We start from the raw sequence: 230,686 nt of genomic DNA, 5'->3' as shown, positions 1-230,686 counted from the left end.
CCCAGTCCAGGTCAACATGCTTCTCAGTGCGGGTGACCGCTGCATCACCAGACCAGTTGGTGTTGCTGAAGTACTCGACCTTCATGCCCTGAACTTCATTGCCCGTTGCGTCGGTGGTGGTCCAGGCACTGGTGCTTGGGTCCAGCGACAGGCCTTCGATGAAGTCGACCTTGGCGTTAGGCGCGATTTGTTGCAGGCCGCTCAATTCGCTGACGTAATGGCTGGCCATAACGTTGGCGCTGCCGAAACCGGTCGGTGGCGAGTACTTGGCCAAAGTGCCGACTACGGCGATTTTCTTGACTTTCTGCTTGTCCAGCGGCAGCAGATTGTCCTGGTTTTTCAGCAGGACGATACCTTCACGCGCAGCGTTCAGAGCAACCTTGTTGCTGGTCGAGCTGTTCATGTTGTGCGTGGTCAGCGGCGTCTTGCTGTCGAACTTGTACAGGTAGATCTGCTTGAGGATGCGGCGGACCTTGTCGTCGATGGTCGCAGCGCTCAGGTCGCCGGCGTCCAGATGCGGCTTCAGCACGGAGCTGTTCATCTGGTAGCCCATCATGTCCAGATCGGTACCGGCGCGGGCAGCGTTGAAACCGTGAACGACAGCGTTGTAGTCGCTCTGTACGAAGCCTTTGAAGCCCCATTCCTTCTTCAGGATCTGGGCGATCAGGTGGTCGCTTTCGCAGGCGAAATCACCGTTCACCTTCTGGAAAGCACACATCATCATCGCCACATTGCCGTTTTTCGACGACGATTCGAACGCAGGCAGCGACATTTCGCGCAGAACGCGCTCTGGCATTGTCTGGTTCAGATTGAAGCGGTTGCTTTCCTGATCGTTGGCCGCGTAGTGCTTGGCGTTGGCCCATACACCACGAGACTGGATACCGTTGATGACGCCTGGTGCCAGGCTGGCGCCGAGGAACGGGTCTTCACCGGAGAGGTATTCGAACGCACGGCCGCCGTACGGCATGCGATACAAATTGACGCCGGGACCAGTGATGAACTGGTAGCCGCCGACGGCAGTGTCATAACCCAGCGCGCGGCCGAGGTCGATGGCACGACGTGGGTTGAAGGTGGCGGCCAGGTTAGGACCGGACGGGTAAACAACACCCTGATCGTTGCCTTCGCTGGTGTAGCGCACGCCGACACCGCCGTCAGCGCCGTGGATCTGCGGAATGCCGTAGTTGGTCAGCGGCTTGACGTCCCAGCCGCCGGTGCCGCCGATGTAGGCCAGCTTTTCTTCCATGGTCATTTTGGCCAGGGTTTTCTGTGCGGCTTTTTCGGCGCGATCTTCACGCCCTTGTTGCACGGTAGGGTCAGCGGCGTGCACCTGGGATACTGCCAATGCCAGCAAGGCCAGTGCCGAGTGCGCGCCTATCATCTTTCGCTTGTTCATATTGCTCTCCAACTGCGTTTCAAATAACTGTCTGCCTGCGCACGTGCGCAGGATCACTGCGTTCTTATTTACCGCTTTCCGCCAACTTTTTCTTTCGGCAACAGTTTCCCGTCGTCGCGTTTATTCCCTGTTGTCAGGGCGCGAGTTAGGACTCCTTAGTTGCCGTATTAGTTTTGTTTGGCGTTTATTTTTTTACTTGTGGCGCGCCACTAAAGTGACATCACGTAGTGGCGTTTTGAATCTACAAAACGGTACAATTAAGTCTAAAACAAGGCATAAATGTCAAATAAAAGCGTATTTTTCTTCGATTTCGTATTTTTTCTTTACAAATGAGGAACTCTTGTTAAACCTACTGGTCGATGGGTTTAAGGTTTTTCAGGACGAAGAAAGACAGCTCGCAAGTTGCGACGTTTGCTGTGCGCTAGTTCTTGCCCGGTTTCTACAACTGCCCCGCTTTTTTTTGCGGGGCTCTTTTTGTTTTTCGAGGAGTTAATACGATGAAGTTTTCCATGATGAGTGCCGGTTTGGTGTTGGGTCTTGCCCTGAGTGGTGCGGTCTTTGCTGACGACGCGACAGACGCAGACGCGACTTCCGGTGCCAGCGACGAGACCGTTATGACCCAGACCCAGGACGCCAAGGCAGCGCAGAAGGCGCAAAACCAGAAGGCCGAAACGACAAAAGGTGGTCGCCCGCAGAACGCAACCACTCAAAAGCAGTCAAACTGATCGTTTGAAGCCTTTGAGCACAGCACTTTCCAGTCGGAGAGTGCTGTAACATGTCCCTCCGAAGTAGCAAAATGCCCTCATCCATGCCGCCAGTTCCCGTCGATGTTTCCCGTCTCCTCATTCCGGATGCTGCGCAGGTTTGCGCCTGGCTGACCGAGCACGCGGGTCTGAAAATGGCCGATCTGGAGCGGGCGCAACGTTTGCAGCAGGAGTCTGAAGGCACCGAGCTGCTCGGGTTGTTGACTCGTCTGGGTCTGGTTTCCGAATTTGAACTGGCCCGCGCATGGGCTGCACTGTTGCAGGCGCCGCTGTTGCTCGCTGACGCTGTGCCGCCGCTGCTCGACCCCTTGCCGCCTTTGACCGAGCGCTTCATGCGCCACTATCAAGTCGTGCCTGTAGGCTGGAGCGATCAAGGGCTGCAAGTGCTCAGCGCCAACCCCGGCACGCTGTACCCGTTCCAGGCCATCGCTTATGCCTGCGAAGTGCCGGTGCGGCTGTCCATCGGGCCGCGCAATGAAGTCGAAACCCTTATTGAGCGCTATTACGGACAGGGCCGCTCGGCGATGGGCACCCTGATCGAGAACCTCGATGAGGAGGGCGGCTCGCTGGAAGACATCGAGCACCTCAAGGATCTGGCCTCCGAAGCGCCGGTCATTCGTCTGGTCAACCTGATTCTGCAACGCGCGGTCGAACAGCGTGCGTCGGACATTCATATCGAGCCGTTCGAGAGCCAGTTAAAGGTGCGCTACCGCATCGACGGCGTACTGCATGAAGCCGAAGCGCCACCGTCCAGTTCTTCGGCGGCGGTTATTTCCCGGGTGAAGATCATGGCGCGGCTGGACATCGCCGAGCGTCGTCTGCCGCAGGATGGCCGGATCATGCTGCGCATCCAGGGCAAGGAGCTGGACCTGCGGGTGTCTACGGTGCCCACCAGCTTCGGCGAATCGGTGGTCATGCGTTTGCTGGACCGGCAGACCATCAATTTCGATTTCCCCAGCCTGGGTTTCGATGGCGAACGGCTGGATGAATTTCTCGACGTGCTCGAGCGTCCACACGGCATTCTGCTGGTCACCGGGCCGACCGGCTCCGGCAAGACCACCACTCTTTATACTGCGCTCTCACGGCTCAATACCGCCGAGCGCAAGATCATCACCGTCGAAGACCCGGTCGAGTATCAGCTCGAAGGCATCAATCAGATTCAGGTCAAGCCTTCCATTGGCCTGGACTTCGCCGGGGCGCTGCGCTCCATCGTGCGTCAGGACCCGGATGTCATCATGATCGGTGAGATGCGTGACCTGGAAACCTGCCGTATCGCCATTCAGTCCTCGTTGACCGGTCACCTGGTGCTCTCGACGCTGCACACCAACAGTGCGGCGGCGAGTATTACCCGTCTGCTGGACATGGGCGTCGAAAGCTACCTGATCGCCTCGACGGTCAACGGCATTCTGGCCCAGCGTCTGGTCCGCCGTCTTGATCCGGCAACCCGGGAAGCCTTCGATGCGCCGCCGGAGTTGATTGCCGAGCACGGGCTGGAGCGCTTCACTGATGAACGCCCGATTCGCCTGTATCGCCCGCGTGCCGATGTACCTGGCGGCGGTTACCGGGGGCGCAGTGCAATCACCGAGTTGCTGGTTATGAACGAGGAGCTGCGCAGTCTGTTGATGCGTCACGCCGATGCTTCGACGCTGGAAGAAGCTGCCCGACGCGGCGGGTTGCGCACGCTGCATGAAGAGGGGCTGCGCCAGGCCGTGGCCGGGGTGACTTCGCTGGAAGAAGTGCTGCGCGTCACCCGAGGTGAAGGCACATGAGCCTGTTCAAGTACCGTGCACTGGATGCTCAAGGCGCGCCGCAGAACGGCACGCTGGAAGCCCGCGATCAGGATGCTGCAATCGCCGCGCTACAAAAGCGTGGTCTGATGGTCTTGCAGATTGACGCGGCCGGTATGGGCGGTTTGCGCCGCGCGCTGGGCAGCGGCTTGCTCAATGGGGCAGCGCTGGTCAGTTTCACGCAGCAGCTCGCAACGTTGCTCGGTGCCGGGCAGCCGTTGGAACGATCTCTTGGAATTCTGCTCAAACAGCCTGGACAACCGCAGACCAAGGCGTTGATCGAGCGCATCCGCGAACAGGTCAAGGCCGGTAAGCCATTGTCCGTTGCGCTGGAAGAAGAGGGCACACAGTTTTCGCCGCTTTATATAAGCATGGTTCGCGCCGGCGAAGCGGGGGGCGCGCTGGAAAGCACGCTGCGTCAACTGAGTGATTATCTGGAACGTAGCCAACTGCTGCGTGGCGAGGTCATCAACGCGCTGATCTATCCGGCCTTTCTGGTGGTCGGCGTACTGGGCTCGCTGGCCCTTTTGCTGGCTTATGTAGTGCCGCAATTCGTACCGATCTTCAAGGATCTCGGCGTGCCGATTCCGTTGATCACCGAGGTCATTCTCAACCTCGGACAATTTTTGAGCAACTACGGCCTGGCTGTTCTGGCGGGCCTGATCGCGCTGATCTGGGGCATGGCCATTCGCATGCGCGACCCACAGCGCCGTGAACGCCGCGACCGCCGCATACTTGGCATTCGGGTGATCGGTCCCTTGCTGCAACGCATCGAGGCAGCGCGTCTGACTCGAACGCTTGGCACGCTGTTGACCAATGGAGTGGCGTTGTTACAGGCGCTGGTGATCGCTCGCCAGGTATGCACCAATCGCGCCTTGCAGGCGCAAGTGGAGCAGGCGGCCGAGTCGGTCAAGGGCGGCGGCACGCTGGCCAGTGCGTTCGGCGCGCAACCGCTGCTGCCGGATCTGGCGCTGCAAATGATCGAGGTCGGCGAACAGGCTGGCGAACTGGACACCATGCTGATGAAGGTCGCCGATGTGTTCGACGTCGAAGCCAAGCGGGGTATCGACCGCATGCTGGCGGCGCTGGTCCCGGCGCTGACCGTGGTGATGGCGGGCATGGTCGCGGTGATCATGCTGGCCATCATGCTGCCGCTGATGAGCCTGACCAGCAATATCTGAATCCATGAAAGAGGAAACCACTCCGATGACTTTTAGCCGCACACGCTTCAAACCCGCACGCCGACAGGGCGGTTTCACTTTGCTGGAAATGCTCGCGGTTATCGTTTTGCTGGGCATTGTTGCGACCATCGTCGTGCGCCAGGTAGGCGGCAACGTCGACAAGGGCAAATACGGCGCAGGCAAGGCTCAGTTGGCCAGCCTGGGCATGAAGATCGAAAGCTATGCGCTGGACGTCGGTTCGCCACCCAAGACCTTGCAGCAATTGACCGAGAGACCGGGTAACGCCTCGAACTGGAACGGCCCTTACGCCAAGCCTTCGGACCTTAAAGACCCGTTCGGCCACGCGTTCGGCTACCGCTTCCCGGGCCAGCACGGCAGCTTTGACCTTATTTTCTATGGCCAGGACGGTCAGCCTGGCGGCGAAGGGTACAGCGCCGACCTGGGTAACTGGGAGTAACGTTCGGCATGAGAACGCCTGTCGCAAGCCGGGGTTTTACCCTCATGGAAATGCTGGTAGTGCTGGTGTTGATGAGCATTGCCGTCGGTCTGGTGGGTTTCGGTCTGCAACAGGGTTTGAGTACCGCCAGTGAGCGACGCGCGGTCGGCGACATGGTCGAGGCGCTCAGGGCAACCAGAGTGCGCGCGATTGTCACCGGTCAGCCTGCACGCACTGAGTTCAATCTGCGCAAGGCGACGTTCAAGGCACCCGGCAAGCGTGAGGTGCACTGGCCTGAAAATCTGCATGTGACCATGCAGACCGCTTCGGATCTCGGCTCGTCCGTGGAGTTCTACCCGGATGGCGGTTCCAGTGGCGGCAACGTGGTTGTCGCCGACGGCGACCGGCGCTGGCGTATTGATATTGGCTGGCTGACCGGTAGCGTTCAGGTACGGTCGCTTTAATGAAAACATCGCAGTCGGGGTTCACCCTGCTGGAGATGCTTGCTGCATTGACCGTTATGGCAGTGTGCAGCGGCGTTCTGCTGGTTGCGTTCGGGCAGAGCGCCCGCTCTCTGCAACAGGTGTCGCGCAGTGACCGGATCAGCCATGCAGCACGCACGATTATGGATCAGGAAAGTGCCGGCCCGCTGGAAAACGGTACGCGTCAGGGAACGCTCGCAGGCATCGACTGGACCCTGGATATCCGTCAACTGTCGGGTGCCAATGGTGAGGCGCGGATGTTTCGCCTCGACCTGATGCTCAGCGAGCACCAGCGCAAGGCGCAGTTCAGTACGCTTAAACTGCGCGGCGCTGTCAGCGGGGCCGGATCATGACCCGCACCCAGCGTGGTTTCACGCTGCTGGAAGTACTGTTGGTGATCAGTTTGTTGGGCGTGTTGCTGGTGTTGGTTGCAGGGGCGCTGCTGGGCGCCAACCGTGCGGTGCTCAAGGCCGAACGTTACACCGTGAACCTGGACGAAGTCCGCGCCGCGCAGGCGTTTCTGCGTAGCTCGATCGGTCAGGCCCTGCCGTTGGATACGTCTGCCGAAGACGACGTCAACAGCGGTTTTTTTGAAGGCTCGGCGCAGCAGTTGCGCTTTGTCGCCACGTTGCCCGGTGAGCTGGGCGGTGGCATACAGGTGCACAGCCTGGAACTTGGAGGGCCGCAAGGCCATCGGTCTTTGCAAGTGTCTTTTGCTCAGGTCCAGTCTGGTGCAAATGGCATTGCCCTGAAACCGTGGGGTGAGCCTCAGGTGTTGTTGCAAAACGTCGAGTCACTGACGTTCAGTTATCGCGGGCTGACCCCCAAGGGCAAGCCGACAGGCTGGATGGCCGAATGGCCCTGGCCGAATCGTTTGCCCGGTGCTGTAAGGATCGACCTGAAGACCAGCGGGGCGGTGAAGTGGGTCCCCGAAGTAGTCGCTTTGCGTCTGGACCTGTCCGGTGGGGCGGGCGGCGAATGAATATAGCCAGTCGACAGCAGCGTGGTGTTGCGCTGCTGGTGGTGCTTTGGGTGCTCGCGCTGTTGAGCCTGCTGCTTGGCGGGCTGGCCGGGTGGGTGCAACTGGAAAGCCGGCAGGCACTCTGGTTGCGCCAGAACACTCAGGCACTGATGGCCGCCGAAGCTGGCATGAATATGGCTGTGCAGGGTTTGCTTGATCCTGCGCAGCGCAAACGCTGGATTGCCGATGGGCGTCTGGTGGCGTTGCGGATGGATGATACGCAATTGCTCGTCAGCATCAGGAGCGAGCGCGGCAAGCTGGACCTCAACAGCGCGCCGGTGGCGGATATATCGCGGCTGTTGCAGGCTTGCGGCGCGGCTAAAAATCAGGCCAGCGGTATTGCCCAGGTGCTGGAAGAGCAGCGCAACGGCGGTCAGTCACCGTTGCGGGTGGTTGAGGAAGTACGCCAGCTGCCGGGCATGAGTCAGGCGTTGTATGCCCGGCTGTTGCCGGAAATAACATTATGGAGCGGCCTTGATCGGCCCGACCCGGCATTCGCTTCGGCGTTGCTGCGACGGGCCTTGAACCTGCCGAACCAAAGCGCGGTCGGGGCCGATCCAGGTGAAGTGCTGGCCATCGACAGCCGCGCAGAAGGACCGGGCGGTGTGACTGCCCTGTTACAAACCACTGTTTTATTGAGCCCATCGGAGGGAGGCGCACAGCCCTACAGGGTGTTGCGTTGGCAAGAATGAATTCATCAGTTTCTGCACGTCTGGCGCCTGTCTACGCGTTACGCGAACAGGTCGCCCGGCAGTGGCGTGGCAGTCCGGCGCAACACGGTTGGCAATGGTGGGTCGCGGAGCTTCGCGCCTGCCTGCCGCCGCGTGTGCGTCGCTGGCTGGGCCGCGAGACCCTGGAGCAGGCGCACGTCTGGCCGCTGGTCGAGCCGCTGCCCGATGCATCGCCTCAGGCACGACGTGTGTTGTTGCTGCCGGCGTCGGCGGTGTTGGTGCAGCCCTTGCAACTGCCAGCTGCCGCATCGCGTAATCTGTCGACCGTCGTCGGTTACGAGCTGGACCGCTTCACCCCGTTCGACGCTGGCCAGTTGTATTTTGTTGCTCGTCAGGACAGTCGCAGCGCGAGTTTTGTGCAGGTCACACTGGTGGCGATATTGCGCGAGCGGCTGGACGCGATACTCAGCGAGTGCGCCGAGCGCGGTTTGCGTCCCGATGCGGTAGATGTCGTCACTGACATGGGAACTGCCGACATGGGTACTGCCGGGCAGCGCATGGGCATCGACCTGTTGCCGATGCCACTGCGCCCGCAGCAATCGCACTCTGGTCATCGTTTGCAGCGCTGGCTGCTCTGGCTGTGTGCCGGTTTGCTGCTGAGCGCCATGCTGCTGTGGCTGAATGACCGGCAGAGCCTGCTTGATGACATGCAGGCCAGCGTCCAGGCGCAGAAGGCCCAGGTGGGTGAGATTCAACAGCTGCGCCAGCAATTGACCAACACGCTGGGCGCAGCCAATTACCTGATCCGTCGCAAGGCTGCGCAACCGCCGCTGTCGGCGCTGCTCAGCGAATTGACCGCTTGCCTGCCTTCGGACACCTGGATCGAGCATCTGGAAATCAGTGACAGCGCCGAAGTCGCGTTTTCCGGGCAAAGCGCCAAGGCCAGTGCCCTGATCGGCCGCGTCAAGGATTGTCACAGTCTGGACAACGCGCAGTTTCAGGGCGTGATCCAGCCCGACACCAAGACCGGCAAGGATCAGTATTCACTGCGTGCGCATTTGCACCAGAACCAGCATCAGGAGAACGCCGATGCGCCGTCCACTGACAAGCCGTGAGCGGCGGGGCGCGGCCCTGATGATTCTTGCCCTGGTGCTGTGCCTGGCTTACTGGCTGTTGATCGACAGTTGGTTCGCCGGACCCTTGCGCGATATCAGCGAGCAGACCGACCAGTTGCGCGAACAACAGCAGCGTTACGCGGGCCTTCTGCAGCAGGGCGACTCATTGCGTGAGCAATTGGAACAGGCCCGTAGTGACCCGGCCAGCAGCACCAGTCTGTTGCCGGGCGAAGACCCGAGTGCTGTGGCGGCGGATCTGATGCAGCGCATTGCCGACCTGATCAGCAGCCAGGCCAGCACCGGCGGCGGCTGCGAGCTGACCCAGCGCATGCCGATCACGCCAGAGCAGGACAGCGCCGAGCCATATCGGCAGGTCAAGGTCAGCCTGACCCTGAACTGCGCCATCGAACCGCTGACGGCCATCCTGCATGCGCTGGAGTACCAGCGCCCGTTTCTGTTCATTGACGAGATGAGTATGCGTCGCGATGCCAATGCTCCGGCCAGCGGTGCCGCCGGCAAACTGGTGGTGCACCTGCTGGTGCGTGGCTACCTGCAACCGGCCAGCGCCGGGGAGGGTGAGCAATGATCGGTTCCTTACGCCCGCTGGAGTGGTCGCTATTGGCTCTGGCCGCGCTGCTGGCGGGGCTGATCGCCCTGATTTTCAGCGGCGCTGCGCACTCGCCCGACTGGCTGCCGGAGCAGGCACCGCGCAACCCGATCGATCAGAAGGCGCAGACCCAAAATGCGCCGTCGGCGACACTGGACAGCCTGGCCAATACCTGGAAAACCCCGCTGTTCAGTCCTGACCGCAGCCCGGATGTAGCTGTTCGCAAAGCCGACGCGCAGGCCACCAGCCTGGCCGGCCTGACCCTGACCGGGGTGATCATGGACGGCTCGCTACGTGTCGCACTGATTAAACAAGCCAGCGGTCCGGCGTTGAAGATCCGTCAGGGCGATCGCCTGCCCAACGGCTGGACGCTGGACCGCCTGGAGCCTACCCAGGCTACCTTTCAACTCGATGGCCGCACGCAAATGCTGCGCCTGCCCGCGTTGCGTCTGCCGCCGCCGTCGAGTACACCGCCGATTACCTTAACCAACGATTCCACCCTGTGATGGGTACCTTTTCTGGAGTTCCTGCCATCGCTACCTTGCGCACACCTTTGCTTTGCCTGGCTACCGCCGTCGCCCTAGGCGGCTGCGCGTCAAAGCCCGACACTCTCGATCCCGACAATGGCATGCTGCAGGAAGCGCTCCAGGGAACCGGTTCACAACGCCCGCCGGTAGACCCGCGCAGCGAACGACCGCCAGTCGAGCCACCTTCACAGCAACCGGCGAGCTCGCCGCAGCGCCAGATCATCAGGGGCAACCAGCGTTTCATCCGCCAGCCCGCTGCTGCTCCGGCGGCGCGTCCGGCCGAAACCGGTGACATCGTCTTCAATTTCACCAATCAGCCGATTCAGGCGGTGATCAACAGCATCATGGGCGATCTGCTGCACGAGAATTACAGCATTGCCCAGGGTGTGAAGGGCGATGTGAGCTTCTCGACCTCCAAGCCGGTCAACAAGCAGCAAGCGTTGTCGATTCTCGAAACGTTGCTGTCCTGGACCGACAACGCGATGATCAAGCAGGGCAATCGCTATGTAATCCTGCCCTCGAACCAGGCCGTGGCCGGCAAGCTGGTGCCGGAAATGCCGGTGGCGCAACCGTCGCCGGGCATGTCGGCGCGGCTGTTTCCGTTGCGCTACATCTCTGCGAGCGAAATGCAGAAGCTGCTCAAGCCGTTCGCTCGGGAAAACGCATTCCTGCTGGTTGATCCGGCGCGCAATGTACTGAGCCTGGCGGGTACGCCCGAAGAACTGGCCAACTATCAGGACACCATCGACACCTTTGATGTGGACTGGCTCAAAGGCATGTCGGTCGGCGTATTCGGCCTGCAACGTGCCTCGGTCGGCGAGCTGATGCCCGAGTTGCAGAAAATGTTCGGCCCGGAGAGCGGCATGCCCGCTGGCGGGCATGGTGCGTTTCCTGCCGATCGAGCGGACCAACTCGGTGGTGGCGATTTCGTCACAGCCGGAATACCTGCGCGAAGTCGGCGAGTGGATTCATACCATCGATGAAGGCGGCGGTAACGAGCCGCAGATGTACGTGTACGACGTGCGCAACATGAAAGCCACCGATCTGGCCAAATACCTGCGGCAGATCTACGGGTCGGGTGCCATCAAGGAAGACTCGGCAGCCAAGGTTGCGCCGGGGCTGCGCACCACCACTTTGTCATCGCTCAACTCCAATGGCGGTAGCGGTGTGGCGGCATGAGCAGTTCCAACGGGCTGGGCAGCAACGGCGGTGGCATGAGTAATGGCGGCGGCTTTGGTAACAGCCAGGGCATGAACAACAGCCAGAACAGTGGCGACAGCGAATCCGAGGGCGACGATCAGAGCAGCAGTGAATCGGATTCGGCCAGCCAGGAGGGTGGAGGAGCGAACGGCAACAGCAAGTCTCTGGACGCCAGCACGCGTATCACTGCGCAGAAGAGCAGCAACCAGTTGCTGGTGCGCACCCGTCCTGCGCAGTGGAAGGAAATCGAGTCGGCGATCAAGCGCCTCGACAACCCACCGCTGCAAGTACAAATCGAGACGCGCATTCTGGAAGTCTCGCTAACGGGTGAGCTGGACATGGGCGTGCAGTGGTATCTGGGACGCCTCGCGGGGAATTCGGGCACAACCGGCAACGTGACCAACACTGCGGGCAGCCAGGGTGCGATTGGTACCGGCGGGGCTGCGCTGGGTGCTACTGACGCGTTCTTCTACTCCTTCGTCAGCAACAACTTGCAGGTCGCCTTGCGTGCGCTGGAAACCAATGGCCGCACCCAGGTCCTGTCGGCACCGTCGCTGGTGGTGATGAATAACCAGCAGGCGCAGATTCAGGTCGGCGACAACATCCCGATCAGCCAGACGTCGATCAACACTAACACCTCCACCAACACCACATTGAGCAGCGTCGAATACGTGCAGACCGGTGTGATTCTCGACGTCGTGCCGCGCATCAATCCGGGCGGACTGGTGTACATGGACATTCAGCAGCAGGTCAGTAGCGCCGACACCAATTCCACTAACAACGACGCCAACGGCAATCCGCGTATCTCCACGCGCTCGGTCGCCACGCAAGTGGCCGCGCAGAGTGGCCAGACCGTGCTGCTGGGCGGTTTGATCAAGCAGGATAATGCCGAGACGGTCAACGCTGTGCCGTATCTGGGACGCATCCCGGGTTTGAGGTGGCTGTTCGGCAGTACCAGCAAGTCCAAGGGCCGTACCGAGCTGATCGTGCTGATCACGCCGCGAGTCATCACCAGCAGTAGCCAGGCACGTCAGGTGACGGATGACTACCGTCAGCAGATGCAATTGATCAAGCCGGAAGTTTCGCGGACCAGCATGCAGAACTGAGGCTGTGTCAGTTTCTGCTTCCGAGCTTACTCACGACGCTGCTTGCGGGCAGCGTCAAACAGAGGTCATGAATCGATGCTGAAATTTTTCGCTGCCTTGCTGTTCGCCATTGCTGGTATGGCGCAGGCGCAAGACACCCTGCACACTGATCTGCCGCTGGATTACCTGGCACAGGTCAACGTCGAAACCCCGAACCGGCCGCTGGTGATCTTCATTCATGGCTACGGCAGTAATGCGGCTGACTTGTTCGGGCTCAAGGAACATCTTCCGGCCGACTACAACTACCTGTCGGTGCAGGCTCCAGTGGAGTTGCGCGCTGACAGTTACAAGTGGTTCACCCAGAAACCGGGCGTGCCTGACTACGATGGCGTGACTGAAGACCTCAAGAGCAGCGGCAAGCAACTGAGCGCATTCATCACCCAGGCCACCGGCAAGTTCCACACGCAGCCGGGCAAGGTGTTTCTGGTCGGGTTCAGCCAGGGCGCGATGATGAGCTACGAAGTCGCCCTGCGTCAGCCGAAGCTGGTAGGGGGGATTGCGGCGTTGAGCGGGCGGTTGTTGCCGGTGGTGCAGTCCGAGGTCAAAGCCTCTGATGACCTCAAGCGCCTGAACGTCTTCATCGGTCACGGGGTACAGGATCGCCAGGTGGCCTACGCCAGCGGCCCGCAAGCCGAAGCTACGCTGAAGTCGCTCGGCCTGACACCGCAATTTCATGGGTATGAAGGGCTGGGGCATAGCATCAACGAAGCCGAGGTCATTGACCTGGCGGCTTGGTTGAAGCAGTCAAACCGTCAGTGAATACGTGCGTCGTCCGAGGGGGGCGACGCGAGATCCTCGGTTACCTAGTTGACCTTGACCTCTTTGAACTTGAGCACGTTTTCCTTGCTCTCGCGGTCGCGAAAGGTCAGTTTCAAGGCCGGTGATTTCTTCAGTCGACCCTTGGTCGCCTCAAATATCAATGTGACTCTGGTTGGCACGTTACGGATCAGCTGGAAGCTGTCCCAGCGATCATACTTCGCATCGCCAACATGCATTTGTGTCAGGCCCAGCGCGCCACCGGTTTCTTCAAACAGGCTGACAGGGTTCAGAAAGCGAAAGTCGCGATCGGCGCTTTTATTGATCAGCTCGAGCGTGCAGGTAGGCGACTGACCATTCTGATCACAGTCGAGCAGCTCAATACTCAGATTGTCGACGGTCTCGGACCGCTTGCCGAACATGTTGGCGTTGTCATTCTCGGTAAACAGTTTCTGACTGCGGGCGAACTCCACCGAAGGCTTTGCGTATTCGCCGCCCAATTTGAAGAACACCGCGCAGAGAAACAGTGACAGCGCCATCCACACGCCAAGCTTCAGTAACGAGGGGAGCTTTCTGGCGAGGATGGCGATACCCAGCCCGCTGAACAGCATGACTGTGCTGACAATGATGATCAGTGTCTTCCAGTTGATAAAGTCGACACTGAGGCCAAGAATGGTCGGGTCCGGAAACAGGTAGGTGAAGATGCTCCAGATGACCCCGATCATCCAGACTATGCCTGCCGATATTTTGACCAGAATCGCGGAAATCTTGCTTGTTCGTGGTGCTGCGTCCATTGCTGTTTTTGCCTTGTTCGGGTTGCGGGAATGCATACCGATACGCTTGAGCAGCGGTATCGTCGGGTGGGGGCCTTGGGATGAGGCGTCTGTACAATCCGTGTTCAATCGCGCAGATCCAGAGGTGCCGGATACGCGAGCCTTGAGGTGCGAGAGAGAGCCAGAAGGGCGATGGGCCATGCCATCGCCGCGGCATTATCCTGCAAATCAGTTACAAAGTGCAGCGTTTACGCATTCTGCCTGGATCGATCCCTGAGCAGCGCCAGCAAGGCAGTCAGTGGCAGCACCGTGCCTGCGATCAGCACCCAGGTCCAGCCGCCATGATCAAACAACGGACTGGCCACCGCCGAGCCAATCGCGCCGCCGATGAAAATGCTGGTCATGTACAGCGCGTTGAGCCGGCTGCGGCTAGCGGCATCCAGTGCATAGACGGTGCGCTGGCCCAACACCATGCTGGTCTGCACGCAGAAATCCAGCACCACGCCCGTTATGGCCAGGCCAATTACGCTGTAAGCAGGGTGAACCAAGCCTGGAAGAAAGCTCAGTGCGCCGAGCAGCAGCGCGCCCAGTGATGCGATGCGGGTGTAACCGGCGTCTGCCAGACGGCCGCTGATGGGGGCCGCAATGGCACCAATTGCGCCGATCAGGGCAAAGATCGCGATCTGGGTCTGCGACAGCCCGTGATTGCGTGACAGCTCCAGAGGCACGGCGGTCCAGAACAGACTGAACGTTGCGAACATGCACGCTTGATAAAAGGCCCGCTGGCGCAGCACCGGCTGAGTGCGCAAGAGCGTCCAGAGCGAGAACAGCAACTGGCCGTAGGATGCACGATGATCCGGAACGCGTTTGGGCATGGTGGTGGCGAGTACCACACTGATGCCGATCATCACCACGGCCGCCGCCCCGAACACTGCGCGCCAGCCGAAATGGTCAGCCACCAGACTGGCAATCGGCCGCGCCAGCAAAATCCCCAGCAACAGCCCGCCCATGATTCCGCCCACCACGCGGCCGCGGGATTCCTCCGGTGCCAGATGCGCCGCCAGCGGGATCAGCATCTGCACCGACACCGAACTGAAACCCACCAGCAGCGACACCAGCAGAAACAGATTCGGCTGCTCGGCAAACGCGGCGCCCAGCAGGCTGAGCACCGCAACCGCTGTGGTGATCAGCATCAGCCTGCGGTTCTCCAGCAAATCACCCAGTGGCACCAGAAAGAACAAGCCCAGCGCATAACCGATCTGCGTCAACGAAACGATCAGACTGGCGGCCGTACTCGACAGTCCGATGTCCGGGGCAATCAGCTCGATGATCGGCTGCGCATAGTAGATGTTGGCGACAATCGCGCCGCAGCAGAAGGCAAACAGGATGACCATGGCCGGGGTCATGCTCACGGCTTTGTGCGCCGCGTGGGACGAGTGGGGCATGAAGATTCTCGCTTGAGCGTAAACCTGGCAGACACGCGAGGCGCATCTGTCAGGCGGGTTTTTGACTGATGGCAAGCAGGCTAACGGTTTTGTCGGGGATTAAGTAGGTGCGGCGAGTTGATACAGGATATTTCCGGGAATGATGATTTGATGTAAGTCGTTTTATGGCGAGGTCTTCACGGAGCGTGCAGGAGTGCCATAATGCCGACCGTCATTGTGTTCTGGATCAATCCCCTCAGGGACCTTCATGGAAATCAAAAGCTTCAGGCTCGTTAATGTGGGGCGTTTCAGCGATCTTGAAGTCGCTCTGGCGCCTACCGAAAGACATGCGTCGAAGGTGACCGTGCTGGTCGGCAATAATGGAGCGGGGAAGACTACGCTGCTCAAGTCTGTCGCTACATCGTTGAGCTGGCTGGTAGCGAGAGTCAGGACGCCGAAAGGTGCTGGCAGTCGTATCGATGAGGGTATGGTTCAGAACGGTGCCGCTACATCCTCGATTACCATTCGGATAGAGGATGTGTTGATTTCGGATGACGAGATCAATCCACTTGAAACTGAATGGGGAATAACCGCTACTCGGAAAGGCCGAAACGCCAACTCATCCACAGTATTAAGCGAGCTCAACAGACTTGCTGATGGCTATCGCTCAAAGTTGACTGAAAAAAGTGATACGTCTCTTCCTCTTCTGGCTTTCTACCCCGTCGAGCGCTCTGTCATCGAGATACCGCTCAAAGTCCACGCCAGACATACCTTTGATCAACTCGACGGCTACGACAACGCCTTGGGGCGTGGCGTGGACTTTCACCGCTTTTTCGGGTGGTTTCGGGCGCGCGAAGACAGCGAGAATGAGACGGGTATATCAGCAGAGCTCTTTAATGAGCTGTCTCAAAAAATCGCGCCCAATACGCCAGTGTGGGAATTGCTTGCCAAAGAGCATGCCTCTTCACGTGACCGCCAGCTGACTGCGGTCAGAACTGCGGTTGAGGCGTTCATGCCGGGCTTCACAAAACTGCGTGTCAAGCGTAAGCCGCGCTTGCACATGGCTATTGATAAAGACGGTAAGACGCTAAACGTATCCCAGCTGTCCCAAGGCGAAAAATCGATGATGGCGCTCGTCGGCGACATCGCCAGACGCCTAGCCATGATGAACCCGGCGCTGGAAAACCCGTTACACGGCAATGGCATCGTCCTGATCGACGGAGTTGATTTGCACCTGCACCCCAAATGGCAACGCAGTCTCATCGCCCAACTCACTACAACGTTCCCCAATTGCCAGTTCCTCTTGACCACGCATTCGCCGTTGGTCATCAGCGACAGCAAGGATGTGCTGGTGTACGTCATGGACGATGGCGAGTTACGTGAGCAGGACAGTCTTTATGGTCTTGATGCCAATCAGGTGCTGTCGAGTGTCATGGACACTGATATTCGAAATGAGGAGATTCAAACAGCTCTGGATAAACTGCAGCACTTTTTGATGAGAGGAGAGCTCGATGAAGCTCGTACTCTCTACACAGGGTTGGCTGACGAGTTACCTGCAAATCACATCGAATTGGCGAAAGCTTCGCTGCTGATTCGTAAGCTGGAAGTGCGCCGTGAGAAAGATTGAAAAGGGAAGTCTCGCGGTGCTGGAAAAATGGAAGCGCGCGAACAAGGGAAAGAAATACGCCGACCTGGTGGGGCATGAAGATATCAAGGATGCCATTCGTTACGCCTGTGTCACTGAACAGCATGGTTTGTGCGCCTATTGCTGTTGCAGGATCACCACAGAGAAACGCAGTGCCTGCAATGAACATGTTGAAGCGCAGCATCTAGCACCGCATCGCACTCTGGATTTCGGCAACATTGTCGCGAGCTGCACCAAAGCGGGGCGGTGTGACGACGCTCATGGCCATCAGACTCTGCCGCTTACACCGCTGATGATCGAATGTGAAAAAGAGCTGCAGTTTGAGCTTTCGGGTCTGGTGGCAGGCACCACGCCTCGGGCGTGCGCAAGTATCAAGGTGCTCAATTTAGGCGATACCCGAGAGTCAAATCGTGATCTTGTAGTGAAGCGTAAAGAGATGATTGATGCGCTGTTGTTTTCTTACAGAATCGACCCTTCTGAACTGGCTGCGGAAGCCGATGATGTTCTCGATCTGCTAAGAAACGATCTGCTGGAGGTAGATGCTCAGCAGTTTCTTCAGCCCTTTTCTCCGGTTTTGGTGAATGTAATTATCGGTATCCAACGCGCTCGTCAGCGTTGACCAAGGCCATTTCCGCACCACCAAGAAACCTTTTGAATTTATATCCCCGATCTGACGTCCTGACTATCGGCCCTTGACGCCCAACGGCGACGTGCCAATAATCCGCTCAAATATTCATATATATGACTGGATAACTACAACAATGAACAAGCTCTCCAGCGACGAACGCCTTCCGCTTTATCAACGTCTGCGCGACAGTCTGGCCGAACAGATTGCCAATAATCGTTGGCGTCCGGGCGAAGCCATTCCTACTGAAGCGGCGCTGTCCGCTGAGTATTGCCTGTCCACAGGCACCGTGCGCAAGGCCATTGATCTGCTCGTAAGCGACAACGTTCTGGAGCGCCAGCAGGGGCGTGGCACGTTTATTCGGCGTGCCCGGTTTCAGTCGTCACTGTTCCGTTTTTTCCGTTTTCAGACCGAAGCGGGTGAGCGCCGTGTACCGGAAAGCCGAATTTTATCGATAGAGCCTGTGGCAGCGCCTTCATCGGTCAGCCAGGCACTGGGCCTGGTGTCCGGTGCGCCGGTCATTCGGATTATCCGGCTGCGCTTGCTGGATGGTCAGCCGGTGCTGGCTGAAGAAATCTGGCTGCCTCGGATCCGCTTCCAGGCGTTGCTGGATCTGGATCTCGATACTCAGGGGCCGTTGCTTTATCCGATCTATGAAGAGGCTTGCGGTCAGGTTGTGGCTTATGCGCAAGAGAGCCTGACGGCTGAAGCGGTCAACGAGGTGTACGGCCGGTTGCTGCAGGTTTCGGCCGGCAGCCCGGTAGTGGTCATTGAACGACTGGCGCGTAATTACGCCGGTGAACCTCTGGAGTGGCGACGTTCACGAGGGCACGCCAGCCATTTCCGCTACAGCGTGGAAATTCGCTGATCGCACTGCAATCCCCCCGACTCATTCGACGCTCATAAGGATAGGAAGCCATGTTCAACTGGTATCGCGAAGTCACTCCCAAGGAGCGCAAGACCTTCTGGGCCTGTTTCGGCGGTTGGTCGCTGGACGCTCTGGAAGTGCAGATGTTCGGTCTGGCCATTCCGGCCCTGATTGCCGCCTTTGCCCTGACCAAAGGCGACGCAGGGCTGATCAGCGCCGTGACGCTGGTGACGTCGGCACTGGGTGGCTGGGTCGGCGGAACGTTGTCCGACCGTTATGGCCGGGTTCGCACGTTGCAATGGATGATCCTGTGGTTTTCCTTCTTTACCTTTCTGTCTGCCTTCGTGACCGGCTTCAATCAGTTGCTGATCATCAAGGCGCTGCAGGGCTTCGGCATCGGCGGTGAGTGGGCGGCGGGCGCGGTGTTGATGGCCGAAACGATCCAGTCGCGCTACCGCGGCAAGGTGATGGCAACGGTGCAAAGCGCCTGGGCTGTCGGCTGGGGGCTGGCGGTGGTGTTGTTTACCCTGATCTATTCGTTTGTGCCGGAGGATATTGCCTGGCGGGTAATGTTTTTCGTCGGCCTGCTGCCAGCACTGATGATTATCTGGGTGCGCCGCAACGTCGAGGAGCCGGACAGCTTCCAGCGCATGCAGAAAAACGCTGCGCCGAAGGGTAATTTCTTCAAGTCGATGGCCGGAATCTTTCGCCCCGAATTATTGCGCGTCACTTTGCTTGGCGGCTTGCTGGGCCTTGGTGCGCACGGCGGTTATCACGCGGTCATGACGTGGCTGCCCACCTTTCTGAAAACCGAACGCAACCTGTCAGTGCTCAGCTCCGGTGGCTATCTGGCGGTCATTATCGTTGCATTCTGGTGCGGTTGCGTATGCAGCGGCCTGTTGATCGACCGCATTGGCCGACGCAAGAACATCATGCTGTTCGCGCTGTGCTGCGTGGTCACGGTGCAGTGCTATCTGATGCTGCCGTTGAGCAACACGCAAATGCTGTTTCTCGGCTTCCCGCTGGGGTTCTTCGCCGCTGGCATTCCGGCCAGCCTGGGTTCGTTTTTCAACGAGTTGTACCCGGCAGACGTACGTGGGGCAGGGGTTGGCTTCTGCTACAACTTCGGGCGCGTATTGTCGGCGGTATTCCCGTTTCTGGTGGGCCATATGAGCGAATCGATGTCGCTGGGCACTGCCATCGGCATTGATGCCGGTATTGCCTATGGCGTGGCGATGGTGGCTGCTTTCTGCCTGCCGGAAACCCGTGGGCGCAATCTTGAGGCCACGCCGGTTGCTGCAGACCCGCTGGATAAGGGCGCGGCGCAGCAGGCTTGAATATCCTTTCACCTGCGGTGTTACAGCACCGCGTTGACTTACAGATGAACTCATGACCGACCCCACCACGCCAATCCTGGGCATTGATGCCCATGCTCATGTCTTCAGCAAGGATTTGAGTCTGACGTCAGGACGACGTTACAGCCCGGACTACGATGCCACTGTGCAAGCGTATCTGGCCCACCTGCACGAACATGGTTTGAGTCATGGCGTACTGGTGCAGCCCAGTTTTCTGGGCACCGATAACCGGTTTCTGTTCGACGCTCTGGCACAGGCCCCTGATCGGTTGCGCGGTGTGGCGGTGGTTGATACCGATATCAGTCGTGGCGCCTTGCAGCGTATGGCCGGGCTGGGCATTGTCGGTATTCGCCTGAACCTCATCGGCAGGGCGTTGCCTGACTTCACCGCACCTGAATGGAAGTCGTTGTTCAAGAACGTCTGGACCCTTGGCTGGCATATTGAACTGCACCGTGAGGTTGCCGACTTGCCGGGGCTGATCCGGCAGTTGCTACCATTCGGTTGCAAGATTGTGATCGACCATTTTGGTCGACCCGATGCGCGCCTTGGTATTGATGACCCGGCGTTCCAGGCATTGCTGGAATTGGGCCTGAGCGGGCAGCTGTGGATGAAAGTCTCGGCAATTTATCGACTGGGCGGCAGTGCCGAGCAGAATGCGGCGTTTGCCCACGCTGCATTGCCGCTGCTGCTGCAAAGCTTTGGTCCGCGCCGGTTGGTATGGGGCAGCGACTGGCCACACACCCAGCATGAACAAGAAGTCAGTTACGCCAGTGTGGTCGAGCAGTTCCGGGCGCTTGAATGTCCGGAACCGCTCAAAAACATGTTGCTGGTCGAGGCTCCTCAGGCGTTGTTTGATTTTCTGCCAATCGAAATCTGACCCGCTAAGCCGCAGGCGGCCTGATCCTGTAGCTGACCACATACAGCGCAGGCAGAAAAAACAATGTCAGCAAGGTGGCAATGGCGATACCGCCGATCATGGCGATCGCCATCGGGCCCCAGAACACCTCGCGGGCAATCGGGATCATGCCCAGGCTTGCAGCTGCTGCGGTCAGCAGAATCGGCCGGCAGCGATGTTCGGTGGCCTTGACCACCGATGTCCAGGCACTCTCACCGGCAGCGATGAACTCGTCGATCTGTGTGACCAGAATCACCGAGTTGCGAATAATGATGCCGATCAGCGCCAGCACACCAAGAATCGCGACGAAGCCCAGCGGATAGCCGGATATCAATAACGCTGCGACCACGCCAATCAGCCCGAGCGGCACCACGCTGACCACTAGCAGAAGCTTTTTGACACTGTGCAGCTGGATCATCAAAAAGCTCACCACCAGCAGCAACATCAGTGGCACGACCTTCAATATGGGCCCTTGCGAGCGGGCGCTGGCCTCGACCGCGCCACCAGTAGCCAGCGAATAGCGCAGTGGCAGGCGGGCGCTGAAGGCGTCGACTTCCGGTTTCAATTGCCTGACCAGCGCGGCCGGTTGCAGTTTTCCGAGCACGCTGGCTTTCAGGGTGATGGTCGCCAGCCGGTCGCGACGCCAGACCAGCGGCTGTTCCTGCTCGTAACTGAGCGTGGCGAACGCCAGCAGCGGCACGCTCGCACCATTGGGTGTCGGGATCTGCAGGTTGCCGAGGCTTTGTACCGAGTTGCGCTCATCGTTTTCTGCGCGCGCGACCAGGTCGATCAGGTAGGTACTGTCGCGCACCTGCGTGATGGTCGTTCCGCTGACCATGCTGTTGAGAATTTGCGCCACGTCTTCCGAAGACAGGCCGAATTGACGCACCTTGTCCTGCGCGATATCAATCTTCAGTACTTTGCCCGGCTCGTTCCAGTCATAGATGACCTGGCCGATGTTCGGGTTGGCGTCGAGGATGGCCGCCAGTGCCATCGCCTGGCTGCGCACCTGTTCGATGTCCGGGCCGCTTACCCGGTATTGCACCGGCCAGCCCACTGGCGGCCCCATGTTCAGTGGCTGGACGTAGCCGCCCACCCCGACATAATCGTCACGAAAGCGCTGGCGCAGACGCTCGATCAGACGATCACGCGCTGCGCCGCCCTGGCTGACGATCACCAGCTGCCCATAAAAGGGATTGCTCAGTTGCTGGTCCAGCGGCAGGTAGAAACGCACCGCACCTTTGCCCACATAGGAACTCCAGCGCAACACATCGGGATCGTCCTTGAGCGTGGCTTCAAAGCGATCCATGGTCTGGCGTGTGCCTTCGATGGAGCCGTTTTGCGGCATATAGATATCCACCAGGATTTCCGGGCGGTCGGAGTCCGGAAAGAACTGGTTCTGCAGCAGCCGGGCCGCAAACAGCGAGGCGATGAACATCAGTAGTGTGATGCCGATTACCCACCAGCGGTGCTCCAGTGTCTTGACCAGCAGGCCGCTGAAGCCGCGCATCCAGCGCCCCGGCGCGGCATGCGGCGCCGACGCCTTTAGAATGTGCACGCCAATCAGCGGCGCAAACAGCACCGCCACCAGCCAGGACAGCAGCAGGGCCACGGCGATGACCGCGAACATGGTGAACACGTATTCGCCCGCTGAACTGGAATTCAGGCCGATGGGCACGAAACCGGCAACCGTCACCAGCGTGCCGGTCAGCATCGGGAAGGCGGTCGAGGTATAGGCAAAGGTCGCGGCCTGCGGTAACGAATCGCCGCTTTCCAGGCGGGTCACCATCATTTCGACGGTAATCATTGCGTCATCCACCAACAGGCCCAGGGCGATGATCAGCGCGCCCAACGAGATGCGCTGCATGGTGATGCCGCTGTACTCCATGAACACGAAGACCAGCGCCAGCACCAGCGGAATCGAACAGGCCACCACCAGACCTGCGCGAATGCCGAGGCTGATGAAGCTCACGACCAACACAATCAGGATCGCCTCAAAGAGTGCATGGGTGAAGCCGCCGATAGCTTTTTCAACCACGTCGGCCTGGCTGGACACCAGATGCACGCCGATGCCCAATGGCAGCTCGGTGGTCAGCTGGTCGATGCGCTGCTGCAACTGCGTACCGAATGCCTGAATGTTGCCGCCTTGTTTCATGGCCACCGCAAGCCCGATGGCCGGTTGGCCATTGAAACGGAACAGCGAGGAGGGCGGGTCGGCGTAGCGGCGTTCGATGGTCGCCAGATCGCTGAGACGAAAGAACCGTCCGCCGAAGCGCAGGTTGACGGCCTCAAGGTCCTTTTCACTGCTGAACTGACCGCTGGCGCGCACCGCAATGCGTTCCGGGCCTGCCTCAATCACCCCAGCAGGCGTTACCGGGTTTTGCGCTTGCAGGCTTTGCAGCACCTGGCGCTGATCGATGCCCAGCGCCGCAAGCTTACGGATCGAGAAATTCAGATAAATGACTTCGCGCTGGGCGCCGAGCAGCTCGATCTTGCCCAGGTTGGGTACGCTGCGGATGTCGGCGCGTACCTGTTCGACGTAATCGCGCAACTGGCGAAAGGACAGTCCATCAGCGGTGAACGCATAGATACTGCCGAACACGTCACCAAACTCATCGTTGAATGCAGGGCCCTGAATGCCGCTGGGCAATTCGCTGCGTACATCGCTTATCTTCTTGCGCACCTGATACCACGCTGCCGGAATATCAGCGCTGCGGGTCTCGCTTTTAAGAAAGACAAAAAGCGTCGATTCGCCGGCCAGTGTGTAGCTTTTCACGTAATCCAGCGCGTCGATTTCTTCGAGCTTCTTTTCCAGCCGGTCGGTAACCTGTTGCAAGGTGTCGGGTAGCGTCGCACCCGGCCAACGCGCCTGAATGACCATGGTCTTGATGGCAAAGGAAGGGTCTTCCTCGCGGCCCAGATTCAGAAACGACCAACTGCCCATCAGCAGTGAAACGAACATCATGTACCAGACCAGCGTGCGATGCCTGAGCCCCCAGGCCGACAGATTGAAGCGTTCCCTCACAAACTGACCTCTCGCTGCATGCGTACTTTCTGTCCGGACTGCATGCCGTTGACGCCGGCAGTCATCACTTCGGCCACCTCGACCTGTTGCCCCGGATAGAGAAACTGCAGCCCGCGGGAAACCACCCGATCGCCCTCGGACAGCCCCTCTGAAACGATCACTTGACCTTGTTCATAGCGCAGCACATTGACCCGCGTCAGCTTGACCCTGGCCTGAGCGTCCACCTGCCAGACTGCCGGTTGACCCTTGGTGCGGCTCAGCGCTGACCAGGGCAGGGCGAACGCCCGTTGCGACCGAACCTGCAGGCGGGCGCTGACCACTGAGCCGAGCGCAGGCGCAGCGGCGACTTTCGGCAGCGCAACGCGCACTCGCAACGTGCCGTTTGCGGCGGAAACGATGGGCGTGATTTCCCTGATGATGCCGGTCAACTGAATGCTCTGCTGAGCAATAGGGCTGATGATCACCGTGGTGCCTGTCTGATCGGAGCGCAGCAGCGATTCATACACGGAAAATACCGCTTCGCGTTCGCCATCGTGAGCAACACTGAACACCGGCGCGGCGGCTTGGACCACCTGACCTTCTTCGGCGTGCCGTGCAGTGATGACGCCATCGGCTACTGCGAGCAGTTCGGTGTAACCGACTTGATCACGTGCGTTGGCCTGTTGAGCTTGCAGCGCTGCCAATTCAGCACGCGCACTCGCAAGGCCGGAGTGTGCCTTCTGGTATTCACTGAGGTTGGTATAGCCCTTGGGCAGCAGCACTTGCTGACGCTGGTAATTCTGTTCGGCTAGGTATAAACGCGACTGTCGTATGGCCACTTCGGCATTGGCCGACGCCAGTTCGTTCTTCTGTTCTTGCGGGTCCAGCCTGGCAAGCACTTGCCCGGCACGCACGCGGTCCCCGACATCGACATAGCGTTTGATCAGCTTGCCCGACACGCGAAACGCTTGCTCGGTCACCTTGCGCGCCTGGATATCGCCTGTCAGCGTCACACTGCTTGAGACGTCCACCAAGGCAACTGGCTGCACCTCGACTCGCACCAGCGCCTTTTCCGCAGGTTTTCCTGCGGAGCAAGCGCTGAGCGAGAGCAGTGAAATGAACCCCAGCACCAGGCCGGGCTGAACAGGTATGAAGTGCGATGGCCGGACATTTCCGGTAGCACGGCAGTACCAACGCAAACGCGTTGCAAAAGGAAAAGTCATCAACGAATAGCACTGCCCGATCAAAGAAACCAACACCGGTGAATCACTGCGTCACGCCGGAAAAGCTGAACGGCTTCCCGGGCGCAGGCGAGCGTGCTTCAGGCCATCGCGGTGACGCTTGGCCATACCTGTTGAGTGGCTTCAGTGCCCAGGAAAGTCAGTGCGGTGCGTTGCGAGTGGTGCCACGCCGCCTTGCTCTCAAGGTCCAGAAAATGCCCGGTGTCCGGAACTACGTTGAAACTGCTTTTGGCGATGTAGTTGGAAAACATCCGCGCATCTTCAACGGTGGTGTACTCATCTTTTTCACCGTTGATGAACAGCACCGGAATCTTGATCGAGGAGAAACGCTCGACATAGTTAGTGGCGCTTAGTTTACGAATCTGGCTAATGTGAAAGTCGATCTGGCGATATTCGTGTTCGGCAAGGCTGATCAGGTGCTTGTAGTTATAGAGTTTGAACAGACGCGGCAGGTACTTGCCCACGGTGTCATTGAGCAGTGAGCCGATCTTGCGCTTCTCGCGCGCGGCCAGATAGATCTGGGCGTTATCGATGTAATCGAGCATGGCCTCGTTGAGGACCGGCGAGAACGAACTGATGATCGCCTTTTCCACGGTTGGCGGGCACTCGGAAAGGGCCAGCAGGGCCGATACACCGCCCCAGGATACCGACAGCAGGTGGTTCACCTGATAAAGGTCGATCAACTGCAGCAGGATGTTTACTTCATCTTCCTTGCTGACAATCATGTCGTCCGGGTTGTGGGCTCGGGATTGCCCCGAAAACGGCAGGTCGAATAGTACAAGGTTGTAGTGCGGTTGCAGGTACTTGACGGTCTGCCCGAAAGAGCCGGTGGTCGATAACGCCCCGTTGACCAGCAAGATGGTCTTGGCCTCGCTGCCTTTCCAGTAAGTCTCGGTGTAAACCTTGTACTGACCTACGCTTAAAATCTTTGATTGTGCGCCCATAACAGCCTCCCAGCCGATGTTGATCCAACTAATTAGTACAGCGTTCTCTGCTCTGGCAGCCATGTCAAAGCCTCGCCTTGTTAGTGGCGAAATCCGGTGAGTTATTATTTTGGGTGCAGCCAAGCGGTGCAGCAGGTACCTCGTTTGCCCGGTTATAGATAGCGCAGTGCCAGCGCAGCGACAAGACGCTGACGTCATAAAAATGTCTATTCGTTCACATTTTGCCTGGGAGGCGAAGAGCTCCCATCTGATCGATGGGGTGATTTATTCGGGGAAAACCGTCATATAAAGCCAGAAAAGCGCATTTATTGAGTGGAACTTGTGAGCGCTGAAACGGTCAAGCTGTGTCGATTTTTGAAACATATTGTTACAATTTAGCGCTTGGCAGACTGCGCCAGATAACTATCGAAAGCTCTGGAAGCATTGAGGCAGACGCTTCAAGCTCGTCAAAAAGCAGGCGCGCAGCGTTTTACGGAAGGGGGTCGTGACTGAATCTCAGGCCAGGGTGTTTACGGTGCGACATTCCAGCAACAAGCTTGCGCCGCCGTATTCGCTGATGCCTATCTGCAGCGTAAAACCATGCAGATTGACGATGGCGGCGACTACGGAGAGACCGAGCCCGAAACCGCTCTGTTCAGTGCCGGTTTCGCTGCGATAGAAGCGCTGGAAGACGGCTGCGCGCTCGGCGACGGGGATGCCGGGCCCGGAGTCCTGTACTTCGATGCATGGCGTGAGGCCGTCGCTGGAGGGGTAGGCGCTGATTTTCACAATCCCGCCGGAAGGGGTGAACTTGATTGCATTTCCCAGCAGGTTGGTCAGCGCTTCAAACAGCAGGGCTCGGTCGCCTACCAGTGTGGGTAACGTGTCGTGCAGGTCCAGCAGCAGGGTGATCTGGTCTTCTTCGGCCAGCGGCAGGTAGAAATCATGCAGTTCCTGCAGCAGTGGCTGCAGCTCCAGTTCTACGAAGGCTGAGCGTCGCTGACGGTCTTCCAGTTCCGAAATGCGCAGCAGCCCACGAAAACGCGCCATCAGCGTGTCTGCTTCACTGATTACCTGGGCAATCTGGGTGGAGTGGGGCGAATCGTGCGCTGATTGCTGCTGAATGCGATAAAGCTGGGCCCGCAGCCGGGTCAGTGGCGTGCGCAGGTCATGGGCGATATTGTCGCAGACGCCCTTGACCTCGTTCATGAGCTTTTCGATACGGTCGAGCATGGCGTTGACGATCACCGCCAGCATGTCCAGCTCATCGCGCCTGTTCGAGACCGGCAGGCGACCGGCCATGTCGCCGGCGATGATTGATTCGGCGCTGGCCTGAATGGCGCGTATGCGGCGCAACGGTCGGCGGCGCAGCAAATGCCAACCGGCGACCCCGGGAATAATGGTCAGAGAGATGCCCCACAGCAAAGCGTGCAGGATCAGGGTGCTGACGGCAAGCAACGAGCCATTCTCGCGCACCAGTACCAGCCAGCGCCCGTCGGACGTTCGGTTGACTATCGCATCACAGCTGCCTTGCGGCAGGCCCGGGTCATCCGATTCGATGCAGTCGCTCAGTACATGGATCTGGCCGTCGATGGGCAGGTTTTTCGGCACGCGGGTAATAGGGCCTGCCACGGGGCGAAAGTTTCGGTCGAACAGGCCGTAGGCGTCCACTGCGCGTGTATCGAAGGTCATGCTGGTGGCCAGAGCGTCAACCAGTGCCTGACCTTCAAAGCGCGAAAACAGCTGCTGGCGGTGAGTGAGTGACTGGCGGGCGAGGTTATCTAGGTAGGAGTTGACCTCCCAGTAGAGAACGCCCAGCAGCATCACGCTCCAGGCGACGAACAAGGAACTGTATAGCGCCAGTAATCGGCTTGTTGAAGATCGCCAGCCCTTAGACGGGTTCGGCAATAACATAACCTGAACCTCGCACGGTCTGGATCAGCTGTGCGGTGCCAGGTTGGTCTATCTTCTTGCGCAGACGGCCAATGTGTACGTCGATCAAATTGGTACCCGGATCAAAGTGATAGCCCCAGACTTCCTGGAAAATCATCATGCGGGTGATGATCTGGCCGCTGTTGCGCATCAGGAATTCCAGCAGCTTGAACTCGGTGGGCAGCAGGGTCAGCGGCTCACCACCACGGCAGGCTTCGCGGCTGATCAGGTTCAGTTCCAGATCAGCGACCTGCAGCACGGTCTTGCCCGCGCTGACCGGGTTGCTGCGGCGCAGGAGCACTTCGACACGTGCCGCCATTTCGTCGGAAGCAAACGGTTTGGGCAGATAGTCATCACCGCCTGCGCGCAGCCCGCGCACCCGCTCGTCCACGTCGGAAAGGGCGCTGATCATCAAGATCGGCGTGGAGATACCCTGGGCGCGCAGGTGGGTGACGATGGTCAGACCATCCATCTCCGGAAGCATGCGGTCCAGAGTAATCAAGTCATAGTCTCCGCTCACTGCACGTGCAAGACCGTCACGGCCGTTGTCCACCCAGTCCACTTCCAGTCCGTGGTTGCTGAGCTCGGTCACGATTTCCTTTGCTGTGATGGCATCATCTTCGATTGCCAGAATTCGGGTCATGGTCCCTGCCTGAATAAGTGCGTTCAAAAACTCATTCTGCCTTTAAAAGCCACTGCGCTTCCTGAAAGAAAGTTTAATGATAGGGATCATATGTCATTCCGCATGCTGATATCCGCGTCCTTGAGCTCTTGCTGCTGCTTTTCGCGGCGGCTTTTTTCTGCCTTGTTCTGACGATCGCGTTCCAGTTTGGCGGTCGTGTCTTTTTCGCTGCGGATCTGTGCGTGGCTGATCAAGGCAAAGATAAAGCTGCCACCAATGATATTGCCTGCCAATGTAGGAGCGGCAAAGGTAAACCAGAAATCCTTCCAGCCCAGTTCTCCGGCAAATACCAGATAGGACACTTCGGCCGAGCCCACGACAATGTGCGTGAAGTCTCCGAGCGCCATCAAGTAGGTGATCAGAATGATAATGGCGATCTTGGCATTTTCCATGGACGCAATCATCCAGACCATGGTCGCGATCATCCAGCCGGACACGATGCCCTTGGAAAACATCTGACTGACGTCGTTTTCCATGACCTTGTGGCCAATCTCCAGAAATGCCTTGTCTGTGCTGGTGTCGAAAATCGGCAGATTGAGCATGACATAGGCCACCAGCAGCGTCCCAGCGAGGTTGCCCGCCAGTACCACACCCCATAGTCGGAACAATCGACCGATATTGGCCAGGTTCAACTTGCTCATGATCGGCAGCACGGCGGTAATAGTGTTTTCAGTGAACAATTGCTGGCGCGCCAGGATGACCGCGAGAAACCCGGCCGAATAGCCAAGGCTGCTGATGACGTGACTGCCGGGTATGCCTTCCAGCCGCGACTTGAACAGCCCCATCGCCATCAACGACAGGCCCATGGTCAACCCGGCCGCGAGTGCCGACCACCACAGGGCGGCAACACTGCGCTCCAGTTCGTGATCGCCCTGAATACGAATGGTTTCGTGCAACACCGCCGCGCGGGGCGGCTGGTTTTCATCAATCTCGCGCTCTTCCTCGGCTGACAGGCCGGGGGTCTTGCCGTCTACTTCGTGATCCATACAACATCCTCAGCGCCAGTGATGAAATGGACCGGCACGGGCATTGCCGGTCCGATGGTTCAGACAGGCGCCACGCGCGGTCGTTCGCTAACCGCGGGACGTATCAACGATTGTTTGCACCGGTTGCAGGATGCGCCTGTCTAGCCCAGCAAATCGGCGCTTTGCACGCGTTCTACACCCATGCTCAGCAGGGTCTTCCAGGCGTTCTCCAGCGAGCCGTTCATGTCGATCGCGCGACAGCCATCTTCGATGACATACGTATTGAAACCGGCACTGCGTGCATCCTGAGCAGACCAGGCGACGCAGAAATCCAGCGCCAGACCGACCACGAATACCGTGTCGATGCCGCGCTCTTTCAGATACCCGGCCAGGCCTGTGCTGGTCGTACGGTCTGCCTCCAGAAATGCCGAATAGCTGTCGATATGCGCATTGCAGCCCTTGCGCAGGATCAGTTGCGCGTGAGGCAGGTCAAGATCGGCGTGCAACTGCGCACCGTGGCTGCCTTGCACGCAATGGTCCGGCCACAGGGTTTGCGGGCCGTAGGGCAGGATGATGCTCTCGAATGGCAGGCGCTGAGCGTGGCTTGAAGCAAACGAAATATGCCCGGCAGGATGCCAGTCCTGCGTGATGATCACTCGGGCAAAGCGCGCGCCCAGACGATTGATCAACGGCAGCAACGCATCGCCGTCAGCCACCGCCAGTTGTCCGCCGGGCATGAAGTCGTACTGCATGTCGATCACCAGCAAAGCACAGCGCGGGTCGGCAGGCTTGTCGGAAAGAGGCATTGTCGGTTCTCTTGTGAAGTGCGATGAGCGCCAGTTTGCCTGTTTGTCCCCACGGTTGCGAAGCGAGATGCGTAGCATAGGCAAAAGATATTTTTGCGAATTTGTATCAGGCGTTAATACGAATCTGTACTATTCGCGAAAAATCCTGCCGGGTCCCAAGAGGCCTGGTTTCTTGCCAAGGGCTGCACGTCGATGCGTCGTACTCTCGTTTCACTTTGCGTCATTCAAGCGATCTCTCAAGCCGCCTGGGCTGACCAGGTTACTGCCGGGCAACCTTCCATAGAGTTGCAGAATATCGACATTCAGGGCGCTGCCAATGCTGAAACGGCGCAAGGGCCGGTCGAGGGCTATCGCGCCACACGCTCCGCCAGCGCCACGCGCACCGATACCTCGCTGCATGAAACGCCACAGTCCGTCAGCGTTGTGACCCGCGACGCGGTAGAAGACATCGGCTCCACGCGCTTGCAGGACGCTCTGGACTACGCGGGCGGCGTCGGGCGGGCCAACAACTTCGGCGGTCAAGGGCTGACTACATTCACGGTGCGCGGTTTTACCACCGGCGAGTTCTATCGCAACGGCTTCCCGATCAATCGCGGCTATCCGAACATGCCGGATGCCAACACCATCGAGCGCCTTGAAGTGTTGCGCGGTCCGGCCACCACGCTGTACGGCCGGGGCGATCCGGGCGGCACTTTCAACGTGGTCTCCAAGCAGCCACTGGCCGAGCGCAAGGTCACGCTGGGCAGCCAGCTCAATGATCAGGGCATGAAGCGCGGCACGCTGGACGCGTCCGGTCCGCTGGATGACGAAGGGCGTTTCGCCTATCGCCTCAACGTCGTGGGCGAAGGCGGCGATACCTTTCGTGATCACGTCGAGACCGAGCGCTATGGTGTGGCTCCGGTCTTGAGCTGGGAGGTCAACGACGCCACGCGCATTACCTTCGAAGGCGACTTCATGCGCAACAATGCACAGCTGGATCGTGGCCTGACGCGTTACGCCAACCAGACGAGCACCGCCTCGCGCGACACGTTCTTCGGCGAGAAGAGCGTGGGCAAGCTGCATAACGATAACAACATGGCACAGTTGCGCTTCGACCATGACCTCAATGCCGACTGGAAGCTGGGCGGTGGCGTCCAGCTTCTCGACGGTTCCCTGCAAGGCGATGCCATCGAGGCCAACGGTCTGGCGGCTGATGGTCGCACCCTCGGGCGCAACTTCAACTATCGCAAGCTGGAATGGACAGACCGCGATGTGCAGTTGAACCTGACCGGGCACTTTTCCGCCGGTGGCTTCGATCACACGCTGCTGACCGGGGTCGAGTATGAGGATTATGACTACAAGTCGATCATCCAGCGTTCCAGCGGTGCCGTCGGCGCCTACCCGATTGACATCTTCAACCCTGTCTATGGTCAGGCCCGACCGGCACTGACCCGGACCACGACCCATGACAAGGAAAACCTCAAGACCTGGGCTGCCTTCGTGCAGGACCAGGTGGCGCTGACCGAGCGCCTGAAGTTATTGGGCGGCTTGCGTCTGGAGCGTTTTGAACATGACTACGATTCCTTCTTGCCTGGCACCAGCAGCTGGACCGCCAGCGATAACGCCGTCACACCGCGCGTTGGCCTGAGCTACGACCTGACCGACACCGTCGCGGTCTACGCCAACACCGCACGTTCGTTCAAGCCCAACAGCGGTGCCAGCCGGCTGGGTGGCGGCTTCAAGCCGGAAGAGGGCAAGTCATACGAGATCGGCACCAAGTGGGAAGCGCTGGACGGCCAGTTGAGTGTTGATGCGGCGATCTACCAGATCGAGAAGCGTAACGTGCTGACCACTGACCCGGTTGATTCCACATTCAGTGTCGCGGCAGGCGAAGTGCGCAGCCGTGGCCTGGACCTCAACGTGGTCGGCAACCTGACGCCCGAGTGGCGGATGATGGGCAGCTACGCTTACGTCGACGCTGAAGTAACCAAGGACAACACGCTGCGCTCCGGCACACGGTTGATGAACATCCCTGAGCAGACCTTCAGCCTGCTCAACGTCTACGAGTTTCAGGAAGGTGCCTTGCGCGGCTTGGGTCTGGGCGGCGGCGGTCGTTATGTCGACCAGCGCGCCGGGCGCACCGCCAACGTCGCCTTTTCGATGGACAGCTACACCGTGTTCGACCTGCTGGCCTACTACAAGGTCAATCAGCACGTGAAGCTCAACCTCGACCTGAAGAACGTCTTCGATACCGAGTATGAGGAAGGCGCGTTTGGCAACGTCTATGCGTATCCGGGAGCGCCGCGGACGGTGCAGGTGGGGATTGCTTATACGTTGTGATGGTGCAGGTATCTGATTCCTAGGTGCAAAGCCTGACCCTTTGAGGGTCAGGTTCAGCTGCGTGTGTCATGGATACCGGAGCCTGATCACACGCCGTACTGAATCACAGGAATTGATCTGTCTTTGAAAAGCCGGCACGGCGGCGAAGTTTGCCATCCTGGAACTGGTCCTTGCCGGGTAGAATGTCCGCTCCGGCTGCTTTGAGAGCGGTCATATTATCTTTCAAGGCTTTGGTGGCTTCGTCCTTTTGCGCGAACGTGTTGCCTACCAGAAATTTGGCATTACCCACTTCGCCAATCTGGAATTTATAGCCAGCCTCTCGCAGTGCCTTGATCTGGTTGGCAAGCCGGGAAGAGGCTTCGCTTTCCCTGGCATACACATGAAAGCTGCCAACCAGGGCCGGGTTGCCTTCGCCATTGGCGGCCTTTAATTGATCGGCAAACTTGACCAGGCCGCTTTGCGGGCCAGCGGTCAGGCCACCTCCCCAGTTACTGTCCTCGACAACAATAGTTCCTTTATAGCCGGAGTTGCGCGCGGCTTTGATTAATGTGGTCTGCATGTCAGCCCAGTCCTGACTGGCGCTTTTGCCGCCCTGATTGAAAGTGTCCAGGACGAAACTGGTACGACTGCCAAACTTTTTGACCACATTACTGATGTCTGCCGAGGCTTGCTTCAACTTTTCTCCCGTCAGCACATTTCCGCCACCCTGGTTCGCATTGTCGCGAAAGGTGAACTGAACCTTCACACCCTTTTTGTCTCCTTCGCTAAGCAATGCCCTGAGCTTATCCATCTGCCTGGCGTCGCTGATCTGATCATGCGTCATCTGAAAGCGTAAGGTTCCGCCTCCAATCGTTTTCAGGTCCTGAATCATCTTCGTGGCAGCAGCGGGTGTGGCGATGTCATCAGGGTTGACGTTGGCGCCCCCGCGCGCGACGTTCTGGGCAGCTTTGGCTGCCTCTGAAGAAGCGGCCTTTTCTGCTTCCTTGGCTTTTTTTTCTGCGTCCGAAAGGGCCGTGCTGTCCTTCACCGCGGCCACTTCGCTGCCAACAGCCTTTGTATCGTTCTGGCTGACAAGCGCTTTTTGACTGGCAAGCAGAGCCGTGTCTGACGAGGAATCTTCGCTCTCCAGTGACCGGGTATTTCGGCTGAGCATCATTCTTGTATAAACAGGGGACGCTTCCGGTGTCTCGGCGGAGCGGTTGTCGGAGGCCGTATAGGTGTCGAGTTTCGCCTGTTTTTCAGGGTTCGCCTCAGCAACGCCAGCGTCCACGGCCCGCGTGGTTCGGTCGGCCATTACAGGCTTTTCCTTGGCGGCCATGAAGGGGTCATATGTCCTGTCTGAGCGAATATTCATCGAATGTCTCTGTAGGACCCGTGCGACAAGTGGCTGCACCCTGCGAAACAAAAGAATAAGTCGCCAGGCCAGCTGTAACTTAGTGGATTGCAGTATTCATATAACGAGGAGGGGAACTTAAGATGACGCTTTTATTAACGTTTTTCTTTTGCTGTTCTTCCTTGAAATATGGCTTCCTGGCGTAATCCTGTTTCGAGCGTTATCTGTTAACGGCGCAGTGTCGCACAAACAGGGTTTTTAGAGCAACAAAAAGGCTGAGTGACCGAGCCGACAGATTACTGCTTTGACGGCGTACAACGTGTCAGCCAAGCAGCCGAATCGGCGACCCCGCATGCCAGGCCTGAATATCTTCAATCATCTGCCCATAAAAGGTTCGGTAGTTGTTCTCGGTGACGTAACCGATATGCGGTGTTGCCAACACGTTGTCCAGCGTGCGGAACGGGTGATCGGCGGGCAGCGGTTCGATGTCGAACACGTCTAGTGCGGCGCCTGCGATGTTGCGCTGTTGCAGTGTTTCAAGCAGAGCAGTCTGATCGATGATCGGGCCGCGCGACGAGTTGATCAGGTAGGCGCTCGGCTTCATCCAGCCCAGTGCCTCCGCGTCCACCAGGCCACGGCTGCGGTCGCTGAGTACCAGGTGCACCGAGAGCACGTCAGCCTGTTCGAACAGTTGCTGTTTGCTGACGTACGTGACGCCCGATTCGGCAGCCGCTTCGGGTGTCAGATTCTGGCTCCAGGCAATGACCTGCATGCCGAACGCCTGACCGTAGCGGGCAATCCATTTGCCGATACTGCCCAGCCCGAGAATGCCCAGGGTCTTGCCGTGCAGGTCGCTGCCCAGCCCGACCTGCCAGTTGCCTGCACGCAAAGAGTTGGCCTCGGCCACCAGATTGCGGGTGATACCCATGATCAGCGCCCAGGTCAGTTCCGGTGCCGCGTGTTTATAGCTTTCTGTTCCGCACACCACAATGCCGTGGCGCTTGGCCGCAGGGATATCAATCGCCGCATTGCGCATGCCGCCTGTGACCAGCAATTTGAGCGCAGGCAGTTGGCTGAGCAGTGCCTCATCGAACAAGGTTCGCTCACGCATCAGGCAAATGATGTCGAAGCCTTGCAGCCGTTGCACCATGGTTGCGGTGTCGGCCGGGAAGTCGTGCAGAAAGCTGATGTCGCCCACTGAGTCGAGCACCGACCAGTCCACCACATCGCTGGCGACGTTTTGCCAATCATCGAGCACCGCGATTTTCAATTGGGTCATTGTCTGAAGGCCTCTTGACGGGTTTTTATGAATCCGAGCGCTAATTGAACAGGCTGGCAGCGATATTAATCGAAAAGCCCAGAATCGCGGTGTTGAACACAAAGCAGATCAACGACTGGCCGAGCACGACCTTGCGCATTTCACGGGTCGCGACGCCGACGTCGGAGGTCTGTACCGCAACGCTGAGGGTGAACGAAAAGTACAGAAAGTCCCAGTAGTCGGGGTGCTTTTCTCCGCCGACAAACGCCAGCGCGGGCTCCTTGCCTTTCCAGGTATAGAACATGCGTGCGTAATGCAGGCTGAAGATCACCCCGATCATCAGCCACGAACCTATGACGGTCAGGCCGGTGAAGGCGTGATGGAGCATTTTGGCGTCGCTGGACAGGCCCTTGCTGCTCGCGACTTCGAAGATGATCGCCGCCAGACTGGCCAGTGCCGCCACGCAGACCGTTACCAGAATGACGCCCGCGTTTTCGTCTTCCATCATCGCGACTCGGCGGACATCGTCGGCATTGCTGCGCAGCGTGCGAACGAAAATAAGGATCAGATACAGCCACACGCCTGTGTCCCAGCCGGTCAGCAGGCTCTGCGTGAGTGTTGCGTGGGGGATCAGCCAGGCCCAGGCGATGCCGGCGGTGAGGCCAACCAGAGCTGCGAGAGTCAGGCGAGGGCGGGTGCGGGCAAGATGGCGCATGCGGTCTAGTCGTTACTGGAGGTTACGAGACAGTAGCATGCCGGCTTTGCATGCCAAGCCGGATTTGAAAAAAACGGCGCGCAAGGGGGTTGCGCGCCGTGTGCCAGCCAGATTGTTAGCAGGCGGCAAGTGGTTTTTGAATGCCGGTCAGGCTCAACGCACCAGGCAAGGCTGCTTGTTGTTGAATTTCCAGTCCGGGATCAGGAACTGCATGGCTACTGCGTCATTGCGCGCGCCCAAACCCATGCCTTTGTAGAGTTCGTGAGCCTTGGCCAACTGGTCCATGTCCAGCTCGACGCCCAGCCCCGCCTGCTTGGGCACATCGACCTTGCCGCCGATAATCTGCAGCGGGGCCTTGGTCAGGCGCTGGCCGTCCTGCCAGATCCAGTGGGTATCAATCGCCGTAATGTTGCCCGGCGCCGCGGCGGCCACATGGGTGAACATCGCCAATGAAATATCGAAATGGTTGTTGGAATGCGAGCCCCAGGTCAGGCCCCACTCATTGCACATCTGCGCCACTCGTACCGAGCCCTGCATGGTCCAGAAGTGCGGATCAGCCAGTGGAATATCCACCGATTGGAGTTGAATGGCATGGCCCATTTCCCGCCAGTCGGTGGCGATCATGTTGGTGGCCGTCTTCAGTCCGGTGGCGCGGCGGAACTCGGCCATCACTTCACGACCGGAATAACCGTTTTCCGCACCGCACGGGTCTTCGGCATACGCCAGCACGTGATGCTGATCGCGGCACAGGCGGATGGCTTCCTTGAGCGACCAGGCTCCGTTGGGGTCAAGCGTAATCCGCGCATCGGGAAAACGCTCAGCCAGCGCCGTGACGGCTTCGATCTCTGCGTCACCGCTCAGTACGCCGCCCTTGAGTTTGAAGTCCTGAAAGCCGTAACGCTGGTGCGCAGCTTCAGCCAGACGGACCACCGCCTGCGGAGTCAGCGCTTCTTCATGACGAATGCGGAACCAGTCATTGTCGGCGTCGGGCTCGCTACGGTAGGCCAGGTCGGTTTTGCGCTGGTCGCCGACATAAAACAGGTAGCCGAGCATCTCGACCTGATCACGTTGCTGACCTTCGCCCAGCAATGCGGCAACCGGTACGTCCAGGTACTGACCAAGCAGGTCGAGCAGGGCGGCCTCCAGCGCGGTGACAGCGTGAATGGCAATGCGCAGGTCGAAGGTCTGCAGGCCGCGGCCGCCCGAATCGCGATCGGCGAAGGCTTTGCGTGCCTCATTGAGGATCTTCTGGTAGGTGCCGATGCTGCTGCCGACCACTAGCGAGCGTGCGTCTTCCAGCGTCTGGCGGATCAACTCGCCGCCCGGCACTTCGCCGACGCCAATATGCCCGGCATTGTCCTTGAGTATCACGATATTGCGGGTGAAGTAAGGGCCGTGCGCGCCGCTGAGGTTGAGCAGCATGTCGTCATGGCCAGCCACTGGCACTACTTGCATCTCGGTAATGACAGGGGCCTTGCTGGTGATGTTGGCGTGTTGAATGTTCATAGCTGATCCCGTAAAAAAATATGACCTTTAATGGCGTCGCTTCGAACCTGCATCAATGCGTGGCCGGGGTATGGATGGCGGCTACTGGCGTCGCGCCTGGCTTGGGCGTATTGCGTGCAGCGAAGACGATGATCGCGGCAATGATCGATGTGACCGTCAGGCCATACAGCCCGCCCTGGATTGAGCCGGTGTGCTCTTCCAGCAAGCCGAAAGTGGTCGGCGCCACGAAGCCACCCAGGTTGCCCACCGAGTTGATCAGCGCAATGACCGCTGCGGCGATACGTGCATCCAGATACGCTTGCGGAATGGGCCAGAACAGCGACGAAGCCGACTTGAAACCCAGTGCTGCAAAACAGATGGCAACGAAGGCGAAGATCGGGCTGCCAGTGGTGGACATGAACATCCCGGCAGCGGCAATCAGCAGCGCAATGGCTACCCACGCCTGCTGGCGTTTCCACTTGGCGGACAGCGTGGCGAAAGCGTACATGCCGATGATCGACAGCAGCCATGGAATGGAGTTGAACATGCCGACTTCAAAGTCAGTCAGGCTGCCCATTTTGCGGATGATGCTCGGTAGCCAGAAGGTCGCTGCGTAGATGGTCAACTGAATGAAGAAGTAGATCAGGCAGAACAGAATGATCTGGCTGTCCTTGAGCAGCTTGCCGATGGAGGCTTTGACTGGCGTCGCCGCTTCGCGGGCAGCCTGTTCGGCATCGATGGCGCTGACCAGCGCGTCCTGTTCTTCGCGGGTCAGCCACTTGGCGTCGTGCGGTTTGGAGTCCAGCCAGAACCAGACGAAGAAGCACAGGCCCACCGAGAACATGCCTTCGATGAAATACATCCACTGCCAGCCTTTCATTCCGAAACCGGTGATCTGCAACAGCAGGCCTGATAGCGGTCCGGAAATCAGCGACGCGATGGCCGAGCCGCTGAGGAAAATGGCAATTGCCTTGCCGCGCTCAACCCCGGGCAACCAGCGAGTGAAGTAGTAGATCACACCCGGAAAGAAGCCTGCCTCGGCCACGCCCAGCAGAAAGCGCAGGATGTAGAAGTGGGTTTCGTTCTGGATGAAGGCCATGCAGGCAGCAACGATGCCCCAGGTGAGCATGATCCGCGTCAACCAGATACGTGCGCCGACTTTCTGCAGCAGGATGTTGGAAGGGACTTCGAAGAGGGCATAACCGATGAAGAACAGCCCGGCACCCAGGCCATAGGCTGCAGCACCGATGCCCAGGTCATGCTCCATGTGCGAACGCACAAAGCCGATGTTCACCCGGTCGATGTAGTTGACGATAAACATGATGACGAAAAGCGGCAGGACGTGACGTTTGACCTTCGATACGGCTGAACTCAGAACCGAATCTGTGCCGTCGGCCATCCTGGAATTGGATGTGCTCACAGTTGAATCTCCCACTCGTTGTTTTTATGCGGGTATGTGCGAAGTGTGTCCCTCGCATTGTCGGTCATCATACAAGTAAAAAAGGCTTGTGCAATCCCCTTATGCTGATGAATTGGACGATCGGGAAAGTTTTTCTGGATGCAGGTACATGCGCAGGGCGCGTCAGTATGACGGTGTTAATTTAATGGTTTTACCCATTAATTGCTGGGTATTAGCCTTTTTTATGAGTCGGGTCTGGACTATTCACGGGTCGTTTCTTTCAAGCTGTACTGTTGAAAAAAAACGCTTCGAGCCAAATCAAGAGCTTTGACAGTGGCAGATAGCTTGTAATACAAGTAAGACAACTGCGCAGGCCGATGCCACCGGCCTTTTTGCGCACTCAACCTCACATTCGCGCTGTTATGACCGTGATACGGCAGCCCGACCAGACAAGTCAGGATTCATTCGCCATGCAAGAGCCTGTAAGCGCAGCGCCCAAACGTCGTCAGCACAGCCTGGCCACCGATCTGGTCACCGAGCTGAGCCAGCGTATTTTGCTGGGCAAAATCGCACCCGGTCAGAAGCTGCCTTCCGAAAACCAGATCGTCCGTGAGCACGGCGTCAGCCGCACTGTCGTGCGCGAGGCCATTTCCAAGTTGCAGGCGTCAGGGCTGGTGGTGACCCACCATGGCATCGGTACGTTTGTGCTGGAGCGCAGTGACCAGACCGGCCTGCGTCTGAAGGTTGAAACCGTTTCACGGGTGCGCGATATCATCGAACTGCGTATTGGCCTGGAAACCCAGGCCGTCGCGCTGGCCGCTGTGCGTCGCACCGATGAGCAACTGGCGGCCATGCGTCAGGCACTGGATGATTATCAGGACCTGCTGGCCAATGACGACAGTTGTGTGGAGGCCGATAAACGCTTTCACATGCTCATCGCCGAAGCCACCGGCAACCCGTATTTCATGGAGATCATGCAGCACCTGGGCAGCGCGATCATTCCGCGTAGCCGCATTGCGTCAAGCGAGCGGGCGGGCAATAACCTCGCGCATCAAGGCTATCTGGCCAACCTGGAACACGAAGCACTGCTCAGCGCCATTCGCCGCAAGGACCCGGATGCAGCGCGTGCGGCGATGTGGACGCACCTGAGCAACAGCCGTGAGCGACTGGTGCCGCTGGAGTAAGAGCCTTTGAGTTTTACTGTGTTGCACTCATCACGCCGAGCATCACTTGGGTTTGCCACTCGAAATACGGGTTGAAGGTCAGGCGTGCGTGGATCTTGCCCGGTTCGGTATAACCCCAGTCCGAATACCACACCGGCTCGCCCGCCATGCATTTCGCGGTGTCCGGTGTGCTTTGACCGTTCCAGCAGATGCGCTGGCTACCGGATACGCCGTAAAGCGGGTTATCCGCTGAAAAAAGCAGGCCCATGTGGGAAAAGCGGCTGATGCGGTATTCCGGCAGGTAGTCCTTGCGCACCTCGACGCGCGGCGTATTGGCAGCGCGGGCGGGCAGGTCGCCGTACCAGATCAGGCGACTGGCGGGGTTACTGAAGCGCTGGTTGAAATTGTCCAGCACGTAATCAGTGTCGAGTACTGAGTCGTGCTCGGCGATGGCGATGAACACCGGCTTGTCATAGCGACGTTGATGCAGACGGTCCTGAGCCAGCGCGCTGCTGCGATAGAACTGGGCGAAACCGTTGGTGGGCATGTTCATGTAACGAACCGGCGTCTGCATCGGGCGCAGGCCTTCGTTGGGGGCGGCAAGCCACGGCCTGGCCCAGCCGATCCACGGGGTCAGCCAGGCATAGCCGCTGTTGGAGCGAAATGCCGGCGAGAACAACACCAGCCCGGCAATTTCTTCGTGGTCATAGGCGTAATCGAGCACCAGATTGGCCCCGGTTGAAAAGCCTCCCAGATAGACGTTCGGCACCTCGCGGCTTAGCTGTTGCGTCTGCTCTCGCACCACCTGCTGCCACTGCTCCAGACGCACATCGAGCATGTCCTCGGGCCTGGTGCCATGCCCCGGCAGCAGCACAGTCCTGACCAGATAGCCCTGATCGGCGAGTTTCTGTGCCACGTCATTGAATGACCACGCTGAGTCACCCAGCCCGTGCACCAGCAGAACGCCGCCTTTAGGCGTTCCAGTCGGGGTCCATTGGCGCGGCGCGTTCCAGCCCAGTTCGGCCTCGTGGTCGGCGGTCTGGAAGTTGCGTTGCTTGCGGATCAGTTCAATGGTTTGTTGACGGTAGTCTTCAAAACGCTGCGTCGGTGCTTCGCTTTCCGCCATTGAGGTGCAGGCTTGCAGGGTCAATAGCGAGAGCAGACTGGCGAGTCGGGATTTGATCAAAAAGGGGCCTGTGCACGTGTGTGGAAATTCAAAAGGTCGACGCGGGCACTCTGCCATGTACGTCGCGCCGGTGACCACTTTCAGGCACACTCGGGCGTTCTATAACTTCAACAAAATGTATCCATATGCCTAACCATTGCAAGCCTTGCCACGCGTCTGGAGCTTTTCATGTTCGCCCTTGATCGGGCGCTGGCCCAGGACATCGTCGACCGGGCCATGGCCATTCTGCCCTACAACGTCAATGTCATGGACTACCTGGGCATCATCATCGGCAGTGGCGACCCCGAGCGCTTGTGTACCCGTCATGAGGGCGCGCAGCGGGTGCTGGCCAACCGGCAGGTGGTGGAAATCGACTCGCTGGCGGCATTGCAGCTCGGTGGCGTCAAGCCGGGGGTCAATCTGCCGCTGATGCTTGACCATCAATTGGTCGGCGTGCTCGGCATCACCGGCGAGCCCGACGAGGTCCGGGTGTACGGCGAGCTGGTGAAGATGACCGCCGAGATGCTTATGGAACACCGTCGTCAGCAGGCTGACCTGCAATGGCGGGCACAGCGCAGCGAAGACCTGCTGGCGCGCCTGCTGCTGCCGGATTGCCCCGATAGCCTGGTGGATGAAGCCCGCCAGCTTGGTTTGCAGCCGCATGTGGCGCGTCAGGTGGTACTGATCCAGTTTGACCAGCAAGGGCAGGTTGCCAGCCAGGTGGCAACCTGGCTTGGCACGCGTTACGCCGACAGTTGGTGCGTGCTGCGCGAGCCCACCTTGTTGTACTGGTGCCGCGCGACGGGCAAGGAACGTGACGATGCGCTGCTGCTCAAGCAGTTCGATGAGCACCGCTGGCCGGTGCTGCGCATGGCCACCGTGGCTCAGTCTGCTGATCTGCCTGCCTTGCGTCATGCCTGTGCGGCGGCGCGGGATCTGCTCGATTACGCCAGTCGGGCTCTGCCGGGGCAACGCTTGCTGCGTCTTGAGGCGTACCGTTTGCCGGTGCTGTTCTGGCGCTACCGCCACGACTGGCTCGCTGAAGACGTCGCCGAGCCGATTGGCCGTTTGCATAACCACGTACAACTGCTTGACACCCTGTGCAAATGGTTCGAGTACAGCGGCGAAAGCCAGGCCTGCGCCGAAGCCCTGGGCATCCATCGCAACAGCCTGCGTTACCGGCTGGAGAAGATCGGCGAGCTGACCGGCTGCGATCCTTACAAGACCAATGACCTGCTGCGTCTGTATCTGGGCGCGCAGATGATCACTCGTCACGACTGAACACGGTTTTTGTTCAAATGCCCGATAACGGTTGCCGATCGTTGTGCGAAGGGCTGGCGGCAAACCCGGTGGCGGATGAGAGCATGCGAGCATCGGATATGGAGAACAACAATGAAAATAGTCATCGCCCCCGACTCGTTCAAGGACAGCCTCAGTGCACAGGCCGTTGCCGACGCCATCGCCAGTGGTCTGGCCGAGGTCTGGCCGCATGCCCAACTGATCAAATGCCCGATGGCAGATGGCGGGGAGGGCACCATCGAAGCGTTGCTGGCAGCCTGCAATGGTGAACTGATGAGCGCCCGGGTCAGCGGACCGCTGGGCGATCCGGTCCAGGCTCATTGGGGCTGGCTGGCCGAGAGCAGAACGGCAATCATCGAAATGGCCATGGCCAGTGGCTTGCAATTACTGACGCTGGCACAGCGCGATGCCTGTGTGACCAGCACAGCAGGTACGGGCCAGTTGATCTCGGCGGCACTGGATGCGGGTGCCCGTCGCGTGATTCTGGCCATCGGTGGCAGCGCAACCAACGACGGCGGCAGCGGCATGCTCTCGGCATTGGGCGCACGCTTTCTCGATGCCGACGATCAGCCCTTGCCACCGGGCGGTCTCGCGCTTGCCGATCTGGCCCGTATCGACCTGAGCGGCTTTGATCCGCGCTTGTCTGACGTGTGCGTCGAAATTGCCGCCGACGTCGATAATCCTCTGTGTGGACCGAATGGCGCCTCGCATATCTTCGGCCCGCAAAAAGGCGCATCGCCCGAGCAGGTTGTGGCGCTGGATGCCGCACTTGGGTGTTTCGCCGACCATTCGGCGCGGATCCTCGGTCTGGACCAGCGCAACAGCCCTGGCAGCGGCGCGGCAGGCGGAATGGGCTTTGCTGCCAAGGCGTATCTGAATGCCTCGTTTCGCGCAGGCGTTGAGGTGGTTGCCGAGCTGACCGGGCTGGAGCAGGCGTTGACCGGGGCCGACCTGGTCATCACCGGCGAAGGCCGTTTTGATGCGCAGACCTTGCGCGGCAAGACGCCGCTTGGCGTCGCGCGCGTCGCGAAGCGCCAGCAAGTGCCAGTGATCGTGCTGGCTGGAACGCTGGGCGAAGGCTACGAGCAGCTTTACCCGCACGGCATTGGCGCGGCCTTCGCGCTGGCCAGCGGGCCGATGAGCCTTGAACAGGCCTGTCGCGATGCCAGTCGCCTGCTGCACGACCGCGCGCGTGACCTGGCGCGGCTCTGGCAAATGGCGGCAGGACGCTGAAGGCAGCCCTTCGGGCAGCGCTTTGCACAGGCTCGGTCCAGGTGGACGATCGGCCTTTGAGTAATAAACCTGATTATCACCAGCAATCCTAAAGAATTGTCGGACAGGGACGATATGCTCTCGGTTGTCTGACAACTTCGCGTCAGATACTGCCCTCCAAATACAAAAGAGCACTGGTCATGAATCTACGCACACTCACAATCGCTCGCCGTGCCGGTCTGGGCTTTACCCTGATTTCCCTGTTGGTGGCTTTACTTGGCTGGTTCGCGCTGGCACAGATGTCGACCATTCGCCAGAGCGAAGTGGCGGTGGAGACCAACTGGCTGCCCAGCATGCGAGTGGTCAACGATATCCGGGAAATCATGCTGCGTATCCGGACCATCTCCTTGCGCATGGCGCTGGACACCGACCCTGCGAGCATTCCGACCTATCGCGGGCAGCTGGACGTACGCCTGGTTGATCTGGACAAGAAGCTGGGCATCCTCAAGACGTTCGTCGACACCCCTGAAGAGAAGACCCTGACTGACCAGTTCATGGTCACCATGGGCCAATACCGCAGCGCGCTGGATCGCTCTTTTGTTCTTGCCGGGCAGGGCGACAGCACCGGTCTGAACAAGCTGCTGCTGGTTGATATGAAACAGATCGTCGATGGTTCCGGCAAACAGCTCAATGATCTGGCTGATTTCTATGTCACCAAGGTCGATGCCGAAGGCAAGTCGGCTGAAGCCCAATATGACAAATCACGTGACATCGTCATTGTCTTTGTCGTTCTCGCTGCATTGTGCACCATCGGTCTGGCGCTCTGGCTGACGCGCAGCATCGTGGGCCCGTTGCAACGTGCCGTGACGGCTGCCGAGCAGGTTGCCAACGGCGACCTGACCCATACCATCGAGGTTGACGGCGAAGACGAAGTCACCCGACTGCTGCGTGCCTTGGCAATGATGCAGGTCAATCTGCGTGAAGCCATGCGCCACATCGGCAGCTCGGCCACCCAGCTGGCGTCGGCGGCCACCGAACTCAACTCGGTCACCGAGGACAGCTATCGCGGATTGAACCAGCAGAATGCAGAGATCGATCAGGCCGCCACGGCGATCAACGAAATGACCTCGGCGGTAGAAGAGGTTGCGCGTAACGCAGTGTCCACGTCGGACGCCTCCACCCAGTCGAGCACCTCGGCACTGGCAGGCCAGACGCGGGTGATCGAAACGGTGCAGTCGATTCAGACGCTGACCGACAACGTGCAGGCCACCTCGACACTGGTGCAAAACCTCGCCAATCAGTCTCAGGATATCGGCAAGGTGCTGGACGTGATCCGCTCGATTGCCGAACAGACCAACCTGCTGGCGCTCAACGCGGCCATCGAGGCGGCGCGCGCGGGCGAGTCGGGCCGTGGTTTCGCGGTAGTGGCGGATGAAGTCCGTGCGTTGGCGCATCGCACCCAGCAGTCGACGCTGGAAATCGACTCGATGGTCAATGCCATGCGCAGCGGTTCAGCTCAGGCGCTCGACTCGATGAACACCAGCCGGGACCGGGCTGATTCGACGTTGGCGCTGGCCAAGGGCGCGGGCGAGTCGCTGAGTGAAATCACGTCGTCGATCAATCAGATATCCGAGCGTAATCTGGTAATCGCCAGCGCTGCGGAAGAACAGGCGCAAGTGTCGCGTGAAGTCGACCGCAACATCGTCAACATTCGCGATCTGTCCATGCAATCGACTCAGGGTGCCAACCAGATCAGTGCGTCGAGCCATGAATTGTCGCGTCTTGCCGCTGACCTGAATCAGGTGGTCTCACGCTTCAAGGTGTAAAACCCTACATTTATACAGGTTGTGTCTGCTTGCCGACGATCGACCGGGCGCGCATTATGCCCTCGGTCGAAATGACCTCCGGTACAGTCTGGGCACAACCTTATCGAAGGGGGCGGCATCGCGTCATGGATAATAATAATCACACCTTCAGCAGTTGGCTGCGCTCGCCAGCCCATCACCAATGGCTGGCACTGGAAGGCAACCGTCTGTTGACCTTCGCCAAGGCTTCCCGGCTCGACAACGGTTTTGGCAGTCTTGATGACTACGGCCGTCTGATGGTCGGTGCCACGGCAGAAACCATGAATACCGCACGTATGACCCACTGTTTTGCCATGGCCCATGCGCAAGGCATACCCGGCTGTGCCGCGCTGGTCGATCATGGCATCGCCGCATTGCGTGGCCCGTTGCGCGATGCCGAACACGATGGCTGGTTCAGTGCTGCGCTCGAAGACGGCGGTAAAACCGACAAACAGGCGTATCTGCATGCTTTCGTCGCACTGGCGGCCAGTTCTGCCGTGGTGGCGGGGCGGCCTGGCGCGCAGGCGTTGCTGTCCGACGCCATCCAGGTCATCCAGACCCGTTTCTGGAGCGAGCAGGAAGGCGCCATGCGTGAGTCGTTCGCGCAGGACTGGAGCAACGAAGAAGCCTATCGCGGCGCCAACAGCAACATGCACAGCACCGAAGCCTTCCTCGCGCTGGCCGACGTGACCGGCGATGCTCAATGGCTCGACCGGGCGCTGAGCATTGTCGAGCGGGTAATCCACCAACATGCCGGGGCCAACAATTTTCAGGTCATCGAGCACTTCACACAAAACTGGCAACCGCTGCCCGATTACAACCGCGAAAACCCGGCCGACGGCTTCCGTCCGTTCGGCACCACGCCGGGACATGCCTTCGAGTGGGCACGGCTGGTGCTGCATCTGGAGGCCGCGCGTCGTCACGCCGGGCGGTCAAATCCGGAATGGTTACTGGATGACGCCCGCCAGCTGTTTGCCAATGCCTGCCGCTACGGCTGGGATGTCGACGGTGCGCCGGGTATCGTCTACACCCTCGACTGGCAGAACCAGCCAGTGGTCCGTCATCGTCTGCACTGGACCCACTGCGAAGCGGCCGCTGCTGCCGCCGCGTTGCTGCAACGTACCGGCGAGCAACAGTATGAAGACTGGTATCGCTGCTTCTGGGAGTTCAACGAGACCCTGTTCATCGATCATGAGCATGGCAGCTGGCGCCATGAGCTGAACCAGCGCAACGAACCCAGTGCTGATATCTGGCCGGGCAAGCCGGACCTTTATCACGCCTATCAGGCCACGCTGTTGCCGGTGTTGCCGCTGGCACCCAGTCTGGCCAGTGCTCTGGCGGGGCATGAGTGAACGGCTGAGCCTGGCATCGGCAGTCAGAGCGCAGGGATGCGTTTGTCGCTCAGGCGGATAATCTGCCGGGCCAGGAAGCTGCCGGTCAGGATCACGCCGAACAGGCGCAGGGTCTGCATGGCCAGCACGAAGCCGACATCGGCATGAGTATCGATGGCAATAATGGCCATGGTGTCCAGGCCGCCCGGGCTGGTTGCCAGGTATACCGAGAGATAATCCTTGCCCATCATCGCTGCAATCAGCCAGGCCGACAGGGCACACAGTACGATCAGCAGCAGTGAGGCCAGAATCATCATCGGCAGACGCCGCCACACGTATTGCACTGTCGGCCGGTCGAAACGCAGCCCTACATAACAGCCGATAGCGCCATAGCCGATTGGCAGCAGCCAGTCAGGAATGCTGATCTGCATGACGCCGCTCAGTTGCAGCGCGCCGCCCAGCATCAACGGCACCAGCAAGGCACCCGCCGGCAAGCGCGAGCCCAATGCTACGCCCGCTACGATCACTGCCAGGCTCAGGGCAAGATCGATCAGGTTCAGACCGGGTAAGGCGGCTGCGGTGCTGTGCAGGTCAGCGCCGGAATCCGGTGCGCCGATGAAATGGCTGACCAGCGCGCCGATGGTGACTACGCAGACCACGCGCACATATTGCATGGTGGCAACGACTCGCGAGTCTGCGCCGTAATCCTCGGACATGGCGACCATCGCCGAAGCAGCGCCGGGCGACGTGCCCCAGGCAGCCGTGTTACTCGGGATTCCGCCAAAGCGCACCAGTACCAGACCCACCGCCGCGCTCAGCACCACGGTCAGGATCGTGGCCAGCAGCATGACGTGCCAGGACTGCAGCGCCGTGAGCAATACGCTGACTGACATGGCATGCGCAATCAGCACACCAACGGTGCCCTGGCCGAGCTGAAACGCCCGCTTGGGCATGCGGATGGTGGCGCCCGACACGCCAAAGCCGATAGCAACCAGCATGGGGCCGAGGAACATCGCAGCAGGCATGTTGAACAGTTTGAGCAGTTGACCGGCAGCACCGGCCATCAGGATCAGGCCCGTCCATTGAGTCAACGGGGCAAGGGTGGAAAGCGAAAAGCGTGAAGCGTGTGACAAGGACGTTCTCCTTGAATCGGGTGGATCACATGCAAACAGTATCGACTTGGCAACCGATCAAGTCTATTTTCTAATAATCATGAATTTATAACTTTGGTTGATAGATATGGACCTGCGCGATCTGACTTATTTTGAAACCATTGCCGAACTGGGCCACCTCGGGCGAGCCGCAGAAAAGCTCAATCGCAGTCAGCCCGCGCTGACAAAAAGCATTCAGCGGCTAGAGGAATCATTCGGAACTCGGCTGTTTCAGCGTGACGGTCGACGCATCAAGCTGACCCCGGTGGGTGAGCTGTTGCAGGCCCGCGGCAAGGAACTGCAGCAGAGCATTGCCCAGACCCAACGGGAGGTACGGGATTTCGCCAGTGGCATGGTGGGCAACATTCGCGTCGGCTGCGCCGCGACGATGGCGGAATACCTGATGCCGAAACTGACCTCGGCCTTGTTGCAGCGTACGCCGGATGTAACCTTCAAGCTGGTGATAGGCCAGGATGACCTGTTGCGCGAGTCGCTGCGTTCAGGGCAACTGGACATGATCATCTGCGCACTGGCACCCGACAGCGAAGACGTCACCAGCTTTGCCATACTCAGGGACGAAGCCGTGGTGGTCGCCAGCAAAAAACACCCGATCTTCAAGACCTCATTGAAGATGAGTGACCTCTGCGCGTATCGCTGGGTACTGCCGCCGGTCAGCGTTTCATCACGCAAGTGGCTGGACGCGACCTTTGCTGCCAACGGCCTGCCGCTGCCGACAGTGCAGATCGAGGCGAACTCGATCTCCCTGTTGCCAGGCTTGATTGCCCAAAGCAACCTGCTGAGCTTCATCGCCCGCGAGTCGCTGGAGTTTGGCAAGACCATGCAGCACCTGCGTGAAGTGCCACTGGAACAGACCACTCTCAAACGCACCATCGGCGTGACCCTGCGCAAGGGCGGCTACCTGTCGCCAGCGGCAGAGGGCATGTTGCAGATGCTGCGTGACAACGGTGGGGACTTTCTGGGGTGGGGTTGAGCGCGTGCGTTCAGCTACTCGCCGGGCATGACCTTTAAGCCACTCAGGTACCTTGCCAGTGCCTCGGCACCCAGCTCCACGGTAGAGCTGGTACCCGCCCAGCTACAGGCGAGCATCAGGTTGCGGGGCAAGTCGAAGTCCTCAACCATGAAGCCGTCGCGATCAAACCCGTGTTTATCATGAGGAACCAGTTCGCGCAACGAGGTCACCGGCTCAAAGTACGCCCAAACGGGCTTGTTCAATGCCACCGCCAAACCGACCTCAAATGCGCTGCCCGAATCCGGCTCCAGACCGCGAAACACATTCAGGTTGACCAGTACGGCAGCGCAGCGGTGAATCATCGCGACATTCATCGAGTAAATCTGCTGCGCAGTTTCGTGCGGCGTGCGCCCGAGGGTCACTTCATTGTCAAAGGGGTACAAACCTTCAAGCCCGTGTGCCGAGCACAATGCCTTGAGGTAGCGTCCGTACTCGACGGCGTCGGGCCGGAACACGTCGAAGCCTGCGAGATAAATCAGTGGCGCTTGCATATCCGGCTCTCGACTACAGATGTTATCCGGCTGATTCTAAGGCCGACTGTCTGGCCGCGATACATGCCATTGATCGGCCGACCGGCGCTTGGCAGGTGTTTGCGCTGGAATCTGTACGGATAACCAGTATCCTTGCCCAGTCTGCTCATTCGTCATGTGAACGCTGGCCTTGAATACTGCACCTCTCGACAATCCGTTTTATTACCTGGAAAACTTCCGGCAGGTCCTTGCCTGGATTGCCCGGCGCTACGACGACCTGCTCGACGCATCCGAGCGGCGCTTCATCAGCGAGTTTGCCGAGGTGCCCGTGTGTGCCCAAGGCCTGTTGGTGCGCATGGTGATGCGCAAGGGCGTGTTGTTTCGGGCCAGCAAACTGAGTTACGTCGAGATCGGCGATCCCCATGAGGCGGTGCAGCCGCTGCTGGAGCGGGGGTGGGTCGCCGCCAGTCCGCCACTGGGTTTGAGCGAACTGTTCCAGCTGCTGCGCCGGGACGAGCTGACCCATTGCTTCAAAGCCCATGCGGTCAAGGGGCCAGAGCGCAAGCAGGCATGGCTGGAGCGCTTGCAGCCGCTGTATGAAGCGCCGCAGGCACTTGAGCAATGGCACCCGACATTGTCTGACGCCGTGTTCGGCCTGAATATCATGCCGCTCTGTGACCGCCTGCGATTGTTGTACTTCGGCAATCTGTATCAGGAGTGGTCGGAGTTCGTGCTGGCTGATCTGGGCATCTACCGCTACGAAAAGGTCGAGTTCTCGGTGCTGTCGCGCGTCATCAATCAGCGCGCTGACATCGATGTGTGCCTGCAATTGCATGCCTGCCGAGAGGCGCTGGAAACCTGCGTCGAGCTGCATGCGCTGGCCGAGCGGGTCATCTCGGTCCAGTGCGGTAATGCGTGGTTGCATATGCGCCGCGCCAAACTGCTGTTTCGTATCGGGCAACAGGCCGAGCGCCTGCAGGACTGGCCTCTGGCGATGGCGGTGTACCGTCAGTCCAGCTATCCCGGTGCGCGTTCAAGGCAAATCCGCGTGCTGGAGCGCAACGCCGAGTACACCGCGGCGCTGACGCTGGCGGAACAGGCCCGTCTGGCTCCTGAAAGTGATGCCGAGGTCCAGCACCTGTCACGCGTCCTGCCACGGCTGCAACGCAAGCTCGGCCTGACGGGCGCGCGCAAGCGCACCGTGCAGGCCATTGCGCGGCTGGACGTTCAAATCACGCCAATATCGGGAATAAGTGTCGAGCGTCTGATACGCCAGCACCTTGAACAAGAGCAGGGTGGGGAAGTGCATTACGTCGAGAATGCGCTGGTCAATTCCCTGTTTGGTCTGCTGTGCTGGAAGGCCATTTTCGCGCCCTTGCCGGGCGCATTCTTTCACCCGTTTCACAGTGCGCCCAGCGACCTGTACAGCCCGGATTTCTATCAGCGCAGAGCGGCATTGTTCGATGCCTGCCTGATGCAACTGGAGTCAGGTGAATATCTGGCGACCATTCGCGAGCATTTTCAAAGCAAATTCGGCCTGCAATCACCCTTCGTATTCTGGGCTGCGTTGACGCCGCAGCTATTGGAGCAGGCACTGCACTGCCTGCCTGCCGAGCACCTGCGTCACTGGTTTCGTCGTCTGTTGCAGGATGTAAAAGCCAACCGGACCGGAATGCCGGACTTGATCCAGTTCTTCCCGGAGCAACGGCGCTATCGAATGATAGAGGTCAAGGGACCAGGGGATCGTCTCCAGGACAACCAACTGCGCTGGCTGGATTTCTGCGCCGAGCATGGTATGCCGGTGGAGGTGTGTTATGTGCAGTGGGCAACTGAACATGCTGCCGACGTCACTGAAGAGCTGGCCTGCCATCAAGGCGCTTTGTGTTCATCCTGACTGTCTTGATGATTGGCGTCATGCGGTTGTTTCGAGTCATGAGGCTTGTCAGCCGCACTGCCGTTCTTTCCGGGCAGCGGGTCCATGCCTTTGGCGCCGGGGCTTGTGCCTGGCGCGCCGGGACTGGTTCCGTCCACGTTCTTTTCCGCTCCGGTGCCGGGTACTTTCGGACCGTCGCCTACCGGGTTCGTCGGGCCTGTAGAGCCTGCGAATGCGCTTGCGCACGAGAGCGCCAGCAGTGCTGCAAGGCCTAATGCCCCCAATCTATTCCTGATCATGCTGCGACCTCCGTGAATGCAATGGGGTAGAACGGTGTTACGGGGCTGTCACTGACACGCGAGCAGAGCCTGTTGTCCTGCCCGCGTCAGAAGCTTGATTACTGAGTCTTGGTTTTTTCAGTAACGTTGCTCTTGTCGTGCGTGCCATGCGCGCCCTTGTCATGTTTCATCGACTTTTCGGCAGCCGCTTTTTTGCTGTCTGTTTGCGCGCCAGGAGTTTCGGAAGAGGTGCGGTCCATCGGCTGGGTGTTAGTGCCCGGCAGCTTGGTCGCATTCTTGTTGATCGGCGTTTCAGAGCTGGTCGTCGATTCGGCAAAAGCTGCACCCGAAGCGACGGCCATCAGGCCTGCCAGGGTGAGGGCAGTCAGTTTAGTCTTGATCATAATGCTTACTCCGTTGTTTTAAAGTAGTTCTTTAACGTACGTATATTGGTCATTGGCCAGTGGCCATAGGTGCCGTTGAACCCGACGAACGGTAGCTTCGTGCGACACGCTCCCACCAATGCCGACTCCTTGCGTCGGCGGTTTCAAACCTTTTGCATTCGCTGGTTTGCATAGATGTGATGAGCGCTAATGGAACATTTTTAAGTTGATTTAGCTATAACGTGACCGTTCGGTCATCCCCAACGATTCTTAAAATCATACTTTCTTACATTTTTATAACGCAGCTGGCGTTTGGCTATCTATCTAAAGGTGGCACAAAGCTATTTAGCGCTGTGGGGCATGATTTCGCCGTAAACATTGGGCTCTACGGGTTTTTTCAACGTCGGCAGCGTAGGAAATCGCCTACAAAAAAGTTCCTTCGCTGACACGATTCGTTGGATTGTCATGAAACAGCAACATTTCAGGTTTTAAATCCGCCTCGGGCCTCCTTAACTGGGCCACCACACAATCTCCTGGACTGAGGTATTACCGTGATACTGCTGACTAAAAAACGCTTGTCGCTTCTGATCGCTTCGCTGTGCCTCAGCGGTGTGGCCCATGCGACTGATGTCACAGGTGCTGGTTCGAGTTTCGTCTACCCGGTTATTTCAGCGTGGTCCCAGGACTACAGCAAAACCAAGGATAACCGTATCAACTATCAGTCCATCGGTTCGGGCGGCGGTATTGCCCAGATCAAGGCAGCGACTGTTGACTTCGGTGCATCCGACGCCCCTATGTCCGCTGAGGACCTGCAGGCTGGCGGCCTGGGTCAATTCCCAAGCGTCATCGGCGGTATCGTGCCGATCGTCAACGTTGAAGGCGTTGAAAGTGGCGAGCTGAAGCTGGACGGCCCAACTATCGCCAAGATCTTCATGGGCGACATCAAGAAGTGGAACGACCCGGCAATCACTGCCCTGAACTCGGGCGTGAAGCTGCCTGATACTGCGATCACTGTTGTTCACCGCTCGGACGGTTCGGGTACCACTTACAACTTCACCAACTACCTGAGCAAAGTCAGCCCGGAGTGGAACGAGAAGCTGAAGTTCGGTTCGACCGTGCAGTGGCCAGCCGGTGTGGGCGGCAAGGGTAACGAAGGTGTTTCTGCCTACGTGAAACAGATCAAGGGTTCGATCGGTTACGTTGAGTACTCCTACGCAACGACCAACAAGTTGTCTTACACCCAGTTGAAAAACGCTGCCGGCAAATTCATCAAGCCAGACGCCAAGGCTTTTGCTGCCGCTGCTGATACTGCCGACTGGGCGAGCGCCAAAGACTTCAACCTGATCATGACCAACGCGCCGGGTGAGGCTGCATGGCCGATCACCGCGACCACCTGGATCATCATGTACAAGAAAGCCAAGAACGAAGAGAAAAGCGCAGCCGCTTTCGACTTCTTCAAATGGTCCCTGGAAAACGGCCAGAAACAAGCCGAGAAACTGGAATATGTAGCATTGCCGAAATCGCTGGTTGAACGCGTGGAAAGCTACTGGAAAACGGAATTCACCAAGTAAGTGATTCAACCCGTACCACCCCTGTCATCAGCCGCGATATCGGCTCGGTGACAGGGGCTTTTCCTTGCGAGTGGCCTCAACATGACTGAAAACACCCAATACCTGTCCGCTAACGTCTCCGCTGGTGAGTCCGAGGGCGAGAAGCGCGCCAAACGGGATCATCGTCATGACCTGTGGTTCAAGCGTTCATTGCAAGCCGCAGCCATGCTGGTGCTTGCTTTGCTGGGTTGTATTGCCTTGTCGACCCTGTGGGGCGGCAGTCTGGCATTCCAGACTTTCGGGTTTGGCTTTCTGACCAGCACCGAGTGGGACGTGAACGCCGGCAAGTTCGGCGCACTGGTTCCGATCTACGGCACCCTGGTTACCTCTTTTCTGGCTTTGCTGATCGCCGTACCGGTGAGTTTCGGCATTGCAATCTTTCTGACCGAAGTGGCTCCGCCTTGGCTGCGCATGCCGATTGCCTCGGCCATCGAGCTGTTGGCCGGTATCCCTTCGATCATCTACGGCATGTGGGGGCTGTTTGTCTTTGGCCCGTTCATGGCTGAACACCTGTCACCCTGGATCACCGAAAACCTCGGCGCACTGCCGCTGATCGGTCCGATGTTTCAGGGCCCGCCGCTGGGTATCGGCATGCTGACCGCCGGTATCGTGCTGGCGATCATGATCACGCCGTTCATTACCTCGGTGATGCAGGAAGTCTTCCGTACCGTGCCCGTGGCCCTCAAAGAGTCAGCCTACGCACTGGGCGGCACGACCTGGGAAGTGGTCTGGGACATCGTGCTGCCTTACACCCGTTCGGCAGTGGTCGGTGGTGTGTTCCTCGGGTTGGGACGCGCGCTCGGCGAAACCATGGCGGTCACCTTTGTACTGGGCAACGCCCATCAGTTCTCTGCATCGCTGATGATGCCGAGCAGTTCCATTGCTTCGGTGATCGCCAACGAGTTCAACGAGGCCTATACCGACTTGCACCGTTCGGCACTGATCGCCCTTGGCTTCCTGTTGTTTGTGGTCACCTTCATCGTGCTGGCCCTTGCACGTCTGATGCTGTCGCGCCTTTCGCGTAAGGAGGGGTTATGAGTAAGGATGTGACAGGCAGCGAGAGCCTGTATCGGGTTCGCAGCATCAAGAACAAGATTGCGATGGTGCTCAGCTGTGGTGCCACTGCCTTTGGCCTGCTGTGGCTGGTGTGGATTCTGCTGACCACTATCATCAAGGGTATCGATGCGCTAAACCTGCAGTTGTTCACCGGCATGACCCCGCCACCTGGCACCGAGGGTGGCCTGGCCAACGCGTTCTACGGCAGCGTGCTGATGTCTGGCATAGGCCTGTTGATCGGTACACCAATCGGCTTGATGGCCGGTATCTGGCTGGCCGAGTTTGCCCGCTACACCAAGCTGGGTAACGCAGTACGCTTCATCAACGACATCCTGCTTTCGGCACCTTCCATCGTACTCGGCCTGTTCGTTTATACCGTTGTGGTACTGCCGCTCAACGCAGTGACAGGCCATCAGGTGGGCTTTTCGGCGATTGCCGGTGCACTGGCTCTGGCATTGCTGGTCATCCCGGTGGTGGTGCGTACCACTGACGAAATGATGCAACTGCAACCCTCGACCATGCGTGAAGCCGCGCTGGCGTTGGGTGTGCCGCAATGGAAGCTGACCCTGCAAATCGTTCTGCGTGCGGCCAAGGCGGGTGTGGTTACCGGCGTATTGCTGGCATTGGCACGTATCACCGGCGAAACCGCGCCGCTGCTGTTCACCGCTTTCGGCAACCAGTTCTGGAGCAGTGATCTGCTCAAACCAATCGCCAGTGTTCCGGTGGTGGTTTTCCAGTACGCCATGAGCCCGTTCGATGATTGGCACTCCCTGGCATGGGCCGGTGCGCTGGTCATGACGTTGTTCGTACTGATACTGAGTCTGCTGTCTCGCTTAATTCTTCTGCGCAATAGGGCGTCCTGATGAACAACCTTTCCCTGGCCAACGAAAAGACCAAGATCCAAGTGCGCGGTCTGGAGTTTTTCTACAACAACCAGAAGTCGTTGAAGTCCATCGACATGACCATCCCCGAGAAGCGCATCACTGCGATCATCGGCCCGTCGGGTTGCGGTAAATCGACCCTGCTGCGCGTTTTCAACCGTATCTACGCGATGTACCCGAAACAGGAAGCGCGCGGCGAAGTGCTGCTCAATGGCGAAAACATCCTGGCGCCTGGCTACTCGATGAACCGCCTGCGCAGTCATGTGGGCATGGTGTTCCAGAAGCCGGTGCCGTTTCCGATGTCGATCTACGACAACATTTCCTACGCCATCAAGCATCACGAAAAACTGTCGCGTCGGGAAATGGAAGATCGCGTCGAGCAGGCCCTGCGTGGCGCGGCGTTGTGGGATGAGGTCAAGGACAAACTCAAGCAGAGCGCAACCGGTCTGTCCGGTGGTCAGCAGCAGCGTCTGTGCATCGCCCGGACCATCGCGCTGCGTCCTCAGGTCCTGCTGCTCGATGAGCCCACTTCGGCACTTGACCCGATTTCGACCGGGCGTATCGAACAGCTGATCACTGAACTCAAGGAGCAGTTCACCGTGATCATCGTGACCCACAACATGCAGCAGGCGGCGCGTTGCTCCGACTACACCGCCTTTATGTTCATGGGTGAACTGATCGAGCACGGCGACACCGACACCATCTTCACCAAGCCTTCCAAGACCCAGACCGAAGACTACATTACCGGTCGTTTCGGCTGATCAACCGGCCAGGGCGGCCGCTTCCTGGCGCTCGCCCATGAATTCCTCGATCCTGCTGCGCAGCCAACGCTCGGCAGGGTCGCTGTCCATCACACTCAGCCACGTCATCGACAGGTCCAGCCCCGGCGTGGGGAAGGGCAACGGCTCGTCATACAGCAAACCCAATGCGCTCATGGCCTTGGCCGCGTAGTCGGACAGGCCCGAAATCATGTCGGTGCCAGCCATCAGTGCGGGCAGGGTGGCGAACTGCGGCACTGACAACACGACCTGACGCTTGCGACCCAGTGCGGTCAGCCACTCATCGGCAAAGCTGCTGATGCTGGCCACGTGCGACACCACCACATGAGGTCGTGAACAATATTCGTCGATGCTCATCGGGCCGTGTGGTTTGTCGGCGCGCACCAGCCGTGGCTGCACGTTGCGCAGCGTCTTGCGTTTGGCATTGGCCGGCAGCTCACGGGTCAGGCAGACGCCGACGGTGATGTCTCCGGACATCAGCACTTCGGAGATATTCAGGTAGTCGACGTGCTTGACTACGATCACCACGCCAGGCGCCTCCTCGCGGATGGCCTTGAGCATGGCGGGAAACAGGCCGAATTCGACGTCGTCGGTCAGGCCGATGCGAAACGTCATCTTGCTGACCGAAGGATCAAAATCGGTGGTCAGGCTCAGCGCGGTAGACATGGCATCCAGCGCTGGCGTCAGGTGCTTGAGAATTTCATGGGCACGCGCGGTCGGCTCCATACGATGCCCCACGCGGATGAACAACGGGTCATTGAGCAGGTTGCGCAGGCGATTCAGTGCGGCGCTTATCGTGGGTTGGCCGAGAAACAGCTTTTCGGCTGCCCGGGTGACGTTACGCTCCTGCATTAATGTCTCGAAGACCACCATCAGGTTGATGTCGGCCTTGCGCAGTTCATTTCGATTCATTGCTGTTCCTTGGCATCAGACCTGGCTGACCATGACGGCCTGTAACCGACGGCTCAGTCTAGGCAAGCGTGGCGGGGGGCGTCCAGCGTTTTGCCGCCGTAGGGCTGGCATGATGAAACGTCTGCTTACGGTTCTGCAGGCAGGAAAGGGGCGAATCTGTAGCGGGAAACAAGGTCTACTTGCAGGTCTGCGGTTTAACGTGGAAGCGGCTGCAGATTTCGACCCCTATCCACAGGCTACAGGAGGTGCCCCTTATGCGGGCTGCAAAGATTGCCGGCATGTTGATGTCGTTGACGCTGTCAGGCGCTGCACTGGCTGAAACGCCCGGTTACGGCCAGCAACTGGAAGGTTTCACTTACCCCCACGCGTTGCAGAAATTCAGTTTTCAGTCCCAGGGCCAGGCGCTGGAAATGGGTTACATGGATGTCGCACCCACCGGCAAGGCCAATGGCCGCACCGCGGTGCTGATGCATGGCAAGAACTTCTGCGCCGCGACCTGGGAAGACACTATCGAGGGGCTGAGTGCCGCGGGCTATCGCGTTGTTGCGCCTGATCAGATCGGTTTTTGCACCTCGACCAAACCTGCGCACTATCAATACAGCTTCCAGCAGTTGTCGATGAACACCCACGCGCTGCTTGAAAAGCTGGGTATCGACAAGGTGTCGGTGGTCGGCCATTCCACCGGCGGCATGCTGGCCACGCGTTACGCGCTCATGTACCCGAAACAGACCGAGAAGCTGGTGATGGTCAATCCGATCGGTCTGGAAGACTGGAAGGCCCTTGGCGTGCCTTACCGCAGCGTCGATCAGTGGTATGAGCGCGAACTGAAAACCACCGCCGAAGGCATTCGCGCCTACGAGCAGAAGACCTACTACGACGGGCGCTGGAAGCCTGAATACGACAAGTGGGTCGACATGCTGGCGGGCCTGAACAAGGGGCCGGGTCATAAGATCGTTGCCTGGAACTCGGCGCTGATCTACGACATGATTTTCACCCAGCCGGTGTTCTACGAGTTTCCCAGGCTGCAGGTGCCGACCGTGTTGATGATCGGCGATGCCGATACCACCGCCATCGGCAGCGACATTGCACCGCCTGAGGTCAAGGCGAAGATCGGCAATTACAAGGTATTGGGCAAGCAGGTGGCGCAGATGATCCCTGGTGCCAGGCTGGTGGAGTTCAAAGGCAAGGGGCATGCCCCGCAGATGGAAGATCCACAGGGCTTCAACAAAGCGCTGGTGTCCGAGCTGCAATAGCCCGTCATTCATCCCACGCAACAGCCTGGTCCGTCAGCGACCAGGTTGTCTGGCTCTATTGTTATCAGCTAGACGGCAATCTCTACCTGATCTCCGTTAAGCCGTACCGGCCAGACCTCCAGGCGTTGCTCCGGGTACTCGATGCAACTACCGTCGTGCAGGCGAAAATGCTGCTTGTACAACGGCGAGGCAATCACCAGCTCGCCAGCAATATGGCCAATCAATCCGCGACCGATCACATTGGCACCGGACTTGGGGTCGCGGTTGTCGATGGCAAAAAGCTGTTCGCCCTCAGGGGTTTCAGGCAGATAGAACAGCGCTACCTGCGCGCCGTCCAGCCACGCTACCACGCCGGAGTTGGCGACCAGATCCTTGCGTCCGCACAGGGCATGCCAGTGCAGTTGCAGTGCAGAATGGGCGTTTTCGCCCGCCAATACGGTGTTGGACGAATTCATTACACCACCTCCTTGAACAACGGGATAAGGGCCAGCTCTTCGGGTTTTGCCGGACGACGCTGGGCGCGCTCCTTGACGAAATGCACGTCCGGGTCGCCACGTCCGTCATTGACGAAGGTGCGGAAGCGCTTGAGCTTCTCCGGGTCCTTGAGGGCATTGGCCCATTCGCATTCATAGCGGTCGACCACCAGTTGCATCTGCGACTCCAGCTCTGCGGCCAGCCCCAGGCTGTCATCGACAATCACCGCCTTGAGGTAGTCGAGGCCGCCTTCGAGTGATTCCCTCCAGACCGAGGTACGTTGCAGCTTGTCGGCAGTGCGGATGTAGAGCATCAGGAAACGGTCGATGTAGCGAATCAGGGTTTCGTCATCCAGGTCGGTGGCGAACAGCTCGGCGTGGCGCGGACGCATGCCGCCGTTGCCGCACAGGTACAGGTTCCAGCCGTTCTCGGTGGCAATTACGCCGACGTCCTTGCTCTGCGCTTCGGCGCATTCGCGGGTGCAGCCGGATACGGCGAACTTGAGTTTGTGCGGCGAGCGCAGCCCCTTGTAACGGTCCTCGATACGCAGTGCCATGGCGACGCTGTCCTGCACGCCATAGCGGCACCAGGTGCTGCCGACGCAGGACTTCACCGTCCGGGTCGATTTGCCGTAGGCATGCCCGGTCTCGAATCCCGCCTCAATCAACTCACTCCAGATGTCTGGCAGTTCATGCAGTTGCGCGCCGAACAGGTCGATACGCTGGCCGCCGGTGATCTTGGTGTACAAGTCGTACTTCTTGGCCACGGCACCAATCGCGATCAGGCCGTCAGGGGTGATTTCGCCACCGGGAATACGCGGTACCACCGAGTAGGTGCCGTTTTTCTGCATGTTGGCCATGAAGGTGTCGTTGGTGTCCTGCAGTGGGACCAGCGAAGGTTCGGTGATCGGGCGGTTCCAGCACGAAGCGAGAATCGAGCCGACCGCAGGCTTGCAGATGTCGCAGCCATGCGCGCCTTTGCCATGGCGAGTCAGCAGTTCGTCAAAGGTCTCGATACCTTCGACGCGGACCATCGAGTACAACTCCTGGCGGGTATAGGCGAAGTGTTCGCAGAGGCTTTTGTCGACCGCCACGCCGCGCGCCATCAACTCATGTTCGAACACCTGCTTGAGCAGCGCAGTGCAGCCACCACAACCGGTGGCTGCTTTGGTGCAGGCCTTGACCCCGGCGAGGTCGGTGCAGCCATTGTCGATTGCCGAACAGATAGAGCCCTTGCTGACGTTATGGCAGGAACAGATGGTCGCGGTGGCGGGCAGGGCATCGGCACCCAGCGTCGGCGCGCCTTCCCCACGCGGCAGGATCAGGCTGGACGGGTCGGCGGGCAGGGTGATGCCGTTCTGGGCGTATTGCAGCAGGGTGTCGTAATAACTGTTGTCGCCGACCAGCACCGCGCCGAGCACTTGCTTGCCATCTGCCGACACCACCAGCCGGCGATAGCTGGCGGTGGCTTCGTCAATGAAGCGATAACTGACGGCCCCGGCCAGTGCACCGTGCGCATCACCAATGGAGCCGACATCCACGCCCAACAGCTTGAGCTTGGTGGACATGTCGGCCCCGAAGAACGGCTCAGTGTCCTTTTCGCACAACTGTGCTGCCACGCCACGGGCCATTTGATAACCGGGTGCCACCAGGCCGAATACACTGCCGTTCCAGGCCGCGCACTCGCCGATTGCATAGATATCGGCGTCACTGGTGCGACAGTGCTCGTCGATTGCAATACCGCCACGCGGGCCGAGTTCCAGTTCACACTGGCGAGCCAGCGCGTCCTGCGGGCGGATACCGGCAGAGAACACGATCAGATCGGTTTCCAGAAATTCGTCATTGGCGAAGTTCATGCGATAGCGGTATTGCTTGCCGTCGCTGATCGATTGCGTGGCGCGCGACAGGTGTACGCCAACGCCCAGCGCTTCGATACGCGCTTTCAAGGCAGCCCCGCCGTGCTCGTCCAGTTGCACCGGCATCAAGCGCGGGGCGAACTCGACAACATGGGCTTCCAGACCAAGCGATTTCAGTGCATTGGCCGCTTCAAGCCCGAGCAGACCACCGCCGACTACCACGCCACGGCGAGCTTTCGACGCGGCGTAGCGAATGGTGTCCAGATCCTCAAGCGTGCGATAGACCAGCCGCGAGTTGCCCTGTGCGCCCTCGATCGGCGGTACGAACGGGAAGGAGCCGGTAGCCAGGATCAGCTTGTCGTAGCTGAAGCAGCCTTCGGCGGTGATGATTTCATGACGATCACGATCAATCTCCAGCACCGGTACGCCCAGGTGCAGCGTCAGGCCAGGTTGTTCGTAGACAGACATTTCACTCATGGCCAGCGACTCGGCATCGCGGCCGGTAAAGTATTCGGACAAATGCACGCGGTCGTAGGCACGCTGTGCTTCTTCGCCAAATACATGGATGCGATAACGCTCCAGTGCGCCGCCTGCGATCAACTGCTCGACGCAATGGTGCCCGACCATGCCATTACCGACGACGATCAGGGTTTTTACATCGTTCATGGGGAAGACTGTGGTGTTCATAGCAAGTCCCGGCCGAGGCCAATCAGGTTTTTTGAAGCAAAAAAAAAGCGCCCGGAACCTTTCGGTTCCAGGCGCCTTTGCCTGTTCTCTTATTGGGTGTTCGGGGATGCCATCAAGCCACGTTGCCGGATGCACCCATGTGGCCCTCTGGTCTCTGCGAGACTGGCGATCAACGTCGATCAACCGGGGCGGCCCGACCACATTCATGGTGGGGTTATCCAACATCATGCAGGGGGTGTGCCAGCTTGCGGTTGCAGCGGTTTAGACGCGCATTGGCAATGTCCGCAAGGCTGTGCCGCGTTTACGAGGTGTCTGGCGCATGATTTTTCCTGCCTTGCATTGGTGCGCATCGAAGGGTTTGCGCTGTAAAGCTGTGCGCCGCATTGCCCGCTCACGATAATCGGCGTTTTTGCCTCTTGGCGCCCCAGTCGCTCCAGGCACATATCGTTCCTCACGCTCCGCGTGGGAGTGCCTGTCGTGACGCTTCGCGTCACAATTCTGCGCCGCGCCGCCTGCTTTATAGTTAAGCCGTGCGTCCAAAAGCCCATCTCTGGCGTAACATTTGTATCACCCTGCAATTCCCTCAATAAGTCCGTGCTCATGAACATCACTATTACTGAGGTACACCCCTCCGAGATCCCGCACACCGTCGATTTCGTCATGCGTGCGCGTGCCGGAATCTTTCCCTTGCTCGACACCGTCACCGTTCCGCCCGATCTGGCCGGTTTCGAGCAGGTGTATCTGGACGGGGAGGACGGCAAGTTTCTGATCGCCCGCAGTGAAGGGCAGATCATCGCGGCTGTGGGCTACCTGCCGTTCGATCATCGTTTCCCGCAGCTCGATTATCGCGGGCGCAGAACCGTTGAGATCGTGCGCCTGTTCGTCACGCCGGAGTTTCGCGGCGACGGGCTTGCCAGCCGTTTATGTCAGGCGCTCTGGGCCCATGCCGAGGCAGGTGGCATAGAGGTTTTGTACCTGCATACTCATCCGTTTCTGCCCGGCGCGATCCGTTTCTGGGAGAAACAGGGCTTTGCCGTGACCGATGTGGAGAGCGATCCGGTGTGGAACACGACCCACATGGAGCGCGTTCTTTAAGAGGGCTTTGTCAGAAGAGGAAAGGGGGCTGGCAGGGCGCCAACCCCCTCGTACCGATCAGTGCGGAGAACGCTGACGCGCAGTCTTGAGCAGGTCTTCCGGAGTAATGTGGCCGACCACCGATTTAGCCGCAGCGCTGCCGGGCAACGGCAGGTCGAGAATGTGACCTTTCATTTTGCCGATCACGTGCATTTCGCAAGGTTTGCAATCGAATTTCAGGGTCAGCACTTCATCACCCTGCACCAGTTGCATGGGCGCGACCTTGGTGCGCACGCCGGTAACGCCTTTGGCCTGTTTCGGGCACAGGTTGAACGAGAAACGCAGGCAGTGTTTGGTGATCATCACTGGCACTTCACCGGTTTCTTCGTGGGCCTCGTAGGCCGCGTCGATCAACTGTACGCCGTGGCGATGGTAGAAATCGCGGGCCTTCTGGTTGTAGACGTTGGCCAGAAACGACAAATGCGACTCCGGGTACACCGGCGGCGGGGTGGTTTCGGCCTTGCGGCCACCGCGCGGATGCGCCTTGATGCGCGCTTCGGTCAGCGCCTCGATGGCATCGCGGCGCAGGGTCTTGAGCTGCGAGTTGGGCACGAAGAACGCCTGTGGCGCGTCGAGCCTGACGTCCTGCGCATGGTAGATCGTGGTGCCCAGCTGGGTCAGTAGATCGCGCAGCTGATCCAGTGCCTGCTCGGGCTTGTTGGCTGCGCCGAACGGACCGTCAAGGTTTACCGCGACGCTCACACCTTCTTCACTGATGGCTTCCAGGCGCAGTTGGTCTTCACGAAGGGTAACCTGCCACTGAATACCTATGCGGCGCTCGGCCGAGGTCTTGAGCAGCGCCTGCTGCCAGTTGTGGTCCAGGTTGCGATTCAACGGATGGTTGGGGCGCACACGGGACAGGGCCGCAGGCATCTCGTTGGGTTCTACACGGTAGCGCCAGCGCTTCTGGCCGTCTTCTTCGAACTCGCCTTTGAGCTCGGCGATATTGGCACGGAAGCCCACCACTTCACGCTTTATCTGCACGTTGAGACCGTCACCGTTGGACAGCGGCTCATGGGTCACGGCGATCAGGTCACGCTTGCCTAGTTTTTCGACGGTGCCGACTGCCAGACCGGTAAACGTCGGCGTATCGAACGCACCGATGTCGATCTTGCGGTCACTGACGAAATAATCGGTGCTGCCGCGGTGAAAGGTCTTCTCCGGGTCGGGCACGAAGAAGTGCGCGGTACGGCCGCTGGAAGCGCGGGCGAGGTCCGGACGGTCTTCGAGAATCTCGTCCAGACGCTGGCGGTAATAAGCGGTGATATTTTTGACGTAGCCTGCGTCCTTGTAGCGACCTTCAATCTTGAACGAGCGCACGCCTGCGTCCACCAGATCGCGCAGGTTGGCGCTCTGGTTGTTGTCTTTCATCGACAACAGATGCTTTTCGAACGCGACGACGCGGCCCTGATCATCCTTGAGCGTGTAGGGCAGACGGCAAGCCTGCGAGCAATCGCCGCGGTTGGCGCTGCGGCCGTTTTGCGCATGGGAAATATTGCACTGCCCGGAGAACGCCACGCACAGCGCGCCATGAATGAAAAACTCGATAGCAGCATCGGTTTCACGGGCGATGTCACGAATTTCCTGCAGGTTCAGCTCGCGGGCCAGCACCAGTTGCGAGAAACCGGCCTGATCGAGAAACTTCGCCCGGCCCAGGGTGCGGATGTCGGTCTGGGTGCTGGCATGCAGCTCGATGGGCGGAATGTCCATCTCCATCACCCCGAGGTCCTGCACGATCAACGCGTCTACGCCTGCGTCGTAGAGCTGGTGAATCAGCTTGCGGGCTGGTTCCAGTTCGTCGTCATGCAGGATGGTGTTGATCGTGGTGAAGATCCGCGCGTGATAGCGATGGGCGAATTTGACCAGCTCGGCAATGTCGCTGACCTCGTTGCAGGCGTTGTGTCGCGCACCAAAGCTCGGCCCGCCGATGTACACCGCATCGGCGCCATGCAGGATGGCTTCACGGGCAATGGTTACATCCCGTGCAGGGCTGAGCAATTCCAGGTGGTGCTTGGGTAACGACATGGCAACGGGATCCTGCGGCGGGCAAAGCGCGCATCGTAGTGCTACAGGCCGCGCGGCGCACCTGTTGAAGCGTGCGTCAGGCGACCGGCTGACCATCGGCGATTCTTCAGTGTGAGCGCAAACGCAGGATTTTCGCGCCGTCGAAAGGGTCGGTCAGCCAGTGCGCCACGACGCCGAAGGTGCTCAGCAGGCGTTCCGGGGTCAGCACCTCGACCGGCGCACCCAGTGCGACCAGCCGGCCTTTCTCCATGACCGCCACGCGGTCGCAATCCAGCGCCTGATTCAGATCGTGCAGGGCTATCACAGTGGTTACCGGCAAAGCCCTGACCAGACCGAGAATGGTCAGTTGGTGCTGGATATCCAGGTGATTGGTCGGTTCGTCCAGCAGAAGGATCCTGGGTCGTTGCGCCAGCGCCCTGGCGATGTGCACGCGCTGCCGCTCGCCACCGGACAGGGTGTGCCAGGCACGTTTCTGCATATGCAGCATGTCCACATCCTGCAACGCCTGGCGAACGATTGCGTCATCGTTGGTACTCCACGGCTCGAGTGCCGACAGCCAGGGCGTGCGGCCCAGCTCGACGGCATCCAGAACCGTCACGGCATCGCTGGTTTCCGCTTGTTGTTCGACCACCGCCAGCAGGCGCGCTACGTCTCTGCGGCTCATTGTCTCAAGTGGTTGCCCGCCCAGTCTGACCGTACCGCAGACTGGTTTCTGAATACCGGCCAATAGTTTCAGCAGGGTGGATTTTCCTGAACCGTTAGGGCCGACCACGGCCAGTGTCTCGCCGGCTGCGATGCTCAAGTCGACGTCGCGCAGCAGCGCAGTGCCACGCACCGAATAACCCAGCCCCGTGCAGCCCAGCACCGGTGCGTTGGCCAGATGAGGAAAGGCGTTCATCGCGTGCTATTGCCCCGGATAAGAATCAAAGCGAAGACCGGTGCGCCGATCAGCGCGGTAATGACGCCAATCGGCAGCGCCTGACCCTTGATCAGTGTGCGCGAGAGGATGTCGGCAGCGATCAGGAACAGTGCGCCGCTCAATGCACTCAACGGCACCAGCCGTGCATGGCGCACACCGACCAGCATACGCACCGCGTGCGGGATCACCAGCCCGACAAAACCGATGGAGCCGACGATTGACACCATCACTGCGGTGACCAGGGCTGCGGTCGCGATCAGGATGATCTGCACGCGCCGCACGGCAATCCCCAGTGACGCCGCCGAGTCGCTGCCGAAGGTGAACGCGTCCAGCGCTCGCCGGTGCCAGAGGCACACCAGCAGACCGACCAGCACCGTCGGCACTGCCAGCCATACCGAGTGCCAGCGTACGCCGCTGAGGTTGCCCAGCAGCCAGAACATGATGCCGCGTGCCTGTTCGGAGCTGGCGGATTTGGTGATCAGAAACGAGGTCAGGGCATTGAACAGCTGTGAACCGGCGATCCCGGCCAGAATGATCTGTCCGGCTGCTGTGGTGCCTCGCGACGAATGCGCCAGCAGGGCGACCAGCGAAAACGCCGCCACGGCCCCGGCAAAAGCGCCTGCCGACATCGAAATAGCCCCCGCACCAAAGCCCAGAATGGCGACCAGCACCGCGCCGGTCGAGGCCCCGGCGGAAATTCCCAGCAGATACGGGTCTGCCAGCGGGTTGCGCAACAAGGATTGCAACACCACGCCACAGATCGCCAGCCCGGCCCCGCAGGCTGCCGCAACAATCGCGCGGGTCAGCCGGTAGTTCCAGACAATGCCTTCGTCGATAGGGTCGAGCACATAGCCGGCAGCCCAGAGTTTGTTGGCCAGCACCTGAAAAACCACCTTCAGGCTGATCGAGGTTTCGCCAATTGCTGCGCCGACCATGATCGCCAGCACCAGCACTGCCGAGACCCAGAGCACATGGCCCAGCGCTACCTGTAATCTCATTGTGCAGCGTTGAAACGGTTGGCGGCGTCAGCCAGTTCCTCGAACCCGGTAAACAGGCGCAGACCAGCCTGCATGCCTTCGGCGTCGATGATCACGATTCGGTCATGCTTGACTGCGTCCATGTTGCGCGTCACCGGGTCGCTCTTGAGGAATTCGATCTTTTTCAGGTAGTCGTCGGCCGGGAAGCGGCGGCGATCCATGCGTGCAATCACCAGAATGCTTGGATTGGCCTTGGCAATGGTCTCCCAGCCCACTGTCGGCCATTCTTCGTCGGACTTGACGATATTGCGCATGCCCAGGCTGTTGAGCATGAAGTCCGGGATGCCTTTGCGGCCTGCCACGAACGGGTCGCTGGCGAGATCGGAACTGGAAAACCAGAACAGCGCCGAGACGTCGTTCGCCTTGTTCTGTTTGACGTTGGCAATCGCGGCGCTCAAGCGGGCCTTGAGGTCGGCAACCAGCGTGTCACCGCGGTCCTGTACATCGAAAATCTGCGCCAGTTGCTCGATGCTCTTGTAGATGGTCTCGATGCGGAACGGCTCCAGGCGTGTGCCGTCGGCACCGACCAGATTATCTTTGCCTTCGCAATCGGACGGCAGAATGTAAGTGGGTATTTTCAGGTCATGGAACTGCTCGCGTGTGCCGACCACGCCCTGTTTGCCGACCATCCACTCCAGCTGCACCGCCACCAGTTCCGGACGTTTGCCAATCACCGCTTCAAAGCTTGGGTCGTTGTCGGCCAGACGTTCTACCTTATCGTTCTGCGCCTTGAAGCGTGGCAAAACGTTGTTGAACCACAGCGACGTGCCCACCAGCCGGTCGCCCAGGCCCAGTTCGTAGAGCATTTCAGTGCCGGCCTGACCAATGGTCACTGCCTTGGTCGGTGCATGCGCGAACGTCAGGGTCGAACCACAGTTTTCAAGCGTCAGCGGATACTGAGTGGGGGCGGCGAGGGTCAGGGTGGACAGCGTCAGGCTGGCGGCAAGTACGGCAAGGCGGGGCAGCGACATGAAATGCGGTCTCCGTTGGAGCAGGTGCCAAGGCGCAATGCACATCAGGAAACACATCCCCGGCAAATGACCGGGCACGACGGAAAATGCCGCCGCGTGCGGATGTCCTTCCCGGACACCCCGCCGGTTAGTGGGTTGAAGCAGGTCGGCAGGTCTCCTGACTGGCATGTCATCGCCGGGCTCCGGCCTTCCCGGAGCTGAATCCAGTGGCAGTCATGGAGCAGGCTCGATGCCTACAGTTGCGGGGGCAGTTTCGTTTTGGCCTTGTGCAGACAAAGCGTGCGAATTCCCTGTTAGTTCCTCTCGGAAACCGACGGGCGGCATGGTAAACGATAAGCGTTTTAGTGGCTAATCCTTTGCGCGCAGGCGCAGCAGACTGTTGATCAGATGCAGGCGCATCGCGGCTCGGGCGGCATCCCGATCCTGATGGACAATGGCGTCGAAGATGGTCTCCTGTTCGCGTTGCTGGATGCCCGGATCATCCTCTGCGTACAACGATGCGATATTGCCGAAGCCGCTGCGGGTACGAGGCAGGATGCTGCTGCCGAGCTGGCTCATCACGTCGGTAAAGAAGCTGTTGGCGGTGCACAGTGATATCTGCCGGTGAAACTCGAAGTCGGCCTTCATGGTGTCGTGTCCCAGGCGCGCGCAGCGATGCAGCTCATCGAGTGCCTGACGGATGGCATCCAGTTGCTCGGGCGTGCGGCGTTGAGCCGCCAGCGCGGCAGATTCCGGCTCGATGCTCAGGCGCAGCTCGATGATGGATACCGCGTCGCCGGGTGTGCCGATTGGCGGTTCAACCTGCTGGAAATTCCCTGGCTGCGCTGCATCGACCACGAAGGTGCCGATGCCATGCCGGGTTTCGACCAGACCTTCGGCTTGCAGACGCGACATCGCTTCACGAACCACGGTGCGGCTGACCCCGGTTTCACGGATGATCACCTGTTCGGTAGGAAGCTTTTCACCGCTCTGGATCTCGCCTTCGCGAATTCTGCGCGAAAACTCAGCGACCAGTTGCTGAGTCAGGCTGGAGCGACGGCCTTTTGATGTGGAAGGTTGTTCCATGGCGGGTGATCGGGTCCGTGTCGGGTGGCTGAGTATAACCGTACTCAAGGCGTGTTTTGTGTGGGGATCGCAGCCTATACTCGCGTATCGGACAGAACTGAGGCTGCAATGTCGGACAACGCGCTTTCCTCGCAAAAGAACCATCGACGCCTGGCAGAAACCCTGGTCGACCGCTTCGCCCAGCGCATGCGTGACGGTGTGCTGGTGCGCGGCGAGAAACTGCCTTCCGAGATCCACATCATGGAAGCCGAGGGTGTCAGCCGCACGGTGGTGCGCGATGCGCTGTCGCGGATGCAGGCCGCGGGGCTGGTGGAAACCCGGCATGGCGTCGGTACCTTTGTTCTCGACATGCCACCGCCTGAAGGTTTTTCGGTAGGGCCTGCGACCATCGCCACCTTGTCCGATGTGCTGAATCTGCTGGAGTTTCGCTTGAGCCTGGAAGTCGAGGCAGCAGGGCTGGCTGCGCAACGACGCAGCCCTGAGGCGTTGCTTGAGCTCAAGCGGGCGTTCGATGCGCTGCTCGAAGGTCCGCAGAAATCCGGAACCACCATCAATGCCGATTTTCAATTTCACCTCAAGATCGCCAAGGCGTCAGGCAATGCGTACCTGATCGATATCATGAAACATCTGGGCACCAAGCTGATTCCCCGCACGCGGATGAACTCGGCCTACACAGGGCAGAGCGATCGCAACGCCTACCTGGCCGGAATCAACACCGAACACCGGCAAATCTACAACGCCATCGCCGAAGGCAACGTCGACGCAGCGCGCTCGGCGATGTACCTGCACCTCAACGGCAGCCGCATGCGCCTGCGCCGCACTCAGGCGCTGTACAGCGACTGAGCGATTCAGGACCGGACGCGGAGTTTCTGCCAGACACCTATCGTTCCTCATGCTCCAGTGTGGTGATGCCTTGAGTGACGCTCCGCGGCACAAATCTGCGCCGCACCGCATGCTCTAAAGAGGACGCATAGCGTCCAGAACGGCATGCGACGCGGAGCGTCGCACGATAATCTGCGGAGTTTCTGCCAGACACCTCTCGTTCCTTACGCTCCAGCGTAGGAATGCCTTGGGTGACGCTCCGCGTCACAAATCTGCGCCGCACCGCATGCTCTAAAGAGGACGCAGAGCGTCCAGAACGGCATGCGACGCGGAGCGTCGCACGATAATCCGCGGAGTTTCTGCCAGACACCTCTCGTTCCTTACGCTCCAGCGTAGGAATGCCTTGGGTGACGCTCCGCGTCACAAATCTGCGTCGCACCGCATGCTCTAAAGAGGACGCAGAGCGTCCAGAGCTGCATGTCGACGCGGAGCGTCGCACGATAATCCGCGGAGTTTCTGCCAGACACCTCTCGTTCCTTACGCTCCAGCGTAGGAATGCCTTGGGTGACGCTCCGCGTCACAAATCTGCGCCGCACCCATGCTCTAAAGAGGACGCAGAGCGTCCAGAACGGCATGCGACGCGGAGCGTCTCACGATGGTGAGATTATCGCTCCTCATGCTCCAGTGGGATGCGCTACAGGAAGTTGTACTGCACGCCCACGCGCAATCTCAGCTGGCGCTTGTCATCTTCGGAATCGACCTTGATGTCGCCCACTTCAAAGAATGGCACCCAGTGCTTGTCCCATTTGTATTTGAAGGCCGCGTTCTGTTCGTAGTCGGTCTTGCCGTTGTCATAGCGAATGTAGTCGGCATCGAAGTAGGTGAACTGATACTCGTACGCCCACGGGCCTTTGCTGGCGTAGTTGACCCAGACGTCGTAACGATTGATCGACTGATCGTCCATCTGGTTGTCAGGCATTTCGTGGTTGACCTTGTCCCTGTCCAGCTTGATCGAGTCGTAGCGATAGCGGCCTGACACGCTCAACTGATCGTTTACTTTGTAACCCAGCTTCAGGCCCATTTTATAAGCCGTCGATTTCTCGATGCTTTCCAGTGCAAACGAAGGCGTCAGCAGCCATTTGTCGTCGAGCCGGTATTGATAGCTGACCGTCAATTCGTGGCCGTTGCCGACGGTGTTGTCGAACGCTACGTCCTGGCGGTCGCCTGCGGTCTTGTATTTGAGTTCACCTTCGAAGCCCCAGCCGCTGTCCAGCCGGCTGCCGAATTTGACCCGGTCGGCATGCATGCGTGTGCTTTCTGCATATTGGTGACGGTAGTTGATGTACGCGCTGTCGGCATGCGCCCAGGCGCCAGGGAACAGAGCAGTCAGAGAGATCAGTGCGAGTGATTTTTTCATTTTTTTATTCTTGTTTGATGGCTGTTTTGGGTGTGTTGAGGCAAATCGCAGGCAGCCGGATCCCTTGGCCGAGAGGGCCGGGAATCACAGTGTCAGCAGGGTTACGGGTTCAGCGGTCGTGAGCCCGGCGGCGGCTCATCCCGTCGGGCGCAGGTCCATGTCGCGGCTGGCCTGAATCAGCAGTCGCGAATACTCGTGCCGAGCCTGGTTGTTGATCAACTGGCTGCTGTCGAGGGTTTCCAGCACCTGGCCTTGCTGCATGACCGCAACCCGGTCACACAAGTGCGCGACTACACCGAGGTCGTGGGTCACCATGAGGTAGGTCAGGCCTTGCTGATGACGCAAGTCGGCCAGCAGGTTGAGAATTTCGGCCTGCACCGAAACGTCCAGTGCCGAGGTGGGTTCGTCGAGCAGCAGCACACGTGGTTCGAGAATCAGCGCTCTTGCAATAGCGACCCGCTGGCGCTGGCCGCCGGACAGCTGATGCGGGTAACGGAAACGAAAGCTTTCGTTGAGACCGACCTTGTTCAGCACTTCACAGACGCGACGGTCGCGGTCACCGATCCGGTGGATGCTTAATGGCTCCTTGAGCGCCGCGTCGATGGTGTGGCGCGGATGCAGCGAGGCATAGGGGTCCTGAAAGACCATCTGCACGGTGCGGTAGTGACTGGCATCGAGCTTGCGCTGTACGGTCTGGCCGGCCACGCTCAGTGCGCCGCTCCAGTGATGATATTGTCCTGCCAGGCAGCGCAGCACGGTGGTCTTGCCCGAGCCGGACTCGCCGACCAGGCCGAACGACTGGCCTTGCTCGACCTGCAGGTTGACGTCACGCAGCACCTGATTCAGCGCTGGGCCAGTGCCGAAGCTCAGGTTCAGTGAATCGACTGTGATCATTGCCATGGGAGCATTCTCAGTGAGTGAGCCAAAGGGGATCGCGTTGCAGAACCGGCAGGCTGGCACGCGGGTGATCCAGGCTGGGCAGGGCGGCCAACAGGCCTTGCGTGTAGGGATGACGCGCCTGATCCAGCTCGCTGGCGTTCAGCGATTCCACGACCCGCCCGGCGTACATCACCAGCACTCGGTCGCAGAAGTGACGGACCATATTCAGGTCGTGGCTGATAAAGATCAGGCCCAGATCGCGCTCGCTGACCAGCTCTTCCAGCACGTTGAGCACCTGACGGCGCACCGACACATCCAGTGCGGAAGTCGGCTCGTCGGCGATGATCACTTGCGGGTCGGTGATCACCATCATCGCGATCATGATCCGCTGGCCCATACCGCCCGAAACTTCATGGGGATACAGTTCGTAGACTCGCGCCGGTTCGCGGATGTGCACCTTGGCGAGCATGTCCAGCGTGCGTTCGCGGGCTTCCTTTTTAGAAACCCTGTGATGCGCCAGATAGGCCTCGGCGATCTGTTCGCCTACCTTGATCACCGGGTTCAGCGAGTATTTCGGGTCCTGCATGATCATCGACATGCGCCGCCCGCGAATGCTCTGCATCTGTTTTTCGCTGCATTCAAGTAAATCGATATCGCCGAAACGCAGGGTTTTCGCCGTGACCCTGGCCGTTGCCGGATGCAGACGCAGCAGGCTGCGACCGACCGTGGATTTGCCCGATCCCGATTCGCCAACAATCGCCAGCTTTTCCCGGCCAAGGCTGAATGACACGTCGCGAACGGCTGCCGTGACCTTGCCCGCATGACTGAACTCGACGCGTAAATCTTCTACTGCAAGCTTTATCTGTGGCATGGCTGTGTGTGACATGGTGTTAGCCCCTTTTATTATTGTTCGATGCGTGTCATTCGCTGCGTGGATCAAGTACATCGCGCAATCCATCGCCCAACAGGTTGAACGCCAGACTGACCAGCATGATGGTTGCGCCGGGTGCGGCCACCAGCCACCAGCTTTCCAGCATGTAACGACGGCCGCTGGAGATCATCGCGCCCCATTCCGGCAGCGGCGCCTGTGCGCCGAGGCCGAGAAAGCCCAGTGCGGCGGCGGTAAGAATGATGCTGGCCATGTTCATGGTCAGGCGGATGATCACCGAAGACAGGCACATCGGAATGATGTGACGGCCGATCACCCGCACTGCCGAGGCACCTTGCAGCTTCACCGCGACAACGAAATCGGCGTTGCGCAACGACAGGGTTTCGGCCCGCGCCAGGCGGGCGATCGGTGGCCACGCAGTCAGGGCGATGGCGATCACTGCGTGTTCCAGGCCAGGGCCCAGGGCGGCGATGAAGGCCAGTGCCAGCACCAGACTGGGGAACGAGATGAAGATGTCGGTGATGCGCATGAACAGGCTGTCGACCCAGCCGCCGAAATAGCCGGACACAGTGCCGATCAGCAGGCCGATCGGGCCGACGATCACCGTCACCAGCATCACGATGTACAGCGTGATGCGCGAGCCGTAGACCAATCGGCTGAACACGTCGCGGCCGTATTCATCGGTGCCTAACCAGTTCTGTGCACCGGGCATGCGCAGCGCGGCCGACAGGTCCTGAGCCAGCGGGTCGTGAGTGGCGATCCACGGCGCGAACAGCGCGACGATCATCAGCGTGCCGATGACGATCAGCCCTGCCAGCGTCATCGGGTTGCGCAACAGAAAACGCATCAGGCGCGCACTGCTGGCGGCCAGTGCCGCGAGGCTGGAGGTTGGCGCCTGAACCATGGGCGTGGCGCTGCTTGCAATGGAAGTCGTCATCAGCGGGTTCTCGGGTCGAAGACTTTATAAAGGGCGTCACTGATCTGATTGAGGATCACGAAGATCAACCCGATCAGCAGAACGCAGGCCATCACGGCATTCATGTCGCCCAGCAGCAGGCTGCTGGTCAGGTACTGGCCGAAGCCGGGCCAGGCGAACACGGTTTCTATGAGCACCGCGCCCTCCAGCAGGCCGCCGTAGGCGAGGGCGACGATGGTCAGCAGTTGCACGCGAATGTTGCGGAACGCGTGGCCCCAGACGATACGTCGCTGCGAGAGGCCCTTGACCCGGGCGGTGATGATGTATTCCTGCGAAAGCTGTTCGAGCATGAAGCTGCGGGTCATGCGGCTGATATACGCCACCGAATTGAAACTGAGGATTACCGCAGGCAGGAGGATGTGGCGCAGTGCGCTGCGAAAGGCTTCCCAGTCGCCGGACAGTGCGGTATCGATCAGCAACAGGCCGGTGCGGGTTTCGATCAGGCCGTCATAAGCCAGGCCAATGCGTCCGACCCCTCCGGCCCAGCCCAGCCAGGCGTAGAACACCAGAAAAGCCATCATGCCCAGCCAGAAGATCGGCGTGGAATAGCCAAACAGGGTGATGACCCGGGCAATATGGTCGCCGCTGCGGCCCTGATGGGTAGCGGCATACACCCCCAATGGCAAACCCAGCAACACGCCGAACAGGATTGCCAGGGTGGCCAGCTCCAGCGTGGCCGGGAAAACCCGCACGATATCGTCTATCACCGGGTGGCCGGTCAGCAGGGCTTTGCCCAGATCACCATGTAACAGGTCACTGAGGTACATGACGAACTGGGTGGTCAGCGGTTTGTCCAGGCCCAGTTCCTGATACGCCTGAGCGTAGGCGGCCGCATCTGCGTCGGGGCCGACGATGGCCAGCACCGGGTCCAGCGGCATGACCCGGCCAATGAAGAAAGTGAGCAACAGCAGGCCGAACAGGGTCGCCGCCACTGATCCGCTGCGACGGGTGCCGTGGGCAACCCGACTGCTCCAAATTGAAATCGATGCACTCGACATGGTTATTCCTGCCTTGGCTTGAGCGATTGAACGCATGGGTTCAGCGTTGCTTGTAGACGTCACGCAGGCGCGTGGTCGCGGCGCTGTGACCCAGGTAATCCCGGACGTCAGCGTGAATGACCACTTCATCGGTCATCTGCGAAATCGGCATGATCGGCCCGGCTTTCTGGTCATACAGGGTCTGGATGCGCTGGTAGTCGGCCAGTTGCCGGCTGGCGTCACGCTCGCGTTCGGCCTGCTCGATCAACTGGTTGATCTCGGCGTTGTAGAACGAGGTGCGCCAGCCCTGAAAGTTGCTCAACCTGGCTTCTTCGCGGTTGTCCGGGTTGTAAATGAGCGCTCGCAGGCTGGAGTGCGGATGGCGCTCGGCACCGCCACCGCCACGCCCGACCAGAATGTCGAAGCGCCGGTCGCGCATTGCGCCGTAGATCTGGTTACCGGTGCCGGTAATGATCGACGCCTGAATGCCTGCCTGGGCGAGCGTCGATTGCAGGCTGGTGGCGATGTTGATGAAGGGCGAGTCGGTCAGCGAGCGAATGGTGATCTTGAAGCCATTCGGGTGCCCGGCTTCGGCCAGCAGGCGCCTGGCCTCGGCGACGTTGAGCGCATAGCCCGGATCATCCAGTCTGGCCGCCAGCCCCAGTTGCAGCGGGCGCTGGTTGATAACTCCGTAATGTGGCATGACCACGGAGTTGATGCCTTGATAGTCGATCAGCGCACGAATCGCCTGGCGCACCCGGATATCCTGAAACAGTGGCTGCTCCATGCTCAGTGCGACGTAGTACAGGGTGCCGCGCGGGATGGTCTGCACATTGACGTCTTTCGAGCGGGTCAGTGCCTTGATGTCGGTGGCCGCCATGCCGCGCGCCACGTCCAGGTCTCCGCGCTCCACCATTAGGCGCAGCGCCTGGGATTCGGTCATGTTGCGCATGATCACCCGACGCAGTCTGGCCGGGCCGCGCCAGTATTGCTCGAAGCGGCTCATCAGAATCACGTCGTTGGCACGCCAGATGTCCAGCTTGAATGCGCCGGAGCCCGCTGTGTTGGTGGTCAGCCAGGCGGCGCCCAGATCATCACCCCTGGCGTGCTGCAACGCGGTCAGCCGATCAATGATGAAGGCGCTGGGCGAGGTTGCCAGCGTGTTGAGCACCAGCATGGGGTCGGTGGCTTTGGGCAGGTCAAGCACGAAGGTCGATGGTCCTTCGGCGCGCATCAGTTTGCTGACGTTGTCAGCGGTGTAACCGTAGGCTTTCCAGGTGGAAGCCAGGGCCTTGTTGAGTGTGACCACACGTTGCAGCGACCAGGCAACGTCCTGGGCAGTAAGCGGGTTGCCGGAGTGAAACGTCACATCCGGGCGGAGATGGAAGGTCAGGCGCATGCGGTCGGGGCTGATTTCCCAGCGCTCGGCCAGTGCCGGAATCAACTGGTCGGGGCGGGCAGCGTCCTGTTCCAGCAGCATGTCATAGACATTGGCGTTGACCTCGGACACCTCAAGGCCGGTGGCGCCTGCCGGGTCCAGTGACAGCAGGTTGATCATGCTCATGCCGACCACCAGTTGATCGACCGGTGTTTCACCGCGCGCCAGGGCGGGCGGGGTGTGCACGAGTGTCGCCGTCAGGGCGAGGCATAGCAGCCAGGGCAGGCGCTTGAGCCAGAGCTTCATGGGGGCAGTCCTTTTTTATATTTATAAGACGCTGTGTCGAGATGTCGAGCTAAGGGCGCTCGGCGTGCCCTTCGCAATGCTGCCAGTCAGTAACGCTGTTCGGTGTGTGTCTCGATATAGCTGAAGTTGATGTCTTCGCCCAGTCCGGGCTGCCCCGAAAGGTGCACGAAACCGTCGCTGTCCATTGGGTCGACCAGCGTATTGAGGTAGGCCGGTACATCGTCGTATTCAAGAAACGGATGCAGCAGGCCGCGTTCATACCAGCGGCAGTTGCTGATCGCGCCGACCACGGCGAGGTTGGCAGCGCCGTTGCCATGCACTTCGCAGTCCATGCCGAACGACTCGGCCAGATGCGCGACTTTCAGGCACGGCCCGATGCCGCCGACGCCAGCCACGCCAGCGCGGAGGATGTCGCAGGCCTTGTTGGTCACCCAGCTGGCGCGGCTGTGGTACTTGCCGGCAATGCTTTCCGGGCCAAGCACCGGAATGTCCAGGTTGGCCGCCAGCCAGGCATAGGATTCGGCAGAGTCTTCCATCATCGGCTCTTCGAACCAGGCGAAGTCGAGCTTTTGCAGTTCACGCCCGATGTATAGCGCGTCGGTGCGGCTGTACCAGTGATACCCGTCGAGCATCAGGGCAATGTCCGGGCCGACCGCTTCCCGCACCGCAGAGCAGGCTTGCACATCCATGCGCGGGTCGGGGGCGAACGAGATCGGCGGCATCCAGGTGTGCAGTTTGATGCCTTTGTAGCCGCGCTTTACCAGCTTTTCGGCAAACTGACCGTATTCGTCCGGGGTGGACAGGCCGCCGGGCAAGTCGTCACCGCACATGGTCGAGCCGTAGGCCAGTACCTTGTCACGGTAGCCGCCCAACAGTTTGTGCACGGGCAGTTTCAAGGCGCGTCCGGCAAGGTCCCACAGCGCCTGCTCTACCAGTGCCAGCGCACGGTCGGTGAACTGGCTGGCGCTGCCGCGTTGCCAGTGAGCCAGTTCCTGCCAGATTTTTTCACGATTCATCGGGTTCTGGCCGATCAGCACCTTTTTCACGAATGACTCGATGATGTGCGGGCGGATCAGTTCGGGCGGGCCAAAGGAAAATCCTTCGCTGCCCTCGTCGCAGGCGATACGCAGCATGGCCATTCTGACCGGTTTTTCTTCGCCTGGATGGGCATGACCTGCGCTGTCTACAGCGCGGCGTGAAGGGAAGGAAAAAACGTCGACACTGACCGAGGTGATTTTCATGAGGACCTTCATGGATATTGTTGTTATCAGTTTATTAGTATGTCGTCATACAACATTGGGGCGATTATTTGCAGCCTTGTAGGGCGATGTCAATAGTCGTATGACGACTATTTCCTGTATTGATGGGCGTTATAGGCGGTTATGAGCGAATCGCGATGAGTGGCGTGAGGTATGTGCGCGGGATGACAGCGTTTAAGTCGTTATACCTTTGGCCTCTGAATAGCATTAAGTGCTGCACGCAACCTGCCGTCGCGCCAGGAACGCCCCGTGCAGGGCAGGGCGGCGCGCTGAATTTTCCGCAAAACGCTTAAATTATCTTCATGTTCAAGTCAGAAAAGCCGCAAAGCCCCGTTTTCAGGGCTTTCGTAAAAAACATGGCGCTGGGCCACAACATGTTTTTCACATCCTCTTCACTGCGTCAGCACGATGCTGAACCTATCTTGCCTGCACGGGAGCGGTGAAGACATCGGGTACCTCCCGAGTCAACACCACACATAGGTTCATGGCAGGAGTGGTCACTTGGCTGACACGACAATAAACAAGAATGTGCTTGCCGATTCGGGCATTCAGCAGCGCCACAAAGTGCATCAGCACATCGTCTCGATAACGGTGACTGTCGTATTGCTGGCGATCTGCGCCTGGTTTTATACGGCGTTCTCAAGCGTGCATGTGGTGGATCTGGGCATTGGCAGCAACCTGAAGGTTTCCGGTCTTCGCGAGCATTGGCGGCAAGGTGATGTGGTGGTGATGGTTCGGCACGCCGAACGCTGCGACCGCTCTAGCAACCCCTGCATGAGCGATGCTGACGGCATTACCTCCAACGGGCGGGATGCGGCACTGGCCGTGGGCGCCGGTTTGCAGAAAATGGGCATGGACCATGTGCGCATGATCGCCAGCCCCAAGACCCGCACTCAGCAGACTGCACAACTTCTGGCAGGCCATTCCGTGGCCGCTCAGGACTGGATCAACGACTGTGACGGCGGTTTCATGAAGGTCGTGGAAGACCACAAGGTCAGTGGCGAAAATCTGGTGCTGGTGACGCATAGCGGCTGTATCGACCAGTTCGAACGCAAGATCGGCGTGATCGGCGGCGAGCGTTCAAGTGAGTACGCTCAGGCATTTTTCGTGCAGATGGATGGTACCCACCGGCCGAAAATTCTCGGCTCGCTGACTTCCGGGCAATGGGCAAACCTCAACAGCGAGCAATTCAATTGATGACATCTTCCAGCCCCAGGCTGCGGTTTTACGCCGTCAATCTGGGTGTGCCCGTGTTTTTCGCTCTACTGGTCTTCGTGACATTCGACCTGACCAGTATTGACCGACAGTTGAGTGATCTGTTTTTTGATTCGGCAGCCGGTGTATTTCCCATCGGGCAGATGCACCTGTTCGAGACCATCACGCACAAGTGGGCGCGAATCATCCCGGACTGGACCGGAGAGTTGGCGATCATTGGTGCAATGCTTTCGTTTGTCTGGCCTTTACTGGAAAAAAAGGCCGGTTCGCGCTTCATGAGGCGCCTGTCGGGTTCCCGGACAGAGGCGCTTCTGCGCTTTACGCGCAGGCATCGGTTGGACTTTTTTTTCGTGATCGTTGCCTTTGCGCTAAGCACCGGCATGATCCATTACCTGAAAAGCCACACCAGTGTGTACTGCCCCGTTGAAACCACCTTGTACGGTGGCAGCGAGGCGCACATCGAGTGGTTCCGAAACTTCAATTTTCTGCATGAAGCCGGTGCCGGGCGTTGCTGGCCAGGCGGTCATGCGTCAAGCGCATTCAGTCTGCTGGCCTTGTACTTCGTGGCTCGGCGCTATTGCTGGCAGCATTCCAAGATCCTGCTGGCAGGCATTCTCGTGCTCGGCATGATCTACGGCACTACGCGGGTGCTGCAAGGCTGGCACTTTATGTCGCACACGTTCTGGGCGGGTATCGTGGTGTGGCTGAGCACGCTGCTGGTCGCACTGTGCTTTTATGGACGATCCAGGTTGCAACAGCCAATTCGTAACGCTGCGGTTTCCGGTCGGCGTGATGAATTTTTTACTCAACCTGCCGATTCAATGGCAACAGGGTCCCGCTCGGCCGGGTAGAAAACAAGAAGGCGCTGCAATGAACATTCTGGTTATTGAAGACCACCGTGACATTCACGATAACCTGCTGGAATTCTTCGAACTCAGGGGGCACGCGGTAGAAGGTGCGCTGGACGGCCTGAGCGGGCTGCACCTAGCGGCGTCGAAGCGTTTCGACGCGATCATTCTCGACATCATGTTGCCGGGCATTGACGGCAACCAGATTTGCCGCAGTCTGCGCCAGTATTCGAAGTCGGAAGTCGCCATTGTAATGCTCAGTGCGCGGGATGAGCTGGATGACCGTCTTACCGGCTTCAAGGTGGGTGCCGATGATTACATCACCAAGCCGTTCGCGATGTCCCGAGGTGCTCGCCCGGGTCGAAGCGGTGGTGGGCCGACGCCAACGCAAGGATAACCGGGTGATGGTGGTCGCTGACCTGCACTTCGATCTGGATACCCTTGAGATAACCCGCAACGGTGTGCCTTTGAAGCTCAACCCGACCAACATGAAACTGTTGGAATTGCTGATGCGCAAAAGTCCCCATATCGTGAAGCGATCCGAGCTGGAAGAGGTGCTTTGGGGGCGTGATGCCCCGAACAGCAGTAGCCTGCGCAGCAACATTCATATCCTCAGGCGGGTACTGGACGGCGACCACGAGACGCCGTTGCTGCATACCGCTCATGGCCTGGGTTACAAGTTGTGTGTCCAGCGCTGAAGCCTGTTCAGTCGAAATTGAACAGGCGCTGGATCAACGTCGGCGTACTGCCGGTCCAGCGTTTGAACGAGCGGCGGAAGTTGGCCGGATCGTTGAAGTTCAGGTAGTCCGCCACAGCCTCGTTGCTCAGCCCCTTGATCTGATACAGGTACAGCGCGACATGCTTGCGCGCCAGGTCGTGCTGGGCCTGAAACTGGTGCCGTGTTTGTGTAACTTGCGCTTCAGAGTAGCCGGGCTCATGGCGAAGGCGTGTGCGACCTGTTCCAGGCTGGTAGCCTGGCGCACGTTGTCACGCAGGTGCTGGTGTAACCGGTCCAGCAGGCTGAATGGCATACCCAGCGCAGCGAGTTGTCCGGCGGCCTCCTGTTGTGCGACCTGCACGGCGATGGGCGATGCGCCCGGCCATGCGCGGGTGAGGTAATGCCGGGGCAGGCGCATCATGTCCAGCGGGCGGCCAAATGCCGTGTTCTCGCCCAGATGCACCCAGTATTGTTCGATGTAGCGCGGTTCCTCGTGACAGAAACTGCATTCCCACGGCAGCCGTTCCCCGCTGAGCAACTGACTCATCGCGACCAGTGCAGTCATACCGGCCTCCAGCAGGAAGCGTTGCTGTTCGCCAGCGCCGCAACTGTCCAGCCAGTAAAGGTAGGCAAAATGCTCATCCAGCTCCAGACGCGGCGTCAGCAGCGGGCTGAGCAGCGCATGCTGGTGGATCAGGATTTCCAGCGCCTGATGCAGGTTTTGCGCATGACGCAACGCATGGCTTGCGGCGCCGTAATGGCCGGGAAACAGTCGCTGGCCGAACAGGAAACTGGTGTCGTCGGCTTCCATCTGGCGTTGCACGTTACCGATCAGAACGAAGAATTGCTGCGCACTGAGCCGCGTCTTGCCCGCAACGATGTCTTCGTAGAACAGGCCGGTTCCTTTGAGCAGGCGATGGCTGTCGATCCCGCGCGACAAGGCCAGATCAATCAGCGTAGCCGGCTGGTAATGGCCGGGGATGAAGCGGCTGTCGGCTTCGTACCAGTCACTTTTGAGGGTCACGGCAGTCGCTCAGGCAGTACGGGTCAGGGGACGTCGGGCGCGGGCCAGCGACAGGTTGAGGCGACGCAGCAGGTTGTCCGGCGTTTCATTGAGGGCCATGACCACCGCCACGCTGGCCGACAGTTGAATGCGTTCACCCTGTTGCCGGGTCTTGTGCGCCAGGCTGGCAACCGCCTGCTGCAGCTCCAGGGCCAGCAGTTTCGCCTGACTCTCTCCGGTATTGGGCAACAACACCACAAAGCGGTCGCCCGCCAGACGGCAGAGCAGGTCCTGGCGGCGCAGGTTGAGTACCAGCAGATGGCTGAGCGCGGATAAAACCTCATCGCCCTCGGCATGACCGAATGCGTTATTGATCGCGCTGAAGTCATCCACGTCCACTACCAGCAGCGACAACGGTTGCTGCTGGCAGAGGCTCTGTTCCAGGCTGACGACCAGTTGGCGTTTCAAATAGTCGGCACTGCCCAGCGGGGTGAGCTTGTCGTACAGACGATGCTCACGAAAGCCACGCTCGCGCTTTTCCATCTGCGCACTGATCGCCAGTTGCTCGCGATGCCAGTGGTAGATACCGAGGGTCAGCAGGATCAGGCCGATTGGCATCGGTCCGGATTCCAGCCAGTGCCCCCAATGGATCTGGCTGGGCAGGCGAATGAACTCGTCCAGCGCGTCGATCCACCACGAGAAGAACACACAGCTCAGGCCCGTCGACAGGTAATTGGTGACCCGGCCGGCCGGCCGGCTCTTGAACACCAGAAACAGCCAGACCAGCGACAGCAGCGCAGAGCCGCCTTCGCCGACGATGTCGAGCCATTGCCATTCGCTGACCTGTTTGACGTTGCCAAATGCCAGAAAGGCCAGCAGGCCCAGATTGGAGGCGACCATCAGCGCAGCGAGTTTCCATCGATGGGGTTGGATGATCCTGAACATGAAAAGACGGCTCCCGAGCTGCTGGTTATCGGCCAGCAGAACAGATGTACATGACACTTCGGTGACGGGTAACGCGGACCGGGAAAGGTCGAATCAGCTCACGGGTGTTGCAGGTTTTTTCTATGCGCCTGACCGCCACCCCGGCTGGTTCGCCTGCCGAATGCATGCGCTTCGTGACGCTTTGCGTCACAAGTCTCCGCAGCATCACAATGTCATGCAGCGTCTGCATGAGGTCGATCACGGTGGCACTGGCGACGCAGATTGCGACGTAAGTGACGGCTGAGTCCTGGCGCTGATCCGGGGGTAGCCTGGCAGGACGCCAGGCTAGCCGCACCGGGCCATGGATGGCACGTTGCGGCGACCCCCGGATCAGTGACAGGGCGAAGGAACCCGACGAAGTCGGGCCGGAAACAGGAGCGAGGGGGTTTGGTTACTTTGGCCCGTCAAAGTAACTCGCCGAGGGGCGAAAAGGTGACCTGAGTCGAACCTCAATCCACCTGATGTCGCAGAACCGCTGTGTGACGCAGAGCGTCACGAAGTGCATTCCAACGCGGAGCGTTGGAACGAGAGTCATATGCACATCGGCTTTTGATTCCGCCCAGCCCCGCCTGAAAGTCAAATCAGCTCATTTACTTGCCCAGTCGCCCTAAAACCCCGTGCTTTCAGCCCCTGCGCCCGTTACCTGTCACAGAACCGTCACTGCGCGACTCTAGCTTGCGCCTCCAGTTGCCGGGTCATTTGCCTGGCCTGTCGGGATTATGGGGGAGGACTTAACATGCACAGGCGTCGCAGCAGGGCTCAACTGGTCGGCTTCACACTCAGCGCGCTGGCATTTGCCATTGCCAGCGAACGTTTGCAGGCTGCCGAAGCCGATACCACCGAGCATGTGCAAGTGGTCGGGCAGGCGGCGAGTATCGACAACGCGCTCAAGGAGCAACGCAGCTCCGACAGTATCAAGAGCGTGGTGCATGCCGACGGCGTTGCACAGTTACCGGACCAGAACGTCGCCGAAGCAGTGCAACGCATGCCGGGCGTCAGCGTCGAGCGCGATCAGGGCGAGGGGCGCTTTGTCACTGTTCGGGGATTGGCGCCCGACCTCAACAGCGTGACCATCAACGGCACGCTGGTGCCCGCCCCGGAAAGTGGCCGACGCGCCGTAGCGCTGGATGTGCTGCCTGCCGAACTGGTGCAGTCACTGTCAGTGATCAAAACCCTGACCCCGGACATGTACGCCAACTCGCTGGGCGGTACAGTCGATGTCGAAAGCCTCTCTGCCTTCGACCACAAAGGGCTGTTCTACACCGGCAGCAGCGAAGCCAGCTACGACAAGAACACCCACCAGACCAGCCCCAAGTTTTCCGGCGCGGCGAGCAATCGTTTCAGCCTTGGCGACGGCATCGACAACTTCGGTGTGGCGGCAGCACTGAGCTGGCAGAAGCGTGATTTCGGCTCCGACAACGTCGAGACCGGCGGAGACTGGGACGGCTCGCGACTGCAATCGTTTGAACAACGCGACTACGACATCAGCCGCGAGCGCACCGGGGGTGGTCTTAACTTCGATTACAAACCCGATGACCTCAGCAAATACTACCTGCGCACCCTGTACAGCCGTTTCAAGGATGATGAGGTGCGCACCACCAACGGTTTCGAATTTGCCAATGCCCAGAGCGCAGGGCAGACCGGCGATGCCGAAGGCACGCGCAAGCTCAAGGCGCGCACCGAAACCCAAGAAATCCAGTCCTACGTGTTTGGTGGCGAACGTATGGTCGGCCTGTGGACGCTCAGCGGCCAGGCCGGTTACAGCGAGTCCAGTGAAGACAGCCCTAGCCATATTGCCGGGGCCACATTCGTGGGCAACGATGATTTTGCCGACACCGGTTTCTACGACCGCGACAAGCCAAGGCCCATCGTCGATCCCTCGTTTTACGACAATTCGAACTTTACCCTGGACAAGGTCGACCGGGAAAAGCAGCACACCAAAGACACCGAGAAGAACGTGCGCCTCGACCTGGCCCGCGATTACGACTTCAAGGGCTATGCCTCGCAGTTCAAGTTTGGCGGCAAGGTCAGCCGACGCGACAAAAGCAACGATCTGGAAGTCTGGAAATACGAAGATTTCGATGACCAGGGTATCAGCGACCAGCAACTCAACCTGACACAGTTTCAGAAAGGCACCATCGACTATCGACTGGGCAATTTCGGCAGCGGCATCAGTCCCACTGCGATCAAGGGCCTGATCGGCGGCCTGAACGCTGATAACGCCTACGATGAGGCTGAAAGCCGCGCCAATGACTTCAAGATCAACGAAGACATCAATGCCGGTTATTTCATGAATACCCTGGATGTCGATAAGTGGCGCTTCATCGCCGGCCTGCGTTACGAAGGCACGGAAATGGACGCCAAGGGCACCGGTGTGCGCGATGGCGCGTTCGAGTCCAGTACCACCAACCGCCGCTATCACCACTGGTTGCCGGGTTTGCATGCCCGTTATCAGATCGACAAGAGCACCCAGTTGCGCGCCGCCTGGACCAAAACCGTGGTGCGCCCGACGTTCGGGCAGCTTGCGCCGGGCTTTGTGATCGACGATGACGAAGCCTCTTTCGGTAACCCGAATCTGAAGCCGCTGGAGTCGAGCAACCTTGATCTGGGCATCGAACACTTCATGGGCCGGGCGGGGACGGTGTCGGCGTTCGTGTTCTACAAGGACATCCAGAATTTCGTCTACAACACTGACCTGGCGGGTACCGGGCAGTGGGCGAACTTCTCCGAAGCCAACACCTACGCCAACGGCGACAAGGCCAAGCTCTACGGCCTGGAACTGGCCTACTCGCAGAAGCTCGACTGGCTGCCATCGCCATGGAACGGTCTGCTGCTGGGCGCCAACGCCACGCTGAGCCGTTCCGACGCCAGCATCAACGGTTTCGACCAGAGCACCGGCACCAATCGCAAGCGCGACATCGACCTGCCCAGTCAGTCAAAAACCGTCGGCAACGTCATGCTCGGCTGGGAGAACGACAAGCTGAGTCTGCGTCTGTCCGCCAACTACAAATCGGCCTATCTCTACGAGTTGGCGTCGATCGGCGACAAGGACCACGACCAGTACGTGGATGCGCAGACTTTCGTCGATTTCAGCGCCCGCTATTCACTGACCAAGAACCTCAAGGTCAGCTTCGAGGCGCAGAACCTCACCGATCAGCCGTATTTCGTCTACAGCGGTCATCGCGCCTACAACGGCCAGTACGAAGAATACGGCCCGACCTACAAAGTCGGCCTGACCTTCACTCACTTCTGATCGACCTGACGCGCTCATTCAAAGGATTCAACCGTTCATGATCATTTCGTTATCACCCAAGCCAGCGTGCCTGGCGCTACTGCTTTGTCTTGCGGCCGGGGCTGCGCACGCTTCGCCGCCGATGGACCTGAACCTGACACGCTGGGCTGAAAATGCTTCGTTCAAGGCTCAATCGGCGAGCTTTCTGCCGGGCAGTGACGGCACCCGCCGCCTGGCCGCGAGCGTCAAGGCCGGTCTGTTGCTGCTGGATGAGCAGGGCCGCGAGCTGGCGAAAATGCCGGGGTCGTTCCAAGGGCTCGACAGCCGTACTACAGGCTCAAGTGTGCTCATTGCAACGCTGGATAATGCCCGCCAGCAGGCCATGCTGACCCAGCTCGATCCGACCGGAGCACACTGGTCAAAGCCGGTTTATCTGCCCGCACGCGATTATTCAGTGGCCGGTCTGTGCCTGTACCGCGATGACGCCAGCAACCTGTTTGTGTTTCTGGTGGGCGAGGAGGGCAAGGGCGAACAATGGCTGATTGGCGCAGATAACCAACTGAACGACGCGCCACGCCTGGTGCGTAACCTGCCGCTACCACCCAAAGCCGAGTTTTGTCAGGTTGACGACGCTGCGCACAGGTTGTTCGTCAATGAACAAAACATCGGTTGGTGGGCCTACCCGGCGCACCCCGAGGCCGATGTCGCGCGTCAGCCTGTGGCCCTGCGCGAACCGTTTGGCGAGTTGAAACAGGCGGCGGGGGCAATGGCCATTGTTCCGGGCGGCTTGCTGGCGCTGGACCCGAAAGGCAAGGCATTGCATCTCTATCAGCAGCAGGAATCGCTGGAGAGCTGGACGCCGGTGGCCGATCTGTCGCTGATGAGCTTGAAAAAGCCGGAAGGGCTTTCTGTGCGTGAGGGCAAGAACAGCTTGCAGGTGTTGCTTAACGACAATGACGGCGAGCGCCTGTATCAGGGTGAACTGAACTGGTCGCCCAAACCGGTGACTGTCGCCAAGCCGTTGCCGACTGTCATGGCGGCGAGTCAGAGCCAGCCGGTCGGGCGTCAGGGTGACGCCGCCGACGACCCGGCCATTTGGGTCCACCCGAAAAATCCGGCGCTCAGCCGCGTGCTGGGCACCAACAAAAAACAGGGCCTGCTGGCTTATGACCTGAGTGGCAAGCAGTTGCAGGAGTTGCCGGTAGGCCGCCTGAACAACGTCGACATACGCCCAGGCTTCATGCTCGGCAAGAAAAGCGTCGATCTGGCGGTGGCCAGTAACCGGGATCACAACAGCCTGAGCCTGTTCAGCATCGACCGGGCCAGCGGCGTCATTCGTGAAGCGGGAGAGATCCCCACGCCATTGGCGGAAATCTATGGCGTCTGCCTGTTCAAACCTGCCAGTGGCGAGCTGTACGCCTTCGCCAACGGTAAAGACGGCAGCTTTCTCCAGTATCGGCTCAGCGCGTCCGACGGTAAGGCAAAAGGCGAGCTGGTACGCCGCTTCAAGGTCGACACCCAGCCGGAAGGCTGCGTGGCCGATGACCAGCGTCAGCGCTTGTTTCTCGGTGAAGAGGACGTTGGCGTCTGGGAAGTCGATGCGCGGGCGGATCAGCCTGCGACGCTTTCCAGTGTGATCAAGGTGGGCGAGGCGGTGCATGCCGATGTCGAGGGGCTGGCGCTGTATCAGAGTGACAAGCACGACTATCTGGTGATCTCCAGTCAGGGCAACGACAGCTACGTGGTGGTCGATGCCGAGCCGCCTTACGCACTGCGCGGCGCTTTTCGGGTCGGTCTCAACGCGAACGCGGGGATTGACGGTACCTCGGAAACCGACGGCATCGAAGTGACCTCCATGAACCTCGGCGGACCCTGGAGCAAAGGCATGCTGGTGGTTCAGGACGGGCGCAAACGCATGCCCGAGCAGGCGCAGAACTTCAAGTTCGTGCCGTGGGCCGAGGTGATGAAAACCTTGAAGCTGCCGTAAGTCGTTTGTCATCAAGCGGTGCTAATCATTCGTTCCATTACAGAGGACTACCACGATGCACGCCACCCTCGAACACATGACCATCTTGGGCCTGATCAGCGATGCCAGCCTGCTGGTCAAGGCCGTGATGCTGATTTTGTTGCTCGCTTCGCTGGTCAGCTGGTACCTGATCATTCAGCGCAGTCTTGCGCTGGGCCATTACGAGCGGACACTGGATGCGTTTCAGCAGCGCTTTCGCGGTGAGGCAGAGCTGTCACCGCTGTACGCCGAGAGCCGTTCGGCTCAAGAGGGCGCTGACGGTATCGAGCGCGTCTTCAACGCCGGTTATGCCGAGTACGTGCAACTCAAGCCACGTCCCGGCATCGAGCCTGACGTGGTGCTGTCAGGCGTCGAACGCGCATTGCAGGTCGCGATCAGCGAGCAGGAGCTGCAACTGGAAAAAGGCCTGCAGTTTCTCGCTACGGTCGGCTCGGTCAGCCCCTACATCGGCCTGTTCGGCACGGTCTGGGGGATCATGAATTCCTTCATCGGCCTGTCTCAAGTGCAGCAGGCCACACTGTCGACGGTCGCGCCGGGTATTGCCGAAGCCTTGATTGCCACGGCCATCGGCCTGTTCGCCGCCATTCCTGCCGTTATCGCCTACAACCGCTTTGCCGCGCGTGGCCAGACGCTCACGGCCCGCTACTACAGCTTCGGCAATGAACTGCAGGTGCGCCTGAACCGCACCTTGCAAGGCCTGACCCGCAACATGGCCGCTGCGGCCTGAGGACTTGTCATGCTGGTCAAACCGCAACGCAAACATGGCCCGAAAGCCGAAATGAATGTCGTGCCCTATATCGACGTGATGCTGGTGCTGCTGGTAATTTTCATGGTCACGGCACCGATGCTGACCCAAGGCGTGAAAATCGAGTTACCCAAAGTCGCCAGCGAAGCACTCGCCAGCGATACCCGGCAACGTATCGTGACCCTGTCCGTCAAGGCGCAGGGCGGCTACTACTGGAACCTGGGCGACACGGTCGATACTCAGGCGCAGACCGATCAGGCCGCGAGCCTTGAAGACATGCAGGAGCGCATTGCCCGACTGGTTGCCGAGCGCAAGGACACGCAAGTGTTCATCCGTGCTGATGACAAGGCTGATTATGGCCGGGTAGTCGCCGCCATGGCGGCGCTGCAACGCAGTGGTGTAACGCAGTTGGGCTTGGTGACCGAGGCCCCGCAATGAACACCCTGGCCCTCGATTACCACATGCCGCGCCGCGAATGGGTGAATGGGCCCTGGCTGCGCAGCAATGGCCTGGCCGCTGCCATCGCGCTGGCATTGCATGGCGCGCTGCTGGGCGGTCTTATGTTCGGCTGGAGCCCGCACGAAGCACCGCCCGCACAGACCAGAACCCTGACCACGCAATTAGTGATTTTGCCGCCAGCGCCTGAGCCGGTTCCAGTCGCCGCTGCGCCGGTTGTCGAGCCTGTTCAACTGCCGCCGCCTGCACCGGTCTCGCTGCCGATCACCCAGCCGGTGGAAGCTGCAAAACCGCAGGCAGAGCCGCAGCGCCAGGTCGAACAGGCGGCGTTGGCACGCAAGCGCGTTGACGAGCAAAAGCGCGAGCGTGAACAGCAACAGAGCGTTCAGCGCCTGCACGAAGCCGAGCAGCAAAAGCGCCAGGAACAGCAGCGGCTGGCCGAACAGCAACGTCAGCAGGTTGAGCAACAACGTCAGGCCGAACAGGCGCGTCAGTCTGCCGAGCGCGCCCGCCAGGCGCAGGCGCAGCAATCAGCACAACAGCAGGCCGCCGCTGACAGCAGCCAGTATCAGCCACTCAGCAAGGAGGCTCCAGACTATCCCGAACGGGCTCTCGACAAAGGCATCGAGGGTGATTGCACGGTTGTCTACGACGTGTCGCCGCAAGGCACGGTGGTCAACCCGCAAGTGCAGGGTGCGTGCCATCCACTGTTTATCCGTCCGTCACTGGCCGCAGCGCAAACTTTTCGTTATCAGCCACGGGTTGTCGAGGGCAGGGCGGTGAGCGTGTCCGGGGTGAAGAATACCTTCCACTACCGGATCAAATAGACAGCGGGCCTGACGCATGCCGCGACAGGCCCGCACATGTTTTAACTGACCTTGAAGCGCCGTACCAGCGCAATCAGGCGAGTGTTGGACTCGGAAAGGGCAGCGGTGCTGCGTTCGTTGCTGGAGCCGCCTTCGACCAGTTCTTCGACGATGTGGCGAACGGCAATGATGTTACGGCTGATTTCCTCGGACACCGCGCTTTGCTCCTCGGCCGCTGTGGCGATTTGCGTGCTCAGGTCGTTGATCTGCAGAACCGAGCGAGTCATGTCGTCCAGGCCGCTTGTTACGGCAGTGGTTTTGCCCGCCGTGGTCTGGCAACTCTGGCGGGTTTTTTCCATCGCGGCTACTGCGGCGCTGACGCCTTGTTGCAGGCTGCCGAGCATTTCGTTGATCTCCGACGTGCTGGCCTGGGTACGAGCGGCGAGGGCGCGCACCTCGTCGGCCACGACCGCGAAGCCACGGCCCTGTTCGCCGGCACGCGCTGCTTCAATGGCCGCGTTAAGCGCGAGCAGGTTGGTCTGCCCGGCGATTTCGCCAATCACCGCCAGCACCGCGTTGATGCGCTTGGCGTCCTGCTCCATTGACTGCACTTTGCTGGTGGCCGAATCGACCTCGCTGATCAGTGCATTCACGCTGTCAGAAGCGTCTGCAACAACGGTTTTCGATACCTGCGCGTTCTCGTTGGCCGACTGCGTGAAGCTTGCGGTCTGCGCCGCGCTGCGGGCCACTTCGTCCGCGGTGGAGGACATCTCGGTGATCGCAGTAACGGCCTGATCGGTTTCGTTGGCGTGACGGATCAGAATGGCATTGGTAACGCCCGCCTGACTGCGAAGTTGTTCGATACCGCTGGCAATCTCGCTGGTGGAACTGCTGACGTCGAGCATCATGCGTTGCAGGTAGGCAATGAAGTTGTTGACCGACTCACCCACCTGATCTACTTCATCGTGCCCTTTGACAGCAATGCGCCGGGTGAGATCGGCATCACCGGCCGACAGCGTGTCGATGTTGGTTTTGAGCACGCCCAGGCGGTTCATCAGCGTGCGCAACGCAACAATCATCAGCACCAGCAGCACCAGAACCATCGGGATCTGCAGCCAGGCCAGGGTCTTTAGGACGGTTTCGCTCTGGCTTTTCAGCAGATCGGTGTTTTGCGAAACGGCCAGCAACCAGGGCGTGCCCGTGACCGGGATCAGAAACAGCGTTGACTCCTCGCCATCGCTGTTCTGGTAGGTCAGACGCGAGGTGCCAGTACCTTTGGCGGCGAGTGCCGACTTGATGCCATTGATGAACGGTGATTGCGCCGCCAGTTCGGAGACATTGCGCAGCACGATCTTGTCGCTGCTGCCCGGTACGTTGGACAGAATCTTGCCATCGGCCTCGATGATCATGATCCGGCCATGGACTTCCTGCTCTTTGGCTTCAACCAGCTTGTTGAAGAAGCCCAGCGTCACGTCGATGGTCGACACGCCCCAAGGCTGTCCGTCTTTGGTAATGGCCATGGCGCAGTTGGTGCGCGGTTCCGGGCTGGCGGCATCCTGATAGGCGGGCGCCCAGGCGCATTGGCCAGCAGGGGAGTTCAAGCCGCCTTTGTGCCAGCCCTGTTCGAAATAGTTGAGCGACTCAGGCGAGTTCCAATGGGTGTTGACGATCAACTTGCCCGACGCATCGCGATGGTAAAAGGTGCTGTGCTTGGCACGACCGGGCGTGCGCACGTTCGGCAAAGGCCAGATCCCGCCGCCGAATACCTTGGCTTCGCCGTACTGGTTGACCATGAACGGCAGCAGGCGGTCGATATCGTCACTGGAAAGCTGCGGCACCAGCTCGGTGATCACCCGCGCCTGCGCCTGTACGCGGGCCAACTCGGTCTTGATCTCATTGCTGATGTCTGCCGCCTTTGCGGTCAGCATGTTTTCATCGTTGGCGGTAAGCCTGGGGGACACGAACTGACCGATGCCATAAACCGTCAGAACAATGACCAGCGCCATGAATCCTACGAAGGTTGCGGTGTAGCGAGCTTGTACTGTCTTGAGCGAGGCCATTTTTTTGTTATACCTGATCCGTAGGAAAGGAATTACCTGACTCAGATGTCGACCGGGATAGATGTTTCTTGATGTGACAGAAGTGCCAACTTCAGTACGATCAGCTGCGTCCCGTGTCGCGTAAGGCGCTAGAGGTACTCTCCCGTGGGTGCATCAGGAACAACCGATATCGCGTAAGCCGCACGCAGAAAATTTTTCAGCCCCTCGCTTGACTTCCTTTTCCTAATCAGTAACATAGCGCTCATTCCGCGATAGCTCAGTTGGTAGAGCAAGTGACTGTTAATCACTGGGTCCCTGGTTCGAGTCCAGGTCGTGGAGCCAGACAAGGTTTCAGAGAAGACTTTAAAAATCTTTGAAACACCGAAAACCCGCCTTCTGGCGGGTTTTTTCGTTTTGGCGCCGAGCGCTGGCAACGCGACAATTCATGGACTTGGCTGAGAAAACACCTTGAGTAGTTTTTAAATCGCCTCCAGTACCAGAAATGAATCTTACGTCTGCACCGAACGCGTCGTTGATCCGCTCGCATCGGAGGACTGCGCTTTAGACCTGCGCTTGTAATCCGCAGGCGTCATCCCGGTAAGTTGAATGAAAGCCCGTCGGAACGAGGTATCCTCGTTGTAGCCGCACTTGAGTGCCACTTGTTTAATGCTGGCTCCCGGTGTCTGGAGGAGGACGCAAGCCGTTTCTATCCTCACTCGGGTAATGAGCTCTTTAGGCGACTCATTGGTTAATTTCTTGAATCGTCGATGCATTGTCCGCTCGCTCAGATTCAACATTTTGGCGAGCTCTTCAGCCGTCAGCCCGGGTCTGGCATGGCGAATGATTTGCTCGGTTTCCAGAAGCAGCGGATCAGCACTATTTATAAAACCGCGGGGTGCATAAACCAGTTGAGGCAGTGGCAAGCTGTCGGTCACAGAAATATCTGCGGTCAACCTGGCGACATCGGCACCGGCCAGGCACCTGATCACGTAGAGGGCTAGATCAATCCAGGACAACGGCCCTCCAGTGGTAATGATGCCGTCTTGCTGCTCCACCGCAGCGCCCCACACGGGCTGAGCCTTTGGAAATCGTTTTTTGAAAGCGTGATGCAGCCACCAGGTAGTGGTGCAACGTCTGTTGTCGAGCAGCCCAGCCTCTCCCAGAACAAACGTACCCGCGCACGCCCCACAGACCAGTACGCCTTGTTGGTGGTTCACTTTGAGCCAATCCGCCGCGCGTTTGAGGGAGTCGGACGTGGGCGGCAATTTATCCGGGCCCAAGGCCATGCCGGTAACGAGGACTGCATCAAAAGACCCCGCGGTGTAAAAGTCTGCATCAACGGGAATCAGTCTGCCCTGAGGATCGCGCAGCGCCTTGCCATCCGAACTGACGATGATCGTCTCAAATTCAACATCGATCTTGGCCCTCATTTCCGAAGCCAACCCGGGCGGTGGTGATTTCAGCGCCTGATTGGTCATCCAGAACAAATCAGCCAGCCCAGTGATGGCGGACATCAAGCTACCTTCCACAGCAACAATCGCAATGCGCATGGCAAATCCTGCTTTGGCAATCAAGTTGGCGAGTTTTGCATGAAGTGTGGCCTATTTGTTATCTAACAGTTCCAGTTGGGCCTGCTTAAGCTGTGCACAGTCATTTGCAACGGCGCTCCGACATGAAACTGCCGCTCCACACGAACTCCATGCGTCAAGAAGAGAAACGTCCCAGTCAACTGAGCTGGCTGAGCCGGCTTGGCCTGGCCTTGGGTTTATCGCTGTTGTTCTCCAGTGGCCCGGCCATGGCTGCGTTGCCTAACGGCACTGTGCGCAACATCGTGCTGGTACATGGCGCATTTGCCGATGGCTCGAACTGGTCGTCGGTGATTAAGCAACTGACCGCCATGGGCTATTACGTCACCGCAGTGCAGAACCCGATGACCTCATTGCAAGATGACGTTTTGGCAACGCAGCGCGTGCTTCGCCGACAAAAAGGCGACGTGCTCCTGGTAGGGCACTCATGGGCTGGCACCGTGATAACACAGGCCGGTAACGCCTCCAATGTGAAGGGCCTGGTCTATCTCTCCGCTCTGGTGCCCGACAGCGGTGAATCAGCAGCGGGCCTCCTGCAGCGACTGAATGCACCTATGACTGGCCTGACACCCGATGAGGAGGGTTGGCTTTGGCTGGACGATCCCGCGCAGTTTCATCTCGTCATGGCGGCGGACTTGCCGATGAAAAAAGCGCAGTTGCTTGCATCAGTCCAACAGCCTATCGCAGCAGCCTGTTTCGCGGAGAAGATCCAGCACGCGGCGTGGCACGACAAGCCAAGCTGGTACTTGCAAACAACGGATGACAAGGCGCTTTTACCGTCGGTACAGCGGGCTATCGCGAAACAGATTGGAGCGCAGACCTTATCAATTCGATCCAGCCATCTGTCACTAGTTTCTCATCCCGATACGGTAGCCAAGTTCATTGATCACGCCGCCAGAGAAGCCGGACGATGAAAAGTGTTCACGGCTTTTTTGACAACAACCATTACTTATCTCAAGGGCCTCAAGCATGAAAATACTGCATATTGACTCAAGCATAATGGGCAGCAACTCCATAACCCGTGCACTTTCCTCGACCCTTGTTGCACACATTCAAGGCAGCCACCGCGAGGCTCATGTGAAGTACCGAGACCTGGTCGATGATGAGTTGAAGCATCTCACGGGTCCTATTGCAGCAGGGTTCCGGCAAACCGGGATCAATGATTTTCCGGAGGCCATTCTGCAGGAGCATCAACTGTCAGAAATCCTGGTTATGGAGTTCCTGGCGAGCGATGTGCTGGTTATCGGTGCTCCTATGTACAATTTCAGCGTATCGAGCCAGCTAAAGGCCTGGCTGGACAGGATCGCTCAGGTCGGACGAACTTTTAAATACACAGAACATGGCCCTGTAGGTTTGTCCGGCGGCAAACGCGTCATCGTGGTCTCGGCTCGTGGGGGATTCTACGCGGACGGACCACTGCAAAAAATGGACTTCCAGGAAAGCTATCTCAGGGCATTTTTTGGTTTTCTGGGAATTAGCGATGTCCACTTCATCCGCGCTGAGGGCGTTTCCAGAGGCCAACCAGTACGAGATCAGGGCGTTGAAAAAGCAACCGCTGCAATGTCCGCTGTCATTGCAGGGTTGTCAGTCCCTGCTCAATAACTCACCCAGTCTGGAGGCTTGATTTTATGCTATTTGCTATCAAACTTACTTACCTTCGTCCTGCTGAGGAAGTCAACGCTCATCTGGACGCCCACAAAGCGTGGCTGGTCAACTATATACAGTCCGGAACTGTACTGTTTGCCGGCCCTCTCGCCGATGGGAACGGGGGCTTCATCCTTGCGCACGGTGAACACATCGCGGACATTCAACGAATGGTCGCCGAAGATCCGTTCGATGTTCACCGGTTGGCGACTTTCGATATCCTGAGTTGTAATCCTGCAGTGCGCTCTGCCGATTTCGCAGCCCATTGGGCCAGCGGAGCCAAGTACATAGACCGTGTTTAGCGCGTTGTTTTTCGCATAAGCGTTTGTGATTTTTGGGTGCCTATACTTCTATTCAAGTCCAGCTCGTGGAGCCAGACAGTATTTCAACGCTGCCAGGCAATGCCATTGAACAAGAAAAAACCCGCCTTTATGGCGGGTTTTTCGTTCTTGATGACCGTCAGCCAGCCCGGGCCGCCCGCCTGGGAGTGAGTGAACAGAATGCCGGGGCCGATCTTGTCGAATATTGCCGATACCCCGTCAGAGATGACGTTCATATCGAATGGCCCGGTGTTTGGCGTCATGGCCCTGAAAAACTGCTCGCGTGTGCCGGGATCACGAGCAACCTGCACGCCATTGAAGTACTCGGGCCACAGGCCGATGCGAAACTGGTTGAACCAGAGTTGCTCGTCCGGTGTGGGTTTGAGTGTTGCCTCGACCATGCTGCGACCGGCGTCGCCGCGGCGCGGCTGATCGATCAGGTAGACGCCGAACCGGCGCCGCAGAAATATATTCTGAAAACCCTCACGGCCATCAGCGGTAGTTTCCCAGGTCCTGGAGAACTGACCTGCGCCGTGCCACATGACGATTGGCAGTTTTCGTGCGTTGACCGGCACTTGATAAAACACATAGGCATGGTCCCCGTGGTAAGTCTGGCCATCGGGCTGCATGGGTTTGCGCGGGTTGAACGTGCCCGGTGCAGTGATCATCTCGCCACCGGCGGTAAAGCTGCCTTGTTTCTGGATCGTCAGCGGCGCGCTGTTATTGCCCGGTTCGCTGGAACTCACCGCACAGGCTGCCAGCATGCCCGCCATAGCAAGCGCCAGAAGGTTTCTTGCCATGTTCATGATCAGTCCTTTGACGTTTCGAGTGCTTGTGTCAGCGCCTCGCGTGCGCGTCTGGCGATGGTTCCATCTGCCTGTTCGGCAAGTATGTTGGTCACTTCGCGCAACTGTGCAGCGCTTAAACCCACCCTCATGCTTGCCAGCATATGGGAACGCAACTGCGGCTCGGCACCCGGCATTGCTGCCAGGGCGCCGACGGTGGCCAGCTCGCGGCTTTGCCAGTCGAGGTTGTCGCGCTCGAAGATGTCGCCGAACAGATGGGTTTGCAGGAACTGATTGATGACAGGGGCGAAGTCGAATAAAGGCCCTTTGACGGTGCCGCCGGAAATGCATGTCTGATTGGCTACTCCTGCCTCACGCAACGCCTCGCCTGTGGGGATCGCCCGGCCGGGTTCGTTTCCGGGTGCGTCCTGAATACCGCGCTGTTTGCGCGCCTCGACCGTTTGCATCAGTTCGCCCAGCGCATTGAGGCTGCGTGGAAACCCGGCATAGGCGTAGAGCTGAACCAGAATCTCCTTGGCCTCACTGATGGATAGGCCCGCGTCGAGCCCCTGATTCAGCGCCGAGTCAAGCTTTGGCATATCGTTGGTAGCCATGAACGCGGCGATCAATGGAATGGCTTGCCGCTTGCCAGACAGCGTGCCAGCCGGTGGCGTCGTGTTTGTCATGGCAGGCGCTGGCGCATGCTCCTGAGCGACGGCGGCCGTTACATTGCCCAACCCGAGGCACGCTGCCAGCAAGGCAGCCAGTGGCCGGGCTCTGCGATGAAGTACTGAGCCGAAAAGCGACGGTGTCATTGGCGCATACCTTCGTATTCTGCGTCGGAGACCTTTTCGGCCCATGTAACAGCTTTACCTTCCAAAGCTTCTGCCAGCGCGATATGCGTCATGCCGTTGGTGGCAGTCGCTCCGTGCCAGTGGCGTACCGACGGTGGGATCCAGACGACGTCCCCGGGACGTATTTCCTGACGAGGCCCACTTTCTTTTTGCACATAGCCGACACCGGCAACCACGATGAGCGTTTGCCCGAGCGGATGGGTGTGCCAGGCGGTGCGTGCGCCAGGTTCGAAGGTCACGGTGCCACCGCCAATGCGGGCTGGACTGTCAGCCTTGAACAGGCTGTCAACACGCACTGCGCCGGTAAAGTTTTCGGCGCTGCCTTGAATGGAAGGCTGCGTGCCTGCACGGGTAATGCGGATGTCCGCGGACTGCTCGGCATGCGCCACTCCGGTGACCAACGAGAAGACAACAGGCAGGGCAATCAGGGTTTTCATCGGAATAATTCCTGACAGGGAAGGGAGGCTGCTGCGCATTGGCAGCAGCCTTGATCAATGTGCGGTCACAGACCGGTCATCTTCAACGCTGCTTCGGGCAGGCGATCACCGAGCAGAACGATGCGGTCTGTCTGCTCTTGAATCATGTGCAGGTCCTCCGCAGTCAGTTCCAGCTCGACGGCCCCGAGGTTTTCATCAAGACGGTGTTGTTTCGTGGTGCCGGGTATCGGGACGATCCAGGGCTTTTGGGCCAACAGCCAGGCCAGCGCCACTTGCGCAGGCGTAGCGTTCTTGCGCTGGGCAACCGCCTTGACGACGTCGACCAGCGCCATGTTGGCCTTGCGTGCGTCCTGGGAAAAGCGCGGTACGACGCTGCGAAAGTCCGAGGCATCGAACTGCGTGTGCTCGTCGATCTTTCCGGTCAGGAACCCCGCACCCAGTGGGCTGAACGGCACGAAGCCGATCCCGAGCGCTTCAAGCCCAGGCAGAAGGTCCTGCTCGGGACCACGCCAGAACAGCGAGTATTCGCTCTGCACAGCTGTCACCGGCTGCACCGCATGGGCGCGGCGAGCGGTATCGATACTCGCCTCGGACAGGCCAAAGTGCTTGACCTTGCCCTCGGCAATCAGGTCTTTGACAGCGCCTGCGACATCTTCGATGGGGACGGCGGGGTCGACGCGGTGCTGGTAGAAAAGATCAATGCAGTCAGTGCGCAGACGCTTCAACGCCGCTTCGGCGACGGCGCGAATATGCTCAGGGCGACTGTTCGTGCCCGCGCCTCTGGCACCGCTGGTCAGGTCGATATCGAAGCCGAATTTGGTGGCGACGACCACGTGATCACGAATCGGCTGCAAGGCTTCGCCCAGTAGCTCTTCGTTGCTGAACGGGCCGTAGGCTTCCGCGGTATCGAAGAAGTCGACCCCGCGTTCGTGCGCGCTGCGGATCAGGCTGATCATGGCCTGCCGGTCGGCGGCCGGGCCATAGGCCGAGGTCATGCTCATGCAGCCCAGGCCCAGAGCGGATACTTCCAGGCCGTTGCCCAGTATGCGGGTTTTCATTGCAATCTCCTGTCCGGAAATGAAGTTAGCGTGTCATTCAGCGTGGGAACACTCCCTCAGCGACCCACACGAGCTTTGAGAGACTCGGGGTAGCGGTCGCCCTCGATGCTGATCTGCGCCAGGAGCGAAGCGATTGCTTGCAGGTCAGCTTCGCAAAGGGTGATAGACGCACTGCCGACGTTTTCTTCGAGGCGATGCAGCTTGGTCGTTCCGGGAATGGGAACAATGCAGGGCGCCTGTGCAAGCAGACAGGCAAGTGCGATCTGGGCAGGCGTCACGCCTTTTTGCTCGGCGATCTCGCCCAATAGATGAACCAGATTCTGGTTGGCCTTCAGCGCTTGCTGAGTGAAGCGTGGAACCACACTGCGGAAATCATCACTGCCAAACGAGGCATCCGCCGAAATCGTCCCGGTGAGAAAACCCTTGCCCAGCGGGCTGAAGGGTACAAAGCCGATACCCAGCTCTGCGAGCGTTGGAAAGATTTCCTGCTCGGGCTCTCGCCACCACAGTGAGTATTCACTTTGCAGCGCAGTGACCGGCTGAACGGCATGCGCTCGTCGGATGGTTTGCACGCCTGCCTCGGAAAGGCCGAAATGCTTGACCTTGCCCTCGGCGATGAGCTCCTTGACGACTCCAGCCACGTCCTCGATAGGTACGTCGGGGTCAACGCGGTGTTGATACAGCAAGTCGATGTAGTCTGTCTTGAGTCGGCGCAGTGAACCCTCGACAGCCGTCCTGACATGCTCCGGGCGGCTGTTCAGAATCTGCTGCCGGTTGTCGTCGCCAAATGTGAAGCCGAATTTGGTGGCGATCACAACCTGATCCCGAACCGGTGCCAAGGCCTTGCCCACTACTTCTTCATTCAGGTAGGGACCGAACAGCTCGGCGGTATCGAAAAAAGTAATGCCGAGGTCTACGGCAGAGCGAATCAGCGAAACGGCTTTGCCTGTCTCGGTAGCCGGACCGTAACCGTGGCTAAGGCCCATGCAGCCAAGGCCCAGCGCCGATACCTGAAGAGAACTGTTGCCTAAATTGCGTTTTTGCATCGTGTGCCTCCCGTGGAGCGAACCAGCACAGCTCGCGGGCGAAAAAACATGGATGGGCTGTTCTCAGTGACGATTGCACTGCAGCAACATTGGTCGAAAGGAAGTTATGCGAGGGGAGGCTGAGATACTAGACGGGTAAATCGGCAAGGGTATATGAGGAAAACTAATTAATCGGCTGCTGAACGAGTCTGGAGCAGATTTTCGCGCCAATGCGCAGCATGGGCGCGATAGTCATCAGGACGTGTGTGTATAAACGTGAGCGATGAGCATGACGGCGGTAATCAATGCTCAATACGGCGAAATAGTCCCCAGCAAACCCACCGCTATTGCCAGCAACAAAAAACCTATCAATGAAAGTCCGAGCTTGCCCATGAGCGTCTCCTGCTGATCGATCTGTCTGTAACGAGTCGCAGGTTCCGGCTTCTTTCGGTTGTCCTGCGCGTTTTAATGCGTGGCGATTATCCTGCGCAGGCAGATTCTGGTACAGATTCAGAAACAGCTTAAAAATACGGATCAGTTGTACGTGGGCCGAACGTAAACACATCAGAACGACGCGATGATTCGTCCAAGCATCGCCATGGCCTGCTCGCTGCGTTCATCCCAGGGCGTGCCGTAGTTCAGGCGTGCGCAATTCTTGAAGCGCTGCGAGGCCGAGAAGATCGGGCCGGGTGCCAGGCTGATACCTTGGGCCAGGGCCATCTGGAACACCTGCAGCGAGTCTACTTGCTCGGGAAATTCGAACCACAGAAAGTACCCGCCAGCGGGGCGGGTGACGCGTGTCGCTGCCGGGAAATAACGAGCGGCAGCGGCCAGCATCGCGCCTTGTTGCAGTTCGAGGGTGTCGCGCAATTTGCGCAGGTGGCGGTCGTAGCCGCCATGTTTGAGGTAGTCGGCAATCGCTGCCTGGGCGGGGACAGAGGGTGAAATGGTGGTCATCAGTTTCAGCCGATTGATCTGTTCGGTAAAACGCCCGCCTGCCACCCAGCCGACCCGGTAGCCGGGGGCCAAGGTCTTGGAAAACGAGCTGCAGTGCATCACCAGCCCGCTGCGATCCAGGCTTTTGACCGGATGGGGTGCATTGGCGCCGTAATACAGTTCGGCGTACACATCGTCCTCGATCAGCGGGATCTGCTGCCGTTCCAGCAGGTTGTAGAGCCTGAGTTTTTTCGCCTGGGTCATGCTCGCGCCCAGCGGATTCTGGAAGCTGCTCATGAACCAGCAAGCCTTGATCGACAGGCGTGTCAGGCTGTCCTGCAGCGAATCGAGGTCCACCCCGTCACGCGGATGCACGGGGATTTCGACGGCTTTCAGCTTCAGACGCTCCAGCACTTGAAGGCAGGCATAGAACGCCGGAGCTTCGATGGCGACCAGGTCGCCGGGCTCGGTGACGCATTGCAGACACAGGTTCAGGGCCTCCATCGCGCCGTTGGTGATCACCAGTTCGTCGGCGGGCAGGCGCACGCCGCTGATCATGTAGCGCAGAGCAATCTGGCGGCGCAGTTCGGAGTTCCCGGTGGTCATGTCGCTGACAATGCCCGCTGGCGTCATCGCCCGCACCGCTGAAGACATCGACTTGGCCAGGCGCGGCAATGGGTAAAGGTGCGGGCTGGGAAATGCCGAGCCGAAAGGGACAGTGTCCGGGTTCTTGAGCGAGCCAAGCACGGAAAAAATCAGGTCGCTGACGCCCAGTTCGGTGCCTTCGCTGGTGTGCCTGACCAACTCAGGCTCGGTCAGCGCATTGGCAGCATGCTCGCGTACGTAATACCCGGAGCGTGCACGGGCCTGAATCAGGCCTTTGTCTTCCAGCAGGTAATACGCTTTGAAGACGGTGGCGGGGCTCACCGAATAGGTGCGACTGGCAACCCTGACGGAGGGGACTTTCTCACCGGCGGGCAACACGCCGCTGCGAATCATTTCCGAAATGTCGGCGGCGAATTTTTCGTAGCGTTTCATAGAAGGCATCGGGGCAAATGATGCCTGCATCATGAGTGAAAACCGCCTTTGCAAACAGGGGCAAGTTATCCTGGAAAAAGCATATCAGCTGCGCCGTGCCGCTATTGGGCAGGCATCTGCGTCTTGAACCCCTCAAACGGATGGGGCTATGATGCTCGCGTCCTGCGACCCATCGAAGGAATCACTTTTGTCCCGTTCCAGCTGGCTGCCTACGCCGCCTTAGCGCTTCGCCCCCTCGCCACACCCTGACTGCCACTGACTGCGGTCACCTGTCGCTGTGTCCGTTTTACGGTCGCCGCCACCTCAACCTACTCATTCGAAAACCGATGCACACGCATGTCCGGCACTCGCTGCTGCGCGTCCTGCTGTGCTCGACACAGGTATTTCCATGCTCGAAAAAATCAAAGCTACGTGGTTTTCCAACGTCCGGGCCGATGTTCTGGCCGGGCTTGTCGTTGCACTGGCCCTGATTCCAGAGGCCATTGCGTTCTCCATCATCACAGGGGTAGACCCGAAAGTCGGGCTTTACGCTTCGTTCTGTATCTGCGTGGTCATTGCTTTCGTGGGCGGCCGCCCGGCGATGATTTCCGCAGCCACAGGGGCGATGGCACTGCTGATGGTGAACCTGGTGAAAGAGCATGGTCTTCAGTATTTGCTGGCCGCCACGTTACTGTGCGGCGTGCTGCAGATTGTTGCGGGGTATTTGCGCCTCGGAGAACTGATGCGCTTTGTTTCACGATCAGTGGTGACCGGCTTTGTGAACGCGCTGGCGATTCTGATTTTCATGGCCCAACTGCCAGAGCTGACCCACGCGACCTGGCCGGTCTATGCGATGACGGCGGCGGGCCTGGCGATTATCTATCTGTTTCCGCGCCTGCCATTGCTGGGCAAACTGCTGCCGTCGCCGCTGGTGTGCATTCTGCTGCTCACGGCAATGTCCATTTATATGGGCCTTGATGTGCGAACAGTCGGTGACATGGGCGCAATGCCTGACAGCCTGCCGGTGTTCATGTGGCCGGACGTTGCGCTGAATCTCGACACGCTGTTGATCATCCTGCCGTACTCCGCGGCGCTGGCGGTGGTGGGCCTGCTTGAGTCGATGATGACCGCAACCATTGTCGATGATCTGACCGATACCGCCAGCGACAGGAATCGTGAGTGCAAGGGGCAGGGCATTGCCAATATCGCCAGTGGTCTGATCGGCGGCATGGCCGGTTGCGCGATGATCGGCCAATCAATGATCAACGTAAAGTCGGGTGGCAGAACGCGTCTCTCGACCCTCAGCGCGGGCTTGCTGCTGTTGATCATGATGCTGTTTCTGGGCGACTGGCTGGCGCGTATTCCGATGGCGGCGCTGGTGGCGGTGATGATCATGGTGTCGATCAGTACGTTCAGTTGGGAGTCGATCCGCAACCTTAAACAGTACCCGCTCTCGACCAATATCGTGATGGTCGTGACGGTGATCGTGGTGGTCGCCACCCATAATCTCGCCTACGGCGTGCTGGTGGGTTCTCTGCTGGCCGCGATGTTCTTTGCCAGCAAGATCGCCCGTTATCTCGACGTCACTTCGCGCCGAGACCCCGAGTACAGCCACCGCACTTATTACGTGACCGGTCAGGTGTTCTTCGCTTCTGCCGAGCGCTTCATGGCGTCCTTCGACCTGCGCGAAAACGTCGAAACACTCGCCATTGATCTGCGCGAGGCGCATTTCTGGGACATCACTGCGGTTGCCGCGCTGGACAAGGTGGTGCTCAAGTTGAGGAGGGCGGGTATCAGCGTGGACGTTGTAGGTATGAACCGGGCGACGGCTACGCTGGTGGATCGGTTTGGCGTGCACGACAAACCGGACGCTATCGATTCGTTGATGGGGCATTGATCCGCAGGTTCGGGTCAGCAGGGTCAGGCCGGGATTTCCAGGCGGATCACCGACCCGCCGCCAGGCCTGTTGCGCACCCCGATAGTGCCGTCATGCTCGAGGCAAATAGCCCGGGCGATGGACAGGCCAAGGCCGCTGCCTCCCGAATAGCGTGCCCGCGAACGTTCGGCGCGCCAGAAACGGTCGAACACCTGCTCGAGGTTTTCCGAGCCGAAGCCGGGCCCGCGGTCGGAGACGGTCAGTTCCATGCTACGTGCGCGGGCCCTGCCGACAATCAGCAGTTCTCCGCCCATCGCCGAATAGCGCAGCGCATTATCGACGAGAATATTGACCACCTGGCCGATCCGGTCACGGTCGGCGGTGACGGTCAGTCGTTGGGGGATGTCGATGGTCACGACAACGCCCGCTTCATCGAGCTGTGCGGCAAACCAGCTCAGGCGTTCGGCCACCAGTTTCTCAAGGGAAAATACCGTCTTGTCCAGAGTCAACTGGCCAGCGCTGGCCAGCGAGAGAAGGTGCAGATCGCTCACCAGTTTGTTCAACTGGTTAAGTTGGCGGTGGACCATTTCCAGTTGTGCCAGATCGCGCGGGAACACTTCATCGATCATGCCCTGAATGCGCCCCATGGCCGCGTTCAGTGGCGTGCGCAGTTCATGGGCGATCATCGCGCTGGACTCGCTGACCTCCAGTTCGTAACGGCCCAGTTGGGTAGTCATGGTGTTGAAGTCGCTGACCAGCGCCTGTAGCTCGTCCGGGTCTTTGTCGCTCATGGGCAGGCGCGTCTTGAAGTCACCCTGGGCGACCTGACGCGCGCCCTTGGCAATCGAAGAGAACTGGCTGGAAAGCGGGCGGGAGAACAGAAAGCCGAAAAAAATGATGATCGGGATGGCCATCATCACCAGCGCTGCCAATACCCACCACTCCTTGTTGGCGATGCCCGGCAGCAGGTTTTCGATCGGGTAATACTCGAAGAACAACTCGCGAAGCTTGACCATGTCCATGGCAGGTTCGGCCTGCAACCGTATGAACTCCGTGCGCACATCGACTGGCATTGCCTGCAATGTGAGCCAGTCAGACACCGTGACGTGCAGCCACATGCAGAACGCGATCACGATGACTGCGCCGACGGCCAGCATGCTCATGCGCATGCCGACCCAGTGCCATAAAGGTTTCTGCCGGTGTCTGAAGAAACGTCGCATGAGGCTCACCTGAATCGATAGCCGACAGAGCGGACAGTCACCAGCACATTATCCACGCCGTGAATTTCGAGTTTGCGACGCAGATTGTGCACGTGTGCATCGACAACCCTGGCCAGCGCCTCGCTGTCGGGCAGGCAGATTTCCAGCAATTCTTCGCGGGTGAAGGCTTTGGAGGGTGTTTTCAGCAAGGTCGAAAGGATCTTGAACTCGGTGGGTGTCAGGTCGAGCAGTGTGTCTGTGCCCTCGCGTCCTTCAATGATGGCGGTGACTGCATCCAGGTCCACCAGCAGGTTCTGGTAACGCAAATGGCGGTCGTTACTGGCGTTCTGCTGGGAGCGGCGCAGTACCGCGTGCACACGGGCCACCACTTCCTTGGGGTTGTAGGGCTTGACCACGTAATCGTCAGCACCGTAGCGCAATGCGCCGAGCTTTTCCGGTTCGTCGCCCATGGCCGTGACCATGATCACCGGTGTGTCGCTGCAACGGCGCACCGCCGACAGCACGTCCGTACCACTGACCAGCGGCAGCATGACGTCCAGCAGAATCAGGTCGGGTTTCCACTGGCGATGCATATCGATACCGCGCTGCCCGTTTTCGGCCAGCCCTACGCTGAACCCGTCACGACGCAGATAAGCCTCGAGAATGCTGGCGCTGTCGGCATCGTCTTCGACGATCAGAATGCGTTTTCCTGACACAAGAATGCCTCTTGATCAAATCTTGATAATTCACGAACGGTTTATTGAAAGTCGACGTTCAGGATTGCGTCCAGAGCCCACTGTCGCGGACAGATCCTATGCTGATGAGTACACCGCTGTCCAAGCGTATCCGCAACCTCGGATGCTGTTGCCTGGCTATGCTGCTGAGCCTGGTTTTTTCGGGTTGCTCGTTGATTCCCGAGTATCAGCGCCCGGCCTTGCCGGTTCCTGCAAACCAGTTGTCTGCTGTCGTCCCGGCCGGTGAGGCGTCCATTGCCATCGCGCTGACTGCGGACGAAGAAGCGCTGGCTGCCGAGCTGTCGCCAAAGGGTGAATTGCGGGCTCTGTTGCAATCAGCCCTGACGTTCAATCGCGATTTTCGCGTGGCGCTGCTGAGGGTGGACGAAGCCAGGGCGATGCGCGGCATAACCCGTGCCGATCGTTTTCCGACAATTGCCGCAGGCGTCCAGCGTAACCGCCAGCACTTCGATAATGCGGCTGCCGATGAGCGTTATGGTCAGGACATTTCCATAGCATCGGTGGGCGTCTCGGACTTTGAGCTGGATTTTTTTGGGCGCGTGCGCAGCCTGTCCGAGGCCGCGCGGCATGATTATCTGGCCAGCACGTATGGCCAGCAGGCGGCGCGCAGTGCGCTGGTTGCCGAAGTGGCTCGCGCCTGGCTGGCCGAGCGTCTGGCTGCCGCCGTGCAGCAGGATGCGCAGACCGTTCATGACGCCCGGCTGATGCTGGCAAAGGCCGCCGAAGAGCAGCAGCGCCAGGGTGCCATTTCACTCGACGATCTGATGGCGCAGCGCCTTGAAACCTTGACTGCACAGCAGCAGGTACAGGATGCGCTAAGCGATCACGCGAACGCTTCCCAGGCTTTGCTGCTGCTCACCGGCTACTCGGCAGTATTGCCAGCCACCACGCCGGAAACGCCAGCGCTGACCGCCGCGCTGGTCGAGACACCGGCCTGGCTGTCGAATCTGCCGTCTCAGCGTCTGCTTGAGCGTTTTGATATTCGTCAGCGCGAAGAAGCACTCAAGGCCAGCAACGCCAATATCGGTGCCGCCCGTGCTGCATTCTTTCCGTCCATAAAACTCAGTACCAGCGTAGGCCTGCAAAGCGACAGTCTGCGCACGCTGTTCAGCAATGGCAGCGGTACCTGGCTGTTCTCCCCGCAACTGAACCTGCCGTTGTTCGACGGCGGGCGTAATCAGGCCAACCTGGATCTGGCGCATGTGCGCCAGCAGATCGCGGTCGCCGAGTATGAAAAAGCCATTCAGAACGCCTTCCGTGAAATGGCCGGTGTGCTGACCCGTCGTCAGCAGGCCCTGGGCCATGTTCGCAACGAGATCGAGCGCGTCGCGCTGGTGCAGGAAAAAGTGCGCCGCCTGTCTTTCGAGCTCAATGCCGGTGCTGCCGAACGCACGGCATTGCTGGGCTCCACCATCCGTATCGCCGAAGCCGATGCAGCCGGTCGCAAGTCACTCGATGAGCTGCAACAAAACCGGATCGACCTGTTTCGAGTGCTTCGCGGCGCAGAACCGACAACCCCACCTCAATCCTGAATGAAACCGGAGTATCACCATGAGTCCTGAAATCGCTCGTCCTCACGTTCGTCCTGCACTGCTCAAGCCTGCGCTTGGCGTGTTGATCGCCTCAGTGGCCATGACACTGGTCGGTCAGGCCTGTGCTCAGGACAGCGCGTCCACGCAAAGCCAGTCCATTTTCGGCGACAGGTTCAACGTCAATTTCGGCCTCGGCATGGCCGTGCTGCCACGCTACATGGGGGCCGATGAATACCGCAGTCAGGTGTTGCCGATGCTCACTGTCCAGCGCGGCATCTTTTTTGCGGATACCGCACGGGGAGTGGGGCTGCAATGGCAGTCCGATTCCGGGTTCGGGGCCAGCGCAGCGCTCAACTACGATTTCGGCCGTACCGAGAAAAACAGTACAAACCGCCCTGGTTCCAATGAGCTCATAGGGATGGGCACCGTCAAGGGTGCAACGGTTGGCGACTTCATGATCTCTCAACAGGTCACACCGTGGTTGTCGGCCAGTGCCGAGGCCGAACTGCGTGTGGCCGGTGAAAAGCGTGGCAACCGTTACCGCTTGGGTTTTGAGGGCATCGCCTACCACAGCCAGACCGATACGGTGACGCTGGATATCGATGCGCATGCCGGTGACGGCCGTTACAACCAGACCTACTTCGGTGTGAGCCCGATCCAGAGCCAGCGCACCGGCTTTTCCAGGTTCACGGCAGACAGCGGGATTTACGCGTACTCGGCTGCGCTCGCCTGGCAGCACACCTTTGATGCCCACTGGTCAACCGTTGCAAGCGTCGGGGTGACTCACTACACCGATCAGACCCGCGGCAGCCCGCTGGTCGAGACCGATGCCGAAGGCAGCGGTTTGATTGCCTTGAACTACGCCTTCTAAAGGGGTGAAGCCTGCCATGCGATTACATCCCGATGGGTTTCCTGATCTACAGCGATGTGTTTTACACGCTTGCAGTATCGTAATGATCGCCCTGATGGTCAGTGGGTGCAGCGATAAGCATACGGCCAGCGTCTCGGCCATCCGTGCCGTCAAGGTTGAAGCTGCACGGGCAGGAGAGGGAACCACGGTGCGCTTTATCGGCACCGTTCGGCAGCAGGAGCGCGCCAGTCTGGCGTTTGAATCGGCAGGCACCCTGACAGAGCTGCGGGTCGACATTGGCGATACCGTTGAAAAGGATCAGGTGCTCGCCAGCATTGACCGACAGCCTGCGCAGCTGCGTCTGCAAGAGGCGCAGGCCAGCTTGCGTCTGGCCAGAGCGCAGGCGGTTGAACGTGAGCTTAATTATCAGCGTCAGAAGCGTCTGCTCGCGGCAGGCAGTGTCGCCCAGAGTGTGGTCGAGTCGGCCCTGGCATCCAGTGAACAGGCCAAGGCCGAGCAGGTCCGGGCCCAGGCCGAACAGGCTCTGGCCCATCGCGAGCTGGACCGCACCCGGTTGATCGCACCCTTTGCCGGGCGCGTAGTCGCACGGCATGCACAGCCGCGTACCGTGTTGCCCGCCGGGCAAGTGGTGCTGGACATCGAATCCGCTGCCGGGCAGGAGGTGGTGGCTGCTGTTCCGCTGGCACTTGCCGAAACGCTCAAACCTGGTGACCTGGCCAGAGCCTCAAGCACGGCAGACGGCACTTCAGGGTTTGATCTGGCACTTGAAGGCATCTCACCCCGTGCCGATGACGGGCTGGTCAGAACGGCTGTGTTTCGTGTGTTGCGGCCTGCCAGTAGATTGCCCAGCGGCGTCACGCTGCTGGTGCAGATGCATCCCGATACCGGCACACAGCCCTTGTCGGTCCCGGTCCAGGCGTTGTGGATGGGCACCGGCAGCAACGCCGCCGAGGTCTTTGTTTACCAGCCAGGCGGAACAGTCGCCATCCGCTCTGTTTCGCTGGGTACGGTTAAAGATGGCCGGGCGTTGATCGCCAGCGGCCTGGCTGTCGGGGAGCGAGTGGTCACTGCCGGCGCTGCTTTCCTGCAGGACGGCGAGACCGTCACTCTGTTTCAGCCTGGCACACGTTTGACCGGGGGCACGCAATGAGTCTTACCTACCGCGCAATGAGCGCGAGCCGCCTGACCCTGTTTGCGGCCTTCCTTGTTTTGCTCGCCGGTGTCGCGACCTTTTTGGGGTTTCCGTCGCAGGAAGAGCCTTCGGTGACGGTTCGCGACGCACTGGTCAGCGTATCCCTGCCAGGACTCTCCACCGAGCGGACGGAAGAGCTGCTTGCCAGGCCACTCGAAGAGCGGATCCGTGAACTGGCCGAGATCAAGAACATTGTCACCACGGTCCAGCCAGGCCGGGTGATTGTGCAAGTCACGGCGTATGACTCCATCAAGGACCTGGGGCTGCTGTGGCAACGACTCCGGGCGAAGGTCAGCGAAACGAACGGCGTTTTCCCGGCTGGCACCCAAGGGCCCTTTGTGGACGATGATTTCGGTCGCGTGGCAGTGGCTTCCGTTGCGTTGACGGCGCCGGGTTTTACCATGAGCGAGATGCGTGCGCCGATAAAACGCCTGCGCAATCAGCTTTATGAGCTCAAGGGTGTCGATCAGGTCGAGCTGTATGGCCTGCAGGACGAGCGAATCTACCTCGACTTCGATCACCAGACCCTGGCGGCAGCCGGGCTTTCGCCACAACAGTTGCTCCAGCAATTGCAAAACCGCAACCTGATCGCGCCGGGAGGCAACCCGGTCATCGGGCAACAGAGCACCACGCTCTCGGTCAGCGGCGAGGTGCTGTCGCTGGATCAGCTTCGTCAGTTTCCCGTGCAGTTGCCTGGCGGACAGATGGTAGCGTTGCATGACCTGACCCGAATATCGGTGAGCCCTGTCGACCCGCCGGAAACCGAAGCGATCTATCAAGGGCAGGATGCTGTGGTGCTGGCCGTTTCGATGCAGCCCGGGCTCAATGTCCAGACGTTCGGTGCCGCTCTGCGCAAAAAGCTCGGTGAGCTGGAACAACAACTTCCAGCGGGTTTTACCCTGCACATCGTGACGTTTCAGTCCAGCGTGGTTCAGCACGAAATGAACAAGATGTATCACGTCATGGCCGAAACGGTCGTTATTGTGATGTGTGTGGTCATGCTGTTTCTGGGCTGGCGTACCGGCCTGGTGGTCGGGGTGATTGTGCCGCTGACCATCCTGAGTACATTGCTGGTCATGCGCTCGCTGGGGATAGAACTGCAGACGGTGTCGATTGCCGCGATCATCCTGGCCCTCGGCTTGCTGGTGGACAATGGCATTGTCATCGCCGAGGACATCGAGCGGCGTCTGCACGCCGGGGAGGACCGACGGCGGGCCTGTGAGGAAGCCGGGCGTACGTTGATGATCCCCTTGCTGACCTCGTCACTGGTCATTGTGCTGGCTTTTTCGCCGTTCTTTCTGGGGCAGACCAGCACTAACGAATACCTGCGTTCGCTGGCGATTGTGCTCGCCACCACGCTGATCAGCTCGTGGCTGCTCAGCATCACCGTGACGCCCCTGTTATGCTTTTACTTCGCCAAGGCACCGGCAGTCTCAGGTGCGACTGACAACGCCGATGAGTATGCATCGGTGTTCTATCGAGGCTATCGAAAAGTCATCGAGAGTCTGCTGAATCACTCCTTGATCTTCATCGCCAGCATGCTGGGATTGCTGACAGTTGCGGTCGTCGTGCTGACCCAGGTGCCTTATGACTTTCTGCCCAAGTCCGACCGCATGCAGTTCCAGATTCCGCTGGTGCTGGAACCCGGCAGCAGCTCGCGTGCCACGTCTCAGGCCGTGCGCGATATCAGTCAGTGGCTGAGCAGCGATCAGGACGTCAAACACAGCATCGGCTATGTCGCCAATGGCGGACCGAGAATTGTTCTGGGTCTCAATCCGCCTCTGCCTGCGCCGAATATTGCCTACTTCACGGTCAGTGTGCGTGACGGTGCCAACCTCGATGCAGTCATTGAGCGAACCCGGCATTTCATCCTGACTCAGCACCCCGAAGTCGAAGCGCAGCCCAAGCGGTTTTCCATGGGCACCACCGAAGCCGGGATTGCGGTCTACCGGGTCATTGGTCCTGACGAAAAAGTGCTGCGAAATATTGCCCGCAAAATCGAGCAAGCCTTGTCGGCGTTGCCCGGAACCCTGGACGTACATGATGACTGGCGTACCCGGCTGCTGCGTTATGACGTAGTCGTCGATCAGTACAAGGCGCTGCATGCCGGTGTTTCCACTCAGGACATCGCGCAAGCTCTGCAACTGAGGAACACCGGGCTGTCTGTGTCATCGTTGCAGGATGGTGAAACGGCTGTGGCGATTGTGGCTCGTGAGCAGGGCACATCGATTACGCCTGCCAATGATCTGGACAGTACGTTGATTTACCCGGCTTCCGGGGCGGCGCCGCTGATGTTGTCCGCCATCGCGACGGTCGAGCCCCAGGCCGAGGCATCGACCATTCAGCGCCGCAATCTGGAGCGTGCGATCACTGTGGTTGGACACAACCCGTCGTTGACCGCCACCTCGATCATTGAGCATCTGGCACCACAGATTGCGACGCTCAACATGCCAGCGGGGTATCGCATCGAACTGGGTGGCGAAATAGAGGATTCGGCCGAAGCCAACCAGGCGCTTCTGCAATACATGCCGCACGCGCTGGTGGCGATGCTGTTGTTGTTCGTGTGGCAGTTCAATTCGTTTCGCAAGTTGCTGATCGTCATCTCCAGTGTGCCCTTTGTGCTCATCGGCGTGTCGTTGGCGCTGGTGCTGACCGGATACCCGTTCGGCTTCATGGCGACGTTCGGGCTGCTGTCGCTGGCCGGCATCATTGTCAACAACGCGGTGCTATTGCTCGAACGCATCGAGGTTGAGCGCGGACACGGGCTGTCGGTTCGTGAGGCGGTGGTCAACGCAGCGATCAAGCGTTTGCGGCCGATCGTGATGACCAAACTGACCTGCATCATCGGCTTGGTCCCACTGATGCTTTTTGCCGGCCCGCTCTGGGAGGGTATGGCAATCACGATCATGGGCGGGCTGGCGTTGGGCACGCTGGTGACGCTGGGCTTGATCCCGATTCTGTATGGGCTGCTGTTTGACACGTTCGAACGCTGGCGTACCGCGAGTTGACTCATGACGGCCGTTGTTTGTGTAAGGTATGGTCCTGAACACCTCGACGAACCGAACACAAGGACGGAACAACATGCGCTCATTCTCCCGCTCGCCACTGGCCGCTCATCTCGCCCTGGCACTTGCGTTGACAGCTCTGGCACCAGCGGCCATGGCCGAACCGCACAAGGCGATTCAGGCCGATGCCGAGCAATACAAGGACGAAGCCTTGAAGCTGCTGGAGCGTCTGGTGAACATCGATTCAGGCTCCGGGTATGTACCGGGCCTGACCAAAGTCAGTGACATCGCGATTGAGGAACTGAAAAAGCTCGGTGCCACCATCGAACTCGTTCCGAATACGCCCGAGGCCAGCAATCATGTAGTCGCTACCCTGAAAGGCACCGGCAAGGCGAAGATTCTGCTGATGGCACACATGGACACCGTGTTCAAGGAAGGCTCTGCGGCCGAGCGTCCGTTTCATATCAAGGATGGTCGTGCCTATGGCCCTGGTGTGATGGATGACAAGGGCGGCATTGTGGCGGCCATCTACGCATTGAAGGTTCTGCACAACCTGAAATTCACCGACTACGCGCAGATCACGGTGTTGCTCGACGCCAGCGAAGAAACCGGTTCAGGTGTCGCTACCGAGCTGATCAAGAAAACCGCGAAGGAGCATGACGTGACGCTCAACCTGGAACCGGGTCGTCCTGCCGATGGTCTGGTGGTGTGGCGCAAGGGTTCTGCGACGGCACTGGTCGAGGTCAAGGGCAAAGCCTCGCACGCGGGCGTTGCGCCGGAACTGGGGCGTAACGCTGCCACCGAGGTTGCGCATCAGATCCTGCAACTCGGCAAACTGGGCGATGAGGAGAAGAAAACCACCGTCAACTTTACCGTGCTCAAGGCGGGGGACCGCACCAACGTGATTCCTGATCAGGCCAGCGCCAAGGCCGATGTGCGTGCGGCAGTGCCGGAAGAGTTCGACCGCGTCGAGCAGGACCTGGCCAGGGTGTCGGCCAACAAACTGGTGCCTGACACCGAGGTCAAGACCAGTCTGGTCCGTGGCTTGCCGCCAATGCCGCAGACCCCGCAGTCCGATGCATTGGTCGCGATGGCACAGGGCATCTACGGTGAACTGGGGCGCACCCTGACCATCGAGGGCAGCGGCGGGGCGGCTGACTCAAGTTTGTCTGCCAGCGTAGGAACGCCAACACTGGATGGTTTCGGCATCGTCGGTGGCAACATCCATACGCCTGAAGAGTACGCCGAGGTGGGCAGTGTCGCGCCACGGATCTATCTGCTGTCGCGGATGATCATGAAGTTGTCCGGGCAACCGTGATTCGAAAGGCCTCCCGCGCAGAGTAATGAGAAGTGTTTTCCGTACGCTTCTCGTTCCTCGCGCTCCGCATTGGAACAATAAGCAGTTAGATTGTGTATAACGATGAGCGCAAGGCGCGGGAGGCTCTAGAGTCCATAACGCGCTTTTAAACAGATACAAGACTGCAGCGCCCCCAATAGTGCATACAACGGGAGGCGGCTGGAATAGCAGTTCATTGTCGGGTATTTGCCGACAACTAGTTGTTATGGCCCATCCCGTGTTTACTCATGCGCCACATTGCAGGGTTTGACCGATAACCTGCAGCCTCTTTATTTACACCTTAGCGATACAGAAAGACCGTCGTTGCGGCTCCAGAGCCTTGGAGGATCAGCGTGCTTTCACCTATTTGCTTTAAACCATGGCCATTTTATCAGTGCGTCCGCTGCCTTGGCGCGAGCCGGTTTTCGTGTGCTAGCCGATTAGCATTTCTGCATATATTTAATTATGACCTTAATGCTATGCCGAAAAGATACGCTGTCGCCTATCAAAACTAAGCACACGATCCTTTGATGCGGGCTAGAGGTCGGTACTGTCAAAATCAATTTCAAAAAAAGTTCAACAAATCGGATACAGGGTCGATACAAATATTTGACGCCATGATGATGGCGTTCTAATATTGCCCACCTTTTGATATCAATATGCTACTGCAAGGACGCACCGTGTACCCTCATGCTCCCAGAGTGGCCCTGCTGCTCATGCTCGCCATTGCGCCGTTCCCCTTGCTTGCAGCCAGCCCTCCCGCCAGTTTGCCAGGCGAACAAGACCTCATTCGTGATCGTCAGGATCGCTTGCTCGAAGAGCAACGCCGTCGTCTTGAAGACCTCAAGGACCTGCCGGGCAAACAAGCTGCACCCGCGGTACCAGGCGCGCCTGCCGACACCCGCTGCTTCACCATCCAGCGTATAGAGCTCAAGGGCGCTGATTCACTGTCGCCCGCCGAGCGTGATGAGCTGATCGCGCCGTATCAAGGCAAGTGCCTTGGCGTCGCCCAGCTCAACGAGTTGCTGAAAGTCATCACCGATCACTACCTCGAAAAAGGCCTGGTGACGACTCGCGCCTATCTGCCGCAACAGGACCTGTCTACAGGCGACCTGCAAGTGCTGGTCATTGAAGGCAAGCTGGAGCATCTGCGTGGCGATGCTGCCAGCGGTCTGTCGGCGCGTGAGCTGGCCATGACCTTTCCCGGCAAGGAGGGCGAGATGGTCAACCTGCGCGAAATCGAGCAGATGGTCGATCAGCTCAACCGTCTGCCGTCCAATCAGGCGCAGATGGAACTGACCCCCGGCCAGGTCGTCGGCGGCAGCGATGTGGTGGTCAAGAACACTCCACAAAAACCGTGGCGGGCCAACCTGTCGCGTACCAACGAGGGGCAGCGCAGCACCGGTGAGCAACAATGGAACGCCGGGCTTGAATGGGACAATCCGCTGGGGCTGGCCGATCAGTTCAGCCTGCGCGGCGGCCACGACGCGATCAGCGACCGGCAGAAAGCCTCGCGCAATGCCTCGCTTGCCTACAGTTTGCCCTGGGGCTGGTGGACATTCAGCTATCTGTACAACACCAGCGAATACCGTTCGGTGGCCCAGGCCTCGAACATCAACTTCAAGCAGGACGGCGACAGCCAGAACCACCAGTTCAAGGCCGAGCGGGTCGTGTACCGCGACGCGCTGAGCAAGACCTCGCTCAATGCCGGTTTGTCCTACCTTCGCACCAACAATTATGTAGAAGACAGCAAACTGGCGCTCAGCAGCAACCGCATCACCGAGGCGCAGTTCGGCATCAACCACGGTCGACGGGTCGGTTCGGCGTTCATCAACATCGACCTGGGCATGCAGCAGGGCATCGGCGCGCTGGATGCGCAGGGTAGCCATGATCCTGGCCCGGGCCAGGCCGATGCGCGTTATCGCAAATACACCGGCACCCTTAGCTACCTGCACCCTTTTCAGCTGTGGGGCGAGAACCTGAGCTTCACCAGCCTGGCCACCGGGCAGCGCAGCGAAGATGTGTTGTTCAGCTCGCAACGTACCAGCCTGGGCGGGTCGTCGTCGGTGCGCGGTTACAAGGATGAGTTTCTGTCTGGCGACAGCGGTGGCTACTGGCGCAATGAAGTACGCCTGACCCGCCCGGTCACGCTGGACTGGCTGCGCCCGGTGTTCGCCGAATATGGCGCTGCTGCCGGTTACGACCAGGGCGTGATCCGCAACGACCGTTACAACGGCGACCAGCATGGCCGCTTGTCGAGCAACTCGTTCGAGCTGTTTACCCGAGGCCAGCACGTTGCTGCCTCGGTGACTTTTGCGCATTCCCTGGAACGTCCGGATGTGATCGAGCGCGAAGCGCCGATCTATTTCCGTATGGACTTTTTCCTCTAACCACACCGTATTCAACCTACCTGTTCCGAGGTCATTTACATGGACGTTCACCAACTGGCTCTGCTTGCTCGTCAGCCTTCTGCTGTGCTGATTGAGCGCCAGTCCTTTTGGGGAATGCCCAAACGCGGCCTCGCGCTGATTCTGGCCAATGCCCTGTTCTGGCAGCCGCTGCTGGTTCAGGCCGAAGGCATCGTGGTCAGTGGGCCGAATACCAGCCTGAGCCAGGCGGGCAATGGCGTGCCTATCGTCAACATTGCCACGCCCAATGCCACCGGCCTGTCGCACAACCAGTTCCAGCAGTACAACGTCGACAGTCAGGGCGTCATCCTCAACAACTCCACGAACCAGACCCAGAGCACCCAACTGGGCGGCATCATCGTTGGCAACTCCAACCTGCGCGGCACGGCCGCTACCACCATTCTTAACGAAGTGGTTGGGGCCAACGCCAGCCAGCTCAGGGGCTATACGGAAGTGGCCGGGCAGGCGGCACGTGTCATCGTCGCCAACCCCTACGGCATCAGTTGCAACGGTTGCGGTTTCATCAATACCCCGCAGGTCACGCTGACCACCGGCAAACCGGTGCTGGATGCCAACGGGCAGTTGCAGCGTTTCAATGTGCAGGGCGGCAGCATATCCATCGATGGCGTGGGGCTGAACGCAGACAACGTCGACCAGTTCGACATCATCACCCGCAGCGCGAAGATCAATGCCGAGCTGCACGCCAAGCGCCTCAACATCATTACCGGTCGTAACGATGTCGATGCGCAGACCCTCAATCCCACGGCCCTGCCTGACGACGGCAGTGCCAAACCGGAACTGGCCGTCGACAGCTCGGCGCTGGGCGGTATGTATGCCGGCGCGATCCGTCTGGTGGGCACCGAGGCGGGCGTTGGCGTCAGGCTGGCTGGCGATCTGGCGGCCAGTGGCGGCGATATCCAGATTGATGCCAACGGCCATTTGAGCATGACGCAGACCGCGGCAAGCGGCGCTGTCACGGCCAGGGCCAGCAGTGCCGAAGTCAACGGCCCGGTCTATGCGGGGTCGTCATTGACCATGAGCACCGCGGGCGATCTCACCACTCGGCAGAACGTCGCCGCACGCGATGCGCTGAGCCTTTCCGCAGGCGGACAACTCAACAACTCGGCGGTGATCGAGGCGGGCGTCAATGCCGACAACAGCCGCAATGGTTCGGGTGATGTAACGCTGTCTGCCAACGGGTTGACCAATAGCGGCAGCATCACCGCCAGTCGCGCCTTGCAGGCCACCATTACCCAGACCCTGAACAACCAGGGTGCCACACTGAACGGGCAGTCCAGCACACGCATCGTGGCCACAGCCGTCGACAATCGTCAGTCAGGCCGAATTCTGAGCCAGGGCGGCACTGTCGATATCAACGCGTCTCAGGTGCTCAACAGCCAGAGCGGGCTGATCAGCAGCAATGGCACTATGACCATCACTGCGGGGTCGCTGGACAACAGCCAGCAAGGCAAGCTGTTCAGCAGCAGCGCTTTGTCCGCTCGTATTTCCGGGCCGTTGCTCAACCAGCTGGGGCTTATCAGCGCCAATGGCGATCTGCTGCTCAACGCGGCAAGCGTGGACAACCGCAACGCGGAAATCTCCAGCCTCGGCAGCCTGACCTCGACCGTCAGCCAGTTCGACAACCGCGAAAAAGGCCGTCTGCTGGCCAACGGCGCGTTGCAGTTGACGTCTGACCACCTGAACAACCAGAACGGCTCGGTAGCAGGGCAGCAGGGCGTACAGCTGAACCTGGGGCAACTGACCAATACCGGCACCGGCAGCGTTTACGGCAAAAACAGTCTGAACCTGGCCGTCAGCGGCGCGTTGAACAATGACCAGGGCACACTGCGCAGCGACGGCACCCTGGATATGCGTGCGGCGTCCCTGAGCAATAACACCGGCAGCGTGACCAGTGCCAGCACGGCGTCAGTCAGCACGAGCGGTGCGGTGGTCAGCCGCGGCGGGCAGATCCTAAGCGATTCAACGCTGACACTGACCAGCGCCAGCCTGGACAACAGCCAGAGTGGTCGCATTGCCGGTAACGGTCTGGCACTCACCACCGGTACCTTCGATAACCATCAGGACGGTCGCCTGACCAGTACCGGCGCACTCCAGTTGAATGCAGGGCTGGTCAACAACAGCGATGCCGGTCGTATCGCCAGCGCCATGGCGCTGACCGCTGTGGTCACCGGCCTGAATCAGACCAACGACGGTCGTCTGTATGGCAACAGCGATGTCAGCCTCGACCTGAGCAACGGCCTGCTGACTAACCAGGGCGGCCTGATCAACGCGCCGGGCCAGTTGCTGCTGAAAAACCTGAACGTGGTCAACAACCAGAGCGGTGAAATCTCCAGCGCCAATGGCTTCACGCTGGCCGCGACCACGCTGGATAACACCGAAGGTTCGGTGATCAGCGACAAAGCCTTGATCGTGCGTGTCGCCCAGTTGCTGACCAACCTGCGCGGCCTTATTTCCGCCACCGGTGTCGAGCTGAGTGCCGCGACGCTGGACAACCGCAACGCGGAGCTCTCCAGCCTTGGAGAGCTGACCGCAACCGTCGGCCAGTTCGATAACAGTGGCAAAGGCCGTTTACTGGCCAATGGTGCGTTGCTGCTCAACGCCGACAGCCTGAACAACCAAAGCGCTGGTGCCGTTTCCGGCCAGCAGAGCGTGCAGTTGAACGTCGGGCAACTGATCAACACGGGCGGTGGCAGCGTCTACGCCAAAAACAGTCTGGGTCTGAAAGACACGGGCGTCCTCAGCAACGATCAAGGGATATTGCGCAGCGATGGCACGCTGGCGTTGAGCGCCGCTTCTCTGGGCAACACTGCCGGTAGTATCACCAGCTCCGGCAACTCGTCCCTGACGGTCGATGGTGCAGTGGTGAACCGTGGCGGGCAGATTCTCGGCGATTCAACGCTGGTGCTCACCAGTGGCAGTCTCGACAACAGCCAGAACGGGCGTATCGCCAGCAATGGTCTGACACTCACCACCGGTACGTTCGACAACCAGCAAGGCGGCCGCCTGACCAGTACCGGAACCCTCCAGCTTGATGCCGGGCTGGTCAATAACAGTGACGCCGGTCGTATCGCCAGCGCCATGGCCCTGACCGCAGTGGTCACCGCTCTGAATCAGACTAACGATGGCCGTCTGTACAGCAACAGTGACGTCAGTCTCGATTTAAGCAAAGGCGTGCTGAACAACGACGGCGGCCTGATTACCGCGCCGGGCCAGTTGCTGCTGAAAAATCTCAATGCAGTCAGCAACCGCAGCGGTGAAATTTCCAGCGCCAACGGTTTCACCCTGGCCGCGACGTCGCTGGACAACACCGCTGGCTCGGTGCTCAGCGACAAAGCGCTGATCGTGCGTGTCGACCAGTTGCTGACCAACCTGCGCGGTCTGGTGTCTGGCAACGGCATCGATCTGACGGCCAATGAGCTGAATAACAACAGCGGCAGCCTGAGTAGCGATGCCGACCTGCTGGTAAACGTCACTGGCAAGCTGTCGAGCCGCAGCGGCGAGCTGACCAGCGCCGGTAACACGACCCTGAATGCGTTGAGCCTCGATAATGCCGCTGGCCAGGTCATGGCTGACCGGTTCCTGAAACTGGTGATCACTGAAACCATCGACAATCAGGCCGGAACGCTGGGCGCAGGGCAGGGTATCGACATCGGTGCTGCGAGTCTGGACAACCGCCAGTCCGGTGCACTGGTCACAGATGGCCAACTGACTCTGAAACTGACCGGCGCGCTGGACAATCGCGCGGGTGGCAGCCTGCAAGCCAAGGGCTTGATGGACCTGTCGAGCAAGACGCTGGATAACCGTGGTGGCCGTATTGCCGCGCAAAACCTGCTGATCGTGCATAGCGACAGCGTGGATAACCGTGGCGGTTCGATTCGTGCCGAGAAAGGCCTGCAGCTGTTCGTCGATGTCCTCGACAATAGCCAGACCGGCCTGAGCGCCAGTCAAAAGGGCCTGATCAACAGCAATGCCGGTCTTGAACTGGTCGGCACGCATCTGGATAACCAGAACGGTCTGCTCAACGCCGCTGGCCTGATGCAGTTGCAGGTCGACAGCGCTCTCAACGGCAGTGGTCGTATCGCCAGTCAGGCAGACATGGTCGCCAACATCGCCAATCTGACCCAGCAGGGCGGCGAGCTGGTTGCGCAGGGCAATCTGACCCTGACCGGCAAAACCCTCGACAACCAGGCAGGCGGCCTGGTGGGCTCTACAAAAGCGCTGAAAATCGATGTTACCGACATCGACAACAAGGCCGGTGAACTGTCCAGCCAGATCGGTGTGGACATCATTGGTCAGACGCTCGACAACAGCAACGGCGGCAAGGTCCTGGCAGGTACTGCACTTGGGCTGACCGTGGCGCGCGTGATCAACCTGAATAAGGGCCTGTTGTTCGGTAACACCCTGCGTCTCGACGGTGCGCGGCTGGATAACGCAGGCGGTACGCTGGCCAGCCAGAAGGACCTGAACATCAGCCTGTCTGGCACGCTGGACAACAGGGGCGGCCTGCTCAGCAGTGAGTCGGCCATGACGGTCAGCGCTGCGTCCCTGCAAAACGCTTCGGGCAGCCTCTCCAGCGCCGATGCCTTGGGCGTCACCACCACCGGCGCTCTGGAGAACCAGGCGGGCTCCGTTACTACCGACGCCACGCTGACACTGACCAGCGCCAGCCTGGACAACAGTCAGGCGGGCAAACTGGCTGGCAAGGGCGCCACGCAGGTCACCACCGGCACGTTCGACAACAGCCAGGGCGGTCGCCTGACCAGCAGCGATACCCTGCAGTTGACGGCAGGCAAGGTCATTAACCAGAGCGCCGGACGTATTGCCAGTGCGCTGGCATTGACGGCCAGCGTCACCAGCCTCGACCAGCAGGGTGGTGAGCTGTTCAGCAACACCTCGCTGAGCCTCGACCTGAACAACGGCCAGTTGAACAATCAGGGCGGTTTGATCAACGCCCCCGACGTGTTGCTGCTGAAGAATCTTAATGGCGTGGCCAACCAGAACGGCGAAATCTCCAGCGCAAAGGCCTTTACCCTGAACGCCAACAGCCTCGATAACAGTGGCGGCAAACTGCTCAGCAGTCAGGCTCTGACGCTGATCGTCAACAAGGCGCTGAGCAACATCAAAGGTACGATTTCCGCCGCCGCGTTGAACACTCGCAGCGACAGCCTGGACAACACCGAAGGCTTGATCAGCAGCCGCGCAGCTCTGGACCTGACGGTCAATACCGCCCTGACCAACGTCAAGGGCACGCTGATTGGTGACGGCGATGTGACGCTGAGTGCCGCGACAGCAGACAACGGTCTCGGCCAGATCGCCAGCAAACAGAACCTCAACGCACAGATCGGCAGCCTTCGGCAATTGGGTGGTCAGATGCTTGCCCAAGGCATATTGACCTTGCGCGGCGACGCGCTGGACAACCGTCAGAACGGTTTCATCGGCGCAACCCAAGCCCTCGATATCAATGTCACCGACATCGATAACCGTGGCGGTGAACTGTCCAGTCAGGACGCGATTACCCTGACCGGCCAGCAACTCAACAACAGCGACAGCGGTCAGGTGCTGGCACAGAAAGCCCTGACGCTGAACGTTGCGCAGATCACCAACCGAACGAATGGTCTGCTCTCCAGTAAAGCCGGTCTGACGCTGGTGGGCAGTACGCTGGACAACACCGGTGGCGCGATCAGTGCCCTTAACGCTCTGGGTATCGACCTGTCTGCAACGCTCGATAACACTCAAGGCCTGATCAGCAATGAAGACGTCCTGACGTTGAAGGCCGCCAGCCTGACCAACACCGCAGGCAGCGTCTCCAGTGCTGGAAAACTGACCCTCGACAGCATCGGAGCAATCAGCAATCAGGGCGGCAAACTGTTGACCGATGGCGCACTGGACCTGAAAAGTGCCAGCCTCGACAACAGCCAGAAAGGCAACATCAGCGGCAAAGGCCTGCTGACCCTCAAGACCGGGAATTTCGACAACAGCCATAATGGTCGCGTGAGCAGCAGTGATCGTCTGGACCTGACGAGCGCACAACTGACCAACAGCGATGGCGGCAGCATCGGCAGCAGTCAGGCACTGACCGCCAGTGTCAGCCGCCTGAGTCAGCAGGGCGGTAGCCTGTTCAGCAACACCTCCTTGAGCCTGGACCTGAACAACGGCCAGCTGGACAACCAGGGTGGTTTGATCAACGCGCCGGGCGCACTGCTGCTGAAAAACGTCAACGAGGTTCTGAACCAGAACGGTGAAATCTCCAGCGCTCAGGCATTTACCCTCAACGCTCAACAACTGGATAACAGCGGCGGCAAACTGCTCAGCAACCAATTGCTGACCCTGCGCATCGCCCGTGCGCTGACCAACGTCAAAGGCATGATCGCCGCAGCCGGTGTCGACACCACCGCCAATACCCTCGATAACACAGGCGGCACGCTGACCAGCCGCAACAACCTGGACCTGACGGTTACTGGTCTGCTCACCAACCGCGACAAAGGCCTGATCAACGCTGCTCAGGCACTCAAGGTGGGCGCGGCCAGCCTCGATAACCAGAACGGCCAGGTGCTGGGCGGAACCAGCCTGATCCTCAACGCCACATCGATCAACAACACCGCCAAAGGCCTGATCAACAGTACCGGCACCCTGAACCTGACGGCGGGCAGCCTGGATGCCGGCAACAGCGGCGAAGTGTCGGCCACGCGCGACATGACCCTGGTACTCAATGCACTGTCGCTCAACGGCGGACGCGTGATGGGCGACGCCGGGTTGTCCATTGACATGCAAGGCAACGACCTCAACAACCTCGGCGGTTTGATCACGGCAGACGGTTCGCTGACCCTTAACCGCATTCGCGACCTGAATAACCAGTCTGGCGAGGTCTCCAGCGCACAGAGTTTCAGGTTCGATGGCCGCACCCTCAATAACAGTAGCGGCAAGCTGATCAGCAGCAACGTGCTGACAGTCAACGCGACCAACCTGCTCAACCAGAACGGTCTGATATCCGGCTGGCAGGGTCTGAACGTTTCCGGCAACCGCCTCGATAACCGTACCAACGGCACCTTGTCCAGCCGCAACGGCAACCTTGTTACAACCCTGACCGGTGAATTGCTCAACGGCGGCAACGGTGCGTTGGTCAGCCAGAACACACTGAGCGTAACCGCTGACAGCCTCGACAACAGCGGCGGCATCCTCTCCAGCGGAACCGGTCAGACCCTGACCGTCGCGGGCCTGCTGAACAACAGCCAGAACGGCCTTATCGACAGTGGTGCCGGGCTGACCATCAAAGCCAATGCCCTGAACAACGCGGCCGGTAACCTGACGGCGCAGCAGGGTTTCAGCTTCGAAGGCAGCAGCCTCGACAACAGCGCCGGTAACCTGAGCAGCAAGGCCGATATGACACTCGACCTGCTGGGCAGCCTGACCAACACCAGCGGCAAGCTGGCCAGCGGCGGTAACCTGCTGTTGCGGCGCAGCGCGGCGATCAACAACCAGGCCGGGCAACTGATCAGCCAGAGCCTGATGACCCTCAACACATCCGGGCAACTGGATAACCGCAACCGCGGCACCGTTGCTGCCAACAACACACTGAAAGTCGTCGCGGGTGGCAGTGTCCTCAACGATGCTGATGGCTTGATCTATAGCCAGAACGCCGATGCGAATTTGAATGCAGCGAGCCTCTCCAACGTTCGTGGCGCGGTCCAGAGCGTCAGCGCACTGGTTGTCGATGTCGCTGATACCGTCGACAACCAGAACGGCCGGATCATCGCGCAGAACGGCGACCTGAACCTGACCGGCGCCAACCTCTACAGTCAGGGCGGAGTACTGTCCAGCCTGCAAGGTCTGTTCACCGCGAACGTGAGCGGCGTGCTGAAAAATGGCTATGACGCCAATCGCCAGGGCGGTGTCATTCAGGCGCAACGCCTCAACCTGACCGCGCTGGGCGGCTTCGACAACTACGGCGGGCGAGTCTCCGCACGCGGCGGCGAAGCGCTGATTACTACTCCCGGCTTCGACAACCGCAACGGCGGCCTGTACGCCAAAGGCCTGGTGCGGGTCAACGGCGGCAACTTCGACAACAGCGGCGACAACGACGGCCAGATCGCTGGTGGCCAGGTCGAGCTGAACCTGAGCGGCGCACTGAACAACCGCTTCGGCATCATCGAAAGTGACAGCACCCTGGCCGTGACCGCTGCCAGTCTGGACAACCAGACCGGACAACTGCGTGCGCTGGGCGGTGGCGGCGCCACAAACTTCCAGATCGGCAACCTGTTCGACAACCGCAACGGCGCCCTGGAAAGCGCCAACAGCGACCTGACTCTCAACGCTGGCAACTTCCTCAATGGTGGCGGTTCGCTGCTGCATACGGGTAATGGCACGTTTAATATTTCTACGGCCAACGTCACCAATGCTGGCGGCAGCATTGTTACTCGCGGTGGTTTAACACTTAGTGCCGATAGCTGGACCAACAGCAACGTCATCCAGGCCGGGCGTCTGAACGTCAACGTCAATAACTTCAGCCAGACCGCCAGCGGCCAACTTCTGGCTTCCACCAGCTTCGTCGGTAGCGGCGGCAACTGGAACAATGACGGACTGATTGCCAGTGACGGCTCGCTAAGCCTCAATATCGGCGGTACATACGGCGGCAATGGCCGTCTCAGCAGCCTCGGGACGCTCGGACTGAGTGCCGCGCAAGTGAACCTCAACGCCGCTTCGACCATCGCTGGCGGCGGTGACACCACGGTTTCGGTTGGGGGGCAATTGAGCAATGTCGGCCGCCTGACTTCGGCGAGTAACCTGACCGTCAATGCAGGGAGCATCAACAACCAAGGCACGCTGGGCAGTGGTCAAGCGCTGACCGTGACCACCGGCTCGCTGGTCAATGACCGCGGGCTGATCTTCAGTGGCAACAACATGAGCCTGCGGGTCAGTTCGCTGAACAACAGCTACGCCAACATCTATAGCCTGGGTAATCTCACGATTGACCGTAACGGGCAAGGTGCCCTTGCCGACAGCATCGTCAACAGTTCTGCGTCGATTCAAAGCGACGGCAGCATGAGCCTGGCGGCGAGCACGATACAGAACATCCGTGCCATTCTGACTACCAGCAATGGCGGTGTTTATAGCGCCAAGATTGTAGAGGGGGCGTGCAACCGTGAGTTCTACAAAAACGATTGCAAAACCAGCACGCAAACACATACCTGGGACCTTACTCAGCGTGAAAAACTGGAAGTGACCGCGGCCAGTGCAGCGTCAAGCATCACCGCTGGCGGTAATATGAACATCAACGGCGGCGATCTGGTTAACCAGAGCAGCACCATTGCCACCAGCGGCAATCTCACCGCTACGCTTAACAACCTGACCAATACTGGCGTAGAGACCAGCGATACAGAAACGGTGACTGTGTACCGCAGCATGCGCACCGACAACGCCAGCATGTGGACCAAAGCCGCTAAGGACTTCACTGATAAGTACTGGCTTGGCAGCAGTGGTTATGACGCCAGCCTTACGGGTTTTCAGGCAGCATTGGCCGACTTCATTCGCATCGTCGAAACTGACATGCCCGAGCTTTACAAGGTCACACGGCTAAGCGGTGGTGATCAGAGCTATGCAGCCATTATCCAGGCTGCCGGTGCGGTCAACGTCAATGCTCAGAACAACATCAATAACAGCGTCGTACGGGTGGGTTACACCTACGTGAGCGGCGGTTCGCGCACTGACACCAGCGCTCCGGGCAGCCAATTCTCCACGCGCGTTACCGTCAATCAGCAATTGCCGCCAGACCTGGCCCAGCAACAAGTCAACCCGTTAAGCCTGCCAGGCTTCAGCCTTCCGACCGGCCAGAACGGTCTGTTCCGCCTGAGCGGGCAAAGTGGCACCGCTGTTGCTGTTGCCCAACCCGTCGGTCTGCCACAAACCTGGACGATGGGCAGCGCAGCGGTCTCCGTCGCTCAACGCGAGCAAACCGTTTCTGATGCGCAGGCAAGCACCATCCAGATCGGCTCGGTTGGCCAGATATCCAACGCCACCCGCCAGCTTGCTTCGGTGACACGACAAGGCGCTGGCGTGAGTGCCAACGCATCTGCTTTCGACACCAGCGTGCCAAACGCCGCACCCGCAGGCGGATTTGTACTACCGGGCCATACCTCTGATTCCACAGGTGTAACCAGCGTCGACAGCGTCACCGGTATCGCGACGGGCAATCAGGGAAGTGGTGCCTTGCTGCCTGTGCAAAATGCACGTTCGACAGGCTTGCCGGTTATAACTGCCACAGGATCCGGTAGCGCGACGGCCCAGGGCCGTCTGGTAACTACAACGGTCAGTAGCCCGGTCGCTGCCGCAGCAGCACAGACCGTTACCCGAGTAGAAGGGTTGCCCAGCAGCAACTTCGTTTCCAAACCACAGAAATACCTGATCGAAACCAACCCGGTGCTCACCGAACTCAAGCAGTTCATGAGTTCGGATTACCTGCTCGCAGGCTTGGGTTACGACCCGGAAGTCAGCGCCAAGCGTCTGGGTGACGGCTTGTACGAACAACGCCTTGTTCAGCAAGCCGTTGTGGCCAGAACCGGCCAGGCGTTCATCGACGGGCAAACCTCCAACGAGGCGCAGTTCAAGTACCTGATGAACAACGCCATCGCCAGCAAACAGCAGCTGAACCTGGCGGTCGGCGTATCGCTGAGTTCACAGCAAGTCGCTGCACTGACCCACGACATCGTCTGGCTCGAAGAGCACGAAGTGAATGGCGAGAAAGTGCTGGTGCCAGTGCTGTATCTGGCTCAGGCCGACAATCGCCTTGGCCCGACCGGGGCGTTGATTGCAGGTAACGACGTCTCGCTGATTGCCGGGCAAAACCTCGACAACGTCGGCACCTTGCGTGCGGCCAACAACCTGTCGGCTGCCGCTGGAAATGACCTGGTCAACAGCGGCCTGATAGAAGCTGGCAACCGTCTGGACTTGCTGGCAGGTAATGACCTGATCAACAAATCCGGGGGCATTATCGCCGGACGTGATGTGACACTGACCGCCCTGCGCGGCGATGTCATCAACGAACGTACCGTGACCAGCCATCAGAGCGCTGCGGATGATGCGACCTGGCGTAAGGATTTCGCCGACAGCTCCGCACGCATCGAAGCGGCCAACGACATGTCCCTGCAAGCCGGTCGTGATGTGAAAAACACCGGCAGCGTGTTGCAGGCTGGTCGTGATTTGAGCATCTCTGCGGGCCGCGATGTCGCTATCGACTCGGCCCAGACCGAGAACGGCCAGACACGCGGCGTGAACTCCAGTAATTCCAGCATTACGCAACTGGGCTCCACAGTCAGCGCCGGACGCGACCTGACGGCCCAGGCCGGCCGCGACATCAACGTGATCGCCAGCAGCATCGACGCCAAGCGCGACATCGCGATGGCCGCGACGGAAAACCTGACCCTGTCCTCGGCGGCTGATGAACAGCATTCCTACGGCAAGAGCAAGAAGGTGACCGAGCAGGAAGATCATGTCAGCCAGGTGTCTGCGGACCTGAAAGCGGGCGGCAGTGTGGCTTTGCAGGCAGGGCAGAATCTCGACATCATCGCCAGCCGCATCAATGCGGGCAGCAACGTTGCTCTTGATGCTGCGCAAGATTTGACCATTGCATCAGCTCAGGACGAAAGCTCGTACTTCTATGCCAAAAAGAGCAAAGGTTCGTTCGGACGCAGTAGCAGCAAACAGCAGGAAAGCTACGACAGCAGCAACGTAGCGTCGGTCATCAATGCAGGGCAAGACCTCACCATCAATACCACCAAGGCTGCTGACGGCAGCGTCAGCATCAACGGTGGGCATGACGTCAGTGTCATTGGCAGCCGTCTTTCGGCAGGCAATGACCTGATTCTCGGCGCCACTAACGATGTGACCGTACTCTCGGGTGTCGATGAGCAGGGTGCTTACAGCCAGAAAAGTAAATCCGGCTCTTTTGGCGTGTCCAAAAGTGGAAAAAGCGAGCTGAAGACCAGCTCTACCCAAGTCGCCAGTGAGCTGAATGCCGGTAACGATGTGGTAGTGGCTTCAGGCAAGGACATCACACTGCGTGCCAGCAACATCGGCGCAGGCAATGATGTGGACCTCCGAGCCGGGCTGTTGGATAAAACCGGCGACATCAATCTGCTCTCTGCCAACGACGAAGCCTCCAGCCACAGCGACGAGTACAAGAAGAAAACCGGTCTTTCAGTGTCTGGCGGATTCCTGTCCATCTCATCGGCTAAAGAAGCTGGTGGCCAAGCGCAGAGCAGCACCAGTGTAGGCAGCCAGATCAATGCTGCAGGCAATGTAAGTCTGCAGACCGAGCGCGACATCAATGTTATCGGCAGCAGCGTCAACGCAGGTGCAAACGTCAGTCTGAATGCGGGTCAGGACGTCAACATTCTGGCCGCACAGAGCACCAACTCCAATCAGGACTGGGAGAAGAAAAGGCAGTCTGGCATTGGCGTGTCTTCCAACGCCAATGGCGTGACGTTCTTCGCAGGCGTTGATCGCACCAAGGAAAACAACCGCCTTGAGCAACAGAGCGCTGCCGCCAGCCAGGTCCGCGCGGGTGAAGACCTCACGGTCAACGCCAAGCGCGACATCAATCAGGTAGGTTCTGACCTTCAGGCGCTCAATGACATCAATCTGACTGCCGGGCGCAACATCAAGATTGATGCCGCACGTGAATCCAGGACAGTTGAACAACAACGTGAAAACTCACGCAATGGCCTGAGTGCGAGCATTGATCACAACTATGGCAGCACCAAGGACGCCATCAGCGGCGCAGGCAAGGGTGAGGACGCCACGAGCAAGGGATCGAGCACGCTCAAGGCAGTAGACAGCACCTCGCAGTTCCTGTCTGGCCCGACGGGCGATGGAAAGTTCGGTAACAGCAAGCAAGGCACCAGCCAGCAAGTGGTCGAAACGACCAACCGCGCCTCGACGCTGGACGCAGGCAACAACCTGAACATTTCTGCGAGCAATGATGTTCAGATCAGCGGTGGCCAATTGCAGGCTGGCCGCGATATCAACATCAAAGGCCGGGATGTCACGCTTGATGCCGCCAAAGGCAGCTACAGCCAGGAAACCAGCGAGCAGAAAAGCTGGAGTGGTATCCACGGCAGCAGCAGTGGCGGGCTCAAAATCGGCGTGGGCGGCAGCAGCGGCATCGCCAAGGGTGATCAGAGTCAGGAGGCCTCGACCGTTACTACGTTGCAGGCAGGTCGTGACGTCAACCTCAAGGCCAGCAATGACCTAAACCTGATCGGCACGCAGGCCCAGGCAGAGCGAAACATCAATCTGAATGCCGGCAACACCCTCAATATCAAGGCAGCACAGAACGACAGCTCCACCGAAAACACCCGAAAAAATGCCGGCGGTGAGGCCGGGATCGCCATCGGCCCAGGAGGTTTCGGTGTTTACGCCAGCGTCAATATCGGCAAGGGCGACCTGGAGCGCGAAGGCAAACAGCAGCAGGAAGCGTACCTGTATGCCGGTAATCAGCTCGGCTTCGCCAGCGGGCAGGACACCAACATTGCCGGTGCCACGTTGCGTGGCAACGATGTCGTCGGACGTGTAGGTCGCGACCTGAACGTCACATCCCTGCCGGACACCGGGAAAGTCGAAGGCAAGGAATTCGACCTCAGCGCAACTGTCGTGGTCGGCTTTGGCGGCAGCGTCAGTGGCTCGGTCGGGTACGGTCAGACCAACGGCTCCAAAAACTGGATCGAGGAACAGACCCGCATCACGGCCAAAGACAAGGTCGACATCCGCACCGAGAACCACACCCAACTCGACGGCGCGTTGATCGCTTCCGACAGCGGCAACCTCAAGCTGGACACCAACACGCTGGGCTACAGCGACATCGCGGGCAAGGACAAGGAACACGGTTACTACCTGAACGTTGGTGGCTCGTATGGTAACAGCGGCAGTACCACGCAGGACTCGACTCAGGTAGGCAAAGGCGATGACCAGAAAAACGGTTGGAGCGTCGAGGGCTGGAACTACAACAAGGATCGTGAACAGATCGTCCGGGGCACCGTGGGTGCAGGCGATGTGGTGGTGCGCAGTGACACGGCGGGTAAGGACTCAACAGCGGGCTTGAATCGTGATGTCGACAAGGCATACGAGATCACGCGTGATGACGAGCACCGGACTGATTTGTATGTGACGAAGAGTTCGTTGGAGGCGGTCGCGGATCCTTCTGGGACTGTAAATGCCTGGAAAACTGCTATACAGAGTTATCCCGACAAAACTGTGGACTTGTTAAATGCTGCGAGCACTCTCCTGGCTGGGACAGTGTCTTCCGCTGAGCAGGTTTGGAAAAATATCCAGGCGCAGAGTGTTTCTATAACCGACGTACCAGACTCCGTAAGGGAGCAGTTCGGAGACGAGTTGGCGCTTAACCTGACCAAAGCTTTTGTGCAAAACGGCAGGAACGTTGAGGATATTAACAAGCTGTCACAGGACGATATTGCAGTCATACAAAGTTTTAGCAGCCGTTTTTCTGAATTTAATGTTCAGCAAGCCGCTTGCAACGCTGCCGGCGGGTGCAGTAATGGCTTTAACGCTGATGCGGATCCTATTCATTACAAAGATAAGGATGGCGTTAATAAGATGGTATGGCTGCAAGATTCAAATTCTGATACTCCAGGAGGGAAATTGCTGGAGCAGGCCGAGCGTCTTCAGCGTTATCTAGATAAATTGCCTGTCGAGCAAGCCGAACTTCTTGGGTTGGGCGTTCAAGCGGTAATGGGTCCTGCAAAAATGGCACTGGGAATGGCCGGCAGTATCGTTCTGAATAAACTGTTTGGTGACAAGATTGCTGCTGCCAAAGACGCGATGGCTAAAACAGTGGCAAGCGATTTGAGTGGGAAGGATCGAGACGATCTAGTAAGCAGTGATAATAAGCTCAAGGAACTTTATGACGTTGATGCGAATGCTCAGAAAGGAGATGTTTACGTACGCGGTGCGACCACGCTGATTAATATTGCATTGGGCACTGCTGTTGCGTCTGCGGGTGTCGCAGGCGCCGCAATAATCAAAGGCGTGGGAACGGGATCAAGCGTTGCTGCAAGCAGGCCAATTGATCCTGTGAAAGTGACCATTGATGCAAACTGGAACAAGGCATCCAGGCCAATCAAAACGCCCGACGCAGCACCGCAGGCAGTGGCAGGGACAGCGAAGGCCTCAGATCAGACAGCGCTTCCTTCGTACTACCGCGAGGACAGCTCGGCCGGTGCCTCTTTCAATAAAACGGGTGGATTACCAGAAGGCTACCGTCGCGTGGTTAACACCCGCACCGGGAACGTCGAGGTTGTTGGTCCTGATGGCTCGCTCTATTTTGAGGTGGCGGGGGGTGGACTCAAGCCCAAGGCAGGGGGTAATCTTGCTGCTTTGGTGAAGGCTGAGCGGGACATTGATGGTTCAAAAGAGGCAGCTGCTAGCTCCGGCGCTGAAAATGCGGCCTTGTATCCAACGCTGAAGGATCAACTGATACAAGAAAACTTGAGCAATATTGCGGCCCAGGACTCAAGATTAGCTGCTGCTGTGAACGGTAGTGGAACGAAAAATCCGAACTTCTCTATAGGCCAAGGTACATTTTCCGAAGCTAATCAGTTAGGTAAAACCTGGGTTGGAGATGGTGCGACAAAAACAAGTGATGGGCTTGGTTTGATTAGCGCAGACGGTACTCGCGTATATAGGCCACCAACACCTAAAGATTCATCTTTTGCAACGACAGGCGTGCAGGCCAATTTTGAAACGTACAACATCAATCCTGTAACAGGTCAGCGCGTAAAAGTAAGTAATGGCCATCTGAATGTGGCTGATTAGGAGGAGTGATGCGTGCTGTTATAAAAGGTATTTCTAATGATGTTTTTGATGTTGAGACTTACTGCCCTGAGAACGTAGACAATTTTTCTTTGAGTCTTCGTATTCGAATTGGGCTTGATTGCACGCAGGGAGCAGATGATTTTGAGCTTTTCATCTGCACTCCAAAGTGGCTAGAAGAGACAGTATGGGAGGCTCGTTGGGGGAGAGGCCTATTAATTGTTCGAGAATATAATTTTTCGACTATTAATGGGTTGATTCATGATTATGTGAGCAGCTGCGAGGGAGACAGCTGGGAAACTATCGTGGTACAGCTAGGAAAGGTATTTTCCTGGGAATTTGATGATTACCAAACCTAGTCAATAGGGGTATTTATTTAACACCGGCCATGCGCCGGTGTTGTTTTATCTGCTTACTGCAAAACCTCCCGTCCTTCGCTGCTCGCTTTGGTCGTGGCTTGAGCGATCTCAAGCCCAAGGCAGGGGATAGTCTTGCTGCTTTGGTTAAGACTGAGCGGGACATTGGTGGAACAAAAGACACCTCTCGTTTCATCGATGGCATCAAGGTTGTTGATCAAAAAACTGGCCAAGTTCTCCAAGGCACGGTTGATCTTGGCCCAACCTTGGACCGGATAAAGTCAGGTGGATCTTTCCCTCATCAAAACGACGGCTCTATATTCCAGAATCGTGCATCGGATCTGCCGCAGAAACAGCCGGTTACTACACTGAATACGTCCATCCTACGCCCGGTATAGTAGGGCCAGGACCTCAGCGAATTGTCGTAGGTAAAGGCGGCGAAATGTATTACACAGCCGACCACTACAAAACCTTCATGATGTTGGCGGACATGCTCAGGCGTGTAGTCAAGGTAATAATTGTGATGGTTATAATCTATTTCCATAAGATGCAAGCGTTAATAACTCTGCTTATAAAGTATTTTATGAAAATAAAATCAAAGCAGCTTTGAATGATCCTGCTCAAGTGGTTGGTAAAATAACTATAAAGTATGAAGGAACAGGTCCGAGCTCTCCTCGGTCAGATTCTCTAACAGTTGCATATAAAACTAATGGTAAAGTAAAGACTGTTGATTTTAAGAATGAGGCAAAAGCACCGTCGTTGGAGTGATTATGATTACCAAAGATTTTGAAGTGGTACAAGAGATTTTTTCGCTAATTAGTGATGGCATTGTTAATGGGTATGATTCATTTTCTTTTAAGGCGGAGGTTCACTCAAGCTACATCGAGTCAGAACTGTTAGTGTCTGTTGAAGGGAATGAAATTAGCGATGCTGAAACGGACTTCAATCGCGCAATATTATATGAGTTAATAGAGAAATTTAAAAAGGGTTTTGCTGATCGTGGTGAGAGTTGGAAGTCATTCACCATGACTTATACGCAAGGTGGTAAAGTTGAAACTCACTTCGATTATTAGGCTGAGGATAGTCTGGCGTAATCGGGAGACACACCCCAATTAACCGTCGTTAACGATCTGCCCGGAGCGCTGGTTTGGCTGCCAGACCATGCCAGGCCGGCTTTGGCGGCAGCGTCAGTGGCTCGGTCGGGTACGGCCAGACCAACGGCTCCAAAAACTGGATCGAGGAACAGACCCGCATCACGGCCAAAGACAAGGTCGACATCCGCACCGAGAGCCACACTCAACTCGACGGCGCATTGATCGCCTCCGACAGCGGCAATCTCAAGCTGGATACCAACACGCTGGGTTACAGCGACATCGCGGGCAAGGACAAGGAACACGGTTACTACCTGAACGTTGGTGTCTCGTACGGTACCAGCGGCAGTACCACGCAGGACTCGACTCAGGTAAGCAAAGGCGATGACCAGAAAAACGGTTGGAGCGTCGAGGGCTGGAACTACAACAAGGATCGTGAACAGATCGTCCGGGGCACCGTGGGTGCAGGCGATGTGGTGGTGCGCAGTGATACGGCGGGTAAGGACTCAACAGCGGGCTTGAATCGTGATGTCGACAAGGCATACGAGATCACGCGTGATGACGAGCACCGGACTGATGTGTATGTGACGAAGAGTTCGTTGGAGGCAGCCAGCCAGCCGATAGTCACTGCTACTCAGTAGGCAAACCAACTCCTGACTTACAACACAACGGCCAAACAGAACTACGAAGAGGCCACCCGAGGTCTGACGCGCGCAGTCAACAAAATCGAGAGCACGCTGGGCCGCAAGATGGATGCAGGGGCCGCCAGTCTGATGGGTGCTGATTTTGCTGAAAACACCATGGACTCGTTGCTTCAGGGTGGAATGACGCGCAGCCAGGCGATGAATACGATGGCCGACCCTGCGTTTCAGGAAAAGGTTGTGGCCGAAATTGCACGCCTCGCAGGGATCGACCTGACATCGGTCGGAGCTCTTGATCAGACACTTCAGACGGACAACAAGCCTAATAGCCCAGGATCAATCGAGTTACCTGCCACTCCTGTGAATGCGAGTGACGCAGAAAACTTACTGCTGCTCAAGACACACTGCGATCGATGGCTTCGATCAACCAATACATCCAGGAGCATCCAGATCAGCAGGAGGCTGTGAGTGTGTTGGTGGCAGTGGCTCAGGGGCCTAAAGGTCTCGTGCAACTGGCGGTTTTCAATGCGGTTTCCGAGACGCCCTTGGGTGAGGCGGTGGGCAAGCGAATAGCTGAATACACCGGGGTGCTGGGCAAGCAGGTAGCGGACAGCATCGAAGGTGTAGCTCTCAACGAAAAGGATAGCTTTGAAGGTTCTTTGATAGGCGGCGGACAGCTAATGGCCTCCATCTTGACAGGGATGCTTCAAGGCCGTAAATCTACTGGAGAGCGTAAGCCAATTTTGGCAGATGCACCAAAAAAAGAACCGGAAGTCTTAGGCGGCCCCCACCGAGAAACATCTAAACCTGTAAATGATGGATTGGACTCTCATCATTGCCCGGCGAAAAACTGTTACGCGAGCGCACCTATAAGCAGTGCGGATGGGCCGGCCATAAAAATGGATCCGGCAGATCACAAGCTAACCGCCAGTTATGGTAGTTCTCCGGAAGCTAAGGCCTACAGAGCACAACAAGAGAAATTGCTGAAGGAAGGTAAGTTGGATGAGGCTATTGATATGGATGTAAATGATATTCGTTCGAAATTCGGTGATAAATACGACGCGTCTATCGGTCAAATGAAAGAGTATGCAAAATCTTTAAATCCTGAACAGTTTATACCGAGGTGAGGGCATGAGATTTGAGTATGATGAGTCTGATGGTTTGAGTATTTTTAAAAATACTCGTTTTAGAAGCACTCTAAGAAAAAAGTTAGGAGGAGATTATAGAACTTTTCCTAAGACTCAGTTTTCAGAAAACTCTACAGATGTGTTTGGTGGGGCAGCTGTTAAAGTGTGGTATGGCGCTAATGACGAGGTAAAAGGTGTACAGCTTTACCATCCTGAGGCTGAGTTTTATTATTTCGGAAAACAATTGCTCGGCAGCAATGTTGAGGAGTTAGAGTTTTTTTTTTCTAGCATAGGTCAGTCGTTGATTTTTGATGACGATGGAACAGGGTTTAATGCTGAAAATAATACAATAAGGTTTTACGTTCCGGATTTTGATGAGTTCCAAAAAAAAGCTAGAGTCGAGTGTGTGTATATCGATATTGCTAAAGCTTAATCTTGCTGTGAATCGTGAGCTGATTAAGCTTGATCTGATTGGGCATCTGACTAATGAGTATCTGGGTTCTGTGCGCGGGATCGAAGCGTCCTTGCTTAATTTAAGTGTATTGCCGGTGTCACACTGCGCGGCAACGACGTGGTCGGACGCGCAGGTCGCGCCCTCAATGTTTGAATCGTGACGTCGGCAATTATTCGCTGTACGACATGAAGAAAAAAGGCAGGCGCGAAGAAAACTCAGCGTGACGAAGTGACCGATGTGAAAAACGTCGGTAGCGAAATTACTACCGGTGGCGACCTGTTGCTGTCGAGCGGCGGCGATCAGAAGTATCAGGCTGCGAAGCTGAAGAGCGGTAAGGACCTGACGATCGAGAGTGGTGGTGCGGTTACGTTTGAGGGCGTTAAGGACCTGCATCAGGAGAGTCACGAGAAGAGTGACAACAACGCCTTTTGGGTTTCCTCCAAAGGTAAAGGTAATACCGACGAGACTTTACGCCAGAGCGAACTGGTTGCCGCCGGTGAAGTAACCATTAAAGCCGTCAATGGATTGCAGATCGATATCAGGCAGGTTGATCAGCAAACGGTCACCCAGAGCATCGATGCAATGGTCAAAGCCGATCCACAACTGGCCTGGCTCAAGGATGCTGAAAAACGCGGTGACGTGGACTGGCGGCAAGTGAAGGAGATTCACGACTCCTTCAAGTACAGCAACTCGGGTCTTGGTCCAGCCTCGCAAATTATCATCGCGATTATCATGGCTGCTGTTGTGGGACCTATGGCAATGAGCGCGGTAGGTGCATCCACAGGGGCAGCAGTCACGGCAGGTACGATGAGTGCCAACACGGCAGCGTTCCTCTCAGCGGGCGCAGGTGCTGTTGCAGCGGGTGCTGCTACCAACGCAACGGTCAGCGTTATTAATAACCGTGGAAACCTTGGGGCGGTATTTAAAGATGTAACTTCTTCCGATGCCATAAAAGGGTATGTCATCTCGGGAGTGACGGCGGGTCTGACGGCTGCGTACTTTGATGGTTGGACGGGTACGCATAGTGATCCGAACACCGGCAAGATTGTTGGAGCCAAACTCTCCACTTGGGAAGGCGTGGGTCAGTTTGCCGGTAATCAGGTTCTGCAGAACGGGACGTCAGCGCTGCTGAGTAATGCTCTTGGCAAGGGCGGCAGTGGCAGTGATGCACTCAAGACTGCGTTGTTCAATACCTTGGCGGCGGCGAGTTTCAATGCAGTGGGTGACTATACCTACGGCAAATTTGCGGAGGGTATGCCTCCCAAGGTCATCATTCACGCAATGGTGGGAGGACTGCTGTCAAAGGCTACAGGCGGAGATTTCAGGACTGGTGCGTTGGCTGCAGGTGCCAATGAAGCCTTGGTTGTGTCTTTGGAGAGTTTGGTCCAGAACGATAAAACTCTGCTTCCTATGGCTTCACAAATTGTTGGCGTTTTGGCAGCAGCTTCATCTGACGATGCCAACGCGGACTCAATTGAAAAAGCTGCCTAGATTACTAAAAATGCCACGATGTATAATCGGCAGTCCCATGAAAATGAAGAAATGGCTAAGCGTGACGAGGTGAAGAAAGGAGAGTTCACTAAGGAGAATTTGGACAAGGCATCGTGTTATGTAATTAAGTGCTGGGCACAGTATGATCGGGCTAGTCCGGAATATCGAGATAGTATGATAAAAGAGTCTGACGTTGCAGGGCTTGGTAATGAGCTTATGTGGGTTGATGCCCAGCAGGAGAAGGGACTGTTCAACTATAGCTATATCGATGCCGCTAAAGATCTAGCGACTCGCGATGTTATTCCTTTGGGTACTGAAACGGGATCTATTGTAACTGGTGGGATTAGTGTGGCCTCAGGGTATACTTTATGTGGAAGCGGAGTAGGTTGCGTCTTCGGTGCTCCGATGGTTGCATTTGGCGCTGATAACGTCGTAGAAGGCGGTACGGGTATTTACAACCACTTTTATGGTGGAGGTGAAGGGTATAATCCTGTAAAAGAGGCATTCTCCCTTCTTCCTGGTAATCTGGGGGGCGTTGTCTACAGTAGCGCCGATTTTGCTCTTTCGCTGGGTGCCGGGCTAGTGAAGGTTCCTTTAAAAATGGGCTTGGCTGATGGTCTGAATAGGCCTAAGTCGATGTTTGGAGTTATGGTGAGTGGCGTGGATAACAACTTCTTTCTACCAGCTATAGGGGCTACTCCTTATTGCACTGCGATGGGTATGTATTTCTATAGTCTCGCAGGAAAAGGAAATAGCATCTATAAAGAGGTTTCTGATGAAAAGAAATAAGTATTTCTATTTTTTGTTTATGTCTTTTGCCTTGCTAAGTATGGTTTTAGGTGTGAGTATATTTTTTGCAATTATAATATCTGCTCTTTTCTCGGTTTTATTTAAGACCGACTCGGCTTGGGTGTATTATGTGGTTGGTGGGCCTCTGGCTATTCTGTTTGCGACTTTTTGGACTATTAAGCGCTGGGCTTTTGTGAAGGCTTTTGTGACGGAATGAATTATCTCCGAAAGGAATATTTGCCGTTCCTCGTCACAAGGGTAGGACATAGCTCGGTGACGGAAAACCGCAGACAGTTGAACAATTTTGATCGTCTTTTAGCGGAGAGGTTGCAAGGAAAGCTGCTGCTAGTGTTGACTAAGTCCAGCCAAGTGTGAGCATTGCCAATGGTTGTATTGAAATGCCCACGCGAAGAAGTGGATGCTCTTGCTAAAGAGTTGGTTGAGTGCATCACAAGTTCTGACCCACTGGCATGCCGTAGAAGGGTGCAAGATGAATATCAGGCCTTGAACGATGGCAAAACCGGTGCGGGGCTGCAAGGTTGCAACGCGCCTAGGGAGGGCGCGTGTAATAACCAATACACGCCTGTCAAAAGTGGCTTTGCTCAGCTCGATTCGGTTGCGTTAAACGCCGAAGAGAAAGATGTTCTAGCTCATTTTCAGGACTTTAATCATGACGATGAGCGAGTGGCTGCCCATGCGTGGTTGCAGTCATTTTGAAGTGAGTCAGGTGTTGCCAGAGGAGTTTTAACTGGCGGTGCGGCGCTCGCAGCAGCAGATAGGGCCACAGCGACAACCGCGTCCGGTGCAAAAGCGACTGCCACCGTGATTGACACTGCTCCGATGGCCCAACGGGCCATGGACGTTCGAGCTGGATTGCCGTCTGGCTTGCGGCGAAGTGGTAACGTAGCTGGCGCGGAAATAGGTATTCCCGGAATACCTAAGCAGATGGCCGTACACAGCTAAGTCTCTGATGCTGGTAAGGGGCTTATCGGTTCCGGAAATGGGAATTTTGTCGCTCAATCTGTACCCAATAAGGCTGGAGACTTGGTTTATCGGGGAATAGATACGGAATACAAAATTCTAGATAATATCGCTGACCAGTTGGGGGAAAATACCTCCGCAAGAGGAACAGTAAATATCCTTACGGAGAAAGCGGCTTGTGCCAGCTGTCTGAATGTGGCTGAGCAGTTCAAGGCGAAGTACCCCAATATTACCGTTAATATTCTTGATAATCAGGGTGTTATGATGCGCCCTCCTAGGAAGACGCCGTAATGGACGACAGAGTGACTTATGGTGAAATCCGGGCTTGGTTTCTGGGTAGCTATTATAGCTATTGCAAGGTTAAGCTCAGCCACCAACGCTCATGGGCTGAAGGTGAAAGTGAAGTGGGTTATGCCTATGGCGAGCTTGAAAACTCATTTGAATTGCCTATTGAAAAGTTAATGCTTGAAGTTATAGCACTTATTCTTTCAGCAGGGCGATCTCCGGAAAAGGTCCAGAAGTATCATCTGGATACCATCTCTAAATTGTTAGAGGAGTTTGAACTCTTCTCTATCTTGGAAGATCTGCCTTCTGATGAAGTCGTGGAGCTTAAAGATGACCTTAGATTATTAGGTCTATGTTAATAGGGTAAAGCAGATATAGTCCGAAATATTTGTTGTTGCAAAAGGAACTGGGGCTGTTGTAGATGACACAATTAAGGCATTACCAGCCCCAGGACAAATAGATGCATCGTGGGGCGCGAGCACTTATAACAAAGGCGGTTTGATGACAGGTATTGAGCATGTCCAACCCCAATGAAAAAGGCGTCAATTTTGTTAAGTTTGACGGAATTGAGACTGCAGTTGATGGTTCGTTTGTTATGTTAATTGATGCAAAGACAAAGTTGGCCATCTGGAGCCCTTCAACGCAAAAGTCGGTTTTGGATACTTTGCAGCGTGTCAGATCTGCCGTTGATCAGAATCCAGGATATAAAGTTGTATATGAGTTTCCGAATCAAAAAGTTGAGGCTCAGGCTAAAGCTTTCATTCGGTCCAATGGTTTTGATAGCATTGTTAGTACTAGGACAAGAATCCCATGAGTGCGGCGGATATAGAACTATGGCTTTATGCGTGTCCTGATAGAGTTTTATCTATAAATCAGCGACATGCTGAAATCATGGATAGGATGTCTCGGATTGGTGCTCCTTTAGGGTTTGCGGGTCTTGAGCTTCCGGCTACCCCGAGTTGCGGTGACGGGTTAGTTGCTACCTATAAAGTTAAACTTCCCATCAGAGGGCTTAGGTGTGTGGGGGACTATGCGTATCGTGGTGATCGATACATATATGAAGATAGGGCCTCCTACGACGAACACTTGCGGTTTGGATTTAAGATATCAAACAAGGCTATTGATTATAAATTTGTTGTGAATGAGCACTTACCAAAAGTGATTGAGGCGTTCAAGGGGTATAGAGCTCATGTATCCTATGATCTGTATGGTCTGTATTATCAAGGAGGGTTGAACGATGATAACTCGGTTTATAATCGGTTGCGTGAGGATAAAGCTTTAGATGTTGATGGGCGCAACAATATTTACACGCTATATCCTGCCCAGTTCTGGGACGCAGCCCTTTGTCAGCGTGCTCTAGGCTATGGCCCTGATGAAGTAATTGCACGATTGGAAGGCAAGTGTCGTATGACGGTACGGCTGATTGGGGGGGGCTATTTAGTCCTCAATGATGACCCGAACATGTCCTATGAAACTTTTGTACAAATGAATGAGCAGATCAAGCCGATCTTGGGGTTGGTCTAGTGGGTATATATTGAAGGGAAGGGGGTTATTTGATTTTAGGATTTATGAAGAGGGGAATGTTCCTCAGTCGGTTTTTGATAGCTTGGGGTTGAAATGATGAAAGTTTATCAGGGTAATATTTCTAAAGAGTCGTTGAATCTGTTTGTTTCAGATATTGGCTCCGGGGAGTTTTTTTCATATGTAGGGAACTTGGTTTCATTAGAACAGACAATTTCTGTTCTGGGTTTGCTCTCTCCTGATTTTATTGAGGTCAATGGTCACATTTTCTGGCTGCCTAACGCTCAGCAATACGATCCGCAAAAACTTCATTTGAACGGGCTGGTTGAGACCGAATCTAGTGTGTTGGAACAAAGTACATCGCGTAGAGACGTTGAACGATACAGAAATATTTTTTCAATAAATCAGTTCTTTTCAAAGTGGGAGGATGCACCGGGTCGACCCGTATTTAAAGTGGGCCTGCCGGAAGAAGATTATCGTCTTTGTCATTTATTTGCTGAACAGATCACTAGATATTGGAAGCGCGCGTTATTCGATGCCTTTCCAGAGAAGGTATTTCAGTTTGAAATTGCTGACGATCTTCTCGATGAATATGGTGTCTGCCTGACATTCTGGCAGTCGTAGTTTAAAGAGCGCACAGGATGTGTTCGCGCCATTAAAACCGCTGCCAGAGGCTAAATAATAATTATGCGTTTAGAAATGGTTGAGGAAAGACTTGTAGAAAAACTTAAGGTAGTCAATGAGGAACAACGAAGACATGCTGTAAAAGTGGCTTGCGAACTTGCTTTACAGGCCTGCCCAGTGGAAGTGTCTATTGTTGCCGAGTCTCTTAGGTATCTACAATCTGGTAATAAACTCACGACTGATCAGGTTTCTGGGCTAGATGCTTTAGCTGCACGGTTAGATGAGAAGTATTTTGACTTGCAAGACAGCCTGGACGAAGGGCAAAGCTTAAATGTAGAAGGCCTTCAGCTGTTTAGCCAAGCTCGCGCTGTATCGGCGCTGTCTTTAGCAGGTGGAGAGGATTCGCTTATGGCAGCGACCGCAGCAATATATGAGGCATCATCAGCCGTTTATGATGGAACTAATATTTTTAAAGCTGTACTTTCGGTTTTGCCAAAGTCTTAATCAGCAAGCGTTTTGATTTGGCTGATATCCGGCGCACTCTTGTGCCGGTATTTTCAGTTGCTGTTGCACCCTACATGTACCCTGATTGCACTCTTTCTGCACTCAAGTCGCACCCGTTCTGTAGTCTTTGTGCACCCCAGCCTGACGACCTTCGGTCTAGCTGGTCAATACGCCCTTTTTGAGCATGATTTTCGCTCCTTAACAGGAGCAAAATCTCAATACACATCACGCACCTCTCGCGAGGTGGGTATTTTCTATATGTATCAATTAGTTATCCGGTTTCTGTCTTCTGGGGGCTGTTATACATTTGTAATGCAAAACGAGTATTTCACCCCAGCAAGCACTGAAGTGAGTTGTATAGCATTTGTTATACACAGCGGCAGCCCCACAGAACTGGTCCTTGCCTCGACGGCCTGCTGGCCGACGCCGAAAAACAGGCGATTACTCGCCTGCATCAAAACGCCCGGCGGCTGATTAAAACCGTGGCGGTGGTCAATCCGTTCGCCGATCAGTTGACCTTTCTTTCGGACAAAACCCGGACCCGGAGTTGGATCCAGCCTCTCCTGTCTATAATGCAGTGTTCACAGCTAAAAACAATGGTACGCTTGTAAAAGGCGTTGCAGGAGTGGATAGAAAAAATGGTAATGTATTGATTGCTCGTTTGGAATAAAAAACGGAAAATAAATACTCAGAAAAAGCTAAGTTTCGATTAGATCACATTAGATATCATTTGAATGAAGGGTATGATGTCGATCAGATAGTTGGTTTAATAAAGTCGGGTTCAGGTGACGTTCGGTCGTGCGTAAATAGTTTGTCATTACACGCTTTGGCAAGTGCGATGTGGTCATGGTTCGAAAATGGTGATATACAGAGTTTCAAAAAATGGCTTTCCATTTCAGGGCAGCTCAGAAAATATTCGTATGGCATCAAGACTGACTCTTTGGGCGCGCTTGGTAAACAAGTACAATTACTGGCTCCGCTGCTTTCTGATGACTACGGTTTGGTAAAATGGTTTTCTGAGGAAAATGACAGCGCTTTTAATCTTAGTAAAGCCGAAAGTCCGAAACATATAGACTTTGTGGTCTATCAAGTGATTTTAGCGATCAGAGGGGAGTGGGATAAATTAAAAGAGAGATGTGAAATTTTTTTGGCTTCTCCGCCCACTTCATTAAGAAAGTATGTGCCTGATTTAGAGTTTTACTCTGCGCTTGCATCAGGGGAAACAGGTAAAATGTCAGAGGCAATTGATGTAATGGTTTCCCCTAAGTTTCTCTCCTCGCGAGCTGATAGCGAGAACGGTTACACAGATAGTCTTATTTCGACGTTTGCAGTTATTTATTCTAAAATTGCTTGGATGCATGGTTTTCAAGTAAGTGTCAAGTCTCCTTACGTTCCCCGGGAATGGCTGCCAATCATTCCTTTGAATAACTATAGTTTATGTTACGAGTTCTTAGATAAATAAATTTTCCTTGAGGTTTTAAGTAACTATACAGGATTTTTGAAAGTCGACGGGCTTGGGATAGATATAGGCTTTTTCAACTTTGGCGTCGGGTCGCATCATGAGGTGCTGGCTCCGGAAAATAATCGGAGCACAGCGTCGGGGATCAGTTGGACGTATTGAATGTGGGGTTCATGGAGCGTTTTACGATAGATTTAATCTCGTAAATTGATTTGGTGGGGGTGCGGCTAGTCGTGCGAAGAGCGGTCTTAAGTTTGCGCTGAACTTCCTACACGCCAATCGAGCGGAGGTGCTGGCAGCGCTGGGAGTTGGGAGCAAGTCCGCGATGGGTTGAACTTGCTGCTTCGCGGCCGAAACAATGGTCTCCACTCCGGATGGCGAGCTAGTGTGGACATCAAGCTGCCGCTGGACATGGCGGTGACGGCGGAAGTTAAGACCAGCAAGCAACGGGTGATGTGGTATTTCCTGAGTCCGTTGCAGTAGCATGCGCAGGAGAATTTGAGGGAGCGATTGTGAAAACCCTTTGGTGAGAGGGTTATATGTCACTTATATAGGTGCGTGATTTTTATTATTTAGAGGGTGTTTATATGTATCTTTTTTAAAAGGCTTCTTTATGCTGCTATTATGTGTTCTTTTTGTAGGGTTTTCAGAAAAGGTAATGATGTATTGCTGAGCAGTATGGATCTATTAGGTAATGATTGAGTTTAATCTGAAAAGTTTGCCGTTTTAATGATGATGAACTGAAAGGTAGCTGTGGTAGTGCTTCTGGATGGGTATACCCCGTATGTAGCTAACAAGCAAAAATGCTCTATGCTTAGAAATAACCTCTCTTTTTAATCTCGCTACTTCTTTCCAAACCAATCTCCCCACTCCGGACACCCCCGTCCCAAATCATCCGAACCCCTCTCCGTAATACCCACCCGCCAATAACCTAAACTACCCAGTGGCACCCGCTCGCTCTTCGGGCCTGAGGAAGTTATCAGCATTATCCTTATCGTTCTGCACGTCTGCCACTACTCATCGTCGATACGTAATGAAGACTTTTATTCGCGCGAACCGTATAAGGACATGACTTGAATGACAATGACTCCATTGGATGGATCAGTTTCCCTTGACGTTAATAACCTGTTCAGAAAACCGAAAGTCTGTTTTGACTGGGAGGACTTGCATTACTTTGTGATGTTTTCCGCCATCCGTTCCTTGAGCGGCGCTGCCAGGGTGCTGGGTGTGGAACACGCTACTGTTTCGCGGCGTATCGCTTCGCTGGAAAAATCCCTGAATGTAAAGCTTGTCGACCGTCGCAAGCGGCTGTACGAGTTGACTGACGAAGGGCGGCGTCTGGCGGCTATCGGGCGGCAGATCGAGGCGCAGACCCAGGCCATTGGCCGCCTGGCTGTTGCAGCGCAGGTGGTTCAGGGTGTGGAAGTGACCATCAGCGCGCCGCCATCGGTGGCGGTTGAGAAGCTGGTGCCGCAACTGGGGGCGTTTCGTGCCATGCACCCCGGCATTGTGCTGCGCTTGTTGGGGGATCATCAGTATTCGTCGTTATCCAGTTGCCAGTCTGACTTGTGCATACGGTTTTCCAGACCAGTTGAAAGTGGCATCGTCGCACGACGGATCGGGACCGCCTCATTTTCATTTTATTGCGCACGTTTTTATCTGGAGGAGCGGCACCCGGAGCACTATGAGTTTATTGCCTACGACAATGAACTGATGAGCGACAGTCAGAACGGTTGGCTCAGAAATATTGTCGGTGAACGCCCCTTCGTGCTGGAAGCCAAAACAGTAGAACTGCAAATCCGCGCCGCGGAAACCGGTGTGGGCATTGCCTTGCTTCCAAGTTTTGCGGTAGAGGCGAACTCTCGTCTGTGCCGGGTAGAGCTGTCGGCACCGCTGGAGGTCGATGTCTGGCTGGGCGTGCATGAAGACTTGCGTGCGGTGGCTTCCATTCAGGCCGCGATGAATTATGTAGAAAGCTGTTATCGCTAGTCGGGCCAGTGACAGAAATCGTTATTTCGGCAAACGCATAAGGTGACGGTGAAAAAATTCCCATCCCCTGATCAAATATCGACAATTTACAACGCGGTCGATTTTGACGAGGATCAATGTCGAGTTAAGACGTTAATGATTCGAAACTCCGAGACGTTCAGGTGTCGGCTCGGCAATGTTTGCAGGTGCGGCGCTGTTGGATAACTACAAGAATAGAGGCAGTGGCAAGATCATCTCAAGCACCCTGTTTACACCCTAAGGACAGCCGGAGATTCTCATGGCCGACATAAAGATTCTCGACGTTACATTGCGTGACGGTGGTTATCGAAACAACTTCAACTTCACGGAAGACCAGGCTCGGGCTATTACTTCAGGCCTGGCGGATGCAGGCGTCGACCTCTGTGAAATTGGTTACTGCAAGGGATCATTTGCGCCGAAGGGCGAGCACGGGCTGACCAGTGATGTAGGCGCACGCTTTATTGAGAACATTGCGCAGGCCGCCGCTGGACGCATTGAGCTGGCAGTGATGGTTCACCCGAAAAACATCACGGCAGATGACTTCGCCATGCTCAAGGAGCAGGGTGTTTCGATGATCCGCGTCTGTCTGCGCCGCGATCAACTGGATGAAGGGCTGGCGACCTTGTCACTGGCCCGTGATCACGGCTTCAGTGTCAGCGCCAATGTGACGCATGTGACATCGCAGACGCCAGGAGCCGTGCTCGATACGGCCGCTCGTGCGGAGGGTGCCGGTGCGGACATCATCTGTTGTGCGGATTCCAACGGTCATATGCTGCCAGCCGATGTGCATCGGCTGTTCAGTCGCCTCGCAAGCCGGTTGCTGGTGCCGCTGGGCTTTCACGCCCATAACAATCTGTCGCTGGCGCTGGCGAATGCATCGGCGGCTATCGAGGCCGGTGCTGAATACATCGACACGTCCATCTGCGGCATGGGTAAAGGCGCCGGGAATCTTCACTTGAGCATGCTGGTGGCTTATCTGGAGCGTATTGGCGTCAGCCACGGTTTTGACCTGGTCAAGGTGATCGAATTGTCCGGTGTCACGGCCAGCTCGATACCGCATAACAATATGCCCAGCCCGCTGATGGATATCATTCTGGGTACTTACAACTTCCCCTACGATGTCAGTCAGCGGGTGCGAGACACGCTTGAACGGTTTCAGTTGACCTCCGAGTACCGAGCGATCGAGGTCATGCATCAACAGGACAAAGTGGCGCGTCTTGCTCCGCGAGCGGCGTTGTCGAATATCTTCAGCGACATTTCGAAAGGCGTAAAAGGAGTTGCGCTATGACCGCTCACATATCCCGCAAGCGTATATGCATTCTGCCCGGCGACGGTATCGGCATTGAGGTCATGGAAGCGGCGCTTCCGGTGATTGCAGCATTGAACCTGCCGTTTGATCTGATACCGGCGGATATTGGCTGGGAATGCTGGAAGCGCGAGGGTGAAACGGTTCCTGCTCAGACCTGGGAAGTCATGGCCAGCTGTGACGCGACGTTGCTGGGGGCAATAACCAGCAAGCCGCTGGCAGAGGCGGAAGCAGAGCTGCCCCTGGCACTTCAGGGCCAGAACCGCCGCTACGTCAGCCCGGTCATTCAGCTCAGGCAGAACCTGGACCTGTACGCCAATGTACGCCCGGTTACCGACATGACCGGTGAAGACAGATTTCGCTTTGTCGTGATCAGAGAAAACACCGAAGGTCTTTATGCCGGGCTGGACTTCGGGCATGTCCCCGATGCGCTGGTGCCCTTGCTTGAAGAGCGCGAAGCACTTGGCGCGCCGTGGCAGCGAGCAGGGCAGCAGGATGCGACCGTCACGTTGCGCCTGCAGACGCGAAGTGGTTTGACTCGTATTTTTGAATACGCATTCGATTACGCACGCAAGAACACCTTCACCCGGGTCACGTTTGTCGACAAGCCGATGGTGCTGCGACACAGCAGTGCGTTTGCACGGGGTATTTTTGAAGAAATTGCACAGCGTTATCCGGACATAACCGGTGTCATCGAAAATGTCGATGCGGTTGCCTTGTGGATGGTGCAACGGCCCGATCGCTTCGGGGTGATCGTTGCCGAGAACATGTTCGGCGACATCCTTTCCGATCTGGGCGCTGGCGTAATGGGTGGCCTGGGTTTTGCGCCTAGCGGCAACTTTGGCAATTCAGGTGCTTACTTCGAACCTGTACATGGCAGTGCACCTGCTCATGCGGGGTTGAACAAGGCCAACCCCAGCGCAATGTTCATGGCCATTGCACTGATGCTGGAACATTTGGGATATCCGGCACAGGCGGCATGTATTACTCACGCCGTCAGCCTGGTTTCACAATCTGGCGTACGCAGTTACGACCTTGGCGGTTCCCACACCACAGGCCAGGTGGGCGAAGCGATTGTCCAGCAGTGCATCGAGTTGCAGGCCAGCTCTGTCGGGTACCGCACCGGGCAGACCTCAGCTCAGGGAGAACGTCATGTCAGCGCATATTGAAACGGTGGCAATTACGCAAACCGTGCTGGACGCATGTGAACATCTGGATACCGCTTCGCTGTCTGATGCACTGGACAGTCTCGGGATCAACGGAGGGCTGTCGGGCATTGTTTCGCAAGTGCCGGGCACTCGTTGTGTCGGTGTTGCGTTCACCGTGCAGTACGAGGCGGTCGATGCGCCAACAACCTTCAAGGGGGCGGCCAACTACATCGATCAGGTGCCTTGCGGCGCGGTGATTGTTTCTTCCAACGCCGGGCGTCATGACTGCACGGTGTGGGGCGATATCATGACCCACTTCGCTTTGGCCAACGGCATCAAAGGCACTGTTATCGATGGCGTGGCACGTGATATCGATACCGTTATCAGGTGCAACTATCCGTTGTTCAGTCGTGGCCGTTTCATGCAGTCCGCCAAGAACCGCGCACAACTCAAAGCGGTACAAGTGCCTGTGGTCATTGATGGCGTTACTGTCCGGCCCGGTGACCTTCTGGTCTGTGATGGCAGCGGCTGCGTGGTGATTCCACAGCAACTGGCCGCCGAGGTTGTACGCCGTGCTCAGGCGGTCGAGCAGACTGAGCGCAGGATTATCGAGGCCATATCCACGGGCTCGACCCTGGAGAATGCCCGCAGCACCTATCGTTACGACCAGCCCTGGCTGACGGACGCTGAAAAAGTCAGCGTGGGAGAACGGCCATGAATCAGGCTTCCCGATTGGCAGCACACGCAAATGTGCCAGAACCTCACACTCGACACAGCGCACTCGAGTCTCCCGACATTGATATCGCTGCCTTCAAGAAAGCAATGCGCCGCCTGACGTCGACCGTCACCCTTGTGGCGACCGAACATGAAGGCACGCCTTACGGTATGGCAGCCACTGCCGTCAGTTCGGTATGCAGTGACCCGCCGTCCATTCTGGTGTGCATCAATCACAGCGCCAGCGTTTACCTGCCTTTGCTTGAGCGGGGAAAGTTCTCGGTCAATCTGTTGCAAACCGGGCAGGCCGAACTGGTCAGCGTGTTTGGCGGAGCAGTCAACGGGCCTGCGCGGTTTGAAAGCGGAGACTGGCAGCAGGACCAGGGGGTGCCTTATCTGCGTACCGCCCAGGCGACGCTTTTCTGTTCGGTGGCCCAACGAATGACCTGCGGCACTCACGAGATCATTATCGGGCTGGTCGAGAAAACGGCAGTGGCCGAGGTGATTTCACCGCTGCTCTGGCAAGACGGTAAACCGGCGGCTTCAACACCGCTTCTGGCTTGACTACGTGTTCTTATACTTCTTTTTATAAATGGAACTGATTATGAAAATGGAATTGTTCGATGCTCACTCCGTCACCGATGACAAGGCGGTGTATCTGATCAATGTTGTACAGGTCAATGAAGGTGCTCAGAATCTGGCTATCGAGATTCTCGAAGAAACGGTCAGTTATGTCGCACGTACTTACAGTGCGTTCAAATGGAGCCGATTGATGAAGAGCACGGACGGCAAGACCGTCATCAATCAGGCGCAATGGAGTGATCGCAGTCAGTTCGAGTCGCTGTTTACCGACAAAGAGTTTCTGTCGCGATACTCGCGGTTAAAGGAAACCGGTACCTGGGAATATCACCTCTATAACGTGGCCGAGTACATCACCCCTGAAATTGCATTACAAAAAGCGGGTTGATCCATTAGCTGCAGACGAAGGCTGCTTAGACGTCGCCTTCGTCTGACATTCACTCGGATTTTCACAGGTATCAGGCGATGGCCACGATCAATACAGCACTGACTTCTCTTCTTGGAATTGAACATCCTCTGATTCTGGCACCGATGGGTGGGGCGTCCGGAGGGCGTCTGGCGGCTGCAGTTTCCCGGGCCGGTGGTCTTGGTCTGGTGGGTGCCAGTTACGGCGATCCGCAATGGATGGCGCGTGAACTGGAGATGATGCACGACGTGCAGCAACCATGGGGTGTGGGCCTGGTCATGTTTACCGTGGCGAGGCAGTTCGAATTGCTTCAGCTGGCTCTCGAGTACCGCCCGGCAGTGGTTGCGTTGTCGTTTGGTGATGTACGTCCTTTCGTCCGGCCCATTCAACAGGCCAACGCCAAAGTCATCGTTCAGGTGCATGACGTCGACCAGGCGCTAGAAGCGCTGGACGCCGGTGCCGATGCGCTGATCGTGCAAGGCGCCGAGGCGGGTGGTCACAGTTTGCGCCGAGCTTCATTGCCGCTGTTTCCGGCAGTTCGCGACGCGGTGGGTGACGATGTTGTGCTTATCGGTGCCGGCGGGATTGCCGATGGCCGTGGCATGGCTGCTGCGCTTGCGCTCGGCATGGATGGCGTGATGATGGGGACGCGCTTTCTGGCTTCGAAGGAAGCACTGCCTTCCGAACGGGTAAAACAGCGCCTGGTGCAGGCTGTCGCGAGCGATACGGTGCGAACCCGGATCTTCGATGAGGTGCGCGGCATCGACTGGCCGCAGGGCTACAGCGGACGAGTGATCGCCAATAAATTTTCCGACAGTTGGGTAGGTGAGGAGCAGGCGTTTGCTGCATCAGCCGATCAATTGCGTCTTGAGTATGAAGCAGCACTGGCGGCCGATGATGTGAGTATCAGGGCGATCTGGGCCGGCGAGGTGGCGGACCTGATCAAGGAGGTGCTGCCCGCACAGCTCATTATCGAGTCAACCCTGCGCGGCTATGCCACCAGTGTTGAACGTCTGCGCGCGACCCGCTGATCCGTCACGATGGAACCCTCACGATGGAGCAACGACCGGACCCGCTCGAAACAGCGGGTCTTGTCATTTTTGCAGGAGCAAAAGCCATGAGTCATTGCATCACCTGCCAGACCTTCGGTGTCGGGCAATCAAGCGTATTCATTCTTTCACCGGTGATGCCGGTCTGGGACGCGGGTGGCTTCGCCAAACCGCTGATCGAGCATTTCACTGCGGCGGGTTATCAGGTCAGGGTTTTTGATTCCCTGTCCCTGCCGGTCAAGGCGGGCGAAGACTTTGACGGGTTTACCCAGCGCTGGGTCAGCGCGCTAGAGCCTTGGGGTGTGCCGGATGTACTCGTCGGCGTGGCCTTGGGTGGTGCGTTGGTACAGGCATTGGCAGGCACTTCATTACTGCGTTCGACACCTGCGTTGTTGCTGCTTTCTTCTCCCGCCAAAGCCGATGCGCTGCTGGATTCCAGGCTGGGACGTATGGCGGATCTGGCAGAACAAGGGCATGTCGAGCAAGCCAAACGCCTGCTGGACGATCTGGTGTTGCCTGAAGGCCAGAAACACGAGCACCCGTCCGTCAGCGAGAATGACGCAACGCTTTCAACCCAGGGGCAGCGTCTGACCCTGGGGTTCCGGCTACTGAGCGGTCTGGATATCAGTGAGTGCCTGCTCGATTACAAAGGGCGTGTGCTGAGCGTGTTTGGCGGGAAGTCGCAACTGGTGGGGGCGGGTCATGTGCTGCGTACCAAGGGCCACAAACAACGCTCACTGTGTGTGCCAGATGGCGGGATGCGTCCGCTGGCGGATGATCTGGACCGGGTGCTGGAGAGCATCGATACATTTCTGATCGCCAGTGCGGAGTGTGTGCAATGAGTCAGATCGAGGAGCCACGCTTCATTGATGTGCATTACCACGCCAATCCTGATGCGTTCATTCGCCGTCATGGCGCGATAGAGGCGGGCAGGCGCTACGCGGCGGTGCAGGGCCGGGTCGTATTGAAAAATCACCTGGGTTGCACGGCGGCCCAGGCATGGGAAGCACGCAATCAGGGTTTTCCGGTCAGCGGTTCAGTGGTTCTGAACGAAATCGCTGGCGGCATCGACTACCGCGTGGTCGAGCGCAGTCTGTGTTTGCGCGGCGATGAACCTGGACGTTTCATTGTGCACTTGCCAACCGTCACCGGCAGAACGCATGCCAGCACGCTGGCCCGCAACCTGAGCCATCCGCTGTTGCGCGAAAAGCCCATCAAGCCTGCCAGAGTGACAGCACAGAACGGACGTCTTACACCGCAGACGCTGGATATTCTCAAAATGGCCCGTGACTATCCGCTGGTCATCTCGACAGGGCATGCCGACGCCGATGAAGTCAGGATGCTGATCGAGGAATCACTGCGCATCGGTGTGCCAAGGCTGATGCTCAATCAGCCTGCCAACCCGTTGACCGGTCTGAAAGCAGCCGAGCTTGCGGTGATTGGCAGTGAACCCTCGGTCTACATCGAACAGACGGCGCTGACCTACTTGTTGGGCTATCAGGACCGGCAGGATTTCACCAAGGTATTGAGTCATGTTCCCAATGTGGTCTACAGCTCGGACCTTGGGCAGACCAGTCAGATCGACGTGCACGAGTGGCTGTCGATGAGCGGGCAGTGGTTCGATGCGTTCGGTTTGAGTTGCGAGCGCCGTGCCGAGATGACGCTTTTGAATCCACAACGCATGTTGGCCATTTAAACCGTTCTGGTAGGACGCCCTGGCTAACTACGCCAGGGCGTCCTCATCATCAGGCTACCTCGGCGGCTACTCTCGGAGTGATTGTCTCGACAGTGATTGCTTCGCGCAGGCCCGCCTGTTCCATCAATGGCAGTGTTTCTCTGACGAAATCCTTTATGCCTTCGTGGTAATCCAGCCATGTCAGTGCGATGCCATCGATCCCCCAGTCAGAATATTTCTTGAACAGTTCCACGATCTGCTCCGGAGTGCCTACCAGCGGCACGCCTGCAAACCCTGCCTTGAAATGAAAGCGAAAACGGACCGCGTCTTCCGGAGTGAAAATACCGGTCTGAATGCCCAGCTCGCGGGTGATGATATCGCAGCCCTCATCGTCACCCAGCTGGTTGGCGTAATGGTCCAGGTATTCGTCCGCTTGTTCTTGCGTGTCCTTCTGCACCACGTAGCCGTAACACCATATCTTTATATCGCGGTCGAACTCCTGCTTCGCCAGGTCCTTGTAGGATGCAATCTGCTGACGCACGGCGTCTTCACCGTCCAGGTGTTTGACGATCAGGAAGGCCGCATCACAGTGTTTGGCGCAAAACAGTTTGCCGCGCGGCGACCCGCCGGCATTGATCAGATAGGGAGTGTTGAGGGGTTGGGGCTGCGAGATAGCAGCGCAGATGTTGAAATACTCACCTTTGAAGTCGAACGGTTTTTTCTGCTCCCAGGCATTTTTTGCAATGTGCAGCCACTCTTCTGCGTAGTCGTAGCGTTTGTCGTGTTCCATCATCTCGCCGTTGAACATGCGCATTTCCGCGCCGTACCAGCCGCACAGAATATTCAGCCCGAAGCGCCCGCTGCTGATGTGATCGATGGTCACCGCCTGCTTGGCTGCAAACAGCGGATGAACCGTGGGCAGGTGCGATGTGGTGAACACGGCAATCTGGTTGGTCAGGGCGGCAATACCGGCAGCCCAGGTGTAGGTTTCGAAACAGACACCGCCAGTGTTATTGGTGCCGCCAAAACCTTTCCAGCGGCCTACCGGTATGAAGGCTTCAAACCCCGCATCGTCGGCCACCCGGGCGATCTCCAGATTACCTGCCCAATCGTCTCCGCGAAGGCGTTCCGGCGCATTGGTGACGGTGCAGCCGCCCTCGGTATTAGTGGAGAAAACACCTAGCTGTATCTTGTTGCGGCTGCTACGCATCGGGTTAGGTTTTATCGGATAAGCTTTTTCAGTGCGCATGATGACCTCCCAGGTCGGTTTTATGTCGTTCTTCCCTGCTAGATCCTTTGCCGACAGTGGCCGTGCAGGCGAAATACTCGCTCAGGCATGCTCACTGCGTCGGGTCGGGAAATACGGCAGCACATACTCTTCCAGCTCCTGTAACACTTCCGTGGCCGGACGTCTCAGTGGTTTCAGGTTCAGCGCAACATGCGAAACACCCTGTTCCCGTTGACGCTGCCACAGCTCGATGAGGGCGTTGCGCCCGGTACTGATGCCACGGCCGACTTTCATGGGTGCGTCCTTGTTGTCCTCCAGATCAAAGAACGTCGCATAACCGTAGGGCTTGAACCGTTTCTGCTCATTGGCATCGCGCCAATGATTGATCACGTCGGGTAAGGTATTGAAGCCACTCTGATGCCATATCCAGCCGTCCATATGGTTGGCCATCCATTTGATGTCCTGCTGACAGCGGCCGATGGCGATCATAGGCAGTCGCCCGAAAAAAGGTTTTGGCAGTAGGTCCAGCGTGCCATTGAGTTTCCCGTAGTGGCGCGATGTGAAGGCCGGAAAAGAGTGCTCGGTCACCGCGTGCAGCATCTCGACACCCTCTCTGAAACGCTCTGCGCGTGTGTCGAAATTCTCGCCGAATGCAGGGTATTCGCTGGGCCGGTCACCCGTCGACACCCCCAGCAGGAAGCGTCCCTCCAGCAACACATCAACGCTGCAGGCCTGTTTGGCGACCATCAGCGGATTGCGCAGCGTCAGTACGATGCCGGCTGTACCGATGCAGATTTGTGTGGTCACCGCAGCAAGCAGTGCTGCATACACGAAAGGGTCGAATATCTGGCCTGCGTCGCCAAAACCCGGGTCGAGAAGCGGTACGTCCCTCAGCCAGAGTGCTGCAAAACCGGCTTTGTCGGCCTGTTTTGCGAGGGCAATGTGATTTTTCATGGTCGGCGCTGCTGCGTCGGGATAGCCCTCCAGCGGCGCAATCAGACCGAAGGTGAGATGGCCCGGTGCGAACACCTTTGCAAAGGCAGGATGGCGCTGTGTGCTGGTCATTTCATGTGGACTCACTTGGCCTCTCCCGCCAGATCAAGCGTGTCGGATGGCTCAAGTGGCGGCTCGTCATGAGCGCGCACGCGACCGAGCAGGACAAAGACTGCCACTGCCGTCAGCACGGTGGCGGCGCTGAGAATGAACAGCAGATTGCGGAACGCGGTGGCGTACTGTTGGTGCAGCAGTTCTGCCTGACCGGGCAGTAGGCTGATCGCATTCTGCAGATCGCCCAATGCGGCGCGGTTGGCAGCGTTTGTCACCACATCAGGCGCGACACCCGTCAGGGCATCGAACAGGCCCCACTGAATGAACGTGGCCAGCAGTGCGCCTGCGGTCGCAATGGCTATGCCGTCGGCAGAAACGCGCACGGCATTGAAGATGCCGGTAGCCATACCGGCGCGTTCCTTTTCAACCACACTGATCGCCATGCCATCCATCAGCCCCCAGGGCAGACCGATGCCGATGCCGATCAAGGCCATCGGCAGCAAGGCGGTTTTGATTGCTCCGCTGTCCAGCGCCAGCGCGAGCCACAGCAGGCCGACAGCCACCAGCAGCAGACCGATACCGGACAGCAGCCCGGAGGTAAAGCGACGTGCCAGTTGTGCGGCAAGCATCGGTACGATCAGCAGGGGCGCGGCCAGTGCGGTCATCATCTGTCCGGTTTCCAGCGCGCTGAGTCCGTCGATACCAATGAAGCGTGCTGGCAACATGATGATCAGCACGACAAAGAAAAATGCCGGACTGGCCGCAAGAATCTGCACGCCGACAAAGCGCGCGCTCTTGAACAGCGACAGATCAAGCATGGGTCTGGCCACGCGCCGTTCCACTGCAATGAATATCCAGAACAGCAACAGTGAACCGATAATGCCGCCCATGACCAGTGGATGGGTCCAGCCGTCTTCAGGGGCGAGCAGGATTGCGTAGGTGAACAGCGTCAGTGCCGCGGTAAAGCTGATCGCCCCTGGCCAGTCCATGCCGGTGGCATTGGGGTCTCTGGATTCTGTAGCGCTGAAAAGCACCAGAAAGAATCCCGCAACCCCAATAAGAGCCGTTGCGTGGAATGACCATTTCCAGCCAGCCGAGTCGACCAGCGAGCCCGCCGCGAGAGGGCCGAAGGCCAGGCCTATCCCGAACGTGGTGCCCAGCAGGCTGAACACTCGGGTGCGGTCCGCTCCATGGAAGGTCTGGGCCAGCGATGACATTGCGCCAGCGAACGCTGCTGCACCGCCCAGCCCCTGAATCAGGCGAAGTACATCAATCTGCACGACGGATGAGGCCATCGGAATGGCAAAGGTGGACAGCACGAATATCGCCAGTCCGATCAGCCATACGCGTTTTCTGCCGTAGATATCCGTCAGGCTTCCAGCGGCCATCATGGCGCTGCCGTAAGTCAGGATGTAAGCGTTGATGACCCAAGTGAGCTCGACGGCTGATCCGCCCAGTGCCTTGTTTATCGAGGGCAGAACCACGGCAGGGCCAGTGAAGCACAACGGAATCAGGATGCCTGTCAGGCAGGCGGCAAACAATTGTCCCCAGCGTCTGGTAGCAGACGATGCTTGAACCTGGCTTGCTGAAGTCATGTGCAATTTTCCTGTGAAGCGTGCGCAGTTTTCGGTGCATTGCACGCGTTTATCCAAGGGCAGTTGCCCTGTCGGGAGATTAGGGGTTGCGTCTGTAAACAAAAACAGGCTTATGTTCCGAAGGTATAGGACAGGGCTGTCCTTAATAGGAGTGGGTATTGGAATCGCTCGGTAGCATTGCGGTGTTTGTTCTGGTCGCGGAAACACGGAGTTTTACCCAGGCTGGAAAGCGCTTGGGTATTTCATCGTCGGGGGTAGGCAAGAGTATCGGCCGTCTGGAAGAGGGCCTGGGTGTCAGGCTTTTTCATCGCAGTACGCGCAGTATTGCCATGACCCTGGAGGGCTCGATATTTCTGGAGCGCTGTCGCCGTATTCTGTCGGAGCTTGAAACGGCAGAAATGGAGTTGAGCAATGCCAGGGATCTGCCCAGAGGCAGATTGCGCATCAGCCTGCCCTTGGTCAGCGGCCTGGTCATGCCGGTTATCATCGAGTTCATGCGCACCTATCCCGATATCGAACTGGACATCGATTTTTCCGACCGCATGGTCGATATCATCGAGGAAGGCTTTGATATCGTCCTGCGCACGGGAGACCCCGGCGACTCGGGCCTGATGTCAAGGCGGATGGGGGGCTTTCAATTGAAAATCGTCGGCGCTCCGGACTATTTTTCCCGGCGCGGGACACCTCAACATCCAGCAGACTTGAGTCGACACGCCTGCCTGTTGCACAAGTTTCCCTCTTCGGGCAAATTTGAACACTGGCCGCTACGTCGCGAGGCCGGTGCCGATGATCTCGATTTGCCCCAGGTGATGGTGTGCAACACGACGGAAGTTCTTGTTGATGTTGCGCGGGCAGGGTTGGGAATTGCCTGCCTGCCGGACTTCATGATTTCATCGGCCATTCGCAATGGCGAGTTGGTGCCAATACTGACCGACTACACGGTGCACACCGGAAGTTTCAGGTTGCTCTGGCCATCGAGCAAGCACCTTTCCCTGCGCCTGCGGGTATTCATCGACTTTATGCACGCCCATTTGTTTGCTCCTGCGTCTGTGTGACCGCGCGGACCGAGCATGTAGCACCTGACAAGGAGCATTGGCATGTACACGCTTTTTGGCACAGAGGGTTCGGGGTCCGCAGCCATCGAGATAGCGCTTTGGCGCTGCTCGGTTCCTTTTACCTTGTTCAGGGCCTGTGCGTGGGAGGAGGGGCCAGGCAAGGAAGCATTGCGGCGGGTCAATCCATTGCTGCAGGTGCCCACGCTGGTCCTGGCTGATGGCACGGTGCTCACCGAAAGCGCTGCAATTCTGATTCATCTGGGACTGGAGCATCCAGAATCCGGGCTGCTGCCCAGCAAGCCTGCCCTGCGCGCTCAAGCCCTTCGCGCGCTGGTCTACATCGCCGCCAACTGCTACGCCCCGATCGGGATTATCGATTACCCGCAGCGCTGGCTGTCGGGCTCCGACGAAACGCAGGCTACGCTACTCGAAACCGGCACCCGCGCGCGGTTGCATGAAAACTGGGAGACATTCGCGGATCTGTTCGCCAACGCAGGCTTCTGGCGTTGTGATGATCCCGGTGCAGTTGAGATTCTGGCTTGCATCGTGACCAGATGGGGCGGTGCGCGCGAGCATCTGCATAACACCCGGCCTGACTTTCATGCGCTGCTGTTGCAGGTCGACGCTCAGCCGGTGGTCAGCGCAGTGATAAGGCGTCATTGGGGCTTGAGAGGTCTGGAGGCGTGATTAAAGCAGACCCTTTTGAAGACGTGACGCCAGAATGGACTCAAACCATCGTCCCTCAGTCGCCTGTAAGCAATGCTCGCTAATTCAGCGGCCCCAGCACCTTTCGATAGCGCTCGCCGCCATTACGGGTATGTAGCGTGAGCACAATTTCCAGCCCGTCGGGATTGTCTTCCTTGTGGCTGTCGAGCGGTTGCCAGCCTCCGACAGTTCTCCAGACCCTTATTTTTGCCTCGACGACATGGTCGAGCACCGCTATTCCTTCATCGGGAGCGGGTAGGGGGTAGAGATTGCTGCTGTCTGCGGCCGCGCGATACAACCTGTTGTCCTTTAGCCACCAGCGGATTCGCTGTAGTCCTTCCCCGGCCGTGGCCGCACTGCGAATGACGTCAAGTCGCATACCGTTCCTTTCCGCACTGCGAATACTGATGGGTATCAACGTTTTTGCCTGCGGATCCGGTTCTTCGCCAGGCAGCGGTTTTTGCAGCTCGACGCTGGCACGCATGGCCACGTCGCGCTCCAGCTGGTTCAGCGCTCGCAGTACGGACTCGGTGTGCCCGGTGCTTTCGCGTAACTGGATATCGGTGCGAGTGATGCTCTCCAGCCCACGCCAGGCAATCAGGCTGACGATGGTCATCAGCAGGATAGCCACCATTACTTCCAGTAATGTGAAGCCGCTTTGCCTTGCCTTCATGGAGGGCTGACCACCTGCAGTTGACCCAGCGCGCTACGCTGCAGGCTCAAGGATCGTTCACCGTCAGAGAGCTGGATGCGCAGCGGTGCGACGATCCATTCGGGACCTGACACCACTCGCTGCGCCGGGTCTACGCTGATGCGTATGGAGGGTGTTTCCCAGGCTCTGAAACGCAGCTGCGGGTCGTTCATGAAGCGGTCGTAGCCCACGCCGTGCTCGGCACGTCGTGCGAAACCAAAGCCTTTGCCATCGACCAGCAAGGTGATTGGCCGACCGTCGACCCTGGCCTCGACCTGTGCAATGTGCAGCATATGTGCAAGGCGTTCTGCGTCCTTGCGCAGCAAAGCGGCAGGATCGGGTTTGATGCTCATGCTCACCGTTGCGCTGACGATGCCAATGATGACCAGAACCACCATCAACTCGATCAGGGTAAAACCCCGTTGTGTGTCCATACTCATGATCGGTGGCTCCCTGATGACGCTTGTATACGGATCAAAGCGGGTGCCAGGCATTCTGATGCAGTGATGTAGACTGCCCCGGCAGACGAACAGGAGGTTCAGTCATGGCATTTTCGTTTCATCCATTATCAGCGCCGCGCCTGGTGCAATCGGCGGCCTTGATTGCAGCACTGGCGGGTATCGCACTCTGGTCGTCGCTGTTGCTTGCTCCCGAGCCTGTACGTGCACCTTTGCCGGAAAGCGCCGCTCCCGCTGCGGATGTCGGCAGTCCTGCCCGACAGTGGTTCGCCAACCAGCCGCTTCAGGTCCGGATCAAGGTCAGCGGGGTCATGGCCGGGATCAAAGGCGCTGTGGCGATTCTCACTGTCAACGATAGACCGCCGCGCAGCTATCTGGCGGGCGATTTGCTCGCCAGGGATGTACGGCTGGTGGCTATCGAGAGTGATGGAGTAGTGATCGAGCAGGGTACCGAGCGCACACGATTCAAGGTCGCCAGCCTGGCGGGCCTGCCGGAGTTGCCCAGCCTGCTGCGTCGTTGAAACGCTCATGGAGACTCTTTCAGCGGGCGTCGGATCGCTATAACGGTATCGAGGCGGGCCAGTGGCGGCGCTTTATTGTCCCGCTGTAATACTCGCAGACTGACCCGCATCAACATTCCGTCTGCACTGGCTTTGAGTGTCTGTTCACAGGTCAGCGAGAGCCTGCCCTGGTCGCACTTGCGGGTTGTGAAACCAGGCCTGAGCCTTGCCATCATGCGTAATTCGGCCAGTTGGTTCTGCGCCTCCAGCAGCGCAATGGCGCGGTCGCGCAACACACCGTTGTTGAAGGTCATTACCCCGCTCAAGCGCACGGCCGCCGCCATTGCCACGGTGATGATCAACAGCGCCACCAACACTTCGATCAGGGTGAAGCCTTTCTCCTTGTGCGGTTGCAGCATGGGTGCCTCCTGGCAAATCCTCCTGCTCCATACAGGCAACAAAACGATAGCACCGGACCAGCATCTGATTATTCATGAATGGCTCACCATAAGGTTTGAGCAGATTTATCGTGTCACGCCGTTGCGGCGTCTACACTGCGGGACAGATGAGGATCATCAAGGATATGGATATGGATATGGATGTCGCACGCGTCAAGCCTCGGTCTGGAGGCCGTCGCGGCCAGGACGGCTTTACCCTGATCGAAATCATGGTGGTGGTGGTTATTCTCGGCATTCTGGCCGCTGTTGTGGTGCCCAGGGTTCTTGATCGTCCGGACCAGGCGCGGGCTGCTGCTGCGCGACAGGATATCGCAGGGCTGATGCAGGCGCTCAAGCTCTATCGCCTCGACCACGGCACTTACCCCAATCAGGCTCAGAGCCTCAAAGCTCTGGTCGAGCGGCCGGTCAACTTCAACAAAAACAACTGGCGCGCCTATATCGAGCGGCTACCCGACGATCCGTGGGGGCGCCCCTATCATTATCTGAACCCCGGCGTTAATGGCGAGGTGGATCTTTTTTCTCTGGGTGCCGACGGTCAGCCCGATGGCGAGGGTGTCAATGCCGATATCGGCTCATGGCAGCTCTGAATATGGCGCTGAGCACTTACCCGTCAAGCGCAATCAGGCAAGGCGGCTCGGCAATTATCGGTGCCCTGCTGACCGTCGCGATTGTCGCGGTCATCGCTGCCGGTATGCTGACCCGTCAGAGCGTCATGATTCGCACGGTAGAAGCCGAGCAGTCGCGTATCCAGAACAGCGCAGCGCTGATGGCCGGGCTGGACGCAAGCCGCATGCTGTTGTGGGATTCACGTCGCAAGAGCCGGGCGACTCATCCTGGCCAGGCGTGGGCGCAGCCCCTAGGCCAGAGTCCATCCGATCGACCTGAAGAAGGTTTTCACGGACGACTGGAAGACCAGCAGGGCAAATTCAACCTGCGCAACCTGCTGCGCAATGGTCAGCTGGAAATCGGTCAACTGCGCAGTTTCGAACGCTTGTGTCAGATGATTTCCATCAGTGATGTTCTCTGCCAGAGCATCAGCCAGCGGGTGCTTGGCTCATACACACGTTTTTCGACTCCGGTAACAGGCACGGTCAGCGGGACATTCGCGAGCGGGCGGGAGACTTCTTCGGCGATGCGCAAGCCCATCCCGGCATCATCGGTGACACTGCGCAGCCTGGATGATCTGCAAGGGATGCAGGGTTTGAGCGATCAGGTACTGGAGCGGCTGAAACGCTACGTGTGCATTCTGCCAGCCAATACCTGGGTCAACAGCAATACAGCGAGTGCGGAGGTACTGGCAGCGGTGGTGCCCGGTTTGTCATTGCCCAGTGCGCAAACGGTGGTGGCCGAGCGCGACAAGGGACAGTGGTTTGCCTACCGTCTGGAAATCATCGCTCGCATGCAGGTGCCGACCCAGGCGGCTGACGGGCTTGAAATCGGTGTAGCAAGCGAGTGGTTTGTGTTCCGTGGCGAGGCGCGCAGAGATGGACGCCAGGCCCGCATGGAGGCCTTGCTGTATATGCGCGATGACAGCGTGCCTCGTGTTATCTGGTCACGGATCGGCGCATGAGCCGGTTGCGGATTGCCCTGCCTGCTCTGGAACAACTGAACCCGGAGACGCCACTGCTATTCGTCCGGCTGGACAGCCAGGGCAAGGTTGTTGAAAGCGGCCTGAGCAGTTTGCTGGACTTGAAGCAGGGCGGCGCACTGCAGCCGGTGGAAGCGTTTCTGCATCCACTGGACAGTCTGCTGGCCCGGATCGAAACGCCGCCGCTGACTGCGTCGCGGATCAGAAGCGCTGCGCTGTTAGCCGCTCAGGGACTGATACTGGGCGGCAGTGAGGTGATGCACATCGCCAGCAGCCCGCGCTATGCCGACGGGGCTGTTTATCTGGGCTGGTTACCGTCAACTGCGCTGGAACGTCTGAGCCGATTGCTGAGTCAGTCGCGTCTGTCATTGCGCGGCCTTTACCCTGCGCCCTATGGCCTGCCTGTGCCTGCACCGGGTCAAGTCAGTGTCGTGCTGCGGGATGAGCACTGGCTGCTGCGTCACAGTGCCGGGCAAGGCAGTGTGCACCCGCGGCTGACCGAGATCCCTGATGCGCACCTGGCCAACGGCCGCGAGTTGCACCGGCTGGACGACGAGGGCACGGCAAGCCCGGAAACATCGGCTGGCCTGCTCCTGGGCGGGCCGTCACCCGGCTGGAGCCTGCATGCAGGAACGGGAGCGGCGAAAGTCAAAACATCGGGCTGGACCGCAGCATGGGTCTGCTGCGGTTTGGCTGTCGGGGTATGGGCGCTGGGCTTGAATCTGTACGCCGCTCGCGAGGCTGCCCGAGGACAGCAACTCAAGACCGGTATGGTGCAGCGGGTCAGCCAGGCCTTTCCTCACTTGCCGGTCATTCTCAATCCTCTGCAACAGGCCCGGCAGCAGGTGGCGGCACTCGAAAGCGGTTCAGCCGCCGGCACCGACAGCGGATTCGAACAACTGGTAAAAAGCGCCGCTGAAGCTTTGCCGTTCCTGGCGGGTAGCGTGCAGCGCCTGGCCTATTCGGATGGCCGCCTGCAACTGCAACTGTTGCCCGATAACGCCCAGCCTGCTGTTGACGATACGTTGCAGCGTTCGCTGGCGCAGGTGGGTCTGGCAGCCAGTCGCGATCGTCTCACCTGGAACCTGAGCCAGATGCCTGATCAAGCGGCCGATGCGCCCGGCGCTACGCCGGAGAGCGACGTTGAATAGCCGACTGTGGCAGCCATACGCCGACCGCTGGCGGCGACTGAGTGGGCGTGTGCGTGTTGTCAGGGCCGGTCTGTCGATCAGGGAGACGCGTCTCCTGTCGATAGGCGCGCTGGTGTTGTGCTGCCTGGTGACGTGGCTACTGATGGTTCAGCCTGCACTGAAGAAAATCACGTATTGGCAGGCGCAAACCCCTGTGTTGAGCGCCCAGGCCGAGACGCTCGAAACGCTGCTCAAGCAGGTGAGCGTGCCGCAGCGCCGAACAGGCCCGCAGGATCTGCAGCCAGCCTTGCAGCGCAGCCTTGAAGCCTTCGGGTTGTGGTCGTATTGCCAGCTTGAGCATGACGGTGAAGGGGCTGAGCGCAGTTGGCAACTGGCTTTCTATCACGCGCCAGCCGACGCAGTGATCGGTTGGCTGCTGGAGCAGCCGCAATTGTTTTCGTTACACATCAAGGACGCCAGCCTGCAACGTGCAGGCGAAGACGCTCAGGACCTGACAGGTCATCTGTCCGGGGTTGTTCGCATGGATCAGGCGCCGAGCGCAAAGGAAGCTTAATGAAGTGGAATGCCTTTACCTACACGTTGCCCTGTCGCAGCGTCGCACCGTTTTTCCTGCTGGCGCTGAGCGCGTGCAGCACCACATCGCCTGCGCCGCCTGAGCTGTTAGAGAGCGAGCTGGGTCAACCGTTGGCCAGAACCTTGCCCGCCAGCGACACACATGATCGCCAGCGCGCGCAACCGGGCGTCGCGCCGGGACAGAAACACACGTTGTCGAACACCGCACGCGGCCATACGCCAACCCGCAAGACAGTGGCTGCGCACGGCGCGCTGGGTGACCAGCCCATACAATTGAATTTTGTCGAAGCCGATATTCAATCGGTCGTGCGGGCGTTGTCACGCTCCACAGGTCAGCAGTTTTTGCTGGACCCAAAAGTCACGGGCACGCTGACGCTGGTCAGCGAAGGGCCGGTGCCGGCCTCTCAGGCTTATGAAATGCTCTTGGCCGCGCTGCGCATGCAGGGTTTCAGTGTGGTGGATGTCGGCGGTGTGGCTCACGTCGTGCCTGAAGCCGATGCCAGACTGCTTGGCGGTCCTGTCTACAGTGCCGACAAACCTTCCGGGAACGGCATGCTGACCCGTACGTTTCGTTTGCAGTACGAAAATGCGGTCAATCTGATTCCGGTGCTGCGGCCTATCGTTTCGCCGAACAACCCGATCAACGCCTACCCCGGCAATAACACCATCGTCGTCACCGACTATGCCGATAACCTGACGCGAGTGGCGCAGATCATCGACGGTATCGACACGCCCAGTGCCATCGATACCGACGTGGTGACCGTGCACAACGGTATCGCGGTAGATATCGCCAGCATGGTCAGCGAATTGCTGGATACTCAGGGCGGCGACGCGACCCAGAAGATCAGCGTGATTGGCGACCCCCGCTCCAACGCCATCATTATCCGCGCCGGCAGCCCGGAGCGTACCGAGCTGGCGCGCAATCTGATCTACAAGCTGGACAACGCCCAGAGCAACCCGAGCAATCTGCATGTTGTGTACCTGCGCAATGCCCAGGCGGGAAAGCTGGCCCAGGCTTTGCGGGGCTTGCTGACCGGTGAAAGTGACAGCGGTGCCAGCGATACCACCCGGACGATGCTCAGCGGCATGGGCAGCACCGGTAACAAGAACGACGTGCAAGGCAACAGCAGCGCAGGCCCTGTCTCCGGGACTGTAGCCGGAAGCGGTTATGGCCAGAGTAGCGCGTCGCCTTCGGTTGCCACAGCCGGTAGTCAGCAAGCCGAACAGAACACCGCGTTCAGTGCAGCCGGGGTGACCATCCAGGCTGATTCGACCACCAACACCCTGTTGATTTCCGCTCCGGAGCCGCTGTATCGCAACTTGCGTGAAGTCATCGATCAACTGGATCAGCGCCGTGCTCAGGTGGTGATCGAAAGCCTGATTGTCGAGGTCAGCGAGGACGATGCGAACCAGTTCGGCGTGCAGTGGCAAACCGGCAACCTGAATGGTAGCGGCGGCTTTGGCGGAGTGAACCTTGGCGGCAGCGGTTTGAATACCAGTGGCAGCACCAGCATCGACGTACTTCCCCCTGGCTTGAATGTCGGCGTGGTGAGGGGCGCGGTGACCATTCCGGGCATTGGCGAGGTGCTGGATCTGAAGGTGCTCGCGCGCGCTCTGAAGAGCAAGGGTGGCAGCAATGTGCTGTCCACGCCCAACCTGCTGACGCTGGACAACGAGGCGGCCAGTATCTTCGTCGGCCAGACCATCCCGTTTGTCACCGGCAGTTATGTAACGGGCGGTGGCGGCACCAGCAACAATCCGTTCCAGACGGTTCAGCGGGAAGAAGTCGGCTTGAAACTGAATGTCAGGCCGCAGATTTCCGAAGGCGGTACGGTCAAGCTGGACATCTATCAGGAAGTCAGCAACGTCGATCAGCGCGCCTCGCTGGCGTCAGGCACCGTCACCAACAAGCGCGCCATCGATACCAGCATCCTGCTGGACGACGGGCAGATCATGGTGCTGGGCGGCCTGCTTCAGGACGGGTACAACCAGAGCGATGAAGCGGTGCCCTGGCTGTCGAGGATTCCGCTTCTCGGCGTACTGTTTCGAAACGAAGCGCGTTCGACCAGAAAAACCAATCTGATGGTCTTCCTGCGTCCCTACATCATTCGTGACAGCGGCACAGGGCGCAACATCACGCTGAACCGTTACGAATTCATGCGCCGCGCACAGGGTAATTTGCGTCCCGAGCGTAACTGGATGCTGCCGGACATGCAGGCGCCGCAGTTGCCCTCTGCGGCAAAGGCGATTCCTGACCTGCAGCCTGCTGCCGGTCAGATGCCGCGGGCGGTCATTCGCGCAGTGCCTGTGCCATGAGTGCGCTGCCTTATGCCTGGGCCAGGGCGCAACGCATTCTCTTGCGTGAGACTGACGAAGGGGCGCTGCTGATCGTTTGCGACGCTACTCCCGGCTGGGCAATCAATGAGGCCCGGCGGCAGTTCGGTCCGGCGCGTCTGGAACAGGTCGGCACGCATCAACTGGAGGGGCTTCTGGCCGCAGCCTACGCCGACACCGGCAGCGCGGCGGCGGTAGTGGGCGCTGCAGAAAACGAAGCTGACCTGAATCGGCTGATGCAGGATATCCCGGAAATCACCGACCTGCTGGATGCGCAGGACGGTGCCCCGGTGATCCGCATGATCAATGCACTGCTGACCCAGGCGGCTCGCGACGAGGCCAGCGATATTCATATCGAACCCTATGAAAGCCATTCGGTGGTGCGCTATCGGGTCGATGGCAGCCTGCGTGATGTGGTATCGCCGCGCAAGGCGTTGCATGGCTCGCTGGTGTCACGGATCAAGATCATGGCCCAGCTGGATATCGCCGAAAAGCGCTTGCCTCAGGATGGTCGAATCGCCTTGCGGGTGGCCGGCCGGCCCATCGACATTCGCGTCTCGACCGTGCCTACCGGCCACGGTGAAAGGGTGGTAATGCGCCTGCTCGACAAGCAGGCCGGTCGTCTGCGCCTCGAAACCCTGGGCATGGCCCCTGATGTGCTGGCCAGACTCGACAACCTGATACGCCAGCCCCATGGCATTGTGCTGGTCACAGGGCCCACCGGCAGTGGCAAGACCACCAGTCTTTATGCCGCGTTGGCAAGGCTGGATGCCAGCACCAGCAATATCCTGACCGTGGAGGACCCGGTGGAATACGACCTGCCGGGTATCAGTCAGATTCAGGTCAACAGCAAAATCGACATGACTTTCGCCCTGGCATTGCGCGCCATTCTGCGTCAGGACCCGGACATCATCATGATCGGTGAAATCCGTGATCTGGAAACCGCCCAGATCGCCGTGCAGGCTTCACTGACCGGACATTTGGTGCTTGCCACCTTGCACACCAATGACTCGGTATCGGCGATCAACCGGCTTGTCGACATGGGCGTCGAACCGTTTCTCCTCGCGTCTTCTTTGCTTGGCGTGCTCGCGCAGCGCCTGGTACGCCGTTTGTGCCCACAGTGCAGACAACCCGACCCGACTGCGTCAGGCTGCTGGCGCCCGCAGGGGTGTGAGCGCTGTAGTGGAACCGGTTATAGCGGCCGCACCGGCATTCACGAGCTGTTCTGCATTGATGATGAGGTGCGCAGTCTGATCCATCAAGGTGCCGACATGCAGGCACTGAGGGCTGCGGCGCGCGATGCCGGCATGGTCAGCATGCGCGAGGATGGCCAGCGCTGGGTTCGCGATGGCACCACCGCTCCGGAAGAAATCATTCGTGTGACACGGGACGCTTGATGAGCCGCTATCACTATGAAGCTGCCGATGCGCAGGGCAGGATCGAATCCGGCCATCTGGACGCTGACAGTCAGGACGCGGTGATGGCTGATCTGCGCCAGCGGGGGCTGACTGCATTGCAGGTAAAGATCGACAGCCAGACCAGCAGTCATGGTGCAGGGGGGCTGTTCAGTATGCGCCTCTCGGACGCTGACCTTGCCTCGGTGACCCGACAACTGGCAAGCCTGCTGAGTGCCGGGCTGCCGCTGGATGAAGCATTGGGGGCCACGGTCGAGCAGGCCGAACGCCAACACATTATTCAGACCCTGAGCGCGATACGCACCGATGTTCGCAGTGGCATGCGTCTGGCCGAAGCGCTGGCCGCTCGCCCCAGAGACTTTCCGGACATTTACCGGGCCTTGATCGGGGCGGGGGAGGAGTCTGGCGATCTGGCCCAGGTCATGGAGCGGCTGGCCGATTACATAGAAGAGCGCAACGGCCTGAGGGGCAAGATTCTCACGGCGTTCATCTACCCCGGCGTAGTGGGGCTGGTCTCGATTGCCATCGTGATTTTTCTGCTGAGCTACGTAGTGCCCCAGATAGTCAGTGCGTTTTCTCAGGCGCGTCAGGACTTGCCCGGTTTGACACTGGCCATGCTGGCCGCGAGTGATTTCATCCGTGCCTGGGGCTTAGCCTGTTTGGGCGTATTGCTGGCGGCGTTGTGGGGCTGGCGAATCTGCCTGCGCAACCCGGCTACGCGCCTGAGATGGCACAGCCAGATCCTGCGCTTGCCCTTGATCGGTCGATTCGTGCTGGGGCTGAACACCGCACGCTTTGCATCGACCCTGGCGATTCTCGGTGCTGCCGGTGTGCCCTTGCTGCGGGCGCTGGACGCAGCGCGTCAGACCTTGTCCAACGATCGCCTCAGTCTGGCGGTGAACGAAGCCACGTCCAGGGTCCGTGAAGGCGTCAACCTGGCGGTGGCGCTGCGGATGGAAAAGGTCTTTCCGCCGCTGCTGATTCACCTGATTGCCAGCGGCGAAAAAACCGGGGCTTTGCCGCCGATGCTTGATCGTGCTGCGCAGACCCTTTCCCGCGATATCGAGCGCCGCGCGCTGGGCATGACTGCGCTGCTCGAACCTTTGATGATCGTGATTATGGGCGGCGTAGTGCTGGTGATCGTGATGGCTGTGATGTTGCCGATCATCGAGATCAATCAACTGGTCAACTGAGGGGCTCGATCCTGACGAAAGCAGTTTCATCGCCCGGCGATAACCTGCTCAATAAAAGACCCTCATCGAGAGGGTCTTTTATCGTCCTGTACAACCGGCGTATCAGATTTTGCCAGCGCCGGCCTTGGCCTTGACATCGGCCGCAACCTTGTCAGCCGCCAGAGGGGTGTAGCTGTACGGAGGGGTCCAGCCAATGCTGGTGCTCCAGGAACAGCTGATGACACTGCCGTTTACCAGCGACCCGCTATCACGGTAGACACTGCCGCCATAGTCGGCCGCAACCTTGCTGCAACCACTGATGCCGCTGATATCGAGCACATTGCGCTCAGAGAAGATTTTCGAACCTTTTCCGACGCCCTGGGCATACACAAACGGGTAGACCTTATGGCTGGTACTTCCAGTGTGGTAGTTGTTGTAAAGATGAACCTGACCAAACCGCACGCGCGGTCCGCGAGAGGAAATGTTCTCGAACAACGAGTTGTGAATGGTCACCTTCAGTTTGCCGTCATCGGTTGTTTTACTGTCACTTGAACCGATCAGGTTATTCTTTTCGTGATTCCGGAACACGGAATACGAAATGGTGACATAGTTGGCGCCGTTCTTGACGTCCAGTGCGCCATCATGGTGTTGTTTTGGACGACCATTGGCCGTGCCGTTCTGATCATCAGTGCGACGGCCGTCGGTAAACGTCACATGATCGATCCATACATTACTGGCACCTTCGACCGTCAGACCGTCGTACTCCGAGTTCCAGTTGCCAGCGCTGCCATCTTCCGGGTCCCAGACCGGTTCCGGGTCCCAGGGGTTCTCAATGGTCAGGTTGCGAATGATGACGTCGTTTTCCTTGGCGTAGAAAAACCCTTCCCTTATCTCGGCACTGCTGGAGGTGCCGACAATCGTGGTTTTGCCGGGGATGTCCAGGCGGGCGCGCTGCTTCATGTCAGAGGTTTTGGTGTACGGCTTGCCCTCGCTGACATCAATAACCCCCGTCACCTTGATAATCCGGCCGTTGCTGCCTGCCGACGCAGCCAGCGCGGCTTTCAGCTCGGCGGCGTTTTTTACCGTATAAATGTTATTCGCTGCTGCCCTTGAACCACCCTTTGTGCCACCGTTCTGCGTCGCCCAGCCGGTAGTGGCAACATCGGTGGCGATATCGGCGTGGGCAGACAGGCTGACAGACAATAGCGATACAAGAATGCCGCCCGTCAATGCGAGTGGCGTAAAACCATGAGGCTTCAACATATAATCTATTCCTTGATTAATGTGTGTACAACTTGCAGTCATTGCAACTGCGTGTCCCACAGCAAACATCCTGTTGCCAAGGCAGTAGCGCAAACAGAATGTTTGCTGTCGATTGAATATAGTCCTGAATCGGAAAGCGGCAGTGTTGCGTGTGTATTTTTTTGTAAAAGAGAACCAATGCCTTTTATTTTCTACACGCATCTAACGCGCAATAAGTACATCGCTATTGTTGCCGTGATGGTGGTGTAATTCATGCGCTGAATGCGTCTTCCGCAGCCCGTTATTCATTTAGTGAATAACAAAGCTGCGTGCGGCGCTCGTGAAGTAGTTGAACACTTAGTTCGTTAAATTGATCGGCCCCAGTATTCTCAGATAGAGATGCACGGTTGTCCCGTTTTCAGGTGCTGTTTCGACGCGTGCGCCTCCGCCTGCGTTCACCGCAAACTCCTGCACCTGAACAAGGCCCAGGCCGGCACCCGGTTCGGAGCGTCTGGTGGTGAAGAAGGGTTCGAATATCTGTTCCTTGAGATCGGCGGCCATGCCAGGGCCATTGTCGGCCACGCTGAGTACCAGGTAATCGCCTTCCGGCAATCGTGGATCTTCCTTGACTGACTCCAGTCGGGTGGCGATATGTACCTTGCCAGACCCTGACATTGCATCACGGGCGTTGGCCAGGAGGTTCAATACGGCGGCGTGCAACTGCGCTTCGGCGCACAGGACGCCCCAGCCCTGTGCGCTAAGGTCGAATGACAGTTCCAGATTGTCGCCTGCCGAGCGCAATAGCAGATCACGGGCGGCATCGATCCTTTCGCTGACATCGATGCAGATCAGTTCGGGGCCGTCCTGACGAACGCTGTCGAGTAAACGGGTGACCAGTTGTCGACCATGATCCACAGCCCGCAGGCCGGTGTCACTGAGCGTCTCGACATCGGTCGGTCGGCGCGAGCGCATGCGGACAAGTTGCAGGCTGGCGCTCAGCGCCTGGAGCAGGTTGTTGAAGTCGTGGGCGATGCTCGCTGTGAGCATTCCCAATGACGACACCCGCTGTGAATCGCGCAGATTGCGTTCAACGGCCAGGCTTTGACTCTGTGCGCTTTCGAGTCCCAGGGCCAGTTCTGCGGCATGGTGGTCGCGCTGCTGGGTAAGCAGGCGATATTGCATCAAGGCTGCGGTCTGGCGGGCCAGTGCCAGCAGGGCCAGACGTTGTTGTTCGGTCAGAACACGCGGCCAGATATCGATTATACACACGGTGCCCAGCGCATGGCCCGTATCGGTGCGAATCGGTGCGCCTGCATAAAACCGGATATAAGGAGGGCCCAGCACCAGGGGGCTCTCTTTGAAGCGAGGGTCGGTGGTGGCATCTTCTACGACCAGCACATCGGAAGGTTGCAGGATTGCATGTGCGCAGAAGGCCAGATCGCGGTGGGTTTCCTTGACGTCCAGGCCGATGCAGGCCTTGAACCACTGGCGTTCCCGGTCAACCAGCGAGACCAGAGCGATGGGCGCGTCGCACAGCGTGGTAGCGAGCAGCACAATGTCGTCGAAGTCCTGCTCGGGAGCGCTGTCCAGTATCCTGAGATGCTCAAGAGACAGGACTCGTTCTTCTTCGTTGGCAGGAAGTGGCGCAGGGTGGTGGGTCATGGGGCGCACCGCGATCAGATGAGATAAGGTCTTATGATGCCTATGATTTATACGGGGCAGCAAGGTACCCAGCGTATAAATGCGCGCGATCCGGCCGGATGCGTCAGGCTTCGGTTCTGTACCTGTCGCGAACGCTGAACCGTCTAGCGCGTCGACAGCCGTTACACGATAGCTCAACTGCACCCTCTTCGTTGCCGGCCTTGATCGGGTTCTCGCGTTTTGCCGTGAATGCTGATTGGCGGCTCGGGCAATGAACCCGGTCAGTTGGAATCGTGGGTTTAAAGAAGGTTTCATGTAGCGCTATTAGTAGGAGGCGTATAATAACTATAAAAGTATATTCGTAATAAGAAGTCTGCGAGTGTTGGTAATGCGTGTCCGGCATCCGTAAGTAGTTTGCTTGTAACGTATTGTGCCCATAGTGTGCCTGTTATGTAATAAACTGCCTGGCGATTTTTGCGTGGGCAAAGATCGTTGGTTAATCACTAGCGTGTGTATTCTTCAGGAGCATTGCTGATGCCCGGCCCAAATGATTCAAGTCCTGCCGAACTTTTGCCCGAAGGGTCTCCCGACGACAGAGTCACCAGCCTGTTGTGGGGGCCGTTCTGGTTAGGCGATTCAACCGGTACTCATCTCACTTACAGCTTTCATACTGCCAACTCCGTCTATGCCACTGACTACAGTCGCTCTCAGGAGCCCAGCGATGCCTATTCACTGACCGATGCCCAGGCAGCGGCGGCAAGAAGTGCGTTGGGTGCATGGAGTGCAGTGGCAGACATCAAATTCACCGAGGTTCAGGACACCCCGGACAATGTCGGAGACATTCGTTTTGGCGGCTTCAAGAGTCTGCAAAGTACTGAGTATGGCCAGGCTTACGCGCCAGGCACACTGGGCCGGTCCGGTGATGTCTGGATCGGTCCGAAAGTCAATGCGGCTGATCCTGCCAAAGGCACGGATGATTACCTGACGTTCATGCATGAAACGGGTCATGCATTGGGTTTGAAGCATTCGTTTGAAGCCTCGCAATACAACGATGTTTTGCTCGATGCCAAGTTCGAAGATGCCCGTTACACCATCATGAGCTACACCAACAACTACAGTTTCAAACCCACCACGCCGATGTTGCTCGATGTGGCGGCCATGCAGTTTATATACGGCGCCAACACCACCTATCACAGCGGTAATGACGTCTACAAATGGGCACCCGATCAGTCGGTGTTCGAGACGATTTGGGACGCTGGTGGCAAGGATACGATCGATGCCAGCAATCAGGCATCGTTTGTGAAGATCAACCTCAACGAGGGTGAGTTCAGCACCATCGGCAAGGCGTTCCTCGATTACAACCAGAACCCTGATGCCCCGACGCTGATGAACTCAGGGCTGGCGATTGCCTATGGTGCACACATTGAAAATGCCATTGGCTCTGCTTTCAATGACACGCTGATGGGCAACAGCCTGGATAACGTGCTTGATGGTCGTGGCGGTCTGGACACCATGATTGGCGGTCTGGGTAACGACACCTACGTTATTGATCAGGCTGGTGAGCTCGCTTTGGTGCAAGAGAAGGCCAATGAGGGCATCGATACACTCAAGATCACCTATGACAATACATCGCCGGTTGCCACAGTGATCGACCTGAATGCCGGCCCACTGGCCAACTTTGAAAACGTCCACCTCAAAGGTGAGGGCGAGTTCACGTTGCTGGGCAATGATCGCAACAATACCCTGACCGGTAACGATGCGAACAATGTGCTGTTCGGCGGCGCGGGCAATGACAAGCTGGTTGGCGGTCTGGGCGCAGACATCATGACCGGCGGCAGCGGCGCTGACCGTTTTGTGTTCAATGACCTTGCAGAAATGGGCAAAGGCCAGGCCAGCGACGTGATTACCGACTTCAACAGCCAGCAGGGCGACAAGCTGAGCTTCCTGAAGATGGATGCCAACGTGGACACCAAAGCCCTTGATGCTTTCAGCTTCATTGGCAGCGGCGAGTTCACCGGCGCGGGCCAGCTGCGGTTCGCCGACCACGTGCTGTCCGGCAACGTCAATGGTGATTTGCATGCTGACTTTGAAATCCAGCTGGTCGGTGTAACCGAGTTCCATGCTCACGATCTGGCGGTTTGATCGCTGACTTGAAATACCGGTTTCAATGACAGGACTGCGCCACGGACAGGCGCCGTTCTCTCTGCTTGCCCATCGCCTCCTTCTTTCTTCCTCCTGCCTCTTCCCGCCGTTTTAACTGCGCACCGCAATTGGGCGACGCAGGGTTTTGAGCTTTTTTTGGCACCGTGACGGTGCTGTTACAAAATTTAAAACCACAAATTCAATATATCCAACAAAACCCACTTGACGCGCCAGCCCCTGCTGAATGTAATGCGCCGACAGTCGTCGGCATTGGGCATCGCGCAGAAGTATCTCACTGATGAAAAAGAGGTATCTACATTGATTGAGCCACAGCCATCGTCCATGCCTGCCGTGATTGAAGCTGCCGCGCTTGTCCGCAAAGGCTGCATGACGCCGATACGCTTGACCGAGTTATGTCTGGCAACGATTGAAACCCACAATTCCACACTCAATGCGTTTGGTGATGTATACGCCGATGTCGCGCTTGAACAGGCCTGGACGATGACTGCCGAACTGCAGCGTGGTCAGGTACGAGGTCCGCTGCACGGCATACCCTTTGGCATCAAGGATCTCTTTTCCACAGCGGGACTGCGCACCACGCGTGGCTCGTTGACTGCTCTGGACTCGGTGCCGGTACAGGATGCACCGATCATTCGCCGCCTCAAGAATGCCGGTGCGATCATTCTGGGCAAGACAGCGACGACCGAGTTCGGCTGGACCGGCGCGAGTACGTCGCGGGTGTTCGGCAACGGACGTAACCCGTGGGACCCGACACTGACCAGTGGTGGCTCCAGTTCCGGTTCGGCGATTGCGGTGGCGGCGCGCATGGTGCCGGCCGCACTGGGCTCCGATGGTGGCGGCTCGGTGCGCATACCTGGCTCGTTCTGTGGCGCGTTTGCCCTCAAAGGCACCCTGGGACGCATTCCGACCTGGCCTTGGTCGGCCACCGAAATGCTCAGTCATGCCGGGCCGATTACCCGAACCGTGCGTGATAGCGCGTTGCTGTTCGATATCCTGTCGGGGCCGGATCCGCTGGATCACCAGGCGCTGCCAGCCCCTGACGAGTCCTTTCTGGCACGGTGTGACCAACCGCTGAACCCGTTGCGTATCGGCTTCTGCCCAACGCTGTTTGACACACCGGTCGACCCGCAAATCGCCGCAGCGGTTGAAGCTGCTGTGGGTAATATCGCCAGGTCGCTGCCCGTCACGGTCAGTACGCTCAAACCAGCCTGGCAGGACCCGCTGGCGACGTTCGAAACCCTGTGGGTTGCCGGACGCGGTATCGCCTATGGCAAGGCGCTTGCGCAGCAACTGGATCAGCTTGACCCTGGCTTTGCCGATCTGATCAGGCGTTCTGCCCAGTACAGCCTGAATGATTACTTGCAGGCACTTCAACAGCGCGCTGCGTTTGCCAATCAGGTCCATGCGCTGTTTGAAGATTACGATTTGCTGATCATGCCCACGTTGCCGATTCTGCCGTTTGCTGCCGACGACGTGGCACCGGCCGGTTATGCCGGGCAGGACGGCGCTGTGCCGTGGGCGCGCTGGACGCCATTTACTTACCCTTTCAACATCACCGGCAACCCGGCGGCCAATCTGCCCTGCGGGTGGAGTTCCGGCGGGCTGCCCATTGGTCTGCAAGTGGTCGGGCGACGCTTTGCCGACGCTCAGGTGCTGCAGTTCTGTGCCGCTGTGGAAGCCATCGCGCCATGGGATCAACACTTGCCACCGATGTTGGGGCAGTAGCCATGTCCCTCTTGCTTGCGGATCAACGGCCAACGGGCCCGGACACTGGAGTTCTTACTTTGCAACGGAATGTCACCCCCATGCTCAATCAGCCGCGTCTGGACGAAATCATGCGCCTGCTCGCCCAACAGCAGCGGGTCAAGGCGTCGGACCTTGCACAATTGCTGTTCGTGTCCGAAGAGACCATCCGCCGCGACTTCAAGTATCTGGAAGAAGAGGGCCGATTAAGACGAATTCACGGTGGCGCGATTCTGCCCAGATCCAGCGAAGAACTGCCTTTGCAGGAACGCAGCAGGCTCAAGCCCCGCGCCAAGGCGGGTATTGCTGCCCGCGCTGCGCAACTGGTCAGCGAAGGCATGGCGATCTTCCTCGACACCGGTACTTCGACGCTGGCGCTGGCCCAGCAACTGACGCGGTTCAGCCAGCTGAAGATCATCACCAACTCGCTGGACATCGCCCAGTTGATATCGCACCAGAGCGACAATCAGGTGCTGGTTGCGCCCGGCGATGTGCGGCGTACCGACAACGCCTTGATCGGGCCGCACACGCTGGAGTTCGCCCGACAGTTCCATTACGACATCGCCTTCATGGGGATCGGCGGCGTTGATCTGGACCTTGGGCTGATGGATTACCAGGAGCCGGAAGCCATGTTGCGCAGAACGCTGGTCAGGCACTGCACGCGCAGTGTTGTACTGGCTGATGATGGCAAGTTCGGTCATCGCACCTTTATCAATACTCTTCCGTTCGCCGCGATCACTACCCTGGTCACCAATCGCGCGTTATCCGACGAGTTTGTGACACGCCTGGAGAAAGATCATGTCGACACCCTCTATCCCTGAACTGATCGAGCCAGGTGAAACTGATCTGGCGGCATTCGAAGCACTGTTTCAGCAAAGCTCTGCCATTGGTGCAACACCTGCGGGTGGCTTGCACCGGCTGGCAGCATCGGCTGAAGACGGTCGGGTACGCGACCTGTTTCGGGACTGGCTGAAAGAGCACGGCTTTGAAGTGCGTGTCGATTCGATCGGCAACCTGTTCGGCCTCATGACGTTTGATCCCCAGGCGCCTTATCTGCTGTGCGGTTCACATCTGGACAGCCAGCCGAGCGCGGGTCGTTTCGACGGTGTATACGGCGTGCTTGCCGGTGCCGTGGCGGTGTCCAGTCTGGCGCGACAACTGCGTGAACGCGGTGAAATACCTGCCTGCAATCTGGCCGTCGTCAACTGGACCAACGAGGAGGGCGCCCGCTTTCAGCCGAGCCTGATCGGCAGTGGTGTATTTACCGGGGCACTGGCCCTGGAAAATGCCTGGGAAAGCCGTGATGGCGATGGCATCCGTTTGAAGGATGCGCTGCAGGCGATAGGTTATCTGGGTAATGATCAGGTTGATTTGAACATTGCCGGGTACGTCGAAATTCATGTCGAGCAAGGCACTGGTCTGGAGAGCAGCCAGACGGCAATCGGCGTAGTCCGGGAAACCTGGGCCGCGTTGAAACGCCGGGTGCGCTTCGATGGCGAGCAGAATCATACCGGCCCTACGCCCATGGCCGCCCGCCGTGACGCATTGCTGGCTGCCGCACACACCATTACGGCGGTGCGCGACGAGGCCGGGCAACATGGCTTGCAGATGCACAGCTCGGTAGGGCGTATCGAGGTGTATCCCAATTCACCCAATGTCGTGCCTTCCCGGGTCTCCCTGCTTATCGAGTACCGCTCCCGCGATGTCGGTCTGCTGAGCGCGGCAGGTGAACGACTGGACGCAACGCTGCACACCATCGCCGACAGGACCATGACGGAGTTTGAGGTGGAAAGCAGCGTACTGCGCCCGCCCGCCAGGCTGCATGACGGTTTTGCGGAGCTGGCGCACGCAGTAGGCGGCGAACTGGGCCTGTCGACCGCCGACAGCATGACGGTCGCTGGCCATGACGCAATCAGCATGAACCGCCATTACCCGGTGTGCCTGCTGTTCATCCCCAGCAGCAATGGCGTTTCCCATAACGAGGCCGAATACACCAGCGATCAGGACATGCGCAACGGTTTGCGCATGCTGACCGGGCTGTTGTATCGGGCTTGCACCTCATCCGCTTCGTTTCGTTGAGGACTGACCATGTCATATGCCGACGACCTGACCACACGCCTGCGCGGTGCATTGGCAAGCTGCGGGCTGGATGCGAACGCGCCCACTGAGGTCGTTACGCAGGGTGTGGCATCGCCTTCCAGGCTGTCGACCGAGTGGACGGGGTTTCGAGTGGTCGCTGCACAGGGCGCTGTTTACGCCAAGGTGCTGCATGCCGACATGGCGCAACTGATTGATTTCGAACAGGCGGCGCAGGCCAGTGAATGCGCAGGCCGCAGCGGCGCGGCACCGCGCTTGCTTGGCGCAGACGCGGCCTGCGGTGTGCTGATTTTCGAGGACCTGGGTCTGGACTGGCGTGCTGCCCGGCTTGATGACCTGCTCGCGCCGGGCCGTCTTCAGGCGCTGTGGGCGCTCAAGCGGCTGGTGCATGCCGGGCCTGTGCCTGATGTTGTGCGCTCGCCGATGATGGATATCGAGCGCCTTCGCACACTCTGCGAACGTGACAACGTTGCACTGCCGGCAGAACACCAATGGATTGACCGCTGCGTTGACATGGTCTGTCAGGCATTGCAGACCCGCTCTGTGCAGGCGGTGCCGCTGCACGGTGACGGCGTGGCCAGCAATGTCATGGTGTCACGCGATGGCCGGTTGCGCCTGGTGGATTTCGACTACGGCGGCTGCATGGACCCGTGGTACGACGTTGCGATTACCCTCAATGAGCTTTATTCGTTTGAAACCCAGTGGCGCGAAGGGATCAGCGCATGGGCGGGGCAGTGTCTGGAAGTCGACTATGCCGTCTGCCGCTTGTATGCGCTGATCAACGACTGGTACTGGACATTGTGGGGGCTTTGGGCGGGTACGACGTCCGTGCGGCCACTGGAGTTTTCCAAGGTCGGGCAATGGACGTTGCTGCGTTGTCGGCAGTGTATTCAGGACCCGCGCCTGGAAGGCTGGATGCGTCAGGTTCAGGAGGGTAGAGCATGAAAACGTTAGGGCAGTCTGTCAGTACCCAGGAACGACAACTTGAAGCTGCGGTGCGCAGTATCGACAGTTGGCAGGGACGGCGCGTCGGCTACGAGCCGGTCAGCGGCGGTATTTCCAACACCAATTGGCGGGTCGAGGTCGAGGGGGCCGACACGGCGTACTTCTTCAAGGTACCGGGCGCTGGCACAGAAATGTTCATTGACCGCCACACCGCCCACGAGGCCAGTGTGAAAGCGGCGCAAACCGGCTACGGTGCGCCGGTGTTTGCGTTTCTTGAAGCGTTCGGTGTCGAAGTGTTCGAGTTCATGGAGGGCTGGCGGGCATCCTCCAATCATGACTTCCTGCAGCGCGACATACGCCACGGCGCTCTGCACGGGCTCAAGGCGTTCAACGATCAGCCGTTGCTGAAACAGACCAAGACCGTGTTCGACATGATTGCCGAGCACCAGAACCAGGTGGCGGAACTCAAGGGCATCAAACCTCAGGATGACGACTGGTTGTGCCTGCAATATCAGCGCGCAAAAGCTGCCCTGCAAGCTTCCGGAATTGATCTGGCACCGTGCATGAATGACACGCTGGCAGGCAACTTCATGCTCAACGCGGAGCGTCAGATTCGCCTGGTGGATTTCGAGTACGCCTCCAATAACGATCGCCATTACGAACTGGCGCTGTGGTTCGGCGAGATGTTTTTCAGTGACGAGATGGAGCTGGCGCTGATCGAGGACTACTTCGGTCAGGTCAGCGCGCAAACCATAGCGCGGATCAAGCTGAACAAGGCGTTGGCAGATATCAAATGGTCAACCTGGGCAATGGTCCAGCACGCCGTGTCGCAACTCGACTTCGACTTCTACAAGTACGGCACCTGGAAGCACATGCGCGCGCGCAGCATCATCAATGATTCGCAATGGGAAACCTGGTTGCGGCAGGCATGACCCGTCTTCTCCAGGCATACCTGTAACAAGCACTCAAATAATAAAAAAGTAGCGGGTGACCGCGTGTTCCTTTTCCTGCTTGAGTTTTATCCGATCACTTATCCATAGCCAGATCCTGAAATTCAAGGAGCACTCCATGAGTAACGTTCCGTCTTCTGAAAACCCCGGCCGCCTGAAAAATCTGGTGTTTGGCCTGTACTTCTTTGCGCTGTTGATGATGGCGCTGTTTCCGCCGTTCTACCTCAAGGTCAGTGGCAGCACCGCGCTGGTGCTCGGTGTGCCACTGCCGATCTTCTACTGGATTCTGATCGCCGTGCTCATGGGGCTGGGCCTGTGGATGCTTTACGTGGTCGAGTCTCTGCTGGGTGAAATTCCACAAGAGGGGGACGGGCAATGATCAGCACGACTACGGTTTCGGACCTTTACATCACCTTCGGCCTGATCGGCGTGTTCCTGGCGGGCATGATTGCCGTGTTGTACGCGACCAATCGCAAGAGCGAGAGCTTTTCCGACTACGCGGTTGGCGGTCGTTCCTACGGCCCCTGGTTCATCGCCATGTGTTACACCAACTCGTGGTGGCCGGGTGCAACCTTTACCGCGTTCTTTGCACTGTCTGTCGGTGGCGCGCTGGGCTTTTACGGCATGGTCTACGCCACGCTCGGCGTTACTGCCATGTACCTGATGGCCAATCGTGCCTGGACCTGGGGCAAGCGTTTCAACCTGACCACCCAGCCGGATCTGCTGGGCATGCGCTTCAATAGCCCGGTGGTCAAACGCATTGCTTCGATCATTGGCATCATCTCGGTATTTCCCTGGGTGGTGATGGGCATTCAGGCCCTCGCGACGCTTTTTCAGTTCGCCAGCTTTGGCCGTTGGGGCGTGACCACTTGCCTGCTGGTAGGGGTGGTGGTGATCCTGATCCGGCAGTACTGGACGGTGAGCATGGGCATGCGCGGCCTGATCATGACCGACATGTATCAGGGGCTGATTGCCTACGTGCTGTGTGCCGCGCTGTGCATTTTCCTGCTGTTCGGTGCTCAGGCATCGTTCGCCAACCTGTCGCAACTGCCCGCCAGCATGCTGGTGATTCCGGGCGGCGCAGGCAGCACGTATGGGCCGATGTACATGTTCAGCCTGATCTTTACCGGGGTGATCGGCTCGATGTGCTGGCCCATGAGCTTTCAGCGTATCTATACCGCCAGCGGTGTGCGTTCGGTGAAGAAGGGCACACTCCTGACCATCATGCTGGTGGGTGGCTTCTACGGCATTCTGATGCTGTTCGCCGCGGCAATCAGTCAGGACCCCAACGTGGCCGCGCATCCGCAGCATGGCTGGTTCCTGTCACTGTTCGATATCGGCGGGCCGTGGTTGCTGGGGCTGGCAATCATGATTGTCCTGGCGGCCAGCATCGGCCATGTCGACGGCTGCGTTCAGGTGTGCGGTACACAGTTTGCCAATGACCTGGCGACCTGGAGCAAGCCGCGCAGTGATCGCGAGAAGACCGTTCTCGCCAAGGTGGGCATGGTGGTTTTCATCGCGGCGGCGTCTCTGCTGGCGTACCTGACCTTCGATTACGCGCGCCTGCAACTGCTGGCGCAGATTTCCTATCAGGGCATCATCCAGCTGGCCGTGCCGCTGTTCTTCGGGGTCTTCAGTCGTCGTGGCAACAAGCAAGGCGCGATTGCCGGCATGCTGGTGGGCATTGTGATCGCGATTGTGCTGACCACCATCTACCCCGATGACATTCCGGCTCTGGGTTCGTTGACCAGCGGCATCATCGGCCTGATCTTCAATGCGGGCATTTTTGTCGCGTGCGCCATTGCGATCAAGCCGAGTGCGGAGGAGGCCAGACGCGTTGATGAGTTGTTCGCCATGGCAGCACCGGCGCGTCATGGCGTAGGCCCGATTGCGGCTATGGGCTGATGTCGCGGGCATTGATAAAGTCGATGAAGGCCCTGAGTGGTGAGGGCAGGTAGCGGCGTCCTGGATAGTAAAGATACGGCCCGGTGAAGCGCTGCCACCAGGGCTCAAGTATCGGTTCCAGTGCGCCGCTGTCCAGATGAGGCCGTAACCAGTCCTCGAACAGGTGGACAACACCCAGCCCGTCGATGGCGGCCTGCACCGTCAGATCAAAGGCTCCGCCTATTCTGACGGTCAACGGGCCTGCCGGGTCGACCTTGACGGTTTCACCAGCGCGCTCGTATTCCCACAGCGGTATTACCCCGCTGGGGAATTTGCCTCGCAGACAGGCGTGCTCCAGCAAGTCTTTCGGGTGCACAGGACGTCCTCTGGCGTTCAGGTACGCGGGTGACGCGGCCGTGGCAAAGCGCTGGAACCTCGGGCCGATGGGGACGGCAATCATGTCCTGCTCCAGACGTTCATCGTAGCGGATGCCCGCATCACAGCCGGCGGCGAGCATATCGACAAAGCTTTCCTCGGTGACCACCTCCAGGCGAATGTCGGGGTAGGTTTGCAGGAATGGCGTGATGATCGACGGCAGCACCAGCCTGGCGGCGCTGACGGGGACGTTCAATCTCAACGTTCCTGACGGGCGATCACGAAAGTCGTTGACCACATCCAGGGCCGACTCAACCGCGCCAAGCGCGGGCACGATGCGCTCCATCAGTTTGGCGCCAGCCTCGGTCGGGGCAACGCTGCGGGTGGTGCGGTTGAGTAGCCTCACCCCAAGCCGCGCCTCCATGCGGCGTATGGCGTCGCTCAGGCTCGAGGCAGATTTGCCGCTGGTCCGCGCTGCCTCGCGAAACCCTCCGGCATTGACCACTGCGACGAATGCCAGCAGGTCCTGAATATCGGTAGTCATTCTTCCTTCCCCATCATGTCCTGTTCAGTGTTCTGTGAGCCGTACAGGTTGTGCCGATTACACCTGATTATCAGCGCAGTGCTCAATGCCTATAGTGAGGTACACATATCGGAATCAAGGGGCACACAATGAGTCATGCAAGCAAGGCGGGTACATTTCTGTTGGGCAGCCATCGCGTCAATCGCATGGGCTATGGGGCGATGCAACTGGCAGGGCCTGGCGTGTTCGGCCCTGCGAAAGACCCCCAGGCAGCCGTTGCGGTATTGCGTGAAGCCCTCGCGCTGGGGGTTAACCATATCGATACGGCAGACTTCTACGGCCCGCATGTCACCAATAAGCTGATTCGTGAGGCACTGCATCCTTATGCAAAGGACCTGTTGATCGTCACCAAGGTTGGCGCGGTACGTGGCCCGGATGCTTCATGGAATCCTGCGTTCAGCCCGGCGCAATTGACCGGGGCGGTGCATGACAATCTGAACAACCTCGGCCTCGATGTGCTTGATGTCGTCAACTTTCGGGCATGGGGAGACCAGCACTCGCCGGCAGAAGGATCCATCGAAGAACCCTTGACCGTGCTGGCCGACTTGCAGCGCCAGGGTTTGATCCGGCACCTTGGGGTGAGTAATGTCACTGCAAGACAAGTCAGGCAGGCGCAGGAAATCGCTGACATTGTTTGTGTACAGAATCATTACAACCTTTCCCACCGTACTGACGAAGCGCTGATTGCAGAGCTGGGCGAGCAGGGCATTGCCTATGTACCGTTCTTCCCGATGGGCGGATTTTCACCCCTGCAATCGCAAACCCTGACCCGAGTGGCTGGTCGCCTGAATGCGTCACCATTGTGTGTCGCCCTGGCGTGGTTGCTGCAGCGCGCAGCGAATATTCTGCTCATTCCCGGTACGTCCTCGCTGGCTCATTTGCGCGAAAACCTTAACGCCAGTGAACTGGTCATCGCGCCTGAGCTGCTTGCCGAGCTTGATAGCGTGGCGTAGCGCAATGCCGTGCTGTGCAGTCAGAGCCGGCCTTGTTCGCGCAGCAATGCGCCGATTCGCTCTATCTCCAGTTCGCCCTGAATGAGCGCGGCCTTACTGGTGTGCACCGAATAGTAGCCGGTGACCAGATCATGCGGGTGCTTGACTGCCGACCCCAGCACGAAATGGGTATCGCCTTTTGCGACGAAGTCGATAGGGCGATCAGATTCCTCGAAAATCGCCAGTTCGCCAGCGCTGATCGGGCCACCTGCATCGAGGTGTCCGGTGTTGATCGCCAGCCAGGCGACGCTATGACCTGCGGGCGGCGTGTAGCGCCAGTGCTCGCCGTCTTTCAGCTTTACGGCCAGATAATTCATGCCCTGTGGTGCAGGTATGCTGCTTTGTGCTGCACCGTAACGCCCCAGCAGCACCTGTGCCGGACCTTGCTGCGCAACCTGCGACGCCGCCAGATAAACGCTGTTTGCGGGGCCATTCTCTTGCGCTGCGGGCAGGGCTATCCATAGCTGGAAGCCTGTAATCGGCGCATCGCTGACCGGCTGGGCGTCATGCCACACGCCATTGCCTGCGCTCATCCATTCCACACCGCCATTGGGCAATATGCCTGATTTACCGGTGGTGTCTTCGTAGGCCAGTTCGCCTTCGATCATATAGGTCAGCGTTGCAATCCCTGAGTGTGGGTGCATGCCGAAACCTTTTTTCCCCGGCTCGGGTTTGAAGCCGAATTGATCAAGAAATACGAAAGGCTTCAATAACTGACCCAGATCGCCCGGGCTCATCAGGCGAGTAATAGGCCCTCGGCTTTTGCCGCTGGTGCGATGGGTGATGGCGCGTGGCTGAATGCTGACGATGGTGTTCATAGCGTTGTCCTCTGGGCCTTGATGCCTGAGTACAAAGAATAAGCCTCTGTGGATTGCTTGATTAGCCGGTATAGTTGGTTTGGAATCATCCATAAATAGAAGGAATCAGTCTCGTGGCGCTTGATCTCAATGATGTCGCCCTGTTTGTGCAGGTCGTGCGCAGCGGCAGCTTTGCGCAGGCGGCAAGGCATCTGGGCATGCCTTCCAATACGGTCAGCCGCAGGGTTCAGCAGTTGGAAATACAGCTGGGTACTCGATTGTTGCAGCGGTCGACACGCAAGCTCGTTCTCACCCAGGCAGGGGAGGACTTCCACGAACGCTGTGTGGGCGCTGTCGATGGTTTGATGGATGCCGCAGAGCAGCTTGTTTCAGGCCGTGAAGAGCCTGGCGGCCGGCTGCGCATCGCCGCGATGGCGGATTTTTTCGATTTCTTTTCGATGGAGTGGGTGGCTGATTTTCTTGCCGAATACCCACGGGTTCAGGTGGAGTTCGTGCTCAGCGATGAGCGCGCCGACCTGATCGCTGACCGTCTGGACATCGCGTTTCGCGGCGGCCCCTTGCAGGATTCGGGCTACGTAGGGCGTCAATTGATCGAAGAGGGGCATGACACTATGGTCGCCAGCCCGGCTTATATCGCTGCTCACGGCATGCCGGACTCGCTGCAGAGCCTGCACGGGCATTACTGCGTCAGCACGGCGCATCCCGGCGGGAGCACTGTCTGGCGCTTGCTCGGGCCGGACGCGAAGATGCATGAGGTGCAGATTGCCAGCCGATTCAATGCCAACACCGCGCAGGCATTGCGTAAAGCGACCCTGGCGGGGCTCGGCATTGCGCTGTTGCCCGCGACGCTTATCCGCTCGGATCTGCGTGATGGGCGACTGGTCCAAGTACTGACGCAGTACCAGCGTACCAGTCATGGTCTGCATGTGCTTTATCCCAGTCGGCAACATCTGCCGCCTGCGGTGTCGGCATTCATAGCGTTGGTGATGGAGAAACTCAGGGACAAGGCGTTTCCCGCGCAATGAGCCGCCGTGGCGGCACATTGCATGCTCTGGGTCATTTCAATTTCGAGGTCATGTAGATCAGCCGGACCGTCGCGACGGTAATGGCTTCTGCGTCGTTCTTGATGTTTTCCAACTGATCGCTGTCCACGTTGCTGTCGCCTGCGTTTGATTCAATCAAACGGGTCACGTGGTACAGGTTCTGAGTCACTTCGTGCAGGTTGCCGTGCAAACGCGCAACAACGCGGGTGAGCGGCGCGCAGGCCTGGCTGTTCTGAGCCGCTACGGCGGGTGAGCCAAGGCCGGTCACCACGTAGGCTACATCTACGCCCGCATTCGAGATACTTGAAAGGTAGTCTGCCCGGGGAGAGCGAATACCATTTTCGTAGTTGCCCTGAGCGTTGGTCTCCACGCCGCCTATCGCACCCAGTGCGCTTTGCGAAAGTTTGAGGCGCAGGCGCTCCTTTTTCAGCCGTGGTCCGATCCCTGTCATCCGTTTGTCCTCGATAGACTGTCCGCTGCAAGCCAAAGGCTTGTTGCCACACATCAGGGTTAACAAGCGTTACTGGCATTGACCGATAAGGCATTCCAACAGACCCGGAAACCGAGCATTCGGGTCGATCAGGTACTAACGTGCCAGACAGACCTCGGAGTGTACGTAGGAATTAAACAGGGTGATACATTTTTGTACGGACTTGAACGCTTTTAAGCGGCGGTTTTGCAAGGCTTTCTGCAGCGATGCTGCCTGAAACCGGGAGGTCTTTAATGGACCTCCCGATAGGCTTACAGGCAGTGAGAGGCGGGCTGTGCGGTCCAGCTCGCGGCAGTGGCGGCGATCTTGTCAGCCAGTCGGGACACGGCTTTCTGGTGGGCGATAATGAGACTTTCCATGCCTTCCCCGGCCTGTTCACGAATCACGCTGCTGCAAGTCAGGCTCTTGCGCTTGCTCCCGGCGGTAGCGCCTGCATCGCGAAGCCCGAGCGTCCAGACCACATCGATCAACGCATAATTGCCAGGCATCGACTCGAAGCGACGTACATCTGTACGGATCGAAAGCACCGGCTGATCGCTGTTTTTCGGCAGGCCAGCCATGTCGCTACTGCCGAAATGACGTTCAAGTTGCGGGGTCAGCGCATCATGAAACTCGTCGCCCAGCGGCGAGCCCCAGCGTTCGGTGTCCAGAATCGCGAGGCTGCCGTTGCCCTGGCGAACCACCAGTGGCGGCTGGTCAACCTGAACCGGCATCAAGACCGGCAGCATCTCGAACTGGAACGGCATGGGTCTGGCCGCTACGCTGCTGGCCGCGCCCATGGGCGCAATCAGGGTGTAATAGTGGGTCTGCGTCGATGTGCAGGCACCCAGGCCCAGGGCTGCGGCAAGTACCGCCAGTTTCAGGCGCAAGGTCATTGTTTTGGCTCCAGATCAATGGCTCGGGAAGAGGACGGGGCGTTGAACGAGCGTGGGGCTGCATCGCCCGTGCGACCGCGAATCAGCGATTCTGGATGGCGGCTGAGGAAGTCGGTTAGTACCCGTACCGAACGAGCGGTGCGCTGCACTTCATCCAGCGCCTGGCCCAGCTGTTGACGCGCAGGCGAATCTTCAGCGAATGAATCGTTGGCGGTGCCCAGCGTTTTTTCAGCCTGCTGCAAGGTGCCACGCATCTGCGGCAGCACGCTGCTGTTCACCTGTTTGAGGGTTTTCTGCAGTTCGCTGAGGCTGCCATTCAGGTTCTTCGCCAGGTCGTCGATCGGCAGTTTGCTGAGCTTCTCGACAAACGCCTGCAATTGCTCCTGCAGCTTGTCGAAGCTGCCGGGCACGGTCGGAATCTCCAGCGGTCGGGCCTTAGCGTTGAACGCGACCTTCGGCGCCTTCGGATCGAACTCCATGGCGATGTACAACTGGCCGGTCAGCAGGTTGCCGTTACGGACCTGGGCACGAAGGCCATTGGCCACGAAGGCGCCCAATACCCGGGCAGACTGTTCTTCGTCATCACCCGAGCCGCCGAGTTCCTTGAGCTTGGACTCGGCCGCCCCCAGGCGCTTGGGATAAATCACCGCGCCAACGATGCCGGGAAAGGTCTTGGTGGCCGGATCATAATCCAGGTCGACCGATACCACCTTGCCGATATTGACGCCCAGGAAGTCCACCGCTGCGTTGACCGTCAACCCGCGAAGCGACTGATTGAAGCGCATGCGGATGTAACGCGGTTCGCCATCGGGCGGAGCCAGTGCGGTGGCCTGATCATCGAATATCTTGAATTCTGCGTTCTCGTCGGCGAGTTTCGAGTCCGGGCTCCAATTGGGCTCGCGGAAGGCAATACCGCCGGAGATGATCGAGGTCAGCGACTGGGTATTGACCTTCACCCCTGACGCGCCAACCGTGATGTCGACCCCGCTGGCGTTCCAGAAGCGTGTGTCGGTGGTGATGTACTGATCATTTGGTGCGTTGATGAAGATCTGAATATCGACCCCGCGACCATCCTTGGACAGCTCGTAGCCAACCACCTGACCGACCTGAATGCGTCGATAGTAGATCGGTGAGCCAATGTCCAGAGAGCCCAGGTCATCGGTATGCAGTTTGAAGCGCTTGCCTTTTTCACCAAAAGTGACCGGTGGCGGCGTTTCCAGACCGGTAAAGCTGGTTTTGGTCTCTTCGGAGCTGCCCGCGTCGGCACCAATGAAAGCGCCTGACAGCAACGTGTCGACGCCCGAGACGCCATGCGCGCCGATGCGTGGTCGCACCACCCAGAACTGGCTGTCGATTCTCGTAAACGGCGCCGCGCTGGTGTTCAGGTCGATGCTGGCCAGTACATGAGTACGGTCTTCACTGAGGGTGATATCGGTGACCATGCCGATGATCACGTTTTTGTATTTGACCTGGGTCTTGTTGGCCTCAAGGCCTTCTGCGGTCAGGAAGCTCACGGTGATTTTCGGGCCGATGTTCATCCAGTCATGCAAGGCCATGGATACACCAATGATCGCGGCAACGATCGGCACCAGCCAGATCAGCGAGACGCGCAGGCGACGACGTTTGACTTCAGGGCGTGGCACTGAAGCAGACGGGGGGAGGGTATTGTCAGACATCTTCAACCTCTGCGTCCCAGATAAGCCGGGGATCGAAACTCATGGCGGCGAACATCGTCATCACCACTACCAAGCCAAAAAACAGAATACCGATCCGCGGCTCGATGGTGCTGAGCTCGCGAAACTGAACCAGAGACGCCACGAGGGCCACAACCAGCACATCGAGCATCGACCAGTAGCCGATCAGCTCGATGAAACGGTAAAGACGTGCGCGCTCGCGCATCGCCCAGGTGCTGCGGCGCTGACACGTGATCAGCAGCATGCCCAGCACCAGAAATTTGAGACAGGGCACCAGAACGCTGGCGACAAAGATCAGGATGGCAATGTCCCAGGAGCCGCTTTCAAAGAACTCCAGTACGCCGCTCATGATGGTGCTTTCACTGCGGTTGCCCAGCAGATTGGTGTACATCACCGGCAGCACATTGGCCGGGATATAGAAGATCAGTGCGGCAATCAGGTAGGCCCAGGTGCGGCTGATACTGTTGGGCTTGCGTCTGTGCACCGGTGAGTCGCAGCGCGGGCAGCGCGTAGCGTCCTCCTGGCAGGCGTAACCGCAGGTATGGCACAGGCAGAGCTTGTGTTCATGGGCGAAGGGAATGCCGTTCATTGCGGCGGCACTCCCAATTCATCCCACAACCTGCGGATGTCCTTGTTGGCGATCAGCAGAATCAGCACCATCAGCATGGCCATGGCCCACAGGCCGACGCCGGGATGCACGTCGAGCATTCCGGACAGCTTGATGATCGCCACCAGAATACCGAGCATGCACACTTCGAGCATGCTCCACGGCCGCAGGTGTTCCAGAGCGCGCATGCAGGCCCTGAAGCCGGGGGCGATGACGCCTTTGTGCGCGTGTACCAGCACCCAGAACAAAAGGGCGATCTGTAAAAGCGGCGCAAAGATAATCGAAAGGCCGGCGACCAGCGCAATGATTGTGATCCGCCCTTGAGCAAGGGCTTCAACCGATTGCCAGAGCGTGACCTCGTTGGTCAGGCCTTTCATGCTGATGCTGATCACGGGAAACAGGTTGGCGAACACAAAAAGCATGGCCGCAGCGACGGTCAGCGCCAGTAGCTGCTCGATGGTCATTCGGTGGCCGCGACCGAGCAGTGCCTCGCAACGCAGGCAGAACGCTGCTTCACCGGGCTTCAGCGGTTGCGCTTCGTACAGCGAGTCGCAATGCTCGCAAATGATCAGGCCAGAAGAGTGTTCAGTAGGATGCACAGTGCTCATCGACGCCATTGCTGCAGAGGTAAGGGGTGAGAACGCGAAGCACGAAAAGATACCTCGTTAATGGCAGTGTGAAGCGTTTTTTTTTTTGTACAGTCCACGCCAACGAATCGGTACACGTCATTGACCGCGGCGGCGGTGGGTGGTTCACATGTCATAGCGCCATTATTCCATGCAGGAGCACATGCAGGAACAAGGCTGGCGAATATGTCGGCAACCGATGCCTTTGACAGTCATCTGCAAGGCATCGGTCGCCGGATTTTTTTCGGGCAGGCCTGTCCTAGAGCTTGCCGGGCTTTACGCGTTGCTTGAGGAACCCGAGCAACTGGCGGGCGGACGCTGGCACGTTGTGTTCGTCGAACGTGAGGCAGATTTCTCTGGCCTCATCCTCAATGGTGATCTCGTACTGATTCAGATCCCGCGCCTGATCATTGAACGCGCTGCTGGACTGATTCAGGCCGCTGTCACTGACCAGCCGCTGCAGTTGCTCGGCTTCTGGCTGCTCAAGGGTGGACGTATCGACTTCACAGCGTTTGACGGCACCCGCAAAGCCGCCGGATTGCACTAGACAGACCTTCATTTCAAGCACCTTTGTGGTGGTTGCACTTCGGCTAAACCTTGACCCCGACTTCCTTCCAGGCCGCTTGTACGGCTTTTTTGGCTTTTGGGCCGAAGCGTGAGTCCGAGGCGATTTTTATGCTGGCTCTGGCGCAGTCGACAAACTGACTATCAGACGCCAGCTCCAGCATCGTTTCATACCAGATTCTGCCCGCCACTTCCCAGGCATTTCCGCCCAGCGCCTTGGCAACCAGCACGAACGCCCGATTGGGGATGCCCGAATTGATGTGTACGCCGCCGCGATCCTTGGCGCCAGTGTACAGGTCGGCCATCGTTGCCGGTTGCGGGTCATCGCCCAGGTCTGGATCGTTGGAGTAGGCGGTGCCCGGTTTTTCCATGTCGCGAATGCCCCGTCGTGTAGGGGCAGGAACTAACAATTCCTTGCCGACTACCCAGTCCGATTCGGCGGCGCTGGTGCCCTGTTTCCATTGACGCACCAGCATGCCGAAGACATCGGCGAAATGCTCGTTGAGGGCTCCGGATTGTCCGCGGTAGTCCAGGTTCGAGGTGAAACTCTGCACCCCGTGGGTCAGTTCATGGCCTATTACTTCCAGGCTGCCGGTGAAGCGCTTGAAGACCAGATCATCACCGTCGCCATACGCCATCTGGCTGCCATTCCAGTAGGCGTTGCTCAGCGGTACGTGGTCGCCATTGAAGTCCACCTCGGCGACGTGCACCGTAGACACCAGCGACATGCCACTGTCGTCCAGCGAATTGCGCTCGAACAGTTCCGCGTAGAAATCGTAGACATCGCCGGAACCGTCGTAGGCTTCATCGGTTGCCTTGTCGCCAGTCGGGGCCTGGCCTTCCTTGCGAGCCACAGCGCCGGGAAGATCGTCGGTTCCCTTGGCATCGTGAATCACGCGGTGCTTTCGACCGTCAGGCGATTTGATCGCGTGCATGGAGGGCATGGTTCGGGCTGAAAGTCTTGATGCCAGGAACGCCGAGCTGCTCGTCAGATTGGCAATGGCCCGGGCACTGACCAGAGTCTTGGGGGACTGCGCCATACGCTCGAGCATATAAGGCGGAATGAAGCAATGTAGGGGGTTACGGTCGTCGCACATGATGAACTCCTGTTCTAATGCACCAACGGCGGCAAGCCATCGGTCAACATGGTCGCAGGCGTTTGACACTTCATGTTGCGTTTATATGCAAAGAAATATCTGATCACATGACCAGTGATCGCAAAAAATATAACTGATTGTTGCGAGAACAGCGCATGGCCAGTGCCCAATGCCCTTTGGCCGGGCATGCGACACCTCGACACAGTCCATCAACGGGCGTTGCGGGAATGTTAGACTCGCGCCACTTCAGACGAGGAGCAGACCTACGTGCGCAAGACGGTAATGATGATAGTGGTACTGGCTCTGGCCGGATGCGATGCAGGCAGCTCGCGTGCGCCCGCCAGGGAAAAAGCCCAGGATGCGGCGGTTACTGCTCCGGTCTCCACGCCACAGTGGTTCATTCAGATGAATTCGCGCGAAGCCGTGAGCGATACCAGCGCCTGGCTGCTGGAACGCAGCTACGCCCCGGTCATCGTGGATATCGACGGTAAACAGCAATTATTGATCGGACCTTATGACAGCCAGGCCCAGGCCGAGGAACAGCGCGTGTTGTTGCAGGCCAAAGTGAGCAAATCCCACCGGTTTGCCGAGCCGTCGGTGGTGCAGCACGCCCGCTTAAGGTAATTCATCAGACCTACACCATCGTTGCAGCAGCATCAGGCATTGCGGGCCCGTGTCCAGGCCCGCGATGCGTCTCATCAGCGGCTGTCGATCAACGACGACCCAGCAGCAGGCCGACTACCAGGCCGAAGCCTGCAGAAATAGCCACGGTTTGCCACGGGTGACCACCGATGTAGGTTTCGGTCGCTTCAACAACTGGTTTGGTGCGGTCGCGCACGCTGGCCATCGAATCCAGTGCCTGCTTCAGCTTGAGGCTCAGTTGTGCGCGCAGTGTTTCTGCTTCTTCGCCAACCAGCGCAGCGCTTTCCTTGAGCAATTTGTCGGATTCTTCGATCAGTGCCTGCAGGTCACTGAATGCCTGATCCTTGATTTGATCGGCAGCTTGTTGAGCAGGGGTCTTACGAGCCATGGGTATCTTCCTTTCAAGTGATGGCAACAGTGATCAATGGAGTCTCGCGCATCCTGAAAAGTTGCAATTGCTTGAATGACCCGACGCAAGACTCTGCAGGTAACGCCCCTTACGGGTGTAAGATGCAGCCGTTTTTAGCCGTAGGTGACTGTGATGAGTTTCAATCTGGCCAATCGGCCGCTCCCCGAACGTACCGCTCTTGAAGACGAGAAATCCCGTTTGTTCGACCTCTGGCAGAGCAATCTGGGCAAGGCCAAGAGTGAGGCTGCACGCTTGATGGGCGAGCGCGCCAAGCGCAAGGGCAAGTGGTCCGAATGGGTACGTTCCGAACTGGACACGATGAGCCCGCCGGAATACGCCAACATGGTTCGCAGTGAAGTGAATCGTCTGATGGCGGCGAGCAAGTAGCCCGCGACAGCGACCCTCGCATTTGGCGGTGATCGTTGCTCGTGCCAGCGTTGGCATGACGGTTACAAACTTCCGTTCCTCATGCACTTGCATGGGAATGCCTTGCATGCCGGGCTGACCAGGCCTTTTGAGAACATTGATGGCCCAAGCCAGCGCAAGATTCACCCAGGGCAGCGTAGCGCGCCACATCGTCGTCACCGCCAGTACCAGTGCCTTGAGCCTGTTTGCGGTTTTTCTCGTCGACATACTGACGCTGGTCTATGTCTCGATGCTGCATGACCCTGTGCTTCTGGCTGCGGTCGGCATCGCCAAGGTGCTGATTTTTTTCAACAGCGCGCTGGTGACCGGCGTGATCATCGCTGCGACTTCGGTATTGTCGGAACGCATCGGTCATCGTGCGGTGAAGTCCATCCCTCGATTGACCGGCAGCCTCATGCTGATGGTAGTCACGGTCGCCGCTCTGGCGTCTGTCACGCAGTTGGCGCTGGTGGTGCCGATTACCCACTGGCTGGGGGCCGAGGCGGCCACTTACGAGGCGGCGCGCAGTTTCATCTGGCTGACACTGCCTTTTACTGTGCTACAGGCCGTGATGCAGATGTCGGCGCAGATGCTCAGAACCACCGGTGATAACCGTCGGGCGCTGGCAGTGGTGCTCTCAGCGGCCGCCACGCTGGCGGTCGCAGACCCGCTGTTCATCTTTGTGCTGGACCTGGGGCTGAACGGCGCAGGCATCGCCTTTGCCATATCGGCAGCGGTGTCCGCTTCCATCGGCCTGTATTGGGTGCGCAGCCGCATAGGGATGGTCTTCACACGCAATCTGAAACTGCTGCGCCTGCATGCCGTGCGTACCTTCAGGCTTGCGCTTCCTGCCATGGCGGCGAATCTGGCGACACCGGTCGGTTTGGCTTATCTTGTCGCCTCGCTTTCGGCATTCGGCACCTCCGCCCTGGCCGCCATGGCAGTGCTGGATCGGGTCCTGCAGTTTTCGTATTGCGCCTTTTTTGCTTTGCCCGGCGCGCTGGCCCCGGTGCTTGGCCAGAATATTGGTGCGAACCGCGATGATCGCGTACGTTCTGCGGTCATCTTTACCCGGCGGCTGGTGGTCTGTTACGGGCTGGTAGTCTGGTTGATGCTGGTGCTGTGTAGCGGCATGATTGCCGATCTCTACCAGTTGGGAGCAGAGGCCCGCGCTGTGTTCATGGCCTTTTGCTTGTGGGGCGGCGGCCTCTGGGTTTTGATTGGTCTGGATTTCGTCGCCATCGCCGTATTCATAACCATGAACAAGTCATGGTGGGTGGCGGTGTTTGCCTGGCTCAGGGCAACAGCGGGTACAGTGCCCTTCGTATTCGCCGGTATTCACTGGTTCGGCAGCAGTGGTGCATTGCCTGGCATGTTTACCGGTAATGCGATCATTGCGCTGATCTCCATCACCACAGCTTCACTGACAGCGAAGCGGTTTTTTACCAGCAGGGCCCCGGTAACCAGCATCGGGGTACATTGAATCAAGGCGTTATCAGGTTTTTATGGTTATCGAAGAATCAGGGAATGAATCCGAAGAAACAGCTGCGCCCAAGCGCCGTCGTGCGCCCAAGGGTGACATGCGCAGAAAGGCCTTGCTGGATGCCGCCACGGTTGTTTTCGCCAGGGACGGCTATTCGAGTGCATCAATGCGCGAGGTTGCATTGCTTGCCGGCATCACCACCGTCGGCCTGCTGCACCATTTCCCCAACAAGGAAGCCTTGCTCGCTGCGTTGCTGGAGCGCAGGGATCAGCGGGTTACGTCACGCTTTCAGGATCTGGTGACCGAACCGACGCTTGAAGGGTTTTTGAAATTTCTGAAGCTGAGCATGAGCTTCAGTATCGAGAATGCCGACGAGTGTCAGGCGGCACTGCTGATGAATACCGAGAGCCTGTCGAAGTCGCATCCCGCATGGGAATGGCATCGCGAGCGATTCCAGCTGACCCATGAGCATGCACGCGGCCATTTGCAGGCGTTGATAGAGGCGGGGGAAGTGCGTGCCGACATCAATGTCAAAGCCCTGGCCCAGGAAATCTTCTCGGTCATGGACGGTTTGCAGATTCAGTGGCTGAGAAGCCCGCAAGACGTCGACGTCATGGCGGTTTTCGATATCTACGTGCAGCGTCTGGGCAGGGATATCAAGGCTCATCCCTGAGCCTTGACGGGGTGCATCAGTAAGTCTGTGCCGCGCTGACCTGGACTGCCTTGCGCAGTGGCAGTGGCAGCGGGTTGCTGTCACGGGTGGTCAGTTTTTCCGGGTACAGGGTGATCAGCGTCCTGTTGAGGGTCAGGTTCTCCGAGTCTGCCCCCACGAGAATCTTGAACTTCCCGGCGTCCACGTCCCAGCTTGCCGTCTTGTCGACGTAGTAGGCCAGGGAGCGGGAGTCTATCGGTACGCTGACAGTCTTGCTCTCGCCGGGTTGCAGGTACACCTTGGTGAAGCCCTTGAGCTCTTTCTCCGGACGGTCCACCGCAGGTTTGACCGGCTGCACATACAGCTGTGCCACTTCGAAGCCTGCCTTGTCACCCGTATTGGTCACGGTGAATTTGACGTCGATTGTCGAGCCCGGCGTCAGCACGTTGGTCGACAGTTTCAGGTCGCTGTAGCTGAACGTGGTGTAGGACAGGCCATAACCGAACGGGTAGAGCGGCTTGGCGTGTTTCTTGTCATAGCCGCGATAACCCATGTACAGGCCTTCGCTGTAGGTCATTTCGGTCAACGGGTTGCTGCCGCGATAGGCAGCCGGATCCGGATAGGAGGCGTAGCTTGGGTTATCCTCGATTTTTTTGTCGATCGTCACCGGCAGCTTGCCCGACGGGTTGACCTTGCCATAGAGGATCTCGGCCAGCGCCTGACCGCCTTGCTGGCCCGGGAACCAGGCTTGCAGCGTAGCGCCCACCTTGTTTGCCCAAGGCTGCATATTGGCCACGCCGCCGCCATGCATGACGACGATGGTGTTGGGGTTGGCCTTGGCGACGAAGCTGATCAGTTCGCCCTGTTGATCGGGCAGATCGAAGCCGTGGTCAGAGCCTTCGCCTTCGTTCTCGGACGTGTTCCCTGTAGCGACCACGACCGCATCGTATTTCGACAGGTCTTTTGGCGGACGCAACGACGCCCAGCTCATCTGCACGCCCGTCAGGCTACCCAGTACCGGGATGAAGTTGCCTTGTACACGCTGGTATTCCAGCTTCACACTGTAGGTCTTGCCAGCCGACAATGCTGCGGTTTTCCCCGACGTTGTCAGCGCGTTCACTACGTCACCGGAGTAAGGCACGCCGTCGCTCTGCAGCACGAGTTCGTCGTTGACCCACAGCTTGTACGGGCCGTCTGCCCGCACCTTGAACACCTGAGCGCCCGAGACGGTTGGTTTGATGGTGGTGGTAAACCGCGCCGAGAATGCGCCGGGTGATGGGCTGAAGCCAGACACCGCAGTACTGCCTGCGTTGGTGACGTTGCTGCCGGTGGTCCAGTTCAGGTTCAAGCCTGGTTCCACGCGCGTCAGCACCGGGTCGCCGGAAAAACTGGTGTTGGAGAAGTACTCGGCTTTTACCCCGGTGTTGCTGATTCCGTTGTCGCCGGTTGCCGGCTGATACCACACCGAACTGGCCGGATTCAGGCTCATTTCCGAGAGGTAGGTGACATCGGAGCTGCTGGACGCCAGTTGCTGCAGGCCGCTCAGCTCGGTTACATAGCTGTTGGGCGGCGAGTTAGCGGTGCCGAAAGGGGATGCCGGGACATCGTGGGCCCAGTTGCCGATGACGGCGATTTTCGCCGAGCGCGCCAGCGGCAGCAGCGGTTTGCCTGCCGCGGTGTTTTCGTTGCGCAGCAATACGATGGATTCGCGCGCGGTATTCAGCGCAGCACGCATGCCGTACTCGGGATGCTCCAGGGTCTTGGCGGTGTTGAGGTTTTCCTGGAGGTCGTAGCTGACGATGGCGCGCAGGTTGCGTTTGACCTTGTCGTCGATCACGTTCTGGGTCAGTTGCCCGCTCCACAGGTAAGGCAGCAGTTTGGCTTCGGTAAACTGCAGGCCGGATGGCATGTCGATGTCAGTACCGGCCCATGCGCCCTTGAACGCATCGTGAATGGCGTTGAAGTCACTGATGACCATGCCCTGAAAGCCCCATTCGCCCTTGAGCACTTCAGTGATCAAGTGATGGTTTTCACAGGCATAGTCGCCGTTGACCTTGTTGAAGCCGCACATGATCGAGGCGACATTGGCGTTCTTCACCATCGACTCGAAGCCCGGCAGGTACAGTTCACGCAGGGTGCGCTCATCGACCTTTATGTCGACTGCCTGACGATTGGCTTCCTGCTCGTTGGCCAGGTAATGCTTGCCGCTGGCCTGGATACCCTGTGCCTGAATGCCGTTGACAATGGCCGGTGCCAGTACCGCGCCGAGGAACGGGTCCTCACCGCTGACATACTCTGCCGAACGACCGTTGTAGGGCGTGCGGTACAGGTTGACGCCTGGCGAAAGCATCTGCTGGCCGCCGGAAATGCGTGTCTCATAAGCGATGGCCAGGCCGAATTCCTTGGCCCGGTTGATGCTCCAGGTCGCTGCGAGCGCGGACTGCGAAGGGTACTGAGCACCGAACGTGGCATTGTTGACGTGCACGCCCATGGACGAGTCATACGCTACTGTGCCCTTGATGCCCCACTTGAGCAGGGATGGGATCATGTGGCCGTCATCGACGCGGGTGAAGTTGATCTTTTCCGACTGGTTCATGTTGTCGAGAATCGAGCTGACGCGCGCTTCGACTGCATTACCGGTCGCCGGGGTCACGGCGGCGAGCGCAAGGTTGGCCTGCATGACGCTGAACGTCAGCAGGCTCAGGCCCAGCGTCTGTTTGAAGGCTGACAAGGCAAGTGTCCTTCCGGTCGATGTGATCGGTTGATTGAGGTTGTTCATGGTCGTTGTGCCTGGGCAGGGGCGTCGTCAGTGTCCACCGGCGCTTCGAGCAGGGACGACGAACTCTGTTGTTGAGCCGGGTTGATCTTGTCGGCGCCTGATAACTGGTCGCGCTTGGCTTCCACCTGCGTCCGGATCTGTTGATCGGACACAGCGGTATTTGTGCTGGAAGTTGAGTCCGCTGACAGTGCGCAGACACTGTGCGCGCACAAAAGTACTGCACTGAAAACAGACAGCATGGTTCTAGTCATCGATTGCATCTCGATTAATGGTTTGCAGGAGAAAACAGACGGCTGTCGCAATGACACATCGCTTGGCTGAACAGTAAGTCCAGCGAGACAGTAAAAAGTTCACCGGTGGATAAAGTATTACTAACCCTGTTTTTATTAAATGATGTCAGTTGGCCTTCATAAGAATTTTCTTGAGGAAAAGCAAGTGGGTTGACGATTTTTATAGGGATAAATAGCTATTTTGTCGTTTAAACTGCTTTTATTGGTTAGAAATATCATGATTTTTAGGTTTTAATTGCTTTTTAATAAACCTAACTGTCGTTAGGTTTAGTGATCTGGTAAGCTTTGCAATCTAACGCTTTTGCGTGCGTCAAACATAAGCGACTTACAGTCTGTTCAGGTCGTTCCTATAAACTATTGATGGGCTCAATGGTTGTTTTTTAATGCGTTTCAATAAATAGAGTGTTCTGCGAAGTGCGCAAGAAATGACGCTTTGTGAACAGCTTTATTTAGAGTTAAGCGTGTATTGTGCAGGTCGGGAAGAACGGTATCGGGTGTCCACTGTTTTGCGCGTCAGGCTTCATTACGTTAAAGGCAAATGCGGTGAGTTACGAATGTCCACGCGTTGACCTCGCGATCTTGAGCATCGTCAAGCGATCGTGCTCGAACAAACCTCAAAAACTTACGTTTGGTCAGATCTACCGGGAGCTGGTGCGCGCGTACGCTCGTGCGCCGGCCATCCACGTTTGTATTGGAGCGGTCGACACGCTGGTCAGGGAGGGGCTTCTGATCTCGGCAAGAGTCCTGGAGCCCGATCAGTCATTTCCTTATACCCAGCACATCATCAGCGGCCTGACCGAGATCGGCGCAGCCTCGCTTGCCAGCTGTGAAGACCCTGTAGTCAATCAGCGCAGTGTCACTCGCTATACGGCAGCGAGAGATAGTACTGGCCCAGTTCGGTCAGCTTGCCCTCAGCGTCCAGCAAGCTGGAAAAGTGCGGGTCCGGGTTCATCCGGCCGGTGAACCACGCGTACCTGAACACGTCCGGGCGCTGTTCAAGCGTGGCGACCATCTCGGCCATCTGCTGCTTCTGCTTTTCGACCGTATCAATCTGCGCACCGTCATCCAGGGCGTGCCAATTGGCAAACTCGGTTACCCAGAAGGGTTTTCCGTACTTCGACAGCCGGTCAAGCATTCCCGGTAAACCATAGTCGTACCAGTGAAAAGCCAGGTAATCGATGCGCGGGTCCCGATTCTGATTCATTGATCTATAGGCTGTGTAGAAGGCATCGAGCCACACCACCGGGTCGCCGTAGCCCGGCATGGTTCCCCAGTTCATCGCTGGCCCCACCAGTTTCACGCCGGTTTGAGCCGCGATCTGTTCCAGCCTCGGCCAGAAGCTGGCCGCCGCTTCGGGCGTCATGTTGGCCTGGTCGAGCAGATTCGGCTCATTGATCACCAGCAAATAGCGGATGGCGGGATGGGCCAGCAGGTATTGCTTCAACTGACCGTCGTCAACGTTGCCGTTCCATACCATCGGGATGAAATCCACACCGTACATCGACGCATAATCGTACGACGCCAGCCGGTCATGGGGTCTGGGACTCCAGTTGTACCACCAGCTCACGCCCGAAGATAACGCACTCAGGTCGGCGGGCAGGGCGACGTCGTAGGCAATGCCGCGCTTGGCGCTTTTTTCTGCAGCCCATGTCGGTGCCGTGCACAGGCTGAGCATCAGCATCACAAGGGCCAGAAAGGTCGGGAAAAAGCGTGCTGACGGGTTATGCAAGGGCATTGGCAAATCTTCCTTGAGGGTGGGGAGACGCAGGGCATGCGCAGCAGTCAGCCAGCAGAAAGCATGCCACCTGTATTGTCCCGTTTACCCTGCCAGAACCCGGACAGGCATTGCCACCCATAATCACTTGTTACCAGGGATCTCCCTCGGCCTGGCGCAAATCCAGCGTGCCGCTGTCACTGAAACGCATCGTGCCGAACAGGCCGCCAGCCAGTTTGCCGCGAAGCGTATAGGGCAGATTGTCCAGACGCTGGCTCTGACTGAGCCCCAGCGCCTGGCGCAAGGCGGCGAACGCCGACACGCTGACCGGCACCACCAGCACTGCCTCGGAGAAGCGTCCTACGGTGCCTTTCTGGTTGCTCACACCAGAGGCGAGCAGCTTGCCGTTCACGTCCAGATCCAACGCCACACCGGTGTAGTTGATCTCGGTTTCGTTCGGGTTCTGCACCCGCAATGTGACCGCCATGCGCAGTTCAAGTCCTTGCCCGGGGACGGGTTCGATACCGACGACGTTGATCGTCAGCGGGTCTCGATGGGGGATGAGTGCACACGCGCTCAGACCAAGAATAAGCAGGCCTGAGAGCAGGGCGCGGATCGGGCGTAGCGACATTCGTGTGCTCCAGCGTCGGGTTCAGTCATCTTCAGACCTCGTCTGCCATGAGAGATTCGTCCTGTCGGGCGCAATGCCGGGATACCCGCTAATCTGCCTGTTTCAACCATTGCGTCCGCAAGGCCGCAGGTTGATGATTCGACCGTTCCTATAAAAACAAGACTGGAGATAATCATGTCCATCGAAAGGACACCCCTTCATCAAGACCCAGTGGTCATTGTCAGCGCTGCGCGCACGCCCATGGGCGGTTTTCAGGGTGATCTGCAGAGCCTGAGTGCCACAGAACTGGGTTCGATCGCCATCCGCGCAGCCGTCGAGCGGGCAGGCATTGAAAGTGCAGACGTGCAGCATGTGCTGTTTGGTTGTGTGCTGCCGGCGGGCCTCGGTCAAGCGCCCGCTCGACAAGCTGCACTGGGGGCCGGGCTAGGCAATGCGACGTTGTGCAGCACGGTCAACAAGATGTGCGGTTCTGGTATGCAGACCGCAATCATGGCCCATGACCTGTTGATGGCAGACAGCACGGCAGTGGTAGTGGCTGGCGGCATGGAGAGCATGTCCAATGCACCTTACCTGCTGGACCGCGCGCGCAATGGCTACCGCATGGGGCACGGCAAGGTGCTGGACCATATGTTTCTTGACGGCCTTGAGGATGCCTATGAACCGGGCCGGTTGATGGGTACTTTCGCCGAAGACTGCGCCGGGTTGAACGGTTTCAGTCGCGAGGCGCAGGATGCCTTCGCTCTGGCGTCACTGGCCCGCGCGCAGGAGGCCATCGCTGACGGTCATTTCGACGCCGAAATCGTTCCGGTGCAGGTCACCGTGGGTAAAGAGTCCAGGCAGATCATTCACGATGAACAACCGCCCAAGGCGCGTCCGGACAAGATCCCGACGCTCAAACCCGCTTTTCGCGAGGGCGGTACGGTTACGGCAGCAAACTCCAGCTCAATTTCCGATGGCGCCGCAGCACTGCTGTTGATGCGTCAGTCCGAAGCGCAGCGGCGAGGGTTGCGGCCCTTGGCGGTGTTTTACGCACACGCGGCATTTGCCGACCAGCCGGGCCTGTTTCCAACCGCACCGATAGGTGCCATTCAGCGTCTGCTGAGCAAGACAGGCTGGGCGCTTGACGACGTCGATCTGTTCGAGATCAACGAAGCGTTTGCAGTTGTGCCGCTGGTAGCGATGAGTGAGCTGGGCCTTGCGCACGAGAAGGTCAACGTCAACGGCGGGGCGTGCGCGCTGGGGCATCCGATAGGCGCTTCGGGCGCGCGGATCATTGTGACGCTATTGGCGGCCCTGCAGCGCAGGCAGCTCAAGCGCGGGATGGCGGCTATTTGTATCGGTGGCGGAGAGGCCACTGCTGTCGCCATAGAAATCATTGGTTAGGTAATTTATTCAAAGGCTTACGATTTTTTGTAAATGTAGATTCTAGATTTTATGGCTGTGCGTGGTTATTAATTTAAAAGGATATTTATCAATGTCTTACGAGACAATTCTAAGTGAGATTATAGGTAAGGTTGGCGTGATCACGCTGAACCGTCCCAAGGCACTGAATGCATTGAATGCTCAATTGATTGACGAGCTGAACCATGCACTCGACCAGTTCGAAGCAGACAGTGCCATCGGCTGCATCGTGCTGACCGGTTCGGAAAAAGCCTTTGCTGCCGGTGCAGATATCAAGGAAATGGTCGACCTGTCCTACCCGCAGATCTACCTTGACGACCTGTTTCGTGAAAGTGACCGGGTGGCCACGCGACGCAAACCCATCGTGGCGGCAGTGGCCGGTTTTGCGTTGGGTGGCGGTTGTGAGCTGGCGTTGATGTGCGATTTCATTCTGGCGGCTGAAAACGCCAGATTCGGGCAGCCGGAGATCAATCTCGGTGTGTTGCCGGGCATGGGCGGGACGCAGCGTCTGACTCGCGCCGTCGGCAAGGCCAAAGCCATGGAAATGTGCCTGACCGGTCGCCTGATCGATGCTCACGAAGCCGAGCGCGCCGGACTGGTTGCGCGGGTAGTGCCACTTGAGCAGTTGCTGCCGGAAGCCCTCGCGGTAGCGGCGGTGATCGCCGGCAAGTCCCTGCCGGTGGCGATGATGGTCAAGGAGAGCGTCAACCGCGCGTTCGAGGTCAGTCTGGCCGAAGGCATCCGGTTCGAGCGCCGGGTGTTTCACGCAGCCTTCGCCAGTCACGATCAGAAGGAGGGCATGAACGCGTTTATCGACAAGCGCCAGCCGGATTTCAAGGACTGCTGATCTACGCGACCCAGAATCTGGATGTGCTGCGCATCAATATGCAGCTCGGCCGTCTGCCCGTGAACAATCAACTCGCTATCTGTTGTAACGCGCAGGTGCTCGCCGCTCGCAAGACGAATGCAATCGGCTGGTTCTGCAGACAGGTCGCCGTGCCACAGACTGTCTTGCGACGCGTGTTCAGCTGGTGACAGGGCTGCGCAGATGACCGGGCGCTCGGGATTATTGTCCAGGTAACGGACCAGTACGCGTGAGCCAGGCAGCAACTGATGAATCTCGCGGCAGGCGACCAGCGCCATCGCCCAGCGCGGGTTGGGGCGGTCTGCGTGGTGTTGCGCTTGCCAGTCGAAACGAACCGGTCGGTAGCCGGGCTGTTCTGCGTACGTGTCGCTGTCTTGCAGCGTGGCTATATGATCACCTGTGGCGGCCGGTCGAGAATGTCTGGCTGAAGGGCGAAACGGCATCGCCCAGGGGATGGCCTTGAAACGGTTACCATAGCCATTGCCTGATAGCTGTGCGGCTGCGGGCGATGTGCGCTGCTCGTCGGTGAGGATGCGCAGGATTGCCAAGGCATCATGGGCGGCGGCACCTCTGAGCACCTGTAATTGCCGACCCGCGTGCAGCACTTCGGTCAGCAACCATTGATCGTTAAGCAATGGCTCCGGGTGATCAAGCACCTGTATGACTTCGCCACTGCGCAAGCCAGACCGGTTGCTGCGCCCGCCGACGTCGCGCCGTTCACAGCGCAAGCGCTCCAGCTCGCGCATGCCGCGCTGGCGACTCAGCGCCTCTTCCTGGCTGATTGGGCCGCGAACGCCTGACGGTTGAAATGCATGATTGGCTGCGGGCGTTGTGGCGTTCTCGTCGTGCTTTGATGAGGGAGGCTGCGTCTGTTTCAGGCCTGGAGCGGGTTGTCGCGAAACGCCTGGAAGCGTCAGTACTTCTGCCATGTGCAAGAGCGTCCCGGTCGATGCGCCTGACTGTTCCTGGCGCTTGAAGCGAAAGGGTACGGGCTGTGCCGGAAAGCTTGCAGAGTCATCCGAGAACACCAGCCGATGGCCGCTCTGACGATGTTCGAAACGGAAATGAATGCCTTCTTCTTCGCACAGGCGTTGCAGCAGGTGCAGATCGCTTTCGTCGTACTGGATATACAGCAGTCTGGCCGGGTAAAGACCGTTCATGTGCTCGAAGCGGTAAGCGTTTGCGCCAATACCGTGTGTTTCAAGCAACTGAGCGATCAACTGAGGAGGCGCAATATCCTGATAGATGCGCCGGTGCCGATGGGCTGCAAGCTTGCCAAGGCTGGGCATCAGGATCAGGTGATAAAGGCTCACGCGAGCCCCACTGTGGATTCGGGCCGCATGGCAGATCTGGCCATGCACGCCGCTGCGACGCTCACCGAACCTCAAAAACGCTTCTCGGTGCAGCAGGCTGCGCATATCCAGAAGAGGGTCGCCGATCAGCCAGATGTCGAAGCGATACGCTTCATTGAGAGCGTCACGGCCGGTGAAGCTGATGACATGCAGATCCGTCTGGCAGTCGGTAATCGCCAGTATGATTGGCATTTGCAGGTCCTTGCGCATCTGCGGGGCTCTCTACCTTCAAAATCAGGGTGCGCAGGTTACGGAATCCCTTGGCCTAAAAGCATTGCTGCAAGGTTTTTCAGAAAAAGACTACAAGCAGTGATGGAAAGCGGATGATTGCCGTCGGCCCGATTGGCAGCCATCTTGGCGAGTTCGTTCGAGCAATGTGCGCGGCGGGGGTTTCATCTGCCGTGATCGCGTATAAAATGCGCCGCGCCGGACAGGGTATTTGCCGGTGACCCTTTTTCAGCGCCTTGCCAGCGCCGCGTTCTGTCAGTCGTGCAGACGCAGGCGGCGAGGTGCCTAGCGAATCAAGAGAGCAGACATGGGCGCACAGTGGAAGGTCAAGCATAAAGAAGCGGCAGCCAATGCCAAGGGACGCACGTTTGGCAAGCTGTCCAAGGAGATCATGATCGCCGCACGGGCTGGCGCAGATCCGGACATGAACTCGCGTCTGCGGCTGGTAGTGGAACAGGCCAAAAAGGCCTCGATGCCGCGCGAAACCCTGGAGCGTGCCATCAAGAAAGGCGCAGGCCTGCTGGGCGAGAGCGTCAACTTCGAGCGTCTGACCTACGAAGGTTTTGCGCCGCATCGCGTGCCGGTGATCGTCGAGTGCCTGACCGATAACATCAATCGTACGGTCTCGGAAATTCGCGTGCTGTTCCGCAAGGGCCAGTTGGGTGCTGCGGGCTCGGTATCGTGGGACTTTCTGTACCAGGGCATGATCGAGGCCGTACCGGCTTCACCGGACGCAGATCCAGAGCTGGCGGCAATCGAAGCCGGTGCCCAGGATTTCGAGCCAGGTGAAGAGGGCGCGACGCTGTTCCTCACCGAATCCACCGACATGGACGCAGTCTGCAAGGCGCTCCCGGAATTCGGTTTCACCGTGCAGTCGGCGCAATTGGGTTATCGCCCGAAAAGCACCGTGGACGGCCTGACCGAGGAGCAGATGGCCGAAGTCGAAGCGTTTCTCGAAGCCATCGACAATCACGACGACGTGCAGAACGTTTACGTGGGTCTTGCAGGCTGATCACTGTGTAATGGAGCGCGTTACGCGCTCCATGCTTTTATCTGTAGAAGAATCTCCGCCAGTGACGGTCGTCGCTGGCAATCAGGCTGCACGCAACTCGCCTGAAGCGCCTTTAGCCCCTGCATTACGTTCTGATTCTGCTCATCGGCATCGCAGCGCTCCAGCAATTCTCCCAGCAAGATACCGAATGCCCGTGTTTCGATGCGCTCCAGCGCCTTTCCCTGTACCGCTGAGGGGTGAAACGACGCCGCGCCGAAGTCGCTCAGCAGGCAGTTGCCATCCTCTTGCACAAGAATGTTGTGGCCATAAAGGTCGCCATGCGTGATGCCGTTGGCATGCAGGTGCGCAGTGGCCGACCCGATGCCTTCGGCAATACGTAACAGCACCGGCAGCGAAAAGCGTGTTTCGCGGGAATAGATATCGCGGGTACAGGATTCCAGGCTCGGCGGCCCGGCAAGATTGCCGAAGTCGGGCGCTATCAGTTCCATGACCAGGCCACGCTGCTGATCGGGATGCCCGCTGATTTGCCCGAGCACCTCGATCAGGTGAGCGTGACGGCCGGCGGCGATGCAGGCGGCCATTTCATTGAGCGGTGAGCCATCGCTGGTGACATTGCCCTTGTACAGCTTGACCGCCGTCATTCGCTCATCGTTTACATCCTGCCAGAGCGCCTGCTGAATGATCCCGGAAGCGCCTTCGCCCAGGCGCTGACCGATGCTCAACTGATGCCACGGGATCTGACGGATCGGCTCAGGCCGGTGCTCGGCGCACAGTGGATTGTCGGCATAGGCAAGCCATGCCAGGGCAGGCAGGCTCAGCAGCCAGTCAGGCAGTTCGGTCAGGCGATTGGCCGCAATGCGGATCAGCTCCAGGTTGTGGCAATCAGCGAGGGTCGCAGGCAGCGTACGCAAGCGGTTGCCAGCGAGCATGAGCTTTTGCAGGTCCGGGCGACGGCCCAGTTCATCAGGCAGGTACTCGATACAGTTATCGGTCAGTATCAGCCAGCGCAGGCGCGGCGGCAGTGCTGCGGCGCTGACCTGTTCAATGCGATTGGCCTTGAGGCCTACAATTTGCAGCTGCTGGCATTGGCCGATGCTTTCCGGCAGGTGCGTGAAGGCGTTGTCTGAAGCGAACAGCACGCGCAGCCGGGTAAGGCGGCACAGGTCGTCAGGCAGCGAAGTCAACGAGTTGCCGCTGAGGTTCAATACTTCCAGGGTGTCCGCCAGGTCGAATACCTCGACCGGGAATTCGCTCAGGCCGCAGGAAAGGTCAAGCCGTTTGATACCTGCCAGCTTGCCGGCGCGTAGATCTGCGAGGGTGTGCATGAATAGGCTCGGTCATGGATATCGTACAAGGCGCGCATCATAACGGGTGTTTCAGCCACTGACTGCTGCAAGCGTTGCCTCAGCTCAGGCAGCGCTCCACCCATTGACGCACGCGTTCGGGCGTGGGGGCCGATTCGGAGTAAAGAATCCGGTAGATCATCGGCGCAACAATGGCATCAATCAGGTCGTCGGCGGTTGGCGAGGCTTCGCCGCGAGCAGTCGCACGGTCAATCATGACCTGCAATTGCTCACGGACCATTGCCGCGCACCTGCCGACACAGCCAGAGGTGCTGGCAACCACATCACGCATCAGGGCGCGACCTGGGGTCGAAGACATTTCGTCGAGATACATTTCGCTCCAGGTCAGCAGGTCCTGGTGCAGACTGCCTTGATCTATTGGCGCATCAGGGCGCAGATGTTCAATGGCGGCGTCTGCCAGCAAGGTGGTCAAGTCACCCCAGCGGCGATAAATGGTCGACGGCGTAACGCCCGCCCGGAGCGCGATCATTGGCACGCTGAGCGCCGAACGATCATGCTCCAGCAACAAGTCGCGGACCGCGCGATGAATGGATTCCTGCACTCGGGCGCTGCGGCCTCCGGTGCGTACTGCTTCTTTGATAGCCATACGGCGGACCTTAACACAAAGTATTTGCTTTAAGCGCTCCTGCGTCGCACACTCCACAAAAGCTAATTTATGGCTTTAACAGGTTGCATTGGCGGAGAGCGTATTCATGTCCCTTCCTTCACAAGGTTCGACGCTATCAGACCTCAAGTCTGATAGCCGGGCGCGAAGCCATCTCGGGTTTCTGGCCTTCACCACACTGTGCTTCTTTGCTGCGTCCAGCACACCCACGCCGCTTTATCATCTGTATCAGGAGGCATGGGGCTTCTCGTCCGGCGTGCTCACCCTGATTTTTGCAGTGTATGCATTCAGCCTGCTGGCCGCCTTGCTGATCGGTGGCTCGTTGTCTGATTACCTGGGGCGGCGTCCGGTGATTTTCGGTGCCTTGCTGCTGCAAATCGTTTCGATGTTGCTGTTCATTTTTGCCAGCGATGTTAGCTGGCTGATGGCCGCGCGTCTGTTGCAGGGGTTTGCTACAGGACTTGCTGCCAGTGCATTGGGGGCTGCCTTGCTGGACAGCGATTCAGTCAAAGGGCCGCTGATCAACAGCATCTCGCCCATGCTCGGCATGGCGGTGGGGGCGCTGGGCACGGCACTGCTGGTGCAGTTCGCGCCGTTACCACTGGTGCTGGGTTACTGCTTCCTGTTGGCCGCCTTTGTGGCGCAAGCGATTTACCTTGGCCGAGTGGAAGAAACCGTCAGCCGCCAGCCAGGCGTCTGGCAATCCCTCAAGCCATCGCTGCACGTTCCGCAGCAGTCGCGGCGCATGTTATGGCTGGTACTGCCGGTGGATATAGCAGCCTGGGCACTGGGCGGCTTTTTTCTGTCGCTGAGCCCATCCTTGCTGGCAGCGGCGACTGGCTCGAACTCGCCACTCAACGGTGGCCTGGCGGTTGCGGCGCTGACGCTCAGTGGCGCGCTGGCGATTCTGAGCTTGCGTCAGCGCGAGCCGGTGCTGGGATTGTGGGTAGGCGCAAGCTTTTTGCCGCTCGGTGTGGCGGTCATTCTGCTGGCGGTCAACCTGGGCATGTTGTGGCTGTTCTTCGTCGGTGCCGTGGTGGCGGGCATCGGTTTCGGATCAAGTTTTCTGGGCGCACTGCGGATGCTCATGCCAACCGCGCATGCCCATGAGCGGGGTGGGCTGATGTCAGCCTTTCTGGTACTCAGCTACCTGGCCTTCTGCATACCGGCACTGGTTGCCGGGTGCTTTGCCCACTCGGCAGGGCTGGTGATGACCAGCAATGTCTACGGAGCAGTGGTGATCACGCTGGCATTAATCGCATTGGCGAGTTTGATCGTGCGCCGTACAGCCAGCAAAAACAAAAATGCCCACGTTTAAGTGGGCATTTCGGCTTGCCGACAGGCGGGAGCCTTCAGCGCAGGTCGTTAACCATCTCGGCCAGCACGGTCAATACATCCCCGGCCAGTTGCGCCGAGCGTTTGCCTGACCAGCCTGTCACCGGGTCAGGCGCGTTATCGTGGTCCTTGAACGGCATCTCCAGCGTCAGCGCCAGGCATTTATAGCGTTCGCCCACGGCATTTGCCGCCAGGTTCATATTGGCCTGGCCGGGCGCGCTGCGCGGGTAGCCGTAGACCGTCTGGAAGCTGTCGCTAACCTCGCACAGACGGCTGCGAAAGCGCTCTTCAAGCTGGCGTTGATGCGCGGTGTACCCCGGGTTGCCCTCACACGCGGCGGTGAATACGTAGGGGATTTCCTCGTCACCGTGCACGTCGAGGAACATGTCCACGCCGTATTTTTCCATCTGCTGCTTGATGAAGAAGACTTCCGGGCTTTGTTCTTTAGTGCTGTCCTGCCACGCGCGGTTGAGATCCTTGCCGTTGGCATTGGTACGCAAGTGGCCATGAAAGGCGCCGTCCGGGTTGACGTTAGGCACCAGATACAGGTCCGTGTTGGCGAGTAATTGCTGCAGCACTGCGTCGTCTTTTTGCTGAAGGCGTTCGATCACGCCTTCCATGAACCATTCAGCCATGTGCTCGCCGGGATGCTGCTGGGCAATCATCCAGATCTTGCGCTTGCCTTCGGTGCCGTCACCTTTGCGCAGCAACTGAATATCACGACCTTCGACACTTTTGCCGACAGCCAGCAAGTGTGCGCCGGCCTTTTGCTGGGCCTGTCCGATCAGCCAGTCATGGCGTTCACGGCTGTAGGGTTCGAAGTACGCAAACCAGACCTGCGGTTGATCAGGCGCAAGGCTGAAGTTCAGTGCCTTGCCGTCGAAATCAGACGCGACCCGAAACCAGTTCTCATGGTCGTAGGACGCCACGGCGTTGTAGCCGGTCCAGGCACTGTTGAAGGTGGACTCGCTGGCATTGGTCAGGCTGAAACCATAGGTCTGGCCGACGTTCAGGCCTTCTGCCTTGAAATGAAACCACTGGAAATGCGCACTTTGCGTGTCGGGCCGGATCGCCAGGCTTATATGCGCCGGGTCGCTTGCGTCGAGAACCTGAATATTGCCGCTGTCGAAATCTGAACTGATCGTGAGGGTCAAGATAGGTGCCTGCGTACGTAGATGCCTTTTAAGACCGCTACTGTACACCGATCAACCGGGCACCTTGCGACGTAAACTTCATCGCAACGGTCATCCTGTGTCAGGAAATAGCCTCGGCTGTGACCATCAGGCTGCAGATGAATGCCGTCAGCAGACACCACACCAGATAGGCACGACGCTTGCGTCGATGCCAGCCGGACGCACCGAGCAACAAGGCAGGGGCCTGTAACTGGCGCCACATGCGTTCGCTGTTCTGGAACGCTGAAAGGTGTGCGGCATCGGCGTCCAGCCAGTGGCGAAATTCGATGCGTTCACTGGCCGTTGCAGCAGGGCTCTGCAAGTGCACATACCAGCGGCTGGCCTGATCCTGAATGGCACGGCTGTCATCGGTGCTCTGAAGATGTGCCTTGCCCAGTGCGCGAAGCATCGCGCGCTCTACCCGGGCGATATCGACATCCATGAAGCGAGCGATGTCGGCATACGCCAGACCATCAAGCCGGCTGAGCAGGAATATCTGCCGGGTACGGCGCGAAAGCTTGCCAAGCCGGTGGCCGAGTTCGATGACCTGCGGCGTGGGTTGCGGCTCAGGCAGGCGGGCGGGGAGGTGCAGCAAAGAAGGGAGCTGATTACTCATGATGTATCGCTCGCTGATCTTCCATGGGGATTGTTCCTTGCAATGACTGGCATCGTCCGTGACAAGGGTAGACTAGTGAATACGAGAATCATTCTCAAGTGAAAAGTTGCAGCATTTACTTTTTTATATGCCGTATCCGGCCATTTTCGCTGCAAAAACATAACCCGTATCAGGGTTGCTTTGCTATGATCCGCGCCATTGCTACACACCTGCGCAGTACCCAGACTTCATTAGCCTGAAGCAGCGAAACCAAAAGAAAGAACCAAAAAAAAGACCCGGCAAAAAGCCGGGTCAAAAACCGTGATTAGCCTGATGAGGAGATAATCAGGAAGCCGACCTAAGACTTCCAGGTTATCCAGCGGATCTCGCGACCCGCTGATGCAATAATAATCATTATCATTTGCAAGTCAAATGTTTTTATTGCCCTCATCGATACAGATAATCCGCCAGCGCCTGCTCGGCGGATTTTTCTTTTTCGTTCCCACCCGACACCCTCTAGTCCAGCGGCAACTCCGTGGTGCGTTTCACCGTGCTCATGGCAATGTTCGAATGGGCCTCATGTACGTGCGGCAACTGCAGCAAATGATCGCGCAGAAAGCGCTCATAGCTGGCGATGTCCTGAGCAACCACCTTGAGCATGAAATCCATCCCTCCGGCCATGGTGTAGCACTCCAGCACCTCCGGGTGGCCGATGATCGCTTCTTCGAATTCGGCCAGATAGCGCCGGCCATGGCCCGACAGCTTGACCTCGACAAACACGGTCATGCTCAGGCCGAGCTTCTGAGTGCTGAGCAGGGCGACAGTGCGTTCTATCACTCCGTCTTCCTGAAGCCGGTGGATGCGCCGCCAGCAGGGCGATTGCGATAACTCGACCCGTTCGGCGATTTCTGCCGCAGACAGGCTGGCGTCATGTTGCAGAAGACGAAGAATCTTGCGATCGATGGGGCTCAATTTAGGCTGCATGAATTGACCTTGTTTTTTGTTCTGGCCGAAAAAAGCATGCTCAATATCAGCAGATTTGCACGCATTTAGAAAGAAAAAGCCTCTTTGCTGCTGGCAGTCTAGTGGCAAGGCTGCCGGGTTGGACCGTCCCGGCGCAAAAGCCTGACACCTATAAGAACAAGACAAGAACAAGAGAGGTATCCGCATGTCTCTGGCTGATATTCGTCTGGATGATAAATACCGGCTTGCCACCGGCAATCTGTACCTGACCGGCACACAGGCCCTGACCCGCCTGCCGATGTTGCAAAAGCAGCGCGATGAGGCGCAGGGCCTGAACACTGCCGGGTTCATCTCTGGCTACCGCGGTTCGCCGCTGGGTAATCTGGACAAGAGCCTTTGGGACGCCAAGGACTACCTGCAACAAAACGCCATCCATTTTCAGCCGGGCATCAACGAAGAACTGGCGGCTACGGCCGTCTGGGGCAGTCAGCAGGTCAACCTGTTCCCCCACGGCAAATACGATGGCGTGTTTGCCCTCTGGTACGGCAAAGGCCCGGGCGTGGACCGTTGCGGGGATGTCTTCAAGCACGGCAACTCGGCCGGCGTTGCAGCCAATGGCGGTGTGCTGATTCTTGCGGGCGATGACCACGGCTGCAAATCCTCGACCATTGCCCATCAGAGCGAACATGCGTTTATTGCTTCGATGATTCCGGTACTCAACCCCAGCAACGTTCAGGAAATTCTCGACTACGGCATCATCGGCTGGGAATTGTCGCGTTACAGCGGTTGCTGGGTGGCGATGAAGACCATTGCCGAAAACGTGGATTCTTCGGCCGTGGTCGAGGTTGACCCGTTGCGGGTCAAAACGCGCATTCCGGAAGATTTCGCACTGCCGGAAGGCGGTTTGCACATCCGCTGGCCGGACCCGCCGCTGGCCCAGGAAGCGCGGCTCAACACCTACAAGATCTATGCGGCCAGGGCCTTCGCCCGCGCCAATCAGCTTAACAAGGTGGTTATCGATTCAGCACAGCCCAGGCTGGGCATCATTACTACCGGCAAGTCCTATCTGGATGTGCGTCAGGCGCTTGAAGAGCTGGGTATCGATCAGGAGCTGTGCGACCGGGTCGGGATTCGCGTGCTCAAGGTCGGCATGAGCTGGCCGCTGGAACCGGTGTCGGTGCACGACTTTGCTGAAGGGCTGGATGAAATTCTGGTGGTCGAGGAAAAACGCAGTGTCATCGAAGATCAACTGACCGGGCAGCTCTACAACTGGCCCGTGGACCGCCGCCCGGTGGTGGTCGGTGAGTTCGATGAACAGGGCCGCTCACTGCTGCCGAACCTCAGCGAGCTGACCCCGGCAATGATCGCCAGGGTCATCGCCAAGCGTCTTGCGCCGTTCTACAGCAGCCCGCAGATCGAGGCACGTCTGCAGTTTCTCAGCGACAAGGAACAGGCGCTTCAGGCGCCGCTGTTCACCACCCAGCGCACTCCGCATTTCTGCTCCGGCTGCCCGCATAACACCTCGACACGGGTTCCGGAGGGCAGTCGCGCCCTGGCCGGGATCGGCTGCCATTACATGACCATCTGGATGGATCGGGAAACCGATACGTTCACCCAGATGGGCGGCGAGGGCGTGACCTGGATCGGTCAGGCACCGTTCACCGAAACACCTCACGTCTTCCAGAATCTGGGCGACGGTACTTACTTTCATTCCGGGCATCTGGCGCTGCGTGCAGCCGTGGCCTCCAAGGTTAATATCACCTACAAGATCCTCTACAACGATGCCGTTGCCATGACCGGTGGCCAGCCAATCGATGGCGTGCTGCGCGTCGATCAACTGAGCCGCCAGGTGTTCAACGAGGGCGTGCAGCGCATCGCACTGGTCTCCGACGAGCCGGACAAGTACCCGAGCCGACAGGATTTCGCGCCGATTACCACCTTCCATCATCGGCGTGATCTGGACAGCGTGCAGCGCGAGCTGCGTGAGTTCAAAGGCGTATCGGTGATCATCTACGACCAGACCTGTGCGACTGAAAAGCGTCGCCGTCGCAAACGCGGCACCATGCCTGATCTGGAAAAGCGTGCGTTGATCAACCCGGCCGTATGTGAGGGCTGCGGCGACTGCGGGGTCAAATCCGGTTGCCTGTCCGTGCTGCCCAAGGAAACGGCGCAGGGCCGCAAGCGCGAAATCGATCAGAGCGCCTGCAACAAGGATTTCAGCTGCGTCGAAGGTTTCTGCCCAAGCTTCGTCACCGTGCATGGCGGCAAGCTGCGCAAGCCTGCATTGCCCACGCAGGTCGAGGCGTTCGCTCGCTTGCCCGAACCAGTACTGCCGTCGCTGGAGCGGCCGTTCAATATTCTGTTGCCGGGGGTTGGCGGCACAGGCGTGACCACCGTCGGTGCAATGCTGGGTTATGCCGCTAATCTGGAAGGCAAGGGCTGCAGCGTGCTGGATCAGGCCGGTTTGGCACAGAAGTTCGGCCCGGTGGTCAGCCATATCCGTATTGCAGCGCGCCAGCAGGACTTGTTCGCGGTGCGTATCGCAGCCGGCGAGGCGCATCTGCTGCTCGGCTGTGACTTACTGGTGGCTGCCGGTCCGGATGCAATCGCCAAGCTCGACAGCAAGATTTCCCACGCAGTGGTCAACAGCCAGCAAACGCCGACCGCCGAGTTCACGCGCAACCCGGATGCGGTGTTTCCGGCCGAGGCCATGAAGCAGACCATCATCGAGGCGGTCGGCGCTGCGAAAACCCACTTTGTCGAAGCCACATCGCTGGCCACCCGGCTGATGGGTGACAGCATCGCCAGTAACCTGTTCATGCTCGGTTACGCGTTTCAGCTAGGCCTGATTCCGCTGACCTCGGCGGCCATCGAAAAGGCGATCGAACTCAACGGGGTGGCAGTCAATCTCAACCAGCAGGCGTTTCTCTGGGGCCGTCGTACCGCCCATGATCCTGCGGCGGTCGAAGCCTTCGTCAATCCGCAGCAGAAGGTCAGCGAGCCGCAGCCAATGGACCTGGATCAGCGTATTCAGAGCAATGTCGAAACCTTGAAGGCGTATCAGAACGGCGCCTATGCCAAGCGCTATGTGGAGCTGGTGCAACGTGTGCGCGATACCGAATCACGGGTGTTCCCCGGTCAGCAGCCGATGCTCTCTGAGGCGGTTGCGTTCAACTACTTCAAATTGCTGGCCTATAAGGACGAGTACGAAGTAGCGCGGCTGTACAGCAACGGCGAGTTCACCCGTCAGTTGGAAGCGCAGTTTGAAGGCGATTATCGACTGGAATTCCACTTGGCACCGTCATGGCTGGCAAAACGCGATCCGCACAACGGCCTGCCGCGCAAACGCAGTTTCGGCCCCTGGATGCTGCGCGCGTTCAACGTACTGGCAAAATTCAAGTTCCTCCGTGGCACAGCGCTCGATCCGTTCGGTCACAGCCTTGAGCGCAAACAGGAGAGGGATCTGATTGACGGTTACGTGCGTGACATCGAGCTGATTCTTCAGCACCTGCAAGCACAGAACCGCCATACCGCCTTGAACCTGGCACGTCTGCCGGAGCGAATTCGTGGCTATGGCTATATCAAGGAGAGCGCCATGAAAGCGGCTGCATTGCAGGCCGACATTCTGCGCAAGAGTCTGGAAAGTGGCGAAGTGGTTGCGCCGAAGTTGTATGAGGCGGCTGCCTGACGGGGAGATGCTTCGCAGCGACCGGGGCAGATCCGCTGTGTTCTGCGCCCGGAGTATCGCCTTCGCCAATATCAGCTCGGTCTGAACAGGTGTGCATGCCCGGCGCGGTACAGCGAGGACTCGCTGAAGGTGTCGTCGGCAAGCACACGTCCGACCAGAATCAATGCCGTGCGGCGAAAGCCTTTGGCCTGCACTTTGTCTTGAATATCCGCCAGTGTGCCAACTGCCCAGTCCTGATCCGGCCAACTGGCACGGTGCACCACGGCAACCGGGCAATCGGCTCCGTAATGTGGAACGAGCTCGTCGACAATCCGCTGCAGGTTGTTCACCCCCAGATGAATCGCCATGGTTGCCCGGTGGCTGGCCAGACTGGCCAGCTCCTCGCCGCTGGGCATTGAGGTCTTGTCGGCATAGCGAGTCAGAATCACGCTTTGCGAAACATCCGGCAGGGTCAGCTCGACGCCCAGCAGCGCAGCGCAGGCAGCGGTCGCGGTGACGCCGGGAATGATTTCGAATGGAATATTCAGTTCCCGCAGATGGCGGATCTGCTCGCCGATGGCGCCATACAGGCTCGGGTCGCCGGAATGCACGCGAGCAACGTCCTGGCCTTGCGCATGCGCGGCCTTTATCAGTTCAATGATCTGCTCCAGATGCAGCTCGGCGCTGTTGGTCACCTGCACGGCCTGATGACCCTCCAGCACGGCGAGCGGCACCAGTGAGCCTGCATAGATAATGACTGGGCATGTGCGAATCAGGCGTTGCCCCTTGACGGTGATCAGCTCGGGATCACCAGGGCCGGCACCGATGAAATAGACAGTCAATGAATTCTCCGGAATGGATGAGCGCGGGGAGATTATCCGCTGTGCGCAGGGCTGATTGCCAAGGCAAATGTGGCGTGGGCGCTTTTCTGCCGTTCGATCAGCAGGGTGGCGGTGCCGTCTCCCAGTTGCGCGGCCAGCGCCAGTGCCGAACCTTCGGCGACACCGTGACAGCCGGTGGTCTGGAAGACCTGCGCAGAACGATGGGTGAGGTGCAGCTCCCACGCGACCAGTTGCGCGGCGTTGAAGAACACCAGCGGCACTGCCAGTTGCCCGGCCAGTTCAAGCAGGCCCGGTTCCTGGTCTTTCAGATCGATACATGCCAGCGCAGTGACGCTGGCAATCTCCAGGTCAATCACGCGAAGGCTGTTCTCGATCAGCTCGCGCAACGTCGCTGCAGAGCAACCGCGGCGACAGCCCAGCCCGGCCACCAGTGACGAGCCGGGCTGAACGGTCGGAAAATCAGGCCTGATGCAGGTCGGCATCGTTTCTGCGGAACAGCCAGGCACTGATCAGCCCCATCGCGACCCAGAACAGCGCGTTGGTCAATAGTGAGGCAAGCATGAATTGCGATTCCAGAGCTTCGGGTGCCATGCTCTGATGGACCAGCGGCTGTGGTGCGCCGATCACGTGAGGAACGACCAGAATCGCCACGCCCAGCACTTTGAGCAGCCAGTTCTGACCAAATACCAGCAAGGCCAGCCCGGCGGCAGTCGATGCGGCCGTACCTATCCACCAGGCCTGACGCTGACTCAGTTCGGCGGCAGCAGTGCCTGGCAATTCAGGCGGCAGGCCAAGCGTTGGCGCGAGCACAAAAACCGCGAAACCGGCCAGCCCCCACCATACGCCTTGCACTGTGCGACCCGGCGCGCGCAGGGTGTAAAGCCCGGCAAGCATCAGGGCGAAGCCTACCGCGACCACCAGATTGCCGCCCGTGGTGGACAGCACACGTTGCCAGCCGTTTTCAGGTTCCCAGGCCGCTTGGTCATGCGCATGACTGTGCTCGGCATCAGCGCCGTCGGCATGCTCATGGGCCTGTTCGGCAGTTGCGTTCTCGTAGGTTTCGGCCTGCTGGATCAGTGGCACCACCCAGAAGCTTTGCAGCACGGTCAGCAGCAGGGCCGCAAGCAGGCCCGTGAACCCGGCAGTTTGTGCGATTCGCTTGAACATTGTGGAGTCCTTAATGGCAAGGAAAGGCAGCGCTGTGACGGGTATCGTGTGCGGCGTTGTGTACGGCCGCGATGTGCGAGAAACCGGCGAAGTACACCAGACAGGCACCCAGCAGCGCAGCGCTGATGGCGGCTGTCAGGCGTTGAGTGCGGGTGGAGCTGGTGGCGGCGGCGTGGCTGCTGCTGCTGATGGTCGACATGGCGATCCCTCTTGATGATTGGCAAGCGGGCCACGCGCGAAGGAACCTGCCGGCAGACGCCAGAGGTTTCAACTGCGCCCGCCCACCGCGGGTTTGTCATTGCAACGATGTCGGGCCGGTCTCCGGGCTCGCGAGGGGCTCAAACGTCGTACGTTCAAGGCCTGCAAGGTCACCTTCCCATGCCGTGGCACAGTGGATCAGACCTTCTCTCGCTTACCGTTGCGGGGGCAGCACCGGACTTGCTCGACAGCGTGAGCGCACCGGTTTCCCGTTTCACCCCGTGAGGGGCACCCGAAACAAGGCGTACAGGAGAGCATGGGCGGCGGGGGATCGTCAATCTGAACGATTGACCTGTCTGCGGTCACTGCGTAGCCTTGCCGGCTCGAGGTTCTCCATGCGTAAAGCGTTACACATGGAGCTAAGACGGGAATGCGGTACACGCCGCAGCTGCCCCCGCAACTGTAAACGGTGAGGTTCATTGCACAGCCACTGCTGCGGCGGGAAGGCGCGATGAATGCGTGTCGGAGCGGTCTTCATTGCCTGCCCCATGCCGCCGTGAGCCAGGAGACCTGCCTCGAACCGGGCTGACCAAAAAGCCTGCGAATTCTCACTACAACCGGGCGGGGTGATCCGGTGGCGATCCGATCCGTGTGCCAGGCACGCGGTTCTCGTCCTGTTTGCCCGCCGCATTGCCAAAGGGCACCTGATGAAAACACTGGCCAAGCTTCCCGTCACCATCGTCACCGGCTTCCTCGGCTCGGGCAAAACCACCCTGTTGCGGCACATGCTCGACAACGCCGAAGGGCGGCGCATCGCGGTCATCGTCAATGAATTCGGTGAGCTGGGCATCGACGGAGAAATCCTCAAGCAGTGCACCATCGGTTGCACCGAAGAAGAGGCCAACGGCCGGGTATATGAGTTGGCCAACGGCTGCCTGTGCTGCACGGTGCAGGAAGAATTCTTCCCGGTCATGCGCGAACTGGTCGCGCGTCGTGGCGATCTGGACCACATCCTGATCGAAACCTCCGGGCTGGCATTGCCCAAGCCGCTGGTTCAGGCTTTTCAGTGGCCGGAAATTCGCAACGCCTGCACGGTCGATGCGGTGATCACTGTCGTCGACAGCCCTGCGGTACTGGCCGGTACGTTTGCTGCGTTCCCGGATCAGGTCGATGCGCAGCGCAAACTCGACCCGAATCTGGACCATGAGTCGCCTCTGCACGAGCTGTTCGCTGATCAACTGGCCAGCGCCGATCTGGTGATCCTCAACAAGGCCGACATGATCGACGCCGAAGGTCTTGCAGCGGTGCGTGCCGAAGTTGCCGAAGAACTGCCGCCAGCCGTCAAGGTGATTGAAGCCAGCAGCGGTCGTCTGCCGATCAGCGTGCTGCTGGGTGTTGGCGCCGAGTCCGAGCTGCACATCGATGGTCGCAAGACCCATCATGATCATCACGACGATGACGATCATGATGACCACGATCACGATGCTTTCGATTCTATTTCCCTGAAATTGCCTCAGGCCGATGAAAAGGTGCTGCTAGACGCACTGAATCAACTGGTCGTGCAGCACGGCATTCTGCGCGTGAAAGGCTTCGCGGCCATTCCCGGCAAGCCGATGCGCCTGCTGATCCAGGGTGTGGGTACGCGTTTTGACAAGCACTTCGACCGCGCCTGGCGCGCCGACGAAGAGCGCGCCACGCATCTGGTGCTGATTGGTCAGGAGCTGGATGCCGTGGCCCTGCAAGCGCAGCTCAACGCTGCAGTTGTCGGCTGACCCCATGCATTTACTGAGAACCCAGCCCGGCGGTTTCGTACCCGACGACAGCATTGCCGATCTGGGCCAGACCCCGGCCGAGCTGGTGATTCTCTGTAGCGGAGACTCCAGCCTGGCGCTGCTGGCCGAAGCTGCCCGGCAGCTCCCTGACGACTACCCGAGCCTGCGTCTGGCCAACCCGATGCAGGTACAGAATCACGCCTCTGTCGACTTGTATGTCGATGAGGTGCTGCGCCACGCCAAAGTCATTCTGATTTCCCTGCACGGTGGCATCGGTTACTGGCGTTACGGCGTCGAGCGGCTGATGGAGCTGGCGGCGCGCGGGGTTCAGGTCATTCTGGTGCCTGGTGATGACCGCCCTGATCCTGAACTGAGCGACCTGAGCACGGTGCCTGCCGCAGAACGCGACCGGCTATGGCAGTTTCTGCGTCAGGGCGGCTTGCAGAATGCGCTGGAAATGTATCGTTGCATGGCCAGTCGCTGGCTGGACCGGGACTATTCCTGGACCGAGCCCCAACCGTTGCCACGCACAGCCATTTACCACCCTCGACTGGCAAGTGCGCAGCTCACCGATTGGCAAGCCGACTGGGTTGCAGGACAGCCCGTCGTGGCGCTGCTGTTCTACCGCTCGCACTTGCAGGCCGCCAATACCGGTTTTATCGACGAGTTCTGTGCGCGCTTGCAGGCGCAGGGCATCAACCCGCTGCCCATAGCCGTGGCCAGCCTGAAGGAGCCCGGCTGTTTCACTCAGGTGGAGGACTGGCTGGACGAGGCTGAAACCGAGCTGATCCTCAACACCACAGGCTTTGCCCAGTCGAGTCCGGAAGCGCCGCATCTGCGCCCGTTTCGGCGCAACGTGCCGGTCATTCAGGCGATCTGCGCGCAGGACAACGAACCTGCCTGGCAGGCCAGCGAACAGGGCCTTGGTGCGCGCGATCTGGCGATGCACATTGCCTTGCCGGAGCTGGACGGGCGAATCATCAGTCGGCCAATCAGTTTCAAGGATCTGGCCTGGCGCAGCGAGCGCAGCCAGTCGGACGTGGTGTGTTACCGCGCCCAGCCGGACAGGATGGATTTTGTCGCGCAACTGGCGCGGCGCTGGATCGAACTGGCGCGGCTGCCCAACGCCGACAAGCGTGTGGCGTTGATCCTGGCCAACTATCCGACCCGCGACGGGCGGATCGGCAACGGTGTGGGGCTCGACACGCCTGCTGCGGCGCTGAACATCCTGCGCGCCATGCAGGCCGAGGGTTATCCGCTGGCACAATTGCCGGACAGCGGCACCGAGCTTATCCAGCAACTGCTGGGCGGTGTGACCAATGATCTGGACAGCATTGACCTGCGGCCCTGCCAGCAAAGCATGGCACTGGAGGAATACCTGGCGGCGTTCAACGAGCTGCCGCAGGAAAACCGTGATGCCGTGAATGCCCGTTGGGGCGCGCCGGACGGCGATCCGATGTTTCGCAGTGGCAGGATGATGATTGCCGGTCTGCGCTTTGGCCTGACCTTTGTTGGCATTCAGCCTGCGCGTGGCTACCAGGTAGACCCCAGCGCGGTGTACCACGACCCGGATCTGGTTCCGCCCCACGGTTATCTGGCGTTTTACTTCTGGCTGCGCAAGGCGTACGGCGCGCATGCCGTGGTGCATGTCGGCAAGCACGGCAACCTTGAGTGGCTGCCGGGCAAGGGCGTCGGCCTTTCCCGAACCTGCTGGCCGGACGCTGTACTGGGTGCCATGCCGAACATCTATCCATTCATCGTCAACGATCCGGGCGAGGGCGCACAGGCCAAGCGACGCACCCAGGCGGTGATCATCGATCACTTGATGCCGCCTCTGACCCGCGCGGAAACCTATGGCCCACTGCGCAATCTGGAACTGCTCGCCGACGAGTTCTATGAGGCGCAACTGCTTGATCCGCGCCGCGCGCGCGAGTTGCAACGGGACATTCTTGAACTGGTCCGTGAAACCCATATCGACCGCGAGCTGGCCCTGGGCGAAAACCTCGACAGCGACGCCGATGCGGCGCTCTGGCTGCCGCGTCTGGACACTTACCTGTGTGATCTGAAGGAGTCGCAGATTCGCGACGGCCTGCACATCTTCGGTCAGTCACCGCAAGGCCGCCTGCGCACCGACACCTTGCTGGCCCTGCTGCGCATCCCGCGTGGCGACGGGCGCGGCGCGCAGTCGAGTCTGTTACGGGCGTTGAGCAAAGCGTTCGGTCTGGATTTCGACCCGCTGGACTGCGAACTGGCCGAACCCTGGGCCGGCGCGCGTCCTGCTGCGTTGCTGGCGGTCAGCAGTGACCCGTGGCGCACTGCCGGTGATGCGCGTGAACGGCTTGAGCTTTACGCCGCTGCGCTCATCGAACGCGTGACACAGGGCGAAGCGCTGCACGACCTGCCGGTCGACGATGATCTGGCACTGATTCTCGACAGCCTGCGTGAAGTGGTCGCGCCGCGTCTGGACGCCTGCGGCCCCGGCGAAATGCAGGGCATGCTCGATGCACTGAACGGCCGCTTCGTCCCGGCAGGCCCCAGCGGCGCGCCGAGTCGGGGGCGCCTGGATGTGCTGCCCACCGGTCGTAACTTTTTTACCGTGGATGTCCGCAACCTACCGACCACCACGGCGTGGCGTATCGGTTTCCAGTCTGCCAGCCTGTTGCTGGAAAGGCACCTTCAGGACCATGGCGACCATCTGCGTCAGTTGGGGCTGTCGGTCTGGGGCACGGCGACCATGCGCACCGGTGGTGACGATATCGCTCAGGCGATGGCGCTGATGGGCGTACGCCCGGTCTGGGCGACGGGCAGCCAGCGGGTCGATGATTTCGAGATTCTGCCGGTCAGCCTTCTGGACCGCCCAAGGGTGGACGTGACATTGCGGGTGTCGGGCTTTTTCCGTGATGCCTTCGCCAACCTTATCAAGCTGTTCGACGCTGCGGTGCAGGCAGTTGCTGCGCTGGACGAGCCGGACGACCTGAACCCGCTGGCGGCCAGGGTGCGAGAAGAACGACAAGGTTTTATCGCCGAAGGGTTGAGTGAAGACGAGGCGGCACGTCAGGCGGGCTGGCGGATCTTCGGCGCCAAGCCCGGTGCCTATGGTGCTGGCGTGCAGGGCGCGATCGACGGCCGTCTGTGGCAGAGCCGTGAGGACCTTGCCGAGGTTTACCTGAACTGGGGCGGCTACGCCTATGGCGCTGCCGATGAAGGTACGCCTGCGCGTCAGCGCTTTGCCCAGCGTCTGTCTCAGGTGCAGGCCGTGCTGCAGAATCAGGACAATCGCGAACACGACCTGCTTGATTCAAACGATTATTACCAGTTTCAAGGCGGCATGCTCGCGGCTTCGGAAACCCTCAGCGGGCAGAAGACCGCCAGTTACCATGGCGATCACAGCCAGCCGGACCTGCCGAAAATCCGCACCCTGAAGGAAGAGCTGAACCGGGTGATACGCTCGCGCGCAGCGAATCCGAAATGGATCGACGGGGCCAGACGTCATGGGTACAAAGGTGCGTTCGAAATGGCCGCGACCGTGGATTTCCTGTTTGCCTTCGACGCGACCACCGAGCTGATCGATGATCACCAGTACGCGCTGCTGGCCGACGCCTATCTGCTTGACCCGACCACTCGCGATTTTCTCGCCGAGCACAATCCCGATGCCTTGCGCGACATGACCGAGCGCATGCTCGAAGCCCAGCAGCGTGGCCTCTGGCAGGAGCCGGGCGAGTATCAGCAGGCGCTTGAAGACCTGCTCTTGGACATAGAAGAGAACTGATGACCTTGCCTGACCCGAACATCACCGAAACTCCACATTTTCCGCTGGCCGCTGTGGTCGGCGCCGATGACCTGAAGCTGGCGTTGTGCCTGACCGCCATCGACCCGCGCATCGGTGGCGTATTGATCGAAGGGCCTCGGGGCATGGCCAAATCGACGCTGGCCCGGGGGCTGGCCGATGTGCTGGCCAGCGGTCAGTTCGTCACCTTGCCGCTGGGTGCTACCGAAGAGCGTCTGGTCGGCACGCTGGATCTGGACGCCGCGTTGAGCGAAGGCCGCGCGCGCTTCTCTCCGGGCGTGCTGGCCAAGGCCGACGGTGGCGTGCTGTATGTCGATGAGGTCAATCTGCTCGCCGACCATCTGGTCGACCTGTTGCTGGACGTTGCGGCCAGCGGTGTCAATCTGGTCGAGCGGGATGGTATTTCCCATCGCCATGCCGCGCGCTTCGTACTGATCGGCACCATGAACCCGGAAGAAGGTGAATTGCGCCCGCAGTTGCTGGATCGCTTTGGCCTGAATGTCGCATTGAGTGGCCAGACTCTGCCTGCCGAGCGCAGCCAGATCATCCGTCGCCGTCTGGATTTCGACAGCGATCCGGTTATGTTTTGCCAGCAATGGCAAGCGCAGCAGGACGCCTTGAAGCTTCGTTGTGAGCAGGCGCGTCAACTGCTTGCCGGTATCGAGCTGGATGACCAGTCATTGGCAATGATCACCGAGCGCTGCTTTGCTGCGGGGGTCGACGGTATGCGTGCCGATCTGGTCTGGCTGCGGGCCGCGCGCGCCCATGCGGCATGGCGTGGTGCCGACCGGATCGAAGAACAGGACATCGACGCGGTCGCCGAGTTTGCCTTGCGTCATCGGCGGCGCGAGCCGGCCCCGCCGCCACAAAACCCGGAAGCGCCACCGCCCGGATCGTCCGGCAAGCAGGCCGACCCTGAAAGCGGGCAGGGCAGCTGGGGCGAGTTGCCCGCCCAGGCCGTCACTACCGGCGCACGCCGCGAAGTGCCGAGCTGGCCAAAAAAGCCTTAGGCATCCGCCCTCGTATCGCACAGGGGGCGGATGCCGTTCCCCGTCCTGGTCGACTGGCCGCTGGCAGACAAGGGGCTATGCGTGCCGGTGCTGATGGCTCGGTGCAATGGTTGCCCACGCTGTTGCGCGGTCAGCCGAAAAGCCGCAAGGACCTGATTCGCCAGCCGCGCAGCAGCCGTCCCAGTGAGTTATTGCTGGTGATTGTCGATGCTTCAGCTTCTACGCGACGCCATCAGGCGTTGAGTCAGGCCAAGGGGCTGTTGTCGCAATTGTTCGACGATGCGTATAGACGCCGCGCGCGTCTTGCCTTGCTGACCGCCAGCGGTAATACGCCACGCTGGCAACATCAGGGCCTGAAAGCGTCATCGGCATTGAGTCCATGGCTGGATGCACTGGGAGCGGGCGGCGGCACGCCACTGTCAGCGGCGCTCCAGCAGGCCAGTGAATGGCTGGCGCAGCGGCAAAAACGATATCCGGCCGAGCAGCAGCGGGTTCTGGTGCTGACCGACGGCAGGATCAAGCAGTTACCCGTCCTGCCTGCGTTCAACTGTGCAAGTGTGTTGATCGATATCGAGAAAGGCCCGATCCGCCTGGGCAGGGCGCGGGAACTGGCATCCAGCCTGGGGGCTGATTATCAGCACATCGATGAGCTGAAACCGGTTTGAGCCATCTGGTCTGGCAGTTCTGCAACTGCGTGCCAATGCGCTGAAGCATTGGCACGGCAGTCAGTTGCAGTGCACGAGCAACGCCCAACCCTGCATCAGGCTGGCATGGTCCAAGGCTCAAGGTCATAGCCTTCGTTGCTGATTTCAGCACGGGCCTGTTCCAGAGCGCTGGCCAGTTGCCGCTTGTCTGAATAGGTGCTGCTCGGGATCTGCTTGCGACCGATACGGTTGCTGGTGCGGTCGATCACCGTCAGGCTCAGTTCGCCGTTACCGTCCTGTGGTGCCCAGGCAACACACTGGAAGGGTTCAAAAGCGTGTCCAGCGATCAGAAGTGCATCGTTGAAGCGCAGTGGGGCGTTCATGGTTTTTTCCTCAAGTGCCCATATCAATTCAGTCACGGCGGCGGGCTGACCGTCCGGCTGGTTACTTGTGTTGATGAACGACAAGGGGGCATGAGTCACACCCTTCAAAGAAAAATATGCGATTTTTTTTCAACGCTCGCCCGCGTGACCTTGCAAATGAACATCCTTCAGCGGCTAAGGCGTTAGTGACAGAGGGTTATGAGCGTTAGACCCAAACGGTACAACGCTGCGTCAAAAATTTGCTAGGGTGATAGTTGGGCTCGCCAACATGCTGTTTATGAAAAGCTTTTAAAAATCCCACTCCACGTCGGGCGCCAAGGAAACTTCATGCATGGATCGGCCCCAACGCGACGTCTGTTGATCATCGACGGCGGTGACGACTGTCATCTTCTGATTCCTGCTTTGAGTGATGCCGGATGGACGGTGCAGGAAAGCACCTCAGGTTCTACCTTCAATCCCGATCATGACGTAGGCCTGATTCGCCTGACGCCCGGTCATTTCGAACAACTGCCCAGGCTTCAGGAGCTTGTCGCCCACAGCAACATGCGTTGGGTTGCAGTGCTGTCAGCCAACGATCTGCAACGCGAAAAAGTCGGCGATTTCGTTTGCCAGTGGTTTTTCGATTTTCACACCCTTCCTTTCGATGCAGCGCGGTTGCATGGCGCGCTGGACAGAGCGTTAGCGGCAGGTCGTCCCGAAGTGCAAGGTGGGCTGGTGCTTTCCGAGGCCGAGCCCGAGCTGCTGGGCGACAGTCGGCCCGTTCGTGAGCTGCGCAAGCTGCTGAGCCGGCTGGCACCTATCGATTCACCGGTATTGATTCGTGGCGAACGTGGTACGGGCAAAGAGCTGATCGCACGCAGCCTGCATGAGCAGTCTCAGCGACGCGGTAAACCCTTTGTTATCGTGGATTGCGCTGCGTTCACCGGGCATTCGATCCAGGCCGAGCTGTTTGGCCATGAAAGCGCTGCGTTTGATGGTGCTCAGGCGCACAGGATCGGGCTGCTTGAAGCTGCTGACGGCGGCACGCTGCTGCTTGACGAGGTCGGTGATCTGCCGCTGGAAACCCAGGCGTCGCTGTTGCGCTTTCTGGAAGACCGGCAAATCGAGCGCCTGGGCGGCGGTGAGTCGATTGCAGTGGATGTGCGGGTGCTGGCCGCGACCCGTGAGGATCTTGAAACTGCTGTGCGGAAAAAGCGCTTTCGTGAAGACCTGTATTACCAGCTCAATGTGCTGCAGGTCGGGGTGGCACCATTGCGCGAGCGTCACGGCGATCTGGCGTTGCTGGCCAATCATTTCGCCCATTTGTACAGTCAGGACAGCGGCAGGCGAGCACGCAGTTTCAGTCAGGATGCGCTGGTGGCGTTGGGCAAGCACGACTGGCCGGGCAATGTGCGAGAGCTGGCCGGTCGGGTACGGCGCGGGCTGGTGCTTGCCGAAGGCAGGCAGATAGAAGCGGCAAACCTGGGCTTGCTGGGCGAAGAAGACAGTGCTGGCAGCATGGGCACGCTGGAGGAATATAAATCGCGTGCCGAGCGTCAGGCATTGTGCGACGTATTGACCCGCCACAGTGACAATCTGAGTGTGGCGGCCAGAGTTCTGGGCATATCGCGACCGACCTTCTATCGGCTGTTACACAAACATCAGATCCGCTGAGCCCCCAGCAGTTGCGAGACAGCCGCCATCGCCTGTTCGCGGCGCTGCGGCCAGTCACCGCCCAGCACTTTATAGGCCTGCCGATGGTGGTCCAGCCATTCCCGGCTGCTGTCGAAGAAGGCCTGGCGTTCGCATAACTGCGGCTGGCAGCGTTGCCCGTCGCTGATCCAGTCCACGCCCTCGGGTGATAGCAGCAGGTGCAGGTCGTAGGAGCGGCTCAGCAGTTGCTGTTCGATCCACGCCGGACAGTCGCCGAACAGGGTGCGGCTCCAGAGCACATTGCTCAGCAAGTGTGTGTCGAGTATCAGCAAGTGCGGCTCGCTGGCGCGACCGGCATCCTCCCAGTCCAGCTGGCCGCGAGCAATGGCCGGTATATCGGCGTAGTCGGTATCGCGCCCCTGTTGATCGATGAAATGACGTACATATTCGCCGACCAGTACGCCGCCGAACCGATTTTGTATTTCGGCCGACAGCCAGCTCTTGCCGCTGGACTCGGGGCCGGTCAGGACCAGGACTTTCATCGCGCCAGCGCCAGATCGTTACGCCACTCGCGCCAGCCCTGCACGGCCAGCAGGGTAAACAGCGCATAGAGTGCAGCGGTCAGGTACAGCTCTTTGTAGATGAACAGGCCGACAAAAATCACATCCAGCACAATCCACAGCGGCCAGCACTGAACGCGCTTGTGTGCCATCCACACTTGTGCGACCAGGCTGAAACCCGTCAGTGCTGCGTCGAGCCAGGGCTGTGCGGCGTCGGTGAAATGCGCCATGCCAGCGCCCAGCGCAAGGCTGATGACTGCGCCTACAGCCAGCCCTTTAAGCACTGAATGGCTCGGCATCACAGTGACAGCCTTGACCGGCAGGCCGTCGCCATGGCGAGTCCACTGCAGCCAGCCGTAGATTTGCAAGCCTGCATAGATGACCTGCAGCAGCATGTCTGAATACAGCTTCACGTCGAAGAATATCCAGATGTAGATCACCACCATCACCAGCCCGATTGGCCAGCACCAGGGATTCTGCTTCACTGTCAGCCAGACCGCGATAACGCCGATGGCGGCAGCGAAGAGTTCAAGCCCGGACATGGCGGCTCCTTGGTGAGGGTTGTGAGGGTCGGGGGCGGCGATTGTATGCGCTTCTGCGCGCGGCGTGGAGCTTGTGTTGCGTCAGGCTGCACGTCAGCAGGCTTTGTGCGTGGAGGTCTGCTAGCATTCGGCGCCTTGCATTTGCGCGACTTTCTTCAAGCTTCGTTCAGGCATGCGACGGCATAGTGGCAAGCATTTTTTATACGACAACATTAAACAGCGAGCCTGCGGCATCGCTTCATGGGGGAATGATGGATCTTTGGACCGCTGCTCAGGCGTTGATATTGGGTGTTGTAGAGGGGTTGACGGAGTTCTTGCCGATCTCCAGTACAGGGCATCAGATCATCGTCGCCGATCTGATCGATTTTGGCGGCGAGCGCGCCATGGCCTTCAATATCATCATCCAGCTGGGTGCGATTCTGGCGGTGGTCTGGGAGTTTCGGCGCAAGATTCTCGACGTTGTCACAGGCTTGCCCAAGCAACAGCAAGCGCAGCGTTTCACCCTTAACCTGCTGATCGCCTTCATGCCTGCCGTGGTACTGGGTGTGATCTTTGCCGACATGATCCACCATTACCTGTTCAATGCCATCACTGTGGCAACGGCGCTGGTCGTGGGCGGTGTGATCATGCTCTGGGCCGAGCGCCGCGAGCACACCGTGCTTACCGAAACCGTCGATGACATGACCTGGAGCGATGCGCTGAAAGTCGGGCTGGTGCAGTGTCTGGCGATGATCCCCGGCACATCGCGCTCTGGCTCGACCATTATTGGCGGGCTGCTGTTCGGTCTGTCACGCAAGGCAGCGACCGAATTCTCGTTCTTCCTGGCCATGCCGACCATGGTCGGTGCAGCCGTGTACTCGGGCTACAAATACCGGGACATGTTTCGCCCGGACGACTTCGCGGTGTTTGCCATCGGTTTCATTACCTCGTTCATCTTCGCGATGATTGCTGTTCGCGCGCTGCTCAAGTTCATCGCTACTCATAGCTATGCAGTGTTCGCCTGGTATCGCATCGCCTTCGGCCTGCTGATTCTGGCGACCTGGCAGTTTGGCTGGATCGACTGGGCATCGGCCAAGGCATGACACGCGACCGCGAAACGCAGCGGCCAGCTGGCCGGGGCAGGGCACCGGTCCGGCAGTTGCGCCTGAAGGTGCTGGCGTTCCTGCTGCTGTGTGCGCTACCGGTTTACGGCTCTGCGTCGCTGGGGTTCAGGCAGGTCACGTTGATCCCGGCGCTCGCCTTGATAGTCATGAGCCTGCTGGCGTTTGTGCTCTATCGGCATGACAAGCGACAGGCCGGAAACGGCGGTCAGCGCACGCCGGAGAATGTCCTGCATGCCACCGAACTGCTCGGTGGCTGGCCCGGAGCATTGCTGGCGCAGCAGGTGTTTCGGCACAAGACCCGCAAGGTGCCTTTTCAGGTCGTGTTCTGGCTGATCGTGCTGGCGCATCAGGCGCTGTGGCTTGACTGGCTGTTTCTGGGCAAGCGGCTTTTGCAGCTGTCGCCTTTATAGTTTCAAGCCGATCTGCTGTCGTTTCGGTAGCCTGCCGACCACCAGTTGGTGGGAGCGCGTCAGCAGATCGCGCACTTCATCGTCACTCAGTGTGTGCAGGTCTGCCACGCTTATCCAGTGCGCGCGGGCCAGATAAGGCGCAGGCCTTATGCCGGGCCGATCCACGTAACCCAGAAACAATTCCGGATGGACCTTGAACGAAAGGTCCTGGCCGACCAGGTCCATGACCGCAAACATCTTTTTTTCGGCAACGGAAAACACACGCACACCGCCCCATTTGTAATCCTCTCGGGCGCCCGGCAAGTCCAGGCAGAACCGGGCGATGTCTTCTTTGTAACGCTTGTTCACGGAATGCTCCTTCAATGAGGCGTCGAGCGGTAAGCTGTTCGATAGCCGCACGGATATTCGATCAGCGGATTGTATGCTGCTGCGACACTCATTAGTGTGCAGGTTTGTCCTTCTCCGGAGTCTCGAATGTCTGCCGTGCAACTCGCCGATGGTGAACTGAACTACCTGCTCGAAGGCCCGGCCGGTGCGCCGGTGCTGGTGTTGTCCAACTCGCTGGGCACTGATCTGCATATGTGGGACAACCAGATTCCCGCGTTCATTCGTCATTTTCAGGTGTTGCGCTACGACACGCGCGGGCATGGCAAATCGCTGGTCAGCGAGGGCAGTTACAGCATCGAGCAGAATGGTCGCGACGTATTGGCGTTGCTGGATGCGCTGCACATAGACACGGCTTTTTTCTGTGGCTTGTCCATGGGCGGCCTGATCGGTCAGTGGCTCGCCATCAATGCGCCGCAGCGCCTGCGCAAGGTTGTGCTGTGCAACACGGCAGCCAGAATCGGCAACCCCGATATCTGGAACCCTCGCATTGAAACCGTTCTGCGTGATGGGCAGTCAGCCATGGTTGCGTTGCGTGATGCTTCTGTCGCGCGCTGGTTTACGCCTTCATTTGCGCACGCCGAGCCTGCTGTGGTCGATACGGTTGTCGGTATGCTGGCCCGCACATCGCCACAGGGTTACGCCGCTAACTGCGCTGCCGTGCGTGATGCCGATTTCCGTGAGCACATTGCCTCCATCCAGCTGCCGGTATTGGTCGTCTGCGGCACTGAAGATGCGGTAACCACTCCAGCGGATGGGCGTTTTATGGTCGAGCGCATTAAAGGTTCGCAGATGATCGAATTGCACGCGGCTCATCTGTCCAGTGTCGAGGCCGGGGAGTCATTCACGATGCCAGTGCTGGCATTTCTGACAGCCGAGTGAGCTGACGGGATCTGAAACCCGGTATTGAGAGGCTTGCCAGGGCGCTGCATACTCGCGGCTCTGAAAGCGAGGTGGCCGGGTGTTTGATCTCAATGATCTGTTTTATTTCGTCCAGGTGGTCGAATGCCTCGGCTTTGCGCCCGCAAGCCGTAAACTGGGAATTCCCAAGTCCAAGCTCAGCCGTCGTATTGCCGGGCTGGAAGAGCGCCTGGGTGTAAGGCTGATTCACCGCTCGACGCGCACTTTTGCGGTGACCGAGAGCGGGCGCGATTACTACGCTCACTGCGTGGCAATGCTGGTCGAAGCCGAGGCTGCCGAAGAGGCGATTCTGCGTTCCAAATCCGAGCCGCAGGGCAGGGTGGCGATAAGCTGTCCTCCGGCATTGGCGGCGATGGGCTTCAACGAGACCATTGCCCGGTTCGCGGCCGATCATCCGAAGGTTCAGGTGCAGGTCGAAAGTACCAACCGGCGTGTCGACCCGCTGACGGAGAACATCGATATTGCGTTGCGTGTGCGCTTCCCGCCGCTGGAAGACGACGGGCTGGTGGTCAAGCTGCTCGGGCACAGCGCTCAACGTCTGGTCGCACGCCCTGATCTGGCTGCCAGGCTGTCCACAACACCTACACTCGAGGCGCTATCGACACTGCCCAGCCTCGACACGCCGTCTTCCAACCATGAGCATCGCTGGCTGCTGGAAACGACTCCCGGCAACTATGCTGAAATTCGCCACACGCCGAGGCTGATCAGCTCGGATCTGGACATGATGCTGCAGGCCGCCCTGCAGGGCGTTGGGGTGGCGCAATTGCCTGAACTGATTGTCCGCGAAGCCTTGCAGGACGGACGTCTGGTCGAACTGTTCAGTCAGCATCGGCCAAAGTGCGGCATCGTGCACGCCGTGTTTGCTTCGCGCCGTGGGCTGCTTCCCGCGGTCAGAGGGCTGCTGGATGTGTTTGAGACATCCTTTAAAGAGCTGAGCCTCAGCCCCGACTCGCTTTATTGTTCTCTTCATAGAACGAACAGTCGCATTCAAGACCACTAATCATCTATTGCGATCAAGGATAGGATGCTCGCCACTTGATCGCTAAGTGGCGATTTTCTTTAAGGAGCTACGTTATGAATTTATTGCACCTCGATTCCAGCATCCTCGGCGATCATTCCGCTTCGCGTCAGTTGACCCATGAGGTCGTTCAGGCCTATCAGCGCTCGCATGCCGACACCCAGGTAACCTACCGCGACCTCGCCAGCGAAGCCCTCGGGCATTTCTCTGCTGCCAGTCTTGCCGCAGCGGGTACCCCTGTAGAAGCACGCGATGCGGCCCAGCAACAGGAAGTCGACACTAACGAAGCCACCTTGCAGCAGTTTCTCGCCGCCGACGTGCTGGTGATCGGTGCGCCGATGTACAACTTCACTATCCCGTCCCAGCTGAAAGCCTGGTTTGACCGGATCATGGTCGCTGGCCGCACTTTCCGCTATTCCGAAGCCGGCCCTGAAGGCCTGTGTGGCGGCAAGAAGGTTATTATCGTTTCCACTTCCGGTGGCCTGCACGTCGGGCAGCCAACCGGCGTTGGCCATGAAGAGCTGCTCAAGGCGCTGTTCGCTTTTGTCGGCATCACTGACCTGCAATTTGTTCGTGCGCACGGCCTGGCCTATGGTGAAGAACCGCGTGCCAACGCCATGACGGCCGCGCAGCAACATATCGAGAGCGAGTTGTTCGCCGCCTGATCGGCAACGGCCTGAACAAAACTCCACAACCCGCGCAAGCAATGTGCGCCGGGTTGTGGAGTTTTTTGTGCGCCGCATAACTGCACGCAGTTTTGAGCGTACTCAACCTTGACAGCTTCCTTACAGGTAAGCGGGCTATTCAAGGACTAAACTGCATCTTCGCGGCACTGTGTTTGCGGTTTTGTGGTGCTTTTCACGATTGCTGAAAAAAGCGGGCGGTTTATGGCCCGGCTTGTGCA

At 58.5% G+C, this 230,686-nt stretch carries 192 protein-coding genes, 1 tRNA gene, 10 pseudogenes and 3 riboswitches (1 of these 206 running past the window's edge); of the genes and pseudogenes, 119 read left to right on the top strand and 84 right to left on the bottom strand.

The window, feature by feature from the left end:
• Positions 1-1,393, bottom strand: partial view of a beta-glucosidase gene (locus tag KP808_RS15160; protein WP_042931063.1) — the 5' portion only. 1,349 nt of this gene lie to the left of the window's left edge; 1,393 of the gene's 2,742 nt are visible here — the first part of the coding sequence; it begins with the start codon at positions 1,391-1,393; the stop codon falls past the left edge of the window.
• A gap of 497 nt (positions 1,394-1,890) precedes the next feature.
• On the opposite strand from KP808_RS15160, the gene KP808_RS15155 reads away from it, so the two are divergent.
• The 13 genes and pseudogenes from KP808_RS15155 to KP808_RS15095 all read left to right on the top strand — a co-directional run bounded on the left by KP808_RS15155 (position 1,891) and on the right by KP808_RS15095 (position 13,088).
• The gene (locus KP808_RS15155) at positions 1,891-2,118 is read left to right on the top strand and encodes a hypothetical protein (RefSeq protein WP_058400416.1); all 228 of its coding nucleotides are present in this window, start codon (positions 1,891-1,893) and stop codon (positions 2,116-2,118) included.
• An 83-nt stretch (positions 2,119-2,201) separates the two neighbouring features.
• Positions 2,202-3,926: a type II secretion system ATPase GspE gene (gspE, locus tag KP808_RS15150; RefSeq protein ID WP_230016429.1), complete on the top strand. Its 1,725-nt coding sequence runs from the start codon at positions 2,202-2,204 to the stop codon at positions 3,924-3,926.
• Entirely contained in the window at positions 3,923-5,125 is a 1,203-nt protein-coding gene (gene gspF / locus KP808_RS15145; RefSeq protein WP_004665671.1) for a type II secretion system inner membrane protein GspF, read from the top strand. The genes gspE (KP808_RS15150) and gspF (KP808_RS15145) overlap by 4 nt, the downstream gene beginning before the upstream one ends.
• A 25-nt stretch (positions 5,126-5,150) precedes the next feature.
• Positions 5,151-5,582, top strand: coding sequence for a type II secretion system major pseudopilin GspG (gene gspG, locus KP808_RS15140; RefSeq protein WP_002553963.1), 432 nt, complete (start codon positions 5,151-5,153; stop codon positions 5,580-5,582).
• A 44-nt stretch (positions 5,583-5,626) separates the two neighbouring features.
• Positions 5,627-6,025 carry a hypothetical protein gene (locus KP808_RS15135; protein ID WP_004665670.1) on the top strand — a complete coding sequence of 133 codons (399 nt, stop codon included), beginning with the start codon at positions 5,627-5,629 and terminating at the stop codon, positions 6,023-6,025.
• Positions 6,025-6,396 carry a type II secretion system protein gene (locus tag KP808_RS15130; protein WP_002553961.1) on the top strand — a complete coding sequence of 124 codons (372 nt, stop codon included), beginning with the start codon at positions 6,025-6,027 and terminating at the stop codon, positions 6,394-6,396. The genes KP808_RS15135 and KP808_RS15130 overlap by 1 nt, the downstream gene beginning before the upstream one ends.
• Positions 6,393-7,025, top strand: coding sequence for a prepilin-type N-terminal cleavage/methylation domain-containing protein (locus KP808_RS15125; RefSeq protein ID WP_002553960.1), 633 nt, complete (start codon positions 6,393-6,395; stop codon positions 7,023-7,025). The genes KP808_RS15130 and KP808_RS15125 overlap by 4 nt, the downstream gene beginning before the upstream one ends.
• A complete protein-coding gene (locus KP808_RS15120; RefSeq protein WP_230016428.1) occupies positions 7,022-7,756 on the top strand; it encodes a type II secretion system protein GspK in 735 nt (244 codons plus the stop codon). The genes KP808_RS15125 and KP808_RS15120 overlap by 4 nt, the downstream gene beginning before the upstream one ends.
• Positions 7,753-8,850: a type II secretion system protein GspL gene (locus tag KP808_RS15115; RefSeq protein WP_219169385.1), complete on the top strand. Its 1,098-nt coding sequence runs from the start codon at positions 7,753-7,755 to the stop codon at positions 8,848-8,850. Before KP808_RS15120 ends, KP808_RS15115 begins: the two co-directional genes overlap by 4 nt.
• Complete coding sequence (gene gspM / locus KP808_RS15110; RefSeq protein ID WP_002553957.1) at positions 8,825-9,436, top strand: type II secretion system protein GspM; 612 nt, start codon at positions 8,825-8,827, stop codon at positions 9,434-9,436. The genes KP808_RS15115 and gspM (KP808_RS15110) overlap by 26 nt, the downstream gene beginning before the upstream one ends.
• Positions 9,433-9,963: a type II secretion system protein N gene (locus KP808_RS15105; RefSeq protein WP_057402616.1), complete on the top strand. Its 531-nt coding sequence runs from the start codon at positions 9,433-9,435 to the stop codon at positions 9,961-9,963. Before gspM (KP808_RS15110) ends, KP808_RS15105 begins: the two co-directional genes overlap by 4 nt.
• A pseudogene (gspD, locus tag KP808_RS15100) lies at positions 9,963-12,290 on the top strand (type II secretion system secretin GspD). Before KP808_RS15105 ends, gspD (KP808_RS15100) begins: the two are co-directional and overlap by 1 nt.
• A gap of 75 nt (positions 12,291-12,365) precedes the next feature.
• Positions 12,366-13,088, top strand: a complete 723-nt coding sequence (locus KP808_RS15095) for an alpha/beta hydrolase (RefSeq protein WP_004665664.1) — start codon at positions 12,366-12,368, stop codon at positions 13,086-13,088.
• 44 nt (positions 13,089-13,132) lie between these two features.
• On the opposite strand, the gene KP808_RS15090 is transcribed toward KP808_RS15095, so the two are convergent.
• Positions 13,133-13,879, bottom strand: coding sequence for a hypothetical protein (locus KP808_RS15090; RefSeq protein WP_003435958.1), 747 nt, complete (start codon positions 13,877-13,879; stop codon positions 13,133-13,135).
• A 227-nt stretch (positions 13,880-14,106) separates the two neighbouring features.
• The gene (locus KP808_RS15085; protein ID WP_230016427.1) at positions 14,107-15,303 is read right to left on the bottom strand and encodes an MFS transporter; all 1,197 of its coding nucleotides are present in this window, start codon (positions 15,301-15,303) and stop codon (positions 14,107-14,109) included.
• Positions 15,304-15,550: 247 nt separating this feature from the next.
• Between KP808_RS15085 and KP808_RS15080 the strand changes: the two genes are divergently transcribed.
• The 5 genes from KP808_RS15080 (at position 15,551) to KP808_RS15060 (ending at position 20,652) form a co-directional block, all read left to right on the top strand.
• On the top strand, positions 15,551-16,909 hold the full coding sequence (locus KP808_RS15080; RefSeq protein ID WP_230016426.1) for an AAA family ATPase: 1,359 nt from the start codon (positions 15,551-15,553) through the stop codon (positions 16,907-16,909).
• Complete coding sequence (locus tag KP808_RS15075; RefSeq protein ID WP_058400423.1) at positions 16,896-17,546, top strand: HNH endonuclease family protein; 651 nt, start codon at positions 16,896-16,898, stop codon at positions 17,544-17,546. Before KP808_RS15080 ends, KP808_RS15075 begins: the two co-directional genes overlap by 14 nt.
• Before the next feature lie 142 nt (positions 17,547-17,688).
• Positions 17,689-18,420: a GntR family transcriptional regulator gene (locus KP808_RS15070; protein ID WP_230016425.1), complete on the top strand. Its 732-nt coding sequence runs from the start codon at positions 17,689-17,691 to the stop codon at positions 18,418-18,420.
• 50 nt (positions 18,421-18,470) lie between these two features.
• A complete protein-coding gene (locus KP808_RS15065) occupies positions 18,471-19,757 on the top strand; it encodes an MFS transporter (protein WP_058400425.1) in 1,287 nt (428 codons plus the stop codon).
• A gap of 52 nt (positions 19,758-19,809) precedes the next feature.
• Positions 19,810-20,652, top strand: a complete 843-nt coding sequence (locus tag KP808_RS15060) for an amidohydrolase family protein (protein WP_058407784.1) — start codon at positions 19,810-19,812, stop codon at positions 20,650-20,652.
• A 4-nt stretch (positions 20,653-20,656) separates the two neighbouring features.
• Here KP808_RS15060 and KP808_RS15055 read toward each other — a convergent pair whose 3' ends face one another.
• From KP808_RS15055 to pncA, 7 genes are all read right to left on the bottom strand, one after another.
• Complete coding sequence (locus tag KP808_RS15055) at positions 20,657-23,695, bottom strand: efflux RND transporter permease subunit (RefSeq protein ID WP_230016424.1); 3,039 nt, start codon at positions 23,693-23,695, stop codon at positions 20,657-20,659.
• Positions 23,692-24,897 carry an efflux RND transporter periplasmic adaptor subunit gene (locus KP808_RS15050; RefSeq protein ID WP_080394755.1) on the bottom strand — a complete coding sequence of 402 codons (1,206 nt, stop codon included), beginning with the start codon at positions 24,895-24,897 and terminating at the stop codon, positions 23,692-23,694. The genes KP808_RS15055 and KP808_RS15050 overlap by 4 nt, the downstream gene beginning before the upstream one ends.
• A gap of 98 nt (positions 24,898-24,995) precedes the next feature.
• Positions 24,996-25,922, bottom strand: coding sequence for an alpha/beta fold hydrolase (locus KP808_RS15045; RefSeq protein WP_230016423.1), 927 nt, complete (start codon positions 25,920-25,922; stop codon positions 24,996-24,998).
• Between the two features lie 432 nt (positions 25,923-26,354).
• Complete coding sequence (locus KP808_RS15040) at positions 26,355-27,752, bottom strand: sensor histidine kinase (protein WP_058400429.1); 1,398 nt, start codon at positions 27,750-27,752, stop codon at positions 26,355-26,357.
• Positions 27,730-28,413 carry a response regulator transcription factor gene (locus KP808_RS15035; protein WP_004661386.1) on the bottom strand — a complete coding sequence of 228 codons (684 nt, stop codon included), beginning with the start codon at positions 28,411-28,413 and terminating at the stop codon, positions 27,730-27,732. The genes KP808_RS15040 and KP808_RS15035 overlap by 23 nt, the downstream gene beginning before the upstream one ends.
• Before the next feature lie 86 nt (positions 28,414-28,499).
• Entirely contained in the window at positions 28,500-29,438 is a 939-nt protein-coding gene (locus tag KP808_RS15030) for a formate/nitrite transporter family protein (protein WP_122258970.1), read from the bottom strand.
• A gap of 140 nt (positions 29,439-29,578) precedes the next feature.
• Entirely contained in the window at positions 29,579-30,223 is a 645-nt protein-coding gene (pncA, locus tag KP808_RS15025; RefSeq protein ID WP_230016422.1) for a bifunctional nicotinamidase/pyrazinamidase, read from the bottom strand.
• A gap of 192 nt (positions 30,224-30,415) precedes the next feature.
• Here pncA and KP808_RS15020 point away from each other — a divergent pair, with 192 nt between their 5' ends.
• Positions 30,416-32,542 carry a TonB-dependent siderophore receptor gene (locus tag KP808_RS15020; RefSeq protein ID WP_230016421.1) on the top strand — a complete coding sequence of 709 codons (2,127 nt, stop codon included), beginning with the start codon at positions 30,416-30,418 and terminating at the stop codon, positions 32,540-32,542.
• A gap of 103 nt (positions 32,543-32,645) precedes the next feature.
• On the opposite strand, the gene KP808_RS15015 is transcribed toward KP808_RS15020, so the two are convergent.
• The 5 genes from KP808_RS15015 to KP808_RS14995 all read right to left on the bottom strand — a co-directional run bounded on the left by KP808_RS15015 (position 32,646) and on the right by KP808_RS14995 (position 38,732).
• Positions 32,646-33,896: a cellulase family glycosylhydrolase gene (locus tag KP808_RS15015; protein ID WP_230016420.1), complete on the bottom strand. Its 1,251-nt coding sequence runs from the start codon at positions 33,894-33,896 to the stop codon at positions 32,646-32,648.
• A gap of 301 nt (positions 33,897-34,197) precedes the next feature.
• Positions 34,198-35,154, bottom strand: a complete 957-nt coding sequence (locus KP808_RS15010; protein ID WP_230016419.1) for a D-2-hydroxyacid dehydrogenase family protein — start codon at positions 35,152-35,154, stop codon at positions 34,198-34,200.
• Between the two features lie 40 nt (positions 35,155-35,194).
• Positions 35,195-35,848 carry a DUF1345 domain-containing protein gene (locus tag KP808_RS15005; RefSeq protein WP_004665647.1) on the bottom strand — a complete coding sequence of 218 codons (654 nt, stop codon included), beginning with the start codon at positions 35,846-35,848 and terminating at the stop codon, positions 35,195-35,197.
• A 153-nt stretch (positions 35,849-36,001) separates the two neighbouring features.
• A complete protein-coding gene (gene gudD / locus KP808_RS15000; protein WP_230016418.1) occupies positions 36,002-37,354 on the bottom strand; it encodes a glucarate dehydratase in 1,353 nt (450 codons plus the stop codon).
• Positions 37,355-37,406: 52 nt separating this feature from the next.
• Positions 37,407-38,732: an MFS transporter gene (locus tag KP808_RS14995; RefSeq protein ID WP_005745896.1), complete on the bottom strand. Its 1,326-nt coding sequence runs from the start codon at positions 38,730-38,732 to the stop codon at positions 37,407-37,409.
• 470 nt (positions 38,733-39,202) lie between these two features.
• Here KP808_RS14995 and KP808_RS14990 point away from each other — a divergent pair, with 470 nt between their 5' ends.
• Positions 39,203-39,916, top strand: a complete 714-nt coding sequence (locus KP808_RS14990) for a FadR/GntR family transcriptional regulator (RefSeq protein ID WP_002553932.1) — start codon at positions 39,203-39,205, stop codon at positions 39,914-39,916.
• 13 nt (positions 39,917-39,929) lie between these two features.
• Here KP808_RS14990 and KP808_RS14985 read toward each other — a convergent pair whose 3' ends face one another.
• Positions 39,930-41,021: an alpha/beta hydrolase gene (locus KP808_RS14985; protein WP_230018902.1), complete on the bottom strand. Its 1,092-nt coding sequence runs from the start codon at positions 41,019-41,021 to the stop codon at positions 39,930-39,932.
• Between the two features lie 228 nt (positions 41,022-41,249).
• Here KP808_RS14985 and KP808_RS14980 point away from each other — a divergent pair, with 228 nt between their 5' ends.
• From KP808_RS14980 to KP808_RS14965, 5 genes and pseudogenes are all read left to right on the top strand, one after another.
• Positions 41,250-42,341: a sugar diacid recognition domain-containing protein gene (locus KP808_RS14980; RefSeq protein ID WP_230016417.1), complete on the top strand. Its 1,092-nt coding sequence runs from the start codon at positions 41,250-41,252 to the stop codon at positions 42,339-42,341.
• Positions 42,342-42,452: 111 nt separating this feature from the next.
• Positions 42,453-43,592, top strand: coding sequence for a glycerate kinase (locus tag KP808_RS14975; protein WP_002553929.1), 1,140 nt, complete (start codon positions 42,453-42,455; stop codon positions 43,590-43,592).
• Between the two features lie 179 nt (positions 43,593-43,771).
• Positions 43,772-44,494, top strand: a pseudogene (locus tag KP808_RS26210) (MCP four helix bundle domain-containing protein); the annotation flags it as partial.
• 36 nt (positions 44,495-44,530) lie between these two features.
• A complete protein-coding gene (locus tag KP808_RS26205; RefSeq protein WP_371321916.1) occupies positions 44,531-45,397 on the top strand; it encodes a methyl-accepting chemotaxis protein in 867 nt (288 codons plus the stop codon).
• A 125-nt stretch (positions 45,398-45,522) separates the two neighbouring features.
• Positions 45,523-46,767, top strand: a complete 1,245-nt coding sequence (locus KP808_RS14965) for a D-mannose isomerase (protein WP_230016415.1) — start codon at positions 45,523-45,525, stop codon at positions 46,765-46,767.
• 23 nt (positions 46,768-46,790) lie between these two features.
• Here the strand turns inward: KP808_RS14965 and KP808_RS14960 are convergent, their stop codons facing one another.
• Complete coding sequence (locus tag KP808_RS14960; protein ID WP_058407772.1) at positions 46,791-47,879, bottom strand: AbrB family transcriptional regulator; 1,089 nt, start codon at positions 47,877-47,879, stop codon at positions 46,791-46,793.
• A 106-nt stretch (positions 47,880-47,985) separates the two neighbouring features.
• Here KP808_RS14960 and KP808_RS14955 point away from each other — a divergent pair, with 106 nt between their 5' ends.
• Positions 47,986-48,888, top strand: a complete 903-nt coding sequence (locus KP808_RS14955) for a LysR family transcriptional regulator (RefSeq protein WP_004665637.1) — start codon at positions 47,986-47,988, stop codon at positions 48,886-48,888.
• Positions 48,889-48,902: 14 nt separating this feature from the next.
• On the opposite strand, the gene KP808_RS14950 is transcribed toward KP808_RS14955, so the two are convergent.
• A complete protein-coding gene (locus tag KP808_RS14950; protein ID WP_230016414.1) occupies positions 48,903-49,418 on the bottom strand; it encodes a nucleoside 2-deoxyribosyltransferase in 516 nt (171 codons plus the stop codon).
• Positions 49,419-49,587: 169 nt separating this feature from the next.
• Here KP808_RS14950 and KP808_RS14945 point away from each other — a divergent pair, with 169 nt between their 5' ends.
• Entirely contained in the window at positions 49,588-51,291 is a 1,704-nt protein-coding gene (locus KP808_RS14945) for a VRR-NUC domain-containing protein (protein ID WP_230016413.1), read from the top strand.
• On the opposite strand, the gene KP808_RS14940 is transcribed toward KP808_RS14945, so the two are convergent.
• Positions 51,267-51,569 (bottom strand): hypothetical protein, encoded by a 303-nt coding sequence (locus KP808_RS14940; protein WP_230016412.1) that lies wholly within the window; start codon positions 51,567-51,569, stop codon positions 51,267-51,269. The genes KP808_RS14945 and KP808_RS14940 overlap by 25 nt on opposite strands.
• A gap of 98 nt (positions 51,570-51,667) precedes the next feature.
• Complete coding sequence (locus KP808_RS14935; protein WP_058407768.1) at positions 51,668-51,952, bottom strand: hypothetical protein; 285 nt, start codon at positions 51,950-51,952, stop codon at positions 51,668-51,670.
• 530 nt (positions 51,953-52,482) lie between these two features.
• Here KP808_RS14935 and pstS point away from each other — a divergent pair.
• The 4 genes from pstS (at position 52,483) to pstB (ending at position 56,239) form a co-directional block, all read left to right on the top strand.
• Positions 52,483-53,502: a phosphate ABC transporter substrate-binding protein PstS gene (gene pstS / locus KP808_RS14930; RefSeq protein WP_002553921.1), complete on the top strand. Its 1,020-nt coding sequence runs from the start codon at positions 52,483-52,485 to the stop codon at positions 53,500-53,502.
• A gap of 81 nt (positions 53,503-53,583) precedes the next feature.
• Positions 53,584-54,579 carry a phosphate ABC transporter permease subunit PstC gene (pstC, locus tag KP808_RS14925; protein ID WP_003371940.1) on the top strand — a complete coding sequence of 332 codons (996 nt, stop codon included), beginning with the start codon at positions 53,584-53,586 and terminating at the stop codon, positions 54,577-54,579.
• Positions 54,576-55,460: a phosphate ABC transporter permease PstA gene (gene pstA / locus KP808_RS14920; RefSeq protein ID WP_002553919.1), complete on the top strand. Its 885-nt coding sequence runs from the start codon at positions 54,576-54,578 to the stop codon at positions 55,458-55,460. Before pstC ends, pstA begins: the two co-directional genes overlap by 4 nt.
• Positions 55,460-56,239, top strand: a complete 780-nt coding sequence (gene pstB / locus KP808_RS14915) for a phosphate ABC transporter ATP-binding protein PstB (protein ID WP_002553918.1) — start codon at positions 55,460-55,462, stop codon at positions 56,237-56,239. Before pstA ends, pstB begins: the two co-directional genes overlap by 1 nt.
• Here the strand turns inward: pstB and KP808_RS14910 are convergent, their stop codons facing one another.
• A complete protein-coding gene (locus KP808_RS14910; RefSeq protein WP_230016411.1) occupies positions 56,240-57,169 on the bottom strand; it encodes a LysR family transcriptional regulator in 930 nt (309 codons plus the stop codon).
• A 254-nt stretch (positions 57,170-57,423) separates the two neighbouring features.
• On the opposite strand from KP808_RS14910, the gene KP808_RS14905 reads away from it, so the two are divergent.
• On the top strand, positions 57,424-58,422 hold the full coding sequence (locus KP808_RS14905) for an alpha/beta fold hydrolase (RefSeq protein WP_058400444.1): 999 nt from the start codon (positions 57,424-57,426) through the stop codon (positions 58,420-58,422).
• Between the two features lie 68 nt (positions 58,423-58,490).
• Here the strand turns inward: KP808_RS14905 and nirD are convergent, their stop codons facing one another.
• Both nirD and nirB read right to left on the bottom strand, forming a co-directional pair.
• Positions 58,491-58,877 carry a nitrite reductase small subunit NirD gene (gene nirD, locus KP808_RS14900; RefSeq protein WP_002553915.1) on the bottom strand — a complete coding sequence of 129 codons (387 nt, stop codon included), beginning with the start codon at positions 58,875-58,877 and terminating at the stop codon, positions 58,491-58,493.
• On the bottom strand, positions 58,877-61,438 hold the full coding sequence (gene nirB / locus KP808_RS14895; RefSeq protein WP_122258980.1) for a nitrite reductase large subunit NirB: 2,562 nt from the start codon (positions 61,436-61,438) through the stop codon (positions 58,877-58,879). The genes nirD and nirB overlap by 1 nt, the downstream gene beginning before the upstream one ends.
• Positions 61,439-62,038: 600 nt before the next feature.
• On the opposite strand from nirB, the gene KP808_RS14890 reads away from it, so the two are divergent.
• Complete coding sequence (locus tag KP808_RS14890; protein ID WP_005780121.1) at positions 62,039-62,533, top strand: GNAT family N-acetyltransferase; 495 nt, start codon at positions 62,039-62,041, stop codon at positions 62,531-62,533.
• Between the two features lie 57 nt (positions 62,534-62,590).
• On the opposite strand, the gene KP808_RS14885 is transcribed toward KP808_RS14890, so the two are convergent.
• The 5 genes from KP808_RS14885 to KP808_RS14865 form a co-directional block, all read right to left on the bottom strand.
• A complete protein-coding gene (locus KP808_RS14885) occupies positions 62,591-64,597 on the bottom strand; it encodes a peptidase U32 family protein (RefSeq protein WP_058402551.1) in 2,007 nt (668 codons plus the stop codon).
• Between the two features lie 106 nt (positions 64,598-64,703).
• Entirely contained in the window at positions 64,704-65,495 is a 792-nt protein-coding gene (locus KP808_RS14880) for an ABC transporter ATP-binding protein (protein WP_122258117.1), read from the bottom strand.
• Complete coding sequence (locus KP808_RS14875; RefSeq protein WP_016981376.1) at positions 65,492-66,514, bottom strand: FecCD family ABC transporter permease; 1,023 nt, start codon at positions 66,512-66,514, stop codon at positions 65,492-65,494. The genes KP808_RS14880 and KP808_RS14875 overlap by 4 nt, the downstream gene beginning before the upstream one ends.
• Complete coding sequence (locus tag KP808_RS14870) at positions 66,511-67,524, bottom strand: ABC transporter substrate-binding protein (protein ID WP_005731962.1); 1,014 nt, start codon at positions 67,522-67,524, stop codon at positions 66,511-66,513. Before KP808_RS14870 ends, KP808_RS14875 begins: the two co-directional genes overlap by 4 nt.
• Before the next feature lie 130 nt (positions 67,525-67,654).
• Positions 67,655-67,854: riboswitch (cobalamin riboswitch) on the bottom strand.
• A gap of 18 nt (positions 67,855-67,872) precedes the next feature.
• The gene (locus tag KP808_RS14865) at positions 67,873-68,589 is read right to left on the bottom strand and encodes a FadR/GntR family transcriptional regulator (RefSeq protein WP_219169350.1); all 717 of its coding nucleotides are present in this window, start codon (positions 68,587-68,589) and stop codon (positions 67,873-67,875) included.
• Positions 68,590-68,697: 108 nt separating this feature from the next.
• Here KP808_RS14865 and KP808_RS14860 point away from each other — a divergent pair, with 108 nt between their 5' ends.
• Complete coding sequence (locus tag KP808_RS14860) at positions 68,698-69,432, top strand: FadR/GntR family transcriptional regulator (RefSeq protein WP_005755744.1); 735 nt, start codon at positions 68,698-68,700, stop codon at positions 69,430-69,432.
• A gap of 673 nt (positions 69,433-70,105) precedes the next feature.
• Here the strand turns inward: KP808_RS14860 and KP808_RS14855 are convergent.
• From KP808_RS14855 to KP808_RS14825, 7 genes are all read right to left on the bottom strand, one after another.
• Complete coding sequence (locus tag KP808_RS14855) at positions 70,106-70,828, bottom strand: oligogalacturonate-specific porin KdgM family protein (RefSeq protein ID WP_057411655.1); 723 nt, start codon at positions 70,826-70,828, stop codon at positions 70,106-70,108.
• Positions 70,829-70,963: 135 nt separating this feature from the next.
• On the bottom strand, positions 70,964-71,728 hold the full coding sequence (locus KP808_RS14850; RefSeq protein ID WP_005731967.1) for an ABC transporter ATP-binding protein: 765 nt from the start codon (positions 71,726-71,728) through the stop codon (positions 70,964-70,966).
• Between the two features lie 10 nt (positions 71,729-71,738).
• A complete protein-coding gene (locus tag KP808_RS14845; protein ID WP_029240939.1) occupies positions 71,739-72,578 on the bottom strand; it encodes an ABC transporter ATP-binding protein in 840 nt (279 codons plus the stop codon).
• Between the two features lie 49 nt (positions 72,579-72,627).
• The gene (locus KP808_RS14840; protein WP_058409262.1) at positions 72,628-73,533 is read right to left on the bottom strand and encodes an ABC transporter permease; all 906 of its coding nucleotides are present in this window, start codon (positions 73,531-73,533) and stop codon (positions 72,628-72,630) included.
• On the bottom strand, positions 73,533-74,570 hold the full coding sequence (locus tag KP808_RS14835) for an ABC transporter permease (RefSeq protein ID WP_058409261.1): 1,038 nt from the start codon (positions 74,568-74,570) through the stop codon (positions 73,533-73,535). The genes KP808_RS14840 and KP808_RS14835 overlap by 1 nt, the downstream gene beginning before the upstream one ends.
• Positions 74,571-74,610: 40 nt before the next feature.
• Entirely contained in the window at positions 74,611-76,233 is a 1,623-nt protein-coding gene (locus KP808_RS14830; protein WP_058409260.1) for an ABC transporter substrate-binding protein, read from the bottom strand.
• Positions 76,234-76,319: 86 nt separating this feature from the next.
• Positions 76,320-77,474, bottom strand: coding sequence for a mandelate racemase family protein (locus KP808_RS14825; protein ID WP_058409259.1), 1,155 nt, complete (start codon positions 77,472-77,474; stop codon positions 76,320-76,322).
• 519 nt (positions 77,475-77,993) lie between these two features.
• Between KP808_RS14825 and pmrG the strand changes: the two genes are divergently transcribed.
• The 3 genes and pseudogenes from pmrG to KP808_RS14810 all read left to right on the top strand — a co-directional run bounded on the left by pmrG (position 77,994) and on the right by KP808_RS14810 (position 80,253).
• A complete protein-coding gene (gene pmrG / locus KP808_RS14820) occupies positions 77,994-78,689 on the top strand; it encodes a lipopolysaccharide core heptose(II)-phosphate phosphatase PmrG (RefSeq protein ID WP_058409258.1) in 696 nt (231 codons plus the stop codon).
• A complete protein-coding gene (locus KP808_RS14815) occupies positions 78,689-79,558 on the top strand; it encodes a phosphatase PAP2 family protein (protein WP_058409257.1) in 870 nt (289 codons plus the stop codon). The genes pmrG and KP808_RS14815 overlap by 1 nt, the downstream gene beginning before the upstream one ends.
• Before the next feature lie 19 nt (positions 79,559-79,577).
• Positions 79,578-80,253, top strand: a pseudogene (locus tag KP808_RS14810) (response regulator transcription factor).
• Positions 80,254-80,260: 7 nt separating this feature from the next.
• Here KP808_RS14810 and KP808_RS14805 read toward each other — a convergent pair.
• Both KP808_RS14805 and KP808_RS14800 read right to left on the bottom strand, forming a co-directional pair.
• Positions 80,261-81,297, bottom strand: a pseudogene (locus KP808_RS14805) (AraC family transcriptional regulator ligand-binding domain-containing protein).
• Between the two features lie 9 nt (positions 81,298-81,306).
• The gene (locus KP808_RS14800) at positions 81,307-82,221 is read right to left on the bottom strand and encodes a GGDEF domain-containing protein (protein ID WP_054072615.1); all 915 of its coding nucleotides are present in this window, start codon (positions 82,219-82,221) and stop codon (positions 81,307-81,309) included.
• 775 nt (positions 82,222-82,996) lie between these two features.
• Between KP808_RS14800 and KP808_RS14795 the strand changes: the two genes are divergently transcribed.
• From KP808_RS14795 to KP808_RS14775, 5 genes are read left to right on the top strand one after another with little or no spacing between them, the layout of a single operon-like run.
• Positions 82,997-85,513: a TonB-dependent receptor gene (locus KP808_RS14795; protein WP_230016410.1), complete on the top strand. Its 2,517-nt coding sequence runs from the start codon at positions 82,997-82,999 to the stop codon at positions 85,511-85,513.
• Positions 85,514-85,550: 37 nt separating this feature from the next.
• Positions 85,551-87,479 carry a phytase gene (locus tag KP808_RS14790; protein ID WP_122258107.1) on the top strand — a complete coding sequence of 643 codons (1,929 nt, stop codon included), beginning with the start codon at positions 85,551-85,553 and terminating at the stop codon, positions 87,477-87,479.
• A 55-nt stretch (positions 87,480-87,534) separates the two neighbouring features.
• Positions 87,535-88,245 carry a protein TolQ gene (tolQ, locus tag KP808_RS14785; protein ID WP_122258106.1) on the top strand — a complete coding sequence of 237 codons (711 nt, stop codon included), beginning with the start codon at positions 87,535-87,537 and terminating at the stop codon, positions 88,243-88,245.
• A gap of 9 nt (positions 88,246-88,254) precedes the next feature.
• Positions 88,255-88,701, top strand: a complete 447-nt coding sequence (gene tolR, locus KP808_RS14780; protein WP_057407804.1) for a protein TolR — start codon at positions 88,255-88,257, stop codon at positions 88,699-88,701.
• Positions 88,698-89,546, top strand: a complete 849-nt coding sequence (locus KP808_RS14775) for an energy transducer TonB (protein WP_122258105.1) — start codon at positions 88,698-88,700, stop codon at positions 89,544-89,546. The genes tolR and KP808_RS14775 overlap by 4 nt, the downstream gene beginning before the upstream one ends.
• A 41-nt stretch (positions 89,547-89,587) precedes the next feature.
• Here the strand turns inward: KP808_RS14775 and KP808_RS26200 are convergent.
• Both KP808_RS26200 and KP808_RS26195 read right to left on the bottom strand, forming a co-directional pair.
• Positions 89,588-90,163, bottom strand: a pseudogene (locus KP808_RS26200) (methyl-accepting chemotaxis protein); the annotation flags it as partial.
• A 333-nt stretch (positions 90,164-90,496) separates the two neighbouring features.
• Positions 90,497-91,318 (bottom strand): annotated as a pseudogene (locus KP808_RS26195) (cache domain-containing protein); the annotation flags it as partial.
• A 512-nt stretch (positions 91,319-91,830) separates the two neighbouring features.
• Here KP808_RS26195 and KP808_RS14765 point away from each other — a divergent pair.
• Positions 91,831-91,906 (top strand) — tRNA-Asn (locus tag KP808_RS14765).
• A 167-nt stretch (positions 91,907-92,073) separates the two neighbouring features.
• On the opposite strand, the gene KP808_RS14760 is transcribed toward KP808_RS14765, so the two are convergent.
• On the bottom strand, positions 92,074-93,114 hold the full coding sequence (locus KP808_RS14760) for a GlxA family transcriptional regulator (protein WP_003435886.1): 1,041 nt from the start codon (positions 93,112-93,114) through the stop codon (positions 92,074-92,076).
• Between the two features lie 122 nt (positions 93,115-93,236).
• On the opposite strand from KP808_RS14760, the gene KP808_RS14755 reads away from it, so the two are divergent.
• Genes KP808_RS14755 through KP808_RS14745 form a run of 3 tightly spaced genes read left to right on the top strand, consistent with a single transcriptional unit; the run spans position 93,237 to position 95,096 of the window.
• Positions 93,237-94,064 carry an alpha/beta hydrolase gene (locus tag KP808_RS14755; RefSeq protein WP_003371992.1) on the top strand — a complete coding sequence of 276 codons (828 nt, stop codon included), beginning with the start codon at positions 93,237-93,239 and terminating at the stop codon, positions 94,062-94,064.
• A gap of 55 nt (positions 94,065-94,119) precedes the next feature.
• Positions 94,120-94,752 (top strand): FMN-dependent NADH-azoreductase, encoded by a 633-nt coding sequence (locus KP808_RS14750; protein ID WP_003371994.1) that lies wholly within the window; start codon positions 94,120-94,122, stop codon positions 94,750-94,752.
• A gap of 26 nt (positions 94,753-94,778) precedes the next feature.
• Positions 94,779-95,096, top strand: a complete 318-nt coding sequence (locus KP808_RS14745) for a YciI family protein (protein ID WP_003435885.1) — start codon at positions 94,779-94,781, stop codon at positions 95,094-95,096.
• A gap of 137 nt (positions 95,097-95,233) precedes the next feature.
• Here the strand turns inward: KP808_RS14745 and KP808_RS14740 are convergent.
• The 6 genes and pseudogenes from KP808_RS14740 to mapR form a co-directional block, all read right to left on the bottom strand.
• A pseudogene (locus KP808_RS14740) lies at positions 95,234-95,920 on the bottom strand (alpha/beta hydrolase); the annotation flags it as partial.
• Between the two features lie 2 nt (positions 95,921-95,922).
• The gene (locus tag KP808_RS14735) at positions 95,923-96,585 is read right to left on the bottom strand and encodes a carboxymuconolactone decarboxylase family protein (protein WP_230018899.1); all 663 of its coding nucleotides are present in this window, start codon (positions 96,583-96,585) and stop codon (positions 95,923-95,925) included.
• 125 nt (positions 96,586-96,710) lie between these two features.
• Positions 96,711-97,190: a (R)-mandelonitrile lyase gene (locus KP808_RS14730; RefSeq protein ID WP_230016409.1), complete on the bottom strand. Its 480-nt coding sequence runs from the start codon at positions 97,188-97,190 to the stop codon at positions 96,711-96,713.
• Positions 97,191-97,255: 65 nt separating this feature from the next.
• Positions 97,256-98,248 (bottom strand): aldo/keto reductase, encoded by a 993-nt coding sequence (locus tag KP808_RS14725; protein WP_230016408.1) that lies wholly within the window; start codon positions 98,246-98,248, stop codon positions 97,256-97,258.
• 56 nt (positions 98,249-98,304) lie between these two features.
• The gene (locus tag KP808_RS14720) at positions 98,305-99,294 is read right to left on the bottom strand and encodes an aldo/keto reductase (RefSeq protein ID WP_230016407.1); all 990 of its coding nucleotides are present in this window, start codon (positions 99,292-99,294) and stop codon (positions 98,305-98,307) included.
• A 543-nt stretch (positions 99,295-99,837) separates the two neighbouring features.
• Positions 99,838-101,247 carry a GntR family transcriptional regulator MpaR gene (gene mapR, locus KP808_RS14715; protein ID WP_230016406.1) on the bottom strand — a complete coding sequence of 470 codons (1,410 nt, stop codon included), beginning with the start codon at positions 101,245-101,247 and terminating at the stop codon, positions 99,838-99,840.
• Positions 101,248-101,635: 388 nt separating this feature from the next.
• On the opposite strand from mapR, the gene KP808_RS14710 reads away from it, so the two are divergent.
• The gene (locus KP808_RS14710) at positions 101,636-103,123 is read left to right on the top strand and encodes a SulP family inorganic anion transporter (RefSeq protein ID WP_230016405.1); all 1,488 of its coding nucleotides are present in this window, start codon (positions 101,636-101,638) and stop codon (positions 103,121-103,123) included.
• 23 nt (positions 103,124-103,146) lie between these two features.
• On the opposite strand, the gene KP808_RS14705 is transcribed toward KP808_RS14710, so the two are convergent.
• Both KP808_RS14705 and KP808_RS14700 read right to left on the bottom strand, forming a co-directional pair.
• Positions 103,147-104,322, bottom strand: a complete 1,176-nt coding sequence (locus KP808_RS14705; RefSeq protein ID WP_230016404.1) for a sensor histidine kinase — start codon at positions 104,320-104,322, stop codon at positions 103,147-103,149.
• A gap of 5 nt (positions 104,323-104,327) precedes the next feature.
• Positions 104,328-105,017 (bottom strand): response regulator, encoded by a 690-nt coding sequence (locus tag KP808_RS14700; protein ID WP_230016403.1) that lies wholly within the window; start codon positions 105,015-105,017, stop codon positions 104,328-104,330.
• A gap of 98 nt (positions 105,018-105,115) precedes the next feature.
• Between KP808_RS14700 and KP808_RS14695 the strand changes: the two genes are divergently transcribed.
• The 32 genes and pseudogenes from KP808_RS14695 (at position 105,116) to KP808_RS14535 (ending at position 151,468) form a co-directional block, all read left to right on the top strand.
• Positions 105,116-106,588, top strand: a complete 1,473-nt coding sequence (locus tag KP808_RS14695; protein WP_230016402.1) for an efflux transporter outer membrane subunit — start codon at positions 105,116-105,118, stop codon at positions 106,586-106,588.
• 19 nt (positions 106,589-106,607) lie between these two features.
• Positions 106,608-107,459: a MipA/OmpV family protein gene (locus KP808_RS14690; RefSeq protein ID WP_230016401.1), complete on the top strand. Its 852-nt coding sequence runs from the start codon at positions 106,608-106,610 to the stop codon at positions 107,457-107,459.
• An 82-nt stretch (positions 107,460-107,541) separates the two neighbouring features.
• The gene (locus KP808_RS14685; RefSeq protein WP_230016400.1) at positions 107,542-108,609 is read left to right on the top strand and encodes an efflux RND transporter periplasmic adaptor subunit; all 1,068 of its coding nucleotides are present in this window, start codon (positions 107,542-107,544) and stop codon (positions 108,607-108,609) included.
• The gene (locus KP808_RS14680) at positions 108,606-111,659 is read left to right on the top strand and encodes an efflux RND transporter permease subunit (protein WP_230016399.1); all 3,054 of its coding nucleotides are present in this window, start codon (positions 108,606-108,608) and stop codon (positions 111,657-111,659) included. The genes KP808_RS14685 and KP808_RS14680 overlap by 4 nt, the downstream gene beginning before the upstream one ends.
• 73 nt (positions 111,660-111,732) lie before the next feature.
• Positions 111,733-112,974: a M20/M25/M40 family metallo-hydrolase gene (locus KP808_RS14675; protein WP_122281964.1), complete on the top strand. Its 1,242-nt coding sequence runs from the start codon at positions 111,733-111,735 to the stop codon at positions 112,972-112,974.
• Between the two features lie 698 nt (positions 112,975-113,672).
• On the top strand, positions 113,673-115,382 hold the full coding sequence (locus tag KP808_RS14670) for a ShlB/FhaC/HecB family hemolysin secretion/activation protein (protein ID WP_326839548.1): 1,710 nt from the start codon (positions 113,673-113,675) through the stop codon (positions 115,380-115,382).
• A gap of 39 nt (positions 115,383-115,421) precedes the next feature.
• Positions 115,422-131,243, top strand: a complete 15,822-nt coding sequence (locus tag KP808_RS14665; RefSeq protein ID WP_230016398.1) for a hemagglutinin repeat-containing protein — start codon at positions 115,422-115,424, stop codon at positions 131,241-131,243.
• A gap of 8 nt (positions 131,244-131,251) precedes the next feature.
• On the top strand, positions 131,252-131,599 hold the full coding sequence (locus tag KP808_RS14660) for an immunity 8 family protein (protein ID WP_230016397.1): 348 nt from the start codon (positions 131,252-131,254) through the stop codon (positions 131,597-131,599).
• Positions 131,600-131,697: 98 nt separating this feature from the next.
• Positions 131,698-131,994: a hypothetical protein gene (locus KP808_RS14655; protein WP_230016396.1), complete on the top strand. Its 297-nt coding sequence runs from the start codon at positions 131,698-131,700 to the stop codon at positions 131,992-131,994.
• Complete coding sequence (locus KP808_RS26190; protein WP_407692682.1) at positions 131,886-132,206, top strand: ribonuclease domain-containing protein; 321 nt, start codon at positions 131,886-131,888, stop codon at positions 132,204-132,206. Before KP808_RS14655 ends, KP808_RS26190 begins: the two co-directional genes overlap by 109 nt.
• 160 nt (positions 132,207-132,366) lie before the next feature.
• The gene (locus tag KP808_RS14650; protein WP_230016395.1) at positions 132,367-132,669 is read left to right on the top strand and encodes an immunity protein YezG family protein; all 303 of its coding nucleotides are present in this window, start codon (positions 132,367-132,369) and stop codon (positions 132,667-132,669) included.
• Between the two features lie 98 nt (positions 132,670-132,767).
• Positions 132,768-134,455: pseudogene (locus tag KP808_RS26185) on the top strand (hemagglutinin repeat-containing protein); the annotation flags it as partial.
• 4 nt (positions 134,456-134,459) lie between these two features.
• Positions 134,460-134,888, top strand: coding sequence for a hypothetical protein (locus KP808_RS14630; protein ID WP_230016391.1), 429 nt, complete (start codon positions 134,460-134,462; stop codon positions 134,886-134,888).
• Between the two features lie 188 nt (positions 134,889-135,076).
• Positions 135,077-137,189: pseudogene (locus tag KP808_RS26180) on the top strand (DUF637 domain-containing protein); the annotation flags it as partial.
• Positions 137,176-137,406, top strand: coding sequence for a hypothetical protein (locus tag KP808_RS14615; RefSeq protein ID WP_003364653.1), 231 nt, complete (start codon positions 137,176-137,178; stop codon positions 137,404-137,406). The pseudogene KP808_RS26180 and the gene KP808_RS14615, both read left to right, overlap by 14 nt.
• 167 nt (positions 137,407-137,573) lie before the next feature.
• Positions 137,574-137,906, top strand: coding sequence for a hypothetical protein (locus KP808_RS14610; protein ID WP_230016389.1), 333 nt, complete (start codon positions 137,574-137,576; stop codon positions 137,904-137,906).
• Positions 137,907-138,233: 327 nt separating this feature from the next.
• Positions 138,234-138,461, top strand: coding sequence for a deaminase domain-containing protein (locus KP808_RS26175; RefSeq protein ID WP_407692659.1), 228 nt, complete (start codon positions 138,234-138,236; stop codon positions 138,459-138,461).
• The gene (imm2, locus tag KP808_RS14605) at positions 138,461-138,814 is read left to right on the top strand and encodes an Imm2 family immunity protein (RefSeq protein WP_230016388.1); all 354 of its coding nucleotides are present in this window, start codon (positions 138,461-138,463) and stop codon (positions 138,812-138,814) included. Before KP808_RS26175 ends, imm2 begins: the two co-directional genes overlap by 1 nt.
• A 158-nt stretch (positions 138,815-138,972) precedes the next feature.
• A complete protein-coding gene (locus KP808_RS14600; RefSeq protein WP_230016387.1) occupies positions 138,973-139,269 on the top strand; it encodes a hypothetical protein in 297 nt (98 codons plus the stop codon).
• Entirely contained in the window at positions 139,266-139,979 is a 714-nt protein-coding gene (locus tag KP808_RS14595) for a hypothetical protein (protein WP_230016386.1), read from the top strand. Before KP808_RS14600 ends, KP808_RS14595 begins: the two co-directional genes overlap by 4 nt.
• Before the next feature lie 93 nt (positions 139,980-140,072).
• Positions 140,073-140,600 (top strand): hypothetical protein, encoded by a 528-nt coding sequence (locus KP808_RS14590; RefSeq protein ID WP_230016385.1) that lies wholly within the window; start codon positions 140,073-140,075, stop codon positions 140,598-140,600.
• A gap of 63 nt (positions 140,601-140,663) precedes the next feature.
• Complete coding sequence (locus KP808_RS14585) at positions 140,664-141,104, top strand: hypothetical protein (RefSeq protein WP_230016384.1); 441 nt, start codon at positions 140,664-140,666, stop codon at positions 141,102-141,104.
• Positions 141,105-141,942: 838 nt separating this feature from the next.
• Positions 141,943-142,566 (top strand): immunity 49 family protein, encoded by a 624-nt coding sequence (locus KP808_RS14580; protein ID WP_230016383.1) that lies wholly within the window; start codon positions 141,943-141,945, stop codon positions 142,564-142,566.
• Between the two features lie 1,074 nt (positions 142,567-143,640).
• Entirely contained in the window at positions 143,641-144,552 is a 912-nt protein-coding gene (locus tag KP808_RS14575; protein WP_326839547.1) for a LysR family transcriptional regulator, read from the top strand.
• A 277-nt stretch (positions 144,553-144,829) separates the two neighbouring features.
• Entirely contained in the window at positions 144,830-145,858 is a 1,029-nt protein-coding gene (locus tag KP808_RS14570; RefSeq protein ID WP_230016381.1) for a beta/alpha barrel domain-containing protein, read from the top strand.
• Complete coding sequence (locus tag KP808_RS14565) at positions 145,855-147,045, top strand: isocitrate/isopropylmalate dehydrogenase family protein (RefSeq protein WP_230016380.1); 1,191 nt, start codon at positions 145,855-145,857, stop codon at positions 147,043-147,045. Before KP808_RS14570 ends, KP808_RS14565 begins: the two co-directional genes overlap by 4 nt.
• Complete coding sequence (locus tag KP808_RS14560; protein WP_230016379.1) at positions 147,029-147,742, top strand: RraA family protein; 714 nt, start codon at positions 147,029-147,031, stop codon at positions 147,740-147,742. Before KP808_RS14565 ends, KP808_RS14560 begins: the two co-directional genes overlap by 17 nt.
• Positions 147,743-147,819: 77 nt before the next feature.
• Positions 147,820-148,302: a flavin reductase family protein gene (locus KP808_RS14555; RefSeq protein WP_230018897.1), complete on the top strand. Its 483-nt coding sequence runs from the start codon at positions 147,820-147,822 to the stop codon at positions 148,300-148,302.
• A 40-nt stretch (positions 148,303-148,342) separates the two neighbouring features.
• Positions 148,343-148,705: an antibiotic biosynthesis monooxygenase gene (locus KP808_RS14550; RefSeq protein WP_046719277.1), complete on the top strand. Its 363-nt coding sequence runs from the start codon at positions 148,343-148,345 to the stop codon at positions 148,703-148,705.
• A gap of 77 nt (positions 148,706-148,782) precedes the next feature.
• The gene (locus KP808_RS14545; protein WP_230016378.1) at positions 148,783-149,754 is read left to right on the top strand and encodes an NAD(P)H-dependent flavin oxidoreductase; all 972 of its coding nucleotides are present in this window, start codon (positions 148,783-148,785) and stop codon (positions 149,752-149,754) included.
• A gap of 86 nt (positions 149,755-149,840) precedes the next feature.
• The gene (locus tag KP808_RS14540; RefSeq protein WP_230016377.1) at positions 149,841-150,614 is read left to right on the top strand and encodes a hypothetical protein; all 774 of its coding nucleotides are present in this window, start codon (positions 149,841-149,843) and stop codon (positions 150,612-150,614) included.
• The gene (locus KP808_RS14535) at positions 150,611-151,468 is read left to right on the top strand and encodes a DUF6282 family protein (RefSeq protein WP_230016376.1); all 858 of its coding nucleotides are present in this window, start codon (positions 150,611-150,613) and stop codon (positions 151,466-151,468) included. The genes KP808_RS14540 and KP808_RS14535 overlap by 4 nt, the downstream gene beginning before the upstream one ends.
• A 49-nt stretch (positions 151,469-151,517) precedes the next feature.
• On the opposite strand, the gene KP808_RS14530 is transcribed toward KP808_RS14535, so the two are convergent.
• From KP808_RS14530 to KP808_RS14520, 3 genes are all read right to left on the bottom strand, one after another.
• Positions 151,518-152,696: an LLM class flavin-dependent oxidoreductase gene (locus KP808_RS14530; RefSeq protein WP_230016375.1), complete on the bottom strand. Its 1,179-nt coding sequence runs from the start codon at positions 152,694-152,696 to the stop codon at positions 151,518-151,520.
• Positions 152,697-152,777: 81 nt separating this feature from the next.
• Positions 152,778-153,740: an LLM class oxidoreductase gene (locus KP808_RS14525; RefSeq protein WP_230018896.1), complete on the bottom strand. Its 963-nt coding sequence runs from the start codon at positions 153,738-153,740 to the stop codon at positions 152,778-152,780.
• A gap of 11 nt (positions 153,741-153,751) precedes the next feature.
• Entirely contained in the window at positions 153,752-155,317 is a 1,566-nt protein-coding gene (locus tag KP808_RS14520) for an MFS transporter (RefSeq protein ID WP_230016374.1), read from the bottom strand.
• A gap of 158 nt (positions 155,318-155,475) precedes the next feature.
• On the opposite strand from KP808_RS14520, the gene KP808_RS14515 reads away from it, so the two are divergent.
• A complete protein-coding gene (locus KP808_RS14515) occupies positions 155,476-156,372 on the top strand; it encodes a LysR family transcriptional regulator (protein ID WP_230016373.1) in 897 nt (298 codons plus the stop codon).
• Between the two features lie 42 nt (positions 156,373-156,414).
• Positions 156,415-157,059, top strand: a complete 645-nt coding sequence (locus KP808_RS14510; RefSeq protein WP_230016372.1) for a glutathione S-transferase N-terminal domain-containing protein — start codon at positions 156,415-156,417, stop codon at positions 157,057-157,059.
• Positions 157,060-157,138: 79 nt separating this feature from the next.
• Here KP808_RS14510 and KP808_RS14505 read toward each other — a convergent pair whose 3' ends face one another.
• On the bottom strand, positions 157,139-157,750 hold the full coding sequence (locus KP808_RS14505; protein WP_230016371.1) for a PulJ/GspJ family protein: 612 nt from the start codon (positions 157,748-157,750) through the stop codon (positions 157,139-157,141).
• Positions 157,747-158,208, bottom strand: a complete 462-nt coding sequence (locus KP808_RS14500) for a prepilin-type N-terminal cleavage/methylation domain-containing protein (RefSeq protein WP_058408200.1) — start codon at positions 158,206-158,208, stop codon at positions 157,747-157,749. Before KP808_RS14500 ends, KP808_RS14505 begins: the two co-directional genes overlap by 4 nt.
• 104 nt (positions 158,209-158,312) lie before the next feature.
• On the opposite strand from KP808_RS14500, the gene KP808_RS14495 reads away from it, so the two are divergent.
• Positions 158,313-158,747: a general secretion pathway protein GspC gene (locus KP808_RS14495; RefSeq protein ID WP_122259497.1), complete on the top strand. Its 435-nt coding sequence runs from the start codon at positions 158,313-158,315 to the stop codon at positions 158,745-158,747.
• 5 nt (positions 158,748-158,752) lie between these two features.
• Here the strand turns inward: KP808_RS14495 and gspI are convergent, their stop codons facing one another.
• Complete coding sequence (gene gspI, locus KP808_RS14490) at positions 158,753-159,145, bottom strand: type II secretion system minor pseudopilin GspI (protein ID WP_230016370.1); 393 nt, start codon at positions 159,143-159,145, stop codon at positions 158,753-158,755.
• Positions 159,146-159,321: 176 nt separating this feature from the next.
• On the opposite strand from gspI, the gene gspG (KP808_RS14485) reads away from it, so the two are divergent.
• The 7 genes from gspG (KP808_RS14485) to gspF (KP808_RS14455) are packed head-to-tail and all read left to right on the top strand — an operon-like array spanning position 159,322 to position 167,438.
• A complete protein-coding gene (gene gspG, locus KP808_RS14485; protein ID WP_230018893.1) occupies positions 159,322-159,771 on the top strand; it encodes a type II secretion system major pseudopilin GspG in 450 nt (149 codons plus the stop codon).
• Positions 159,759-160,754 carry a type II secretion system minor pseudopilin GspK gene (gene gspK / locus KP808_RS14480; RefSeq protein WP_058402217.1) on the top strand — a complete coding sequence of 332 codons (996 nt, stop codon included), beginning with the start codon at positions 159,759-159,761 and terminating at the stop codon, positions 160,752-160,754. The genes gspG (KP808_RS14485) and gspK overlap by 13 nt, the downstream gene beginning before the upstream one ends.
• Positions 160,751-161,923 carry a type II secretion system protein GspL gene (gene gspL / locus KP808_RS14475; RefSeq protein WP_230016369.1) on the top strand — a complete coding sequence of 391 codons (1,173 nt, stop codon included), beginning with the start codon at positions 160,751-160,753 and terminating at the stop codon, positions 161,921-161,923. The genes gspK and gspL overlap by 4 nt, the downstream gene beginning before the upstream one ends.
• A 4-nt stretch (positions 161,924-161,927) precedes the next feature.
• Positions 161,928-162,476: a type II secretion system protein GspM gene (gspM, locus tag KP808_RS14470; RefSeq protein WP_230018891.1), complete on the top strand. Its 549-nt coding sequence runs from the start codon at positions 161,928-161,930 to the stop codon at positions 162,474-162,476.
• Positions 162,476-164,812, top strand: a complete 2,337-nt coding sequence (gene gspD, locus KP808_RS14465; RefSeq protein ID WP_230016368.1) for a type II secretion system secretin GspD — start codon at positions 162,476-162,478, stop codon at positions 164,810-164,812. Before gspM (KP808_RS14470) ends, gspD (KP808_RS14465) begins: the two co-directional genes overlap by 1 nt.
• Positions 164,809-166,227, top strand: coding sequence for a type II secretion system ATPase GspE (gene gspE, locus KP808_RS14460; RefSeq protein WP_058402221.1), 1,419 nt, complete (start codon positions 164,809-164,811; stop codon positions 166,225-166,227). The genes gspD (KP808_RS14465) and gspE (KP808_RS14460) overlap by 4 nt, the downstream gene beginning before the upstream one ends.
• Entirely contained in the window at positions 166,227-167,438 is a 1,212-nt protein-coding gene (gspF, locus tag KP808_RS14455; RefSeq protein WP_230016367.1) for a type II secretion system inner membrane protein GspF, read from the top strand. The genes gspE (KP808_RS14460) and gspF (KP808_RS14455) overlap by 1 nt, the downstream gene beginning before the upstream one ends.
• Positions 167,439-167,540: 102 nt before the next feature.
• Here gspF (KP808_RS14455) and KP808_RS14450 read toward each other — a convergent pair whose 3' ends face one another.
• The gene (locus tag KP808_RS14450; RefSeq protein WP_058402223.1) at positions 167,541-168,680 is read right to left on the bottom strand and encodes a pectate lyase family protein; all 1,140 of its coding nucleotides are present in this window, start codon (positions 168,678-168,680) and stop codon (positions 167,541-167,543) included.
• Positions 168,681-169,016: 336 nt separating this feature from the next.
• The gene (locus KP808_RS14445) at positions 169,017-170,321 is read right to left on the bottom strand and encodes a sensor histidine kinase (protein WP_230016366.1); all 1,305 of its coding nucleotides are present in this window, start codon (positions 170,319-170,321) and stop codon (positions 169,017-169,019) included.
• Between the two features lie 513 nt (positions 170,322-170,834).
• Between KP808_RS14445 and KP808_RS14440 the strand changes: the two genes are divergently transcribed.
• The 8 genes from KP808_RS14440 (at position 170,835) to KP808_RS14405 (ending at position 180,103) form a co-directional block, all read left to right on the top strand.
• Complete coding sequence (locus KP808_RS14440) at positions 170,835-172,442, top strand: M10 family metallopeptidase (protein ID WP_230016365.1); 1,608 nt, start codon at positions 170,835-170,837, stop codon at positions 172,440-172,442.
• A gap of 342 nt (positions 172,443-172,784) precedes the next feature.
• Positions 172,785-174,188, top strand: coding sequence for an amidase (locus KP808_RS14435; protein WP_230018889.1), 1,404 nt, complete (start codon positions 172,785-172,787; stop codon positions 174,186-174,188).
• An 80-nt stretch (positions 174,189-174,268) separates the two neighbouring features.
• Positions 174,269-175,027 (top strand): DeoR/GlpR family DNA-binding transcription regulator, encoded by a 759-nt coding sequence (locus KP808_RS14430; RefSeq protein WP_230016364.1) that lies wholly within the window; start codon positions 174,269-174,271, stop codon positions 175,025-175,027.
• Positions 175,005-176,285 carry a M20 family metallo-hydrolase gene (locus KP808_RS14425; protein ID WP_230016363.1) on the top strand — a complete coding sequence of 427 codons (1,281 nt, stop codon included), beginning with the start codon at positions 175,005-175,007 and terminating at the stop codon, positions 176,283-176,285. The genes KP808_RS14430 and KP808_RS14425 overlap by 23 nt, the downstream gene beginning before the upstream one ends.
• Before the next feature lie 9 nt (positions 176,286-176,294).
• Positions 176,295-177,248, top strand: a complete 954-nt coding sequence (locus KP808_RS14420; protein WP_230016362.1) for an aminoglycoside phosphotransferase family protein — start codon at positions 176,295-176,297, stop codon at positions 177,246-177,248.
• Positions 177,245-178,180, top strand: a complete 936-nt coding sequence (locus KP808_RS14415) for a choline kinase family protein (RefSeq protein ID WP_230016361.1) — start codon at positions 177,245-177,247, stop codon at positions 178,178-178,180. Before KP808_RS14420 ends, KP808_RS14415 begins: the two co-directional genes overlap by 4 nt.
• A gap of 136 nt (positions 178,181-178,316) precedes the next feature.
• Positions 178,317-178,577, top strand: a complete 261-nt coding sequence (locus tag KP808_RS14410; protein WP_004664870.1) for a hypothetical protein — start codon at positions 178,317-178,319, stop codon at positions 178,575-178,577.
• Positions 178,574-180,103 (top strand): sodium:solute symporter family protein, encoded by a 1,530-nt coding sequence (locus tag KP808_RS14405; protein ID WP_122259488.1) that lies wholly within the window; start codon positions 178,574-178,576, stop codon positions 180,101-180,103. Before KP808_RS14410 ends, KP808_RS14405 begins: the two co-directional genes overlap by 4 nt.
• Here KP808_RS14405 and KP808_RS14400 read toward each other — a convergent pair.
• Positions 180,093-181,001, bottom strand: coding sequence for a LysR family transcriptional regulator (locus KP808_RS14400; protein WP_230016360.1), 909 nt, complete (start codon positions 180,999-181,001; stop codon positions 180,093-180,095). The two genes, KP808_RS14405 and KP808_RS14400, sit on opposite strands and share 11 nt — an antisense overlap.
• A 128-nt stretch (positions 181,002-181,129) precedes the next feature.
• Here KP808_RS14400 and KP808_RS14395 point away from each other — a divergent pair, with 128 nt between their 5' ends.
• The gene (locus KP808_RS14395) at positions 181,130-181,993 is read left to right on the top strand and encodes an aldo/keto reductase family oxidoreductase (RefSeq protein ID WP_230016359.1); all 864 of its coding nucleotides are present in this window, start codon (positions 181,130-181,132) and stop codon (positions 181,991-181,993) included.
• 20 nt (positions 181,994-182,013) lie between these two features.
• On the opposite strand, the gene KP808_RS14390 is transcribed toward KP808_RS14395, so the two are convergent.
• Positions 182,014-182,850 carry a pirin family protein gene (locus tag KP808_RS14390; protein ID WP_058402234.1) on the bottom strand — a complete coding sequence of 279 codons (837 nt, stop codon included), beginning with the start codon at positions 182,848-182,850 and terminating at the stop codon, positions 182,014-182,016.
• A 113-nt stretch (positions 182,851-182,963) separates the two neighbouring features.
• Between KP808_RS14390 and KP808_RS14385 the strand changes: the two genes are divergently transcribed.
• Complete coding sequence (locus tag KP808_RS14385) at positions 182,964-183,875, top strand: LysR family transcriptional regulator (RefSeq protein WP_122280826.1); 912 nt, start codon at positions 182,964-182,966, stop codon at positions 183,873-183,875.
• A gap of 31 nt (positions 183,876-183,906) precedes the next feature.
• Here the strand turns inward: KP808_RS14385 and KP808_RS14380 are convergent, their stop codons facing one another.
• The 7 genes from KP808_RS14380 to KP808_RS14350 form a co-directional block, all read right to left on the bottom strand.
• A complete protein-coding gene (locus KP808_RS14380; RefSeq protein ID WP_230016358.1) occupies positions 183,907-184,344 on the bottom strand; it encodes a helix-turn-helix domain-containing protein in 438 nt (145 codons plus the stop codon).
• A gap of 290 nt (positions 184,345-184,634) precedes the next feature.
• Complete coding sequence (locus KP808_RS14375; protein ID WP_230016357.1) at positions 184,635-185,258, bottom strand: PqiC family protein; 624 nt, start codon at positions 185,256-185,258, stop codon at positions 184,635-184,637.
• Complete coding sequence (locus tag KP808_RS14370) at positions 185,255-186,934, bottom strand: PqiB family protein (protein ID WP_058402238.1); 1,680 nt, start codon at positions 186,932-186,934, stop codon at positions 185,255-185,257. The genes KP808_RS14375 and KP808_RS14370 overlap by 4 nt, the downstream gene beginning before the upstream one ends.
• Entirely contained in the window at positions 186,927-187,541 is a 615-nt protein-coding gene (locus tag KP808_RS14365; RefSeq protein WP_058402239.1) for a paraquat-inducible protein A, read from the bottom strand. Before KP808_RS14365 ends, KP808_RS14370 begins: the two co-directional genes overlap by 8 nt.
• Entirely contained in the window at positions 187,538-188,167 is a 630-nt protein-coding gene (locus KP808_RS14360; protein WP_058402240.1) for a paraquat-inducible protein A, read from the bottom strand. The genes KP808_RS14365 and KP808_RS14360 overlap by 4 nt, the downstream gene beginning before the upstream one ends.
• A 277-nt stretch (positions 188,168-188,444) precedes the next feature.
• Positions 188,445-188,744, bottom strand: coding sequence for a protealysin inhibitor emfourin (locus tag KP808_RS14355; protein ID WP_002553232.1), 300 nt, complete (start codon positions 188,742-188,744; stop codon positions 188,445-188,447).
• Positions 188,745-188,775: 31 nt separating this feature from the next.
• Positions 188,776-189,846 carry a M4 family metallopeptidase gene (locus KP808_RS14350; protein ID WP_005745200.1) on the bottom strand — a complete coding sequence of 357 codons (1,071 nt, stop codon included), beginning with the start codon at positions 189,844-189,846 and terminating at the stop codon, positions 188,776-188,778.
• Between the two features lie 267 nt (positions 189,847-190,113).
• Between KP808_RS14350 and KP808_RS14345 the strand changes: the two genes are divergently transcribed.
• Positions 190,114-190,470 (top strand): hypothetical protein, encoded by a 357-nt coding sequence (locus KP808_RS14345; protein ID WP_058402241.1) that lies wholly within the window; start codon positions 190,114-190,116, stop codon positions 190,468-190,470.
• Between the two features lie 88 nt (positions 190,471-190,558).
• Here KP808_RS14345 and KP808_RS14340 read toward each other — a convergent pair whose 3' ends face one another.
• Positions 190,559-190,876, bottom strand: a complete 318-nt coding sequence (locus KP808_RS14340; protein ID WP_002553234.1) for a DUF883 family protein — start codon at positions 190,874-190,876, stop codon at positions 190,559-190,561.
• Between the two features lie 153 nt (positions 190,877-191,029).
• On the opposite strand from KP808_RS14340, the gene KP808_RS14335 reads away from it, so the two are divergent.
• The 3 genes from KP808_RS14335 to KP808_RS14325 all read left to right on the top strand — a co-directional run bounded on the left by KP808_RS14335 (position 191,030) and on the right by KP808_RS14325 (position 193,458).
• Positions 191,030-191,284 (top strand): hypothetical protein, encoded by a 255-nt coding sequence (locus tag KP808_RS14335; protein WP_058402242.1) that lies wholly within the window; start codon positions 191,030-191,032, stop codon positions 191,282-191,284.
• 139 nt (positions 191,285-191,423) lie between these two features.
• Positions 191,424-192,785 (top strand): MATE family efflux transporter, encoded by a 1,362-nt coding sequence (locus tag KP808_RS14330; protein ID WP_058402243.1) that lies wholly within the window; start codon positions 191,424-191,426, stop codon positions 192,783-192,785.
• A 22-nt stretch (positions 192,786-192,807) separates the two neighbouring features.
• The gene (locus KP808_RS14325; protein ID WP_058402244.1) at positions 192,808-193,458 is read left to right on the top strand and encodes a TetR/AcrR family transcriptional regulator; all 651 of its coding nucleotides are present in this window, start codon (positions 192,808-192,810) and stop codon (positions 193,456-193,458) included.
• Between the two features lie 16 nt (positions 193,459-193,474).
• Here KP808_RS14325 and KP808_RS14320 read toward each other — a convergent pair whose 3' ends face one another.
• Both KP808_RS14320 and KP808_RS14315 read right to left on the bottom strand, forming a co-directional pair.
• Positions 193,475-196,216 (bottom strand): beta-glucosidase, encoded by a 2,742-nt coding sequence (locus tag KP808_RS14320; RefSeq protein ID WP_230016356.1) that lies wholly within the window; start codon positions 196,214-196,216, stop codon positions 193,475-193,477.
• Positions 196,213-196,455, bottom strand: a complete 243-nt coding sequence (locus KP808_RS14315; RefSeq protein WP_002553239.1) for a hypothetical protein — start codon at positions 196,453-196,455, stop codon at positions 196,213-196,215. Before KP808_RS14315 ends, KP808_RS14320 begins: the two co-directional genes overlap by 4 nt.
• Before the next feature lie 552 nt (positions 196,456-197,007).
• Here KP808_RS14315 and KP808_RS25965 point away from each other — a divergent pair.
• Positions 197,008-197,325 (top strand): annotated as a pseudogene (locus KP808_RS25965) (hypothetical protein); the annotation flags it as partial.
• A gap of 37 nt (positions 197,326-197,362) precedes the next feature.
• Here KP808_RS25965 and KP808_RS14310 read toward each other — a convergent pair.
• On the bottom strand, positions 197,363-198,187 hold the full coding sequence (locus KP808_RS14310) for a glycoside hydrolase family protein (RefSeq protein ID WP_404944499.1): 825 nt from the start codon (positions 198,185-198,187) through the stop codon (positions 197,363-197,365).
• A 184-nt stretch (positions 198,188-198,371) separates the two neighbouring features.
• A complete protein-coding gene (locus tag KP808_RS14305) occupies positions 198,372-198,851 on the bottom strand; it encodes an LEA type 2 family protein (protein ID WP_002553242.1) in 480 nt (159 codons plus the stop codon).
• A gap of 174 nt (positions 198,852-199,025) precedes the next feature.
• On the opposite strand from KP808_RS14305, the gene KP808_RS14300 reads away from it, so the two are divergent.
• Both KP808_RS14300 and KP808_RS14295 read left to right on the top strand, forming a co-directional pair.
• A complete protein-coding gene (locus KP808_RS14300) occupies positions 199,026-200,234 on the top strand; it encodes an acetyl-CoA C-acyltransferase (RefSeq protein WP_230016354.1) in 1,209 nt (402 codons plus the stop codon).
• 91 nt (positions 200,235-200,325) lie between these two features.
• Positions 200,326-201,099: an enoyl-CoA hydratase gene (locus KP808_RS14295; RefSeq protein ID WP_122259480.1), complete on the top strand. Its 774-nt coding sequence runs from the start codon at positions 200,326-200,328 to the stop codon at positions 201,097-201,099.
• Here KP808_RS14295 and KP808_RS14290 read toward each other — a convergent pair.
• The gene (locus KP808_RS14290; protein ID WP_058402249.1) at positions 201,039-202,679 is read right to left on the bottom strand and encodes a type VI secretion system Vgr family protein; all 1,641 of its coding nucleotides are present in this window, start codon (positions 202,677-202,679) and stop codon (positions 201,039-201,041) included. The genes KP808_RS14295 and KP808_RS14290 overlap by 61 nt on opposite strands.
• 325 nt (positions 202,680-203,004) lie before the next feature.
• Here KP808_RS14290 and KP808_RS14285 point away from each other — a divergent pair, with 325 nt between their 5' ends.
• On the top strand, positions 203,005-203,709 hold the full coding sequence (locus KP808_RS14285) for a YebC/PmpR family DNA-binding transcriptional regulator (protein ID WP_058402250.1): 705 nt from the start codon (positions 203,005-203,007) through the stop codon (positions 203,707-203,709).
• 20 nt (positions 203,710-203,729) lie between these two features.
• Here the strand turns inward: KP808_RS14285 and KP808_RS14280 are convergent, their stop codons facing one another.
• Together KP808_RS14280 and KP808_RS14275 are read right to left on the bottom strand one after the other, a co-directional pair.
• A complete protein-coding gene (locus KP808_RS14280; RefSeq protein WP_230016353.1) occupies positions 203,730-205,034 on the bottom strand; it encodes a leucine-rich repeat-containing protein kinase family protein in 1,305 nt (434 codons plus the stop codon).
• Between the two features lie 79 nt (positions 205,035-205,113).
• Positions 205,114-205,659, bottom strand: a complete 546-nt coding sequence (locus KP808_RS14275) for a TetR/AcrR family transcriptional regulator (protein ID WP_002553247.1) — start codon at positions 205,657-205,659, stop codon at positions 205,114-205,116.
• Between the two features lie 106 nt (positions 205,660-205,765).
• Between KP808_RS14275 and KP808_RS14270 the strand changes: the two genes are divergently transcribed.
• Positions 205,766-206,995: an MFS transporter gene (locus tag KP808_RS14270; RefSeq protein WP_230016352.1), complete on the top strand. Its 1,230-nt coding sequence runs from the start codon at positions 205,766-205,768 to the stop codon at positions 206,993-206,995.
• Positions 206,996-207,029: 34 nt separating this feature from the next.
• On the opposite strand, the gene KP808_RS14265 is transcribed toward KP808_RS14270, so the two are convergent.
• From KP808_RS14265 to KP808_RS14255, 3 genes are all read right to left on the bottom strand, one after another.
• Complete coding sequence (locus KP808_RS14265; protein WP_230016351.1) at positions 207,030-208,166, bottom strand: M14 family metallopeptidase; 1,137 nt, start codon at positions 208,164-208,166, stop codon at positions 207,030-207,032.
• Positions 208,167-208,266: 100 nt separating this feature from the next.
• Positions 208,267-208,800, bottom strand: a complete 534-nt coding sequence (locus KP808_RS14260; protein WP_230016350.1) for a DUF4880 domain-containing protein — start codon at positions 208,798-208,800, stop codon at positions 208,267-208,269.
• 495 nt (positions 208,801-209,295) lie between these two features.
• Positions 209,296-209,763, bottom strand: coding sequence for an Lrp/AsnC family transcriptional regulator (locus KP808_RS14255; protein WP_002553253.1), 468 nt, complete (start codon positions 209,761-209,763; stop codon positions 209,296-209,298).
• 184 nt (positions 209,764-209,947) lie between these two features.
• Here KP808_RS14255 and KP808_RS14250 point away from each other — a divergent pair, with 184 nt between their 5' ends.
• A complete protein-coding gene (locus tag KP808_RS14250; RefSeq protein WP_230016349.1) occupies positions 209,948-213,430 on the top strand; it encodes an indolepyruvate ferredoxin oxidoreductase family protein in 3,483 nt (1,160 codons plus the stop codon).
• Positions 213,431-213,501: 71 nt separating this feature from the next.
• On the opposite strand, the gene cobM is transcribed toward KP808_RS14250, so the two are convergent.
• From cobM to KP808_RS14230, 4 genes are read right to left on the bottom strand one after another with little or no spacing between them, the layout of a single operon-like run.
• Entirely contained in the window at positions 213,502-214,251 is a 750-nt protein-coding gene (cobM, locus tag KP808_RS14245) for a precorrin-4 C(11)-methyltransferase (RefSeq protein ID WP_058402257.1), read from the bottom strand.
• Between the two features lie 32 nt (positions 214,252-214,283).
• Positions 214,284-214,733 (bottom strand): cobalamin biosynthesis protein, encoded by a 450-nt coding sequence (locus KP808_RS14240; RefSeq protein WP_230016348.1) that lies wholly within the window; start codon positions 214,731-214,733, stop codon positions 214,284-214,286.
• Positions 214,711-215,418, bottom strand: coding sequence for a CbtA family protein (locus tag KP808_RS14235; protein WP_230016347.1), 708 nt, complete (start codon positions 215,416-215,418; stop codon positions 214,711-214,713). The genes KP808_RS14240 and KP808_RS14235 overlap by 23 nt, the downstream gene beginning before the upstream one ends.
• Before the next feature lie 10 nt (positions 215,419-215,428).
• Positions 215,429-215,617, bottom strand: coding sequence for a CbtB domain-containing protein (locus tag KP808_RS14230; RefSeq protein WP_230016346.1), 189 nt, complete (start codon positions 215,615-215,617; stop codon positions 215,429-215,431).
• Positions 215,618-215,713: 96 nt separating this feature from the next.
• Positions 215,714-215,927: riboswitch (cobalamin riboswitch) on the bottom strand.
• 58 nt (positions 215,928-215,985) lie between these two features.
• A riboswitch (cobalamin riboswitch) is annotated at positions 215,986-216,208 on the top strand.
• A gap of 115 nt (positions 216,209-216,323) precedes the next feature.
• On the opposite strand from KP808_RS14230, the gene cobW reads away from it, so the two are divergent.
• The 4 genes from cobW (at position 216,324) to KP808_RS14210 (ending at position 222,850) form a co-directional block, all read left to right on the top strand.
• A complete protein-coding gene (gene cobW, locus KP808_RS14225; RefSeq protein ID WP_122260060.1) occupies positions 216,324-217,388 on the top strand; it encodes a cobalamin biosynthesis protein CobW in 1,065 nt (354 codons plus the stop codon).
• A gap of 4 nt (positions 217,389-217,392) precedes the next feature.
• On the top strand, positions 217,393-221,157 hold the full coding sequence (gene cobN, locus KP808_RS14220; protein WP_230016345.1) for a cobaltochelatase subunit CobN: 3,765 nt from the start codon (positions 217,393-217,395) through the stop codon (positions 221,155-221,157).
• On the top strand, positions 221,157-222,185 hold the full coding sequence (locus KP808_RS14215) for an ATP-binding protein (RefSeq protein WP_230016344.1): 1,029 nt from the start codon (positions 221,157-221,159) through the stop codon (positions 222,183-222,185). Before cobN ends, KP808_RS14215 begins: the two co-directional genes overlap by 1 nt.
• Before the next feature lie 77 nt (positions 222,186-222,262).
• Positions 222,263-222,850: a vWA domain-containing protein gene (locus KP808_RS14210; protein ID WP_058402262.1), complete on the top strand. Its 588-nt coding sequence runs from the start codon at positions 222,263-222,265 to the stop codon at positions 222,848-222,850.
• A 95-nt stretch (positions 222,851-222,945) separates the two neighbouring features.
• On the opposite strand, the gene KP808_RS14205 is transcribed toward KP808_RS14210, so the two are convergent.
• On the bottom strand, positions 222,946-223,212 hold the full coding sequence (locus KP808_RS14205; protein WP_003315350.1) for a hypothetical protein: 267 nt from the start codon (positions 223,210-223,212) through the stop codon (positions 222,946-222,948).
• 327 nt (positions 223,213-223,539) lie between these two features.
• Here KP808_RS14205 and KP808_RS14200 point away from each other — a divergent pair, with 327 nt between their 5' ends.
• On the top strand, positions 223,540-224,865 hold the full coding sequence (locus tag KP808_RS14200; protein WP_230016343.1) for a sigma-54 dependent transcriptional regulator: 1,326 nt from the start codon (positions 223,540-223,542) through the stop codon (positions 224,863-224,865).
• Here the strand turns inward: KP808_RS14200 and KP808_RS14195 are convergent.
• The gene (locus KP808_RS14195; protein ID WP_058402264.1) at positions 224,853-225,386 is read right to left on the bottom strand and encodes an AAA family ATPase; all 534 of its coding nucleotides are present in this window, start codon (positions 225,384-225,386) and stop codon (positions 224,853-224,855) included. The two genes, KP808_RS14200 and KP808_RS14195, sit on opposite strands and share 13 nt — an antisense overlap.
• Positions 225,383-225,946, bottom strand: a complete 564-nt coding sequence (pnuC, locus tag KP808_RS14190) for a nicotinamide riboside transporter PnuC (protein ID WP_058402265.1) — start codon at positions 225,944-225,946, stop codon at positions 225,383-225,385. Before pnuC ends, KP808_RS14195 begins: the two co-directional genes overlap by 4 nt.
• A gap of 251 nt (positions 225,947-226,197) precedes the next feature.
• On the opposite strand from pnuC, the gene KP808_RS14185 reads away from it, so the two are divergent.
• Together KP808_RS14185 and KP808_RS14180 are read left to right on the top strand one after the other, a co-directional pair.
• Positions 226,198-227,028 carry an undecaprenyl-diphosphate phosphatase gene (locus KP808_RS14185; RefSeq protein WP_230016342.1) on the top strand — a complete coding sequence of 277 codons (831 nt, stop codon included), beginning with the start codon at positions 226,198-226,200 and terminating at the stop codon, positions 227,026-227,028.
• Positions 227,025-227,459 (top strand): DUF1294 domain-containing protein, encoded by a 435-nt coding sequence (locus KP808_RS14180; protein ID WP_058408162.1) that lies wholly within the window; start codon positions 227,025-227,027, stop codon positions 227,457-227,459. Before KP808_RS14185 ends, KP808_RS14180 begins: the two co-directional genes overlap by 4 nt.
• On the opposite strand, the gene KP808_RS14175 is transcribed toward KP808_RS14180, so the two are convergent.
• The gene (locus KP808_RS14175; RefSeq protein WP_230016341.1) at positions 227,454-227,807 is read right to left on the bottom strand and encodes an MmcQ/YjbR family DNA-binding protein; all 354 of its coding nucleotides are present in this window, start codon (positions 227,805-227,807) and stop codon (positions 227,454-227,456) included. The two genes, KP808_RS14180 and KP808_RS14175, sit on opposite strands and share 6 nt — an antisense overlap.
• 126 nt (positions 227,808-227,933) lie before the next feature.
• On the opposite strand from KP808_RS14175, the gene pcaD reads away from it, so the two are divergent.
• The 3 genes from pcaD (at position 227,934) to KP808_RS14160 (ending at position 230,447) form a co-directional block, all read left to right on the top strand.
• Positions 227,934-228,725, top strand: coding sequence for a 3-oxoadipate enol-lactonase (pcaD, locus tag KP808_RS14170; RefSeq protein WP_230016340.1), 792 nt, complete (start codon positions 227,934-227,936; stop codon positions 228,723-228,725).
• 79 nt (positions 228,726-228,804) lie between these two features.
• Positions 228,805-229,764 carry a LysR substrate-binding domain-containing protein gene (locus KP808_RS14165; RefSeq protein ID WP_230016339.1) on the top strand — a complete coding sequence of 320 codons (960 nt, stop codon included), beginning with the start codon at positions 228,805-228,807 and terminating at the stop codon, positions 229,762-229,764.
• A 74-nt stretch (positions 229,765-229,838) separates the two neighbouring features.
• Positions 229,839-230,447 carry an FMN-dependent NADH-azoreductase gene (locus tag KP808_RS14160; protein WP_230016338.1) on the top strand — a complete coding sequence of 203 codons (609 nt, stop codon included), beginning with the start codon at positions 229,839-229,841 and terminating at the stop codon, positions 230,445-230,447.
• The last annotated feature ends 239 nt before the right edge of the window (positions 230,448-230,686 follow it).

Source organism: Pseudomonas savastanoi (genome assembly GCF_020917325.1).
GTDB lineage: Bacteria > Pseudomonadota > Gammaproteobacteria > Pseudomonadales > Pseudomonadaceae > Aquipseudomonas > Aquipseudomonas amygdali.
Note: the sequence above shows the minus strand (reverse complement) of the source record. Positions and strands in the feature narration are given on the sequence as shown.

Bases quoted from the DNA above. Each gene is read 5' to 3' on its own strand.
- KP808_RS15155 (WP_058400416.1), top strand. From the start codon at position 1,891: ATGAAGTTTTCCATGATGAGTGCCGGTTTGGTGTTGGGTCTTGCCCTG.
- gspE (WP_230016429.1), top strand. From the start codon at position 2,202: ATGCCGCCAGTTCCCGTCGATGTTTCCCGTCTCCTCATTCCGGATGCT.
- gspF (WP_004665671.1), top strand. From the start codon at position 3,923: ATGAGCCTGTTCAAGTACCGTGCACTGGATGCTCAAGGCGCGCCGCAG.
- gspG (WP_002553963.1), top strand. From the start codon at position 5,151: ATGACTTTTAGCCGCACACGCTTCAAACCCGCACGCCGACAGGGCGGT.
- KP808_RS15135 (WP_004665670.1), top strand. From the start codon at position 5,627: ATGGAAATGCTGGTAGTGCTGGTGTTGATGAGCATTGCCGTCGGTCTG.
- KP808_RS15130 (WP_002553961.1), top strand. From the start codon at position 6,025: ATGAAAACATCGCAGTCGGGGTTCACCCTGCTGGAGATGCTTGCTGCA.
- KP808_RS15125 (WP_002553960.1), top strand. From the start codon at position 6,393: ATGACCCGCACCCAGCGTGGTTTCACGCTGCTGGAAGTACTGTTGGTG.
- KP808_RS15120 (WP_230016428.1), top strand. From the start codon at position 7,022: ATGAATATAGCCAGTCGACAGCAGCGTGGTGTTGCGCTGCTGGTGGTG.
- KP808_RS15115 (WP_219169385.1), top strand. From the start codon at position 7,753: ATGAATTCATCAGTTTCTGCACGTCTGGCGCCTGTCTACGCGTTACGC.
- gspM (WP_002553957.1), top strand. From the start codon at position 8,825: ATGCGCCGTCCACTGACAAGCCGTGAGCGGCGGGGCGCGGCCCTGATG.
- KP808_RS15105 (WP_057402616.1), top strand. From the start codon at position 9,433: ATGATCGGTTCCTTACGCCCGCTGGAGTGGTCGCTATTGGCTCTGGCC.
- KP808_RS15095 (WP_004665664.1), top strand. From the start codon at position 12,366: ATGCTGAAATTTTTCGCTGCCTTGCTGTTCGCCATTGCTGGTATGGCG.
- KP808_RS15090 (WP_003435958.1), bottom strand. From the start codon at position 13,879: ATGGACGCAGCACCACGAACAAGCAAGATTTCCGCGATTCTGGTCAAA.
- KP808_RS15085 (WP_230016427.1), bottom strand. From the start codon at position 15,303: ATGCCCCACTCGTCCCACGCGGCGCACAAAGCCGTGAGCATGACCCCG.
- KP808_RS15080 (WP_230016426.1), top strand. From the start codon at position 15,551: ATGGAAATCAAAAGCTTCAGGCTCGTTAATGTGGGGCGTTTCAGCGAT.
- KP808_RS15070 (WP_230016425.1), top strand. From the start codon at position 17,689: ATGAACAAGCTCTCCAGCGACGAACGCCTTCCGCTTTATCAACGTCTG.
- KP808_RS15065 (WP_058400425.1), top strand. From the start codon at position 18,471: ATGTTCAACTGGTATCGCGAAGTCACTCCCAAGGAGCGCAAGACCTTC.
- KP808_RS15060 (WP_058407784.1), top strand. From the start codon at position 19,810: ATGACCGACCCCACCACGCCAATCCTGGGCATTGATGCCCATGCTCAT.
- KP808_RS15050 (WP_080394755.1), bottom strand. From the start codon at position 24,897: ATGACTTTTCCTTTTGCAACGCGTTTGCGTTGGTACTGCCGTGCTACC.
- KP808_RS15045 (WP_230016423.1), bottom strand. From the start codon at position 25,922: ATGGCTGCCAGAGCAGAGAACGCTGTACTAATTAGTTGGATCAACATC.
- KP808_RS15040 (WP_058400429.1), bottom strand. From the start codon at position 27,752: ATGTTATTGCCGAACCCGTCTAAGGGCTGGCGATCTTCAACAAGCCGA.
- KP808_RS15035 (WP_004661386.1), bottom strand. From the start codon at position 28,413: ATGACCCGAATTCTGGCAATCGAAGATGATGCCATCACAGCAAAGGAA.
- KP808_RS15030 (WP_122258970.1), bottom strand. From the start codon at position 29,438: ATGGATCACGAAGTAGACGGCAAGACCCCCGGCCTGTCAGCCGAGGAA.
- pncA (WP_230016422.1), bottom strand. From the start codon at position 30,223: ATGCCTCTTTCCGACAAGCCTGCCGACCCGCGCTGTGCTTTGCTGGTG.
- KP808_RS15020 (WP_230016421.1), top strand. From the start codon at position 30,416: ATGCGTCGTACTCTCGTTTCACTTTGCGTCATTCAAGCGATCTCTCAA.
- KP808_RS15015 (WP_230016420.1), bottom strand. From the start codon at position 33,896: ATGAATATTCGCTCAGACAGGACATATGACCCCTTCATGGCCGCCAAG.
- KP808_RS15010 (WP_230016419.1), bottom strand. From the start codon at position 35,154: ATGACCCAATTGAAAATCGCGGTGCTCGATGATTGGCAAAACGTCGCC.
- KP808_RS15005 (WP_004665647.1), bottom strand. From the start codon at position 35,848: ATGCGCCATCTTGCCCGCACCCGCCCTCGCCTGACTCTCGCAGCTCTG.
- gudD (WP_230016418.1), bottom strand. From the start codon at position 37,354: ATGAACATTCAACACGCCAACATCACCAGCAAGGCCCCTGTCATTACC.
- KP808_RS14995 (WP_005745896.1), bottom strand. From the start codon at position 38,732: ATGGCCGACGGCACAGATTCGGTTCTGAGTTCAGCCGTATCGAAGGTC.
- KP808_RS14990 (WP_002553932.1), top strand. From the start codon at position 39,203: ATGCAAGAGCCTGTAAGCGCAGCGCCCAAACGTCGTCAGCACAGCCTG.
- KP808_RS14985 (WP_230018902.1), bottom strand. From the start codon at position 41,021: ATGGCGGAAAGCGAAGCACCGACGCAGCGTTTTGAAGACTACCGTCAA.
- KP808_RS14980 (WP_230016417.1), top strand. From the start codon at position 41,250: ATGTTCGCCCTTGATCGGGCGCTGGCCCAGGACATCGTCGACCGGGCC.
- KP808_RS14975 (WP_002553929.1), top strand. From the start codon at position 42,453: ATGAAAATAGTCATCGCCCCCGACTCGTTCAAGGACAGCCTCAGTGCA.
- KP808_RS26205 (WP_371321916.1), top strand. From the start codon at position 44,531: ATGATGCAGGTCAATCTGCGTGAAGCCATGCGCCACATCGGCAGCTCG.
- KP808_RS14965 (WP_230016415.1), top strand. From the start codon at position 45,523: ATGGATAATAATAATCACACCTTCAGCAGTTGGCTGCGCTCGCCAGCC.
- KP808_RS14955 (WP_004665637.1), top strand. From the start codon at position 47,986: ATGGACCTGCGCGATCTGACTTATTTTGAAACCATTGCCGAACTGGGC.
- KP808_RS14950 (WP_230016414.1), bottom strand. From the start codon at position 49,418: ATGCAAGCGCCACTGATTTATCTCGCAGGCTTCGACGTGTTCCGGCCC.
- KP808_RS14940 (WP_230016412.1), bottom strand. From the start codon at position 51,569: ATGATCAGGAATAGATTGGGGGCATTAGGCCTTGCAGCACTGCTGGCG.
- KP808_RS14935 (WP_058407768.1), bottom strand. From the start codon at position 51,952: ATGATCAAGACTAAACTGACTGCCCTCACCCTGGCAGGCCTGATGGCC.
- pstC (WP_003371940.1), top strand. From the start codon at position 53,584: ATGACTGAAAACACCCAATACCTGTCCGCTAACGTCTCCGCTGGTGAG.
- pstA (WP_002553919.1), top strand. From the start codon at position 54,576: ATGAGTAAGGATGTGACAGGCAGCGAGAGCCTGTATCGGGTTCGCAGC.
- pstB (WP_002553918.1), top strand. From the start codon at position 55,460: ATGAACAACCTTTCCCTGGCCAACGAAAAGACCAAGATCCAAGTGCGC.
- KP808_RS14910 (WP_230016411.1), bottom strand. From the start codon at position 57,169: ATGAATCGAAATGAACTGCGCAAGGCCGACATCAACCTGATGGTGGTC.
- KP808_RS14905 (WP_058400444.1), top strand. From the start codon at position 57,424: ATGCGGGCTGCAAAGATTGCCGGCATGTTGATGTCGTTGACGCTGTCA.
- nirD (WP_002553915.1), bottom strand. From the start codon at position 58,877: ATGAATTCGTCCAACACCGTATTGGCGGGCGAAAACGCCCATTCTGCA.
- nirB (WP_122258980.1), bottom strand. From the start codon at position 61,438: ATGAACACCACAGTCTTCCCCATGAACGATGTAAAAACCCTGATCGTC.
- KP808_RS14890 (WP_005780121.1), top strand. From the start codon at position 62,039: ATGAACATCACTATTACTGAGGTACACCCCTCCGAGATCCCGCACACC.
- KP808_RS14885 (WP_058402551.1), bottom strand. From the start codon at position 64,597: ATGTCGTTACCCAAGCACCACCTGGAATTGCTCAGCCCTGCACGGGAT.
- KP808_RS14880 (WP_122258117.1), bottom strand. From the start codon at position 65,495: ATGAACGCCTTTCCTCATCTGGCCAACGCACCGGTGCTGGGCTGCACG.
- KP808_RS14875 (WP_016981376.1), bottom strand. From the start codon at position 66,514: ATGAGATTACAGGTAGCGCTGGGCCATGTGCTCTGGGTCTCGGCAGTG.
- KP808_RS14870 (WP_005731962.1), bottom strand. From the start codon at position 67,524: ATGTCGCTGCCCCGCCTTGCCGTACTTGCCGCCAGCCTGACGCTGTCC.
- KP808_RS14865 (WP_219169350.1), bottom strand. From the start codon at position 68,589: ATGGAACAACCTTCCACATCAAAAGGCCGTCGCTCCAGCCTGACTCAG.
- KP808_RS14860 (WP_005755744.1), top strand. From the start codon at position 68,698: ATGTCGGACAACGCGCTTTCCTCGCAAAAGAACCATCGACGCCTGGCA.
- KP808_RS14855 (WP_057411655.1), bottom strand. From the start codon at position 70,828: ATGAAAAAATCACTCGCACTGATCTCTCTGACTGCTCTGTTCCCTGGC.
- KP808_RS14850 (WP_005731967.1), bottom strand. From the start codon at position 71,728: ATGGCAATGATCACAGTCGATTCACTGAACCTGAGCTTCGGCACTGGC.
- KP808_RS14845 (WP_029240939.1), bottom strand. From the start codon at position 72,578: ATGCCACAGATAAAGCTTGCAGTAGAAGATTTACGCGTCGAGTTCAGT.
- KP808_RS14840 (WP_058409262.1), bottom strand. From the start codon at position 73,533: ATGACGACTTCCATTGCAAGCAGCGCCACGCCCATGGTTCAGGCGCCA.
- KP808_RS14835 (WP_058409261.1), bottom strand. From the start codon at position 74,570: ATGTCGAGTGCATCGATTTCAATTTGGAGCAGTCGGGTTGCCCACGGC.
- KP808_RS14830 (WP_058409260.1), bottom strand. From the start codon at position 76,233: ATGAAGCTCTGGCTCAAGCGCCTGCCCTGGCTGCTATGCCTCGCCCTG.
- KP808_RS14825 (WP_058409259.1), bottom strand. From the start codon at position 77,474: ATGAAAATCACCTCGGTCAGTGTCGACGTTTTTTCCTTCCCTTCACGC.
- KP808_RS14815 (WP_058409257.1), top strand. From the start codon at position 78,689: ATGACATCTTCCAGCCCCAGGCTGCGGTTTTACGCCGTCAATCTGGGT.
- KP808_RS14800 (WP_054072615.1), bottom strand. From the start codon at position 82,221: ATGTTCAGGATCATCCAACCCCATCGATGGAAACTCGCTGCGCTGATG.
- KP808_RS14795 (WP_230016410.1), top strand. From the start codon at position 82,997: ATGCACAGGCGTCGCAGCAGGGCTCAACTGGTCGGCTTCACACTCAGC.
- KP808_RS14790 (WP_122258107.1), top strand. From the start codon at position 85,551: ATGATCATTTCGTTATCACCCAAGCCAGCGTGCCTGGCGCTACTGCTT.
- tolQ (WP_122258106.1), top strand. From the start codon at position 87,535: ATGCACGCCACCCTCGAACACATGACCATCTTGGGCCTGATCAGCGAT.
- tolR (WP_057407804.1), top strand. From the start codon at position 88,255: ATGCTGGTCAAACCGCAACGCAAACATGGCCCGAAAGCCGAAATGAAT.
- KP808_RS14775 (WP_122258105.1), top strand. From the start codon at position 88,698: ATGAACACCCTGGCCCTCGATTACCACATGCCGCGCCGCGAATGGGTG.
- KP808_RS14760 (WP_003435886.1), bottom strand. From the start codon at position 93,114: ATGCGCATTGCGATTGTTGCTGTGGAAGGTAGCTTGATGTCCGCCATC.
- KP808_RS14755 (WP_003371992.1), top strand. From the start codon at position 93,237: ATGAAACTGCCGCTCCACACGAACTCCATGCGTCAAGAAGAGAAACGT.
- KP808_RS14750 (WP_003371994.1), top strand. From the start codon at position 94,120: ATGAAAATACTGCATATTGACTCAAGCATAATGGGCAGCAACTCCATA.
- KP808_RS14745 (WP_003435885.1), top strand. From the start codon at position 94,779: ATGCTATTTGCTATCAAACTTACTTACCTTCGTCCTGCTGAGGAAGTC.
- KP808_RS14735 (WP_230018899.1), bottom strand. From the start codon at position 96,585: ATGACAAACACGACGCCACCGGCTGGCACGCTGTCTGGCAAGCGGCAA.
- KP808_RS14730 (WP_230016409.1), bottom strand. From the start codon at position 97,190: ATGAAAACCCTGATTGCCCTGCCTGTTGTCTTCTCGTTGGTCACCGGA.
- KP808_RS14725 (WP_230016408.1), bottom strand. From the start codon at position 98,248: ATGAAAACCCGCATACTGGGCAACGGCCTGGAAGTATCCGCTCTGGGC.
- KP808_RS14720 (WP_230016407.1), bottom strand. From the start codon at position 99,294: ATGCAAAAACGCAATTTAGGCAACAGTTCTCTTCAGGTATCGGCGCTG.
- mapR (WP_230016406.1), bottom strand. From the start codon at position 101,247: ATGAAACGCTACGAAAAATTCGCCGCCGACATTTCGGAAATGATTCGC.
- KP808_RS14710 (WP_230016405.1), top strand. From the start codon at position 101,636: ATGCTCGAAAAAATCAAAGCTACGTGGTTTTCCAACGTCCGGGCCGAT.
- KP808_RS14705 (WP_230016404.1), bottom strand. From the start codon at position 104,322: ATGCGACGTTTCTTCAGACACCGGCAGAAACCTTTATGGCACTGGGTC.
- KP808_RS14695 (WP_230016402.1), top strand. From the start codon at position 105,116: ATGCTGATGAGTACACCGCTGTCCAAGCGTATCCGCAACCTCGGATGC.
- KP808_RS14690 (WP_230016401.1), top strand. From the start codon at position 106,608: ATGAGTCCTGAAATCGCTCGTCCTCACGTTCGTCCTGCACTGCTCAAG.
- KP808_RS14685 (WP_230016400.1), top strand. From the start codon at position 107,542: ATGATCGCCCTGATGGTCAGTGGGTGCAGCGATAAGCATACGGCCAGC.
- KP808_RS14680 (WP_230016399.1), top strand. From the start codon at position 108,606: ATGAGTCTTACCTACCGCGCAATGAGCGCGAGCCGCCTGACCCTGTTT.
- KP808_RS14675 (WP_122281964.1), top strand. From the start codon at position 111,733: ATGCGCTCATTCTCCCGCTCGCCACTGGCCGCTCATCTCGCCCTGGCA.
- KP808_RS14665 (WP_230016398.1), top strand. From the start codon at position 115,422: ATGGACGTTCACCAACTGGCTCTGCTTGCTCGTCAGCCTTCTGCTGTG.
- KP808_RS14660 (WP_230016397.1), top strand. From the start codon at position 131,252: ATGCGTGCTGTTATAAAAGGTATTTCTAATGATGTTTTTGATGTTGAG.
- KP808_RS14650 (WP_230016395.1), top strand. From the start codon at position 132,367: ATGATTACCAAAGATTTTGAAGTGGTACAAGAGATTTTTTCGCTAATT.
- KP808_RS14630 (WP_230016391.1), top strand. From the start codon at position 134,460: ATGAGATTTGAGTATGATGAGTCTGATGGTTTGAGTATTTTTAAAAAT.
- KP808_RS14615 (WP_003364653.1), top strand. From the start codon at position 137,176: ATGAAAAGAAATAAGTATTTCTATTTTTTGTTTATGTCTTTTGCCTTG.
- KP808_RS14610 (WP_230016389.1), top strand. From the start codon at position 137,574: ATGGTTGTATTGAAATGCCCACGCGAAGAAGTGGATGCTCTTGCTAAA.
- imm2 (WP_230016388.1), top strand. From the start codon at position 138,461: ATGGACGACAGAGTGACTTATGGTGAAATCCGGGCTTGGTTTCTGGGT.
- KP808_RS14600 (WP_230016387.1), top strand. From the start codon at position 138,973: ATGTCCAACCCCAATGAAAAAGGCGTCAATTTTGTTAAGTTTGACGGA.
- KP808_RS14595 (WP_230016386.1), top strand. From the start codon at position 139,266: ATGAGTGCGGCGGATATAGAACTATGGCTTTATGCGTGTCCTGATAGA.
- KP808_RS14590 (WP_230016385.1), top strand. From the start codon at position 140,073: ATGATGAAAGTTTATCAGGGTAATATTTCTAAAGAGTCGTTGAATCTG.
- KP808_RS14585 (WP_230016384.1), top strand. From the start codon at position 140,664: ATGCGTTTAGAAATGGTTGAGGAAAGACTTGTAGAAAAACTTAAGGTA.
- KP808_RS14580 (WP_230016383.1), top strand. From the start codon at position 141,943: ATGTGGTCATGGTTCGAAAATGGTGATATACAGAGTTTCAAAAAATGG.
- KP808_RS14575 (WP_326839547.1), top strand. From the start codon at position 143,641: ATGACAATGACTCCATTGGATGGATCAGTTTCCCTTGACGTTAATAAC.
- KP808_RS14570 (WP_230016381.1), top strand. From the start codon at position 144,830: ATGGCCGACATAAAGATTCTCGACGTTACATTGCGTGACGGTGGTTAT.
- KP808_RS14565 (WP_230016380.1), top strand. From the start codon at position 145,855: ATGACCGCTCACATATCCCGCAAGCGTATATGCATTCTGCCCGGCGAC.
- KP808_RS14560 (WP_230016379.1), top strand. From the start codon at position 147,029: ATGTCAGCGCATATTGAAACGGTGGCAATTACGCAAACCGTGCTGGAC.
- KP808_RS14550 (WP_046719277.1), top strand. From the start codon at position 148,343: ATGAAAATGGAATTGTTCGATGCTCACTCCGTCACCGATGACAAGGCG.
- KP808_RS14545 (WP_230016378.1), top strand. From the start codon at position 148,783: ATGGCCACGATCAATACAGCACTGACTTCTCTTCTTGGAATTGAACAT.
- KP808_RS14540 (WP_230016377.1), top strand. From the start codon at position 149,841: ATGAGTCATTGCATCACCTGCCAGACCTTCGGTGTCGGGCAATCAAGC.
- KP808_RS14535 (WP_230016376.1), top strand. From the start codon at position 150,611: ATGAGTCAGATCGAGGAGCCACGCTTCATTGATGTGCATTACCACGCC.
- KP808_RS14530 (WP_230016375.1), bottom strand. From the start codon at position 152,696: ATGCGCACTGAAAAAGCTTATCCGATAAAACCTAACCCGATGCGTAGC.
- KP808_RS14525 (WP_230018896.1), bottom strand. From the start codon at position 153,740: ATGACCAGCACACAGCGCCATCCTGCCTTTGCAAAGGTGTTCGCACCG.
- KP808_RS14520 (WP_230016374.1), bottom strand. From the start codon at position 155,317: ATGACTTCAGCAAGCCAGGTTCAAGCATCGTCTGCTACCAGACGCTGG.
- KP808_RS14510 (WP_230016372.1), top strand. From the start codon at position 156,415: ATGTACACGCTTTTTGGCACAGAGGGTTCGGGGTCCGCAGCCATCGAG.
- KP808_RS14505 (WP_230016371.1), bottom strand. From the start codon at position 157,750: ATGAAGGCAAGGCAAAGCGGCTTCACATTACTGGAAGTAATGGTGGCT.
- KP808_RS14500 (WP_058408200.1), bottom strand. From the start codon at position 158,208: ATGAGTATGGACACACAACGGGGTTTTACCCTGATCGAGTTGATGGTG.
- KP808_RS14495 (WP_122259497.1), top strand. From the start codon at position 158,313: ATGGCATTTTCGTTTCATCCATTATCAGCGCCGCGCCTGGTGCAATCG.
- gspI (WP_230016370.1), bottom strand. From the start codon at position 159,145: ATGCTGCAACCGCACAAGGAGAAAGGCTTCACCCTGATCGAAGTGTTG.
- gspG (WP_230018893.1), top strand. From the start codon at position 159,322: ATGGATGTCGCACGCGTCAAGCCTCGGTCTGGAGGCCGTCGCGGCCAG.
- gspK (WP_058402217.1), top strand. From the start codon at position 159,759: ATGGCAGCTCTGAATATGGCGCTGAGCACTTACCCGTCAAGCGCAATC.
- gspL (WP_230016369.1), top strand. From the start codon at position 160,751: ATGAGCCGGTTGCGGATTGCCCTGCCTGCTCTGGAACAACTGAACCCG.
- gspD (WP_230016368.1), top strand. From the start codon at position 162,476: ATGAAGTGGAATGCCTTTACCTACACGTTGCCCTGTCGCAGCGTCGCA.
- gspE (WP_058402221.1), top strand. From the start codon at position 164,809: ATGAGTGCGCTGCCTTATGCCTGGGCCAGGGCGCAACGCATTCTCTTG.
- gspF (WP_230016367.1), top strand. From the start codon at position 166,227: ATGAGCCGCTATCACTATGAAGCTGCCGATGCGCAGGGCAGGATCGAA.
- KP808_RS14450 (WP_058402223.1), bottom strand. From the start codon at position 168,680: ATGTTGAAGCCTCATGGTTTTACGCCACTCGCATTGACGGGCGGCATT.
- KP808_RS14445 (WP_230016366.1), bottom strand. From the start codon at position 170,321: ATGACCCACCACCCTGCGCCACTTCCTGCCAACGAAGAAGAACGAGTC.
- KP808_RS14440 (WP_230016365.1), top strand. From the start codon at position 170,835: ATGCCCGGCCCAAATGATTCAAGTCCTGCCGAACTTTTGCCCGAAGGG.
- KP808_RS14435 (WP_230018889.1), top strand. From the start codon at position 172,785: ATGCCTGCCGTGATTGAAGCTGCCGCGCTTGTCCGCAAAGGCTGCATG.
- KP808_RS14430 (WP_230016364.1), top strand. From the start codon at position 174,269: ATGCTCAATCAGCCGCGTCTGGACGAAATCATGCGCCTGCTCGCCCAA.
- KP808_RS14425 (WP_230016363.1), top strand. From the start codon at position 175,005: ATGTCGACACCCTCTATCCCTGAACTGATCGAGCCAGGTGAAACTGAT.
- KP808_RS14420 (WP_230016362.1), top strand. From the start codon at position 176,295: ATGTCATATGCCGACGACCTGACCACACGCCTGCGCGGTGCATTGGCA.
- KP808_RS14415 (WP_230016361.1), top strand. From the start codon at position 177,245: ATGAAAACGTTAGGGCAGTCTGTCAGTACCCAGGAACGACAACTTGAA.
- KP808_RS14410 (WP_004664870.1), top strand. From the start codon at position 178,317: ATGAGTAACGTTCCGTCTTCTGAAAACCCCGGCCGCCTGAAAAATCTG.
- KP808_RS14405 (WP_122259488.1), top strand. From the start codon at position 178,574: ATGATCAGCACGACTACGGTTTCGGACCTTTACATCACCTTCGGCCTG.
- KP808_RS14400 (WP_230016360.1), bottom strand. From the start codon at position 181,001: ATGACTACCGATATTCAGGACCTGCTGGCATTCGTCGCAGTGGTCAAT.
- KP808_RS14395 (WP_230016359.1), top strand. From the start codon at position 181,130: ATGAGTCATGCAAGCAAGGCGGGTACATTTCTGTTGGGCAGCCATCGC.
- KP808_RS14390 (WP_058402234.1), bottom strand. From the start codon at position 182,850: ATGAACACCATCGTCAGCATTCAGCCACGCGCCATCACCCATCGCACC.
- KP808_RS14380 (WP_230016358.1), bottom strand. From the start codon at position 184,344: ATGACAGGGATCGGACCACGGCTGAAAAAGGAGCGCCTGCGCCTCAAA.
- KP808_RS14375 (WP_230016357.1), bottom strand. From the start codon at position 185,258: ATGACCTTGCGCCTGAAACTGGCGGTACTTGCCGCAGCCCTGGGCCTG.
- KP808_RS14370 (WP_058402238.1), bottom strand. From the start codon at position 186,934: ATGTCTGACAATACCCTCCCCCCGTCTGCTTCAGTGCCACGCCCTGAA.
- KP808_RS14365 (WP_058402239.1), bottom strand. From the start codon at position 187,541: ATGAACGGCATTCCCTTCGCCCATGAACACAAGCTCTGCCTGTGCCAT.
- KP808_RS14360 (WP_058402240.1), bottom strand. From the start codon at position 188,167: ATGAGCACTGTGCATCCTACTGAACACTCTTCTGGCCTGATCATTTGC.
- KP808_RS14355 (WP_002553232.1), bottom strand. From the start codon at position 188,744: ATGAAGGTCTGTCTAGTGCAATCCGGCGGCTTTGCGGGTGCCGTCAAA.
- KP808_RS14350 (WP_005745200.1), bottom strand. From the start codon at position 189,846: ATGTGCGACGACCGTAACCCCCTACATTGCTTCATTCCGCCTTATATG.
- KP808_RS14340 (WP_002553234.1), bottom strand. From the start codon at position 190,876: ATGGCTCGTAAGACCCCTGCTCAACAAGCTGCCGATCAAATCAAGGAT.
- KP808_RS14335 (WP_058402242.1), top strand. From the start codon at position 191,030: ATGAGTTTCAATCTGGCCAATCGGCCGCTCCCCGAACGTACCGCTCTT.
- KP808_RS14330 (WP_058402243.1), top strand. From the start codon at position 191,424: ATGGCCCAAGCCAGCGCAAGATTCACCCAGGGCAGCGTAGCGCGCCAC.
- KP808_RS14325 (WP_058402244.1), top strand. From the start codon at position 192,808: ATGGTTATCGAAGAATCAGGGAATGAATCCGAAGAAACAGCTGCGCCC.
- KP808_RS14320 (WP_230016356.1), bottom strand. From the start codon at position 196,216: ATGAACAACCTCAATCAACCGATCACATCGACCGGAAGGACACTTGCC.
- KP808_RS14315 (WP_002553239.1), bottom strand. From the start codon at position 196,455: ATGCTGTCTGTTTTCAGTGCAGTACTTTTGTGCGCGCACAGTGTCTGC.
- KP808_RS14310 (WP_404944499.1), bottom strand. From the start codon at position 198,187: ATGCTGATGCTCAGCCTGTGCACGGCACCGACATGGGCTGCAGAAAAA.
- KP808_RS14305 (WP_002553242.1), bottom strand. From the start codon at position 198,851: ATGTCGCTACGCCCGATCCGCGCCCTGCTCTCAGGCCTGCTTATTCTT.
- KP808_RS14300 (WP_230016354.1), top strand. From the start codon at position 199,026: ATGTCCATCGAAAGGACACCCCTTCATCAAGACCCAGTGGTCATTGTC.
- KP808_RS14295 (WP_122259480.1), top strand. From the start codon at position 200,326: ATGTCTTACGAGACAATTCTAAGTGAGATTATAGGTAAGGTTGGCGTG.
- KP808_RS14290 (WP_058402249.1), bottom strand. From the start codon at position 202,679: ATGCGCAAGGACCTGCAAATGCCAATCATACTGGCGATTACCGACTGC.
- KP808_RS14285 (WP_058402250.1), top strand. From the start codon at position 203,005: ATGGGCGCACAGTGGAAGGTCAAGCATAAAGAAGCGGCAGCCAATGCC.
- KP808_RS14280 (WP_230016353.1), bottom strand. From the start codon at position 205,034: ATGCACACCCTCGCAGATCTACGCGCCGGCAAGCTGGCAGGTATCAAA.
- KP808_RS14275 (WP_002553247.1), bottom strand. From the start codon at position 205,659: ATGGCTATCAAAGAAGCAGTACGCACCGGAGGCCGCAGCGCCCGAGTG.
- KP808_RS14270 (WP_230016352.1), top strand. From the start codon at position 205,766: ATGTCCCTTCCTTCACAAGGTTCGACGCTATCAGACCTCAAGTCTGAT.
- KP808_RS14260 (WP_230016350.1), bottom strand. From the start codon at position 208,800: ATGAGTAATCAGCTCCCTTCTTTGCTGCACCTCCCCGCCCGCCTGCCT.
- KP808_RS14255 (WP_002553253.1), bottom strand. From the start codon at position 209,763: ATGCAGCCTAAATTGAGCCCCATCGATCGCAAGATTCTTCGTCTTCTG.
- KP808_RS14250 (WP_230016349.1), top strand. From the start codon at position 209,948: ATGTCTCTGGCTGATATTCGTCTGGATGATAAATACCGGCTTGCCACC.
- KP808_RS14240 (WP_230016348.1), bottom strand. From the start codon at position 214,733: ATGCCGACCTGCATCAGGCCTGATTTTCCGACCGTTCAGCCCGGCTCG.
- KP808_RS14235 (WP_230016347.1), bottom strand. From the start codon at position 215,418: ATGTTCAAGCGAATCGCACAAACTGCCGGGTTCACGGGCCTGCTTGCG.
- KP808_RS14230 (WP_230016346.1), bottom strand. From the start codon at position 215,617: ATGTCGACCATCAGCAGCAGCAGCCACGCCGCCGCCACCAGCTCCACC.
- cobW (WP_122260060.1), top strand. From the start codon at position 216,324: ATGAAAACACTGGCCAAGCTTCCCGTCACCATCGTCACCGGCTTCCTC.
- cobN (WP_230016345.1), top strand. From the start codon at position 217,393: ATGCATTTACTGAGAACCCAGCCCGGCGGTTTCGTACCCGACGACAGC.
- KP808_RS14215 (WP_230016344.1), top strand. From the start codon at position 221,157: ATGACCTTGCCTGACCCGAACATCACCGAAACTCCACATTTTCCGCTG.
- KP808_RS14210 (WP_058402262.1), top strand. From the start codon at position 222,263: ATGCGTGCCGGTGCTGATGGCTCGGTGCAATGGTTGCCCACGCTGTTG.
- KP808_RS14205 (WP_003315350.1), bottom strand. From the start codon at position 223,212: ATGAACGCCCCACTGCGCTTCAACGATGCACTTCTGATCGCTGGACAC.
- KP808_RS14200 (WP_230016343.1), top strand. From the start codon at position 223,540: ATGCATGGATCGGCCCCAACGCGACGTCTGTTGATCATCGACGGCGGT.
- KP808_RS14195 (WP_058402264.1), bottom strand. From the start codon at position 225,386: ATGAAAGTCCTGGTCCTGACCGGCCCCGAGTCCAGCGGCAAGAGCTGG.
- pnuC (WP_058402265.1), bottom strand. From the start codon at position 225,946: ATGTCCGGGCTTGAACTCTTCGCTGCCGCCATCGGCGTTATCGCGGTC.
- KP808_RS14185 (WP_230016342.1), top strand. From the start codon at position 226,198: ATGGATCTTTGGACCGCTGCTCAGGCGTTGATATTGGGTGTTGTAGAG.
- KP808_RS14180 (WP_058408162.1), top strand. From the start codon at position 227,025: ATGACACGCGACCGCGAAACGCAGCGGCCAGCTGGCCGGGGCAGGGCA.
- pcaD (WP_230016340.1), top strand. From the start codon at position 227,934: ATGTCTGCCGTGCAACTCGCCGATGGTGAACTGAACTACCTGCTCGAA.
- KP808_RS14160 (WP_230016338.1), top strand. From the start codon at position 229,839: ATGAATTTATTGCACCTCGATTCCAGCATCCTCGGCGATCATTCCGCT.